This is a genomic window from Rouxiella badensis, assembly GCF_026967515.2.
Classification (GTDB): domain Bacteria; phylum Pseudomonadota; class Gammaproteobacteria; order Enterobacterales; family Enterobacteriaceae; genus Rouxiella; species Rouxiella badensis.
Map to the genome: position 1 here is coordinate 399915 of NZ_CP114062.1, position 230686 is coordinate 630600.

General features: G+C 51.9%; 199 protein-coding genes, 1 tRNA gene and 8 pseudogenes (2 of these 208 only partly in view). 100 read left to right on the forward strand and 108 right to left on the reverse strand.

Annotated features, from left to right (window positions below; translation table 11 throughout):
• The 12 genes from truA to hisP form a co-directional block, all read left to right on the forward strand.
• On the forward strand, positions 1-334 hold the 3' end of the coding sequence (truA, locus tag O1V65_RS02085) for a tRNA pseudouridine(38-40) synthase TruA (protein WP_017490283.1). The gene continues 497 nt to the left of window position 1, outside the view; only the last 334 of its 831 coding nucleotides appear in the window; the start codon falls outside the window, past its left edge; the stop codon is at positions 332-334.
• A gap of 20 nt (positions 335-354) precedes the next feature.
• On the forward strand, positions 355-1011 hold the full coding sequence (locus O1V65_RS02090; RefSeq protein ID WP_017490282.1) for a DedA family protein: 657 nt from the start codon (positions 355-357) through the stop codon (positions 1009-1011).
• A 294-nt stretch (positions 1012-1305) separates the two neighbouring features.
• Complete coding sequence (gene accD / locus O1V65_RS02095; RefSeq protein WP_017490281.1) at positions 1306-2226, forward strand: acetyl-CoA carboxylase, carboxyltransferase subunit beta; 921 nt, start codon at positions 1306-1308, stop codon at positions 2224-2226.
• A 214-nt stretch (positions 2227-2440) separates the two neighbouring features.
• Positions 2441-3721, forward strand: coding sequence for a bifunctional tetrahydrofolate synthase/dihydrofolate synthase (gene folC / locus O1V65_RS02100; protein ID WP_269130121.1), 1281 nt, complete (start codon positions 2441-2443; stop codon positions 3719-3721).
• A complete protein-coding gene (dedD, locus tag O1V65_RS02105) occupies positions 3711-4463 on the forward strand; it encodes a cell division protein DedD (protein ID WP_017490279.1) in 753 nt (250 codons plus the stop codon). The genes folC and dedD overlap by 11 nt, the downstream gene beginning before the upstream one ends.
• A 365-nt stretch (positions 4464-4828) precedes the next feature.
• A complete protein-coding gene (gene cvpA / locus O1V65_RS02110; RefSeq protein ID WP_026110311.1) occupies positions 4829-5320 on the forward strand; it encodes a colicin V production protein in 492 nt (163 codons plus the stop codon).
• A gap of 30 nt (positions 5321-5350) precedes the next feature.
• Positions 5351-6868 carry an amidophosphoribosyltransferase gene (gene purF / locus O1V65_RS02115; protein WP_017490277.1) on the forward strand — a complete coding sequence of 506 codons (1518 nt, stop codon included), beginning with the start codon at positions 5351-5353 and terminating at the stop codon, positions 6866-6868.
• Between the two features lie 172 nt (positions 6869-7040).
• Positions 7041-7613: a UbiX family flavin prenyltransferase gene (locus tag O1V65_RS02120; protein ID WP_017490276.1), complete on the forward strand. Its 573-nt coding sequence runs from the start codon at positions 7041-7043 to the stop codon at positions 7611-7613.
• Positions 7614-7960: 347 nt separating this feature from the next.
• Positions 7961-8743, forward strand: a complete 783-nt coding sequence (gene argT, locus O1V65_RS02125) for a lysine/arginine/ornithine ABC transporter substrate-binding protein ArgT (RefSeq protein WP_017490275.1) — start codon at positions 7961-7963, stop codon at positions 8741-8743.
• 136 nt (positions 8744-8879) lie between these two features.
• Positions 8880-9566 (forward strand): histidine ABC transporter permease HisQ, encoded by a 687-nt coding sequence (locus O1V65_RS02130; RefSeq protein ID WP_017490274.1) that lies wholly within the window; start codon positions 8880-8882, stop codon positions 9564-9566.
• Positions 9563-10279 (forward strand): ABC transporter permease, encoded by a 717-nt coding sequence (locus O1V65_RS02135; RefSeq protein WP_017490273.1) that lies wholly within the window; start codon positions 9563-9565, stop codon positions 10277-10279. Before O1V65_RS02130 ends, O1V65_RS02135 begins: the two co-directional genes overlap by 4 nt.
• 50 nt (positions 10280-10329) lie before the next feature.
• Positions 10330-11103: a histidine ABC transporter ATP-binding protein HisP gene (hisP, locus tag O1V65_RS02140; protein ID WP_017490272.1), complete on the forward strand. Its 774-nt coding sequence runs from the start codon at positions 10330-10332 to the stop codon at positions 11101-11103.
• A gap of 123 nt (positions 11104-11226) precedes the next feature.
• Here the strand turns inward: hisP and O1V65_RS02145 are convergent, their stop codons facing one another.
• Positions 11227-12771 (reverse strand): FGGY-family carbohydrate kinase, encoded by a 1545-nt coding sequence (locus O1V65_RS02145; protein ID WP_017490271.1) that lies wholly within the window; start codon positions 12769-12771, stop codon positions 11227-11229.
• Between the two features lie 13 nt (positions 12772-12784).
• Positions 12785-13870, reverse strand: coding sequence for an alcohol dehydrogenase catalytic domain-containing protein (locus O1V65_RS02150; protein WP_269130122.1), 1086 nt, complete (start codon positions 13868-13870; stop codon positions 12785-12787).
• 382 nt (positions 13871-14252) lie between these two features.
• On the opposite strand from O1V65_RS02150, the gene O1V65_RS02155 reads away from it, so the two are divergent.
• Positions 14253-15524 (forward strand): MFS transporter, encoded by a 1272-nt coding sequence (locus tag O1V65_RS02155; protein ID WP_017490269.1) that lies wholly within the window; start codon positions 14253-14255, stop codon positions 15522-15524.
• Positions 15525-15582: 58 nt separating this feature from the next.
• Here the strand turns inward: O1V65_RS02155 and pepT are convergent, their stop codons facing one another.
• Positions 15583-16815: a peptidase T gene (gene pepT, locus O1V65_RS02160; RefSeq protein ID WP_269130123.1), complete on the reverse strand. Its 1233-nt coding sequence runs from the start codon at positions 16813-16815 to the stop codon at positions 15583-15585.
• 183 nt (positions 16816-16998) lie between these two features.
• Between pepT and O1V65_RS02165 the strand changes: the two genes are divergently transcribed.
• Positions 16999-18546 (forward strand): ABC transporter substrate-binding protein, encoded by a 1548-nt coding sequence (locus O1V65_RS02165; protein WP_273637403.1) that lies wholly within the window; start codon positions 16999-17001, stop codon positions 18544-18546.
• A gap of 143 nt (positions 18547-18689) precedes the next feature.
• Here the strand turns inward: O1V65_RS02165 and O1V65_RS02170 are convergent, their stop codons facing one another.
• Both O1V65_RS02170 and yfcG read right to left on the reverse strand, forming a co-directional pair.
• Positions 18690-19589 carry a TIGR01777 family oxidoreductase gene (locus O1V65_RS02170; RefSeq protein ID WP_084912917.1) on the reverse strand — a complete coding sequence of 300 codons (900 nt, stop codon included), beginning with the start codon at positions 19587-19589 and terminating at the stop codon, positions 18690-18692.
• Between the two features lie 187 nt (positions 19590-19776).
• Positions 19777-20406: a GSH-dependent disulfide bond oxidoreductase gene (gene yfcG / locus O1V65_RS02175; RefSeq protein ID WP_017490265.1), complete on the reverse strand. Its 630-nt coding sequence runs from the start codon at positions 20404-20406 to the stop codon at positions 19777-19779.
• 309 nt (positions 20407-20715) lie between these two features.
• Here yfcG and yfcD point away from each other — a divergent pair, with 309 nt between their 5' ends.
• Positions 20716-21270, forward strand: coding sequence for an NUDIX hydrolase YfcD (yfcD, locus tag O1V65_RS02180; RefSeq protein WP_017490264.1), 555 nt, complete (start codon positions 20716-20718; stop codon positions 21268-21270).
• A 49-nt stretch (positions 21271-21319) separates the two neighbouring features.
• On the opposite strand, the gene O1V65_RS02185 is transcribed toward yfcD, so the two are convergent.
• A complete protein-coding gene (locus O1V65_RS02185) occupies positions 21320-22336 on the reverse strand; it encodes a LacI family DNA-binding transcriptional regulator (RefSeq protein WP_084912919.1) in 1017 nt (338 codons plus the stop codon).
• A gap of 408 nt (positions 22337-22744) precedes the next feature.
• Here O1V65_RS02185 and O1V65_RS02190 point away from each other — a divergent pair, with 408 nt between their 5' ends.
• Both O1V65_RS02190 and O1V65_RS02195 read left to right on the forward strand, forming a co-directional pair.
• Positions 22745-23044: a PTS sugar transporter subunit IIB gene (locus O1V65_RS02190; RefSeq protein WP_017490261.1), complete on the forward strand. Its 300-nt coding sequence runs from the start codon at positions 22745-22747 to the stop codon at positions 23042-23044.
• Between the two features lie 59 nt (positions 23045-23103).
• Entirely contained in the window at positions 23104-24369 is a 1266-nt protein-coding gene (locus O1V65_RS02195; protein WP_017490260.1) for a PTS sugar transporter subunit IIC, read from the forward strand.
• Positions 24370-24419: 50 nt separating this feature from the next.
• On the opposite strand, the gene pta is transcribed toward O1V65_RS02195, so the two are convergent.
• Both pta and ackA read right to left on the reverse strand, forming a co-directional pair.
• Positions 24420-26579, reverse strand: coding sequence for a phosphate acetyltransferase (gene pta / locus O1V65_RS02200; RefSeq protein ID WP_227953477.1), 2160 nt, complete (start codon positions 26577-26579; stop codon positions 24420-24422).
• Positions 26580-26685: 106 nt separating this feature from the next.
• Positions 26686-27888 (reverse strand): acetate kinase, encoded by a 1203-nt coding sequence (ackA, locus tag O1V65_RS02205; protein WP_017490258.1) that lies wholly within the window; start codon positions 27886-27888, stop codon positions 26686-26688.
• Positions 27889-28338: 450 nt separating this feature from the next.
• On the opposite strand from ackA, the gene yfbV reads away from it, so the two are divergent.
• Together yfbV and O1V65_RS02215 are read left to right on the forward strand one after the other, a co-directional pair.
• Positions 28339-28794: a terminus macrodomain insulation protein YfbV gene (gene yfbV, locus O1V65_RS02210; RefSeq protein WP_017490257.1), complete on the forward strand. Its 456-nt coding sequence runs from the start codon at positions 28339-28341 to the stop codon at positions 28792-28794.
• Between the two features lie 114 nt (positions 28795-28908).
• On the forward strand, positions 28909-29403 hold the full coding sequence (locus O1V65_RS02215; protein WP_017490256.1) for a YfbU family protein: 495 nt from the start codon (positions 28909-28911) through the stop codon (positions 29401-29403).
• Positions 29404-29453: 50 nt separating this feature from the next.
• Here O1V65_RS02215 and yfbR read toward each other — a convergent pair whose 3' ends face one another.
• Positions 29454-30053 carry a 5'-deoxynucleotidase gene (yfbR, locus tag O1V65_RS02220; protein ID WP_017490255.1) on the reverse strand — a complete coding sequence of 200 codons (600 nt, stop codon included), beginning with the start codon at positions 30051-30053 and terminating at the stop codon, positions 29454-29456.
• Positions 30054-30164: 111 nt separating this feature from the next.
• Positions 30165-31379 (reverse strand): pyridoxal phosphate-dependent aminotransferase, encoded by a 1215-nt coding sequence (locus O1V65_RS02225; RefSeq protein WP_017490254.1) that lies wholly within the window; start codon positions 31377-31379, stop codon positions 30165-30167.
• A gap of 1010 nt (positions 31380-32389) precedes the next feature.
• Between O1V65_RS02225 and lrhA the strand changes: the two genes are divergently transcribed.
• The 18 genes from lrhA to O1V65_RS02315 all read left to right on the forward strand — a co-directional run bounded on the left by lrhA (position 32390) and on the right by O1V65_RS02315 (position 53172).
• Positions 32390-33322, forward strand: coding sequence for a transcriptional regulator LrhA (lrhA, locus tag O1V65_RS02230; RefSeq protein WP_017490253.1), 933 nt, complete (start codon positions 32390-32392; stop codon positions 33320-33322).
• Between the two features lie 759 nt (positions 33323-34081).
• Complete coding sequence (locus O1V65_RS02235; RefSeq protein WP_026110310.1) at positions 34082-34546, forward strand: NADH-quinone oxidoreductase subunit A; 465 nt, start codon at positions 34082-34084, stop codon at positions 34544-34546.
• Positions 34547-34563: 17 nt separating this feature from the next.
• Entirely contained in the window at positions 34564-35238 is a 675-nt protein-coding gene (locus tag O1V65_RS02240) for a NuoB/complex I 20 kDa subunit family protein (RefSeq protein ID WP_017490251.1), read from the forward strand.
• Between the two features lie 115 nt (positions 35239-35353).
• Positions 35354-37153, forward strand: a complete 1800-nt coding sequence (gene nuoC / locus O1V65_RS02245; RefSeq protein WP_017490250.1) for an NADH-quinone oxidoreductase subunit C/D — start codon at positions 35354-35356, stop codon at positions 37151-37153.
• Between the two features lie 2 nt (positions 37154-37155).
• Entirely contained in the window at positions 37156-37710 is a 555-nt protein-coding gene (gene nuoE / locus O1V65_RS02250; protein ID WP_017490249.1) for an NADH-quinone oxidoreductase subunit NuoE, read from the forward strand.
• Positions 37707-39071 carry an NADH-quinone oxidoreductase subunit NuoF gene (gene nuoF / locus O1V65_RS02255; protein ID WP_017490248.1) on the forward strand — a complete coding sequence of 455 codons (1365 nt, stop codon included), beginning with the start codon at positions 37707-37709 and terminating at the stop codon, positions 39069-39071. The genes nuoE and nuoF overlap by 4 nt, the downstream gene beginning before the upstream one ends.
• 96 nt (positions 39072-39167) lie before the next feature.
• A complete protein-coding gene (gene nuoG, locus O1V65_RS02260) occupies positions 39168-41894 on the forward strand; it encodes an NADH-quinone oxidoreductase subunit NuoG (RefSeq protein WP_269130124.1) in 2727 nt (908 codons plus the stop codon).
• The gene (nuoH, locus tag O1V65_RS02265; RefSeq protein WP_017490246.1) at positions 41891-42868 is read left to right on the forward strand and encodes an NADH-quinone oxidoreductase subunit NuoH; all 978 of its coding nucleotides are present in this window, start codon (positions 41891-41893) and stop codon (positions 42866-42868) included. Before nuoG ends, nuoH begins: the two co-directional genes overlap by 4 nt.
• A 17-nt stretch (positions 42869-42885) precedes the next feature.
• Positions 42886-43428 (forward strand): NADH-quinone oxidoreductase subunit NuoI, encoded by a 543-nt coding sequence (gene nuoI / locus O1V65_RS02270; RefSeq protein WP_017490245.1) that lies wholly within the window; start codon positions 42886-42888, stop codon positions 43426-43428.
• 12 nt (positions 43429-43440) lie between these two features.
• Positions 43441-44004: an NADH-quinone oxidoreductase subunit J gene (nuoJ, locus tag O1V65_RS02275; RefSeq protein ID WP_017490244.1), complete on the forward strand. Its 564-nt coding sequence runs from the start codon at positions 43441-43443 to the stop codon at positions 44002-44004.
• Entirely contained in the window at positions 44001-44303 is a 303-nt protein-coding gene (gene nuoK / locus O1V65_RS02280) for an NADH-quinone oxidoreductase subunit NuoK (protein ID WP_004936014.1), read from the forward strand. Before nuoJ ends, nuoK begins: the two co-directional genes overlap by 4 nt.
• On the forward strand, positions 44300-46147 hold the full coding sequence (nuoL, locus tag O1V65_RS02285; protein ID WP_084912790.1) for an NADH-quinone oxidoreductase subunit L: 1848 nt from the start codon (positions 44300-44302) through the stop codon (positions 46145-46147). Before nuoK ends, nuoL begins: the two co-directional genes overlap by 4 nt.
• A 21-nt stretch (positions 46148-46168) precedes the next feature.
• Positions 46169-47698, forward strand: a complete 1530-nt coding sequence (gene nuoM / locus O1V65_RS02290) for an NADH-quinone oxidoreductase subunit M (protein ID WP_017491783.1) — start codon at positions 46169-46171, stop codon at positions 47696-47698.
• Between the two features lie 6 nt (positions 47699-47704).
• Complete coding sequence (nuoN, locus tag O1V65_RS02295; protein WP_017491784.1) at positions 47705-49162, forward strand: NADH-quinone oxidoreductase subunit NuoN; 1458 nt, start codon at positions 47705-47707, stop codon at positions 49160-49162.
• A 228-nt stretch (positions 49163-49390) separates the two neighbouring features.
• Complete coding sequence (gene elaB / locus O1V65_RS02300) at positions 49391-49699, forward strand: stress response protein ElaB (RefSeq protein ID WP_017491785.1); 309 nt, start codon at positions 49391-49393, stop codon at positions 49697-49699.
• Positions 49700-49923: 224 nt separating this feature from the next.
• On the forward strand, positions 49924-51243 hold the full coding sequence (tcuC, locus tag O1V65_RS02305; RefSeq protein ID WP_017491786.1) for an MFS transporter: 1320 nt from the start codon (positions 49924-49926) through the stop codon (positions 51241-51243).
• Positions 51244-51398: 155 nt separating this feature from the next.
• Positions 51399-51944 carry a YfaZ family outer membrane protein gene (locus O1V65_RS02310; RefSeq protein ID WP_227956149.1) on the forward strand — a complete coding sequence of 182 codons (546 nt, stop codon included), beginning with the start codon at positions 51399-51401 and terminating at the stop codon, positions 51942-51944.
• Between the two features lie 31 nt (positions 51945-51975).
• Entirely contained in the window at positions 51976-53172 is a 1197-nt protein-coding gene (locus tag O1V65_RS02315) for a nicotinamide mononucleotide deamidase-related protein YfaY (protein ID WP_192503966.1), read from the forward strand.
• Positions 53173-53721: 549 nt separating this feature from the next.
• On the opposite strand, the gene yfaE is transcribed toward O1V65_RS02315, so the two are convergent.
• The 4 genes from yfaE to ubiG all read right to left on the reverse strand — a co-directional run bounded on the left by yfaE (position 53722) and on the right by ubiG (position 58718).
• Positions 53722-53982, reverse strand: coding sequence for a class I ribonucleotide reductase maintenance protein YfaE (gene yfaE / locus O1V65_RS02320; protein WP_084912792.1), 261 nt, complete (start codon positions 53980-53982; stop codon positions 53722-53724).
• A 3-nt stretch (positions 53983-53985) separates the two neighbouring features.
• On the reverse strand, positions 53986-55116 hold the full coding sequence (nrdB, locus tag O1V65_RS02325; protein ID WP_017491791.1) for a class Ia ribonucleoside-diphosphate reductase subunit beta: 1131 nt from the start codon (positions 55114-55116) through the stop codon (positions 53986-53988).
• A gap of 54 nt (positions 55117-55170) precedes the next feature.
• Entirely contained in the window at positions 55171-57450 is a 2280-nt protein-coding gene (gene nrdA / locus O1V65_RS02330; protein WP_017491792.1) for a class 1a ribonucleoside-diphosphate reductase subunit alpha, read from the reverse strand.
• Between the two features lie 500 nt (positions 57451-57950).
• Positions 57951-58718, reverse strand: a complete 768-nt coding sequence (gene ubiG, locus O1V65_RS02335) for a bifunctional 2-polyprenyl-6-hydroxyphenol methylase/3-demethylubiquinol 3-O-methyltransferase UbiG (RefSeq protein ID WP_017491793.1) — start codon at positions 58716-58718, stop codon at positions 57951-57953.
• A 159-nt stretch (positions 58719-58877) separates the two neighbouring features.
• On the opposite strand from ubiG, the gene gyrA reads away from it, so the two are divergent.
• Together gyrA and rcsC are read left to right on the forward strand one after the other, a co-directional pair.
• Complete coding sequence (gene gyrA, locus O1V65_RS02340) at positions 58878-61526, forward strand: DNA topoisomerase (ATP-hydrolyzing) subunit A (RefSeq protein WP_017491794.1); 2649 nt, start codon at positions 58878-58880, stop codon at positions 61524-61526.
• 94 nt (positions 61527-61620) lie between these two features.
• Entirely contained in the window at positions 61621-64509 is a 2889-nt protein-coding gene (rcsC, locus tag O1V65_RS02345; protein WP_026110517.1) for a two-component system sensor histidine kinase RcsC, read from the forward strand.
• Positions 64510-64577: 68 nt separating this feature from the next.
• Here the strand turns inward: rcsC and rcsB are convergent, their stop codons facing one another.
• The 4 genes from rcsB to O1V65_RS02365 form a co-directional block, all read right to left on the reverse strand.
• Positions 64578-65228, reverse strand: coding sequence for a response regulator transcription factor RcsB (gene rcsB, locus O1V65_RS02350; protein WP_017491796.1), 651 nt, complete (start codon positions 65226-65228; stop codon positions 64578-64580).
• Between the two features lie 4 nt (positions 65229-65232).
• Complete coding sequence (gene rcsD, locus O1V65_RS02355; protein ID WP_269130125.1) at positions 65233-67980, reverse strand: phosphotransferase RcsD; 2748 nt, start codon at positions 67978-67980, stop codon at positions 65233-65235.
• A gap of 21 nt (positions 67981-68001) precedes the next feature.
• On the reverse strand, positions 68002-69168 hold the full coding sequence (locus O1V65_RS02360; protein WP_139802818.1) for an MFS transporter: 1167 nt from the start codon (positions 69166-69168) through the stop codon (positions 68002-68004).
• A 160-nt stretch (positions 69169-69328) separates the two neighbouring features.
• Positions 69329-71356 carry a DUF4034 domain-containing protein gene (locus O1V65_RS02365; RefSeq protein WP_017491799.1) on the reverse strand — a complete coding sequence of 676 codons (2028 nt, stop codon included), beginning with the start codon at positions 71354-71356 and terminating at the stop codon, positions 69329-69331.
• Between the two features lie 740 nt (positions 71357-72096).
• Between O1V65_RS02365 and ompC the strand changes: the two genes are divergently transcribed.
• Positions 72097-73197, forward strand: a complete 1101-nt coding sequence (gene ompC / locus O1V65_RS02370; protein WP_017491800.1) for a porin OmpC — start codon at positions 72097-72099, stop codon at positions 73195-73197.
• A gap of 79 nt (positions 73198-73276) precedes the next feature.
• Here ompC and O1V65_RS02375 read toward each other — a convergent pair whose 3' ends face one another.
• Positions 73277-73870, reverse strand: a complete 594-nt coding sequence (locus O1V65_RS02375; protein WP_165428933.1) for a TetR/AcrR family transcriptional regulator — start codon at positions 73868-73870, stop codon at positions 73277-73279.
• 137 nt (positions 73871-74007) lie between these two features.
• On the opposite strand from O1V65_RS02375, the gene O1V65_RS02380 reads away from it, so the two are divergent.
• Positions 74008-74493, forward strand: coding sequence for a nuclear transport factor 2 family protein (locus O1V65_RS02380; RefSeq protein WP_017491802.1), 486 nt, complete (start codon positions 74008-74010; stop codon positions 74491-74493).
• On the opposite strand, the gene O1V65_RS02385 is transcribed toward O1V65_RS02380, so the two are convergent.
• The 4 genes from O1V65_RS02385 to O1V65_RS02400 form a co-directional block, all read right to left on the reverse strand.
• Entirely contained in the window at positions 74494-74880 is a 387-nt protein-coding gene (locus O1V65_RS02385) for a helix-turn-helix domain-containing protein (protein WP_026110520.1), read from the reverse strand.
• 473 nt (positions 74881-75353) lie between these two features.
• Positions 75354-77126 carry a penicillin-binding transpeptidase domain-containing protein gene (locus O1V65_RS02390; RefSeq protein WP_227953481.1) on the reverse strand — a complete coding sequence of 591 codons (1773 nt, stop codon included), beginning with the start codon at positions 77124-77126 and terminating at the stop codon, positions 75354-75356.
• 111 nt (positions 77127-77237) lie between these two features.
• Positions 77238-77480, reverse strand: coding sequence for a DinI family protein (locus O1V65_RS02395; RefSeq protein WP_017491806.1), 243 nt, complete (start codon positions 77478-77480; stop codon positions 77238-77240).
• A gap of 191 nt (positions 77481-77671) precedes the next feature.
• A complete protein-coding gene (locus O1V65_RS02400; RefSeq protein ID WP_269130126.1) occupies positions 77672-78010 on the reverse strand; it encodes a hypothetical protein in 339 nt (112 codons plus the stop codon).
• A 160-nt stretch (positions 78011-78170) separates the two neighbouring features.
• Here O1V65_RS02400 and O1V65_RS02405 point away from each other — a divergent pair, with 160 nt between their 5' ends.
• Positions 78171-78332, forward strand: a complete 162-nt coding sequence (locus O1V65_RS02405) for a YqaE/Pmp3 family membrane protein (protein ID WP_017491808.1) — start codon at positions 78171-78173, stop codon at positions 78330-78332.
• A 106-nt stretch (positions 78333-78438) separates the two neighbouring features.
• On the forward strand, positions 78439-78975 hold the full coding sequence (cybB, locus tag O1V65_RS02410) for a cytochrome b561 (RefSeq protein ID WP_017491809.1): 537 nt from the start codon (positions 78439-78441) through the stop codon (positions 78973-78975).
• A gap of 47 nt (positions 78976-79022) precedes the next feature.
• On the opposite strand, the gene O1V65_RS02415 is transcribed toward cybB, so the two are convergent.
• A complete protein-coding gene (locus O1V65_RS02415) occupies positions 79023-79847 on the reverse strand; it encodes an alpha/beta fold hydrolase (RefSeq protein ID WP_017491810.1) in 825 nt (274 codons plus the stop codon).
• A 189-nt stretch (positions 79848-80036) separates the two neighbouring features.
• Entirely contained in the window at positions 80037-80816 is a 780-nt protein-coding gene (locus tag O1V65_RS02420; RefSeq protein ID WP_165428934.1) for a DUF3750 domain-containing protein, read from the reverse strand.
• A gap of 185 nt (positions 80817-81001) precedes the next feature.
• Here O1V65_RS02420 and O1V65_RS02425 point away from each other — a divergent pair, with 185 nt between their 5' ends.
• Together O1V65_RS02425 and O1V65_RS02430 are read left to right on the forward strand one after the other, a co-directional pair.
• Positions 81002-82273 (forward strand): acid phosphatase, encoded by a 1272-nt coding sequence (locus O1V65_RS02425; RefSeq protein WP_017491812.1) that lies wholly within the window; start codon positions 81002-81004, stop codon positions 82271-82273.
• 107 nt (positions 82274-82380) lie between these two features.
• Complete coding sequence (locus O1V65_RS02430) at positions 82381-82809, forward strand: GFA family protein (protein ID WP_269130127.1); 429 nt, start codon at positions 82381-82383, stop codon at positions 82807-82809.
• A gap of 1 nt (position 82810) precedes the next feature.
• On the opposite strand, the pseudogene O1V65_RS02435 reads toward O1V65_RS02430, so the two are convergent.
• Positions 82811-83146, reverse strand: a pseudogene (locus O1V65_RS02435) (NUDIX hydrolase); the annotation flags it as partial.
• On the opposite strand from O1V65_RS02435, the pseudogene O1V65_RS02440 reads away from it, so the two are divergent.
• Together O1V65_RS02440 and O1V65_RS02445 are read left to right on the forward strand one after the other, a co-directional pair.
• Positions 83139-83758, forward strand: a pseudogene (locus O1V65_RS02440) (DeoR/GlpR family DNA-binding transcription regulator); the annotation flags it as partial. The pseudogenes O1V65_RS02435 and O1V65_RS02440 sit on opposite strands and share 8 nt — an antisense overlap.
• A 272-nt stretch (positions 83759-84030) precedes the next feature.
• Positions 84031-85410, forward strand: a complete 1380-nt coding sequence (locus tag O1V65_RS02445) for an MFS transporter (RefSeq protein WP_026110522.1) — start codon at positions 84031-84033, stop codon at positions 85408-85410.
• On the opposite strand, the gene O1V65_RS02450 is transcribed toward O1V65_RS02445, so the two are convergent.
• The 4 genes from O1V65_RS02450 to O1V65_RS02465 form a co-directional block, all read right to left on the reverse strand.
• A complete protein-coding gene (locus O1V65_RS02450; protein WP_017491817.1) occupies positions 85407-85943 on the reverse strand; it encodes a GNAT family N-acetyltransferase in 537 nt (178 codons plus the stop codon). The two genes, O1V65_RS02445 and O1V65_RS02450, sit on opposite strands and share 4 nt — an antisense overlap.
• Before the next feature lie 42 nt (positions 85944-85985).
• The gene (locus tag O1V65_RS02455) at positions 85986-86483 is read right to left on the reverse strand and encodes a GNAT family N-acetyltransferase (RefSeq protein WP_026110523.1); all 498 of its coding nucleotides are present in this window, start codon (positions 86481-86483) and stop codon (positions 85986-85988) included.
• Between the two features lie 219 nt (positions 86484-86702).
• Positions 86703-87317 carry an ATP-dependent Clp protease proteolytic subunit gene (locus O1V65_RS02460; protein ID WP_017491819.1) on the reverse strand — a complete coding sequence of 205 codons (615 nt, stop codon included), beginning with the start codon at positions 87315-87317 and terminating at the stop codon, positions 86703-86705.
• Between the two features lie 99 nt (positions 87318-87416).
• The gene (locus O1V65_RS02465; protein ID WP_269130500.1) at positions 87417-88328 is read right to left on the reverse strand and encodes an AraC family transcriptional regulator; all 912 of its coding nucleotides are present in this window, start codon (positions 88326-88328) and stop codon (positions 87417-87419) included.
• A 147-nt stretch (positions 88329-88475) separates the two neighbouring features.
• Between O1V65_RS02465 and O1V65_RS02470 the strand changes: the two genes are divergently transcribed.
• The 3 genes from O1V65_RS02470 (at position 88476) to O1V65_RS02480 (ending at position 90753) form a co-directional block, all read left to right on the forward strand.
• Positions 88476-89309, forward strand: coding sequence for an oxidoreductase (locus O1V65_RS02470; protein ID WP_017491821.1), 834 nt, complete (start codon positions 88476-88478; stop codon positions 89307-89309).
• Between the two features lie 581 nt (positions 89310-89890).
• Entirely contained in the window at positions 89891-90136 is a 246-nt protein-coding gene (locus O1V65_RS02475) for a hypothetical protein (RefSeq protein ID WP_017491822.1), read from the forward strand.
• 287 nt (positions 90137-90423) lie between these two features.
• The gene (locus O1V65_RS02480) at positions 90424-90753 is read left to right on the forward strand and encodes a HigA family addiction module antitoxin (protein ID WP_017491823.1); all 330 of its coding nucleotides are present in this window, start codon (positions 90424-90426) and stop codon (positions 90751-90753) included.
• Between the two features lie 106 nt (positions 90754-90859).
• Here the strand turns inward: O1V65_RS02480 and O1V65_RS02485 are convergent, their stop codons facing one another.
• Together O1V65_RS02485 and O1V65_RS02490 are read right to left on the reverse strand one after the other, a co-directional pair.
• Positions 90860-91180 carry a cupin domain-containing protein gene (locus tag O1V65_RS02485; RefSeq protein WP_269130128.1) on the reverse strand — a complete coding sequence of 107 codons (321 nt, stop codon included), beginning with the start codon at positions 91178-91180 and terminating at the stop codon, positions 90860-90862.
• Positions 91181-91183: 3 nt separating this feature from the next.
• Positions 91184-92365, reverse strand: a complete 1182-nt coding sequence (locus tag O1V65_RS02490; protein WP_165428937.1) for an oligogalacturonate lyase family protein — start codon at positions 92363-92365, stop codon at positions 91184-91186.
• A 511-nt stretch (positions 92366-92876) separates the two neighbouring features.
• Between O1V65_RS02490 and O1V65_RS02495 the strand changes: the two genes are divergently transcribed.
• Complete coding sequence (locus tag O1V65_RS02495; RefSeq protein WP_227989817.1) at positions 92877-94454, forward strand: MFS transporter; 1578 nt, start codon at positions 92877-92879, stop codon at positions 94452-94454.
• Positions 94455-94476: 22 nt separating this feature from the next.
• On the opposite strand, the gene O1V65_RS02500 is transcribed toward O1V65_RS02495, so the two are convergent.
• The 11 genes from O1V65_RS02500 to O1V65_RS02550 all read right to left on the reverse strand — a co-directional run bounded on the left by O1V65_RS02500 (position 94477) and on the right by O1V65_RS02550 (position 111023).
• A complete protein-coding gene (locus O1V65_RS02500) occupies positions 94477-95655 on the reverse strand; it encodes an arabinose transporter (protein WP_227953486.1) in 1179 nt (392 codons plus the stop codon).
• Between the two features lie 143 nt (positions 95656-95798).
• A complete protein-coding gene (locus O1V65_RS02505; protein ID WP_227953487.1) occupies positions 95799-96563 on the reverse strand; it encodes a glucose 1-dehydrogenase in 765 nt (254 codons plus the stop codon).
• 216 nt (positions 96564-96779) lie between these two features.
• Positions 96780-97679 (reverse strand): LysR family transcriptional regulator, encoded by a 900-nt coding sequence (locus O1V65_RS02510; RefSeq protein WP_017492819.1) that lies wholly within the window; start codon positions 97677-97679, stop codon positions 96780-96782.
• Between the two features lie 50 nt (positions 97680-97729).
• Positions 97730-98425: a carboxymuconolactone decarboxylase family protein gene (locus tag O1V65_RS02515; RefSeq protein WP_017492818.1), complete on the reverse strand. Its 696-nt coding sequence runs from the start codon at positions 98423-98425 to the stop codon at positions 97730-97732.
• Positions 98426-99262: 837 nt separating this feature from the next.
• Positions 99263-101380, reverse strand: a complete 2118-nt coding sequence (locus O1V65_RS02520) for a TonB-dependent siderophore receptor (protein WP_026110660.1) — start codon at positions 101378-101380, stop codon at positions 99263-99265.
• 242 nt (positions 101381-101622) lie between these two features.
• Positions 101623-102858 carry an MFS transporter gene (locus O1V65_RS02525; protein WP_269130129.1) on the reverse strand — a complete coding sequence of 412 codons (1236 nt, stop codon included), beginning with the start codon at positions 102856-102858 and terminating at the stop codon, positions 101623-101625.
• Between the two features lie 91 nt (positions 102859-102949).
• Positions 102950-105304 (reverse strand): GNAT family N-acetyltransferase, encoded by a 2355-nt coding sequence (locus tag O1V65_RS02530; protein ID WP_017492815.1) that lies wholly within the window; start codon positions 105302-105304, stop codon positions 102950-102952.
• Positions 105305-105306: 2 nt separating this feature from the next.
• Positions 105307-106599, reverse strand: a complete 1293-nt coding sequence (locus O1V65_RS02535) for a lysine N(6)-hydroxylase/L-ornithine N(5)-oxygenase family protein (protein ID WP_165429960.1) — start codon at positions 106597-106599, stop codon at positions 105307-105309.
• A 10-nt stretch (positions 106600-106609) separates the two neighbouring features.
• A complete protein-coding gene (locus O1V65_RS02540) occupies positions 106610-108163 on the reverse strand; it encodes a pyridoxal phosphate-dependent decarboxylase family protein (protein WP_269130130.1) in 1554 nt (517 codons plus the stop codon).
• 409 nt (positions 108164-108572) lie between these two features.
• The gene (gene ppk2 / locus O1V65_RS02545) at positions 108573-109481 is read right to left on the reverse strand and encodes a polyphosphate kinase 2 (RefSeq protein ID WP_017492812.1); all 909 of its coding nucleotides are present in this window, start codon (positions 109479-109481) and stop codon (positions 108573-108575) included.
• Positions 109482-109508: 27 nt separating this feature from the next.
• Positions 109509-111023: an inorganic phosphate transporter gene (locus O1V65_RS02550; protein ID WP_269130131.1), complete on the reverse strand. Its 1515-nt coding sequence runs from the start codon at positions 111021-111023 to the stop codon at positions 109509-109511.
• A gap of 852 nt (positions 111024-111875) precedes the next feature.
• On the opposite strand from O1V65_RS02550, the gene O1V65_RS02555 reads away from it, so the two are divergent.
• Positions 111876-112865 (forward strand): acyltransferase family protein, encoded by a 990-nt coding sequence (locus tag O1V65_RS02555; protein ID WP_165428944.1) that lies wholly within the window; start codon positions 111876-111878, stop codon positions 112863-112865.
• A gap of 308 nt (positions 112866-113173) precedes the next feature.
• The gene (locus tag O1V65_RS02560; RefSeq protein WP_017492809.1) at positions 113174-113659 is read left to right on the forward strand and encodes a GNAT family N-acetyltransferase; all 486 of its coding nucleotides are present in this window, start codon (positions 113174-113176) and stop codon (positions 113657-113659) included.
• A 512-nt stretch (positions 113660-114171) separates the two neighbouring features.
• On the opposite strand, the gene O1V65_RS02565 is transcribed toward O1V65_RS02560, so the two are convergent.
• From O1V65_RS02565 to O1V65_RS02580, 4 genes are all read right to left on the reverse strand, one after another.
• The gene (locus O1V65_RS02565; protein WP_017492808.1) at positions 114172-115017 is read right to left on the reverse strand and encodes a DNA/RNA non-specific endonuclease; all 846 of its coding nucleotides are present in this window, start codon (positions 115015-115017) and stop codon (positions 114172-114174) included.
• Between the two features lie 856 nt (positions 115018-115873).
• Positions 115874-115950, reverse strand: a tRNA-Pro gene (locus tag O1V65_RS02570).
• A gap of 76 nt (positions 115951-116026) precedes the next feature.
• Positions 116027-117796, reverse strand: a complete 1770-nt coding sequence (yejM, locus tag O1V65_RS02575; protein WP_084912301.1) for an LPS biosynthesis-modulating metalloenzyme YejM — start codon at positions 117794-117796, stop codon at positions 116027-116029.
• 30 nt (positions 117797-117826) lie between these two features.
• Positions 117827-118054: a YejL family protein gene (locus O1V65_RS02580; protein WP_017492806.1), complete on the reverse strand. Its 228-nt coding sequence runs from the start codon at positions 118052-118054 to the stop codon at positions 117827-117829.
• Between the two features lie 210 nt (positions 118055-118264).
• On the opposite strand from O1V65_RS02580, the gene yejK reads away from it, so the two are divergent.
• A complete protein-coding gene (gene yejK / locus O1V65_RS02585; RefSeq protein ID WP_017492805.1) occupies positions 118265-119275 on the forward strand; it encodes a nucleoid-associated protein YejK in 1011 nt (336 codons plus the stop codon).
• A gap of 96 nt (positions 119276-119371) precedes the next feature.
• Here yejK and rplY read toward each other — a convergent pair whose 3' ends face one another.
• Positions 119372-119656: a 50S ribosomal protein L25 gene (rplY, locus tag O1V65_RS02590; RefSeq protein WP_017492272.1), complete on the reverse strand. Its 285-nt coding sequence runs from the start codon at positions 119654-119656 to the stop codon at positions 119372-119374.
• 147 nt (positions 119657-119803) lie between these two features.
• Positions 119804-121573, reverse strand: a complete 1770-nt coding sequence (radD, locus tag O1V65_RS02595) for a DNA repair helicase RadD (RefSeq protein ID WP_269130132.1) — start codon at positions 121571-121573, stop codon at positions 119804-119806.
• A gap of 338 nt (positions 121574-121911) precedes the next feature.
• Here radD and rsuA point away from each other — a divergent pair, with 338 nt between their 5' ends.
• Together rsuA and O1V65_RS02605 are read left to right on the forward strand one after the other, a co-directional pair.
• Positions 121912-122616: a 16S rRNA pseudouridine(516) synthase RsuA gene (rsuA, locus tag O1V65_RS02600; RefSeq protein WP_017492270.1), complete on the forward strand. Its 705-nt coding sequence runs from the start codon at positions 121912-121914 to the stop codon at positions 122614-122616.
• Between the two features lie 41 nt (positions 122617-122657).
• Positions 122658-123872 (forward strand): Bcr/CflA family multidrug efflux MFS transporter, encoded by a 1215-nt coding sequence (locus O1V65_RS02605; protein ID WP_026110581.1) that lies wholly within the window; start codon positions 122658-122660, stop codon positions 123870-123872.
• A gap of 350 nt (positions 123873-124222) precedes the next feature.
• Here O1V65_RS02605 and O1V65_RS02610 read toward each other — a convergent pair whose 3' ends face one another.
• Together O1V65_RS02610 and O1V65_RS02615 are read right to left on the reverse strand one after the other, a co-directional pair.
• Complete coding sequence (locus tag O1V65_RS02610) at positions 124223-125566, reverse strand: MFS transporter (protein WP_269130133.1); 1344 nt, start codon at positions 125564-125566, stop codon at positions 124223-124225.
• A gap of 247 nt (positions 125567-125813) precedes the next feature.
• On the reverse strand, positions 125814-126797 hold the full coding sequence (locus tag O1V65_RS02615) for a LacI family DNA-binding transcriptional regulator (RefSeq protein ID WP_017492267.1): 984 nt from the start codon (positions 126795-126797) through the stop codon (positions 125814-125816).
• 343 nt (positions 126798-127140) lie between these two features.
• Between O1V65_RS02615 and idnO the strand changes: the two genes are divergently transcribed.
• A complete protein-coding gene (idnO, locus tag O1V65_RS02620; RefSeq protein ID WP_227953492.1) occupies positions 127141-127905 on the forward strand; it encodes a gluconate 5-dehydrogenase in 765 nt (254 codons plus the stop codon).
• A 31-nt stretch (positions 127906-127936) separates the two neighbouring features.
• A complete protein-coding gene (locus tag O1V65_RS02625; RefSeq protein ID WP_017492265.1) occupies positions 127937-128692 on the forward strand; it encodes an SDR family oxidoreductase in 756 nt (251 codons plus the stop codon).
• Between the two features lie 75 nt (positions 128693-128767).
• Here the strand turns inward: O1V65_RS02625 and O1V65_RS02630 are convergent, their stop codons facing one another.
• The 3 genes from O1V65_RS02630 to O1V65_RS02640 are packed head-to-tail and all read right to left on the reverse strand — an operon-like array spanning position 128768 to position 132452.
• On the reverse strand, positions 128768-130183 hold the full coding sequence (locus O1V65_RS02630) for a cytochrome c (protein WP_227978064.1): 1416 nt from the start codon (positions 130181-130183) through the stop codon (positions 128768-128770).
• Positions 130180-131835, reverse strand: a complete 1656-nt coding sequence (locus O1V65_RS02635; RefSeq protein ID WP_026110580.1) for a GMC family oxidoreductase — start codon at positions 131833-131835, stop codon at positions 130180-130182. Before O1V65_RS02635 ends, O1V65_RS02630 begins: the two co-directional genes overlap by 4 nt.
• A complete protein-coding gene (locus O1V65_RS02640) occupies positions 131835-132452 on the reverse strand; it encodes a sorbitol dehydrogenase family protein (protein WP_017492262.1) in 618 nt (205 codons plus the stop codon). Before O1V65_RS02640 ends, O1V65_RS02635 begins: the two co-directional genes overlap by 1 nt.
• A gap of 659 nt (positions 132453-133111) precedes the next feature.
• Here O1V65_RS02640 and O1V65_RS02645 point away from each other — a divergent pair.
• Positions 133112-133462: a YejG family protein gene (locus O1V65_RS02645; RefSeq protein WP_017492261.1), complete on the forward strand. Its 351-nt coding sequence runs from the start codon at positions 133112-133114 to the stop codon at positions 133460-133462.
• A 10-nt stretch (positions 133463-133472) separates the two neighbouring features.
• On the opposite strand, the gene yejF is transcribed toward O1V65_RS02645, so the two are convergent.
• The 8 genes from yejF to O1V65_RS02685 form a co-directional block, all read right to left on the reverse strand.
• The gene (gene yejF / locus O1V65_RS02650; RefSeq protein WP_017492260.1) at positions 133473-135086 is read right to left on the reverse strand and encodes a microcin C ABC transporter ATP-binding protein YejF; all 1614 of its coding nucleotides are present in this window, start codon (positions 135084-135086) and stop codon (positions 133473-133475) included.
• 12 nt (positions 135087-135098) lie between these two features.
• Positions 135099-136124, reverse strand: coding sequence for an ABC transporter permease (locus O1V65_RS02655; RefSeq protein ID WP_269130134.1), 1026 nt, complete (start codon positions 136122-136124; stop codon positions 135099-135101).
• On the reverse strand, positions 136121-137215 hold the full coding sequence (locus O1V65_RS02660) for a microcin C ABC transporter permease YejB (RefSeq protein ID WP_084912296.1): 1095 nt from the start codon (positions 137213-137215) through the stop codon (positions 136121-136123). The genes O1V65_RS02655 and O1V65_RS02660 overlap by 4 nt, the downstream gene beginning before the upstream one ends.
• A gap of 10 nt (positions 137216-137225) precedes the next feature.
• Positions 137226-139034 (reverse strand): extracellular solute-binding protein, encoded by a 1809-nt coding sequence (locus O1V65_RS02665; RefSeq protein WP_017492257.1) that lies wholly within the window; start codon positions 139032-139034, stop codon positions 137226-137228.
• A 229-nt stretch (positions 139035-139263) separates the two neighbouring features.
• On the reverse strand, positions 139264-139884 hold the full coding sequence (gene mepS / locus O1V65_RS02670; RefSeq protein WP_051040078.1) for a bifunctional murein DD-endopeptidase/murein LD-carboxypeptidase: 621 nt from the start codon (positions 139882-139884) through the stop codon (positions 139264-139266).
• A 455-nt stretch (positions 139885-140339) separates the two neighbouring features.
• Positions 140340-141041, reverse strand: a complete 702-nt coding sequence (locus O1V65_RS02675) for a phosphatase PAP2 family protein (RefSeq protein WP_017492255.1) — start codon at positions 141039-141041, stop codon at positions 140340-140342.
• Between the two features lie 57 nt (positions 141042-141098).
• Complete coding sequence (locus O1V65_RS02680) at positions 141099-142073, reverse strand: CobW family GTP-binding protein (RefSeq protein ID WP_269130135.1); 975 nt, start codon at positions 142071-142073, stop codon at positions 141099-141101.
• A 140-nt stretch (positions 142074-142213) separates the two neighbouring features.
• On the reverse strand, positions 142214-142696 hold the full coding sequence (locus tag O1V65_RS02685) for a tautomerase family protein (RefSeq protein ID WP_017492253.1): 483 nt from the start codon (positions 142694-142696) through the stop codon (positions 142214-142216).
• Between the two features lie 35 nt (positions 142697-142731).
• Between O1V65_RS02685 and O1V65_RS02690 the strand changes: the two genes are divergently transcribed.
• On the forward strand, positions 142732-143634 hold the full coding sequence (locus O1V65_RS02690) for a LysR family transcriptional regulator (protein WP_051040077.1): 903 nt from the start codon (positions 142732-142734) through the stop codon (positions 143632-143634).
• Between the two features lie 64 nt (positions 143635-143698).
• Positions 143699-144430, forward strand: a complete 732-nt coding sequence (locus tag O1V65_RS02695) for a GntR family transcriptional regulator (RefSeq protein WP_017492251.1) — start codon at positions 143699-143701, stop codon at positions 144428-144430.
• A 14-nt stretch (positions 144431-144444) separates the two neighbouring features.
• Here O1V65_RS02695 and O1V65_RS02700 read toward each other — a convergent pair whose 3' ends face one another.
• Together O1V65_RS02700 and yeiP are read right to left on the reverse strand one after the other, a co-directional pair.
• A complete protein-coding gene (locus tag O1V65_RS02700) occupies positions 144445-145914 on the reverse strand; it encodes a mannitol dehydrogenase family protein (RefSeq protein ID WP_269130136.1) in 1470 nt (489 codons plus the stop codon).
• A gap of 279 nt (positions 145915-146193) precedes the next feature.
• A complete protein-coding gene (gene yeiP, locus O1V65_RS02705; protein WP_026110577.1) occupies positions 146194-146763 on the reverse strand; it encodes an elongation factor P-like protein YeiP in 570 nt (189 codons plus the stop codon).
• 218 nt (positions 146764-146981) lie between these two features.
• Here yeiP and O1V65_RS02710 point away from each other — a divergent pair, with 218 nt between their 5' ends.
• A complete protein-coding gene (locus O1V65_RS02710) occupies positions 146982-147236 on the forward strand; it encodes a YkgJ family cysteine cluster protein (RefSeq protein WP_017492249.1) in 255 nt (84 codons plus the stop codon).
• Here O1V65_RS02710 and O1V65_RS02715 read toward each other — a convergent pair.
• Entirely contained in the window at positions 147207-148427 is a 1221-nt protein-coding gene (locus O1V65_RS02715; protein ID WP_269130137.1) for a sugar efflux transporter, read from the reverse strand. The two genes, O1V65_RS02710 and O1V65_RS02715, sit on opposite strands and share 30 nt — an antisense overlap.
• Before the next feature lie 431 nt (positions 148428-148858).
• Between O1V65_RS02715 and fruB the strand changes: the two genes are divergently transcribed.
• From fruB to O1V65_RS02735, 4 genes are all read left to right on the forward strand, one after another.
• Positions 148859-149989, forward strand: coding sequence for a fused PTS fructose transporter subunit IIA/HPr protein (gene fruB, locus O1V65_RS02720; protein ID WP_017492247.1), 1131 nt, complete (start codon positions 148859-148861; stop codon positions 149987-149989).
• Positions 149986-150924, forward strand: a complete 939-nt coding sequence (fruK, locus tag O1V65_RS02725) for a 1-phosphofructokinase (RefSeq protein ID WP_017492246.1) — start codon at positions 149986-149988, stop codon at positions 150922-150924. Before fruB ends, fruK begins: the two co-directional genes overlap by 4 nt.
• 16 nt (positions 150925-150940) lie before the next feature.
• On the forward strand, positions 150941-152647 hold the full coding sequence (gene fruA, locus O1V65_RS02730) for a PTS fructose transporter subunit IIBC (protein ID WP_017492245.1): 1707 nt from the start codon (positions 150941-150943) through the stop codon (positions 152645-152647).
• A 301-nt stretch (positions 152648-152948) separates the two neighbouring features.
• Positions 152949-153704, forward strand: coding sequence for a YoaK family protein (locus O1V65_RS02735; protein ID WP_017492244.1), 756 nt, complete (start codon positions 152949-152951; stop codon positions 153702-153704).
• Positions 153705-153903: 199 nt separating this feature from the next.
• Here O1V65_RS02735 and nfo read toward each other — a convergent pair whose 3' ends face one another.
• Positions 153904-154770, reverse strand: coding sequence for a deoxyribonuclease IV (gene nfo, locus O1V65_RS02740; RefSeq protein WP_269130138.1), 867 nt, complete (start codon positions 154768-154770; stop codon positions 153904-153906).
• A gap of 110 nt (positions 154771-154880) precedes the next feature.
• Complete coding sequence (locus O1V65_RS02745; protein WP_269130501.1) at positions 154881-155936, reverse strand: YeiH family protein; 1056 nt, start codon at positions 155934-155936, stop codon at positions 154881-154883.
• A 335-nt stretch (positions 155937-156271) separates the two neighbouring features.
• Between O1V65_RS02745 and yieE the strand changes: the two genes are divergently transcribed.
• From yieE to O1V65_RS02765, 4 genes are all read left to right on the forward strand, one after another.
• The gene (yieE, locus tag O1V65_RS02750; RefSeq protein ID WP_017493349.1) at positions 156272-157144 is read left to right on the forward strand and encodes a DNA-binding transcriptional regulator YeiE; all 873 of its coding nucleotides are present in this window, start codon (positions 156272-156274) and stop codon (positions 157142-157144) included.
• Between the two features lie 131 nt (positions 157145-157275).
• Complete coding sequence (locus tag O1V65_RS02755; protein WP_017493350.1) at positions 157276-158751, forward strand: amino acid permease; 1476 nt, start codon at positions 157276-157278, stop codon at positions 158749-158751.
• A gap of 257 nt (positions 158752-159008) precedes the next feature.
• Positions 159009-160106 (forward strand): FecCD family ABC transporter permease, encoded by a 1098-nt coding sequence (locus tag O1V65_RS02760; protein WP_084912289.1) that lies wholly within the window; start codon positions 159009-159011, stop codon positions 160104-160106.
• Positions 160103-160951 carry an ABC transporter ATP-binding protein gene (locus O1V65_RS02765; protein WP_017493351.1) on the forward strand — a complete coding sequence of 283 codons (849 nt, stop codon included), beginning with the start codon at positions 160103-160105 and terminating at the stop codon, positions 160949-160951. Before O1V65_RS02760 ends, O1V65_RS02765 begins: the two co-directional genes overlap by 4 nt.
• A gap of 39 nt (positions 160952-160990) precedes the next feature.
• Here O1V65_RS02765 and O1V65_RS02770 read toward each other — a convergent pair whose 3' ends face one another.
• The 3 genes from O1V65_RS02770 to puuD form a co-directional block, all read right to left on the reverse strand.
• Complete coding sequence (locus O1V65_RS02770; RefSeq protein ID WP_017493352.1) at positions 160991-161986, reverse strand: ABC transporter permease; 996 nt, start codon at positions 161984-161986, stop codon at positions 160991-160993.
• Positions 161983-163464: a sugar ABC transporter ATP-binding protein gene (locus tag O1V65_RS02775; RefSeq protein WP_269130502.1), complete on the reverse strand. Its 1482-nt coding sequence runs from the start codon at positions 163462-163464 to the stop codon at positions 161983-161985. The genes O1V65_RS02770 and O1V65_RS02775 overlap by 4 nt, the downstream gene beginning before the upstream one ends.
• 317 nt (positions 163465-163781) lie before the next feature.
• Positions 163782-164591 (reverse strand): gamma-glutamyl-gamma-aminobutyrate hydrolase, encoded by an 810-nt coding sequence (puuD, locus tag O1V65_RS02780; protein WP_017493354.1) that lies wholly within the window; start codon positions 164589-164591, stop codon positions 163782-163784.
• Positions 164592-164980: 389 nt separating this feature from the next.
• On the opposite strand from puuD, the gene O1V65_RS02785 reads away from it, so the two are divergent.
• On the forward strand, positions 164981-166417 hold the full coding sequence (locus O1V65_RS02785; RefSeq protein ID WP_017493355.1) for a glutamine synthetase family protein: 1437 nt from the start codon (positions 164981-164983) through the stop codon (positions 166415-166417).
• 502 nt (positions 166418-166919) lie between these two features.
• Positions 166920-168296 carry an APC family permease gene (locus O1V65_RS02790; RefSeq protein WP_017493356.1) on the forward strand — a complete coding sequence of 459 codons (1377 nt, stop codon included), beginning with the start codon at positions 166920-166922 and terminating at the stop codon, positions 168294-168296.
• Between the two features lie 68 nt (positions 168297-168364).
• On the opposite strand, the gene sbcB is transcribed toward O1V65_RS02790, so the two are convergent.
• Positions 168365-169795: an exodeoxyribonuclease I gene (gene sbcB, locus O1V65_RS02795; RefSeq protein ID WP_269130139.1), complete on the reverse strand. Its 1431-nt coding sequence runs from the start codon at positions 169793-169795 to the stop codon at positions 168365-168367.
• 333 nt (positions 169796-170128) lie between these two features.
• On the opposite strand from sbcB, the pseudogene O1V65_RS23085 reads away from it, so the two are divergent.
• Together O1V65_RS23085 and O1V65_RS02800 are read left to right on the forward strand one after the other, a co-directional pair.
• Positions 170129-170218 (forward strand): annotated as a pseudogene (locus O1V65_RS23085) (hypothetical protein); the annotation flags it as partial.
• Positions 170216-170509, forward strand: coding sequence for a tyrosine-type recombinase/integrase (locus tag O1V65_RS02800; RefSeq protein WP_333783414.1), 294 nt, complete (start codon positions 170216-170218; stop codon positions 170507-170509). The pseudogene O1V65_RS23085 and the gene O1V65_RS02800, both read left to right, overlap by 3 nt.
• A gap of 21 nt (positions 170510-170530) precedes the next feature.
• Here the strand turns inward: O1V65_RS02800 and O1V65_RS02805 are convergent.
• The 4 genes and pseudogenes from O1V65_RS02805 to O1V65_RS02820 all read right to left on the reverse strand — a co-directional run.
• A pseudogene (locus O1V65_RS02805) lies at positions 170531-171111 on the reverse strand (transposase); the annotation flags it as partial.
• A 156-nt stretch (positions 171112-171267) separates the two neighbouring features.
• Entirely contained in the window at positions 171268-171771 is a 504-nt protein-coding gene (locus tag O1V65_RS02810) for a hypothetical protein (RefSeq protein ID WP_017493476.1), read from the reverse strand.
• A 133-nt stretch (positions 171772-171904) separates the two neighbouring features.
• A complete protein-coding gene (locus tag O1V65_RS02815) occupies positions 171905-172075 on the reverse strand; it encodes a hypothetical protein (protein ID WP_017493475.1) in 171 nt (56 codons plus the stop codon).
• Positions 172076-172901: 826 nt separating this feature from the next.
• Positions 172902-173642: an SDR family oxidoreductase gene (locus tag O1V65_RS02820; protein WP_227989838.1), complete on the reverse strand. Its 741-nt coding sequence runs from the start codon at positions 173640-173642 to the stop codon at positions 172902-172904.
• Between the two features lie 231 nt (positions 173643-173873).
• On the opposite strand from O1V65_RS02820, the gene O1V65_RS02825 reads away from it, so the two are divergent.
• Positions 173874-174263: a cell envelope integrity TolA C-terminal domain-containing protein gene (locus O1V65_RS02825; protein WP_269130140.1), complete on the forward strand. Its 390-nt coding sequence runs from the start codon at positions 173874-173876 to the stop codon at positions 174261-174263.
• Between the two features lie 56 nt (positions 174264-174319).
• Here the strand turns inward: O1V65_RS02825 and O1V65_RS02830 are convergent, their stop codons facing one another.
• Complete coding sequence (locus tag O1V65_RS02830) at positions 174320-175102, reverse strand: LysR family transcriptional regulator (RefSeq protein WP_269130141.1); 783 nt, start codon at positions 175100-175102, stop codon at positions 174320-174322.
• A gap of 193 nt (positions 175103-175295) precedes the next feature.
• Here O1V65_RS02830 and O1V65_RS02835 point away from each other — a divergent pair, with 193 nt between their 5' ends.
• Positions 175296-175694: a tautomerase family protein gene (locus O1V65_RS02835; RefSeq protein WP_017493470.1), complete on the forward strand. Its 399-nt coding sequence runs from the start codon at positions 175296-175298 to the stop codon at positions 175692-175694.
• A 198-nt stretch (positions 175695-175892) separates the two neighbouring features.
• On the opposite strand, the gene O1V65_RS02840 is transcribed toward O1V65_RS02835, so the two are convergent.
• Both O1V65_RS02840 and O1V65_RS02845 read right to left on the reverse strand, forming a co-directional pair.
• Positions 175893-176648 carry a DeoR/GlpR family DNA-binding transcription regulator gene (locus tag O1V65_RS02840; protein ID WP_269130142.1) on the reverse strand — a complete coding sequence of 252 codons (756 nt, stop codon included), beginning with the start codon at positions 176646-176648 and terminating at the stop codon, positions 175893-175895.
• 121 nt (positions 176649-176769) lie between these two features.
• Entirely contained in the window at positions 176770-178038 is a 1269-nt protein-coding gene (locus O1V65_RS02845; RefSeq protein WP_269130503.1) for a DUF1479 domain-containing protein, read from the reverse strand.
• A gap of 806 nt (positions 178039-178844) precedes the next feature.
• Between O1V65_RS02845 and O1V65_RS02850 the strand changes: the two are divergent.
• Positions 178845-179248, forward strand: a pseudogene (locus tag O1V65_RS02850) (integrase core domain-containing protein); the annotation flags it as partial.
• Positions 179249-179550: 302 nt separating this feature from the next.
• On the opposite strand, the gene O1V65_RS02855 reads toward O1V65_RS02850, so the two are convergent.
• From O1V65_RS02855 to O1V65_RS02865, 3 genes are read right to left on the reverse strand one after another with little or no spacing between them, the layout of a single operon-like run.
• Positions 179551-180270: a DUF554 domain-containing protein gene (locus O1V65_RS02855; RefSeq protein ID WP_269130143.1), complete on the reverse strand. Its 720-nt coding sequence runs from the start codon at positions 180268-180270 to the stop codon at positions 179551-179553.
• Positions 180271-180289: 19 nt separating this feature from the next.
• Complete coding sequence (locus O1V65_RS02860) at positions 180290-180883, reverse strand: UbiX family flavin prenyltransferase (protein ID WP_084911579.1); 594 nt, start codon at positions 180881-180883, stop codon at positions 180290-180292.
• A 13-nt stretch (positions 180884-180896) separates the two neighbouring features.
• Positions 180897-182393, reverse strand: a complete 1497-nt coding sequence (locus O1V65_RS02865; protein ID WP_269130504.1) for a UbiD family decarboxylase — start codon at positions 182391-182393, stop codon at positions 180897-180899.
• A 320-nt stretch (positions 182394-182713) separates the two neighbouring features.
• Between O1V65_RS02865 and O1V65_RS02870 the strand changes: the two genes are divergently transcribed.
• The 4 genes and pseudogenes from O1V65_RS02870 to O1V65_RS02885 all read left to right on the forward strand — a co-directional run bounded on the left by O1V65_RS02870 (position 182714) and on the right by O1V65_RS02885 (position 186353).
• Complete coding sequence (locus O1V65_RS02870; protein ID WP_192503946.1) at positions 182714-183616, forward strand: LysR family transcriptional regulator; 903 nt, start codon at positions 182714-182716, stop codon at positions 183614-183616.
• Positions 183617-183908: 292 nt separating this feature from the next.
• Positions 183909-184604 (forward strand): IS6 family transposase, encoded by a 696-nt coding sequence (locus O1V65_RS02875; RefSeq protein ID WP_269130144.1) that lies wholly within the window; start codon positions 183909-183911, stop codon positions 184602-184604.
• Positions 184605-184818: 214 nt separating this feature from the next.
• Positions 184819-185619: a 3-methyl-2-oxobutanoate hydroxymethyltransferase gene (gene panB, locus O1V65_RS02880; protein WP_269130145.1), complete on the forward strand. Its 801-nt coding sequence runs from the start codon at positions 184819-184821 to the stop codon at positions 185617-185619.
• 191 nt (positions 185620-185810) lie between these two features.
• Positions 185811-186353, forward strand: a pseudogene (locus tag O1V65_RS02885) (tyrosine-type recombinase/integrase).
• Positions 186354-186617: 264 nt separating this feature from the next.
• Here the strand turns inward: O1V65_RS02885 and O1V65_RS02890 are convergent.
• From O1V65_RS02890 to O1V65_RS02915, 6 genes are all read right to left on the reverse strand, one after another.
• Complete coding sequence (locus O1V65_RS02890; RefSeq protein WP_017494149.1) at positions 186618-186941, reverse strand: VOC family protein; 324 nt, start codon at positions 186939-186941, stop codon at positions 186618-186620.
• On the reverse strand, positions 186925-187077 hold the full coding sequence (locus tag O1V65_RS02895) for a VOC family protein (RefSeq protein WP_017494150.1): 153 nt from the start codon (positions 187075-187077) through the stop codon (positions 186925-186927). The genes O1V65_RS02890 and O1V65_RS02895 overlap by 17 nt, the downstream gene beginning before the upstream one ends.
• 53 nt (positions 187078-187130) lie before the next feature.
• On the reverse strand, positions 187131-188459 hold the full coding sequence (locus O1V65_RS02900; protein ID WP_084911566.1) for a cytochrome c: 1329 nt from the start codon (positions 188457-188459) through the stop codon (positions 187131-187133).
• Positions 188460-188462: 3 nt separating this feature from the next.
• A complete protein-coding gene (locus tag O1V65_RS02905) occupies positions 188463-190232 on the reverse strand; it encodes a GMC family oxidoreductase (protein ID WP_017494152.1) in 1770 nt (589 codons plus the stop codon).
• Positions 190233-190247: 15 nt separating this feature from the next.
• Entirely contained in the window at positions 190248-190976 is a 729-nt protein-coding gene (locus O1V65_RS02910; RefSeq protein ID WP_017494153.1) for a gluconate 2-dehydrogenase subunit 3 family protein, read from the reverse strand.
• Between the two features lie 288 nt (positions 190977-191264).
• Complete coding sequence (locus O1V65_RS02915; RefSeq protein WP_269130146.1) at positions 191265-192287, reverse strand: LacI family DNA-binding transcriptional regulator; 1023 nt, start codon at positions 192285-192287, stop codon at positions 191265-191267.
• Positions 192288-192787: 500 nt separating this feature from the next.
• On the opposite strand from O1V65_RS02915, the pseudogene O1V65_RS02925 reads away from it, so the two are divergent.
• Positions 192788-193354: pseudogene (locus O1V65_RS02925) on the forward strand (MFS transporter); the annotation flags it as partial.
• 46 nt (positions 193355-193400) lie between these two features.
• On the opposite strand, the gene O1V65_RS02930 reads toward O1V65_RS02925, so the two are convergent.
• Both O1V65_RS02930 and O1V65_RS02935 read right to left on the reverse strand, forming a co-directional pair.
• Entirely contained in the window at positions 193401-194096 is a 696-nt protein-coding gene (locus tag O1V65_RS02930) for an IS6 family transposase (RefSeq protein WP_269130147.1), read from the reverse strand.
• 138 nt (positions 194097-194234) lie between these two features.
• The gene (locus O1V65_RS02935) at positions 194235-194666 is read right to left on the reverse strand and encodes a bifunctional diaminohydroxyphosphoribosylaminopyrimidine deaminase/5-amino-6-(5-phosphoribosylamino)uracil reductase RibD (RefSeq protein ID WP_165429314.1); all 432 of its coding nucleotides are present in this window, start codon (positions 194664-194666) and stop codon (positions 194235-194237) included.
• 453 nt (positions 194667-195119) lie between these two features.
• On the opposite strand from O1V65_RS02935, the gene O1V65_RS02940 reads away from it, so the two are divergent.
• Positions 195120-195587, forward strand: coding sequence for a GNAT family N-acetyltransferase (locus tag O1V65_RS02940; protein ID WP_017493465.1), 468 nt, complete (start codon positions 195120-195122; stop codon positions 195585-195587).
• 372 nt (positions 195588-195959) lie between these two features.
• On the opposite strand, the gene O1V65_RS02945 is transcribed toward O1V65_RS02940, so the two are convergent.
• Positions 195960-196364 (reverse strand): carboxymuconolactone decarboxylase family protein, encoded by a 405-nt coding sequence (locus tag O1V65_RS02945; RefSeq protein ID WP_165429315.1) that lies wholly within the window; start codon positions 196362-196364, stop codon positions 195960-195962.
• Positions 196365-196465: 101 nt separating this feature from the next.
• Between O1V65_RS02945 and O1V65_RS02950 the strand changes: the two genes are divergently transcribed.
• Positions 196466-197374, forward strand: a complete 909-nt coding sequence (locus O1V65_RS02950; protein ID WP_165429316.1) for a LysR family transcriptional regulator — start codon at positions 196466-196468, stop codon at positions 197372-197374.
• A 933-nt stretch (positions 197375-198307) separates the two neighbouring features.
• Here O1V65_RS02950 and O1V65_RS02955 read toward each other — a convergent pair.
• From O1V65_RS02955 to yajD, 4 genes are all read right to left on the reverse strand, one after another.
• Positions 198308-198604 (reverse strand): chorismate mutase, encoded by a 297-nt coding sequence (locus O1V65_RS02955; protein ID WP_017492714.1) that lies wholly within the window; start codon positions 198602-198604, stop codon positions 198308-198310.
• A gap of 323 nt (positions 198605-198927) precedes the next feature.
• Complete coding sequence (locus tag O1V65_RS02960; protein WP_017492715.1) at positions 198928-199959, reverse strand: methionine synthase; 1032 nt, start codon at positions 199957-199959, stop codon at positions 198928-198930.
• Between the two features lie 27 nt (positions 199960-199986).
• A complete protein-coding gene (locus tag O1V65_RS02965) occupies positions 199987-200970 on the reverse strand; it encodes a DUF1852 domain-containing protein (RefSeq protein ID WP_165429317.1) in 984 nt (327 codons plus the stop codon).
• A 299-nt stretch (positions 200971-201269) separates the two neighbouring features.
• Positions 201270-201614 (reverse strand): HNH nuclease YajD, encoded by a 345-nt coding sequence (gene yajD / locus O1V65_RS02970; protein WP_227956247.1) that lies wholly within the window; start codon positions 201612-201614, stop codon positions 201270-201272.
• Positions 201615-201969: 355 nt separating this feature from the next.
• On the opposite strand from yajD, the gene O1V65_RS02975 reads away from it, so the two are divergent.
• Both O1V65_RS02975 and O1V65_RS02980 read left to right on the forward strand, forming a co-directional pair.
• The gene (locus O1V65_RS02975) at positions 201970-202950 is read left to right on the forward strand and encodes a VOC family protein (RefSeq protein WP_017492718.1); all 981 of its coding nucleotides are present in this window, start codon (positions 201970-201972) and stop codon (positions 202948-202950) included.
• A 276-nt stretch (positions 202951-203226) separates the two neighbouring features.
• Complete coding sequence (locus tag O1V65_RS02980) at positions 203227-205011, forward strand: PKD domain-containing protein (RefSeq protein WP_084912285.1); 1785 nt, start codon at positions 203227-203229, stop codon at positions 205009-205011.
• Between the two features lie 224 nt (positions 205012-205235).
• Here the strand turns inward: O1V65_RS02980 and O1V65_RS02985 are convergent, their stop codons facing one another.
• Positions 205236-205721: an arginine deiminase-related protein gene (locus tag O1V65_RS02985; RefSeq protein ID WP_269130148.1), complete on the reverse strand. Its 486-nt coding sequence runs from the start codon at positions 205719-205721 to the stop codon at positions 205236-205238.
• A gap of 40 nt (positions 205722-205761) precedes the next feature.
• On the opposite strand from O1V65_RS02985, the gene O1V65_RS02990 reads away from it, so the two are divergent.
• Positions 205762-206010: an Lrp/AsnC ligand binding domain-containing protein gene (locus O1V65_RS02990; RefSeq protein ID WP_225741520.1), complete on the forward strand. Its 249-nt coding sequence runs from the start codon at positions 205762-205764 to the stop codon at positions 206008-206010.
• Positions 206011-206030: 20 nt separating this feature from the next.
• Here O1V65_RS02990 and O1V65_RS02995 read toward each other — a convergent pair whose 3' ends face one another.
• The gene (locus O1V65_RS02995) at positions 206031-206888 is read right to left on the reverse strand and encodes an SDR family oxidoreductase (protein WP_017492720.1); all 858 of its coding nucleotides are present in this window, start codon (positions 206886-206888) and stop codon (positions 206031-206033) included.
• Positions 206889-207046: 158 nt separating this feature from the next.
• Between O1V65_RS02995 and O1V65_RS03000 the strand changes: the two genes are divergently transcribed.
• Entirely contained in the window at positions 207047-207424 is a 378-nt protein-coding gene (locus O1V65_RS03000; RefSeq protein ID WP_017492721.1) for a winged helix-turn-helix transcriptional regulator, read from the forward strand.
• Between the two features lie 99 nt (positions 207425-207523).
• On the opposite strand, the gene O1V65_RS03005 is transcribed toward O1V65_RS03000, so the two are convergent.
• From O1V65_RS03005 to O1V65_RS03020, 4 genes are all read right to left on the reverse strand, one after another.
• Positions 207524-208237, reverse strand: coding sequence for an HAD-IB family phosphatase (locus O1V65_RS03005; RefSeq protein ID WP_017492722.1), 714 nt, complete (start codon positions 208235-208237; stop codon positions 207524-207526).
• Complete coding sequence (locus O1V65_RS03010; RefSeq protein WP_084912282.1) at positions 208237-209088, reverse strand: lysophospholipid acyltransferase family protein; 852 nt, start codon at positions 209086-209088, stop codon at positions 208237-208239. The genes O1V65_RS03005 and O1V65_RS03010 overlap by 1 nt, the downstream gene beginning before the upstream one ends.
• Positions 209089-209101: 13 nt before the next feature.
• Positions 209102-209692 carry a GNAT family N-acetyltransferase gene (locus O1V65_RS03015; protein WP_017492724.1) on the reverse strand — a complete coding sequence of 197 codons (591 nt, stop codon included), beginning with the start codon at positions 209690-209692 and terminating at the stop codon, positions 209102-209104.
• A gap of 976 nt (positions 209693-210668) precedes the next feature.
• On the reverse strand, positions 210669-210908 hold the full coding sequence (locus O1V65_RS03020) for a DUF4060 family protein (RefSeq protein WP_165429319.1): 240 nt from the start codon (positions 210906-210908) through the stop codon (positions 210669-210671).
• Positions 210909-211741: 833 nt separating this feature from the next.
• Between O1V65_RS03020 and O1V65_RS03025 the strand changes: the two genes are divergently transcribed.
• Positions 211742-212110, forward strand: a complete 369-nt coding sequence (locus tag O1V65_RS03025) for a hypothetical protein (RefSeq protein ID WP_017492726.1) — start codon at positions 211742-211744, stop codon at positions 212108-212110.
• A gap of 57 nt (positions 212111-212167) precedes the next feature.
• Here O1V65_RS03025 and O1V65_RS03030 read toward each other — a convergent pair whose 3' ends face one another.
• On the reverse strand, positions 212168-212359 hold the full coding sequence (locus tag O1V65_RS03030; RefSeq protein ID WP_084912281.1) for a hypothetical protein: 192 nt from the start codon (positions 212357-212359) through the stop codon (positions 212168-212170).
• A gap of 378 nt (positions 212360-212737) precedes the next feature.
• Between O1V65_RS03030 and O1V65_RS03035 the strand changes: the two genes are divergently transcribed.
• A complete protein-coding gene (locus O1V65_RS03035) occupies positions 212738-213829 on the forward strand; it encodes an FUSC family protein (protein ID WP_017492728.1) in 1092 nt (363 codons plus the stop codon).
• A 64-nt stretch (positions 213830-213893) separates the two neighbouring features.
• The gene (gene tmaR / locus O1V65_RS03040; RefSeq protein WP_017492729.1) at positions 213894-214226 is read left to right on the forward strand and encodes a PTS system regulator TmaR; all 333 of its coding nucleotides are present in this window, start codon (positions 213894-213896) and stop codon (positions 214224-214226) included.
• Between the two features lie 108 nt (positions 214227-214334).
• Here tmaR and O1V65_RS03045 read toward each other — a convergent pair.
• The 3 genes and pseudogenes from O1V65_RS03045 to pxpB form a co-directional block, all read right to left on the reverse strand.
• Positions 214335-214448 (reverse strand): annotated as a pseudogene (locus O1V65_RS03045) (helix-turn-helix domain-containing protein); the annotation flags it as partial.
• 139 nt (positions 214449-214587) lie between these two features.
• Complete coding sequence (locus tag O1V65_RS03050) at positions 214588-215556, reverse strand: 5-oxoprolinase subunit C family protein (protein ID WP_017492731.1); 969 nt, start codon at positions 215554-215556, stop codon at positions 214588-214590.
• Positions 215553-216275, reverse strand: coding sequence for a 5-oxoprolinase subunit PxpB (pxpB, locus tag O1V65_RS03055; protein WP_269130149.1), 723 nt, complete (start codon positions 216273-216275; stop codon positions 215553-215555). The genes O1V65_RS03050 and pxpB overlap by 4 nt, the downstream gene beginning before the upstream one ends.
• A 202-nt stretch (positions 216276-216477) precedes the next feature.
• Between pxpB and O1V65_RS03060 the strand changes: the two genes are divergently transcribed.
• Positions 216478-217248 carry a LamB/YcsF family protein gene (locus O1V65_RS03060; RefSeq protein WP_269130150.1) on the forward strand — a complete coding sequence of 257 codons (771 nt, stop codon included), beginning with the start codon at positions 216478-216480 and terminating at the stop codon, positions 217246-217248.
• A 9-nt stretch (positions 217249-217257) separates the two neighbouring features.
• Here the strand turns inward: O1V65_RS03060 and O1V65_RS03065 are convergent, their stop codons facing one another.
• A complete protein-coding gene (locus tag O1V65_RS03065; protein ID WP_017492734.1) occupies positions 217258-218223 on the reverse strand; it encodes a hydroxyacid dehydrogenase in 966 nt (321 codons plus the stop codon).
• Between the two features lie 127 nt (positions 218224-218350).
• On the opposite strand from O1V65_RS03065, the gene O1V65_RS03070 reads away from it, so the two are divergent.
• From O1V65_RS03070 to O1V65_RS03095, 6 genes are all read left to right on the forward strand, one after another.
• Positions 218351-219004, forward strand: coding sequence for a DUF1989 domain-containing protein (locus O1V65_RS03070; RefSeq protein WP_017492735.1), 654 nt, complete (start codon positions 218351-218353; stop codon positions 219002-219004).
• Positions 219001-219804 carry an amino acid ABC transporter ATP-binding protein gene (locus O1V65_RS03075; RefSeq protein WP_017492736.1) on the forward strand — a complete coding sequence of 268 codons (804 nt, stop codon included), beginning with the start codon at positions 219001-219003 and terminating at the stop codon, positions 219802-219804. The genes O1V65_RS03070 and O1V65_RS03075 overlap by 4 nt, the downstream gene beginning before the upstream one ends.
• On the forward strand, positions 219801-220457 hold the full coding sequence (locus O1V65_RS03080) for an amino acid ABC transporter permease (protein ID WP_017492737.1): 657 nt from the start codon (positions 219801-219803) through the stop codon (positions 220455-220457). The genes O1V65_RS03075 and O1V65_RS03080 overlap by 4 nt, the downstream gene beginning before the upstream one ends.
• 17 nt (positions 220458-220474) lie before the next feature.
• A complete protein-coding gene (speB, locus tag O1V65_RS03085) occupies positions 220475-221425 on the forward strand; it encodes an agmatinase (protein WP_165429323.1) in 951 nt (316 codons plus the stop codon).
• A 74-nt stretch (positions 221426-221499) separates the two neighbouring features.
• On the forward strand, positions 221500-222303 hold the full coding sequence (locus O1V65_RS03090; RefSeq protein WP_017492739.1) for a transporter substrate-binding domain-containing protein: 804 nt from the start codon (positions 221500-221502) through the stop codon (positions 222301-222303).
• A gap of 78 nt (positions 222304-222381) precedes the next feature.
• Entirely contained in the window at positions 222382-223053 is a 672-nt protein-coding gene (locus O1V65_RS03095; RefSeq protein ID WP_269130151.1) for a GntR family transcriptional regulator, read from the forward strand.
• Between the two features lie 5 nt (positions 223054-223058).
• Here O1V65_RS03095 and O1V65_RS03100 read toward each other — a convergent pair whose 3' ends face one another.
• The 3 genes from O1V65_RS03100 to O1V65_RS03110 all read right to left on the reverse strand — a co-directional run bounded on the left by O1V65_RS03100 (position 223059) and on the right by O1V65_RS03110 (position 226636).
• Positions 223059-224336, reverse strand: coding sequence for a Zn-dependent hydrolase (locus O1V65_RS03100; RefSeq protein WP_227990204.1), 1278 nt, complete (start codon positions 224334-224336; stop codon positions 223059-223061).
• The gene (locus O1V65_RS03105) at positions 224336-225553 is read right to left on the reverse strand and encodes a pyridoxal phosphate-dependent aminotransferase (RefSeq protein ID WP_165429325.1); all 1218 of its coding nucleotides are present in this window, start codon (positions 225551-225553) and stop codon (positions 224336-224338) included. The genes O1V65_RS03100 and O1V65_RS03105 overlap by 1 nt, the downstream gene beginning before the upstream one ends.
• A 123-nt stretch (positions 225554-225676) precedes the next feature.
• On the reverse strand, positions 225677-226636 hold the full coding sequence (locus O1V65_RS03110; protein WP_017494303.1) for a D-2-hydroxyacid dehydrogenase family protein: 960 nt from the start codon (positions 226634-226636) through the stop codon (positions 225677-225679).
• Positions 226637-227108: 472 nt separating this feature from the next.
• On the opposite strand from O1V65_RS03110, the gene O1V65_RS03115 reads away from it, so the two are divergent.
• Positions 227109-229823 carry an inverse autotransporter beta domain-containing protein gene (locus O1V65_RS03115; RefSeq protein ID WP_269130152.1) on the forward strand — a complete coding sequence of 905 codons (2715 nt, stop codon included), beginning with the start codon at positions 227109-227111 and terminating at the stop codon, positions 229821-229823.
• 458 nt (positions 229824-230281) lie between these two features.
• Positions 230282-230686, forward strand: partial view of a glycosyltransferase gene (locus O1V65_RS03120; RefSeq protein WP_026110628.1) — the 5' portion only. 543 nt of this gene lie beyond the right edge of the window; the window shows 405 of its 948 coding nt (coding positions 1-405); it begins with the start codon at positions 230282-230284; the stop codon falls past the right edge of the window.

Below are 230686 nucleotides of genomic sequence, written 5' to 3' on the forward strand. Positions count from 1 at the left end.
CTTCACCTCATTTCGTGCGGTTCAATGCCAGTCAAGAACGCCTTGGCGCTTCATGATGCATCTCAACGTGAGCCGGTTTGGAAATTATGTTGTGGTTGATATAAAGGCCAACGCATTTGTTCATCATATGGTGCGCAATATCGTCGGCAGTCTGGTTGAAATAGGTGCGGGTAACCAGCCTGAAAGCTGGATGGCTGAATTGTTGGCTGCGAAAGACAGAAATCTTGCTGCAGCCACGGCCAAGGCTGAAGGTTTGTATCTTGTTGCCGTTGATTATCCTGAAAAGTTTGCTCTACCAGCCGTCACTATGGGCCCACTTTTTCTCGCCGATTAAAGGACATTAGAGGTAATACCATGGAATTCATCCACTATATCGTTGATTTTATCCTGCATATCGATGTGCATCTCACCGAGCTGGTTGCGCAGTATGGCGTCTGGGTTTATGCCATTCTGTTCGTGATTCTTTTTTGCGAAACCGGGCTGGTGGTTACGCCATTCCTGCCGGGCGATTCGCTGCTGTTTGTTGCGGGGGCACTTGCTGCGCTGCCAACCAACAGCCTCGACGTCCATCTGATGGCGTTTCTGATGGTGGTGGCTGCCGTCGTGGGTGATGCGGTGAACTACACCATTGGGCGTTTGTTCGGTGCGAAGCTATTTTCCAATCCGAATTCAAAAATTTTTCGTCAAAGTTATTTAGATCAAACTCACAAGTTTTACGAGAAACATGGCGGCAAAACGATTATTCTTGCGCGCTTTGTGCCAATTGTTCGCACTTTTGCACCTTTTGTTGCCGGCATGGGACGCATGTCTTATCGCCAATTTGCCGCCTATAACGTGATCGGTGCGCTATTCTGGGTACTGTTACTGACATACGCTGGCTACCTTTTTGGCAATGTGCCGTTTGTGCAGAACAATTTGAAATTTGTGATTGTCGCCATTATCGTTGTTTCTGTTTTGCCGGCGATTATCGAGGTAATTCGTCACCGCAAAACGGCTAAAAACGCGGGATAGCGGTCAGGCCGTAGGGCAGAGGAAACCCTGTCCCTGGCGTGAATTATTAAAATTAAAGGCATTAAACCAAAGGGTAAGACCAGTTTTTTATCTACAGTCTCTAACTGTTATGGTTTAATGAGCGACATTTGTGGTCTGTTCCTGCGAGCAACCCTCCCTGTAGGACGTTTTTTAGCGACTCGAGTTGCTTAAAAATTCTTGATAATTGGGGACGGTTATTTGTTTTAAGCAGGGGACTTGTTACAGCATGAACAGCGAACTGGCGTTTGCCAGGTTCAAACAGAAAGGTCATCGATGAGCTGGATTGAACGAATTCTTAATAAGAGCAACATCTCGCAAACCCGTAAAGCAAGCATTCCAGAAGGTGTCTGGACCAAATGCGATAGCTGTGGTCAGGTGTTATACCGCGCTGAACTCGAGCGCAATCTGATGGTTTGTCCTAAGTGCGACCACCATATGCGTATGTCTGCGCGTATGCGTCTGTTCACTTTCATGGACGAAGGGAGCGAGGTCGAATTGGGTAGCGAGCTTGAGCCTAAAGATTTGCTTAAGTTTAGAGACTCCAAAAAATATAAAGATCGTCTGCTGGCTGCTCAGAAAGAAACTGACGAGAAAGATGCAATGGTCGTGATGAAAGGCACCCTGTACGGCATGCCAATCGTTGTTGCTGCATTCGAATTTGCCTTCATGGGCGGTTCAATGGCATCCGTTGTCGGCGCGCGTTTCGTTCGTGCGGTCGAACAGGCTCTTGAAGACAACTGTCCACTGGTCTGTTTCTCTGCCAGCGGCGGAGCACGTATGCAAGAAGCGCTGATGTCTCTGATGCAGATGGCAAAAACCAGTGCTGCACTGGCTAAACTTCAAGAGCGTGGTCTGCCTTACATCTCCGTACTGACTGACCCAACCATGGGCGGGGTTTCAGCCAGTCTGGCAATGCTTGGCGATATCAACGTGGCTGAGCCTAAAGCGTTGATCGGCTTTGCGGGTCCTCGCGTTATCGAGCAGACCGTACGTGAGAAACTGCCGCCAGGCTTCCAGCGCAGTGAGTTCCTGATTGAAAAAGGCGCGATCGACATGATCGTTCGTCGTGCAGAACTGCGTAACAAACTGGGCAGCGTGTTGGCCAAGTTGACCGGCCATCCTGAACCTAAAGTCACCGAAGTCCCTGTTATCAAAGCAGACGACGCTTCAGCTGATCATCATCAGGATGCCTGACAGGCAGCAACAATAGCCTGTGAGTGAAAATTGGCGGCAAGCTTCTTGCCGCCTCTGCTATTATCCTCGCCAGTGGCGGGGATAAACAAAATGGGCTGTTATCCAGCGTCGTGCGCACAGTACTGACAAAGGGGCATTGCCTGTCGTAAAAGTCCGGTAATGCATGTCCTTCAGGCTCATTATGAATCTGAACAGATTACGTTAGGCGGGACTTATGCAAAACATCTCTATTCCTGAAGCCACGTCGCCTTTGGCCACGTGGCTTCATTATCTTGAAAATCTTCATTCTCAGGCGATTGAGCTCGGGCTCGACAGAGTAAATACCGTGGCAACGCGCATGAATCTTCTGACTCCCGCTCCCCAGGTCTTTACCGTCGCCGGAACCAATGGCAAAGGCACCACCTGCCGCACGCTCGAAGCCGTGCTCATGGCCGCAGGGTATCGCGTGGGCGTTTATAGCTCACCGCATCTGGTGCGCTACACTGAGCGCGTGCGTATTCAGGGGCAGGAGCTGAGCGAAGCCGAACACTGTCAGTCCTTTGCGCTGCTCGAGGCCGGTCGCGGTGATATTTCGCTGACCTATTTCGAATACGGCACCCTGTCGGCGTTACAGCTGTTTAAGCAGGCGGCGCTCGACGTGGTTATCCTTGAAGTGGGCCTTGGCGGTCGTCTTGATGCCACCAACATTGTCGATGCCAACGTTTCCGTCGTGACCAGCATTGCGCTCGACCACACCGACTGGCTCGGTTCCGATCGCGAGAGCATCGGCCGTGAGAAAGCAGGCGTATTCCGCAAGGACCGTCCTGCGGTCGTGGGGGAGATTGATATGCCGCAGTCGATTGCCGACGTCGCCAACGAAAAAGGCGCGCACCTGCACCGCGTGGGTCAGGACTGGCATTATCAGGTCGGCAGCAGCGACTGGAGCTGGCGTTGCGAAGGCGTAGAGACAGCGGCTTACAGCGCAATGCCGCTGCCTAACGTGCCGCTGGCGAATGCGGCGACGGCGTTGGCCGCATTGCACTATAGTGAAATCAACGTTTCGGAAGACGCGCTGCGTCAGGGGTTGCAGCAGGCATCCTTGCCGGGCCGCTTCCAACAGGTTAGCGAATCTCCACGTCTGATCCTCGACGTTGCTCATAATCCACACGCTGCCGGGTATTTAGCCGGTAAACTTTCTGATTTGCCACGTCAGGGCGGAAAAGTGCGTGCAGTTATCGGTATGTTGTTGGATAAAGACATTGCCGGAACGTTGGACTGTCTGAAACCGCAGGTTGATGTCTGGTACTGTGCTCCTCTCGAGGGTCCGCGCGGTGCTGGGGTCGCGGCGTTGACAGAACATCTTCCCGAGGCGTTTTCGTTCACAGATGTGGTGAGCGCATGGAAACAGGCGATGCAGGATGCTGAAAGTCAGGATATTGTTATAGTCTGTGGATCATTTCATACCGTAGCGCATGTGATGGCTGCGTTGGATACGGGGAATACCAGTGGCAAGTAAGTTTCAAAATCGTCTGGTTGGCACCGTAATTCTGGTGGCGTTGGGGGTCATTATTCTCCCGGGGTTGCTGGATGGAAAAAAGAAGCACTATGAGGACGAGTTCGCCTCGATTCCTCTGGTTCCAAAAGCCGGGGATTCTCAGGATCAGGAAAACGCCGGGCAGGTGACGCAGGCGTTACCGGCTCAGCCGCCAGAAGGGGCGAGTGCGGCAATCAACGCTGGCGCTGCCGAGGCGGCACACGCCGCCGCACAGGCTGACGGAGAAGCCGATGAAGGCGATACCGCCACCGCCGCGCCGAAAACTGAATCACCCAAAGCGACGCAGCCTAAAACTTTGACGCCGCCTGCGATGACAGAATCTCGTCAGGCACAGCAGCCAAGGCAGACCCAGACCAAACCGGTCGAACCGAAGCGCGTTGAGCCTAAAAAGGTGGAGCCTAAACCTGTAGAGACGGCTAAAACTGAACCTCGCCCGCAGACGCCTGAAAAGGCCCCGGCGGGTCAGTCTTACGTCGTACAGTTAGGGGCGTTGAAAAATGCTGATAAAGTGAACGAGGTGGTCGCTAAACTGCGTTTATCAGGCTATCGTGCTTATACCGTCCCGGCCACGCCGGTTCAGGGGCAAATCACCCGCGTCTTCGTTGGGCCTGAAGCCAATAAGCAAAACCTTGAAGCCTCTCTGTCTTCGCTGAAAAGCGTCAGCGGATTGAGCGGCGTAGTGCGTGCCTACTCCGCCCACTAAACTGTCTTTCACCCATTAACGTACAGGGTGGTTGATTCCCCTACAGCACCCCGGTTACCGAATTGTCAGGTATCCGGGGTGCTTGCAGTGGCGTCTGTTTGTAGGTTAAGGGGCGCGAAGACTAAGCGGAATGTGCCCTTTTTAGGTAACTTGAATTTATAACGTTTCGTTATCTTTTTGCGGTGATTGATGTTTTTTTAGCCGCAATGATTAATTTGGCTGACCGGCAGATTTCCCCTACGCAAACGTTTTCTTTTTCTGTTAGAATTCGCAGCGATTTGGATGCCGGGCAAGTTTTTCCCCGAATCATTCCCGCTTTGGCGAGAAAGATGAAGGGTCTTATCCTGGATGAGATTGATAAAGTGATGGTTTGGATTGATTACGTCATTATTGCGGTTATCGGGTTTTCTGCTTTAGTCAGCCTGATTCGAGGTTTTGTTCGCGAGGCCTTATCATTGGTAACCTGGGGGTGCGCCTTCTTCGTTGCCAGCCACTATTATCCTTACCTCGCCGTCTATTTCACGCGTTTCGAAGACGAAGTCGTTCGAAACGGGATCGCAATTGGTATCTTGTTCATCGCGACGTTGATCGTAGGTGCCATTGTAAACTATGTGATCAGCTCTTTGGTCGATCGTACCGGACTATCGGGAACCGACCGGGTTTTAGGCGTCTGTTTTGGCGCACTGCGTGGCGTATTGATCGTCGCAGCAGGGCTCTTCTTTCTGGACACTTTCACCAGCTTTTCACACGGTGATGACTGGAAGCAGTCTCAGTTGATCCCGTATTTTAGTTCTATCATCAGGTGGTTTTTTGACTACCTGCAGAGCACGTCGAGTTTCTTGCCAAAGCATATTTAACTTTGGCAGCGCTGATGAGGAAAAGACAACATGTGCGGTATTGTCGGTATCGCCGGTTTTATGCCGGTAAACCAGTCGATTTATGACGCGTTAACGGTGTTGCAGCACCGTGGGCAGGATGCCGCTGGCATCGTCACCATTGATGGCAACAATAACTTCCGTCTGCGGAAGGCAAATGGCCTGGTGAAGGATGTGTTTGAAGCACGGCATATGCAACGTTTACAGGGCAACATGGGCCTTGGTCACGTTCGTTACCCTACGGCTGGCAGTTCCAGCGCTTCTGAGGCTCAACCATTTTACGTCAACTCTCCGTTCGGCATTTCACTGGCCCATAACGGTAACCTGACGAATGCACACGAATTGAGAAGTACGCTGTTTGAAGGCGCGCGTCGCCACGTCAACACCACTTCCGATTCTGAAGTTTTGCTAAACATTCTGGCCAGCGAGTTGGACAAGTTCCAGCACTATCCGCTGGAGGCTGACAACATTTTCGCTGCCGTCACGGCAATGAATCTGAAGATCCGCGGTGCGTATGCTTGCGTCGCGATGATCATCGGCCACGGAATGCTGGCTTTCCGTGACCCGCACGGAATTCGCCCGCTGGTTATCGGCAGGCGTGAGCTTGAAGACGGCCGCTCCGAGTACATGGTAGCGTCCGAGAGCGTGGCGCTGGATACCCTGGGCTTCGAGTTCCTGCGTGACGTCGCGCCAGGCGAAGCGGTGTATATCACCGAAAAAGGCCAACTCTTCACTCGCATGTGTGCCGAGAATCCTCAGTACAATCCATGCCTGTTCGAGTACGTCTATTTCGCCCGCCCTGACTCGTTCATCGACAAGATTTCCGTTTACAGCGCGCGTCGCCGTATGGGCCAGAAGCTGGGTGCCAAAATTGCCCGCGAGTGGGAAGATCTTGAAATCGATGCGGTTATCCCGATCCCTGAGACGTCTAACGACATCGCTCTGGAAATCGCCCGTATCCTGAACAAGCCGTACCGTCAGGGGTTTGTTAAAAACCGCTACGTGGGCCGTACCTTTATCATGCCGGGTCAGCAGGAGCGCGTTAAGTCGGTGCGCCGCAAACTAAACGCCAACCGCGCCGAGTTCCGTGATAAAAACGTTCTCCTGATCGATGACTCCATCGTTCGCGGTACCACCTCTCAACAGATTGTCGAGATGGCCCGTGACGCGGGAGCTAAAAATGTTTACCTGGCTTCGGCTGCGCCGGAAGTGCGTTTCCCGAACGTCTACGGTATCGACATGCCAAGCGCCAACGAGCTGATTGCCCACGGTCGTGAAGTGAGCGAAATCAACCAGATGATCGGTGCGGATGCGCTTATATTCCAGGACTTGAGTGACCTCATCGACGCGGTGAAGGAAGAGAACCCGGATATCGAGCAGTTCGAATGCTCGGTGTTTGACGGTATCTACGTCACCAAAGACGTTGACCAAAGCTATCTCGAATACCTCGACGCCCTGCGTAACGACGATGCTCAGGCATTGCGTGGTCAGCAGGAAGCCGAAAATCTCGAAATGCATAATGAAGGTTAATTAAGCCTTTTTACCGTCTGTCTTACCCTGTTACGCAGGTCAAGGCAGACGGTTCTCTCCGGTATTATCCCCGCTTGACACCGTTACTTGCCAATCGCTTTTCATTCCGGCAAAGTCTTCTGATTAATCCTACGTTCTGAAGTTTAAGTTCGTCATTTCTGAGGCTGTATCCATGAAACGACTCATTGTCGGCATCTCCGGCGCCAGTGGCGCTATTTATGGCGTTCGTCTTTTACAGGTGTTGCGCGAAGTGCCTGAGGTCGAAACGCATCTGGTGATGAGCAATGCGGCGCGTCAAACGCTGGCGCTTGAAACCGATCTCAGCCTGCGCGACGTTCAGGCGCTTGCCGACGTTGTCCATGACTCTCGAGATATCGCGGCAACCATCTCTTCCGGCTCGTTCAAAACCGCGGGTATGGCAATACTGCCGTGCTCAATCAAAACGCTGTCCGGTATTGTCAATAGCTATACCGACGGATTGCTGACCCGTGCGGCAGACGTCGTGCTGAAAGAGAGCCGTCGTCTGGTGCTGTGCGTGCGCGAAACGCCACTGCATCTCGGCCATTTGCGTCTGATGACCTCCGCAGCCGAACTCGGCGCGATTATCATGCCGCCGGTACCTGCCTTTTATCATCGTCCCTCAAGCGTTGAAGACATCATCGATCAGACCGTAAACCGGGTTATCGACCAGTTTGATATCGAACTTCCGGAAGACCTGTTTGTTCGCTGGCAGGGCAGCCACTAGCTTTTTGCAAGCCCTTATGCCCTAAATTTGCACAGAATGATAACGATGCACCAAAATTGAACTCTTTATGTTTTATTTTGGTGCGTTTCTGTTTCAATCTGACGGTAGCGCTCGCTTAACCGGTGATTTTGCAGACTAATCTGAATGTAATTTTGCCTTCGTTGTTCACTAAAACGACAGTTCCGCAAAGTCGGCACGATTACTGCATAACTATTGCATAATTACTGCATAGTAGTGAAAGTGGTGAAAATGTTACCGACGCAGACCGGTGACAAAAAAATAAAACGGTTGTCCCGGCAACCAAACACAACAAACAACAACGCACGATTAATGGCTGAGGGTTATGTATGAAAAAGTTGTTCAAGGTTCTTCCTCTGGTATTCGTATTGGCCAGCGCAAGCAGCGCTTTTGCTGCCGTGCCAAAAGCAATTAAAATCGGTACGGATCCAACCTATGCACCATTTGAATCGAAAGATTCCAGCGGTAAGCTGGTCGGTTTTGATATCGACCTGGCTAATGAAATGTGTAAACGTGCGCAAATCAAATGTACCTACGTTGAAAGCGACTTTGACGCGCTGATCCCTTCCCTGAAGGCGAGAAAAATCGACGCCATCATCTCTTCTTTGTCTATCACTGAGAAACGCCAGCAGGAAATTGATTTCACCGAGAAGCTGTATGCCGCCAACGCGCGTCTGATAGCACCGACCGGCTCTAAAATCTTGCCCACGCTGGATTCCCTGAAAGGCAAAAACATCGGTGTTCTGCAGGGTTCTACTCAGGAAGCTTATGCCAACGCCAACTGGCAGCCTAAGGGCGTTAACGTAGTGGCCTACCAGAATCAGGACCTGATTTATTCAGACCTCGCGTCCGGCCGTCTTGACGCAGCGTTCCAGGATGAAGTCGCAGGCAGCGAAGGCTTCCTGAAACAGCCTGCGGGTAAAGGCTACGCGTTTGCAGGCGAGTCGGTTAAAGATGACAAATTCTTCGGTGTGGGCACCGGCATGGGCCTGCGTAAGAACGAAGACGATCTGAAAAATGCATTGAACAAAGCCTTCGATTCCATGCGCAAAGACGGCACCTACGACAAGCTGGCGAAAAAATACTTCAACTTCGATGTGTACGGCGGTTAAGGGGTAGCTGACGACATCAGGGACAGGAGTCGTTTCCGTAGTGGCGGCCTGCCTGCAAGGGGAGGCCGCTTTAAAAGAGAAGCCCAGTTAAACCTGCGAAACGCAGTCTGATTATCGTCAAAGACAGGATATGTTCATGCTATACGGGTATTCCCACGTAATAATCCAGGGCACACTGGTCACGCTGGAACTGGCACTCTCCTCGGTGGTGCTGGCCTTGATCATTGGTTTGATCGGAGCGGGCGGAAAGCTGTCAAAAAACCGGGTTATATCTGGATTGTTTGGCGCCTACACCACGTTGATTCGCGGCGTTCCCGATCTGGTATTAATGCTGTTAATTTTCTACGGCCTGCAAATTGCGTTAAACAGTCTGACCGAAGCCATCGGCATCGATCAGATTGATATCGATCCCCTCAGCGCAGGTATTATCACCCTTGGATTCATTTACGGTGCCTATTTCACCGAGACCTTTCGCGGCGCTTTTATGGCGGTTCCGCGCGGACAAATCGAGGCGGCGGTGGCTTACGGCTTCAGCGGCTCACAGATTTTCCGACGTATTCTCTTTCCAGCCATGATGCGTTTCGCTCTGCCTGGCATCGCCAACAACTGGCAGGTTATTCTCAAGGCCACGGCGCTGGTGTCTCTGCTCGGCCTCGAAGACGTCATCAAGGCAACGCAGTTGGCAGGTAAGGGGACTTATCAACCTTTCTACTTCTCTATCGTTGCCGGCATCATTTATCTGGTATTTACCACCTTATCCAATGGAGTATTGCTGTGGCTCAACCGCCGGTATTCGCTGGGTGTGAAGAGGGCTGAGCTATGATCGACATTTTGCATCAATACGGCATGTCGCTGCTCTACAGCGACGGCTACCGTTTTACCGGTCTCGCCGTAACGCTGTGGCTGTTAATAAGCTCGGTGGTGATGGGGGGACTTCTCGCTGTGCTGCTCTCCGTTGGGCGCGTTTCGCCAAACCGTTGGATAAGCATGCCAATCTGGCTGTTTACCTACGTTTTCCGCGGTACCCCGCTCTACGTGCAACTGCTGGTGTTTTACTCCGGGATGTACAGCCTCGAAATTGTCCGTGGCACTGACTTTCTGAACGCCTTCTTCCGCAGTGGCCTCAACTGCACCATTCTGGCCCTGACGCTGAACACCTGTGCCTACACCACCGAGATTTTCGCCGGTGCGATACGTGCAGTACCGCATGGTGAAATCGAGGCGGCCAATGCTTACGGTTTCTCGCGCTTTAAAATGTATACCTGCATCATCCTGCCTTCTGCGTTGCGTACCGCTTTACCGGCCTATAGCAACGAGGTGATTCTGATGCTGCACTCTACGGCGCTGGCGTTTACAGCCACCGTGCCAGACGTGCTTAAAATTGCCAGGGACATCAACTCTGCGACCTATCAGCCGTTCTATGCGTTCGGTATCGCGGCGGTGATTTACCTCTGTGTCTCGTTTGTTTTGATTAGTTTGTTCCGCAAGGCGGAAAAACGCTGGCTGGCGCACGTTAAGCCTCAGTCTTCACACTAAGAAAAAAATGTATTAACCGTGAAAACGTTTAAACCAGTGCGGGAAAAATCATGTCAGAAAATAAATTAGCCGTAATCGATCTGCATAAGCGCTATGGCGAGCACGAGGTACTCAAAGGCGTCTCAATGTCTGCCAATGCCGGTGACGTTATCAGCATCATTGGATCATCAGGTTCTGGGAAAAGTACCTTCCTGCGCTGCATTAACTTCCTCGAAAAGCCGAGCGAAGGGTCGATTAGCGTCAATAATCAAGATATCCGCATGGTGCGCGACACCGATGGTCAGCTCAAAGTGTTCGACAAGAAGCAGCTCCAGCTGTTGCGCACCAAGCTGACGATGGTGTTTCAGCACTTCAACCTGTGGAGTCACATGACGGTGCTTGAAAACGTCATGGAGGCACCGATTCAGGTGCTGGGCATCAGCAAGGCCGAAGCGAAAGACCGGGCTATCCGTTACCTCGAGAAAGTCGGGATTGACGAGCGTGCACGCGGCAAGTATCCGGTGAACCTGTCTGGCGGTCAGCAGCAGCGCGTATCAATTGCGCGTGCCCTGGCGATGGAGCCTGAGGTGCTACTGTTTGACGAACCGACGTCGGCACTGGATCCGGAGCTGGTGGGGGAGGTTTTACGCATCATGCAGAAACTGGCCGAAGAGGGGAAAACCATGGTGGTGGTTACGCATGAGATGGAGTTTGCCCGTAACGTCTCCAGCCACGTAATTTTCCTGCATCAGGGCGTTATCGAGGAGCAAGGGAACCCTGCAGACGTATTCGGTAGCCCGAAAAGTGCCCGTTTGCAGCAGTTTTTATCGGGTGCCTTAAAATAACCCGCTGTACTTGACGTTGCAGCAGCGTTGGCTCACCCCGGTTACTGAGTTTTTTAGGTTTCCGGGGAAAGGGCCAACTTGCTGCAGCGCCAAATACTTAGGGTTATGTTCGTCCTATCTTACTTACTCCATTTTGGTCAAATCATACAGCTGATGCATGTCTCCCTTGATGTTTTTGTATATTGAACGATAGGTGTTGAACAGTGCGTTGTATTTTTCGTGGGCTTTTGCGTCGGGTTCCGCACGAGCTTCCAGCGTAAACCACTGCTTTATCTGTTCTGCATTTTGAATGATCCCTACGGCCTTCGCGGCCAGGAAGCAATCCCCAAGCGGTGCCTCAACCTCCTCCTTGATAGTCAGAACCGGATAGCCGGTCACGTCAGCGATGATCTGCATCCACATGTCCGAGAAGGCCGCACCGCCGACGACGATAAGCTCGTTGTCTAACCGCTCGGCGCAGGCTTTGCCGGACTCGATATTATCTTTGAGCGCAAAGGTGATGCCTTCTAACACAGCGCGATACATGTGATGTCTCGTGTGGTAAAGGCTTAATCCAACCAGAGTCCCGGTTGCCTTGGCATCCCAAATTGGGCTGCGCTCTCCCATCAGATAAGGGAGAAACACCAGACCATCAGCCCCTGGTGATAGGCATTTGGCTTTTTCTTCCAACACATGGTGTACCGTGCAGCCTTGCTCTTTAGCCTGTTGCTTCTCGGCGCTGCAAAACTGCTCGATAAACCAGGTCACTGACGCGCCTGCGGTAATCGCACCGCCAAACGTGTAGATATCCTGCAAAGGATTATTGACGTGCGGCATGCTAATAAGGCCGTGCCGTGCGTCTACGGAGTGATTGATAAAGCCCCAGCACATCGAGGTGCCTATCATCGCCACGTGGTTACCCGGCGCGACAACGCCTGCGGCCAGGGTTGCGACGGCGGCATCGACGCCGCCGGCCACAATCGGCGTACCCGCGGCCAGTCCGAGTTTCTCTGCCATCTCGGGCAGCAGACCGCCCACAATTTCGTCGGAGGCGACCAGCCGAGAGGGCATCATCGATTTGGGGATCCCGAGCATGCGGCAGGCCTTGGTTGACCAGTCGCGTTTTTCAATGTTGTAGACACCGCCGATATTGCCCGCCGAACAGTGATCGACCGCGACCTCGCCGGTCAGCTTGTAATTGATGTAGCTGTTTGGCGGCAGGAAGAAACGGGTATTTTCCCAGACCTCAGGTTCGTGCTCTTTGATCCACAGGATCTTGGTGTAACCGTAGTAGCTGTCGAGCGAGTTGCCGGTAATACGGAACAGCTCCTTAGTGTCGACGTAATTCTTGACCCACTCGACGCGGTCAGACGCGCGTCGGTCCATCCAGATAAGACAGGGATAAAGCGGTATGAGGTTTTCATCGACCGCGATCCCCGATCCGCCGTACAGACTGCTAATGCAGACGGAGGCAATCTGGCTTTTGTCTACGCCGGACTGCCTGACAATGTCTGCCAGCACCGCCATTGTTGCCTCGAGCCAAACCTCAGGCCATTGCTGCGCCCACAGCGGCTTTGGCGTTTCGACGCTGTAGCCGCGGGATGCGCTGGTGAGAATACGTCCCTCGGCGTTCATCAGAATACCTTTGGTGCTCTGGGTACCGACATCGACTCCAATAACATATTTCATGGCCGTGCGTCCTTCAGGGAACTAACAAAACTTTAACCGATTCGGCGCTGTGAGCGTTTTCAAATGCCGCCTCCCATTCATCCAGAGAATAGGTGTGAGTAACAACGCCCTCGGCGCTGAACAGCTTACGTTCAAAAAAGTTGATAACGGTTTCGTAGCAGTGCGGGCCGAGGTGTGCGCCGCGAATGTCCAGCTCTTTGCGGTCGCCGATGATCGACCAGTCGACGGTGGTCTCTTTGCTGAACATGCTGAATTCAACGAAGCGGCCCATCTTGCGGATCATTTGCAGACCCTGTGGGACACTCGCCGGATTACCCGTGGCTTCTATGTACACGTCACAGCCATAGCCGTCGGTCAGGGCTTTCACTTTCGCCACCACGTCTTCCTCGAGCGGGTTCATCACCAGGTCGGCACCGAACCCTTTTGCCAGCCGCAGGCGCTCGGGGATAGTGTCGAGGACAATTAACAGCTTAGGTGTTTTGAGGCGAATTGCCTGTACCATGCCCAGCCCCAGCGGACCTGCACCCGACAGCACCACGACGTCGTTGAACTGGATGTCTCCGCGATTGACGGCGTGAATGGAACAGGCGAAAGGCTCGATCAGCGCGCATTCGTTGCGAGTGAGTGAGTCTGGGATTTTGTGAACGCGGCTGGTGGGTTTGAACAACATGTATTCGCACATGCCGCCGTTAGCGTCCTCGTTCTGAAAACCGTAGATATCGTGCTTCTCGCACATCCAGTATTGGCCGTTTTTACAGAAACGGCATTGTTCGCAGGGTACGATTTGTTCCGCGATAACCCGGTCACCCATCTTGACGCTGAAATGCTCCAGCGCACCTTCCCCATAGCCGACGACTTCACCAAAAAATTCATGCCCGGGGACGACCGGTGGTTTAACCCATGAAGGGGCGGTCGCGCTGCCCCAGAACATCGGTGCGCCGCCGTGGCAGTGAACGTCAGAGGCGCAGACGCCGCAGGCACTGATCTTGATTAATAGCTCACGGGCCTTGGGTGTCGGTAGAGGCGCATCTGAAACCAGGCGATAATCACGCGGACCGTAATTAACGAGTTGTTTAATTCGTTGAGGTAATATATTCATTTTTGACCTTATTGTATTTTTATTGGTGCTTATACCGTAGTTTTTAAAATTATTTTCTTCAACATTTTGGTTGTTATTTTAGATCGTCGTCACCTTTATTCTTTTCGTTAAGCTAATATTCATTTGGCGATCTTATTGGCTCTCTTTAATAAGGTGTTTTACTTGTCTAATGTATTTGTCGTTGAGTTGATGGCTTATTGTGTGACTGGCTTCTTGATAATGAGAATATTCTGTTGACCTTGATAGGCCTACTGTTGATTAGATGGAGGGTGCGAGACTTTTCCAGAAACGATTTATAAAATTTATTTGTGGAAACTTCTCCATGCCATTGACTTATTGTCGCCTGTTTACAACCATCAATTTATTACAACAAGGGCTTAGGATGAAAGCGAATACAGACCACTGGATGGGGCTGCCCAAAAACTTGCTTTGGGGCTATATCGCCATCTTTTTATTCATGACCGGCGACGGTTTTGAGCTGGCTTTCCTGTCAAAATATATCGTTGAAATTGGTTTTTCACCGGCGCAGGCGACCTTCGCCTTCACGGTTTATGGCCTTTGCGCGGCGCTTGCTGCCTGGGCTTCTGGCGTTATCGCCGAGGTGATTACGCCACAGAAGGCGATGAAAATAGGCTTTTTAATGTGGGTCGTTTTCCACGTGCTGTTCATGATTTTTGGTCTTACACAAAAGAACTACTATTTTATTTTACTGTTTTATGGAATACGTGGGCTTGCCTATCCATTATTTCTTTATTCATTCATAGTAGTTATTGTTCACAACGTGCGTGAGGAATTAGTTGGATCGGCATGTGGGTGGTTCTGGGCTGCATATTCATTAGGCATCGGTGTAATAGGCAGTTATTTGCCGAGTCTGATTATCGTTCATATTGGCGAGCTTAATGTTTTATGGTTCTCGCTGGTCTGGGTGTGCGCGGGAGGAATGCTTGCGATGGTGTCTCTTAAAAATATTAAAACCTCAACCCATTTGCTCGATTTATCTACCCGTGAAAAGTTTAGCGAAATGAGCCGCGCCGTTACGCTGCTGGTGAGTAATAAAAATATTGCACTGGCCAGCGTCGTCAGGATTATTAATACGCTTTCGCTTTACGGGTTTGCGATTATTATGCCGCTGCTGTTTGTGGGCGATCTGGGCTTCACGATGCCAGACTGGCTGCAAATATGGGCAATCTTCTTCTTCTCGACTATCGTGTTTAACGTTTTTTGGGGGATCATGTCGCAAAAATGGGGAATGCTGCGATTAATACGCTGGTATGGCTGTATTGGCTGCGCGGTATTTAGCCTGTCGTTTTACTATCTGCCTGTCTACTTTGGCGATAACTTCTGGATAGCGGCGCTGGGGGCCACTTTGCTAGGCGCATCGACGGCGGCTTTTGTGCCGATGACCGCACTGTTTCCTGCACTCGAACCCGAGCACAAGGGGGCGGCGATATCGGTATGTAATCTGTCGGCCGGGCTGAGCAACTTCTTTGCACCGGCAATCGCGACGTTATTGCTGCCGTTCGTCGGAGTGAAAGGCGTTGTCTTTGCCTATAGCGCGCTCTACATTTTGGCCTTCTTGCTGACGCTCTACATTCAATTTACGCAGAAAGAGTTCGGGCCGATGACCCGCAGTACCGCGAGGTCCGTGTCCTGATGGACTAAAATTATTTCGCCCCATAAACCGTCTGTGGGGCGAAATTTTTTATCACGAATTAGCTTTTTGCCGCCAACAGGCACAGCGCCTTGGTCAGCTCGTAGGACTTCACGAAGGAATTTACCGGCAGGAACTCAAATTTAGAATGGAAATTGTGTGCGCCAGTAAAGTAGTTCGGCGTTAGCAGGCCTTTAGCCGAGAGCGCCGCACCGTCGGTGCCTCCACGCATCGGGATAACTTTAGGCTCGACCTTAATTTCTTTCAATGCCTCAAAAATCAAGTCAATAGCGCGACGATCTTCCCTGATAGCGCTGCTGATATTGCTGTAGGTATCGCTTATCTCGACCGACACCTTCGCGGTTGGGTATTGCTCGGCAATAATCTTCACCACGTCTTGAATTTTCGCTTTACGCGCGGCAAAGCTGGCGCTGTCGAAATCGCGAATTGAGGCTTTCAACGTCGCCGCTTGCTGGTTGGCGCTGATGTCATTGAACCAAACATAGCCTTCACGATCCTTCGTTTTTTCTGGCGTTTCTTCGCGGTCGAAGTGGCTGATGAAATCGTGGGCCATCAACAGAGGGTTGACCAGCACGCCAATGGCCGACATCGGATGCGCCGTCACGCCGGTAAAGGTGATTTCCGCCGACGCGGCGTTGAAGTTTTCATACACCACTTCGCCGAGTTCGCAGCAGTCGATGGTGTAAGCGAAATCGACGTCAAAACGGCGCAGGTCCAGTGCCTTGGCGCCGCGCAGGCCAATCTCTTCATCCGGCACAAACGCCACGACGATATCTCCGTATTGCTCCTGTTCGGTCAGGTTTTCCAACAGCGTCATCACCACGGTGACTGCCGACTTGTTGTCTGCGCCGAGCACGCTGGTACCGTCGCTGAAGATGATCTCCTCACCTTTGTACGGAAGAATTTCAGGATGCTCATCGGTACGCAGCCAGATATTTTTTTCGGCATTCAGGCACACATCGTCGCCGTTAAATACCTGCGTCTGCGGGTGAATATCCGGGCTCAGTCCGACGTCAACGGTGTCAATGTGGGTGATAAAACCAATGCGCGGACCGCCTTTTTTGGTGCCCGGTTTCACGGCGGTGACGGTCGCGTGCTGGTCAATCTCGATATTCTCCAGCCCCAGTGTTTTTAGCTCTTCGGCGAGAAGGTTTGCTAACTCTTGCTGCCCCGGCGTGCTCGGCAGAGCGGTGGCTTTGGGGTCGCTTTGGCTAGTAACGGACAGGTAACGGAAGAAGCGTTCAGTGAGCTGCTTGGCAATTTGAGTCGACATCCTAACCTCTGGTTGTTTATCTATAAGATTTTCATATATAACAGAGTATTACTAAGTTTATTGTGAATGGTAGTCTGTTTTTGAATTGCGTACTAACGAATTAATTAGCCAAATATCTTTCTGACAGGGAAACGCATGAAACAAAAAATAGCACAACTGACCACCGGACTTTTAGCCCTGGCGATGGTCGCAGGGGCATCGGCACAGACGCTGGTTTATTGCTCCGAAGGCTCGCCGGACATTTTCAATCCTCAACTTTATACTTCTGGAACCAACGTTGACGCCAGCGCGGTGCCTATCTACAACCGTTTGGTGGATTTCAAGACCGGGACGACCGAACTGATCCCAAGCCTGGCAGAAAGCTGGGATATCAGCCCGGACGGTAAGACTTACACCTTCCATTTGCGTAAAGGGGTGAAGTTCCAGAGCAATAAACTGTTTACCCCAACGCGGGATTTCAACGCTGATGACGTGATTTTCTCGTTCATGCGCCAGAAAGATCCTAATAACCCTTATCACAACGTTTCTAACGGCACCTATCTGAACTTCGACAGTCTGGATATGGGCCATCTGATTTCAAGCATTGACCGCGTTGATGATTACACCGTGCGTTTCAATCTGTCGCGTCCCGAAGCGCCATTTATCGCAGATCTCGGCTGGTATTTTGCCTCGATTCTTTCCTCGGAATACGCGGACAACATGCTGAAGGCCGGCACGCCGCAAAAAGTCGATACCGACCCGGTCGGCACCGGTCCGTTTGAACTGGTGCAGTATCAGAAAGACACGCGCATTCTCTACAAGGCCTTCCCACAGTATTGGCAGGGTAAATCCAAGATTGATCGCCTGATTTTCAGCATCACGCCGGATGCTTCAGTGCGTATGGCCAAGCTTGAGAAGAACGAGTGCCAGGTAATGCCTTTCCCGAATCCGGCAGACCTCAAGCGTCTCGGTGACAATAAAGATATTACGTTGCTCAGCAAATCGGGTCTGAACACCGGATTCCTGGCATTTAACACGCAGAAAAAACCGCTGGATAACGTCAAGGTGCGTCAGGCGCTGACGATGGCGGTGGACAAGGCGGCGATTATCGATGCCGTATTCCAGGGGACCGGCACAGTCGCTAAGAGTCTGCTGCCGCCGGACGTATGGAGCAGTGAAGACAAGACGATGCAGGACTATCCGTACTCGCCGGAAAAAGCCAAGGCGCTGCTGGCGGAGGCCGGGTATCCGAATGGATTTGATATCGATCTGTGGGCGATGCCGGTACAGCGTCCTTACAACCCTAACGCGCGCCGCATGGCCGAGATGATTCAGTCAGACTGGGCGAAGATTGGCGTCAGGGCGCACATTGTCAGCTATGAATGGGCCGAGTATCAGACGCGCATCCGTAATGGCGAGCACCAGGCCGCGCTAATGGGCTGGACGACGGCGAACGGTGACCCGGATAACTTCTTCGCTCCATTGTTTACCTGTAAGGCGGCCAACGGCGGTTCTAACTCGGCGAAATGGTGCGATCCGGCGTTTGACAAAATTATCGAGCAAGCGCGTTTAACCACCGACCACGACAAGCGTGTGGCGCTTTACCAACAGGCGCAGCAGATCATGCACGACGAAGCGCCGGCAATTATGATTGCCCACTCGAAAATCTTTGAACCGGTGCGCAAAGAAGTGACCGGCTACGAAATTGATCCGTTTGGGAAGCACATCTTCTACCAAACATCAGTGAAATAGGGGCTTAGCAGCCCGCAGGCACTTTTTCAAGGCGGCTGCCATAAGAGCCGCTTTTAAACTTCGCTTACTGAGCGACGGCCCAGTAAGCGAAGCGCATGTCTTTGCCCGAAAAGACCGCTCCCTTCAAAAGAACCCGGAAAGTTTTATTTTTCTAACACATCCTCTAAGGCCGGTTTCAACTCGGTATAACGAAATTCAAATCCGGCATCCTCAAGCCGTTGGGGGATGGCCCGCTGGCCGCCCAACACCAGAATCGCAGATTCTCCCATCAGCAGTCGCACCACGCTCGCCGGAACGCGCATAAACGACGGGCGATGCAGAATTTCACCCAGCAGCGCGCTAAATTGATCGTTGCGCACCGGGTAAGGTGACACCAGATTGAATGCGCCGTTTAAGGTTTCATGATTAAGCAGGAAGAGGATGGCGTTAACCATGTCGTCGATATGTATCCACGGCATATACTGCTGGCCGTCGCCGAAGGGCCCCCCCAGACCGGCGCGGAAAGGCAACACCATCTTAGACAGCGCGCCGCCCTTTTGGGAGAGCACCACGCCGGTACGCAGCAGGCAGACGCGAGTTCTCTCGCTTTCCGCCGCCAGCGCTAGCGCCTCCCATCGGGCGCAAAGCTGCCAGGTGAACTGTTTGTTCGGCGGCTCGTCCTCAGCGACCACCGCCTGACCCTGATCGCCATAATAGCCAACTGCAGAACCCGAGATAAATACCGACGGTGGATTTGTGCTGGCATTAATCAGCGCAGCAAGCTTTTCGGTCAACTGCCAGCGGCTGTCGCAGAGTTTCTGTTTCTGATCTTTGGTCCAGCGCTTGTCGGCAATAGGTTCACCGGCCAAATTGATGACCGCGTCAAAACCGTCCAGCGATGTCTTGTCCGCCAGCGTATTCCAGAGCTGCACCTGAGGGCCGAGAAGTTTGGCCGCCCGCTCAGGTGCGCGCGTCAATGCAGTGACTTGATGAGACTGACTCAGGAGAGTCTCGGTCAAACGACGCCCAATCAGCCCGCTGGCACCGGTTATCAAAATCTTCATAGTCTGCCTCCAATTAACTTGCTGATATTACTATCTGTGCTCTGCTAGTCAGCATAGTTTATGTCAGCCAGGTAACACGCGATACAGAGCACATCCTGTAGTTAATTATCTACAGAACGCGTTATTTATCAGGAAAGGGGGCGGGATAGGCAGAACAAAACGCCCCCGGAACCGGGGGCACAAAGCCTTAGCTGGCGTCGGCCAGAGAGTAGGCTTTAACGGTAGCCGGGCGGTTTTTAATGCGTTCTACCCAGTTGCGAACTGCCGGATAGTCAGCCAGATCAATGCGTTGGCGCTCATGAATCAACGCCCAAGGATAGGTGGCAATATCGGCAATGCTGTAATGTTCGCCCGAGAGATACGCGTGTTTCTCCAGCTGGGTATTCAGCACGCCGTAGAGGCGCTTTGTCTCTTGCTGATAACGCTCGATGGCGTAAGGCACCGGCTGGGGAGCGAAATGCGTAAAATGGCTGTTTTGTCCCAGCATCGGGCCAAAGCCTGCGACCTGCCAGTACAACCATTGTAGAGTGTTGGTGCGCTCGCGCAGCTCCTTACTCAGCAGCTTGCCGGTCTTCTCGGCCAGATATTGCAAAATGGCACCCGACTCAAACAGGCTCAGAGGCACGCCGCCGTCTACCGGTTGGCTGTCTACAATAGCGGGGATTTTGTTGTTGGGGGATATTGCGAGAAAGGCAGGGAGAAACTGGTCACCGGATTTGATATCAACGCGATGAAGTCGATAGGGAAGTCCCGACTCCTCCAGAAATAGGGTTATTTTATGGCCGTTTGGTGTTGGTGCATAATAAAGGTCGATCATAATTGCCTCCTGCGTATTTTTTTAATGGTCCATCAGTGCTTTATGAGTCAATACCGATGGGGCTGGATGCGAACGCTTAACTCAATTGAGTGTGACAGTGTTGAAGAATACCCATAAGGTTAATATAACTGCTAATGATAGCAGCCTATGTCAGACTAGTCTGATGGATTACCGTGGCCTTTGACATAGGTTTTACATATTACTAACGCATCTGTTGCTATTGAAGCGATCCCCATGAGCCGGATAGAATCAGTGACTCATTGAAAAATCACAGCGCAACATTCCGCGCAATAGAGAAGGTTTCATAGGATGACGAACCAAGAGCAAAACACCGGCAGCAGCGACGAGTGGGTTGATATCGTTAATGAAGAAAACGAGGTGATTGCCCAGTCCAGCCGCCATCAGATGCGCGCTCAAAACTTACGTCATCGCGCCAGCTACATCGTGGTTCATGATGGCATGGGAAATATTTTGATTCAGCGTCGAACCGAAACAAAAGATTTCTATCCTGGTTGGCTTGATGCGACAGCGGGCGGCGTGGTGCAGAGCGGGGAAAATATCCTCGATTCCGCCCGTCGCGAAGCAGAAGAAGAGTTGGGCATTGCCGGTGTACCTTTTGCTGAACATGGTGCGTTTTATTTCGAACAAGACAACTGCCGGGTGTGGGGATCGTTGTTTAGCTGCGTTTCCCACGGCCCCTTTGCGCTACAGGAAGAAGAAGTCGATGAAGTGCGCTGGATGAAACCCGAAGAAATCACCGCACGCTGCGATGAGTTCACCCCTGATTCGCTGAAAGCACTCTCGCTGTGGATGAGCCGTAACAACGAAAAAGATCACGGCAAACCGCTGAGCGTCGAAGAGTAATTTCGCGCTTCCCTTGCAGACACGCTGACCACGATTTAGCGTGTCTGCATTAGCAACTTTCCCGCTTACACAGTGCGGAAACAATTGGCTTTTGCGCCGACGCCTCCTCTCCCTGAAGCCGCTCAAGCAGCGCTATCCCCGCCTGAACGCCAATCTCGCGATGCGGTACTGCGACCGTTGTCAGCGGTGGCTGGCATACTTTGCCAACGTCGCTATCGCCAAATCCCACAATGGCCAGATCTTTAGGCACCCGAATCTTGCGGCGCTGACACTCAAATATCGCGCCACAGGCCAGCTCGTCGCTGCTGCAGATTAGAGCGTCCATATCTGGCCAGTTCAGCACTAGCTCCGGCAGCAGGTTAGCACCCGTACTAAAGTTCGACGGTGCATGTGTGCTGATGACCCGCGTAGTTGATAGATTATTGTCTAGCATGGCGCGATGCCAGCCGCGCAAACGTTGTTGCGACACCCACTGCTTTTGCGCCGCGCACATCAGGCCAATTTTGCTGTACCCCAGAGAAATAAGATGTTCGGTTAGTCTGTAAACCGCCGAGGCGTTGTCGATACCGATGTTGATATCCAAAGGATTATCCACGGTGGCGCCCAATTCTGCGACCGGCAGTTGTGCGTGTGAAAGCAGCTCGTAGGTGCTGTCGGTGTGCCGCGCGTCAAACAAAATGACCGCCGCCAAATTATAGGACATGAAGGTTTCAAGCAGTTTCTGTTCGCGTTCTTCCTGATTCTGCGACTCGGCCAGCATCAGCTGATAGCCCGCCGGAATCAGCACTTCCTGCACGCCGGCAATCATCTCGGCATGCCCATATTCCGTCAGCGACGAGGTGACGACCGCCACAACGTTCGAAGACGCCGATGCGAGCGCACTGGCCGAATAATTAGGGATGTAACCCAGCTCGGCTACCGCAGAGAAAATCTTCTCCCTGAGCTTGTCGGAGACCCTATCCGGCTGTCGTAGCGCGCGTGAAACGGTCATTGTCCCGACGCTAGCCCGTTTCGCGACATCGGCCAGCGTGGCCCGTCCGGTACTGCGGCGTTTTCTCGGCTCCATTTTCACTCCTGACTTTTCTTCATGAACATCCGAACAATGGCCGACGAGACTGAATTAATCCTCTGCGCAGAATGATTAATTTACAATTCTATCATAGCCACTCTGGATGAAAATAAGCTAAGGCGGGCAGGCTTTTTTGATAGCGCTATCACAAAAAACGATCGACTAAAATGATAGCGCTATCTTTGTGGTTTGCATCACAGTTATTTGCGAATTTGAAAGCATACTGAATATTATTAAATTTAGGTAATGATGACTCTTTCACGCCCTGCGCCCCTCCGTCTCGGGCCTGTAAACGCTGTCTTAAAATAAGGCAGCGGGCAGAAAAAAAATAGCAGTAATAAATTTTTATGATGATTAGCAAACGACATCTAATCTTGGGTAAGGCATAAGATGCGAGGGTAAGCCATGAAATCTTTAACGATATTAGCAGTATGCGGTGCGGGCCTCGGCAGCAGTTTCGCCTGTGAGATGAGTATTGAGGCGGCGTTGAAGGATATGGGCATTAAGGCGGCGTTGTCTCACTGTGATATTTCAAGCGCAGCCTCTACGCGTGCCGATATTATTATGACCGGATCCAATTTTAAATCTCAATTCGAGAACTACACGCTTAGTTCAACCGTTATCTATTTAAAGCGCCTGATTGATAAGAAGGAAATAACCGAGAAGTTAACGCCGGTATTAAAAGAGATGGGATATTTAAATTAAGTCTCGCCGAAAATAAAAATGAGAGAGTTTATAATTGCCTTTAATCGCGAGGGAAGGGGATGTCTTTTTTATATTTTATTGTGAATGACGTTTTAGGCCAGGCCTCGATACTCATTGCCCTTATCGCTATGGTGGGGCTTATTGCGCTGAAAAAAAACGTCGGTCAGATTATCACCGGCACGTTAAAAACGCTGCTTGGCTTTCTGGTGCTGCTCGCCGGAGCCAACATTATCGTTGGAGCGCTGAACTTTCTGGGTGAAGTTTTCCAGAAAGGTTTCAACATGCGTGGCGTCGTGACCGACGTGGGGTCGATTGCCGGTATCGCTCAGCAGACTTTGGGTCGAGAAACCGCGCTTATCATGGTGCTGGCATTTATCATCAATATTCTTGTCGCCCGCTTCACCCGCGTTAAGTACATTTTTCTCACCGGCCAGGCGTCGCTGTGGATGGCGACGGTCTGCTCGGTTGTCGGCTACATGGGCGGACTGCGCGGCACCGAGCTTATTCTTGTCGGTGGCGGCATCGCTGGGTTGATGGCGGTAGGCATGCCTGCGCTGGCACAGCCTATCGTGCGAAAGATAACCGGCTCAGACGATATCGCGCTGGGCCATTTCTGCACGCTGGGGTATCTGGTGCAGGCCGGCGTGGCGAAGCTGACCGGCGACGTCAGTAAAAGTACCGAAGATATTGAGCTGCCGAGCGCCTTCTCCTTCCTGCAAGATACCTATTTATCGATGATGGTGGTGATGATCCCCATTTACCTCATCCCGACGATTGCTGCGGGTCCTGAGGTGGTGGCGCAGTATTCTAAGGGCGTCAGTTATCTGGTATTCGCGTTTTTGCAGTCGGTGCAGTTTGTCGTGGGGGTCTATGTGCTGCTCGCGGGCGTACGCCTGCTGCTGGCCGAAATCATCCCGGCCTTTCGCGGTATTGCACTGCGCATCGTGCCTAATGCCATTCCCGCACTGGACTGCCCGGTGCTGTTCCCGTATGCGCCCAATGCGGTGATTATCGGTTTTATCAGTACCACCGTCGGCTCGATTATCGGCATGTTTTTATTTCCGAACGTGGGGCTGGCGATGATCCTGCCAGGCATGTTGACCAACTTCTTTGCCGGTGGTACGGCGGGTATTTTTGCCAACGCGGTAGGCGGAAGGCGAGGGGCCGTCATCGGCGGCGTATTTCACGGCCTGCTGATAACCCTACTGCCTGCACTTTTACTGCCGTTGCTGGGCAGCTATGGTTTGCAGAACGTTACCTTTAGCGACGCCGACATCATCAGCGTTGGGCTGATTTATGGCCACGTACTTAACTTCTTTCATTAAGACATAAAAAAGGCCGGTCATTGACCGGCCTTAAGGTTGGCGTTTATTGCTTATTTTACCGCAACCGCTTCATCAGCCTGAGCGGACTGGATTGCGGTCAGAGCCACGGTATAGACGATGTCGTCAACCAACGCACCGCGAGACAGATCGTTAACCGGCTTGCGCATGCCTTGCAGCATCGGGCCGATAGAAACCAGGTCCGCAGAACGTTGTACCGCTTTGTAGGTTGTATTGCCGGTGTTGAGGTCTGGGAAGATGAACACGGTTGCCTGACCCGCCACCGGTGAGTTTGGTGCTTTGGATTTCGCCACGTCGGCCATGATAGCCGCGTCATACTGCAAGGGGCCGTCGATGATCAGGTCCGGACGTTTCTCCTGCGCCAGACGGGTCGCTTCGCGCACTTTCTCAACGTCGCTACCGGCACCGGAGTTACCGGTGGAGTAAGAGATCATCGCAACGCGGGGTTCGATTCCGAAGGCGGCAGCTGAATCGGCAGACTGAATGGCGATTTCGGAAAGCTGTTCGGCGGTCGGATCCGGGTTGATCGCACAGTCGCCATAAACCAGTACCTGGTCCGGCAGCAGCATGAAGAATACGGAAGACACCAACGAGCTGCCCGGTGCGGTTTTGATAAGCTGTAACGGCGGACGAATGGTGTTAGCGGTGGTGTGAACCGCGCCGGAAACCAGTCCGTCTACTTCGCCTTTTTCCAACATCAGCGTACCCAGCACCACGTTGTCTTCCAACTGTTCACGGGCCACGACTTCGGTCATGCCTTTGCTCTTGCGCAGCTCGACGAGGCGGGCAACGTACTCTTCGCGAACCTGAAGCGGATCTACGATTTGGATGCCGGCACCTAATTCTATGCCCTGCGCGGCGGCGACGCGTTTGATTTCGTCAGGATTGCCTAGCAGCACACATTCGGCGATACCACGCTCTGCACACAGCGAAGCCGCTTTGACGGTGCGCGGCTCGTCGCCTTCTGGCAGCACGATGCGCTTACCGGCCTTACGCGCCAGCTCGGTCAGCTGATAGCGGAATGCAGGCGGCGACAGGCGGTGTGAACGCTCTGAATGGGCGCTCAGTGAGTTGATCCAGTCTGCGTTAATATGTGAAGACACATAGGTTTGCAGCTTCTCAACGCGCTGGTGGTCATCGGCCGGGACTTCGAGGCTGAAGCTTTGCAGGTTCAGCGAGGTCTGCCAGGTGTTGCTGTCAACCATGAATACCGGCAGGCCGGTCTCGAAAGCACGGGCGCAGAGTTGCTGAATGCGTTCATCCACCGGATAACCGCCGGTAAGCAGAATCGCGCCGAGCTCAATGCCGTTCATGGCGGCCAGACAGGCGGCAACCAGCACGTCAGGACGGTCGGCGGAGGTCACCAGCAGTGAGCCTGGGCGGAACAGGGAAAGCATGTTCGGAATGCTGCGCGCGCAGAAGGTCACGGACTTGATGCGACGGGTGTGAATATCGCCTTCGTTGATAATGCGTGCGTCGAGGTGCTTCGCCATGTCGATAGCGCGCACGGCAATCATTTCAAAGCTCCAGGGAATGCTGCCCAGAACAGGCATCGGGCTCATCGCCACCAGTTGCTCGATATCTACATGCGCGAAGTTGGCTTTGTCGGAGTCATCAAAGATTTCTGACAGATCAGGGCGGGTGCGGCCCTGATCGTCGACCGGTGCATTGACCTTATTGATGATAACGCCAGTGATGTTTTTATTCTTGCTGCCGCCAAACACGCTGCGGGCCAGCTCGATGCGGTCCTTGAGCTGGGACGCGCTGTCATTGCCCTGACCGATAACGAAGACGATTTCAGCGTTCAGGGTCTTGGCTATTTCGTAGTTCAGCGCGCTGGCAAACTGATGGGTGCGGGTCGAGACCAGGCCTTCAACCAGTACCACTTCGGCATTCTTGGTATTGGCGTGGTAGTTGGCGACAATCTCCTCCATCAGCACGTCCTGCTGATTAGAGCTCAGCAGGCTTTGTACATGCTTCATCTTGAGCGGTTCGGCCGCTGTGATATTGGAATTGGCGCGGATAATGGTGGTGGTCTGATCGGGAGCATCGCCACCGGAACGCGGCTGAGAGACCGGCTTGAACACGCTCAGGCTTACGCCTTTCTGTTCGATGGCACGGATAACGCCCAGGCTAACGCTGGTCAGACCCACGCTATTGCCAATTGGAACCAACATAATTGTACGAGACACGGCAAACCTCTTCGACGATTTCAGGCAGCGGCTTGCGCAGTGAAAGGCAAGCCTGCCTGCTGTGAAAACAACACTGCCAGCAGAGGCTGGCAGTGGGGGAACATATTTATGCGGTCAGACGCGCAGCGTCTTGTGCGATGACCAACTCTTCGTTGGTTGGGATAACCAACGCTTTGCGGGTGCCTTCTTTATTGATTTCACCGGCTTTGCCGAAGCGCGCTGCAAGGTTGCGCTCGTGGTCGATTTCGAAGCCGAGCAGGCCGAGCTTGTTCAGCGTCAGCTCACGCACCAGCGCGGCGTTTTCGCCGATACCGCCGGTGAAGACGATAGCGTCAAGACGGCCTTCCATCAGCGAGGTGTAGCCGCCGATGTATTTCGCCAGACGGTGGCAGAAGACGTCCATCGCACGCTTGGCATCTTCTTTGGTTCCGTAGTTGTCTTCAACGTAGCGGCAGTCGCTGGTAACTTCGGTCAGGCCCAGCAGGCCGGATTCCTTGGTCAGCATTTTGTTTATCTGATCGACGCTCATGCCCAGCGCGTCGTGCAGGTGGAAGACAATCGCAGGATCGATATCACCGCTGCGCGTGCCCATGACCAGTCCTTCGAGCGGCGTCAGGCCCATTGAGGTATCAACGCATTTACCGTTACGAATGGCACTGACAGAACCGCCGTTACCCAGATGGCAGGTGATGAGGTTAACTTCATCAACCGGTTTGCCCAGCGTTTTTGCTGCTTCCTGAGTGACATAGTAATGGCTGGTGCCGTGCGCGCCGTAGCGACGAATGTGGTGGTCTTTATAGAGCTTGTACGGCAGGGCGTAGAGGTAAGACTCTTCCGGCATGGTCTGGTGGAAGGCGGTGTCGAATACCGCAACATTTTTATCAGCCAATTTAGGGAAGGATTTCAACGCCTCATCAATACCAATCAGGTGAGCCGGGTTATGCAGCGGTGCAAATGGGATAGAATCTTTGATACCCTGCAATACCACAGCATCAATCACGGCAGACTGCGTCAGTTTCTCGCCGCCGTGCACAATGCGGTGACCGATGGCCACCAGATTGGCAGACAACTCTGGCTTTTCTGCAAAAATAGTATTAACAATGTACTTCAAGGCTTCACTATGTGCGGCCCCGGCGCCTAAAGCAGCTTCATGCTTGCTGCCATCGAGTTTCCACTTGATGCGGGCTTCTGGAAGATGGAAGCATTCGGCCAGACCTGAAATGTGTTCTTCGCCGTTGACGGCATCGATTATGGCAAACTTAAGTGATGAGCTACCACAGTTAAGAACCAGAACTAACTTACTTGACATGGAAGTACCTATTTATTGGATTGGTGCTGTTAAGTATCAAAACGCAAGGTTAACTCAATAGCATATTTCCCTAAGCGTAGCGCACTATGCTGTCGGGATTTATGATTAACATCATGCTCAGACAGTTTAATGGCATGATTTGTTCCTTAGCGCTCAGTAAGCAGCCGTACGGGGTGTTTTAAACGAACTTGTTCGCTTGTTTGAGTAAGTTCTCGCCTATTCGTTCAATTGCCCGTGTCTGTTTCCCAAGCGAAGCGGCGCAGAGTAAAATGCGGTAAAGCTAGTTGTACAAGCTGTAATAATAGGGTTAATTCGCTATCCATAGTGAGCCCCAAAGGGCTGGGCTAGGATACCGATAGGTTTTGATAAAAACAAAATATATTTGTATGTGATAAAATATATTTTTAGTTTTGCAACTATTTTTTAAATTCCAAGATGTTGAGGTGCAGCATGTCTAGTAAGCCATCGGGTTCAGTCGGTTGGTTTCACATTTTCCAGCGCGGTCAGCACTACATGAAGACGTGGCCCTCAGACAAACGCCTTGCTCCTGTGTTTCCGGAAAACCGAATCTCTACGGCCACCCGTTTCGGTGTGCGTTTCATGCCGCCTCTGGCGGTGTTTACGCTGGCCTGGCAAATTGCGTTAGGCGGACAGCTTGGTCCTGCGGTCGCCACCTCTATCTTCGCCTGTAGCCTGCCTATGCAGGGACTCTGGTGGTTGGGACGTCGCTCTGTAACTCCTCTGCCGCCTACGCTGCTCGGCTGGTTCCACGAAGTTCGCCACAAGCTGATTGAAGCCGGCCAGGCATTAGCACCGATCGAGGGCGTACCCACCTATCAGTCCCTCGCCGAGGTGCTCAAGCGCGCGTTTAAACAGCTGGATAAAACCTTCCTGGACGACATTTAAAGAAAGAATTCGTTCTGAATCGTGGTTCAAATCAAAGAATGAGCTGGTTGATATTTCGCCAATGACGGCGCTGTGTCATGCTTTGCTCATTCTGGCTTTTTGAGGTATACGATGATGGAAATGACCCACGCTCAGCGGTTGATCTTGTCGAATCAGTATCAAATGATGACTATCATGGATCCCGCAAACGCGGACCGCTACCGCCGTTTGCAAACCATCGTTGAACGTGGCTTCGGGCTACAAATGCGCGAGCTCGACAAAGACTTTGGTGCGTTGACCGAGGACACTTGCCGCACCCTCATCGATATCATGGAAATGCACCACGCGATGCAGGTATCTTTTTCGAATCTTGAAGACGCACCGGGTGTCGATCCCCGTCGGCTGGAGTTTCTTGGCTTTGATGCCGCTACTGAATCCCGCTACCTCAGCTATGTGCGCTTTATGGTAAACAGTGAAGGGCGCTACACTGATTTCGATGCGGGAACGCATGGTTTCAATGCACAGACCAAAATGTGGGAGAAGTATCAGCGCATGTTGGCGGTCTGGCACGGTTGCCCACGTCAGTATCATCTCAGTGCGGTAGAGATTGCGCGCATTATTAATGCCTGAAACGATGTAAGTATCGCTCCCCAATTTCTCGGGGAGCAAAAGGGCGTTTCTTAAAGCGGGGAATCCTGGCTTATCTCGTCAAGCGACAGACTGAAGCTCGGGATGAAGACCGCCATAAAGTAGTCCATCTCGGGACTCTGCCTCTCCGACAACGTTTTCTCTAGCCTGGCTTTGGCCATCGAGAACTCGGTATTGCCCGCCGAGAGTTCCTCCAGGCATTTCAGATAGGCGCAAAGTGCGTCAGCCTGTTTGACCGTCTTCTTCTCTTCTTCACTAAAGTGATGTTCGTCGATAAGCGTTCGGTAGTCGTCTTGAAACTCTTCCGGCAGCATCTCGATGAGTTTCTGCTGGGCTATTTTTTCTATCTTTTTGTATTCGTGTGCTATTTGTGGATTGTAGTATTTGATGGGCGTCGGCATATCACCCGTCAGCACTTCACTTGCGTCGTGATACATGGCCAATAACGCCACTCGCTCTGCGTTGAGGTTACCGTCGAATTTACGATTTTTGATGAGCGCCAACGCGTGGGCCACAAAGGCAACCTGCAGGCTGTGTTCCGACACGTTTTCCGTGCGCACGTTGCGCATGAGAGGCCAGCGACCAATGAGTTTAAGGCGCGAAAGATGGGCAAAAAAGTGACTTTGACTCATAGGACTCTCTTACATCAGTAAACAGAGCCCCATTCTTACACATAATTCAGATGCCCAAAAGATTTCAAGGTACAGGGCGTCGTGCTTCTGCACCTTGAAAGGTGATGGGCATTATTGGCGATAGGTTTCCAGGAAACGTCCTAGCTTCCCGACGGCCATTTCCAGCTCGTCTACGCGCGGCAGTGTGACAATTCGCACGTGATCCGGGTAGGGCCAATTGAACGCTGAACCCTGCACCAGCAAAACTTTTTGTTGCAGTAACAGATCCAGCACCAGCTTCTGATCGTCGTGAATATTGAAGCGCTTGGCGTCAATTTTTGGGAACATGTAGAGCGCGCCTTTCGGCTTCACGCAGGACACACCAGGGATCTGGTTGATCATTTCCCAGGCGGCGTTGCGTTGCTCAACCAGGCGGCCGCCCGGCTGAATGAACTCGCTGATGCTCTGATAACCGCCAAGCGCAGTCTGAATCGCATGCTGCATTGGTACGTTGGCGCACAGACGCATTGAGGCCAGCATTTCAAGGCCTTCGATATAGCCTTTAGCGTGTTTTTTCGGGCCGTTAAGCACCATCCAACCCTGACGGAAACCGGCAACGCGGTAAGTCTTTGACAGGCCGTTAAAGGTCACAGTCAGCAAGTCAGGTGCCAGCGAGGCTATCGAGATATGCTGCGCTTCATCATAAAGAATCTTGTCGTAGATCTCGTCAGAGAAGATGATCAGGTTGTGCTCGCGCGCAATCTCGACAATCTCCATCAGCAGCTCTTTGCTGTAGACCGCGCCGGTCGGGTTGTTCGGGTTGATTATCACGATACCGCGCGTGCGCGGCGTGATTTTGGCGCGAATGTCCTCGAGGTCAGGGAACCAGTCCGCCCCTTCATCGCAAAGATAATGCACCGCGTTGCCGCCGGACAGGGAAACCGCAGCGGTCCACAGAGGATAATCTGGGGCTGGCACCAACATCTCGTCGCCGGTGTTCAACAGCGCCTGCATCGACTGGACGATAAGCTCCGACACGCCGTTACCGATGTAAACATCTTCAACGGTAATGTCGCGCATATCACGCGCCTGGTAGTGCTGCATGATGGCCTTACGCGCAGAGAAAAGACCCTTAGAGTCACAATATCCCTGAGCCGTCGGCAAATTACGAATGACGTCGACTAAAATTTCATCAGGCGCTTCGAAACCAAAGGGAGCGGGGTTACCGATATTCAGCTTGAGGACTTTATTGCCTTCTTCTTCCAGACGCTTTGCTTCTTTAAGCACTGGGCCGCGAATGTCGTAGCAAACGTTATCCAGTTTGCGGGATTTTTCAATGGGGGACATAGTCAGTGTGAACCTTTTGCGGTAAAGCCTGTTCTTCCCTGGATGAGGTGCCGTAGAACATAGCGAAGCCGTCAATTTACTCTTCCAGAGGCGGATTTTGAAGGGCTAATGCGGGCTTTGGCGTAAAACAACAGGCACTGCGCGGGTTATGACATCTATCACCTAAAATAACCTTATGTATGATATTAAGTTCTTCCCATTGCGCTTACTGTGGTGTGATTATCTGGAAAGGGCAGGTAATAGCAGGTTGACAGTGTATTCGACTGTGTACAGCTGATAATTCAATTTATTCAAAAAGATACTTCCACATAAATTCCATCTTCTTGAAAATTAGAACAATGCTAGCAATATTAGGCCGCTATGGGCTTTATCTTAAACTGCGAGCCATCGCGGTTTTTCTGTTTTTCATTAGTGTATAAATGAAACTTGAACAGTTATCAGAAAGGTAAACGCGTAGCCATGTTTACGATATAATAACGTAAGTAATTAGTTAAATAATTCTGATGATTAGTCTGCGTAGTATGAATTAAATAAATGAATATTCTGTCGAGAAGCTGATTAGCCCCACTAAACTCGATTAGGAATAGTCCTATTAGGCAGCGTCGATATAACACATCGGCAAAAGCAATTTGCCGCATGTAGACCAAATAAATAGATTTCAGTCGTTTACCTTTGAGAAATTATTTATATATCGAATTGCTAGCGCTGCGCCGTACCTGCCTCGGCAGCCGTTGAAATGAGCCTTAGTAGCCTTATTGTACAGCTAGGTTAATGATTCTAATTATCAAGCTTTCCAGATGGGAAATTATATTTCTTTGAATTTAATCACTATTTGAAAAAGCACGGTAATCCTGATCATTTTATTGTGAGTTGTCAGGCAGAAATATTTCTCATTTCTTCATTATCTAATGAGTGAGTGTCTTTCAGATCTGGTATTCTGCATTATGCGGGCTCTTTTACCGCACTATCCAGGGTAGCTTGTTATTAGATTTTAAAAGTGAAGAAAAACTATGACAAATGCAAATCGTCCAATTCTTAATCTAGATCTAGACCTGCTTAGGACCTTTGTTGCAGTCGCTGATTTAAATACTTTCGCCGCCGCCGCCGCCGCAGTTTGTCGTACCCAGTCGGCTGTCAGTCAGCAAATGCAACGTCTAGAGCAACTTGTCGGTAAAGAACTGTTCGCCAGGCATGGACGCAATAAGTTATTGACGGAACACGGTATTCAGTTACTTGGCTACGCAAGAAAAATATTACGTTTTAACGACGAAGCCTGCACTTCATTAATGTATAGCGACGTTCAGGGTGGAGTGACCATCGGAGCTTCAGACGATACCGCAGATACCATCCTGCCTTATCTGTTGAGCCGAGTGACCTCTATCTATCCGAAGCTGTCAATTGACGTGCGGGTTAAGCGTAGCCCGTTTATGTTACCGATGCTTGAAAGTGACGAAGTTGATCTGGCGATCACCACCATGACCACCACCGATCATCCACATATCGTGCTGAGAACGTCACCCACGCTGTGGTATTGCTCTGCCGACTTCTCGTATCCGTCGGGCGACAGCGTGCCGTTAGTGCTGCTTGATGAACCTAGCCCTTATCGCTCTATGGCGATTGAGCACCTCAACAAGGCCGGGATCCCGTGGCGCATTGCCTACGTGGCCTCTACGCTTTCAGCCATCCGTGCTGCGGTGCGAGCGGGTCTGGGCGTTACGGTGCGGCCTATTGAGATGATGAGCCCCGAGCTCAGAGTTCTGGGTGAGCAGGACGGCCTGCCGAGACTGCCGGACACGCAATACGTGTTGTACAAGAACCAGCATTGTGACAACGATCTTGCGCTGGCTATTTTCAACGCTGTTGAACAAGGCAACGATCCTTATTCGCTCAATAGTTACGCCCAGCGCGCCAACGTTGACGACGAATACGAAGAAGCGCCGTAGACTCGTTCTAAATGTTTTTTTCCTTTTCCCCGCCCTCCTGTTAACGCTTCAGGGCCGGGGACAGGAAAACTACAAAGACCAATAAATAACCAACTCATTAGTTTTTCTTTACCAACCTGCTATTTCCCCGACTTAACTCCGCTTAATCACTCCCTTAAATTGTCTCATTACGCAACTATCACCTCACACAAATCATGGACTTTTTGGGGCCCAAATCCTCCGTCGTGATACTAAGATTTTTTGATGAAATGCATTTTTATTTTAAATGATTAAACAAAATTCATTCAATAATTGTCTTATTTTTTAGCAATCTTGCCTAAAACGTGTCCTGGATCAATAAATAACCCTGTTTCCAGAGTGGAAGAATGGGGCATACCTGCGACAATAGTAGGGGTAGGCGCTAAAGCATTGACTCTCGTTAACCACCATCTTTTTTTTAACTTTTTGACTGACTCGATTTAGCTGTCGAAGTTCGCATGTTATGTTAATAAAATGCTAAAGATGTAAAATAACGTAGAGATACTTTTGTCAAAGTTGACAAAAGGTTATAGAAAAGGGTAAAAAGCCCACAGTAATTCACTGGATAATCGCTTTTAAACCCCTGAGTCTATGAGATTACCGCCAGTTTGGGGTGATATCGGTCAGCAGGGAACCCGTGAACGCTGGTGGTTCTTAATCCTTCCCTTGAATCGATGTGGCAGGCAAGTTGCCGGGCAAGAGCAAATGCATCACGCCACTTTTGATGAGTAAGCATAGAGTATGTCAACAGCCACAGATGTCACCGCTCATAACTGGGCGCTCGCAGTTTTTCTAATAATCGCAGTCGGCCTGTGTTGCCTGATGTTGTTAGGCGCAGCTTTCCTGGGAGGGAAGGTTCGCGGACGCAACACGGAAACGCCCTTCGAGTCGGGTATCGCCCCCGTGGGTACGACTCATATGCGTCTCTCGGCAAAATTCTATCTGGTCGCCATGTTCTTCGTTATTTTCGATGTGGAAGCCCTGTATCTCTATGCATGGTCTACGTCGATTCGCGAGAGTGGGTGGACCGGCTTTGTCGAAGCCGCGATTTTCATTTTTATCCTTTTAGCCGGCCTGTTTTATCTGGTTCGCATCGGCGCGCTTGACTGGACCCCGACTCGTTCGAAAGGTCCTGTGAAAGCTAGCCCGGTTATCCCGAGCCCAGTCATTAAGACCAGCAATCACCCGCAAGGCAATCGCCAATAAAAAAGTGAGGCATCAAGATGGACTATACGCTCACCCGCTTAGACCCAAACGGTGAGAACGACCGTTACCCCCTGCAAAAACAAGAGACGGTTGCCGACCCTCTTGAGCAGGAAGTGAACCGCAGCGTGTATATGGGGAAACTCGAACACGCTTTACATGACGTGGTGAACTGGGGTCGTAAAAACTCGCTTTGGCCATTCAACTTTGGTCTCTCATGCTGCTACGTAGAAATGACAACGTCATTTACCGCCGTGCATGACGTGGCGCGATTTGGCTCGGAAGTTATCCGTGCTTCACCGCGTCAGGCTGACTTTATGGTGGTTGCCGGTACCTGCTTTACCAAAATGGCGCCGGTTATTCAGCGCCTGTACGACCAGATGCTCGAACCTAAATGGGTTATCTCGATGGGTGCCTGCGCCAACTCCGGCGGCATGTATGACATCTACTCCGTGGTGCAGGGCGTTGACAAGTTCCTGCCTGTAGACGTTTACATTCCGGGCTGCCCGCCGCGCCCCGAGGCCTATATGCAGGCACTGCTGCTGCTGCAGGAGTCGATCGGCAAAGAGCGTCGCCCACTGTCATGGGTGGTCGGTGACCAGGGTGTTTATCGCGCCAATATGCAGTCTGAAAAAGAGCGTAAACGCGCCGAGCGTATTGCCGTGACGAATTTGCGCACCCCTGACGAGATTTAACACTGTTCGTCAACCCTGAGGGGCAAGGCCGTCAGGACAAGATTATTAGAGACGACGGTGCACTAAAACGCTTTTCCCCTTGGGCATAAATGACCATTTAGTGTGGTGAGAAAATATGACAGATTTGACGACGCAAGACCTCGCACAGCCAGCATGGCAAACCCGCGATCATCTCGATGATCCGGTTATCGGCGAGCTGCGTAACCGTTTTGGGCCTGAGGCCTTTTCTGTTCAGCCGACCCGTACCGGTATCCCGGTGGTGTGGGTAAAACGCGAGCAGATACTGGAAGTCATTACCTTTTTACGCAAACAGCCGAAGCCTTACGTCATGCTGTACGACTTGCATGGCGTGGATGAGCGTTTGCGTAACCACCGCGACGGTTTACCGGCCGCGGATTTCTCCGTTTTCTATCATCTGCTTTCAATCGAACGCAACAGCGACATCATGCTCAAGGTCGCGCTGGCTGAAAACGATTTGCACCTGCCTACGCTGACCAAAGTTTACCCAAATGCCAACTGGTATGAGCGTGAAACCTGGGAAATGTTCGGTATCACCTTCGACGGCCACCCACATCTGACGCGCATCATGATGCCGAAGACCTGGGAAGGGCATCCGCTGCGCAAAGACTATCCTGCGCGCGCGACCGAGTTTGACCCGTTCGAGCTGACCAAGCAGAAAGAAGACCTCGAGATGGAGTCGCTGACCTTCAAGCCTGAAGACTGGGGCATGAAGCGCGGCACCGAAAACGAAGACTTTATGTTCCTGAACCTCGGTCCTAACCACCCGTCTGCCCACGGTGCGTTCCGCATTGTGATGCAGCTCGACGGGGAAGAGATTGTCGACTGCGTTCCGGACATCGGTTATCACCACCGCGGTGCAGAGAAAATGGGTGAGCGCCAGTCCTGGCACAGCTACATCCCTTACACCGACCGTATCGAGTACCTCGGCGGCTGCGTTAACGAAATGCCTTACGTGCTGGCGGTTGAAAAACTGGCCGGAATCACCGTCGGCGATCGCGTTAACACTATTCGCGTGATGCTCTCCGAGCTGTTCCGCATTAACAGCCACCTGCTTTATATCTCTACGTTCATTCAGGACGTTGGCGCAATGACGCCGGTGTTCTTCGCCTTCACTGACCGTCAGAAAATCTATGACGTCGTCGAGGCGATTACCGGTTTCCGTATGCACCCGGCGTGGTTCCGCATCGGTGGCGTGGCGCACGACCTGCCGAAAGGTTGGGAACGCCTGATGCGTGAGTTCCTCGAGTGGATGCCAAAACGCCTCGATTCCTACATGAAGACGGCGCTGAAAAACAGCATCCTGATTGGTCGTTCCAAAGGTATTGCTGCCTACAACGCAGAAGATGCGTTGGCTTGGGGTACCACCGGTGCGGGCCTGCGAGCAACCGGCATCGAATTTGACGTGCGCAAATGGCGTCCGTACTCCGGCTATGAAAACTTTGACTTCGAAGTTCCGGTCGGTGACGGCATCAGCGACTCTTATTCCCGCGTTATGCTGAAAATGGAAGAGATGCGTCAGAGCCTGCGTATTCTGCAACAGTGCGTCGACAACATGCCGGCTGGCCCGTTCAAGGCCGATCACCCACTGACGACGCCACCGCCGAAAGAGCGCACGCTACAGCACATCGAAACCCTGATAACCCACTTCCTGCAGGTTTCGTGGGGGCCGGTTATGCCTGCCAACGAATCCTTCCAGATGATCGAGGCAACGAAAGGGATCAACAGCTACTACTTGACGAGCGATGGCAGCACCATGAGCTACCGCACCCGCGTGCGTACGCCGAGCTTCCCGCACTTGCAGCAGATCCCGTCGGTTATCCGTGGCAGCCTGGTTTCGGACCTGATCGTCTACCTGGGCAGTATTGATTTTGTAATGTCAGATGTGGACCGCTAACGATGACAGATCTTAAAAAAGACTCAGAGGTTCAGTACATCAACGTCTCTACGCCTGCGGCTTTTGCTGCTCAGGCGAACAAGCAGACGTTTGAGCTGAGCGCGACTGAACGTGACGCGATTGAACACGAGAAACATCACTACGAAGATGCGCGTGCTGTCTCGATTGAAGCGCTGAAAATCGTGCAGAAAGAGCGCGGTTGGGTGCCAGACGGTGCAATCTACGCCATCGCCGACGTGCTGGGGATCCCTGCCAGCGACGTAGAGGGTGTTGCGACGTTTTACAGCCAAATCTTCCGCCAGCCTGTGGGCCGCCACGTGATCCGCTATTGCGACAGCGTGGTGTGTCATATCACCGGCTATCAGGGTATTCAGGCTGCTATCGAAGAAAAGCTCAATATCAAACCGGGTGAAACCACGCCGGACGGACGTTTTACCCTGCTGCCAACCTGCTGTCTGGGCAACTGTGATAAGAGCCCAACGATGATGATCGATGAAGACACGCACAGCTACCTGAAACCAGAAGAAATTGGTCAGTTACTGGAGCGTTACTCATGAATATCTATGGTTACACGCCTAAAGAAATCATCCGTACCCCGGAGATGCATCCGCTGACCTGGCGCATGCGCGAAGACCAGCAGCCGGTGTGGATTGACGAATACCGCAGCAAAAACGGTTACGCCGGTGCAGAGAAAGCGCTCGGCGGCATGTCGCCTGACGAGATAGTCGCGCTGGTCAAAGACTCTGGTCTGAAGGGGCGTGGCGGCGCGGGCTTCTCTACCGGTCTGAAGTGGAGCCTGATGCCGAAAGACGAATCCATGAACATCCGTTACCTGCTGTGTAACGCTGATGAAATGGAGCCGGGTACCTATAAAGACCGCCTGTTGATGGAGCAAATGCCGCATCAGCTGGTTGAAGGTATGTTGATCAGCGCCTTTGCGCTGAAGGCCTACCGTGGCTACATCTTCCTGCGCGGTGAGTATATCGAGGCCGCCGTTAACCTGCGTCGCGCGATTGAAGAAGCGCGTGCTGCCGGATTTATTGGCAAAAACATTCTCGGCACCGGGTTCGATTTCGAGCTGATGGTGCACACTGGCGCGGGCCGCTATATCTGTGGCGAAGAAACCGCGCTGATTAACTCGCTGGAAGGCCGCCGCGCCAACCCGCGCTCCAAGCCGCCGTTCCCGGCGTCTGTCGGGGCATGGGGCAAGCCGACCTGCGTTAATAACGTTGAAACCCTGTCGAACGTTCCGGCTATCTTGGCCAACGGCGTCGACTGGTACAAAGGCATTTCGACCAGCGAAGACACCGGCACCAAGATGATGGGCTTCTCCGGCCGCGTGAAGAATCCGGGCGTGTGGGAACTGCCGTTTGGCACCACGGCACGCGAAATTCTCGAAGACTACGCGGGCGGTATGCGCGACGGGCTGAAATTTAAGGCCTGGCAGCCGGGCGGGGCAGGGACCGACTTCCTGACCGACCAGCATCTCGACCTGCCGATGGAATTTGCCAGCATCGGCAAGGCCGGTAGCCGTTTGGGCACCGCGTTGGCGATGGCCGTCGATCATGAAATCGGCATGGTTTCTCTGGTGCGCAACCTTGAAGAGTTCTTCTCGCGCGAGTCCTGCGGCTGGTGTACGCCTTGCCGTGACGGGCTGCCGTGGAGCGTCAAGATCCTGCGCGCACTGGAGCGCGGCGAAGGGCAGCCCGGGGACATCGAAACCCTCGAGCAACTTTGCCGTCAGCTTGGCCCGGGTAAAACATTCTGCGCACATGCGCCGGGTGCCGTGGAGCCATTGCAGAGTGCGATTAAATATTTCCGGGACGAGTTTGAAGCGGGCATCGCCAAGCAACACTACAACAATGCGCGGGCAATTGGCGGCATACAGCCAAATAACCTGCTCAAAGAGCGATGGTAACGACTTGAAAATTTATGCCTGAGAAATCGGGCAGTTCCGGCCAGAATTTTTGATTAACGCTCACTGAAAGGTGAGCCTTGTGGAAGCATGCTGACTATGGCTACGATTCATGTAGACGGCAAAGAATACGATGTAAATGGAGCGGACAACCTACTTCAGGCTTGCCTCTCTCTTGGCCTCGATATTCCTTATTTTTGCTGGCATCCGGCGCTGGGAAGCGTCGGCGCTTGCCGCCAATGTGCGGTTAAGCAATACCAAAACGCGGAAGATACGCGCGGCCGTTTGGTTATGTCATGTATGACGCCTGCGTCAGATGGAACCTTTATTTCCATCGATGACGGAGAAGCCAAACAGTTCCGTGAGAGCGTAGTGGAATGGTTGATGACCAACCACCCACACGACTGTCCGGTGTGCGAAGAGGGCGGTAACTGTCACCTGCAGGACATGACAGTCATGACCGGCCACGCCACGCGTCGCTATCGTTTCACCAAACGTACCCACCAGAATCAGGATCTCGGTCCGTTCATTTCTCACGAGATGAACCGCTGCATCGCCTGTTATCGCTGTGTCCGTTACTACAAGGACTACGCGGACGGTACCGATCTCGGGGTGTATGGCGCGCACGACAACGTCTACTTTGGTCGTCCGGAAGACGGTCCGCTGGAAAGCGAATTCTCCGGCAACCTGGTCGAGGTCTGCCCGACGGGCGTATTCACCGACAAAACGCACTCCGAGCGCTACAACCGTAAATGGGACATGCAGTTTGCCCCTAGCGTTTGCCAGCAGTGCAGCGTGGGCTGTAACACCAGCCCGGGTGAGCGCTACGGCGAACTTCGTCGTATCGAAAACCGCTACAACGGTACCGTGAACCGCTACTTCCTTTGCGACCGTGGCCGCTTTGGTTACGGCTACGTAAACGCTAAAGATCGTCCTAAGCATCCACTGCAGCAGCGCGGCAACGACTGGATCTCCCTGAACGCCGAGCAGGCAATGCAGGGCGCGGCGGATATTCTGCGTCAATCAAGCAAAACTATCGGTATTGGTTCACCGCGTGCCAGCCTCGAAAGCAACTTTGCGCTACGCGAGCTGGTGGGAGCAGAGAACTTCTACACCGGTATCAACGCCGCTGAGCAAAATCGTCTGGCACAGATACTGAACATCCTAAAAAACAGCGGCGTGTATACGCCTGCATTGCGTGAAATCGAAGATTATGACGCCGTGCTGATTCTGGGTGAAGATTTGACGCAGACCGGCGCGCGCATTGCGCTGTCCGTGCGTCAGGCGGTGAAGGGGAAAGCCCGTGCCATGGCCGCAGCGCAGCGCGTTGCTGACTGGCAGATTGCGGCAATCCAGACCATCGGCCAGCATGCCAAATACCCCTTGTTCATGACCAACGTCGATAACACCCGTCTTGATGACATCGCCGCGCTGAACTACCGTGCGCCGGTCGATGAACAGGCGCGTTTCGGTTTTGCGATAGCCCACGCTATTGACGAGGCCGCACCGGGTGTTTCTGACCTTGCTGAAGGCGTTGGCAAGAAAGTTGACATGATTGTGCAGGCGTTAACCGGCGCGAGAAAACCGCTGATTATCACCGGGACCAACGCGGGCAGCGATGCCATCATCGAAGCGGCCGCCAACGTGGCGAAAGCCCTGAAAGCGCGCGGCAGCGACGTCGGTATCACCTTTGTGGCGTCTTCTGCCAACAGCATCGGTCTGTCGATGATTGGCGGCGGCAACCTTGATGAGGCCCTGAGCCTGCTGACCAACGGCGACGCCGATAGCGTTATCGTGATGGAAAACGACCTCTATCGTCAGGCACCGGAAGCCAGCGTCGATGCTGCACTGTCCAAAGTGAAAAACCTGCTGGTCGTTGACCATCAGCGCACCCGCATCATGGACAAGGCTAGCCTTATCCTGCCTGCGGCGAGCTTTGCCGAGAGTGACGGTACGCTGGTCAATCAGGAATGCCGCGCCCAGCGCTACTTCCAGGTTTACGACCCGGCCTACTACGATACGACGGTGGCGATGTTTGAAAGCTGGCGCTGGCTGCATTCGCTGCACTCTACCATTAACAGCCGTCGCGTTGACTGGACTCAGCTCGATCACGTTATCGAAGCCTGCGTCGCCGTGCTGCCTCAGCTGAAAGGTATCGTCGAGGCCGCACCGGATGCGACTTTCCGTATCCGCGGTCAGAAGCTGGCGCGTTCTCCTATCCGTTCGAGCGGACGTACCGCCATGCGTGCCAACATCAGCGTGCATGAACCGCGTCAGCCGCAGGACAAAGACACCATGTTTGCCTTCTCGATGGAAGGGAACAACAGCCCGTATGCCAATCGTCAACAGGTGCCGTTTGCCTGGGCTCCGGGCTGGAACTCCCCGCAGGCGTGGAACAAATTCCAGGCCGAAGTCGGTGGCAAACTGCGTCACGGTGACCCAGGTGTGCGTCTTATCGAAGCGGGAGAGGGCAGCCTCGACTACTTCGGCAACATTCCTGCTGCGTTTACCGCCGAGGAAAACCACTGGCGCGTTGCCCCTTACTACCACCTGTTCGGTAGTGAAGAGATGTCTCAGCGTTCGAGCGTTATCCAGCAGCGTATGCCAGAGCCTTACGTGATGGTTAACCCGTCCGATGCCGCAGCACTCGGCGTTAATCAGGGCACGCAGGTCGAGTTTACCTGTGCTGGACAAACCCTGACGCTGCCGGTTCGTCTGAGTGAGACCCTCGATAAAGGACAAGTTGGTCTGCCGCTGGGCTTACCGGGAATTCCTCCGGTGCTGGTTGGCGCAACGGTTGAGAATCTGCGGGAGGCAACCCGATGAGTTGGTTTACACCTGAAGTTATCGACACGATTATCGCTGTGGTTAAAGCGGTGGTCATCCTGTTGGTTGTGGTTACCGTCGGGGCATTTATGAGCTTCGCAGAACGCCGTCTGCTGGGCCTGTTCCAAAATCGATACGGACCTAACCGTGTCGGCTGGGGCGGCTCGTTGCAGCTGGCTGCTGACATGATCAAGATGTTCTTTAAAGAAGACTGGGCGCCGAAATTCTCGGACCGCGCCATCTTTACGCTGGCACCGATGATTGCCTTCAGCTCCATGCTGATGGCCTTCGCGATTGTGCCGGTGGCACCGACCTGGTATGGCGCCAACCTGAATATCGGCATCCTGTTCTTCCTGATGATGGCGGGTCTGACGGTTTACGCCGTGCTGTTTGCGGGCTGGTCCAGTAACAACAAATACTCGCTGCTCGGTGCAATGCGCGCCTCGGCCCAAACGCTGAGCTATGAAGTGTTCCTCGGCCTGTCGCTGATGGGCGTCGTGGCGCAGGCGGGATCCTTTAACCTGCAGGACATCGTGCATTCCCAGGAACACCTGTGGAACATCATCCCGCAGTTCTTTGGGTTCCTGACCTTCGCGATAGCGGGCGTAGCCGTTTGTCACCGTCACCCGTTTGACCAGCCAGAAGCCGAACAGGAACTGGCCGACGGTTATCACATCGAATATTCCGGCATGAAGTTCGGTCTGTTCTTCGTGGGCGAGTACATCGGTATCGTCACTGTTTCTGCGCTGATTGTGACGCTGTTCTTCGGGGGCTGGCAGGGACCGTTCCTGCCGCCGTTTATCTGGTTTGCGTTGAAGACTGCGTTCTTCATGGTGATGTTCATCTTGCTCCGCGCCGCGTTGCCGCGTCCTCGTTACGATCAGGTGATGTCATTTGGCTGGCGTATATGCCTGCCGCTGACCTTGCTGAATCTGTTGGCAACCGCTGCGGTCATTTTGTACCACGCAAATTAATAAGGGGTGATTGAACCATGACATTGAAAGAGCTAGTGGTTGGTTTCGGCACCCAGGTTCGCAGTCTGTGGCTGATAGGTCTCCATGCCTTCGCCAAACGTGAAACCTTGATGTACCCGGAAGAACCTGTATATCTGCCGCCGCGCTACCGTGGTCGCATTGTGTTGACGCGTGACCCTGACGGTCAGGAGCGTTGCGTTGCCTGTAACCTTTGCGCGGTAGCCTGCCCTGTAGGCTGTATTTCGCTGCAAAAAGCAGAGATGAAAGACGGTCGTTGGTATCCGGAGTTCTTCCGCATCAACTTCTCGCGCTGCATCTTCTGCGGCCTGTGCGAAGAGGCATGTCCGACGACGGCGATTCAGCTGACGCCAGACTTCGAGTTGGGTGAATTCAAACGCCAGGACCTGGTGTATGAAAAAGAAGATCTGTTGATTTCAGGACCCGGTAAGTATCCGGAATATAACTTTTACCGGATGGCCGGTATGGCCGTTGACGGCAAAGCGAAAGGTGAAGCCGAAAACGAAGCCAAGCCGATCAACGTCAAAGGTCTGATGCCCTAAGGAGCCGCAAGCATGGAATTTGCATTTTATATTGCAGCCCTGGTGGCCGTGTTGGCGACGTTGCGCACTATCACGCACACCAACCCGGTACACGCACTGCTGTACCTGATCATCTCGCTGCTGGCAATTGCCGCCGTGTTCTTCTCGCTCGGCGCATACTTCGCTGCCGCGCTGGAAATCATCGTCTACGCCGGTGCCATTATGGTGCTGTTCGTGTTCGTGGTGATGATGTTGAACCTCGGCAACGTGCAGGAACAGGAGCGCGCCTGGCTGAAACCCTCGACCTGGATTGGGCCGTCGATTCTGGCCGTCGTGCTGCTGGCGGTGATGATTGCTTCCATCACCGGTCTGCATGACCAGGGGATCAAGGGCACGATGGTTGACGCGAAAGCGGTCGGTATCGCGCTGTTCGGTCCTTACGTACTGGCGGTCGAGCTGGCATCAATGCTGTTGCTCGCCGGTCTGGTAGTGGCCTTCCACATCGGACGTGAACACAAGCCGGGCGAAGTGCTCGGCAACGCATCCGCCGCGCCGGTCAAAGAGATGGCAAAAAGAAAAACGGAGGAGAGAGCATGATCCCTCTACAGCATGGCCTGATCCTGGCCGCTATCCTGTTCGTGTTGGGACTGACCGGATTATTGGTACGACGTAACCTGCTGTTTATGTTGATTAGCCTTGAAGTGATGATCAACGCGGCGGCGCTGGCCTTTATCGTAGCCGGCAGCTATTGGGGACAGGCAGACGGACAGGTGATGTATATCCTGGCCATCAGCCTCGCGGCAGCGGAAGCCAGTATTGGTTTGGCCTTACTGCTGCAACTCTATCGTCGTCGACATACCCTGAATATCGACACTGTCAGTGAGATGCGCGGATGAACCTATTATATTTAACAATTCTGTTCCCGCTGATTGGCTTCCTGTTGTTGGCCTTTTCTCGCGGGCGTTGGTCTGAAAATACGTCGGCTACCGTCGGTGTAGGCTCAATTGGTCTCGCCGCGCTGGTGACCCTTTATGTTGGCATTAACTTCCTGAGCCAGCGTGCTGCGGGTGTTCCGGTATTTAACCAGAACCTGTGGACCTGGATGCAGGTCGGCGATTTCAACATCTCCGCCACGCTGACCCTCGACGGGCTGTCGATGACCATGCTGTCCGTGGTAACCGGCGTCGGTTTCTTCATCCACATGTTTGCCTCTTGGTATATGCGCGGTGAAGAGGGTTACTCACGCTTCTTCGCTTATACCAACCTGTTTATCGCCAGCATGGTGATTCTGGTGTTGGCCGACAACTTGCTGCTGATGTACCTCGGCTGGGAAGGGGTAGGGCTGTGCAGTTACCTGCTGATTGGGTTCTACTACACCAATCCAGACAACGGCGCGGCGGCGATGAAAGCCTTTATCGTGACCCGCGTGGGTGACGTGTTCCTGGCTTTCGCGCTGTTCATCCTCTACCGCGAACTAGGTACGCTGAACATTCGTGAACTGATGATCCTGGCACCGCAGAAGCTGGCAGTGGGCGACACGACAATCACCTGGGCAACCCTGATGCTGCTGGGCGGCGCGGTCGGTAAATCGGCGCAGCTGCCGTTGCAGACCTGGCTTGCCGATGCGATGGCGGGTCCAACTCCGGTTTCGGCCCTGATCCACGCTGCAACGATGGTGACGGCGGGTGTCTATCTGATTGCCCGTACGCACGGCCTGTTCCTGATGGCACCTGACATCCTGCATCTGGTGGGGATTGTGGGGGCGGTAACGCTGGTGCTGGCTGGTTTTGCGGCCTTGGTGCAGACCGACATCAAACGCGTCCTCGCTTACTCGACCATGAGCCAGATTGGCTATATGTTCCTGGCGCTGGGTGTTCAGGCGTGGGATGCGGCTATCTTCCACCTGATGACGCACGCGTTCTTCAAAGCCTTGCTGTTCCTGTCCTCCGGCTCGGTTATCCTTGCCTGCCATCACGAGCAGAACATCTTTAAGATGGGCGGCCTGCGTAAGTCGATTCCACTGGTTTACGTCTGCTTCCTGGTGGGGGGCGCGGCGCTGTCAGCCTTGCCAATCATCACTGCCGGCTTCTTCAGTAAGGACGAAATTCTGGCGGGTGCGCTGGCTAATGGCCATATCGATCTGCTCCTCGCAGGGCTGGTCGGAGCGTTTATGACCTCGCTTTACACCTTCCGCATGATCTTTATCGTCTTCCACGGCGAAGAGAAAATTAAAGCGCATGCCGGTAAAGGGATTACTCACCACTTACCCCTGCTGGTTCTGCTGGTCCTGTCTACCTTCATTGGTGCGATGATTGTTCCGCCACTGCAGGGCGTGTTGCCGGGTACCACCGAACTGCCTCACGGCACAGTATTGAAGCTTGAAATCACCTCGGGCATAGTCGCCATCGTCGGCATTCTGCTGGCTGCGGCACTGTATCTCGGCAAGCGCTCGCTGGTTAACAGCATCGCAAAAAGCGCGCCGGGACGCTTCTTCACGACCTGGTGGTTCCATGCCTGGGGCTTTGACTGGCTGTACGACATGATTTTCGTGAAACCCTATCTGGGTGTCGCGAAACTCCTGCAACGCGATCCGTTGAACTCATTAATGAATATTCCTGCCGTGTTCTCCCGCTTGGGTAACCGTGGGCTGACATTGAGTGAAAACGGGCAGACGCGGTGGTATGTCGCGTCGATGGGATTGGGTGCAGTCGTCGTTTTAGCGCTGTTACTGGTGATTTAAAAACATAGGGACCTCTACGCCATGCTATTACCTTGGCTAATTTTTATCCCCTTTATTGGCGGACTGCTGTGTTGGCAGACGGAGCGCTTCGGAAGCAAAGTACCTCGCTGGATAGCACTCGTCGCGATGGGGCTGACCTTGGCACTTTCCCTTCAGCTGTGGCTGCAGGGTGGGTACTCGTTAACGGCGCCGAAGGGCATTCCACAGTGGCAATCCGAGTTTTCGGTGCCGTGGATCCCACGCTTTGGCATTAACTTCCACCTGGCGCTCGACGGTTTGTCGCTGCTGATGGTGGTGCTGACCGGCCTGCTCGGCGTACTGGCGATTCTCTGTTCGTGGCGCGAGATCCAGAAGTATCAGGGGTTCTTCCACCTGAACCTGCTGTGGATCCTCGGCGGCGTGATTGGGGTGTTCCTCTCCATCGACATGTTCCTGTTCTTCTTCTTCTGGGAAATGATGTTGGTGCCGATGTACTTCCTGATAGCGCTGTGGGGTCACAAGGCGTCAGACGGTAAAACGCGTATCAGCGCGGCGACCAAGTTCTTCATCTATACCCAGGCCAGCGGTCTGGTGATGCTGATTGCGATTCTGGGACTGGTCTTCGTGCACTACAACGCGACCGGGGTCTGGACCTTCAGCTATGAACAACTGCTGAAAACCCCGATGACGCACAACGTCGAATACCTGCTGATGCTGGGCTTCTTTATCGCCTTCGCGGTCAAGATGCCGGTGGTGCCGCTGCACGGCTGGTTGCCGGACGCGCACAGTCAGGCACCGACGGCGGGTTCCGTGGACCTGGCGGGGATCTTGCTGAAGACGGCGGCCTACGGGATGCTGCGCTTCATGCTGCCGCTGTTCCCGAATGCGTCGCACGAGTTTGCCCCTATCGCCATGTGGCTCGGCGTGTTGGGCATCTTCTACGGCGCATGGATGGCTTTCGCACAGACCGACATCAAACGCCTTATCGCTTACACCAGCGTGTCGCACATGGGCTTCGTGCTGATTGCCATCTTTACCGGCAGCCAGTTAGCGTACCAGGGTGCGGTTATCCAGATGATTGCGCACGGCCTCTCTGCGGCCGGTATGTTCATCATCTGCGGACAGCTGTACGAACGTCTGCACACCCGTGATATGCGTCTGATGGGCGGCCTATGGGGGCGAATTAAATACCTGCCTGCGCTGTCGCTGTTCTTCGCGGTGGCGACGCTGGGGATGCCGGGTACCGGTAACTTCGTCGGTGAATTCATGATCCTGTTCGGCAGCTTCCCGATTGTGCCGGTCATCACTGTGATTTCGACCTTCGGGCTGGTCTTCGCGTCGGTTTATTCGCTGGTTATGATGCAGCGTGCGTACTATGGCGCGCCTAAGTCGGACCAACCTTTGCAGGGCATGACGGCGCGTGAGCTGTTAATCATCCTGCTGCTGGTCGTGTTGCTGGTATTGCTCGGGGTCTTCCCGCAGCCAATCCTCGATACCTCAAGCGCAGCGATGAGCAATATTCAGCACTGGTTCGGGTCATCAGTTTCATCAATTTCAACGACAAGGCCGTAATTCGCCATGACATTTACTCCTCAAAATCTGATCGCACTGTTACCACTGTTGATCGTCGGATTGACGGTGGTCGTGGTGATGCTGTCCATTGCGTGGCGACGCGACCATTTTGTTAATGCCACTCTGACCGTGATTGGCCTTAACCTTGCGCTGCTTTCGCTGTACTTCGTGGCTAAAGTGGGTCCGCAGGACGTGACCCCACTGCTGCGTGTTGACGGCTATTCCATGTTCTACATTGGCCTGGTGCTGCTCGCCAGTCTGGCCACCAGCACTTTCGCCTATCCATGGCTTGAGGGCTACCCTGACAACCGCGAAGAGTTCTACCTGTTGGTTCTCATTGCGGCAATGGGCGGTATTCTGTTGGCTTATGCCAATCACCTGGCCTCAATGTTCCTCGGAATCGAACTGATTTCGCTGCCGTTGTTTGGTCTGGTGGGTTACGCCTATCGTCAGAAACGCTCGCTCGAGGCCAGCATCAAGTACATGCTGCTGTCCGCCGCGGCGTCGTCGTTCCTGCTGTTCGGTATGGCGCTGCTGTATGCGGAATCGGGCGATCTGTCGTTCGCGGCACTGGGCAAAAATCTCGGCGACGCGGTGATTCACCAGCCGCTGCTGCTGGCTGGTCTGGGCATGATGATCGTCGGGCTGGGCTTCAAGCTGTCGTTGGTGCCTTTCCACCTGTGGACGCCGGACGTGTATCAGGGTGCACCTGCACCGGTCTCAACCTTCCTGGCTACCGCCAGCAAGATTGCGATTTTCGCCGTCGTTATGCGCCTGTTCCTCTACGCGCCGGTTGCCAACAGTGAAGCCATCCGTGTCGTGCTGGGCGTCATCGCCTTCTGCTCGATCCTGTTTGGTAACCTGATGGCTATCAGCCAGAGCAACATCAAGCGCCTGCTGGGTTACTCCTCCATCGCACATCTGGGTTATCTGCTGGTGGCACTGATTGCCGTGCAGACGCACCAGCTGTCGATGGAAACTGTCGGTGTCTATCTGGCTGGTTATCTGTTCAGCAGCCTGGGTGCCTTCGGTGTGGTCAGCCTGATGTCTAGCCCGTACAGCGGTCCGGATGCAGAATCGCTGTTCTCCTACCGCGGCCTGTTCTGGCACAAGCCAATCCTGTCTGCGGTAATGACGGTGATGATGCTGTCACTGGCCGGTATCCCGATGACGCTGGGCTTTATTGGTAAGTTCTACGTCATTGCGACCGGTGTGACCGCGCATCTGTGGTGGTTGACCGGTGCAGTGGTCATCGGCAGTGCAATTGGCCTCTACTACTATCTGCGCGTGACCGTGAGTCTGTTCCTGAATGCGCCAGAAAGACTGGTTCGCGATACCCCAAATAACTGGGCGTTTACCGCAGGCGGCATAGTCGTGCTTATCTCCGCCATTCTGGTATTGGCTCTGGGTGTCTATCCGCAGCCGCTTATCTCGCTGGTACAGCTGGCTCAGCCGCTGTTCTAACGTTAAAACGGCAACCACAAAACCGCGCATCCTGGATGTGCGGTTTTTTTTCGTCCCGCTTTTTACGCTAAGGTGAAATCAGTGTCGGAAGGTTCTTAAAATACCCGGCATTGCCGCTAAAATTGTCATTCCGTCAGCAACGCGTCGAAAAGTAGGCTAGGGTTATTAGGCAAGGGTTGAGCGTGCCATGCGCACTAACTCGCTGAAATACATCATAAGGAGAAAAGAATGGCTAACCAATTCGAACCACAGCAAACCAGTCTTGACGATGACCTGAGAATGCTTAGTGAAACGCTGGAAGAGGTGCTTAAGTCTTCTGGTGATAAAGCGGATGAAAAATACATCGAAATAAAGTCACGAGCCGAACAGGCGTTGAGTGACGTGCAATCACGTCTGAGTTCGGCCACCGATTCTTACTGTGCCAAAGCGAAAACCGTAGTCCGTCAGGCTGATACCTATGTTCACGACAAACCGTGGCACGGTGTTGGCGTCGGTGCCGCCGTAGGTTTGGTTATCGGTCTGCTTGTGCGCCGATAACCTGCAATATCATTTCTTAGCGGAATGAACAAAATACATGCAACGAGACAGCTAAGGCTGTCTCTTTTTTTTGCCTGTGCTCTCTGATGGGGCAAAGAAAAGTGTGGGTTAATATCATGTTACCTAAAAACAAATGGCCTGCTAAAAAAGTGTGAATAGCATCACATTGAGTAATGATAAAGATAGGGTTAACTGGAGGTAAATAGAAAGCAGGAGTGAACACAATGTCATCCATTAATACCGCCTCTGGCGGTAGCAGGCAGGGTACGGCTGCAAATATCTTCCGCGTTGCCAGCGGCAACTTCCTCGAAATGTATGATTTTATGGTGTTTGGTTATTACGCCAACGCGATAGCCCATACTTTTTTCCCCGATTCCAATCCTTTCGCCTCGTTAATGCTAACGCTGATGACCTTCGGGGCTGGCTTCCTGATGCGTCCGCTGGGTGCCATGGTACTGGGGGCCTATATTGACCATCACGGGCGTCGTAAAGGGCTGCTTATTACTCTTGGGCTGATGGCGTTCGGTACCTTGACCATTGCCTGCGTGCCGGGTTACCACAGCATTGGCGTGGCAGCCCCGATCCTCATTCTGCTGGGGCGCCTGTTGCAGGGCTTCTCTGCGGGCGTTGAGCTGGGTGGCGTATCGGTTTATCTGTCCGAAATTGCGCCGAAGGGTAAGAAGGGCTTCTACGTCAGCTGGCAGTCCGCGAGTCAGCAGGTTGCGGTGGTCTTCGCCGCGCTGCTTGGCGTGCTGCTGAATCACCTGTTGGGTAATGGCGTGATGAACGAGTGGGGCTGGCGTATTCCTTTCGCGATCGGCTGCATGATTGTGCCGTTCCTGTTTTGGATCCGCCGTATGATGGAAGAGACCGACGCCTTCCAGCAGCGTAAACACCATCCTTCGATGGGAGAGATTGCCCGTTCCGTCGCGGCCAACTGGCAAATTGTGCTCGTAGGGATGCTGATGGTGGTCACGACAACCGTCTCTTTCTACATGATCACCGCCTTTACCCCGACCTTCGGCAAAAACGTGTTGCTGCTTAGCGAAGAGCAGAGCTTTATCGTGACGCTGTGTATCGGAGTCTCGAATCTGTTCTGGCTGCCTATCATGGGGGCATTCTCCGACAAAGTGGGGCGTCGTCCTCTGCTCCTGACCTTCAGCACGCTTATCCTGCTGACCTCCTATCCGGCGCTGAACTGGCTGGTCGGGGCGCCAAGCTTCGCTCGCCTGCTTGAGGTAGAACTCTGGCTGTCATTTATGTATGCCAGCTATAACTCGGCGATGGTGGTGGCGTTGACCGAGGTGATGCCTGCGGAGGTTCGCGCGACAGGCTTCTCAATGGCCTACAGTCTGGCGACCGCAATTTTTGGCGGTTTTACGCCGGCCATTTCCAGCTATCTCATTCACGTGACCGGCAACAAAGCGATGCCGGGCGTGTGGTTGTCCATCTCGGCGGTGTGTGGCCTGATGGCAATCGTCGTGCTGCCTTGGGTCACCCGTCAGCGGGCCTACCAGCAGAGTATGATAAAAACCGTTAGCTAATGTTTATCGATTAAGACGAAAGCCCTGACATGTCAGGGCTTTTTTTATGGAGGAAATAAATTTTAAGGATTTGGCCTGATTACTCTGCCAGAAAATTGCTTTAGACTCGCGATGAGTATCACACCTTATAGTTTTATGATTATTCAGGATAAATAATGAAAAAATATCTCGTTGCCTGTTCGGCGGCCGCACTGATGATGACCACCGTTTCCGCTCATGCGATTGGCGTTAATGCTCAAGTTGGCCAACACTATACCAGTCTGGGCTTTGGTCTGGGCAACACCACGCCGGGACTGGCGCTGACCGGCGACTGGACCCATAGCGATCGCGACGGCGACGTCACAGGTCTTGGGCTCGGCTACAATATTGGTTTGGGGCCAGTGATGGCGACTGTAGGGGCTAAAGCACTCTACACCAGCCCTAAAGACGGCAGTGACGGTTACGCCGTACCTATTGGTGGTGGACTGCAACTGCCGCTGGGTCATTACCTGAGCCTGTATGGTAATGCTTATTACGCGCCTGATTCACTCTCCAGCGGCATCAACAACTACAAAGAAGCCACCGGTGGTATTCGCTTCTCGCCAATCAGTCTGGTAAGTATTGACGTGGGTTATCGTTATCAGGCGCTGAACGGTAAAGACGGCCATCGCGATAACGTCATTGCCGACGGTGCTTACCTCGGCGGAGCGGTGAATTTCTAAAGCAATAATTATGTGATTTAAGGAGAGGGTAATGCTTAGGGTTGAGATGCTTAGTACGGGTGACGAGGTTCTGCACGGCCAAATCGTCGATTCAAATTCTGCGTGGCTGGCTAACTATCTGTTTGAACAGGGGTTGCCAATGACCAGCCGCGAGACCGTCGGCGACAGTCTTGAGGCGCTGGTTGCTGTCTTGACCGAGCGCAGCCACATTGCTGACGTGCTTATCGTCAATGGGGGACTCGGGCCGACCAGTGATGATCTGAGCTCACTGGCCGCGGCGACCGCCTGTGGCGTCGAGCTGATTGAAGACGCGGATTGGCTGGCCAAGATGTCGTCGTTCTTTGCTCAACGTGGCAGACCGATGGCAGAGTCGAACCGCAAGCAGGCGCAGATCCCGGCCAATGCCGAGGTGCTCGACAACCCGGTCGGCACGGCGTGCGGCTTTACGTTGAAGCTCAACCACTGCCAAATGTTCTTTACCCCTGGCGTACCCTCTGAATTTAAGGTCATGGTCGAGCAGCAGATAGTGCCACGGCTGCACAAGGCGTTTCCTGCGCTGGAGGCTCCGCTGTGCCTGCGTTTAACGACCTTTGGACGTTCCGAGAGCGACCTTGCCAGTGAGCTGGACGGGCAGGCGCTGCCGGAAGGCGTGGTGATGGGCTATCGTTCATCGTCGCCGATTATCGAGCTGAAGCTGACCGGACCGCGCAGTCAGGAAGCCAGCATGCGTAAAGCCTGGGAGCGTGTGCGCGAGGTGGCCGGTGAAAGCACCATTTTTGAAGGCGTGGGCGGACTGCCTGCACGACTTGCCGAACGTTTGCTGACGCAGAATTTGCGTCTGGCAATTAGCGAGAGCTATACCGGTGGGCTGCTCAACTGGCGGATGCAAAACGCCGGAGTGCCGCTGGCCGGTGGCGAACTGTTGCCGACGCACGGTGAAGATGAATCCTTGTCTGCACTGCTGGCGCGCGCACAGCTTCTGGCCGACAAAACCGGTGCACAGCTGGCGTTGGCGGTGGGTGGGGTATCGGAAGACCGCCTCAGCCTCGCACTGCATACGCCGGGCGGCACGCGCGGTATGACGATTCACTATACTGCCGGCCGCCATGGCCTCGAGCTGCGTCAGGAGACGATAGCAATGATGGCGATGGATATGCTGCGTCGTTATCTGAATGACTGGTCGGTAGTGGCCGATTATCCGTGGTTGAAAGTATTGGAAAAAGTATAGTCATCAGTATTTGGTAATTATTCTCTCGCCAGCGCAGACACTATGTTTGCCGTGTCTGTGACTGAGCGCAATTTCAAAATTATCCACCTGTGGCGAGAAAAAACGCATCTCGCTCAGGTGTCTATTCAGGCGATTTTCTGCCTGGTGTTGTTTGAATAATCTCTCACGATAATTGTCATGATTATCCATTTCCTGCTGCGCCTGCAGGGTCTCCAGTTGACTACCGTGGCCCACGCGATATCGTAGTCATGTCAACTTCAGTAGATAATCGAGCCGTTTACGCTCACCGCCCAGCAGCGGGTGCAGCCAACACATAATCAGGTTGAAACCCGTGCTCTTTAAGCTTTTTTTGAGACCAGAGACATTACTGACCCGTATTGTCGAAAATGTAGACGATCGAGCCGGTAATATCGGCTTAAGCTTATTAAAATATATATTGAATTAAACAGGGGGTGACTTTTGAAAATTACCAAGGAACGCAGAGGTTTTATTATGGGCAGTTTAGGGTAAAGGGTGTCGCGCAAAGTGGGCAATTATTGAGAGGAGAGGTTAAAGCGTCAGCTCAACATCCCCTACCGGCAGACAGCAGCACGGCAAAATATCTCCGTCCTGGATAAAGGCCAGCGGCTTTTGACTATAAGCCACTTCACCTTTAACCAGACGCATGCGGCAAGAGCCGCAATAACCTTCGCGGCACTGATACTCGACGATCAACTTATTCCGCTCGAAGACTTCCAGCAGGTTGTTGTGCTCGTCCTCGCAGACGAGCGTTTTGCCGAAATCGTGCAGTGTAACGGTAGGCTGACTCAATGCTTAGAACTCGAAGTCACTCAGGTCGTCAGCATTCATCTCAGAATCGATCTGACCCACCAGATAAGAGCTCACTTCAACTTCCTGCGGCGCAACCTGTACGTTGTCAGACACCAGCCACGCGTTGATCCATGGGATCGGGTTTGAGCGAGTCTTGAACGGTGCAGTCAGACCCACGGCCTGCATACGGATGTTGGTGATGTATTCGATGTACTGGCAAAGAATGTCTTTGTTCAGGCCGATCATCGAGCCGTCGCGGAAAAGATATTCTGCCCAGTCTTTCTCTTGCTCTGCGGCCAGCACGAACAGGTCATAACACTCTTTCTCGCACTCTTTGGCGATGATGGCCATTTCCGGGTCATCGGCACCGGAGCGCAGCAGGTTCAGCGCGTGCTGAGTCCCGGTCAGGTGGAGCGCTTCGTCGCGGGCGATAAGCTTGATGATTTTTGCATTACCTTCCATCAGCTCGCGTTCCGCGAAGGCAAATGAACAGGCGAAGCTGACGTAGAAACGCACGGCTTCCAGCGCATTGACGCTCATCAGGCACAGATAGAGTTTCTTCTTCAGCTCGTGCAGGTTCACCACAACCGTTTTGCCATTGACCTGATGCGTACCTTCACCCAGCAGGTGATAGTAGCTGGTCATCTCGATCAGCGAGTCGTAGTAACCAGAGATGTCCTTCGCACGCTTGAGGATCTCTTCGTTGGTGACGATATCGTCAAACACCAGTGACGGATCGTTGACGATATTACGAATAATATGCGTGTACGAGCGTGAGTGGATAGTCTCGGAGAACGCCCAGGTCTCAACCCAGGTCTCAAGCTCTGGAATGGAGATAAGCGGCAGTAGCGCCACGTTAGGGCTACGGCCCTGAATCGAGTCCAGCAGCGTCTGATACTTCAGGTTGCTCAGGAAAATGTGTTTTTCATGCTCCGGCAGACCCTGGAAGTCGATACGGTCACGGGCAACGTCAACTTCTTCCGGACGCCAGAAGAAGGACAGCTGCTTTTCGATCAGTTTTTCGAAGATTTCATATTTCTGCTGGTCGAAGCGCGCCACGTTAACCGACTGACCGAAGAACATCGGCTCGAGCAGCTGGTCGTTTTTGTTTTGTGAAAAGGTGGTATATGCCATAACTTCCTCTGAAAAAACCGCCTCTTTTCAGAGGCGTTTTTTGAATTTGAGCAATTAAATCTTGCAGGCGCCGCTTTCGCAGTCGTCAACTTCAGCCTTCATGTCTTCCTGAACATCGTCTGCGCCGTCGCGGGTGTTCTGGTAGTACAGCGTTTTCACGCCAAACTTGTAGGCGGTCAGCAGGTCTTTCAGCAGCTGCTTCATCGGCACCTTGCTGCTTGCAAAGCGGGATGGGTCGTAGTTGGTGTTAGACGAAATCGCCTGATCGACAAACTTCTGCATCAGACCGACCAGATGCAGGTAACCGTCGTTATTAGGCATATCCCACAGCAGCTCGTACTGGTCTTTCAAACGCTCATACTCAGGCACAACCTGACGCAGGATACCGTCTTTAGACGCCTTGATGCTCACGTGGCCGCGCGGTGGTTCAATACCGTTGGTGGCGTTTGAAATCTGCGAAGAGGTTTCAGACGGCATCAGCGCAGACAGCGTGGAGTTACGCAGGCCGTGCTCTTTAATGCTGGCGCGCAGCGCTTCCCAGTCATAGTGCAGCGGCTCATCGGTCAGCGTATCGAGTTCCTTTTTATAGGTGTCGATCGGCAGAATTCCCTGCGAGTAAGTGGTCTCTTTGAACCATGGGCAGGCACCTTGCTCACGCGCCAGTTCGTTAGAGGCTTTCAGCAGGTAGTACTGAATCGCTTCGAACGCGCGGTGAGTCAGGGCGTTGGCGCTGCCGTCGCTGTAACGCACGCCGTTCTTGGCCAGATAATAAGCATAGTTGATAACGCCAATACCCAGCGTACGGCGGCCCATTGCGCCGCGTTTAGCGGCCAGGATTGGGTAATCCTGATAATCGAGCAGGGCGTCAAGCGCACGCACTGCAAGGGTCGCCAGCTCTTCGAGATCATCCAGGCTTTCGATAGCGCCGAGGTTGAAGGCAGACAGCGTACAAAGCGCGATTTCCCCTTCTTCGTCGTTCACGTCATTTAACGGCTTGGTTGGCAGCGCGATTTCCAGGCACAGGTTGGACTGGCGAACCGGTGCAATAGCAGGGTCAAACGGGCTATGGGTGTTGCAGTGGTCAACGTGCTGAATATAGATACGGCCGGTTGACGCGCGTTCCTGCATCATCAGGGAGAACAGCTCAACGGCTTTCACCTTCTGCTTGCGAATGCTTTCGTCCTGCTCGTATTGAGTGTACAGACGCTCGAACTCGTCCTGATCGGCGAAGAACGCGTCGTACAGGCCAGGCACGTCAGACGGGCTGAACAGAGTGATGTCGCCGCCTTTAACCAGACGCTGATACATCAGTTTGTTGATCTGCACGCCGTAGTCCATGTGACGAACGCGGTTGCCTTCAACACCACGGTTGTTTTTCAGAACCAGCAGGCTTTCAACTTCCAGGTGCCACATCGGGTAGAACAGGGTCGCAGCACCGCCGCGCACGCCGCCCTGAGAGCAGGATTTAACCGCCGTCTGGAAGTGCTTATAGAACGGGATACAGCCGGTATGGAATGCTTCACCGCCGCGAATCGGGCTACCCAGCGCACGGATGCGGCCAGCGTTGATGCCGATACCTGCGCGCTGTGAAACGTATTTCACGATGGCGCTGGAGGTCGCGTTGATGGAGTCCAGGCTGTCGCCGCACTCGATCAGTACGCAAGAGCTGAACTGGCGAGTCGGGGTGCGCACGCCGGACATAATTGGCGTAGGCAGAGAAATCTTGAAGGTTGAAACCGCATCATAGAAACGCTTGATGTAGTCCAGACGCGTCTCACGCGGGTAGCCGGAGAACAGGCACGCGGCGACCAGAATGTACAAGAACTGGGCGCTTTCATAGATTTGGCCGCTGACGCGGTTCTGCACCAGATATTTGCCTTCCAGCTGCTTAACCGCGGCATAGGAGAAGTTCATGTCACGCCAGTGATCGATAAAACTGTCCATCTGCTCGAACTCTTCACGGGTGTAGTCTTCCAGCAGATGTTTATCGTATTTGCCCATTTCGACCATTTTGCTGACCTGGTCAAACAGTGCAGGCGGTTCGAACTGGCCGTAGGCTTTTTTACGCAGGTGGAAAATAGCCAGGCGCGCGGCCAGATACTGATAGTCAGGCGCGTCTTTAGAGATCAGGTCTGCGGCAGCTTTGATGATGGTTTCATGAATATCAGCCGTCTTAATCCCATCGTAAAACTGGATGTGGGAGCGCAGTTCTACTTGGGAAACTGATACGTTTTGGAGACCTTCCGCTGCCCAGTCGATGACTCGGTGGATTTTATCAAGATCGATGCGCTCTTTACGGCCGTCACGTTTAGTAACAAGTAGACTCTGATTCATTCGGGATTATACCTTAAAGGTTTATAAAGCAACTGACGACAAAAACACAAAAAGGCACCGTCGGACGAAATTTTGCCGACCAAGCCTAGTGTGCTGCTCAGGATATAAACACAATATATTGTGGGTGTATTATTTTCTGATGACAAGATAGTGATCGATCCACACTTTTGCAAGGCATGAAACTGCCGCGTTTTGTGGATAAGTTGGGGAGAAAATCGCTGGCCTTCTCCGGAGTGCCCATCGCAACTGGGCTTAAAGAAGTGTCAATATCTACGATACGATTTTCTTATATTTTTCTAAAAGCCGATCGACTGCCGATTTATTAAACGTTAGAAAAAAACGCTATATTGGCACCAAAAACTATTCTAAAAAATCATGTTGCAGGGGTTGGACAGGCCAATGCCCTAAAAACTAAGCTTTTATCCTGAAGTCTGGCCGCGCCTGCGTGAATACCTCAACGTGTGCAGCGGCCAGAGCGCGGTAAATGACTTGACTGGTGCTTAGCTTTCAGCAGTTTCCTGTGATTGCGTGTGTAGCATGTAATTCACGTCAACGTTCGGGCCCAGCTTGAAGTGATCCGACAGCGGGTTGTAGTGCAATCCGATGATGTTGCGCTCGTAGAGGTGAGTTCTGTCTACCCACGAGAGCAGCTCGGAAGGTTTAATAAACTTCTTGATGTCGTGCGTCCCCTTCGGAACCATCTTCAATACGTATTCGGCACCGAACACCGCCATCAGCCAGGCTTTGTTGTTGCGGTTGATGGTGGAGAAGAACACGTGACCGCCGGGTTTGACCAGGCGAGCACAGGCGGCCACGACCGAGGCCGGGTCAGGAACGTGCTCCAGCATTTCCATGCAGGTCACTACGTCATAACGCTGCGGATTGGCGTCGGCGTGCGCTTCAACCGTTTCCTGAACGTAGTTGACCTTTACGCCGCTTTCGAGTGCGTGCAGGCGGGCGACTTCGAGCGGCTCTGCGCCCATGTCCAGACCGGTCACGGTTGCGCCCGCGGAGGCCATGCTTTCGCTAAGGATGCCGCCGCCGCAGCCGACGTCGAGCACGTTCTTTTCGAAAAGCCCGTTCGAACGCTCCAGAATGTAGTTCAGGCGCAGCGGATTAATGCGGTGCAGGGGTTTGAATTCGCCCTCGAGATCCCACCAGCGTGAGGCGACGGCCTCAAATTTGGCGATTTCGGACTGATCTACGTTTTGGGTATCCACGTTTTGCGAAATGATAGTGTGTTGTTTGCTGTTCGGTGTGGTTGTCATTGGGCTGATAAACTCCTTATGCCTTGTGAAGCCGATTATACATATTCTAGGGACCGAGAGGCAGCTTCGTGCTATAGTTTGACACCTTTGCCTATACCTTGAGTAATTAAGGTATTTTTGGGCAGCGGCCATGAATAATCAGAGAGGGATAGCAGCTCCATGAGCGACCTTGCCAGAGAAATCACACCGATTAACATCGAAGAAGAGCTTAAAAACTCTTATTTGGATTACGCCATGTCCGTTATTGTCGGACGTGCGCTTCCAGATGTGCGCGATGGTTTGAAACCGGTGCACCGCCGCGTACTTTACGCAATGAATGTTCTGGGTAATGACTGGAACAAAGCCTATAAGAAATCGGCCCGTGTGGTCGGTGACGTTATCGGTAAATATCACCCGCACGGTGATACCGCGGTTTATGACACTATTGTTCGTATGGCCCAGCCATTTTCCCTTCGCTACATGCTGGTCGACGGGCAGGGTAACTTCGGTTCGGTAGACGGCGACTCCGCCGCTGCGATGCGTTATACCGAAATCCGTATGTCAAAAATTGCCCACGAACTGTTGGCAGACCTTGAAAAAGAAACCGTCGACTTTGTGCCGAACTATGACGGCACCGAGCAAATCCCGGCGGTTATGCCAACCCGTATCCCGAACCTGCTGGTTAACGGTTCTTCTGGTATCGCCGTGGGTATGGCCACCAACATTCCGCCCCATAACCTGACCGAGGTTATCAACGGCTGTCTGGCCTATATCGAAGACGAAAACATCAGCATTGAAGGGCTGATGGAACACATTCCGGGTCCTGACTTCCCGACTGCCGCTATCATTAACGGCCGTCGTGGCATCGAAGAGGCCTATCGCACCGGCCGCGGTAAAATCTACATTCGCGCCCGCGCTGAAGTAGAAGCTGACGCGAAGACCGGTCGTGAAACCATCATTGTTCACGAGATCCCGTATCAGGTGAACAAGGCTCGTTTGATCGAAAAGATTGCCGAGCTGGTGAAAGAAAAACGTCTTGAAGGCATCAGCGCACTGCGCGACGAGTCCGACAAAGACGGTATGCGTATCGTGATTGAGATCAAACGTGATGCGGTGGGCGAAGTGGTGTTGAATAACCTTTATTCACTCACTCAGCTGCAAACCTCGTTTGGTATCAACATGGTTGCCCTGCATCAGGGGCAGCCAAAGATTCTGGGTCTGAAAGAGATCCTGTCTGCGTTCGTGCGCCACCGCCGTGAAGTGGTGACTCGCCGTACCATCTTCGAACTGCGTAAAGCCCGTGACCGTGCGCACATCCTCGAAGCATTGGCGATTGCCCTGGCAAACATCGACCCCATCATCGAGCTTATCCGTGCTGCGCCAACCCCTGCCGAAGCGAAAGCGGGCCTGGTTGCGCGTTCATGGGATCTGGGCAACGTGTCCGCCATGCTGGCAAGCGCCGGTGATGACGCCGCGCGTCCAGAGTGGCTCGAAAAGCAGTACGGTATTCACGACGGTAAGTACTTCCTGACCGAGCAACAGGCTCAGGCTATTCTGGACCTGCGTCTGCAGAAACTGACCGGCCTCGAGCACGAAAAACTGCTCGACGAGTACAAAGAGCTGCTGACGCAGATTGCTGAACTGATCTACATCCTCGAAAACCCTGACCGTCTGATGGAAGTCATTCGTGAAGAGCTCGAAGCTATTCGTGACCAGTACAACGACCCGCGCCGTACCGAAATTACGGCCAATACCTCCGACATCAACATCGAAGACCTGATCAACCAGGAGGACGTTGTCGTTACGCTGTCGCATCAGGGCTACGTCAAGTACCAGCCTCTGACCGATTACGAAGCGCAGCGTCGCGGGGGTAAAGGCAAGTCCGCGGCACGTATTAAGGAAGAGGATTTCATCGATCGTCTTCTGGTGGCTAACACCCACGACACCATCCTGATGTTCTCCAGCCGTGGACGTCTGTACTGGATGAAGGTTTATCAGCTGCCGGAAGCAAGCCGTGGTGCCCGTGGGCGTCCGATTGTCAACCTGCTGCCGCTTGAACCGAACGAGCGTATTACCGCCATTCTGCCGGTGCGCGAGTATGAAGAAGGCCGTCACGTGTTTATGGCAACGGCCAGCGGCACGGTGAAGAAAACCGCATTGACCGACTTCAGTCGTCCACGCAGCGCTGGCATCATCGCTATCAACCTCAATGAGGGTGACGAGCTGATTGGTGTTGACCTGACAGACGGTAATGACGAAGTTATGCTGTTCTCTGCGGCCGGTAAAGTGGTGCGCTTCTCCGAACAGGCAGTGCGTTCGATGGGCCGTACGGCGACCGGTGTTCGTGGTATCCGTCTGGGCGAAAGCGACAGCGTGGTCTCGTTGATTATTCCTCGCGGTGAAGGTGCCATTCTGACCGTTACCGAGAACGGCTTCGGTAAGCGTACCGAATCCAGCGAATACCCAACTAAATCTCGTGCGACGCAGGGCGTTATCTCCATCAAGGTGAGTGAGCGTAATGGTCCGGTTGTGGGGGCTATCCAGGTAGATAACGCCGACCAGATCATGATGATTACCGACGCCGGCACGCTGGTTCGTACCCGAGTTTCCGAAGTCAGCAAGGTTGGCCGTAACACCCAGGGTGTGACGCTTATCCGTACCTCTGATGGCGAGCACGTGGTCGGCCTGCAGCGCGTTGCAGAACCTGTTGAAGATGAAGAACTGGACGGCGTAGCAACAGTGGAAGGTGAACTGGAAGCTGCGCAGGAAAGCGAAGCACCTGACGATATCGAAGCAGAAGACGACGAGCAACCTTCAGAAGACGAATAAAATCGATTTCTCAGGTTGAGCGACAAAGGGCATAATATGGGTTACATATTGTGCCCTTTTCCTTTTCATTTTACGTTTCAGCAATGGTAACCGCTTGAAGTATTTAACCTCGTTCAGAACGGCATTAAGAATTTCCCGTTACCTCTTCAGGGTACTGGCTATCATGCTTTGGTCGCTCGGCGCACTGCTGACGACATTTTATGTGCTGAATATTTTCCACAATAAAGAGTCGGAAATTCGCGAAGAGGACAACCTCAACTACAACCAGGCGCAAACCTACATTAAAAATACCGCCGAAGTGGTTCGTAGCGTGAGGTCGATGGCTGAAAAGCGCCTTGGTGATTCGATTAACGGCCTCGACTTAATCAATGGCGTGTTGAGCACCAAGAATGTTATTCCGAGCTATCACGCGCTGTTCCCTGAATCCAACTGTTCGCAACTGACCGACAGCAAACGCAACTCGCTGGCGTCGCTGGGTAATACGATTAACTACTGGAAGGACAACTTCTCCGATAATTACTCCCTCAAGCGGGTGTTCTACATTAACGGGGAGAATCTCTGTCTGGTTGATTTCGGTGTCATGGACAGCGCGACGCCGATTGAACGAGAAAACGGTCTCAAAACCCTGCACGATAAACTGATCAAATACCGCAACAGCAAGAGCCAGGACAAGCAGAAAAGCCAATACTGGGTTGAGGCGGGAAATAACAAAGAGCAGGGTAACCTGTACGTGCTGACGCCAATCTACGTCGGTAACAAGCTCGAGGCTCTGATGGGCGTGCAGCAGACGCTGCGTCTGGAAGATTTCACCGTCTCCAGCTCCTCGCATACTGGCGTAACGCTGCTCGACAGCGAAGGCGTGCCGCTGCTGAGTTTCCTTGAGGGAGACCGCTATACGTCGATCCTCGACAATTATCCGACCGGCCAAAGTTATTTCGGCTACATGAACGGCTATAACGATCTGATTTATAAGAAACCGTTGCCACCCTCCGGGCTGAGCGTGGTCTATTCTTTGCCGTTCAAAACGGTGATCGAACGCTTTAAGCTGCTGATTCTTAATGCTGTTGTGCTTAACGTTTTCTCGGCATTGCTGTTGTTCGTGCTGGCCTGGCTGTTTGAGCGAAAAATGTTCCTGCCCGCAGAAGAGAACGCTTTCCGCCTCGAGGAACACGAGCAGTTCAACCATAAAATCGTCGCTTCTGCGCCGGTGGGTATCTCAATTTTGCGCATCAGCGATGGGGTCAACATCCTCAGTAACGAACTGGCGCACAACTACATCAGCATGCTGACGCACGAAGACCGCCAGCGCATCACGCGCATCATCTGCGACCAACAGACGCGCTTCGTGGACATCATCACGCGTGACAACAACAACATACAGCTCAGCTTTGTGCATTCCCGTTATCGCAACGAGGACGTAGCAATCTGTGTACTGATTGACGTCAGCGCTCGCGTGAAGATGGAAGAGTCGCTGCACGAGATGGCCAATGCCGCAGAGCAGGCGAGCCAGTCGAAGTCGATGTTCCTGGCAACCGTTAGCCACGAGCTGCGCACCCCGCTGTACGGCATTATCGGTAACCTCGATCTGCTGCAAACGCAAGGGCTGCCGCAGGGCGTTGACCGACTGGTCACGGCGATGAATAACTCGTCGGCGCTGCTGCTGAAGATCATCAGCGATATTCTCGATTTCTCGAAAATAGAATCCGAGCAGCTAAAAATCGAGCCGCAGGAATTCTCCTGCCGCGAAGTTATCACTCACATTGCAGGCAACTATCTGCCGCTGGTGGTGAAGAAGCACCTCGGGCTGTACTGCTTCATCGAGCACAACGTGCCTGAGATTTTTGTCGGTGATCCGGTACGTTTGCAGCAGGTGTTGTCGAATATCCTCAACAATGCTATCAAGTTTACCGATACCGGCTGCATCGTGCTGCACGCGCGCACCTGCGGCAACTATCTGGAGTTTATGATTCGCGATACCGGCGTGGGGATCCCAACCAAAGAGATCACCCGCCTGTTCGATCCCTTCTTCCAGGTCGGAAGTGGGGTACAGCGTCATTTCCAGGGCACCGGACTGGGGCTGGCTATCTGTGAAAAGCTGATTAACCTGATGGATGGCGATATCTCCGTTGATTCTGAACCGGGGCTCGGCAGCGCCTTTACCGTGCGACTGCCAATCTACGGCGAAGTCCATCCTGCGCCACCGCCGCTAGCGTTCTGGGCCGGTAAACGTCTGTGGGTGAATATCCGCAACGGCTATCTCGAAAGCTATTTGATGCAGCTGCTGCATCACCACGGTGCCAACGTTCAGCGCTGGAATGCGGAAGACGAAACCCTCGCCGAAGACATATTGATAGTCGATACGCCGCTCATTCACCGTGGCGCGCTCTGTGCACAAATCGAGTTTTCCATCGACCACATCGGGCCACCGCAGGAAAGCAGCCCGGGTTACTGGATCCACAGTACCTCTACGCCGCTGGAGATCACGCTGTTGTTGAACCGCATTTATCAGCTGAATGAGGTTAACGAGAATAATATCGCGTTGCTGCCAGAGGTCGTCGAGTCACAGGATAACGGTGATATCACGCTGCTGGTGGTCGATGACCATCCAATTAACCGCCGCCTGCTGGCCGACCAGCTCGGGTCCATGGGATACATCGTCGTGACCGCCAACGACGGCCTGGACGCGCTCGAGGCGATGAAGGTTCACCCGGTCGATATCGTGCTTAGTGACGTGAACATGCCAAAACTCGACGGCTATGGTTTAACCAAGCGCCTGCGTGAGTTGGAGTTTATGCTGCCGGTTATCGGGGTTACCGCCAATGCGCTGGCGGAGCAGAAGCAGCTCTGTCTCGAAGCGGGCATGGACAACTGTCTGTCCAAGCCGGTGACGCTCGACCAACTGCGCAAAACGCTGAGCTATTACAGCCAGCAGGTGCGCAGGAAACGCGTCAGCGGGCAGGGCGCCAGGCCGTTATCATCCTGAATTCAGAGCATAAAAAAAGGCACAATCTAGATTGTGCCTTTTTCTTTTCTGGCCCACGGCGCTGAACGTTAGTCTTTATCAACCGGCGTAGAGCTGACTGAAGACAGATAGTTGAGCAGGGCGATGTCGTTCTCGACGCCCAATTTCATCATCGCTGACTTTTTCTGGCTGCTGATGGTTTTGATGCTGCGGTTCAGCTTGCGGGCAATCTCGGTCACCAGGAAACCTTCGGCGAACAGGCGCAGAACTTCACTCTCTTTTGGAGAGAGGCGCTTGTCACCGTAACCGTTGGCGCTTATCTTCTCCAGCAGTTTGGAAACGCTGTCCGGCGTGAACTTCTTGCCTTTTTGCAGCGCGGCCAGTGCCTTAGGCAGGTCGGTAGGTGCACCCTGTTTCAACACAATCCCTTCGATATCCAGGTCGAGCACGGAGCTCAGGATAGCCGGGTTGTTGTTCATGGTCAGCACGATAATAGACAGCTGTGGGTAGTGGCGCTTGATGTATTTGATTAGCGTAATGCCGTCACCGTATTTGTCACCTGGCATAGACAGGTCGGTTATCAGCACGTGTGCATCAAGTTTGCTCAGGCTATTGATAAGCGTGGTAGAGTCCTCGAACTCGCCTACTACGTTTACCCACTCAATTTGTTCAAGGGACTTACGGATCCCAAATAAGACGATAGGATGGTCGTCGGCAATAATTACGTTCATATTGTTCATGTGATTAGCTACCTTGCTGCAGCAGTCTGGAGACAAAAGAATCAATTTGATTAATATTGTCTGAGATCATCAACACTTCGCCTTCGGCGAGATGCTGTTCTAATTTTTCACACAGTTGCTTCCCCGGTGTAAGGTTCAGCATGGCGAACACTCCCTTAAGCCGATGAGCTGTCTGGGAAAGCGATGTAAAATCACGACGTTGATTTTCATTATACAGTTTCTCTATATCTTCCGGTACTGTATCAACGAAAAGGCCGTAATAGTCGCTGGTATGCAGCTGTTTAACATAGGCTTCGATTTCGTCGTCGCCGGTACCGGAATCTGAATCACCGTTAGTTGAATTGGCACTGCTATTCTGCTGTGAAAGCGCGATTTCATTTTCCGCCTCTTCCAGCAGCTGCTGTTCAATTAACAGTAAGGTTGCGTCTATCAGCGCACTGCCGATGTTGAAGTTGACGCGTATATAGCGTTTTTCGAGAGCCTGGAAGCCAATCTCGTCACTGGTTAGCAACAGCGTATAGTGGTCACAGTGTTGGGCGTTATCGGTTAATAATACATCGTAATCCCGCGTTGGCTGGCGCTCGTCGGCGACGATACAAATCGCACCGTAGGCGCTCATGATGCGGGTAACGATGCCGCGAACCTCATCCGCCGTGATGTCGAGCAGCACAGTTACGTCGTCCAGCAGCCTTTCGTCCGCCGCCTCAACCTCAGTATCCACCGCTTCAAGCGTTTGTTTGATTCGCACCGTATAACGGGTGCCGATATCGATTTTGCTGCGTATCTCGAGCTGACCGCCGAGCTTCTTGCACAGCTGATTACACAGGTAAAAATTAAGCCCCGAACCGTGATTAAACCGGTCTACCAGCGTTTGGCTGAGGAACGGATAATTGAGGTTGCTCAACTCCTCTTTCGACAGGCCGCTGCCGGTGTCGGTAATGTGGAAAATCAGCTGGTCCGGCTGCTGCGGATCCCGTTCGCTGGTCAGCGTAATTTTGCCAAGCGAGGTAGCCACGATGGCATAATCGAGCAATAGCGCGAGGATCTTCTTCACCGCATTCGGATCGCCGACGTAGCTGTCGAGCGGATCCATCTCGAAATGGTTCAGCAGCATCAGGCCTTTCTGGTTAATTTTAGGCAGTGCGTCGAGCAGCAGCTCGTCCATCAGCGCGGCCAGCGAATAGCGTTGTTGAACCGGCTGCCAGTCCTGCGTTTCGAGACGGGTGAGCAGGGTAATATTATCAACCAGCGTGAGGACGTCCTTGGACTCGCCGAGCAGCGTTTTCTCCAGCTTGCTTCGGTCTTCGACCGGTGGGTTGCTGTTCAACTGTTCAGCCAGCGCGTGCAGTTCGAGCAGCGGCTGATTGAGTTCGATGCCCAGGTTGTGCAGCATCAGCTTGCGTGCCTGCAGATTCTTTTCATGCTCGCGGCGCGCCTGTTGCAGCGTCTTGTTGACCATCGCCTCTTTGTCTTGGTCATGCATCATGAACAGGTAAGTGTCTGGCGCTATTTGGCTGCGCACCATGCGAATTTCATACACTTCATTGTTGACCGTCGCCTGAATCACGCCGTGATGTTCTTCGGCCATATTGGCGATTTTGTCGAGGCTAAGATGCGGCAACAGCTGTTCAGCAATCTTGTTGCTGACCACCACGCTGTGGCTGCTGAAATTATAGATAAGCAGACCGACGGAGAGGTTAGAGATTATCTCATGGTTCAGCGCCTGCTGGGTGTGCAACTGGTGGGCCATGTTCTCGCTCGGGCGGATATATTTATGGCGAATCAGATAGATACCGGCCATCGCCATGCCGAGCAGGATCAGGTTGATGAGAATCAGCCAGAAGTTGTTGCGGGTGAGATCAATCGCCAGTGAAAGCACCGGAATGCTGTAAGTCAGGTTCAGCGGCGAGTTGCTCAACGGCGTGCTGAGGTTAATTGATCCGCCTTGCAGCGTAATCGTGCTGCCCGCGTTTGGATCCTGAGGTGCGTCGCCTTCGTTGACCGTGTCGTTGTTATTGGTCAGTTGAAAATTGTCTCGGGCCATGCTCTGCGGCACGAGATCGCTCATCGGCAGATCGAATGCAATCACCGTCGCAAGATTGCCGGGGTTGTTAAAGGTGGTGCGCAGCGAGAAGAAATAGTCGCTGGAGTTACGCGATTTGCGCAGGCTGGAATAGCTCTCGCGCTCGTCGAGCGTATTGGCCTGTTGCAGCATCTCTGCGCGGCGCGCCTGCATCCCGGCGTAGAAATAGTTCTCTTTGAGACGCGAGTCCTGCTGTTGCAGCGGCTGCGTGGTAATGAACATCAGGCTGTTGTCCTGACCGTTCAGATAATACATCGAGTAGGGCTGATTTTTCGCCCCCCACTGATCGTCAAGAAAGCCGGAGATTTTTAGCGTCAGGTCGAGCGTGGCGGCGTCATGAGTGCCGTAAATCAGCGCATCGGTTTTTTTGTGCGGCTTGTTAATGAAGAACATATCCTGACGCAGCTTCACTTCCTGCACGTTGGCCGGGATCTGCGCCAGTGGCTGACCGGTGTAGTTATCGTAAATGCGATAGGTCAGATAGCGATAGTGGTCGATACGCTTTTGCAGGCGATCGCCGGTGTATTGCAGCGTTCTCAGCTTATCGTTGAGATACGCATTGGTGTAGTTATAGCCATAGAGGCCAAGCCCCATTGCCAGCAGCAGAATGAAGATCCAAAAAAATCGCGTAATATTGGTCGAAGTCAGCGATAAATATTTACTTGGCATGGTGGTGACGCTTTTCCTTGTTTAGCGAGTCACGGCGCGTGCGCTGGCGGAAACCAGCAGCATCAGGACCGCGACACAGCTCAATGCAATCGACAGATTACTCAATTGTGCAATAAACCCGACCAGTGCCGGGCCGGCCAGTATCCCGGCGTATCCCAATGTCGTCACCGACGCAATGGCGAGGTTGGCAGGCATGCTGGTTTGATTACCGGCGGCACTAAACATAATCGGCACCAAATTCGAGGCACCCAGGCCGACCATGATAAAACCGGCTGCTACAGCATACAGGCTATCTACGCCTACAGACAGAAGCAGTCCTGCGCAGGCTATCAGGCTGCCGAAAAGCAGGACTTTAAAACGACCAAAATAGTTGATGACCTTGTCACCGGTGAGACGCCCGAGGGTCATCGCGATGGCAAAGACGGTATATCCCAGACCGGCGTTGTGTGGATCCACGCTCCGCTCGGTGATGAGAAACAGTGCGCTCCAGTCGAGCATCGCGCCTTCGGTCAGGAACATCACGAAACACAGTAACCCGAGGAAGATCACCCAGCCTCGTGGCATCACTAGCATCGGATCGCCTTGCTTACTTTTGGTGTCGTGCCACAGGTGTTTGCTGATGCCAAGCAAAGACAGTAACACCACGGCAATGACCGCGATGCTGGCAAGAAACGGCGTCAGCGCCAGGGAGAGCAGGCCGCTGACCGCCAGCGCGCCGAGAATACACCCTATGCTGAAGAAGCCGTGAAAACCTGACATCATCGCGCGCCCGCTGGCTTTCTCGACCACCACTGCGTGAACGTTCATCGCTACGTCGACCATGCCAATCGACATGCCGAAGATGATCAGTACCAGCGCCATGCCGAGAGTCGTGTCCATCAACGTCAGTAAAGGCAAGTCGAGGCACAGTACGATAGTGGCGAGCAAAATCACCGTCTTACAGCCCAGTTTTCCGGTCAGGAAGCCGGTTAGCGGCATGGAAAAGGTGGAACCGGCACCGATACACAGCAGCAGCAGGCCCAGCGTGCCGTCGCTGATGTCGAGGCGAATTTTTACGAAGGGGACCAGCGGCGCCCAGGCGGACATCGCAAATCCTGAAAGCAGGAAGATAATTCGTGTCGCTATCTGCTGGGCTCTTCCAGGCTGAGCCTGAGCCCGTGAAAGGTCTATCATCGATTCTGCTGGCATGTAGTCGTCAATCCTTTCTTATAATTCTGTGAAATCCGTTTACAGGATATAACGAATACTTATCGATAAACCGCTATCTTTCAATAAAAAAAGCCAGTATGGGCTAAAACTGGCTGAGTATTGTAGCAGAAAGGCCGTGGGGCCGTTATTTCCTGTCGTCCTAATCTACATGCTGCGGCTCGTGTGAGGCGTCGGGCAGTTGAGGCGCGCTACTCTGGCGATAAGGTGCGGTGAAATCGACGCCTTCAACCTTACGTTTGTCCTGCCAGAGGCTCATGCGCGCGCGCAGCGACCCTTCGAGCTGGATAATGGCCTGACGCGCTACCTCGGATTCAGGATTCAACTCCAGTACGAAGTTCATCAACTGCCAGGCGATGTATTTGTTCTTTTTGGTGCCGACGCCCTGCATCCAGGCCATACCCAAGGTGTAGGCGGCTTCGAAACGTTCAGGGTGATTCTGCTGCGCGAGGATAGCTGGCAGTGAAACCTCAACCGCTTCACGCTTTTCAGCGTCAGAACCTAAATCGAGCGCACAGCTTGCGCGCCAGTAGTCGGCGGAAGGGTGGCCGGCTTCGCTGGCACGCTGATACCAATGCATCGCCTGCTGATAATCCACTTCGCCGCCGAGGCCTTCACGCAGGGCGTTGGCAGCGCTGAACATCGCCGGAACCAGGCCTGACCGCGCGGCGCTCAGCACACAGTCCAGCGCATTGCTGTCGTTGTGCAGGGATTCCGGGACGTCCTGATGCCAGGCGTTGCGATAAAAGAAGAACAGTTCATAGGTATGAAGCGCGCTGCCGCGACGCGCCATTTCTGTCATCAGGAAATGGGTCGCGTCGATATCATCATTAATCGCCATGTCGTGTGCCAGCACCAGCAGGTCTTTGCCGACCGACTCGGTGGTTTTTTGCTGCTGCATCAGTGACCAGGCGCAGTCCATTAGGCCGCTGCTTAATGACGTGTCGCACGGCAGGCCATAAAGACCGAACTGCACAGCGGCGGCGGCAAAGGCGGTCAATAGAGCATCATCGGCGCGGTTGATAGCGCGCACCAGCAGTGAAGTGAGTACTGGCATGCCGTCCTGTTCCTCGCTTGCCAGCACGGCGCGAGAAATAAACAGTGCAGCGAATTTGCCGGGCATCGCCTGAGGTGAAACGGCGAACAGGTCTGCATACACCTGCAGTCCGGCACGATCGTCGTCCTGCCAGTAGGCGATGCAGGTACCGGCCAGATTGAGCAGCGCGATGCGGGTTGCAGGCTCTAGCGGCTGGTTGAGAAGCGCGGTCAGCCGCTGCTGGAGTTGTTCGGCGCGCGGCGAGTCGCGGTCGGCTATCTCGCCGCCGAGGGCATCCAGCAGCGCATTGGCGCGGAACTGGTTTCGCTCATCTTCGCTGAACTCGGCACACAGCGGGCCATCGATGATTTCGTTTTGTTGTTCGTCACTGCCGCCCCAGAAGGTTGAGTGGAACAGCAGATACGACTCCATGCTGCCCACGTCACTGTGACGCACTGACATGGCCATTCGCAGCCAGTAGTCTAACGCGTCTTCATCATTACGACGCGTCTGCTGCAATGCTGCGGGGAGCTGCTGCGGCCAATGGGTGGCCGGCGCAACGCCCATCGCATAAAGGTAGGCAGCGCCTTGCTCCCATACTGGGCTGTTTTGAATATTGAACTGTTCATGCAGGGGTTTCGGTTGTTGACCCGCAAACAGCGCGCGCAGCCAGTAAGGTTCACCAAATCCGCCGCTGAGGTTCATCATGTGACGAAATGCGTGCGTGGGGCGAGGGTGGCAGGCAATCGCTGAGAGGAATGACAGCACCGCATAGTCGCAGCACAGCTGCGCGCCGAGCCACTGCGCGTCTTCAACCTCGTGTTCCGGCCCATTTCCACGACGGATAACCCACGCCTGCTCGTGCCAGAACATGCCCATCAAACAGTGAGCGTGATAGCTACCGGGACACTGTTGCGCCCAGTCACGCAAGATCTCGAGACGCTGCGTCGCACTTTCATCCTTCGAAAACAGGGTATCGGGATGCATGACGAGACCATACGTGTTGTTGGCCTCGTTCTGATTTTGCCAACCGCGCATTTGTGACAACAGCCACTCGTCGAGTTTGAGGAAACGGCGGGTTGCCAGCAGCATCTGTGCCTTGGCGATGTTGTCGTGGTTGTCGGGTTGTTGCATGCGATTCCTTTGTGAGCTGGTCGAAAGTCGAAATGTGCCAGTGTAACGACCCTTGAAGTTCGCTACAGCGGGATTGCTCTTATAGTAACGGAATATGCAACCGCCTTCTTGCTTAACTTCTACTCCGTGAGAGGAAAATGATTCATTCGGACTGGCTCAATACAGGGGGGTATACCCTGGCATAGCAAAAGAAATAATCTGCAAGAAAAGGATTTAATTTCCGCCATGAAATAAAAGGTTATTGAAGAAATTATGTGCGGGGACGCAAAGATGTGTAAATAGGGGGATAGTGACGGGTTTGAATTACCGCACAAACGGCAAAAAAAAACCGGCCAAAAGGCCGGCTGTTGTTTCCAAATACAGGGGATAATGAAAGTAATAAATAACAAATAATGATGATAGCGAGAGACATTATATAGGATGGGTTTATTTTGGTTTATCACTTAGTGCGCTTTTTGTTTTGTATATTTATTTGATTTTTAATGATTTTTTAATTAATTAACACTACGTGCTGTATTTTTTGCCTTTACATGATTGACAAAAGTTCCTGAAAATACATTTTATGTTACATTTATTTATTATTATGAAACACTATCACTAATTCGGTATCATTTTCTTTCTGGATTAATATATTCCTTATCATGAGAATAGGTCTGCCTATCGAGCCTAACAATTTTTAAACATACGTAAACCTAAGAAACAGTGGCGGCGGCTCGATACCCTTTAATGAGGATAGACAAATGAAACTTCGCGTTCTTTCACTCCTGGTCCCAGCATTATTAATTGCAGGAACCGCGAGTGCGGCAGAAATCTACAATAAAGACGGAAATATTCTAGACCTGAACGGTAAAATCGATGCAGAACATTACTTCTCCAGTAATGATGGCGTTGATGGCGACCAGTCTTATCTGCGTTTCGGCTTCGACGGCCAAACCAAGATTAGCGATCAGCTTACCGGTTACGGTCAGTGGGAGTACCAGGCAGCGCTAAACACGGCGGAAGAACAAGGTACTGCCAACAGCTACACCCGTGTAGGTTTCGCCGGTCTTAAATTCGGCAATTGGGGTTCACTGGATTACGGCCGTAACTACGGCGTAATGTATGACATCGGTTCATGGACCGACGTACTGCCAGAGTTCGGTGGTGATACCTATACCGCTGACAACTTCATGGAGCAGCGCGCAAACGGTTTACTGACCTACCGTGACAATGATTTCTTCGGTCTGATTAAAGGCCTGAACATCGCGTTGCAGTATCAGGGGAAAAATGACAACCCGGGCGGCGAGTCTTCCGGTCGTTCAGCGCAGGCTGCTAACGGCGACGGCTACGGCATTTCCGCGACTTACGATCTGGGCATGGGCATCAGTGCAGCAGCGGCGTACAGCAGTTCTGATCGCACCAGCGATCAGAACGAGCTGGCTTACGGTCGCGGCGACAAGGCAACGGCGGCGAGCGGCGGTCTGAAATATGACGCAAACAACGTCTACCTGGCGGCGATGTACACCCACACTGAAAACCTGACTCGTATCGGTTCCGAAGATAACGACATCGACGGTTTCGCCAACAAGGCTGACAACTTCGAAGCCGTGGCCCAGTACCAGTTCGACAGCGGTTTGCGTCCATCACTGGCATATCTGCAGTCACGCGGTAAAGACATGGGTAACTTCGGTACTCAAGACATCGAAAAATATATCGATATCGGTACTTACTACTACTTCAACAAAAACATGTCTACCTTCGTGGATTATAAAGTTAACCTGCTGCACGATAACGACTTCACCGAAGCTGCCGGTATCAATACCGACAACATCGTGGCTGTAGGCCTGGTTTACCAGTTCTAACCACTTCCTGATACAGACACAGATAAGAAAAAACGCGGCCTCGGCTGCGTTTTTTTGTGGGCGCAGGGTGAGTTAAGGGTCAGTCGTTTGTCATCCGCGCGCTGAGGAGCAGGGTCAACATTTTCTGCACAAGCTGCGTTGCCTGCGTTGCCTCATTTTCCATTTGCGCTTTTATGATTGCACCATCAATCAAGAGTGCCACGCTCTCCGCTGTCTGATTTTTATCTGAGAACGCCTTAAAATAATCGGCAATCACCTCTGCCATCTCTTTCTTGTGCGCGACAGAAAGCTTGAGCACTTCCGGCAGCGCATCGCCATATTCCAGACTGCTGTTGATGAATGCACAACCGCGAAAATCCTCTCGCTCGAACCAGGCTTGCAGGGTAGCGGCCAATGCAGCAGGAAGGGGCATGCCTGTGTCTGAATGTTCGCGTAATGCCTGACTAAACCAGCTTATCCAGCGCTGGTGGCGGTACTGCAAAAACGCCAGTATCAGTGCATCCTTACTCGGATAATGACGGTAGAACGTCACTTTGGTGACTCCAGCTTCCCTGATGATTGAATCAATGCCGGTTGCACGAATGCCGTCACGATAGAAAAGATCGTGGGCGGTGTGAAGAATGCGTTCGCGTGCGGCGGGCTGTGCAACGGTAGGCGAAGACCGGGTATTCATGAAATATCCTGTGGTGAGCTGATAATGGATATTTTACACATGTAGACAACTCTGTCTACATGCGCTAGTGTGATTGGTGTAGACAGACTTGTCTACATGCATCTCAATCTTTTACCTTGATTAACCGTGAGGCAATGATGGCTGAAAATACCCCCCTGACTCTGAAAAAACCGCTGCCACCTTTCACTCGAGAAAGCGCCGCTGAGAAAGTTCGACTTGCTGAGGATGCCTGGAACAGCCGTGACCCGCAGCGGGTCAGCCAGGTTTATTCGGCCGATACCCAGTGGCGCAACCGCAGCGAATTCGTCACCGGCCAGCAGAACGTGGTGGCATTTTTAGAGCGCAAGTGGGCGAAAGAGCTAAATTATAGGTTAATCAAGGAGTTATGGGCTTTTGACGGAGAGCGTATCGCAGTGCGTTTCGCCTATGAGTGGCATGACGATTCCGGTAACTGGTTCCGGAGTTTCGGCAACGAAAATTGGGCGTTCAACCCGCAGGGATTAATGTATGCACGCTATGCCTGCATCAATGATTTGCCGATTAAGGCCTCTGAGCGAAAATTCCATTGGCCGCTCGGGCGTCGACCCGACGATCATCCGGGTCTTAGCGAGTTAGGTTTTTAATCAGGCCGATTTCTGATGAATGATGTGCAGCGGGGGAGCGACATCGAGTTTGACGTCGGGGTTTTGCCGGAACTCGTAGGGCGTGATGTTAAAGCGCTTGCGGAACATGTAGGTAAAGTGTGACTGCGAGCCAAAACCAAAATCCATCGCGATATCGAAAATCGATGAATCACTGCTGCTCAGCTGATAAACCGCACTGGCCAGACGACGCTCACGAATATATTTGCCGAGGGAGATACCGGTCGACTCTTTGAACAGTTTCTGCATGTGCCAAAGCGAGTAGCCGGAATATTCTGCCAGCTCCTCAAGATGGATAACTCGCCCCAAATGGCCTTCGATCCATTTGCTGAGTGCGCAGACGATAGAGAGGTGGATATCTTGTGCCATAGCTCGTCAATGATTAGTTACGTTAAGATGATTATACACAAATTCGCCGCGCAGGCGGAGCGGGCAGAGTAGTCATAACGTGTGGTATTAGGCAATTCGACGGCTGGATGAGGAAAAATCACTCGTTTGTCATTACCTTAGCAGGATCCAATGGATGATGCGGGCGATGGCATCGTCCAATACCACAATGCCGACAAGGATTGCGATCACCATTAAAATAAAACGTTTACCGGTGGGCAAAATGCGTTCTCCTAATCCTTGCTGGCTTGGCAGTTAGCCCCACGGGCCATTGCCGTGCATGTTTAATGCAATGACAGCCAGGCAAACCGAGAGAAAAATAACGACAACAATTAAGAGCCTTTTCATACGGGTAGACACTTTTAAGCAGTGGAAAATAACACGGAAAGGTACAAAATTTGCCTGCACAAATCCAGTCACTCGGCGTTAAAAACTGACTTTTTTACCGCTTTTCTTTACTGCGGCGCGATCGCGCTTTTTTCTTTTAACTTCACTGCCTTACTGGACGAAGCAACGGTTGTCGGCGGTGTTTCAGGGACTAAGGCATCTGGCGCAATGTTCATGTGGTTCAGAACCTGCCCCATTATCTCGCCGAAGATAGGACCCGCAACCGAACCACCGAAGTGTTTCCCGGCCTGTGGGTTATTGACCATCACCACCAGCGCTACGCGTGGGTTACTTGCTGGCGCAACGCCTGCCGTATAGTTGATGTAACCGCCGTCATATTTGCCCGATGGACCCATCTTTTCGGCCGTACCAGTTTTAATCGCTAAACGATAACCCGGAACGGCGGCACTCAGCCCAGAACCCCCCGGCAGGGCGTCACTTTCCATCATATGTACTACGGTTTCTACCACGTTTTTATCCATGACGCGGGTACCAAGCACCGGCGGCGTAACTTTGGTTATCGACAGTGGACGATAAATACCGAATGAACCGATAGTGGCATATTCGCGGGCAATTTGCAGCGGCGTTACGCGCAGACCGTAGCCAAAGGCGAAAGTGGCGCGTTCGATGTCAGCCCAGCGTTCGCGGTGCAGCGGGAAGTAACCGGCACTTTCACCACCCACACCGAGATCGGTGGGTTTGCCCAGTCCAAAGGCGTGATATTGATCGACCAGAATCTGTGCAGGCATCGCCAACGCAATGTGCGATACGCCGATATCACTGGATTTTTGCAGTACGCCGGTGATAGTAAGCGCCGACTCGTGGCCTACGTCGCGAATAAGGTGGCCGTTAACCGTATAAGGACGGGTATCGAGCACTGTATCGGGTCTAATGATGTTGTGCGCGAGACCCGCCATCACCACTAAAGGTTTTACCGTCGAACCTGGCTCGAAGCTGTCGCTAATTGCCACGTTACGCATGTCTTTGACGTCGGTGCCAGCATAGTTGTTCGGGTTAAACGAAGGGTAAGAGGCCATTCCCAGAATTTCGCCGGTGTTGACGTCGACCATCACCGCTGCCCCCGAGTCCGCCTGGTTCAGCATCACGCCTTTTCTCAGCGCGGCATACACCACGTACTGAATATAGCTGTCGATACTCAGGTTAACCGTCGGTGGTTGCTGCGGCGGCACGTCCTTAAGAATACCGATGACGTTACCCTGACCGTCCTGACGGAACTCACGCATACCAGGCTTGCCTTGCAGCAGACTGTTGAAACCACGTTCCAGTCCGGTCAGACCCTCGTTATCGGTACCGACTACGCCGACCAGGTTCGAGGCCGCCTCACTCATGGGATAATAGCGGCTGTCGTCGTGTTGCAGGATAACGCCGCCGAGGTGCAGTTCGCCGATGTCCTTCGCGATGCCCTGTTCAATTTTTCTACCCAGGAAGACGAAGCGACGCTTAGGGTCACTGGTGATCATTTGCTGAAGCTGCGACAGCGGCATATCGAGCGCCGAGGCCAGATATTGCCACTTTGGACTGTTCAGATCGCTGTGCAGCTGTTCGATACGGTACGGGTCAGCGATGATGTCTTTAGACGCCACGCTGAGCGCAAGAGGGTGCCCGTTGCGATCGGCGATGGTGCCGCGATCGGCGGGAATAATTTGCGTGCGCAGTGAGCGTTGGTCGGCCTGACGCTCCAGCATCGGCCGATTAAGCAGCTGGAGATAACCTACGCGGGCCAGCAATAGCCCCATACAGCAGACGATTCCTAAGCAAATCAACGCGAAACGTTTAGAATAAAAATGGGGTTGAGCGCTGTTTTTCTTAGGATTTGGCATCGATTACTTCGCAAATTCGTTAAAATATTTTATCTTCTTTGGCTATCTTATAATAAGCCATCGCAGTGATATGTTTATTTCAATTGCGCTTTGTAAGTAAATAATAACGGCTTATTCATAAGAAAGCCATTCATCCGCTTCCTCAAACATCTCTTCAAGCATCTGATTCAACTGTGACTTTTCTTGTTTACTGACGCCGTGCGTGCTGAGACCATTGGCCTGCATCGCTTTGACCTTAATTTCCGCGTCGGGAAACATTCTGTGAACCCGCTTGGTGAGCTCCCGGGTAATTTTTTCACCGGCATCTGGTATTGCCGCTACATTCCTTTTGTCATAACTCAGTTCAACCCGCATGGCTCACTCTCTATCAATTTTTTGTCATTCGATTTATCGCCGTTCTATTTATTAAAGGGGGGTCTTAAAATAAATAGCGGGAGGCGATCGGCATAAATGCCAGGGTAATTTGGCTGTATAAATATACAGCGAAAAGTACGGTGAGCCAAGCTGTTCTTCCGAAACAAATTGTTATCAAGCGAAACCCGATGTCAGGAGGCATCACGTTTGCCGAAAAAACCGATCAGCCGCCAAATGCCGTGCACCAGAAACCCCAGCAGGGCGGCGGCGATACCGGTGCGGGTTAGCGTGGCGGCGAACATCAGTTCGGGAGGAATTTCACCCGCTGGGCGATTTGCCGAGAATCCAGGATGTTCGGGAAAAGCGAGAAAATAGATGAAAGACAAACTGCCGATGCCAATCAGGAAGCTGCAAAGAAGCCAATAGGCCTTTTTCAACCCTTTGGCACGTACCGTGATACTCATCGTCGTGCCAAACATTATCACGATAAAAATTATCGCGAGGATCAGCATTATCATGTCCTGCTTCATTACCTGTCTCCCCAGAGTTGGCCACTGCCAGCCTCATCATTGCATAATCAAATACTAATCTCCCTGGTTTCGCGACGCAATCGGTAACCAAGAGAACTCTTATTGTGTACATGTTTCTATTTCGATAGGGTTAGGTATCAAAAACGAAAAGGAGAGCACCATGGGATTTTGGAGAATTCTGTTTACCATCATTTTACCTCCGCTGGGTGTTTTAATCGGCAAAGGATTTGGATGGGCGTTTATTATTAATATCATTCTGACTATTTGCGGATATTTCCCGGGACTTATTCACGGCTTCTGGGTTCAGACCAAAAAATCTTAATCACCCTCCGCAATCTGGCTCACGGATTGCGGTTTCTTTCTTGCCTTAATGTGCGCTTAATCTCTTGAAGATACGCTGACTTCAGCATCTTTCTTGAGACACTTACATGCGCGTTAAATACAGTCCTATACAGATTGCCATTCACTGGCTTGTTTTCCTGCTTGTTGTTGCTACCTATGCCACCATTGAGCTCAAAGGCTTTATTCCAAAAAGTTTACCTCAGCATGCGCTATTAACCGTCCTGCATTACAGCTTTGGTGCCAGCGTATTATTAATGATGAGCACGCGTGTGTTCGTAAGGCTCATGTATGTTACGCCGGGAATTACCCCTAAACCGCCACACTGGCAGGACATTGCCGCGCATATCATGCACGGCATCATTTATATCTTCTTTATTGTGGTGCCGATCATGGGAATACTTTCGATGTATTTTAAAGGCACCGAGTGGGCTCTTTTTGGCGTGAAGATGCCGGTAACTTACGACCCGAATTTACTGTTATCCAAAAAGATAAAGTCTATTCACGAGCTTATTGCCAACACAGGCTATTATCTGATTGGATTGCACGCCGCGGCTGCGTTATTCCATCACTATTATCTTAAAGACAATACCTTGCTGCGGATGATGCCGGGTAAAAGGCTGTAAGAGAGCGCGCCCCTTTACAGGTCATAAAGGGGCGGGTAAATGCCGTATTAATAAACCGTTTTGAGGAAGGCCAGCAGGTCTTCGTTCAGTTTGTCCTGATGCGTGAGGGCGAAGCCGTGCGGTGCGCCTTCGTAGGTTTTCAGCTGCGAGTGACTGATAATCTCTGCCGAGAGCTTGCCGGTTAACTCGAAGGGAACGATTTGGTCTTTGGTGCCGTGAATAATGAGTGTCGGTACATCAACCTTGGCCAGATCGCCCCGGAAATCCGTCACCTGAAATGCAGTCACACAGTCGATGGTGCTTTTCAGCGAGGCTAAAAGCGCGATGTTCAAGGTCTGGGTCAACGCACCTTCCGATACGCTCATTCCCTCATTGATGCCATAGAATGGCGTTGAAAAATCGCTGATAAACTGCGCGCGATCCTTACGTACTCCGTCTCTGATACCCTCAAATACTGATTTTTCAACGCCGCCAGGATAGTCATCCGTCTTGCCGAATATCGGCGTGACGGCACCGAGTAACACCAGCGCGCTGATGCGGTCAGTACCGTAATTGCCGATATAGCGCGACACGTCACCGCCCCCCATCGAGAACCCGACCAGCGTGACGTCTTCGAGGTCAAGATGCTCAATTAACCCGCGAATATCCGAGGCGAAAGTATCATAATCATTGCCGTTCCAGGGCTGGTCAGAGCGTCCGAAGCCGCGGCGGTCGAACGCGATGGTGCGATAGCCGTGCTCGGCCAGAAAATTGAGCTGACTGTCCCACATGTCTGCGTCCAGCGGCCAACCGTGGCTGAATAAAATAGGTTTTCCTGCGCCCCAGTCTTTGTAATAGATATTGGTACCGTCTTGCGCCTTGAATGAACTCATGAGGACCCCTTATTCATCAGATTGTTGAGGATGGTAAATACAATGATGTGGTGCTGTCGGACAGGGGCAGTCGTGCGCCCGAGTAAAGGGCCATGAATTGGCCCGAAGTAGAATTATAGACCTCAAAATCGAGATTGCGATTCTGAATCTTGGCGGTGACTTTTAAGCAACATCGGTTCTGAGAATCTCTCAGCCCTTATTGGGCACCGTCGTTGTATTCCCGTCACCTACGCTGCCGATAAAGGGTAAACGTAGCGCGGGAGGCGCGATATTGACGCCCAGGTTCAGCCCCAGAACGTTAATTTCGATCCCTTCCTGCGCACCTATGTTGAGTCCCAAAAGTCCCAACAGTGAAATCTGAACGCCTTTCCCCGAAGGCGGCAATCCCACCGGATGCGTCAGCGGACGATAGTCCTTACCGATGGCGTTCGAGGGCATATCCAGCTGTAAAGCCGGAACGTCACGGCCAACATGGGCAATAAAGGTGTTGCTGTTTGGACCCGGCCAAGCGTGATAGGTCTGTGGATACGGATAACTTTTGATAGCCGCCTCAATCTGCGGGATCATTGCCTCGGCCTGCGGTCCACGATGATCGACCAGAATATGGGGTTTGGCACCAAACCAGTAGCCGTCTGGAATGGCGTAGTTGCGGCGTACAACGTCGTCGCTACGCCAGCCAATCACGTCATAGCGGGTGAACTGGGTCTCTCCGGCTCTTTTGAATATTATCCAGGTATGCACTGCGAACAGCCCGCGCCAGCCGTAGGTTTTAGCGGCATAAACCTCAACAATCGCCGTATCGGCAAACTTGAGCGGATCGGGCGCAAGATTGGACGAATCGCGGCGCGCCGTTGACCAGCTTTGCGTCACGGGAGCTTCCGAGGTCTGCGACGCTCTGGCATAGCTATATCCAAATGATAAAAGCAGGACAACGATATAACCGAGACTAAACCATTTAAGGTAATTCATAGTTTCTCACTTCTGTCGCGCTTGATGATTAACCAACCTAATCGATATAAATACCCGGGGCAAGGGGGCAGAGGCGGGATGACACGGCCATAGTGGCTAAAAATTTTTTCTGCAATAAAACTGTCATCCTGCGGTGCTAGCGTTGTGCATTAACAGGGTAATAGTTTGATTATAAGGGAAAGTTAATGAAAATTCGGTTAACGCTTATCGCGGCCACGCTGCTGTTGGCGCAGCAGGCGCAGGCAGTCTCACTTCCGCAGGCCGCCGCACTGGCAAACGGGACTTCTCCGGCTTCCGCCAGTCAGGCTTTTGACGCACTGGAGGCGCAGTCCTTACAGGCAGAAATCAATGCGCTGAAGGGGGGTGCAGCGACGCTGACCCGGGGTCAGTTGGATAAAGCCTCGCAGAATGACACCCAGTCTGACAAGGCGTGGCTGAAGGCCAGCGGCTATGATTTCCAGACTAAGGCCAATCAGCAGGCGGGGATTGAGCTGTTATCCGGATTCAGTAAGCTGCCAGACTCCACCCTACAGGCTAGCCTACAGACCGTCACCGCGATTAACCGCGATGCAACTCAGGGCGTCCGTCACCAGGCGCTGGCTGACGCCGAAGGCATTAGCTACCTCTATTTCCTCGCCGATGCAATGGGGCCACGTCTCGGCAAGGCTTTCCTGACCGCCTACGATAAGGGTGAAATTGGCAAGGCCGCAGCGTTGATTAAGGCGAGCGAAGTCAGCACCAGTGCGGCTAAAAAGCACTTTAACTATTCGCGCCCGTTTCTGATTAAAGGCAACACTATACATCTGGTGCCGGATGATACGGTGGTGAAAGACAACCAACCTTACACCGCCGACGGGGGGTCATTCCCGAGTGGACACACCAATACCGGCTACACCGATGCGTTGCTAATGGCGCAGATGATCCCTGAGCGTTACGACTCGCTGGTGGAGCGGGGCGCGCGCTACGGCTATTCGCGCATCGTTTTGGGCGTGCATTATCCGCTTGATATCATGGGTTCGCGTATGGTGACGCAGCGTAATGTCGCGCACTATCTTAACGATCCGCGCTACGTGACGCTGTTTAATGAAGCGAAGGATCAACTGCGTGCTGCGCTTGAGAAAGAGTGTGGTACTACGCTGGCCGAATGTGCGAAAACCGTCGGGCATGATGACCCGTACCGCTCGCCAGACATGAAGCAGTTTTATCGCTTTACCATGAGCTATGGTCTGGCGAAGCAGCAGGGTGCGTCACAGCCCCTGAGCGTGCCGGCCGGTGCCGAAGTCCTGCTACAGTCTGCCTTACCCCACCTTTCTGCTGAGAAACGCCGTCAGTTGATGGTCAAAACGGCCTTGCCGGCAGGCTATCCGCTTTCTGGAAACACGCCAGAGCAGGCTTTCTGGCAACGTCTCGATCTCCCGGCGGCCTACGCGCTCGGCAAGTCTGAACGAACTCACTAAACTCATTTTTGTCGCAAAAAGGCTGCCGGGTGCGGCCTTTTTTATTTTCCAAACAGCCTGAAAAATATGACATATTCTTCTTATTAAACCAATCGAGGATAAGAAGTATGCTTTCAGGAAGCTGTTTGTGCGGTGAGGTAACGTTCTCCCTCGCGGTAAGCCCAAAATTCTTTTACCGCTGCCACTGCTCGCTGTGCCGTAAACAGAGTGGTGTAGGACATAACATGGCAACCCTTGTCAGAGCCGTTGATTTCAGTTGGCAGTCGGGGGAGGAGGCAATAGCAAGCTGGATTAAACCGACAGGATACAGAAACGATTTCTGCAAACAGTGCGGTTCCAGCGTGCCTAATCTTCTGCGAAACCTTCCCTATATCTGGCTGCCGCTGGGTTTACTGGACGACGCCATTAGCCCGCTCTGTATTGGCGATTACTGCTCTGACGATGCTATGCCGTGGGACGACATTCCGGAAGAGACGCGTCACGCGCAGGCAACAGAAAGCGTGAGGGCGCTGCTGGACAAGCTGGAAGTGCCATAAATCAGTCAATAATGGCATTCAACGCCAGATGCTGAAGCAGCATAATTGTTTTGGCATCAATAATTTCATTTGTCTTAATGGCGTGCATCGCCTTCTCGAACGGCCACTCCAGCACTTCAATATCCTCGCCTTCATCGATCAGGCCTCCGCCGTCGCCGCGAAGTTCGTGGTCAGAGTACTCAGCGATAAAGAAGAACAATTTTTCGGTCACCGACCCGGGGCTCATATAGGCTTCGAATACCTTTTCGACCTGGGTTATCTGAAAGCCAGTTTCTTCTTCGGCTTCTGCGATAACGCGAGCCTCAGGCGAGCTGTCGTCCAAAAGTCCGGCCGCTGAAGGATTATTGCAAAGGGTACATGGTGGCGCGTTACCCGTTTCAGAAGCAATCGCGCCTTTTGAAGAAAGAAAAAGCGTACGCTTCAGCTCAAAACGGCTCATCGCGCAGAAAGCGGCGAGCCTGATTCAGCGGGGGCAGGTGGTTATCATTGACGGGGGCACGACAACCGGCGAGATGCTGACCTTTTGCCCAGGGATCTGCCCTTCACCGTCGTGACCCATAGCCCCAGTATTGCGGTAGGTCTGATAGATTATCCGCTGATTGACGTCATCCTCATCGGAGGCCGGCTCTTTAAACACTCCATGGTGACAGTCGGTGCCTCGATGATGGATGCCATTAGCCGTATTAATGCGGATATTTTCTTTATGGGGGTTACCGGCGTGCATAAAAGCGCGGGATTCACCACCGGCGACTATGAGGAAGCCTGCGTTAAAAAGGCCCTGTCGGACAGAGCTGCCGAAACGGTGGTGATGGTGTCGGCCGAGAAACTGAATTCAGCCTCGGCGTTCAAGATTGGCGATTTATCTCTGGCCAGCACGCTCATCGTTGACGGAGAGTTGGACACTGAAATTAGCGAGGCTTTGCGCAGTCGGCAAATCGCGGTGATATAATACGGCACGGCCCTCGGTAATAACGTAAAGTTTCGCGAGGGTGCTAAATTAAATAAATGGCAAAGCTATTTCAGTAATTAGCTAACCCTTTTGTTTGACAGCTTTAATTAATAAAGCCCGCACGCTAAATGATAATTATCATTCGGTGCACACGTTAAATCATTGTTAATTTGTATTGTGGTTGTTATAACTATTGCTCGATTTTAATTCCTCACTTATTGGTTTATAGCTGATATTTGAAATTGTATAAGCAATAATTTGATATAACCCTCATGACAAAAATGATTAATGATGGACTGCCGTTGCCGCAGCGCTATGGTGCCATTTTGACTCTGGCGCTCGGCATCACCGTACCAGTATTGGACAGCACGTTGGCAAACGTCGCACTCCCGACCATTGCCCGTGACTTTCACGCCAGTGCGGCGGCCTCTATCTGGATAGTCAATGCATATCAGTTAGCGATAACCATCTCGCTGCTTTCTCTGGCTTCGCTGGGGGAAATATTTGGCTATAAGCGTATTTATCAGCTCGGGCTATTTGTCTTTAGTTTTACCTCGCTCGCCTGCGCCCTGTCAGATTCTCTTATCACGCTGACGCTTGCCCGCATATTACAGGGGTTTGGCGCGGCGGCTATTCTCAGTGTGAATATGGCAATGATTCGCATTGTTTATCCTAAGCGTCTCTTAGGGCGAGGCATTGCCACGGGTGCGGTGATTGTCGCGGTTTCGGCCTCAGCGGGCCCGACCGTAGCGGGACTTATTCTCTCTGTCGCCTCATGGCCGTGGCTTTACGCGATTAACCTGCCGATTGGCCTGATTGCACTGTTTATGGGGTTTAAATTCTTGCCAGAAAATCCGCTCAAGCATTCTGGCAGACGGTTTGATTTTATTAGTAGCCTGATGAACGCGTTGACCTTTGGGCTCTTTATTAGCGCTATCAGCGGATATGCCCAAGGGATGAACCATCGGATTATTATTGTTGAAGTCGTCGCGTTAATTATCATTGGCTGGTTCTTTATTCGCCGTGAACGGCTGCGTCCTCTGCCGCTGTTGCCAGTAGATCTGCTGCGTATTCCCATCTTTACCTTATCGCTTTGTACTTCCATGTGCTCTTTTGCGGCCTATACCCTCGCATTTGTTTCCTTGCCATTCTTTTTCCAGAATTCACTTGGCCTTGACACCCGTTCCACCGGGTTTTTACTGACCTTCTGGCCATTGTCAACGATGCTGATAGCGCCCTTATCAGGGCGTCTGGTCGGGCGTTATCATGCCGGGGTGCTGGGAGGCGTGGGGCTGATCGTTTTTTCATTAGGGTTATTTTCGCTGGCGCTGTTACCCAATGCGCCTTCGCATCTGAACATTATCTGGCGGATGATTTTGTGTGGCGCAGGGTTTGGGCTGTTCCAGTCTCCCAATAACCATACCATTGTAGCTTCTGCACCCAGCAACCGCAGCGGTGGCGCAAGCGGACTTTTGGGCACCGCGCGCGTGCTGGGGCAAACTACCGGGGCGGCGCTGGTGGCCCTGATGTTTAATCTGTTTCAGAATCACGGCACCGATGCTTCGCTGATGCTGGCAGGCACGCTTGCCGTGGGTGCGGCACTCATCAGCCTGACGCGAGTAATGCAAAAAACGACGCCGATAAATGCCTAGACCGGACGCTCAAACCATTGGTCTGAGGTTATCGTAAATACCAGGCTCGCCGGAGCGTCTTTTACGTCGGTGACTTTGCCTGAACGGCGTAAACCGGATTTCTCCAACACGTTCAGTGAGTCGAGATGATTTTCTCTGACGGCGGCCGAGATTTTCTTTAGTTTTAACTCTTCGAAACCAAAGCGCGTCAGGCGCAGACTTGCTTCGGTTGCAAATCCTTGCCCCCACGCTTCTGTTGCAAAACGATATCCCAGATTATTGACGGTCTCACCGTCAAACTCGCGTACGCTGAGGCCGGCGAAGCCAATAATCCTGTGCGGATTCAGGCGTGTTGCAATCGCCATTTGGCCAAAGCCATCGCGTGCCCATTGTGCAATCCATCTTTCCAGTACTGCCTGGGTGTAGGTGAGGCTGGGATAGGGACCGGCAGGATTAAAGGTATTCGTGGCGGGATCGCCGTAAATTCTGTAAAGATCCTCGACGTCAGAATGACGCACCGGTCGAAACGTCAGGCGTGCAGATTCTAAATGCAAAGCGTACTCCATCCTCAGGGGGGTTAATGATTAATATTATATCTATGATGATTTTTCGAGGATTTTTTTCATGAAGACAATGTTGTGCCCGGTGCCGATATCGACCTCATGAATGGATTCAAACCCGCGTCTTTCATACATTTGCTTTAACCAGGGATGGGTAACGGCAGTTCCGAGTGAGACGGCGGGGGCTTTGAGTTTATCGATTAAAATATTCTGCTCGACCCATTCCTGAATTTCTCGGCCCCAACGGCGATCCTTGTAATTCGGGTGCGCGCCAAACCAACCGAAATGCGGCACGCCAAATGGGCCTGGGATAGGGCCCCAGGGGTAACGGATAGTAACCGAAGCCCTCATCACGCCTTCTGAGAACACCGCATAAACCCCATGTTCGGCAATATGCTGTGTGACTTTTTCCAGCGTAGCGGTAGCCGCATCGAAGGGAATGCCTAACGCATAAATAGGCTTATAGGCTGCCAGCATCAAGGTGAGATATTCTTCTCGGTCGCCAGCATGCAACTGTCTAAAAACAATCGTCATCGTTTATCAAATATCAGTACCAGGCAACATTACCCAATATTGGTATATCCCCACCGGGACTCTTTACAAAATATTAATAATGACTTTTCTTAGCCACTGAATGGATAAACCCGTAACAAATTTCTGAGTTGCCTTAAAACCGTCAGTTAAAAAGGAGCAAAGGGTTTAACCACAAAGCGAATTGAGCCGCCGCTTTGTGGTTATTGCGCCGCGAACCCGTTATTTCAGGTTTAAATCTTTATAGCTGGTGACGACTCTGCCAACGATGCCGTAGTCGATAGCCTCCTGCGGGCTCATCCAGTAGTTACGGTCGGTATCCCTTTTAACTTTCTCTACCGGTTGCCCGGTGGCATCGGCAATCAGGTTATTGACGCGATCCAGCATCTTGAGGATCTCTTTAGCTTCGATTTCAATGTCGGTTGCCTGTCCACGCACGCCGCCCAGCGGCTGGTGGATCATAAAACGTGTATTAGGCAACGCATAGCGATGACTTTTGCTGGCGGCCAGAAAAATGGTTATCCCGGCGCTCGCGACCCAGCCGGTGCCAATAATATGCACCTCAGGCTTAATGAATTTTATGATGTCATGAATGGTATCGGCCGCTTCGACGTGGCCGCCTTGGCTATTGAGGTATATTTTTATCGGCGCATCACTGATTCCCTCAAGTAACAGCAGCTGCGACACCACTTTTTCGGTAAGCGTCTGATTAATTTCACCTGAAATAATGATTGAGCGTGAGTCCAGCAATTTTTGCTGAATGAGAGAAGCTGAACCCAGTGATTCTGGCTCCTGATTCTCTTTATCTTCTTTTTGATTATGCGTGGATAAATACATGCTTAACGGCTCCTGTCCTCTGACATAAAATTAAAGACTAGTTGAGATATCAGAAGGGTGCCGTTAAAAGATAGGCATCAATAGCGCTTCTCTCGGTGACTAATGAGACGAGACAAACTCAGAGGCGGAATGTGCAGGAGGAACGGCAAAATTTTCACGCATGCGTTTTGTCTCTTCCGCTGGCGGTAACCCAAATAAGCGTTTGAACTCTCTGTTGAACTGCGAGGCGCTTTCATAGCCTACCGACTGGCTGGCGACGGCCGCGGTGACGCCTTGCCTGACCATCATTAATCGGGCCTGATGCAGGCGAGTACATTTAACGTATTGCATCGGTGAGGTGCGGGTTATCGCTTTGAAATGGCTGTGAAAGGTCGGCACGCTCATCCCAGCTTCCAGAGCAAGCTGATTGAGGTCAAGATGCGACGCATAGGTAGCATGAATATGTCTTAACGCCTTGCCAATCTTTCCAAACTGCCCCTGCATTGCCAGCGCAGAACGCATGGCCTTTCCCTGAGCGCCGCACAGAATGCGGTAATAAAGTTCTCTCACCAGATTCGGGCCGAGAATGGCCGCATCGATGGGAGTGCTCATTGCTTCGAGGAAATGAAGTACTGATTTTCTTAGGGCCGCATCAATTGGGCTGGACATCATACTTTCGGGAGCCGTCGTTGGCTGTGGCGCGCCAAAGGTTTCTATCTGAATTAACAGTTCTGCGGCGAGCTGAAAGTCGAGATGCAAATATATCGCCAGCAGGGGGCATTCTGGTGATGCATCGGTTTCCATCACAAAAGGGACTGGCACCGAGACGGCGAGATAATGCTGCGCGTCGTAAAGGTAGGTTTTGTCACCGAAATAGCCCCTTTTCGACCCCTGACACACAATAACGATGCCCGGATCGTAAAGGACCGGCGTTTGTGCCAGCGGCCGGTTCGAGCGCAGGAAACGCACGCCGGGAAGGGCGCAAAGGTTGTAGCCTTCGTTGGGCGCCAGGGCCAGAAGCCGGCAGACCATCTTCTGTTGTTCTGCACCCTTGGGGGTATTAATGTTATCCATTGCGCCTGCCTCATAGTTTTAGGCAATAAATAGAGAGTATCTGGTCTAAAAATATCCCATTCAAGAGAATATTATGCAGTCATCTCATCATGAACGGGAGTATTTATGTCTTCATCCAAAATTATTTTTATTACCGGCGTGAGCAGCGGCTTCGGACGGGCGTTAGCACAGGAGGCAATCAATCACGGTCACCGGGTTGTGGGAACCGTACGCAGCGCAGAGGCAAAAGCATCTTTTGAAGCGCTTGCTCCTGCAAGTGCCTTTGCCCGGCTGCTGGATGTCACTGACTTTACGGCAATTGATGGCGTGATTGCCGAGGTTGAAGCCGCAGTCGGTCCGATAGACGTATTGGTTAACAATGCGGGCTATGGGCATGAGGGAGTGATGGAGGAGTCGTCGCTCGACGAGATGAAACGTCAGTTTGACGTTAATGTCTTCGGCGCAGTGGCGATGATAAAAGCGCTGCTTCCCCTTATGCGCCAGCGGCGTGGTGGGCATATTCTCAATATCACCTCGATGGGCGGATTCATTACCCTCCCCGGTATTGCCTATTATTGTGGCAGCAAGTTTGCGCTCGAAGGGATTTCAGAGACCCTGAGTCAAGAGTTGCAACCTTTTGGCATTGCGGTAACGGCCGTCGCGCCGGGATCGTTTCGCACCGATTGGGCGGGGCGCTCAATGGTGAGAAGTCCGAGAGCCATCGCCGACTATGACCCCTTATTTAATCCTCTTCGCCAGGCGCGGGAAGCGAAAAATGGCAAGCAGCTCGGGGATCCTGTTAAAGCCGCGCAGGCCATGCTGGCGGTCATTGAGAGTGATTCGCCGCCGACTCATTTATTGTTGGGCAGCGACGCGCTGGGCCTGGTACGTAATAAGCTGGCAGTATTGAGCGCGGAAATCGATGCCTGGGAGCACCTGACGCGTTCCACTGACGGTTAATGATAAAAAGGATTTTCTATAACTATCAGGCTAATTATATTTGTGCTTATATTTATCCTTATATCTATACAGCGGTGTTGCCGCTGTATAACTTTATGAACAAACAATCATCGAAACAGTCATTCAATAAGTTAAAGACAGTATGGCTTTGTGCAACTAATACCCTCGAATTCTATGTTTTCCCACCAAGATAAAGAAATTCTCTTCGATAAAGAATTAGATTTTTGATGATTTACTCAGGTCTGATAATTAGGTTGGATGCGATTTTTAGCGTCCTGTATCGACTTTGTTTAAGTTCTGTTTGCCTTTTCATTCAATCATTTGAGCGAGTTTTTATGTGTCTGTATTGTTGATATCCATATTATATATATAGCCGTAACCCTCCGATGAGTGCTCTGAGTTTGGAGAATGTCGTTTGACTGGCTAAGAAAAAAGTTTATATTGAAAATAATCTGCTCCTATTTTTATGTGTGACGTCCAACGTAACTTTGGATGCGTGAAATAATATTTTTCCGGCAGACTTTTATTACATTTAGGATTTTTCTTATGCAAATTTTCACAGGATCATTTCGGAGGATGTCATGAGTGAGATTGACGATGACCCCGCGTACCGGGGGGCTTGCCAGATGATTGGAGAAATGGCACTGGCTTTAGCCGTTGAAGGGGTTGTACAGAATAAACTGGAAATGCTGAGTAGATTTCGAGCGAAATTGCGTCACAGCCACCGATGGCCACATTCTTATCGGGCCTCCCTTAAATTGGCGATTAAATTGCTTGAATATCCGGATTATGAAATGGAGGGCATCTGCGGGAATGTTCTAAAATAATAAGAGGTTGGAAGGAGTCGATTTTTTTAATTATGGTTGAGTATAACGTTAAGAAGCCATTAAATAACGGGCTTTCATAATTAAAGATAAGTTAAATTGTAGGTTTTTTGTGTGTTATTTGTATTTATTATGCAATGAACTAATGCGGGATTTATATTTTGCCACTTTTATTTAAAAAGAAAAACGATCTGTAGAAAAGTATTAATCAACGGAAAGCAGAAAGTGGCGGTGTTTCGTAAATAGTTCGTCAATTGCACCAGAGAAATAAGAATTAATGGAGGATACGTATGTACCCCTTTGAACCCCCACATCCAGGCGAAATAATTGCTGCAGCCATGGCCGAACTCAATATCGGCGTTCGTCAGCTTGCGACAGCAATGGAAGTTTCGCCTTCCGCTGTCTCACGTTTGCTCTCTAGAAAAAGAGACGTTTCGCCAGAACTTGCCCTCAGACTTTCCCGAGTATTAGGAAGCTCTGCCGAGACCTGGTTAAAAATGCAGATCTATTTCAATCTGCATGAAGCGGCTAAAAATGTTGATGTCTCTCGCCTCGAGCCGGTGAAAGCCAGATCGTACGACGAGATTAAAAGGCCCTTTGGACCGCGAGCGCTACAGTAAAGAATAAAGGATAGACTCTGTATTCTCTATCGACAGACACTCTATCAATGGACATGAGTCGCGTCATGTCTCGGTCCAGCGTTTCGCCGCGGGGCAGGGGAATGAACTAAAGAAAATCCTGCCTTTGCGGTGTGAATGTGTCCAGCAGAACGCCTTTTTCCAGGCAGACACAGCCATGCGTGATATACGGCTTCTTATACAGTGTATCACCCGCTTTCACGTCGTGTGTTTCATCACCGATAGTGAACCTGAAACGTCCCGACAGCACGTAGGTCAGCTGTTCATGAACGTGATTATGCATCGGGCCGACTGCGCCTTGTTCAAAAGACACTTCAACCGCCATCATCGAACCGCCGTGCGCCAGCACACGGCGACTAACGCCTTCGCCTAAATCCTGCAGGGGAACATCTTGTTTGAAAATAAACACGGGTTAGTCCTTACGTAATGAGCTGAGCAGGTTTGCGGGTATTTCCGCCAGATAGAGCGCCGGAAGGCCTTCCACATCGCTGGTGTACAGCACGTGGCTGTCATCAGGAGAGAACGAAGGGTGCGGATGTGTTACCTGGCGGTCTCCGTCCAGCACGCGCCATGAGCTGTTATGCGCCGCCAAAGGCGCGTATTTGCGGGTCTGCGCATCGAAAATGTACAACCAGGGATCGTTTTCGATGGTATGGCTGGCGGTGTCTTTTACGTCTACCGGCGTGCCAGAACCGTCTCCCACCAACAGCGTGCCGTGGTGATTGCTCATTAAGTGGGAACAGGCAGGCATGGTCATCAGGTTACTGTCTTCACCCGTTTGCGGATCAAAACGACGGACATGGCGATCGTGTTGACCTTTCAGGTAGGACACATAGATGAGCGCAGAACCGTCCGGTACCCAAAATTCATGAGTGCAGCTTTCGCCTGCGGCATGCTCCTTCACCTTACGAACATGGCTGCCGTCTTCATTGACCAGCCACATGCGTGCATCAACCAGGTCATGCGGCCCTTCGTGACAAAATGCGACGGTATTATCGTCGAAGGGGCGATAGATAGGATGACCGAGCCACTGATTTTTTTCGTGAATAACACGGGATTCGCCACTGAGTAAATCAATGCAAAGCAGGCGGCAGCGTGGAGCGCTGTGATAAAACGACTGAAATATTTTCCAGTCAGAGAGCGGAGTCCAGTCCTCGCGACGAATCTCGATACCGACCAAACGGGTACATTCGCTGTTGGCAACCCAGGTGCCGTAACCGACCCAATTCTCAGGCACCTGATAAATGAATTTTTCAGTGAGAGAGTCTAGCGATACGCGCTGAAGGGTGCGTTCGTTTTTAACGTAATAAAGGTATTTATCATCGGGAGAAAGGAATCCACCAAAGGTGTTGTCGCCTTTGCCCTCGGTCAACTGTATCGCCTGCTGTGTTTCCAAATCGAGCAGGTAATAGTTTCTGTTCCCCTCGAACTCTCCGGCGAAAAGCAGCTTTCTGCCGTCACGGGTGAAACATTTTTGGTAAAAATAATTACGGTGACACAGCACATCGGGTGGCGTTAAACGTGTTACATGCGCCCCAGTCACTTCATCCTGATAGGTTTGGAAATTGAACTGAATCTGCGTACCTTTTGCCATGACTTCCTCCCGGACAACAGGCTATCTAGCCGTACATCGGCTTCAATCCATTAATTGAAACACCATTTCATTAAAATAAAAACAAATTCCCATCGTTATAGGCGAAACCGCAGCGGATTCTGTTAAAAATGTCGATCCGCTCACAAAACCCGACCTTAAGAGCTTTCTACAGGACGAAGGGTTAACGGCTACTGACCTTCTGAGTCACTCTGGCGAGCTTATCGAGGGGCAATTTTTTACTCGGAATTTTGATTAATTTACTGTTTTAAAAGGGGATGACCTCAAAAATTCATAAAGTGACTCTGTTCAGGCATAGAGGATTTATTCAGGCACGCAGATTTAATGGTTAAGAATGCTACACATATCTCAAAACGGTGTGAACGCTGGCCACCCGTCGCGTTAAGTTTGAGCTAACTCACATTTATTCCTCTGCTCTGAAGATATAAAACTCAGCATTCAAAAAAATGAAACGTCGGTTCATTTTTACAGTCTCTCTCGTGGCGGATATCTCATGAATGCAGAAAAACCGATTTTATTCAGGCATCAGTTAGCGTACGGCGGTGGGAACCTCTTGGGCAGCGGGGCATTGGCAATTGCGGGTGTCTGGCTACTTTATTTCTATACCACCTTCTGCGGCCTGACCTTGTTAGAGGCTTCGGCCATCTTTTCAATTGCCAGCATTATTGATGCGCTCAGCAATCCTTTAATGGGCTATCTTTCGGATAATTTTGGGAAAACGCGCCTTGGTAAGCGCTTCGGTCGCCGCCGTTTCTTCATCCTGCTCGGCGTTCCCCTCATGATGTTTTATCCGCTACTGTGGGTTGAGGGCTTCGGTTTCTGGTACTACTTGTCTACCTATGTGATGTTCGAGCTGATTTATACCTCTGTGATGGTGCCGTATGAGACACTCGCGACCGAAATGACCACCGACTTTTCTGCGCGGTCCAGGCTGACCGGCTATAAGGCCATTTTTGGTAAAATCGCCAACTTCCTGGCGGCGCTGATCCCCGGCCAATTCATTTTGATCTACGGTAAAGAATCCGCTGCACCGTTCTTTTTCACCGCACTGACCTACGGCGTCATCCTGTGTATTGCTATCGGTGCGCTTTACCTCTCCTCCTGGGAGCGTCCGGCGGAAGAAACAACCCCCACCGAGGTGAAGAAAATGACCTTGGGAAAAACCCTGATCGCGCTGGTCAGGGATATGAAATCTATTTTTCATCTGCGCGTTTTTCGCAAGCATCTGGGCATGTACCTGTGCGGTTTCGGCGCAGAATGGCTGTTTGCTTCGTTGTTTACCTACTTTATCATTTTCGTATTGCGCTATGACCCAACGATGGTCGCTGGACTGAGTAGCCTAAACTCTCTGTTACAGCTGTTTTCAACGGCCATTTTTATCAGTATCTGCGTTAAGAAGGGATTCAGTAAGCCGTACATTTTGGCGCTGGGGATCGTGGTGTTCTCCGTGGTTTGTTACAGTCTGCTGCATTTCCTGCCTCTGCCCCAGCAGTATGCGACGGCGGCAATGTTAAGCATCACCGTGGTATTCGGTATTGGCACCGGCGGTGTGTACTATATTCCCTGGACGGTCTATACCTTCCTGGCCGATATCGATGAAGCCTTTACCGGGCGACGCCGTGAGGGAGTCTACGCGGGGGCGATGACTTTCGCCGGCAAGCTGATGCGTTCGATGATTGTGTTCGCGATGGGCGCGATTCTGAGCTTCTACGGATTTCAGTCCAAGGCACATACCCAGCCGGAAAGCGCCGTGACAGCAATCGCCGTGGTGTTCTGCGTCGGTGTAATAGCATTGGCGCTGATGGCGATGGTCTTTAGCATGCAAATGAAGTTAAACCGAAAAACGCATCTGATCGTGCTAGGTGAAGTGGCGCGCATCAAGGCGGGAGGCAAGATAGGGCATATCCCCTCTGACGTGCGCGCGGTTATGGAAGAGCTGATCGGCTATCCGTATGAGCAGTGCTGGGGCAACAGCCACGTGTGCCGTAAAATATTCGATACCCCCGCCATTGAGGTTGAGGATATCGTGGCAGAGGCAAAACCGATAACCCGCACTCCTCAGCATCCTTGAGTTTTTAGGTTAACCCCCTTGGCTAACGACGCCGGGAGACCGCCGCAACGGGTATCGCGAAGAGGGCGACGGTCATACTCCACAGATAAACGCTGCCAATTGCGCCAGCGGGCGCCGCCAGCCCTAACAATGGGCTGGCCAGGCCAATCGCAAAGTCGGGAAATGCAGAGTAGGTAGCCATTGCCATGCCCTTATTGCTCATGCCGACACGGCGCACCGCCTCTGCTCCAAAGGCCGGATAAACCATCGCCCAACCAGCGCCGGTGAGGGCGGCACCCCATGCTGCAAGCCACGGTGAGGGGGCCATCCACATCAGACCCTGGCCAACGGCCGTAATCGCTGAAAACCCCACCCCAACGCGAAAACTGCCCAGCCTGTCGATAAGGGTGCCGCCGGTCAGGCGAGCGACGATGAGTGCAACGGCAAACGCACTGACCGGCAGCCATCCCATTCCCCAGCCTTTCTGCGCATACAGCAGCACCGAGAATGACAGCAGCGCGGCGTAGCCGACGCCGTTGAGCGCCGCGCCGAGACCGGGCAACCATACCGACTTCAGCGTCTCGCCGATGCGCCCTTGACTTGCGAACGGGTCGACGTGGTCTTTCAGCACGCTGACCGTGGCTATCGCCGCGAAGGGCAGAGTTATCGTTGCTACCGCAATCGATAAAAAGCCCGCGCGTGAGTAAACAAAGGTGCCTAGCGGTGCGCCAAGCGCAAAGGCGGCAAACATTGCCGTGCCTACCCAGGCAATCACGCGGCCAGCCTGTTTTTCCCCCGCTAACGCCAACCCGAGCGTCATGCCGCCGGTGATGATAAAACTTTCAGCGCCGCCGATAATGGCTCGCCCAGTCAGGATGAGTGTTATCGACATCAGCGGCAGATGCTGAAACCACAGTGAAAGCAGATAAAATCCGCCTCCCACCACGGCCATGAACAGGCCACGCAGGATAGCTTTTTTCCCGCCTTGTGCATCGGCATAGCGCCCTGCGACAAAGCGTGAGGCCAGCGATGCCGCAAACTGGAAGCCGGTGACCAGACCCACGGTGAAGTTGCCGAACCCGAGCGTGCTGTGCACATAACGGGGAAGCACGGGCAGCGCAATGCCGATAATCAGGAAACCGGCAAACACGACGGTCATCAGCGTCAGCAAAATTCGCAGGGATCCTTGATGTTCATGGTGTTGTACCGACTCAAACTGCATCGTTTTCTCTCTTTTAACGCTTTAGCGTCGGGTAGCGCGAAGGCAATGACGTAATCGCCGTCAGCGTTCCACAAGGCGGGAGTTGGCAGGGAATGCCAATCGGCGCGCAGACCTATTCCTCTGTGCCGAAAATATGGCGATAATTAACGAACGGTATATCCGCCATCGACCGGCAGCGCGTGGCCAATAATAAAGCTCGATGCAGGGCTGCAAAGCCACAGTACGGCATCGGCAATTTCTTCGGCACGGCCAAGGCGGCGCATTGGTACCTCTTTCATCAGCTCTGCCATGGCTTCAGGCTGGGTTTCGAGCATGCCTGACACCATCGGCGTCTCAATAATGCCCGGGCAAACCGCATTAATTCGGATGCCTTTATGCGCATATTCGAGACCGGCACTTTTGGTCAGGCCGACAACGCCGTGTTTAGAGGCGTGGTAAATACCGCGCTCAGCAATCCCTACCAGGCCGCCCAGTGAGGAGTTGTTGACGATTGCGCCGCTGCCCTGTTTACGCATCTGAATAAGCTCATACTTCATGCAGTTCCAGATACCCCGCAGGTTGACGTCCATGACGAAGTCGTAATCTTTGGGACTGGCATCTGCGGTCTCGGCCACCGGGCTCTGCACCCCGGCATTGTTAAAAGCAAAATCGAGGCGGCCAAAGGTTGCCACCGTGTGCTCGACCATGGCTTTCACTTCTTCGAGGTCAGCCACGTTGCACTGAATGCCGATGGCATTATATCCGTCGGCATTGAGTTTTTCGGCAGCGTCGACGGCGGCCTGACCGTTAATATCGGCGAGGGCAACACGGGCTCCCGCTGCGGCAAATGCCGTTGCCGCAGCCAAACCCATTCCTGATGCTGCGCCTGTCACCAGGGCAACCTGATTATTAAAATCTAATTTCATCATTTATTCCTTACCATCGTGTCAGCAACCGCAAAGGATTAATGATCCACGGATTGCTTATTGAGTTTGATAATTAAAGGTGAATATAGCCGTTGATCCTAATAAATATTAGGGGGTATTAATGAATGGAATTATTCATTCTGCTCATGAATGCGAGAGGAATTCACCGAGGAAATACCGGCATAATAAATTCCTCATCAGAATTCTTTTATTTAATTTCTAGTCGCGTTGATAGCGCAGAGCATCAATCACGATTCTCATCGCCTTTGAAGCCTGGCGTCGGCTCGAATAAAATATATGTAATCCCTCACAGTAAGGCGTCCAGTCTTCCATGATAAGCGCCAGCTTTCCCTGTTTAATCGAGTCTTCGACCAAATCCTCAGGAACCTGTGCGATGCCGTAACCGTCAACGGCGGCTTCCACCACCTGCATGACGGTATTGAAGATGACTTGCCCATCGACGCGGGCTCTCACCTCTTTACCGTCCCGCTTGAATTCCCACACGTAGAATCCACCGTGGCTCGGTAGCCGGAGATTAATACAGCGGTGTTTTGCCAGCTGATAGGGTGTTTCGGGAATGCCGTTATCGCGCAGATAGTCGGGTGACGCGACGGCCACAAAACGGATATCGGGGCCGATGCGCACCGAGATCATTCCGTTGGTCACCTGCTCACCGAGCCGTACCCCCGCGTCGTAACGGTTAGCCACGATATCAGTCAGACCATAATCATTGATCATCTCAACGTTGATTTCAGGGTAGTCCTTCAGCACTCTGGACAACTTCGGCCATAGCACGGTCTGGATAGAGTAGTCGGTGGCCGAAATCCTGATGGTTCCGGCAGGCTTGTCCAACGCATCGCCGATAGAGGCAATTTCACTGCTGATTTCTTCAAAGCGTGGGGCCAGATTATCCAGCAACCGCTGACCGACCTCGGTCGGCGATACGCTGCGGGTTGTTCTGGTCAGCAACCTGACACCCAAGCTGGTTTCGAGACCACGGATAGTATGACTCAGAGCCGATTGAGAAACGCCGAGCTGTGCGGCGGCGCGCGTGAAGCTCTTTTCCCGAGCGACCGTGACAAAAGCAACATAGTCGTTCAGGTTATCGCGTGATTTCATGTATTTCCTCAATGGGTGCCATACTGTGGTCTTCTAGCTTAATTATAGGCTTAGACGTTTCGCGACTCAAAAACCTGCTTAAACACCGGTAATGCAGAGAATACGTTCGGCCAACCGGCGTAGAAGGCGAGTTGCGTCAGCGCTTCGCCTGCCTGTGACTGGGTGAGCCCGTTGTCCATCGCCTTGTTAAGGTGGAAAGTGATTTGCGCGACCTGGCCGTTGGCGACCAGTGCACTGACGGTAACCAGACTGCGATCGCGCGGCGCTAGGTCAGGACGTAGCCAGAGATCGTTGAACACGGCATCGGTAGTAAACTGCACCACGCCCGGTGAAACGGCGGCGAAGTTGCTGCTTACGTGCTGTGCGCGCTGGTCTTCAGCTTGCTGATTAAGCGGCAGAGGGGTTATGTCGCGGCCCGGTAAACTGCTGATATCAATGCCTCTTTGCCTAAAGACTTGCTCTGCGGCCAGGTCAGCGGCGGTCGCATTACCCCATCCGGAATAGAAAGCCAGATGCGTGATGATTTCCGCAATCTCTGCCGGTTTGACACCGTTGTCCAAAGCCAGACTGATTTGGTGCGCGTGTTCCGCACCATGATGACGGGACACCACCACGGCCAGGGTGACAATACTTCTGTCGCGCGGTGAAAGCTCGCTTCGAGTCCAAAGATTTTTCGCCAAGGTATTTTCGCTATACATCGCCAGCGCGGGTAGGGTTGGCGCGGTAGTCGCCGTTGTGTTTTCCATGATACGTCCCTTCGTAATAAACCTGAGCCCTAATATTACCTGTCGAATTTAATAATATTAATGCATCAGTATTGAATAGACTTATGTGTAAATTTCATTAATAGCGATGTAAAGGTTAGCGCTTTCTATCAATCAGGGCGAATTGCGCATCGGGATAGCATTCACCGGTTATTTTATTGCGTCAATTCCTCAGGGGTGAATGTTACGGCAGCAGCGCCAAGATTTTCTTTCAGCCTGCTTGTACGGCGGTGAGCGGAGTCACTGAGCGAGCCCGTCTGATGGTCTCACCGGCCGCCTTGGACAGCCCCCAGTCCTACCGCTGAGACCTCAAGACCCTGCTGGCCAAGCTTTCTTTTTTGCACCACAGTAACTCCTTGGTTTTCATTTAGCGTCATTCCACCGGATTTATGAACTCATAAATGGCGAAATAAATTAAATGAGAAATCATTCTTTGGTTTGAATTATAAATTTTAATCATGAATGTATAATTTAAGCATAACGGCCACCGAAACTTCGTTAAGATTCTTTGTTTAGTGCATGAGTTTGCGATTAATAAAGATTTATTGTTTTTATTTATGATGGTTATTAATGTTTACGCAGAGTGGGGAGGTATTCTGGATTATTGAATTTCAGTCGGGATACTGCATAAATTGACGCTATAAAGCGTCATCCTGGTTTTGCAAACGTCCTGACATTGCCGTTTCGGCGGATATGCGCGGGCACGCCATTATTCCCCGAGCGCCGATGGCGAGTTTCCCCACCCGAATTTTTGCCGCCGTTTATTAAGCAAAAAAGGGGCATTACGCCCCTTTATTATCGGCTTGCTATCACTTGCTATCAGAAGTCGTAACCGACCGTTGCTACGACGCTGCGCTCAGCACCCCAGTAGCAGTAGCCGGTGCCGTAGCAGCCAGCAACGTATTTACGGTTGGTCAGGTTATTGACGTTAACCTGTAGCGAGAGGCCTTTCAGGCTGTTGTTCCAGGCACCGAGATCGGCACGCAGAGAGGCGTCCAGCAGGGTCACCGGAGCTACACGCAGGGTGTTCTCGTTGTCCGCCCACTGTTTGCCTATGTAACGCACCCCCGCCCCCCCGCTCATGCCGTAGTCAAACTGATATTTCGCCCAGGCTGAGGCCATAGAGTTTGGCGTGACGTAAGGCGTGTGGCCGTCGTTGCCGTCTACGGAATCCTTGTAGCGAACGTGGTTCAGCGTATAGCTGGCAATGGTGCTCAGGCGTGAGGTCAGCTGATTGTGCGCTTCGAGCTCAATGCCCTGAGAATGCACTTTGCCAGCTGGAACATAGTACGAGCCGACGATGACGCGGTTGCCGACATCATTTTGCGTCAGGTCATACAGCGCCACGGAGTAGAGGTCAGAAGTGCCAACCGGCTGGTATTTAATCCCGGTCTCATACTGCTCGGAGGTGGTTGGCTTCAGCAGGTTGCCGTCTTCACCGGAAAGAGACTGCGGCGTGATGGCTTGACTGTAGCTGATATAGGGCGAAATACCGCTATCGAACGCGTAGAGCAGTGACGCACGGGTGCTCACGTGATCGTCCTGACGACGATATTTGGTGCCGTAATCGTAGTTGTCGGTCTGGGAGACGATGCGATCGTAGCGACCTGACAGGTCGAGGTGCCATTTTTTCCACAGCATCTCATCCTGTAGATAAACGCCGGTCTGGCTGTAGCTGCGTCGTGAATTATAGAAGGTGTAAGACGGATTAGTCCCCACGGCTTGGCCGGTCACGACATTCAGCTGGCTGGCGGAGCCGCTGGCATCGCTCAGGCTGTTTCTGTACTGGTGATATTCAGCGCCGAGTATGACGGTGTGGCTGACTTCACCTGTGGCAAAGTCTGCTTCCAGCTGGTTGTCGATGGCATAGGCGTTCAGTGAAGAACGTGAGCCGGAATAATAGCGGTTCAACAGGTCTGGGTTCGAGGTATCCCAACCAATCTGATAAACCTGGTCGAGGTCGACGTCAGAGTGTGAATAGTTAGCGTTGGAGCGGAATGCCCAGGTGTCGTTGAAGCGGTGAGAGAACTCAACGCTGTACATCTGTTCTCTGCGCTTGAACTGATCCAGCGCGCTGTCACCGTCATAAAAACCACTGCTCAATGTACGACCGTTGTGTTCGGTTACGCTGCCTTCGCCCGGCACGGAGCTGTGGTAGCCGCCGGACGGGTCTTTCTGCAGATAGGCACGGAACAACAGGGAAGTGTCTTCATCAGGCTGCCACAGCAGGGAAGGGGAGATAGCGTATCGCTCTTCGCGAGTGTGGTCGTACTGAGTCTTGCTGTCGTGGGTCATACCGGTCAGGCGGAACGCCCACTGATCGTTAATCGCATTGGTGTAATCAAATGCGGCGCCGCTGGTGCTGTTATTACCGGAAGAGAGGCGGAAATGGCCTTCCTGGGTAAACTGCGGACGCTTGGAGGTTTCCATCACCAATCCGCCCGGCACGGACTGGCCGTAAGGTGCGGAGGATGGACCTTTGATGACGTCGATACGCTCAAGGAACCACGGATCGACCTGGAGTGCGTTGTAGCTGCCCGCATCGGTCATCAGACGCAGGCCGTCGAGGAAGATATTGTCTACGTCGCCGCCGTGGAAGCCGCGCAGGGCGACGGTATCGTAACGCGTTGCCGCACCCGCGAAGTTGGTGAAGGCTCCGGCGGTGTAGTTCAACGCCTGGTTAACGTCCATCGCACCCTGGTCTTCAATTTGCTGACGCGTCACGACGGAAATTGACTGTGCGGTGGTCACGAGAGGACGGTCGGTTTTAGTGGCCCCTTTTGAGGTTGTTGCCGTATAGCCGATAGTTGGCGAGGTCGCCGTATCGACGGGCTGAGCGGTAACAACCATTGTATCCGCGGCGTACGTCATACCTGGTAAAGAAAGTGCGACAGAACAAAGCAGAACAGAACGCTTTAAGCTAAAAGGCATTCTCATTATCAATTCCCTTAGAAAATTAGATTAATTGTTGCCGCTCGCCTATATAGGGCACAAAGGAATGCGATGCGGTGATATAAAGATAAGAGTAATCTTAATGAGAATTATTAGCTTTTCTATTAAGCATTTCAACTGTTGATTTTACTTATCTTTTTAATTAATGGTTTTTAACTATTAAACGGCTGATGACCAGGAAGCGCCCGATAGCCTGTATCAGGCGCTTTGGAGAGTTTTATGAAAGATTACTCTTGAACGGCAAGCGTGCTACGGCGTTTATTTTCGCTTAAAAAGGCGCGGACCAGACAGAACCACAGCACCCCGCAGAGAAGATTAATCAGGCTGAAGCGCAGGCTGCCACCGCTAAAGTACGCGGCTTTGGCGGCCTCTATTCCCAACGCAAATACCACGATAGTGACCATCCCCAGCATCGCTGCCACGCGGCCTTTTCCCACACGGCTGGAAAAGAGCGTCAGGCGGTAAAGTCCGGCGTTGATCAGCCCGGTACCAAAGCCGTAAACGCTCAGTCCGGCGGTGAGCCACAGGTAGCTGTGGGCGTTGATGGCGCTGCTGATTGCCGCAATAAACAGGCCGATGAGGATAGGCCAGGCACCGAGCCGCAGCGGTTGCTCGATAGGCAGACGGGTCGCAAGACGGCCCAGCGTCAGGTTACCGGCTATCATGGCGATGAATACCGGCAACTGTAAAAGCGCATAATCCATCCTGCTAAGCCCTTCGTCGTGAATGAGAATAACCGGTGACAGGGCCACCCAGGCGAGACAGGGAACGGTCGCCAAACCAATAGCCAGCGAGCCGCTCATCACCTGACGGTCTTTTAAAAGGGCGTAGTAACCTTTGGCGAGCGAGGGGATAGACAGCGAAGTCGAACGGTCACCCGAGGTTTCGGGCATCGACCGCCACAGACCAACCAGCGCCACGGCCGTGATGCCGCCAAAGACCCAGAACATGGTGCGCCAGTCGCTGAAAGAGAGAAAGGCGGCACCGGCCAATGGCCCTGCAAGCGGAGCCAGCAGCGCCACATTGGCCATCAGTGACATAATCTTCACGCTGAGCGATTCGTCAAAGGCTTCCTGAATCGCGGCATAACCCACCGCGCCGATAAAGCACAGGCTTATCCCCTGTAGAAAGCGCAGCGCAACGAACTGCTCAATGCTTTGCACCCAGTGTGTCGCCATGCAGGTCAGCATGAAAAATGCGACGCCCGAGAGCATGACCGGACGGCGTCCTAGCTTGTCAGAAAGCGGACCGAGCAGCCATTGCAGCATGATACCGCCAATCAGATAGGCCGTCAGTGACGCTGAAACCCATTCTGGTCCAACGTGAAACTCGTGGGTAACCAGCAGCATGCCGGGCTGAATCATGTCGTGCGCGATATAGGTGGCAAACTCGAACAGCACCAGCGACAGCGGGAAAATCAGGTGTCTGCGAGTCAGGCGCGACGCGGGTACAAAAAGGGCCATCAGAGATCCTTCCTCTTATTAAATGATAAAAACGCGGTCGCCGAAGCGACCGCGCCAAGGTGCCCATTTTTATGCCGGACAGCGGGGCCGGTTATCGCCAGCGGGCAATCGGGTTAACCAGCGTTCCGGCAAACTTCAGGTTTTCCGCCGGATCGGACAGGTTAATCATCTGCTGGTTATTCGCCAACTGCAGACGGTTCAGGCAGGAGCGGGTGAACTCCGGCGCGAACAGATCGTAACGGGCAAACTTGCTGGCGAACTGCGGATGCGCGTGCTGATATTCCTTCACGCAGTTCGCTACCGCCTGCCAGAACTTCTCTTCAGGCAGCGTGTCAGACTGGTGCAAAATGGCGCTAATAAAGCGGAAAATACAGTCGAAGACATCGGTAAAGATTGACAGAATCTTCAGATTTTCCGGTACGTCCACCGCCAGACGCTGCACTTTCTCCGGCAGCACCGCCTCCGGGTTCATCACCGCAATCTCTTCACCAATGTCTTTCATATAGGCGCTGACCGGCACGTTATTCTCCAGCAGCAGGATCAGGTTTTCGCCGTGAGGCATAAAGACCAGATCGTGCTGATAGAAGCAGTGCAGCAGTGGGCTGAGGTAGCAGGTCAGGTAGCGTTCAATCCACTGTTCCGCCGGCAGCCCCGAGTCGGCAATCAGCGCAGGCAGCAGGGCTTTCTGATGAGGGTCGATGTGCAGGAAGGACGCCATGGTCATCAGGCGCTGGTTAGGCTTCAAATCGACGACCGGGTTATCGCGCCACAGCGCAGCAAACATTTTCTTGTAGGCAGAATCGCCCTTGATGGCCCTTTCGTAGTAGCGGTTGTGATAACCCACTGCCGCCACCTCGCGCAGAATACGGAAGTCGCAACGCTGTAGCCACGCATCCTTTTTCACCAGACCGTCGAGCCATTCGTTAATTGCCGGGGTGGTCGCCATGTAATAAGGCGACAGGCCGCGCATAAAGCCCATGTTCAGTACGGACAGTGCTGTTTTCACGTAGCGTTTTTTAGGCTGGCTGCGGTTAAAGAAGGTGCGGATAGACTGCTGCGCCTGATACTGATCGTCGCCGGTTCCCAGATAGACGATGTCATTGTTGGCAATATCCGCCGCAAACACCGTCAGCAGTTTGTTTTGCCACTGCCATGGGTGAACCGGCATAAAGAGGTAGTCGTCGGTTGACAGGCCTTTCTCCACCAGCTGAGCGTTGAAATGTTCAACGGTTGGCTGACCCAGTTCGTCTTGCATCAGCCGATCGTATTCCAGATTGCTCAGGCTGGAGAAGTGCGCGTTGCGCAGGTGAACCGCGACCCAGACCAGATTGATTGGCGTTGCGGCCTCTGGCGCAAAGGCCAGATAGTCACGGGCGTCAAAGCCGATACGGCCATTGTTGGCCACGAAGCAGGGGTGGCCTTCGGTCATTGAGGCCTCAACGGTCTGGAAGTCCGCTGTGACCAACGCCTGACTGTCTGGATTATTCTTTTGCAGCTTGTAGACGCTGCTGCACAGCGTGCTGCTGATCTCTTCCATGTAGGTTGCCAACAGCGCCTGGGGGATGCCGATTTGCGCATTAAATTCGACAATAAATTGCAGCGCATCCAGGGCCAAAGAGTGACCATTTTCCTGTTTGATCAACGAGTCGGCGTCGATCTCCCAGTGATCCAATGCCAGAAGGCTGGCGTTAAAGCGGTATTCGGCCTCGGCACCCGGCACGGCAAGCGAATAGCGCCCGTTGCCCACCGAACTCGGGGTAATGATTTTCTCGTGGGCGAATTCGGCAATCGCTTTGCGGATCAGCATACGGTTGGCCTGTGCCCAGTTATCAGCTGACAAGTGAGTTCCGGTAAGCAGCGGTGTAGTGTTGTTCATAGTTAGCGATTCCTGCAGTAAGGCTCGTTGATAATCTTCACGCTGGCAGAAGGCCAGCCACGCGGTTTTGTGACCCATATCGATGGTGTGCTGGTAGCGGAAACCCGCGCGCTTGTTCAGCGGGTGAATTTTGTTGTTACGCACGTCCGGTTCAACCACCACGCGATTGACCTCTGGCTGGCTGAACATGTAGTCCATCACTACGGTGAATACCTGCCAGCTAAACTGCTTCACCGGTTTATTGGCGGGCGCGATCAGGATGTGCATGCCGTAATCATCCGCCTTTGCGGCGTAATGCTTACCGACCTCATCTTCGCTGGCGCGGTAAAACTCCATCAGGAATACCGGCTGGTCATCGCAGCAGCCGATCAATGCAGCCCGGGGGTTATTCGCCGTCAGGCGCTGATAAAAAGCGGCAACTTTCTCGAGGCTGTCGTTTTGCATCCCCCAGAAGCGCGCATAATCGCGCGTGACCCAGCTGTGAATCAGTGCGGCATCCTCGGTGCGCATTGGCCGAAGCGTAAAGTTGCCCGCCGGACGGGAAGTTTTGAACAGTAGGGACTGAGACATATTTAACGTTCCGATTTTGACGGGAAGGTTTGGAAAGCAATCTGGCGCTCGACGGGATACACCTCACGGCCGGTCAGTTCGCGCAGCAAGACCGAATTGCGGTAGCAGGCCATGCCGAGATCCGGTGTCACAAAACCGTGCGTATGCAGCTCGGCATTTTGCACAAACACCTGATTGTTATGGTCAATGCTGTAATTACGCTGCACGTCGTAACGGCCTTTTTCATCCCAACGCAGGCGTTGCGCAATGCCTTCAATAAACATCGGCGGACGATATTGATAGCCGGTCGCCATGACCAGACCTTCGGTGCGGCGAGTGTAGGCGCTGTCCTGCTCCTGCTGGTGCAGCGACAGCTCGAATTCGCCTTCCGGCAGCCAGCGCATATCGGTCAGTTCAGAATGCGTAAACAGATTGACGTCTAAATTTCCATCCAACTGCTTTACGTACATCAGGTCATAGATGTCATTGATTAGGCTGCTGTTGATCCCCTTGTAGAGATTCTTGTGCGTTGCGTTTATTTCGTCGCGCTTTGCTGCTGGCAGAGCGTGGAAGTAATCGACCCATTCAGGCGAGGTCATTTCCAGCGTCAGCTTGGTGTATTCCAGCGGATAGAAGCGCGGCGCGCGGGTGACCCAGTTCAGCTGATAGCCGAAGCGGTCGATATCGCTCAGGAGATCGTAATAGATCTCCGCCGCACTCTGACCACTGCCCAACACGGTGATAGACCGTTTCTTTTGCAGCTGTTCCTTGTTGACCAGATATTCGCTGGAATGGGTGAAACGTTCGCGATGTGGGCGGCTACAGGCGGGTGTCCAGGCGCTTGGGCCGGTGCCGAGTACCAGACGGCGTCCTAGCCACTCTTGCATTCTGCCGCTTACCGTATCCACGGTGCGCACGCGATAGCATTGCAGACTGTCATCGTAGCTGACGTAGTCAACGCGGGTATTCCAGCGCAGATTGCTGAGTTTTGACGCGGCCCACTGGCAGTACTGGTTGTACTCTTTGCGCATCAGGAAGAAATCTTCACGGATGTAAAAGGAGTAAATTTTTCCCTTCTGCTTCATATAGTTCAGCAGGCTATAAGGGCTGGTCGGATCGGCAAGCGTCACTAAATCGGCCATGAAAGGCGTTTGCAGGTGCGCGCTTTCCAGCATCATGCCGGTATGCCAGTCGAAGCCTGGATTCTGGTCGAGAAATACGCCGCTTAGGCCTTCAACCGGTTCGCTCAGGCAGGCCAGACTGAGATTGAAGGGACCTAGACCAATGCCGATAAAATCAAGGATGTTGTTGTTCATCATCAAGTCCTTATGAGTTAACCGCATTCAGCGCAGATTCACGCACCTGTTCGCGACCGTAATGCACAATCAGAGCAATCACGTCTTCGATGTCAGCTGCCGTAGTGGTGGGATTCAGCAGGGTGAATTTCAGGTACTGATGGCCATCGACCTTGGTTCCGGCAATGACTGCATTGCCTGAGCGGAATAGCGCCTTACGAATGTTGGCGTTAACGTCGTCGAGTTGTGCAGGGTTCATGCTTGGGCGGGGAACGTAACGGAAAATCTGAGTAGTCAGTTCCGGGGCGTGGAGTACTTCAATGGTCGGGTTTGCGCGCAGCAGTCGGTGGGCAGTTTGCGTCAGTGCAATGATGCTATCAAAGGCTTCGCCCAGCGCTACGGGGCCCATAATACGCAGGGTCATCCACATCTTCAGTGCGTCGAAGCGGCGGGTGGTCTGAATACTTTTGTTAACCAGATTAGGCGTGCCTTCCTGCTGCGCGCTCAGCGGGTTGAGGTAGTCGGCATGATGTGTCACGTGACTTAGGTGGTGTTTATCACGCACAAAGAACGCGCCGCAGCTGACGGTTTGGAAGAAGGATTTATGGTAATCGACGGTGACCGAGTCCGCTTTTTCGATTCCGGCCAGACGCTGGCGATGATTTTCAGACACCAGCAGACCGCAGCCGTAAGCCGCATCAACGTGCATCCACAGACCGTAGCGCTGACACAGCGTCGAGATATCCAGAAGCGGATCGATGCTGCCGAAATCGGTGGTGCCGCTGGTGGCAACAATGGCAATCGGGATCAGCCCTTCTTCATGACAACGCAAGATTTCCTGCTCAAGCTGCGCGACGTCCATGCGGTAAAGCTCATCGTAGTCGACCGGGATCACTGCGTCATAGCCCAGTCCCAGAATCGCCATCGATTTTTGAATGCTGAAGTGGCTGAGTCTGGAGGTAAAGACGCGCCATTTGCTGGCATCCTGTGGCAGTCCACGATGCTTAATCAGATGACCGGGATGATGCGCCGCGCACCAGTTGTCGCGTGCTAGCAGCATGGCCATCAGGTTGGACTGCGTTCCCCCACTGGTAAAAATACCGTCCGAGGAGGGTGGCAGACCAATACGTGAGAGCGTCCAGTCGATCACCTTTTGTTCGATAAGCGTGCCGCCTGCACTTTGGTCCCAGGTGTCCACCGAACTGTTCACCGCGGCCATAATCTGCTCCGCCAGCAGAGAAGGTAGCACGACCGGGCAGTTGAGGTGAGCAACGTATTTAGGGTGGTGGAACCATACTGCATCGCGCAGGTAAAGGTCTTTAAGTTCTTCTAGCGCTGCTTCGTTGCTGCCCAAAGGCTGGTCGAGATCAACGTTGATAAATTGGGGGGCAAGCTCGTGAGGCAGGATGCCACTGAACGGTTTTTCAACGTTATTCACCGTGCTGGTCATGAGTGCCAACACGTCTTGCGTCTGCTGTGCCCATGCCGACAGCTGCTTTTCATTGAAAATAGCGTCCTGAGGATCGGTAGCGCGGGGGGACAGTTGCGGTTGAGTCACTGCCTGAGTTTGCGAACGTAAGACCATATCCTGTTCCTTTCTTTGAGACGTAAGAGGCCCTGCCGCCATAAAAAAATGGCAGCGTTATCCGCCTGACGACGGATCGTAAGTTAAGAGTTATTGATGTGCTGAGGGGAATGTAAGAGCCCCAAAAAGCCCTGATAGGGCGAGATTTAGTTGTCTAAAACTAAATTAACCACATTTTGCATGGGTTTATGGCGCATGGAGGCCACTTGTTATTGAGAATGTTATTATAAATAGCAATCATTATCATTCAATAGAATAATTGTTACCGTATTTTGATTAGATAATTTAATGTTGATAAATGTGATCTGCATCACATGAAAAGCGTGGGGAGAGTTATTTACAAGACGGGAAAGAGGTACAAAAGTCTCCCCCTGCTCAGCTAAACAGGGAGAAACGGGAGAGGGAAGGGTTAATAGCGGTCTGGCACAATCATACTTTCGGGCACCGAGTGACGGGTGTACTCCTCTTTATGAACGCGGGTCGGCAGCGTAATGTTGCTGCTCTCTCCTTCTTCATAAGGTACCTGCTGCAACAGGTGCGAGATGCAGTTTAGACGCGCCTTCTTCTTGTCGACGCCCTGCACCACCCACCACGGCGCTTCCTCAATGTTAGTGCGCTGCAGCATCACTTCTTTCGCCTCGGTGTAGTCTTCCCAGCGACGGCGACTCTCGAGATCCATAGGACTGAGTTTCCACTGTTTAAGCGGGTCATGGATACGGCTCAGGAAGCGTAGCTCCTGTTCTTCATCGGTAATGGAGAACCAGTATTTGATGATTTGAATCCCACTGCGCGTCAGCATGCGTTCGAATTCCGGTACGCTTCGGTAGAACTCTTCATACTCTTCGTCGCTGCAAAAGCCCATCACCTTTTCCACGCCCGCACGGTTGTACCAGCTGCGGTCGAACAACACGATTTCGCCGGCCGCGGGCAGATGCGAAACATAGCGCTGGAAATACCACTGCGTGCGTTCGCGCTCGTTGGGCGCAGGCAGTGCGGCGACCCGGCAACCACGAGGATTAAGGCGTTGCGTAATGCGCTTGATAACGCCGCCTTTTCCGGCCGCGTCTCGGCCTTCAAAAATGATCACAATACGTTTGCCGGTGCGCATTACCCAGCTCTGGAGTTTGACCAGTTCGCCCTGCAAGTGCAGCAGTTCGCGGAAATAGCGTATGCGCCAGGCTTTTTCCTGTTGATCGAGGGGCTCCTCAAGACCGGCTTCTTCCAGCTCCAGCTCAAGTGACTCTTCATAACTGTCATAAAATTCCTGCAAAAGGCGCGCATCGAACATATCGTTATAGTTGATTGTGTGAGTAGACATCGCTTGTTATTCCTGCCACATCAAGAGTTACAGAGTGATAAAAATCCAGTAAAGGCCGGCTGAAATCAGCGCGGCGGCGGGGAGAGTTAACACCCATGCCAGAATCATGTTACGCAGCGTGCCAGATTGCAGACCGGAGCGGTTGGCTGCCATCGCGCCAGCAATGCCAGACGACAGCACGTGCGTGGTCGAGACAGGCAGGCCAAAAGCATCTGCTGCGCCAATCGTGCCCATGGTGACCAGTTCTGCGCTTACGCCCTGAGCATAATTCAGGTGGCTTTTACCAATTTTCTCCCCAAGCGTAGTCACGATGCGTCGCCAGCCCACCAAAGTGCCAAGCCCCAAAGCAAGCGCGACGGCAATCTTGACCCATGAAGGAATGAACTGTGTGGCGGCATCGATATGCTGTTGCAATTGATGCAGGCTTTGCTGCGTGGCGGCCGACAGCATCAGCGTTTTATCCGCCTCTAGCCGCTTGATAGTCTCCGCCGCCAGGTAGAGGTCATTGTGCACCCTCGGAATTTTCGCTGCGGGGATGTCGCTCAGCGAACCGTATTGATGAAGCGTAGCGGCCATCATTCCTTCAATCTGTGCCAGTGCGGGGATAACCTTCGAAGTACGTTGCCCGTCACGCAAATAAGTCGCTAACACCTCACGCGGAGGCTGAACATTTTCCTCAGGGAACTGCTGTAACAACTGTGCTTTGCTGGTCTCGGCCAGCGTGACCAGCTGCGAGGTTGCCGAGGCAGGCAGTGAGCGATTCAGCGAGTAGGTGACAGGCAGAGTCGCTACCAGAATCAGCATAATCAGCCCCATGCCTTTCTGGCCATCATTCGAGCCGTGGGCAAAGGAAACGCCGGTACAGGTCAACACCATCAGGCCGCGGATCCACAGCGGTGGCGCGCCTTTGCGCTCTGGAGCACGGTAAAGCTGCGGCTTTTTCACCAGACGCTTCAACAGCATCAGCAGCAGAGCGGCACAGACGAAGCCGACAATCGGTGACAGTATCAGCGAATAGCCAATGTTCAGGGCCTGCGCCCAATTGACGCCGCTCGCTGCGCTGCGACCGTGCAGCAAGGCATTCGCGACGCCTACGCCGATGATCGAACCTATCAGGGTATGGGAGGAGGAGGCGGGCAGCCCAAGCCACCAGGTGCCGAGGTTCCAGATAATTGCCGAGAATAACAGGGCATAAATCATGGCAAAGCTGTTGCTGCTGCCTGCCTGTAGCGTTAGTTCAACCGGCAGCAAAGAGATAATGCCAAAGGCGACGGCGCCGCTGGAGGCGAGTACGCCGAGGAAGTTGAAGGCGCTCGACCAGACAACGGCCACTGTGGGGGGCAGAGAGCCGGTGTAGATAACCGTAGCTACCGCGTTGGCGGTGTCGTGAAAACCATTAATAAATTCAAAGCCAAGGGCGACGAACAGGGCAATGGCAGGCAACAGCAGCAGCAGATTATGGGACTCGGTCAGACCGGTATGTTGAACATCGGCGAATAAACGGCTGCCGGTGAAAACACAGCCAAGCACGAGGAGACCCATAAACAGGAGGATCGCTTTTTTATTTTTTTGTTTTCCGTTGTTTACCAAAACCGGCAACGAAGGGGTACTGAGTGGTAGGGGGCGAGTGGGGAGGTAATCGCTCATCAGTGAATATCCTATAGACCTTCAAGCAGCATAAAGCTCAATAATTTGTGTGAACAATCTATAAAATATTTGTGTCAGTTTTATGTCAGCCATATGACATTACGAAAAACTGTTTGAGAGTAAAAAATCATTTTCCTCTTAATGTTCAGCTGGATAGAAGATTTTCGCTCTGTAATTAACAATTTTCACAGTCATTATTAACTTAGCTAACTAACTTTTTCCTCACCAAATCCCAAAAATAAAATAGCCAATCTTGAGTGATGGGCTTCAAAGGGAGGGGGATCAAGTCTTTCAGTCATCGTCAGTCCTAAAGGTCAGGCATACAAGCCCGCAACCTCTTTCTCCCCTTTTTCACAGCGTGCTGATAACACGTTCGTTTAGTAGCCGTGCGGGATTTCACATCATTGGTAATGATGTGACCCACCAATTTAAGGATGCGCAGTGATGTGATAAGTACTTTTTAAGTTATAATCTGGTTTTAGCGAGGGTAGCGGGGCATTTTTAGTGATATAGTTCTCGTTTAGACTACCAACAGGGTTCAGATACTTGCAGGTTTCTTAATTTGTGGGTATAAAATATCTTGTCAAAAACTTAACCTAATAAAAAACTTTTCCCCAAACTAAGGGGATGACCTATCCCATAGTTATAAAACAAAACTAACTAATAATTTATTCTTTTATAGTTTCTTGTTTTTAATTTTTTCGCCGAGAAAAGAGATAATTATAAAAAAAATAGGCGAGCCATCTAATGAAAAATAAAACCATCGATAGTGCAAAACTAATATTCGCCGTTACGGTTGTTCTTATGCACGGTTTTTTATTAAATACTAAATATAACGATTATTTATCAGGTTTTTTTAAAAATGGTTTGTTTAGAGTTGCCGTTCCATTTTTCTTTATAGTCAGTGGCTATCTTTTCTTAAGAACAATTAATAACGGAAATGCCAAGAGATGGTTTAGCCACATAATAAAAATGTACATAATATGGTCTGTAATTTATTTCTACACGCTAACTCCAATTTTAAAATTGCAAAATGAATCAGCTCTTAGGAAAATATATTTAATCATAAGGGGAGAGATAACCGGGGTTGCCCATCTATGGTATATACCTGCATTACTATTATCTGCACTGGTTTGCCTCATAGTAAAAGAAAAAATAGTCAGGCATATTAAATTAACGGTATTTATTATAATAATGCTTTGGTTAACTGGCGTTGTTCTTAACTGGCTGTTTATTTTGAGAGATAACCCCAATATTTTTTTCTACAGGAACGGCATTTTCTTTGGGATCCCTAACTTTTTTCTTGGCTTTATTTTGGCAAAAAGTGAAGATTTAGTCCATAAAGTAAAAATAAATTTAAAGATTTTAGTGATAGTTCCCTTAATTTTAACTGCGCTCGAGTCATTGTTTTGGACGCATGTCATAAAGAGTTGCGGTAACCAGTTCATTACATCTTCTGATATGCTGGTATCCTCACCATTGTTAGCTTTGGCAATTTTCATTGTTTGCCTTAAGAGAAATGATGTTGAAATATTTTCAGGAAAAGAAAGAAACTTTTCAATGTTTATATACTACTCTCATACCCTGTTTATAAGCGTTTCGTTTTACATTTTTTATAACTTGTCAGTATGGTCAGGGGTGGCAATGCCAATAGAAGAACTCGCCACTATCATCGTCATTGTTCTGGAATACGTTATTTTCTCTAAATTTAAAGACGCAATAAAAAATATAGTTTAGATAGTTTTACGCTATCTGGCGACAAACCCTTTGGCCGAAGCCCATCCTGAGGGAGGGACATCTTCAGGCTTCAACTGGCGATCCAATACACCCGTTTATTTATTGCGATACCTGTCCCTTTAAAGGAATGAACAGCTCCCCATATTTTTAACTCACCGTTGCGTTAGTAACGTCCGCTACTGGCACCTCGCTGCCCCTCGCCCCTGCAGCTTTGAGCGAACAGCGGACATAACATCCCTGCGATAGTGTGTGAACGCTGTTATTCCGTCAATTGTTTCAGGCTGATGCTTTACTTGGTAGGATACTTTATGCTGGTCACATTCATTTTGCAGGATATGAACATGATAACCGTAGAGAAGTCAGATCCATTTTCTTCAGAATCCCATCGCTTAATCGAAATGCTGTCAGCAGAACTTGCCGCTATTACGGGTGATAACGGTAAAAGCAATTTCGCCGTTGAAGCAATGTATGATGACAAAGCCTTATGGGCATTGGCAAAGAATGCTCATGGCGATGTAATAGGATGCGGAGCGATTCGGCCGTTAACGCAAAACATAGCCGAGCTTAAAAGAATGTTCTCAGACCGAAGTGTGCCGGGGGTTGGGAGAGCTTTACTTGCTTTTCTGGAAACATCTGCGAAAGAGATGGGATATAGCGAACTCAGACTGGAAACTCGACACATCAACAAGCGGGCTGTAAATTTCTACGAGAAATATGGATATATACGCATCGAGAATTACGGCCCCTACATAGGTAGGACAGAAGCGGTCTGTTTCTCAAAAGAATTGCGCTAATTGTATTAATCCGACCTACAATCCGCTCTTGGCACGAAGCTCCCCGTCAACACTTACTTGTCTAAAAGGCTTAACGTGGGATGTCGTCCGTTTTCCGAGCACCCTGACAGGACAATGGCAAAGATTGACCGAGCTGGCTCAGATAAGGTGAAGTAGCATAATGGACGTTTTGGCCCTTCAGATGATAATAAAATGATGATCGACCGTCTGGAGAAAATTCAGAAAGGAGAACTACAACCAACTGATTGACAAAATATTTTATAATATTAGATCAGATGGTTGGAGCATTATATTGCACTAGTTGTGCCTAGCGGGGTGGCTCCTTACGATGATGGCGCTACATGGAATAATACGCATACAGCGGCCCTCAGCGCGTTTTCACGCCCAACGTTTTTTCCGGCTATTCGCATCGTTAAAATGTCACTAGCAGACCAAAAATTAATTAGGTTATCAGTCAAGGTTGATTTAGCTTGATACTTACAGCACCTTTAATGCCTGCCAGAATGTATTTATTACTGACACCCCATAGAGTCTTTAGCCAGTGTTCCTTTCATTGCCTTGACCTCAATGGCAATATCTGAGGGCAGGGAAGACCAAATATTCAGATGGGGATTGGTTTTCGCCTCAATCTGTTCGACAGTGACCTGATAATCACAAAAGTTGGCTGTCCTGGAAACGCTTTGATTCATCAGAAACGCGGCGTATTTTCCCTTGTCCGGCCCAGAGCCAATGAAGATTACTTTCCAGTAACCGCTTGGGATCTGCACTGCAGATGCCGCAGGTAAAACAGCTATAGCTGTCTCAAACAACGGGCCGGTAACGGAGTGAACGTCAGTGCCCTCGTCCTGATTGACCAAAGCGCGCTCTTTATCTTCTAGCCTCGCCCATGGGCCTCGATTGAGTGCTGATTTTTGGGGCGTGATATTCGACAAATAGTTCAATGACTGCCAATCAGCCGTACCGCCCAGGCTGGCCAATGGTGCCTGATGGCCCAGGTCTACGGCGAGTGCACCGTTGGCGCCTGTATATGCGGTGGGAGAAAGAGTATCGGATTCGGGCAGAGCAGGATCGCGTTTCCAGTTACGGGGTCGACGGCTTGCCTGGCTAGTTTTGGTTATCGTATAGGCGACCCAGTTGGCAAACTTCGTGTCGGGATTGTTGTTCAATGTATAAGCTTCGCGGGTAATAGTCTGAATACTGCCTCCTGCCGGGCAGCCTGCGGGACAATTGACACTCATTGGCGCAGGTAGGGCCTGAAGAGAAGCTTCATTCTGCGCATTCTTGATTTGCGTCGTACAGGCAGAGAGGAATAATAAAGGGAGATATAACAACGTTCGAAAGTGCCTTAATATATGCATTTTAATTCCTTTTAATATCTAAAAAACTTTTAATAGATAGGTAGTTAACCCTAAACAGTTGAGCATTGATACGTTTATGAGCTTTAATGAATAGATCGAAATTTGGGTCGGAATTAGGATCGCTTCCATAGATAAATATTATCAAACCTGAATGATAAACTACCGGAATAACTCTAGAAAAGGACGCAGTAATTGTGATTGAAAAAGGGGGGCATAAGTAAGCTCTAGATTCTTGAAACCGAGAGACTATGTCGGCAGATATCTAAAAGGAAATGGAGCATTTTGAGGGGATACTTACAAGAGCCTCGGTTTCTACGCTTAATATTTCTCCGGGTATTATCCATTACTCGCCATAACTGAACGTTCAACATACTTAATTTTTTCATATATTTTTTATTAAGATTACGATTAATAGAGTTTTTCATGCGCTTGCGCATCGGGGTGCTAACTTATCCTTAATATGGCTCTGTCGGTTACTGGCGCCGTGGCGTAGCCGCCCCGTTCTGAAAAGATTTATCAATATCTCCCTCGCCCTGCGAGACAATTGTTTGTTAAAACAAAACAGTACCTTGTTTGCGCCGTCTTAGTAGAGGGGCCGCTTGGAAAACGGAATCTATCTTACGTAAGACTGATTTTAAGCAGGCATGACAGGCAGCTTTGAGTTGTGAGTTCAACGGGTCGATGAGAAGCGCGACGACCGTATGGAGAGTCGTGATGTACATCATCAATGACGCCAACATGATTGAACAAGATGATTGCTCGGTATTTTGAAAGTGGGTTTTACACCAGTTTTACACCACACAAATTTCAGGCATAAAAAAACCAACCCCAGGAGGTTGGTTTTTAAGGGAATGTTTGGTCGGCATGAGAGGATTTGAACCTCCGACCCCCGACACCCCATGACGGTGCGCTACCAGGCTGCGCTACATGCCGACGCTGTACAAACAGTCTACTCATCCCGACTTTGAAATCAATATGCTACGCTCACGACTGCTTCAATTTTAAGCAGTTAGTTCGCCACGAAGCGTTTTTGATCGGTCAATACCTGAAGCAGAAGGCCCAGTTCCGGCTTCTGATCTTTAAGCTCGTTGCCTTGGCTGTCGTAGGCACGGTAATTACCGTTGTTATCGAGACGGATAGTCTGCGTCGGTGTGGTAATCACCAGTGCACCATCGCTGGTGCTTGATACCCAGTTGTTATTGCGTCGTGCAGCAAACAGGTCTTCGCCCTGTGAATAATCTGACGGCGAGGTGCTCACGTGCAGCAGGCGCTGCATCAACGTAGTCATCACGTCTTCGTGGGCGGTAAGCTTGCTGACTGTTTGAGCCGGAGTATTTGGCCAGTGGATCACCAGCGGAACCTGAATCTGCTCGGCGTCCATCTGATTTTGCTGACTGGTCAGATCCACGCCGCGTGAACCGGTAATAACAACCACGGTTTTATCCAGCACGCCTTTGTCCTGAAGACTCTTAAGGACCTCCGCTATCTGTCCGTCAACTTCTGCCGCACCCTGCTGATAACGACGATTGATAGTCGCGACGGTAGGTTGCTTGCCTTCTTTATTCGGCAGGTTTGCATCAGAGGTGCCATTAAAGCTCACATAGGAGAACCACGGACGTGCCCCGCGCGTCGCCAGCCACTGTTGCCACTGTTGGGTGGTCTGTGGATCGGTTTGACGCACCGCGGCTGGCAGCGAGAAGTCGGAGAGCAGTGCCTGACGGTATAACGGACTGTTGAAGTTATCAGAGGCAAACAGGCCAAACTCATAGTTCTGCTGGGTGAGGGCATTCATCAGCGCCGACGGTTTACGCGAGGTGATAATCCCTTCGAGATAGGTCGGCGAGATCCCATAAAACAGGCCAAACAGGCCGGTATCATCTTGACTGCCTGAGCTGAAATGATGCGTAAAGTTCACGTTCTGACTCGCAAATCGGTTCAGCTCTGGCATGTATTTGGCCGTTGTGTTGGCGTTTAAGCCGTTTACCACGATCATCAGCAGGTTATAGTTGCTGCCTTTATCGCGGAAACTGATGTTATTAAGCGGATATTCGACCGAGATAGCCTCGGGGTCACCCTGTTCGATAAGGCGCTGCTGGTACGCCTGAGCGTCAAGCAAACCGTGCTTTTCGAGGAACTTGCGCGCGGTCATTGGGTAGGACAGCGGCAGGTTTGAGCGCTGCATGGTAATCGGGCGATAGAAGTTGGCATCAGCCCAGATATACATTAGATGCGACGCAAAGAAGCAGCAGATAAACAGCACGACCAAAGGCTTGGCAAAGCTTCGTCGGTTAAGGCTGCGCAGCTTCTGCCAGGCCCAGGTACCAAATAACATCTCGACCAGGAAAATGACCGGTACGCAGATGAACATCAGCTGCCAGTCACGCGCCAGTTCAGCCTGGCCGGGGTTCACCACCAGTTCCCACACTACCGGATTGATATGCAGATGGAAACGGGTAAACACCTCGGTATCCACCAGCAGCAGGGTCAGCCCGGTCGTGGCGAGAATGGCGGAGAGGAAGCGCAGTAAACGCTGCGACATTACCACGAAGGTCAGTGGGAAAATAATCAGCAGGTAAACGGAGAAACCGACAAAGCTAAAATGACCTAGCCAACTGACCAGCGCATAAATCCTGCCTTCAAGTGAGGAGGGCCAGTCAGAAACAAATAGGTAGCGGCTACCGAGTCCGAGACTAAGCAGAATATTGAAGAGGGCGAACCAGTGTCCCCAGCTAACCATCTGGGATACTTTTTCGCGATAGCGCGGGCTATTTGTCACCATAAGAGGATTGGCTAACTTTTAAATGATGAATTAATGGGCTTTATCTTCTCTTATTGATGCCTGTAAGGCATCGGCAAACGAGCGTCCCAGAACTTTGCGCTGAGCGGGAGCGACGCTGGTATTGATAAGATTGGTCACCATGTTGCCCAGAACCATCAGAGACAGATCGGTTGGGGCGCGGTGTTTTTCCAGAACGGTGGCCAGCTCGGAAAGGAGCTGTTCAACTTGTTCGTCACTGTAGCGAGATGATTGTGGCATAGATAATTGTGCTCAAAGCTTTACAAAGTCCAATATCTTAACTTATCGCGCCACGAGTTTCCGCATTTTTATAATGCTAATAACGCTGGGTTATTGTTTGAGCATGTTAGCAGAGATTTCAGGGACGCGGGTTAACGCTTGCAGATAGCGGTCTTCGGTGTTGGAATACGCGGCGCAGGGGAACCCCCTAAACGAACAGGAGAAAGTCACATGAGTCTGGATATCGAGCAGATTGCTCTGCACCAGTTGAACAAACGCGACGAGCAAACGCTGGATGTTGTGCTGCGCGATACCCTTTTAACCCCGAATGCGGCGGTAGAGGAGATGATGGCCGAGCTGCATCGCGTTTACAGCGCCAAGAGCAAGGCTTATGGTCTGTTTAACGAAGAGAGCGAGCTGGCTGCCGCACTGCGCACATGCCGCAAGGGTGACGAAGACTTTCTGGGGTTCAGTCGTGCGGCAACCGGTCGTCTGCGCGACGAGCTGGCGAAGTATCCCTTTGCCGAAGGCGGCGTGGTGCTGTTTTGCCACTACCGTTTTCTGGCGGTCGAGTATCTGCTGGTCGCCGTATTGACCAGCCGCAGCAGCATGCGCGTGAATGAGCAGCTTGACGTCAGCAGCATTCATTATCTGGATATCAATCACGCCGACATTGTGGCGCGTATCGATTTGACCGAGTGGGAAACTAACCCGGAATCCACCCGTTATCTGACCTTCCTCAAAGGCAGAGTTGGACGCAAAGTCTCGGATTTCTTCATGGATTTCCTGGGCGCATCGGAAGGGCTGGACACTAAGGCACAGAACCGTGGGCTGTTGCAGGCGGTTGATGATTATTGTGCAGAAGCTCAGCTCGATAAAAACGAGCGTCAAAACTATCGTCAGCAGGTGTATACCTACTGCAACGACCAGCTGCAGGCGGGCGAAGAGATTGCCTTGCAGGAGCTGGCGCAGGAATTACCGCCTTTAGGCGATAAGGACTTCAAGCAGTTTTCGACCGAACAGGGTTACGAGCTGGAAGAGAGTTTTCCGGCGGACCGCAGCACGCTGCGTCAGTTAACGAAGTTTGCCGGCAGCGGTGGCGGGTTGAGCATCAACTTCGACGCGCTGCTGATGGGAGAACGTATTTTCTGGGATCCGGCAACCGATACGCTGACTATCAAAGGGACACCGCCAAATCTGCGCGACCAGCTGCAGCGCCGCTCAGGCAGCGGTAACAGCTAAACCCCCCAGATTTCAGCCAATAAAAAACGCCGCATAATGCGGCGTTTTTTATTGTTCTCGCTTAGGCGTCCCTATGCGCATCTACTCAGTTAGCGATTAAACGCGAACGAAGTCGATGTGAGCCAGTTTTGGCTTGAACGGGTGACGCTGTACAGCTTGAACTTTAACTTTGGTTTCTTTACCGTCGATAACCAGAGTAATTACTTCGCTGTAAAATTCCGCTTTCAGTTCCTGGTTCTTTACAGAGTCATGTTCCAACTCGATAGAGATAGGTTCAGCAGAGCCACCGTAAACGATAGCTGGGAATTTGTTTGCTGCGCGCAGGCGGCGGCTCGCACCCTTACCCTGCGCAGTACGTACTTGTGCATTAATAGTAGTCATGATTTTTCTCTTAAAAGAAAATTACTGTTACAGGCGACCCAGCAACAGGTGATAGATCTTCGCTTCGCGCATGGCGAAAGCGGGCGGTATGTTACCGAAGTATTGCCCGTACAGCAAATGATTAATCCCTGATCATGCCTTAAACCGCTAGCCCCGCAGCTCGTAGGCGCGGCGGAAACGGCCCTGATAATCGAAGATTTTCTCGCGAATTTGCCAGAACCGGCCTTTCATCCTTGCGACAACAAAATCGGGATGTCGGAGCAGCGACTGCTGGGCGATGATATCGGCCGCGGTGTGCCACACCAGCTCAATGCCCGGTGCGCGCTGATGCGGGCGCATAAAGTTGTGTAAAAAAGCCGTGCGCTGCGCCGGGGTTTGCAGGCGATAACGTTCGCTGGCGCTCGCGCCGTCCTCGTCGTAGTAGGTGATTTTCAGCCACTCGCCTTTATCGTCTTTACCGCTCTCCAGATTCATGCCGCCGCAGCGCAGCACCAGCGCATCTTTTAGCTTCTGCGCGGCCTTGAGCATGTCATCGGGATCGACCAGCACTTCCTGGCACTGATGACAGCGGCGGGCAGCAATATCGTTTTCTGCCCCGCAGTGCGGGCAGCTCTTAAAGCGAAAGCGGAAGTCGCACTGTTCGCGGTTGTCGTTATCGTCTTCGAGGATGCCCTGACAGCGGCGGCCAAAGTGCTCGATAATCGTGCCATCGGCGGTAGTTTTGCCCCAGAAGATATTGGCAAAGCCGCAGGCCGGGCAAAATACCTGCACCGGTTTGTTGTCACTGGCCGGTTTATGGCTGCCGACTTCGGGCGTGAACAGGTCGTGCGGATTACCGGCATAGTCGAGAATCAGGCAGTCGGTCTTGTCCGGCGCGAGTCGCAGGCCGCGTCCTACGATTTGCTGATACAGGCTCACGGACTCGGTCGGGCGCAAAATGGCAATCAAATCAACGTGCGGTGCGTCAAAACCGGTGGTCAGCACCGAAACGTTTACCAGGTAGCGCAACCGTTGCTGTTTGAAGTCATCGATCAACCGGTCTCGGTCCTGTGCCGTGGTTTGTGCGCTGACCAATGCCGCTTCACCGGCAGGGAGCAGTTTGAACACCTCGCCTGCGTGCTCTACCGTCGAGCAGAAAACCATTACGCCTCTTCTATCTTTGGCGAAGTCGATGATTTGATTGACGATGTGCGGCGTGATTCGCGCCTGTCGACGCAGCTCGTCATTGAGGTCTGCCTCGGCGAACAGCCCGCTACTGTTAGGCTGAAGACGGCTGAAGTCGTACTGTACCACCGGCATGTCGAGGCGCTCTGGCGGCACCAGGAACTGATTCTTTATCATGTAGCGCAGCGGCAGCTCATAGATACAGTCGCGGAACAGGCTTTTCTCATCGCCGCGCACCATGCCCTGATAGTGATACTGATAAATCCAGCCCTTACCCAGCCGATACGGGGTCGCGGTCAGGCCAAGAAGGCGCAGGCGCGGATTTTGGGTGCGCAGGTGGGCAATGATTTGCTGATACTGGCTGTTGTCATCGTCGCTGATACGGTGGCATTCGTCGATAATCAGCAGCGAAAACGCGTTGTCGAACTTGTCGAGGTTAGGTGCCACCGACTGAACGCTACCGAAGACCACCTTGCCCTGACTCTGCTTGATGTTAAGCCCTGCGGCGTAAATGTCGGCTTCAAGCCCGTATGAGAGGTATTTAGCGTGGTTCTGCGCGACCAGTTCCTTGACGTGCGCCAGTACTAGCACGCGGCCCCGCGCGACCCTGGCCAGTTCGGCAATCACCAGACTTTTTCCTGCGCCGGTTGGCAGGACGATCACCGCAGGCTCGTCGCGTTGGCGAAAATGCTGCAGCGTAGCGTCTACGGCTTCTTGCTGATAGGGGCGAAGGGTAAATGGGAGAGCTTGCATGACATTTCCGAAACGTTCTGTGGGGGAGAGGGACCTGATTTCAGTATGCCAACAATCGTCGCGGAAGGCGAACCGAGGGTCAATCACGTTGCGTTAAAATTTAGTCTGCTAACTTTTACAGATTGACGCGACAAGGCGGGAGAAGCCCCGCTATAATATCGGCTCTTAAAGGCGGCTCGGCTGCCGGTTTTACCTCCGCAAAGTAATAATAACCTTTAGAAATTATTACATATCACCATTTCATCACCCTGCTGTCGCAGAATTATGCGGTGGCGGGGTGTTGTGTTTTATCAAAGTGCGAGCAGAAAACGTTCGCCAGGAAAGGCTGAGTAGATTCAATGCGATTGGACAAGTTTTTATCACAACAGTTAGGTGTGAGCCGTGCGTTAGTGGCGCGCGAACTGCGTGCAAAGCGCGTTACCGTAGACGGTGAAGTGGTCAAGACCGGGGCATTTAAACTGACCCCGGAGATGTCCGTTGAGTTTGACGGCAACGTGCTGGAGCAGATCACCGGTCATCGTTACTTTATGCTCAACAAGCCACAGGGTTACGTCTGTTCGACCGACGACCCTGATCATCCAACCGTGCTTTACTTCCTCGAAGAACCGGTCGCCTACAAGCTGCACGCTGCGGGCCGTCTCGACATTGACACCACCGGTCTGGTGCTGATGACCGACGACGGACAGTGGTCGCACCGCATCACCTCGCCGAAGCATCACTGTGAGAAGACCTATCTGGTCACGCTGGAGCATCCGCTGGCCGACGATACCGCCGAGCAGTTTACCGCCGGTGTTCAACTGCATAACGAAGACTCACTGACCAAACCTGCGGTACTGGAACAGGTGAGCGATCGCGTGGTGCGTCTGACAATCAGTGAAGGCCGTTACCATCAGGTGAAGCGTATGTTCGCTGCGGTGGGCAACCGTGTGGTTGAGCTGCATCGTGAACGTATTGGCGAGATTGTGATGGACGAAGATTTAGAGCCTGGCGAATACCGTCCGCTCACCGAAGAAGAAATCGCTTCAGTTGTTGTGCCACGTTAAACCAAAAATTTTACTCGTCGTTTAATCAGGAGTTACAAAGAGTGCAAGAGACCCGGACATCCCATTTAGGTTTAATCTTGATATTGGGATTGTTGTCGATGTTGATGCCGTTGGCTATCGACATGTATCTACCCAGCATGCCGATGATCGCTCAAGAGTTTGGCGTTTCAGCGGGCAGCGTGCAGATGACGCTGAGTGCTTATGTATTAGGTTTTGCTATCGGTCAGCTGTTCTATGGACCGATGGCCGACAGTCTGGGTCGCAAGCCGGTTATCTTCTGGGGCGTGCTGGTATTTGCTATTGCCGCTGCCGCCTGCGCGTTATCTGATTCCGTTCATCAACTGGTGAACATGCGTTTCCTTCATGGCCTGTCGGCTGCGGCGGCGAGCGTAGTGATAAACGCATTGATGCGCGATATGTTCACGAAGGACGAATTCTCGCGAATGATGTCCTTCGTGGTGCTGGTGATGACGGTCGCGCCTTTGCTCGCACCAATGCTGGGTGGCGCGCTGATGCTGTGGTTCAGCTGGCATGCCATCTTCTGGGCGATGGCCATTGCTGCGCTGATCGCGGCGGTCCTGGTCGGGGTGTTTATTAAAGAGACGCTCCCCAAAGAGCGCAGGCAGCGTTTTCATATGCGCACCAGCCTGGGTAACTTTGCGTCGCTGTTCCGCCATAAGCGTGTGTTGAGCTACATGTTGGCGAGCGGATTTTCCTTCGCCGGGATGTTCTCGTTCCTCAGCGCCGGTCCGTTTGTTTATATCGAACTTAACGGCGTTTCGCCTCAGCATTTCGGCTTCTATTTTGCGCTGAACGTGGTGTTCCTGGTGATTCTGACCTTTTTCAACAGCCGCAACGTACGTCGTCTCGGGGCTATCAAAATGTTCCGTTTGGGCCTGATGATTCAGTTGGTGATGGGGCTATGGTTGCTGGTTGTGAGCGCCTTCGGCCTGGGTTTCTGGGCACTGGTGCTCGGTGTGGCGGGTTACGTCGGCTGCATTGCGATGGTGACCTCGAACGCGATGGCAGTGATTATGGATGACTTCCCGCACATGGCCGGTACCGCAGCCTCGCTGGCGGGCACTATTCGTTTCGGTACCGGTGCGCTGGTCGGTTCGCTGTTGTCGATGTTCCCGGCGCACAGCGCCTGGCCGATGGTTGGGTCGATGGCGTTTTGTATTATTGCCTCGGTGTTGCTTTATCTTTATGCCAGCAGGCCGGCGAAGGTTGTTGCTGAATCGGCAGTAAACTCATAGAGAGTTATAGTGGGCGGGTGCCCTGAACCCGCCAATGGACTCTTAAGTAAAACCTTGTTCAGCCTTTGGGGTTGCCTGCCCGGAATAAGGGCGGTTTCTGACGGCGGCCATTTGAGATGCCGCATGTTTTCCTTTGATGTGAATCCGCCGTAGAGAAGACATCATCCCTGAGCAGTTGCCGAGGCAATAAAGAAAAACACAAGATTCCGCCGTTAGACCGTGCATGGATTGGACCCCAAGGTTGCCGATTTTTGTTTAGAAGCTGGTTGGTGGATTCGGGCCAGCGGCCAGCGTGCAAGGCACGTGCTTTTGACCCAGAAGCAGCCGCGCGCAGCGCAATAAAACAAAGCTTAAGCCGCTACCCCATTAGTTTTGTACTTAGCCCGCGTCCTCGCATAATGCTCCGCCAGCGCGATAGCCTTCGCCCCCGGCACCAGTGCAATATCACACTCTTTCGGCAGCAGGGCAGTGATCAGCGCGGCAATCAGCAACGAGGCAACCAGGGCATAAATCGCCGTGCTCTGGCCATACAGGCTTACCAGTACACCCACCAGATACGGGCCACAGAAGCCACCCAGATTACCCAATCCATTGATAACACCCCTTGCGCGGCCCGCAACTTCAGGGGTGGTGACTTTGCCTGGAATGGTCCAGAAGGCGCTGGTTGCGGCCTGCAGGAAGAAACCGGCACAAATCAGGAAGCAGTAAGAAGCGAAAACGTTGCCCTTAAACGCGACCGATAACGCCAGACTTGCGGCGAATCCCAGCAGCGGCAGGATGATGAACATTCTACGTTTACCGGTTTTATCTGACAGCAGCGACATCGCCAAAATACCCAGCATAGTGCCAACGTAAGGAATAATCGCCAGCATACCTACCGAGCTCATATTGCCGCCGGTCAGGGTTTTCAGAATCGTTGGCAGCCACAGCGTATAGCCGTAAATACCGGTCTGATAGAAGAAGTTAATCACAATCAGTTTAAGAATAGATTTATTACGGAATACCTCTTTCAGCGGCGCATTCTCAACCGGTGCCAGCTCTTTCAACGCCTCACGTTCGCGGGTTAGCTCGGTAATCAGATAATGACGTTCACGCTCAGACAGCCATTTGGCTTCTTCTGGACGATCGCTGATGGTGAACCACCAGAACAGCATCACGGCAACCGACAGCAGACCTTCAAGGATAAACAACCAGCGCCAGTCGAGGGTATTGAGGATAAAACCTGACAACGGTGCGGTAATCATTCCACCGATCGGGGCAAACATCAGCACATAGGCGTTGGCACGACCACGCTCTGCGTCAGGAAACCAGTTGCTGACCATGGTTAACACCACCGGCAGCATGCCCCCTTCGGCGACACCCAGGGCGAAGCGCAGGAACAGGAGCTGGTATTGATTGGTGACCAGTCCGGTCAGCACGGAAATAACGGCCCAGGCAACGAGCGAGCAGGCAATAAATTTTCTGCCGCTGCCGTGTACGGCGATGCTGCCGCCAGGAACCTGTAAGAACAGGTAACCTATAAAGAAAATACCCGCAGCCAGTCCGGCCATTGAGGACGAAATACCCAAGGCACTGTCCATTCCGCCTGGCATCGCAAAGCTGATATTGACTCGGTCCATGAAGGAAATAATGCAGGCGATTAATATTGGCGTAATAACGCGTAACCAACGGGCTTTAGGTATTTTTTTATCCATGGTGCACCTCGTTTATACACAGAAGCATTCCTGCGGAGGAATGAATTAATGCACGAATTCGGTTGGTTTATTAAATAAGTCATTGGAGAAAATGCTCTTATTAACCTGATCCGGCGATGCCTTAATAAAAGCATTTCCACCATTATATTTTGTGACTCATGTCACGTTAGATCATGTTAAAAAAGGATGTTACTGGTAACGTGATCCTGCCCCGTGCTGGCGGGACAAGAGTCTTGAGGAGAAAGGATTAAATAGTGCCGCCGAGAGAAATACGATAATGCAGGTCAACTCTTTCAATTGTAGGGGTTTTATTGATTTTCTTTAACATTATTTCCGCGGCCACTTTGCCTATTTCAAAGCGCGGGGTAATAACGCTGGCTAAGGCTGGCGTGGTTGCCAGGCCAATATCCAGTCCGTGGAAGCCGGAAATAGCCATCTGTTGGGGAACCTGAATACCCAGTCTAATACATTCTTGTAAAACGCCCACCGCAATATCGTCATTGGTGCAGAGCACGGCATTGACCTGCGGATTAAGCTGTCGTGCCATGGTCAGCATACCGGCACCGATAGAGACCGATGAGACCTTATTCGGGGTAATGTGTTGCGGCGTAAGCTGATTATTTTCCATGGCTTTACGATATCCCTCGTAGCGTTTCATATCGCGAGGGTCGGACATCGAACCAAAATAAACCACGTGCTGTTTGCCGCTGGCAATTAACGCCGACGCCATGTCAAATCCGGCCTGAAAATTATCAAAACCGACGGCGATGCGTCCGTGTGCGTCGTCGAGATCCATCACCTGCGCGACCGGGATATCGGCGGCATTGAGATATTTGTCGGCCTTGAGGGTATGCACGGAGTCGGTGAGGATCAGACCTGCGAGACGGTAGGTCAGCAGGTTAATGATGTGCTCTTCTTCCCGCTCCTTGCTGTAGTCGTAGTTGACGACCAGCGTCTGGTAGCCCTGTGCCGAGGTCACGGACTCAATTCCTGCCAGGAGATCGGAGAAAATCTGGTTGTTAAAAGAGGGGACTAAAATTCCTATCTTTTTGCTTTTGCTCTTTTTTTCAGCCTCCTCCAACGGGAAGCCGACTTCCTGCATGACCTTGGTGATGCGCTCGCGGGTCTCAGGGGACACTTTTTCTGGCGTACGCAGAAAACGGCTGACGGTCATTTTCGTGACGTCGGCGAGTAACGCGATGTCCTGCAGTGTGACGCGCTGGTTTCTCATGCGGTGCCTGTGAGTCCAAAATGGGCGGGTAACATGGTGTTTATGTTACCAAATTGGCTAACTCTTAACAACGTGAGCAGCAGAAGCAAAAAACTTTCATTTTCATGATGATGTAACATCTTGTTGCCTTTCCCCAGGCCAATACCTAAGCAGAATTTCGCTTAAGAAGAACGGGGCGGATGACCCGGATCACGCTTGCGGTAACAGAGTTTCTTAACACCCTGTAGCGTGATCTGTATCACAGTTTACGGGCGGGTAAACCGCTTTGATTGAATGACATAAATTTTTCGCCTGGGTCGTGGGTCTCACGAACACTTTTATCGGTAACGTCAGGAAAATCGTAATGACAAACTTATTCTCGCTGGATAACAAAAAAATTCTGGTCACCGGGTCATCACGCGGACTGGGATACCTGTTGGCAAAAGGGCTGGCCGAACACGGCGCCGAAATCATTATCAACAGCACGACGCAGGAGTCGGCCAGCAAGGCCGCTGAGAGCCTGCGCGCAGCGGGATTCATTGCCCATCCTGTGGCGTTCGACGTGACAGATAGCAAAGCGGTGAACGACGCTATCGACAAGATTGAGCATGAGATTGGTGCTATCGACGTGTTGGTCAACAACGCCGGTATTCAGCGTCGTCATAAATTCACAGAATTCCCGGAAAAAGACTGGGACGACATTGTCGCCGTCAACCAAAAGTCGGTATTCCTGGTTTCGCAGGCCGTCGCACGCTATATGGTTAAACGTGAACGCGGCAAAATCATCAACATCGGTTCCATTCAGAGCGAACTGGGGCGCGATACCATCACGCCTTACGCGGCCTCTAAAGGGGCGGTGAAAATGCTGACCCGCGGCATGTGCGTTGAACTGGCTCGCTATAATATTCAGGTGAACGGTATCGCACCGGGCTATTTCAAGACCGACATGACGCAGGCGTTGGTGGACAACAAAGAGTTCTCCGACTGGCTGTGCAAGCGAACCCCCGCAGCGCGCTGGGGCAACCCTGAAGAGCTTATCGGCGCCGCAGTTTACCTGTCTTCACGCGCCTCTGATTTTGTGAATGGTCACCTGCTGTTTGTTGACGGTGGCATGATGGCCGCGGTGTAACGCGTAGCCCAGACTGATTTTTGGAAAACCTATGAGCCATAACGGAAAGAAGATTGCCCTGATTACCGGAGCAGGCAGCGGGATCGGTCTGAGCGCCGCCAAGGCACTGGCCGCCAGCGGATTTGTGGTCATCCTGACCGGGCGTAACCAGGAAAAGCTCAGCCAGGCCGTCGCGCAGTTTGCGCCCGGCCAGGCGCACGCGTTGACCGTGGACGTTACGAGTCCTGATTCGGTGTCGGCGCTGTTTTCAACGGTTCAGGAAAACTTTGGCCGCCTCGACGTGCTGTTTAATAACGCCGGTACCAACGTCAAGGAACAGCCGATTGAGGATCAACCTTACGAGGACTGGTTGACGGTCATCAACACCAATCTGAACGGTGCCTACCTGTGTACGCAGGCGGCGTTCAAGCTGATGAAGCAGCAAACCCCGATGGGCGGCAGAATTATCAACAACGGTTCTATCTCGGCCCATACGCCGCGTCCTTTTTCGGCGGCGTATACCGCCAGCAAACACGCAATAACCGGCCTGACCAAGAGCACCTCGCTTGATGGTCGTCGCTATAATATTGCCTGTGGGCAAATCGACGTCGGCAACGCCGCGACTGATATGGGCAACAAGGCATTAAGCGGCAGGCTTCAGGCAGATTTCGAATTGGCGCAGGAACCTGTCATGCCGGCCGACAAGGTCGGCGAAGCGGTGGCGTTTATGGCGAACCAGCCTGACGGCACCAATATTCTGACCTTGACCGTGATGGCCACCGCGATGCCATTTGTCGGACGCGGCTAGTTCTCCGGCATATACGGCACAAATAAAAAGGAGAGCGCCACTGGCGCTCTCCTTTTTTTACGTCTCAACCGGCCATCAGCGACGGCGGTTTTTACGCCTGCTGAACAGCCAGAAAATCAGCGCCAGCACGATAATCACACCCACTCCCATCGCCGGTGCCATAAACGGCTGTAGCTTAGCGAGCAGCGTAACTGGACCCCCGGCGCGCAGCACGGCCACGTCGTGTGAGGTCACCTGAATATCCGCATTGCCGAAGTTGGTCAGTACATAGTTGGAGATGTCGGCAATTTGTGCGTCGGTCAGTTGCCCAACGTACGAACCTTCGCCGAATTTCGGCATTAGCACGTGTTGATCTCCAACCTGTCGGTCAACGCCGTACAAGATCGCCGAGATCAAGTTGGACGCGTTGTTCAGGCCGGTCGCGGTATTGTTATACAAAGACGGATAAGCCTGATTTTTACTGCCGCCGCCGTCCGGCTGGTGACAGCTCGCGCAGTAGCCGCTGAACAGGGCCGCACCGCCGATAATGGTGTTATTAGCGTTGGATGGATGCGCACCGCGCAGACCCTCTTCTACGTTAACCTGTTTCGAAGCAAAGCTGTCGGCCGCCTTTTGATCGGCCGGGTCACGCACCGGCGTGCTGTTTTTCAGATAGAAAGCGATCGCGTTGAGATCGGATTCCGGCAGGTATTGCAGGCTGTTTTGCACCGCCTCGGCCATCGGGCCAGCCGCCTGGTTTTTGCCCAAGGTGCGACCGGTTTTCATGTATTCAACCAGCTGTGCCTGCGTCCAGTTACCGATACCGCTTATCGGATCTGAACTGATGTTGGGTGCATACCATGGACCGACCATGCCACCAGCCAGCGGTTTGCTGGTCACTTCGCCCATCATCAGATTACGCGGTGTGTGGCAGGTGTCGCAGTGGCCTGCGCCGTTAACCAGATACGCGCCTCGGTTCCATTGCTCGCTCTTGGTTGGGTCAGGCTTGAACGCCGAGCTGTCCAGATACATCAGATTCCAGCCCGCCATCGCGATGCGCATATTGAACGGGAACGGCAATGCGGTTGGCTTGGTTGGCTGTTCAACCGGTTTTACCCCGAGCTGGAAATAGGCATACATTGCCTGAATATCTTCGTCGCTCATGTGGCTGTAAGAGGTATAGGGCATCGCCGGATAAAGATTTTCACCGTCCGGACGCACTCCTTCACGCACCGCGCGGCTAAACTGTTGTAGCGTATAGTTGCCGATACCAAACTGCTTCGACGGCGTAATGTTGGTGGTATAAATCGTGCCCATCGGCGAGTGAATCGCGTAATCGCCGCTAAAAGGCTTACCGCCTTCCGGATTGGTATGACAAGCCTGACAGTCGGCCGCCGTCGCGACCAGTTTCCCTTTGGCAATCAGGTCAAGCTGGCTGTCCTGTGCCGATGCCATGCCCGTAAAGCCGCTAAGCGCCGCGCCCAGCAGGCCTAAACTCAGTAATTTTTTCATGCCGTACCTGCCAGAGATTTCGCCATATCATCGGCCGCTTTCAACGCCAGTGCCGCCATTGTCAGGGTGCTGTTCACCACGCTCGAAGAAGGGATAGCCCCGCCGCCCGGTAGCCACAGGTTTTCGTGGTCGTGGGTACGACAGTCGCCGTTGACCACCGAATCTTTCGGGTCATTGCCCATGATGGTGCCACCCATGATGTGGTTATTGGCGTTCAGGCTGGTGGTGATGTTGAAATCTTCGGCCATGAACAGCTTGCCGATTTCTTCCAGCTGCTTGTGAGCCGCAACTGCACCTTCACGCACATAATCGCCCACGTCATAGTGGATATCCGGACAAGGCAGGCCGTGCGGATCCTTACGTGTCTTGCTGAGCGTCAGGCGGTTATTGGGATCCGGCAACGGTTCCAGGCTGATGGAGAGATCCACGCCATAAATCGAGCGACGGCGGATCTCGGCGTCCAGCTCTTCGCCCACCAGTCCCATCTCCAGCGCTTTGTTGGTGGCAGGGATCACCTGGCTGATGTTATTGACGATCATTTTGTTGGCAGAGTATTTGCTGCGGAATTCCCCGTCACGTGGGCCAACCAGGCAGCTGCTTTGGGCAGGACCACGGCCAATCCACAGCGGTTCTGAGGCGATAAAGGTACAGTGGAAGCCCGAGTGGTCCATCATGTTGCGACCAACGTGGTCGGAAGAGTTGGCGATACCGTTCGGGTTTTTCTCGTTGGCGGCGATCAGCAGCAGGCGCGGTGTTTCGATGCCGTTACAGGCCAGTGCGAAGACCTTACCGGTCGCTTTGTGTGACTGCTTTTTGTTGTCCAGCCAGTGTACGGCGGTAACGCGGTTGTGTTCGTCGGTATCAATCTTGTAAACCACGGACTCGGCCAGGACGACAGCGCCTTTATTCTCCGCACGCTCGACGTGGCTAATGCCGTTGTACATAGCGCCAATAGGGCAGATTGGCTGACAGTTGTTGTTGCCGCAGCAGGTTGGGCGACCGTTCCACGGGCGCGTACTGCGGCCCTGTGGGATAGGGACAGATTTGAAGCCGTGCGGATTGACCACTTCCGCGAAGCGGGTATCGCCATAGGCGTAAGGAACCTGCTCCATCGGATAAGGTTTACTGCGCTGGGAAGGGGACTGCAACGCTGGGTCACTTGGGCCCGCAACGCCAATCTCTTCTTCCGCGCGGCAGTAATAAGGTTCCAGCTCTTCATAGGAAATTGGCCAGTCACGGCCAACGCCGTACAGGGTTTTCATCTTGAAGTCGTTTGGCAGGTGACGCCAGCACGAGGCCGCCCAGTGCCAGGTTGTGCCGCCGACGGTACGCAGGTAGCCCTGCTGGAAGCTGCTGGCGCTTGGGCCGGTCAGATTCACATAGTTATTTTTCGGGAAATAGAGCGGAGCAGGCGCCAGCTCGGACTGCGGATACAGTCCCTGAAAGTCTGAGCCTGCACGGTTGGCAAACGGCATATTACGCCAGTTTTCAACGGCCTGTGCGCGCTCGATGCGCAGACCGGCTTCCAGCACCAGCACGGAATGCCCCAGGCTGACCATTTGGTCGGCAATCATGCCGCCAACAATCCCTGAACCAACAATAATAACGTCAGCAGACGCATCGCCGTCTGCGGTAAAAGTAGGTTTATTCATCATGCTTTGCTCGTATTAACAGTATCAGGCGTCGCTTTTAAGCGTTCTTCTTTCATATATTCCGGCATCGGGGCGGCCGGAGGTGGGGCGGTGAACCACAGCGGGCCATTGCCACAGTAGGTCGGCACAATCAGTCCATCGCTTACCGGGCGATACATCAGGGCATCTTTATAGGAAATAAGAATGGTATCGGTACCATTCTTAATCGTGCCTGTGTACCAGCCGGTGATGATGCTGGTCAGCACATCGCCAAGGCCATTTTGTTTCGCGACTTCCTGAAACTGTTTTGCACGCTGGTTAGGCTGCAGCAGACCATAAAGTTTGGTCACCTGCGTCGCAAACTGCGGATTGCCATGATAGAAGGCGTTGAAGATACGCGCAGACATGCCTGGACTGAGGTCCTGATGCTCGGTAATCGCCTGAGAAACAATAAAGAATTGGGTGAAGATAACCGGTGATCCGGTTGCGGTGTCTGTTTCTGCCTGGGTTAAAAACGGAAAGCCCAAAAGGGTAGCAGCAACCATCGCCGAACCCACGCCTTTTAGCATGTCGCGGCGACTGAAACCGGTACCATTTTCCTGGGTGTTTTCGTCAAAAAGTGAACGTTTTTTGTCCATCACATTTCTCTAAAGGAAGGGGGGGGATAAGCCTGCGGCTTGCCAAAAGTTATTATTTTTTATCAGGTTACGCAGAAGCTGGGGGCCTCTTTAAGAGGTTCTTTGCCTCATTGATAGAGTAATCCAGTAAAAACGGTGTGGATGATAATCCCTGATTTGCCAAAAAGCGCTAACAAATCGTGCTAAAAAATAACATTCTGTTTTCATTTGGGTTTTGATTAACAATTTAGTAACACTTGGTAGGCTAAAAAGGGCGAAATGTCCAAATTGTAATGAACCTTTTGGTTCGTTTTTTATTAACCAAATGTAACACGTACAAGATATTGATAAGTATAATTTTAAATTTATTTACCGCCTCGGTTTGTTTGTTTTTTGTGACATTATGGCGTCTAAAAGGTAACGGCGATGAATGAAATTGGTTGAGAAATGATTCGGAAAGGGTTACAAATGACTCGAAGTGAGATCGAGATCTCAAAAACACAAGCTGGTGGTCAAAAAAACGCCATAATGTACCGATTATGTACTTAAATGGTTAATGTCATGTAAATAGTGGCTTCTTTTTTAACTATTTATCAGGCAAAACCACGGATTGTGCGTTATACCTTGGTTCATGAGTTGCAATTTTGTAAATTTATTGTTGAATATTTCTTGGGAGTATTGTGAATACCAATCATTTTTCCGTCGTCCACCGTTTGCCACAGAGTTACCGCTGGCTTTCTGGTTTTGCGGGCATCAAAGTGGAAGCTATTTCACTGCCGGCAGACGAAGAGGATAGCAACTTGGTCGGCCTGAAGCTGCTCAGCCCTGAAGGGGACAGCGCCCGCCAGGTGCTACAGAGCCTGAACCTCTCCTTACGCGAAATTCAGGTCGAGAGTAACATCGTCGAGTGCGAAGGCGAGCTGTGCCTGTTTGTTAAACGCGACGACGAGAGCGCCACCATGTGCCGCCTGAAAAACATCGGCACCGCCATCGCCGAATCGGTTTCCGTCTCCGCAATTTATCCCTTCTAATGGCCGTTGGCTAACGCTGCTGACCGTCATTTGCTTCTGCTAACGCCAATAATTCACGCGTATAGGCCTGTTCAGGCCGCGTAAACAGCTTTTCACAGTCCCCCTGTTCGACCACTTTCCCCTTTTGCAAGACAATCACCTGATGGCACAGGCTCCTCACCACGTGCAAATCATGGCTGATAAACAGATACGACAGGCCGTAGCGTTGTTGCAGGTTGTGTAACAGCTCGAGAATCTGCGCCTGCACGGATTTGTCCAGTGATGACGTGGGTTCGTCCAGGATAACCAGCTCCGGTTGCAGGATAAGCGCGCGAGCGATGGCAATGCGCTGCCGCTGACCGCCGGAAAACTCGGTGGGATAACGGTGACGCGTCTGAGGATCCAGCCCCACCTCGCGCATCGCGGCAATCACCTGCTCCTCACGCTGTTGTTCTGTCAGACGCTTATGCACCATAAGCCCTTCGGCGATAATCTGCATCACGTTCAAGCGGGGATTCAGCGCGGAATAGGGGTCCTGAAATACCACCTGGATTCGACTGCGAAACGGCAGCATGGCGCGGCGATTAAACCTATGTAACGGCTGACCGTCGAATTCGATTTTTCCTTCGCAATGGAGCAGACGCAACAGGGCAAGTCCGGTTGTGCTTTTACCCGAGCCTGATTCGCCAACCAGCCCGAGACTTTCCCCACGCCGCAGAGAGAAGCTGAGTTTGTCCAGCGCCAGCTTGACACTGACGGTGCGGCGGAGCAGGCCTCGACGTACCGGGAACCCAACGCTCAGGTTCTCCACGCGCAGCAGCAGTGGACTGTCAGGCTTGACCGGTAACGGGCTGCCCTTTGGCTCCGCCTGTAACAGTTGACGCGTGTAGGCGTGCTGAGGCGCGGCAAACAGCGCCGTCTTGCTGCTGTACTCGACGCATTCTCCGGCGCGCATCACTGCCACGTTATCGGCGATGGAGCGCACAATACGCAGGTTGTGGGTAATAAATAGCATCGCCATGCCCAGTTCCTGCTTAAGTTCGTGCAGTAGCTTGAGGATTTGCGCCTGCACCGAGACGTCCAGCGCGGTGGTCGGTTCATCGGCAATCAACAGCTTAGGCTGCGTGAGGATAGCCATGGCAATCATCACGCGCTGCCGCTCACCGCCCGAAAGCTGATGCGGGAAATCACCGAGCCGCGAGGCTGCCTGCGCGATGCCTACGCGGTCCAGACACTGCACTATCTCCGCGCGTGCAGCCTCGCGACGCAGGCCTCGGTGCAGTGTAATCACCTCGGCGAGCTGTTTTTCAATGGTATGCAGCGGATTCAGCGAAACCATCGGCTCCTGAAAAATCATCGCGATACGATTGCCACGAGTCTCACGCAGGTGCGCCTCGGTGGCATGCAGCAGGCTCTGGCCCTCGAAAAGGATATCGCCCTGCGGATAAACCACCGACTGGGTATGCAGCAGGCGCAGTATCGACAGCGCGGTGACGCTCTTTCCCGAACCCGACTCGCCGACTAATGCCAGTGTTTCCCCGGCGTTCATGCTCAAAGACAGATTACTGACGACCTGAGAAAGCCTGCCGTCCTGCCTGAAGGCGATATCCAGATTATCAATGCTTAGCAGCGGCGAATGTGGCATCTGTTGGCCTTCCTAACGGGTCTGGCTGGGGTCAAAGGCGTCGCGTACCGCTTCACCAATAAAAATCAGCAGCGACAGCAGGACGGCAAGCACCAAGAATGCGCTGATGCCGAGCCACGGTGCCTGAATATTGTTTTTGCCTTCTAACAGCAGTGATCCTAGCGACGGCGAGCCAATGGGCAGGCCAAAGCCAAGAAAGTCTAGCGAAGCCAGGGTAGTAATCGACCCGCAGAGAATAAACGGCATGTAGGTCAGCGTGGCGACCATCGCGTTGGGCAGCATGTGGCGCAGCATAATGGTCCGGTCTGCGACGCCCATTGCCTGTGCCGCGCGGATATAGTCAAAATTGCGTGTGCGCAGGAACTCAGCGCGCACGACGCCAACCAGCACCATCCATCCAGACAACACCGTTATCAGCAGCAGCCACCAGAAATTAGGCTGCACCACGCTTGAGAGCATGATGATAAGAAACAGCGTCGGCATGCCGGACCAGACCTCAATAAAGCGCTGCCCCCACAGGTCGATTTTGCCGCCGTAATAGCCCTGCGTCGCCCCCATGACGATGCCGATAACCGACGATAGCAGAGTGAGCATGGCACCAAACAGCAGCGAGATACGCAGCCCGTAGAGGATCTCGGCCAGCACGTCGTGCCCGTTGCTGTCGGTACCGAGCAGATTTTGCGTGGACGGTGGCGACGGGAACGGCTGTTGGGTCGAAAAGTTTATCGAGTTGTAGCTCTGGCGCAGCGGTGCCCAGATAACCCAGCCGTGGCTATCAAGCTGCTTCACCACGAAAGGGTCCTGATAATCAGTGGCGGTTTGCAGTTCGCCGCCAAAGGTCGATTCGCTGTAGTTCACCATAAAAGGGACATAGAAATGCCCCTGATAACGCACCAGCAGCGGCTTCTCGTTGGCCAGCATGTTTGACAGCATCGCCAGCAGCAGAATAAGCAGGAATATCCACAGCGACCAAAAACCGCGAGGGTTCTGGCGAAAACGAGCCCAACGCGCGCGGTTAATCGGGTTAAGCTTCATCACTGACGGCCCTCGAAGTCGATGCGCGGGTCAACCAGCGTGTAGGTGATGTCGCTGACGATGTTCAGCAGCAGGCCAATCAGGGTGAAGATATACAGCGTGCCAAACATGACCGGGAAGTCGCGTTGTAGCGTGGCATCGTATCCCAGCAGGCCAAGACCGTGCAGCGAGAACATCACTTCAATCAGCAGTGAACCGGTAAAGAACATGCTGATAAAGGTTGCCGGAAAACCGGCGATCACCAACAGCATCGCATTGCGAAACACGTGGCGGTAAAGGATTTTGCGCTCATCCAACCCCTTAGCGCGTGCGGTGACCACATACTGCTTCTGTACCTCATCGAGGAACGAGTTTTTGGTCAGCATGGTCAACGTCGCGAAGCCGCCAATCACCGTTGCCAGCACAGGCAGCGTGATGTGCCACAGATAGTCGGAGATTTTGCCATACCATGGCAGCGAGTCAAAGTTGGCCGAGGTCAGGCCGCGCAGCGGGAACCAGTCCAGATAGTTGCCGCCGGTAAAGAACACGATCAGCATAATGGCGAACAGGAACGACGGCACCGCGTAGCCGATGATGATGACCGTACTGCTCCAGATATCGAAGGCGCTGCCGTTTTTGACCGCTTTGCGGATGCCGAGCGGGATGGACACCAGGTAGATAATCAGCGTGCTCCACAGGCCCAGACTGACCGAGACCGGCAGGCTGGATTTTACCAACTGCATCACCGATGCCCCTTGAAAAAGGCTATCGCCAAAGTCGAAGCGCGCGTAGCGCCACAGCATGTCGAAATAGCGTTCATGCAGCGGTTTGTCGAAACCGTAGCGGCGGGTAATTTCGGCGATCACCTCCGGGTCAAGGCCACGAGAGCCGCGGTACTGGCTGTCGCCGACCTGACCGACGCCTGCGTTGGCATGGCCGGTTCCACTGCCGCCGTTGCTGCCCGGCAGACCGCTGTTCTGGCCCATCTCGATGGCCGCGATAGCCTGATCGACCGGGCCGCCCGGCGCTATCTGCACGATGAAAAAGTTGATTGTAATAATCGCCCATAGCGTCGGAATAACCAGAAGCAGGCGGCGAAGCAGATAAGCAGTCAAGTGAGTCTCCTTACTGTCTGGCCGATTGCAGGCGCGAGGCTTTGTTCACGTCATACCACCAGGTGTCCAGCTCTAGCGAGTAGGGCGGGCGAATTTCCGGCATCGAGAACTTGTCCCAATAAGCGTAACGGTCGCGATTGGTGTACCACATCGGAATCATGTACATGTGCCAGGTCAGCACCCGGTCAAGCGCGCGGCCAAGCGAGAGCAGGGCATCTGGCTGACCCTGATGTGCCACAATCTCGTTGGTCAACTGGTCAATCGCAGGGTCGGACACCCCCGGCGTGTTATAGGTGGAATTGAGATATTTCGAGTTCCACATGATCTGCAGGTCGGTGCCCGGATAAGGCTGTGCGCGATAAACGGTCGGTATCATGTCGTAATCCCGGTTGCGCAGGCGGCTGATAAACTGCGAGTTATCGACCTGACGAATGTTCATTGTAATGCCGAGCCGCTGTAAATTGTGCTGGAAAGGCAGCACGTACTGCGTATTGCCGCTGCTCGGGAGCAACAGTTCAAAAGTGAACGGCGTGCCGGTTTGATTGTTCACCAACTGCTGGTTTTTGACCGTCCAGCCCGCTTCTTTGAGCAGAGCCGTTGCCTTAAGCAGATTTGCGCGGTCATTGCCGCTGCCGTCCGTGGACGGCGGGTGATACAGCTCGCTGAAGACCTCATCGGGCACCTTGCCCTTCAGCGGCGCGAGCCAGGCCAGTTCGGCGGCGTCAGGGTAGTTCTTTGCCGCATAGTCGGTGTTCTGGAAATAGCTGTCGGTTCGCTGATAGGCACCGTAGAACAGCGCCTTATTGATCCAGTTGAAATCAAACGCCAGCGTCAACGCCTCTCTGACCTTGCGGTCCTTGAAAATGGGGCGCTGAATATTGAATGCGAGCCAGCGCGTGTCCTGCGCCGCCTTATTCTCATCATCCTGCCGAATGATTAAATTCCGTGAGAAGTTGCTGCCCTGATATTGTGTTGCCCAGTTTTTGGGCGAGGGTTCGCTGCGAAAATCAAAGGCACCCGACTTAAAGGCCTGAAGCGCCACGTTATCGTCGAGGTAATAGTCGTAGCGGATGGTGTTGAAGTTATAGCGTCCACGGTTTACCGGCAGGTTAGCCGCCCAGTAGTTCGGGACTCGCGAATAGATGATGTATTGGCCTAGCTTATAGTCGGTGATGCGATAGGGGCCGCTGCCGAGCGGTGGCGTCGCCAGTGGCTCATTGAATTTTCTATGCTCCCAGAACGTCTTCGGAATAACCGGCAGGCCTAAAAGGCCCAGCATCTGCTCTTTATTCGGCTGCGGGAACTCGAAGCGCACCGTCAGCGGCGCAATGGCTTTCACCACCACGCCCTTATAGACCACCCTAAATTGCGGTACGCCCTCGGTCATAAACTTATGGAAGGTGAACTCGACGTCACCGGCGGTAATCGGGCTGCCGTCCTGAAACACCGCGTGGGGGTTTATCTCGACCTCAACCCAGCGGAAGTCGCTGTCATAGCGTGCAGAATCGGCGATAAGCGGATAGTAACTGCCTATTTCATCGCTTGAGGGAGTAAACAGGCTGTCATAGAGCGTGTCGCTGCGGATGGCGGCATTTCCGCGAGAGGCGAAGCGGTTGAAATTGTCGAAGGTGCCGATGGCCGACAGGGTAATGCTACCGCCTTTCGGCGCGGCGGGGTTTACGTAGTCAAAATGACTGAAGTTATAAATGTATTTTGGCGAACCAAGAATGGCAAAGGCGTAGCCATCATCGATAGATTCGGCGTGCGCAGTAAATCCTGTGAGCGACAGAAACAGAGCTATGAGTGCGCGAGGAAACATCCTGAAAATTAACTCCTGAATTGGCGCCGCTGACGCTGTGATGACTCAATAATAGATTGAAAATCTGTAAACGACCATTTTGGTTGTTTTATCACAAGTTTAGGCAAGGACCTAAGAGAAAGCGTCTGGGCGGGGTAGGCGTTCAGGCGGTGTGGAACAGCCATAAAAAAAGACCCTCGCGGAGGGCCCTTTTTTATTTGCTTGGCTTGAACAACAAGAGGAGATTCTTTTACTGCAACATCGCCGTCGTGAGTGTACCTGTATTGCTGCTCGGTCTAGCACCGGTCAATACACGTCTTGCTTCACGATAACGCTTGGTCCAGTAGGCTTCGCTCAGGCTTGAAATCATCACGCCGTTGCTGGTAGAAGCATGGACGAACTGATCGTTGCCAAGGTAAATGCCCACGTGGCGGCCGGTAGAGCCTGCACGGAACAGCACTAAGTCGCCTGGACGCAGCTTGTTACGCTGTATCTTCTTGCCCATGTCTTCCTGTTCGTAGGTTGAACGAGGTAGGTCCATGCCAAATTGTTCGCGGAATGTTAACTGTACGAAGGCTGAGCAATCAATACCACGCTTGCTGTCACCGCCTAACCGATAACGAACGCCTTTCCAGTCTGCATATTGATCCATGATTTTGGATTTAATATCGACGTTACGAACCATTGCTTCGAATTCATCCTGAGAGGCTTGAAGTAAAAGACCATCTTTGTCTTTAACTGCATGCATCTCAGTTTGTGCGTTTTCTGTGTTCGAAGAATGTATACCACTACACGCGGAGAGAAGAATTGCCGCGCCAATCGCGGGGATAGCCCGCATTACATATCTCAGAAACGGTTGAGACTTGACCATTATTGTTGTTTTCCCTTGCTGTCCTTAACGAAACAAAACGTTCGTTATCAATTTGCCAAAACCAAGCGAGATTACCCGTCGCTACAGTCTCGGGCAAAGGCTTAGCCAGCAAATTGTGCGGAACAGCACACTATTAATTGGAATCAAGCCAGTCATGCCACATTTCTGTGCAACGTGGTCGAGATTACCGTAATGATCGGGGGAATGCGAGAGGTTTTAACGCTTTTTTAATAAGAAATAATGATGTAAAGCAATGTAACTATTAATTTAAAAATCGCTGATTGAGTTTTGTGCTCATTTGGCCTAAAACCGCAGCAGGACGGGGTCTGCGAGCATTTTTCGCTTTCCGCCTATTTACATTGGCAACAAATTAAATGGCCCGAAAACATGTCAATGTTGTTCGAGCCATAATAAAAAACGATGTCTTTCAGAATGAGTTTTTTCTTAAAGAGTGATTATTTTAGCGCTTTTTTGGGAAGCTTTTTATCAAGCCAGTTGACCAAAAAATCACTCGCAGGGGTCATTAACCACCAGCTTGCACCCACCAGCACTACCGACAATGAACCTACCATGATATCGGTGAACCAGTGTGCGCCAATCATCAGACGTGGCATCGAGAACAGCACGGTTATCAGAACGGCTATCGCGAAGGCGCGTTTACCGAGGTAGCGAAGCATGAAGACGGTGAACACCATCAGCATCATTCCATGGTCGCCAGGGAAGCTGTCACCGGACGAGTCTTTGGTCGGAATACCGGTCAGTTCGCTAACACGGTTAACGTGCGGAAAACTCAGTGAAGGACTCTTGTGCGCGACCGGCAGTTGATGGCCCAACTGGTTAAGTACCACCGCCGTCAACAGCATCACAACGCCGATGATAATCATGCGTCGACGCCCCGTGCGGTCTTCTTTAATGAAATAAGAGAAATAGAGCAGCCCCATCGCCAGCAGGGAGCAGACGTCGAACGCACGGTTATTGGTGACGGCCACAAAGTGCAGAAACGTCTCGTTGGTGGCCAGATGACGATTAAAATAAAAGAACACCGACGTATCGATAGGCGCCCAAAAACCGTGGTTTGCTGGCAGATAATAAGAGAGGAAAAGCGCGATACCCAATACGTTTAGTAGCAGGATCACGGGAAGATTGCGGCGAAACATAAATCAAAACCTGTTTTAAGTAATAAAAATATCATAACTAGCGATACGGTAAGCCTGCTAACTTAAACGAATCCTCAACAAGATGGATTGAAGAGCGTTCCAGTCGGTCTTGCCGTGGGATATTAATTCAATTCTGTTGTCTAAGGGCGCCGCCGAAAGCGTGTCGATGTGAAGGTCATTACCCTGACGGTTCACCCGCAATGTGCCTTCCTTTATACGTATCACCGCTTTCAGGCGATCGACCGGTGCCTGCCGTGCCCAATCGAGGAACCCGGCGGTGTCGAACAGCGTCTCGCCATCAAAAATCCATCCGCAGCTGGAATAGTCCCCGGCCTCGTTCAATGCACGTCGCCAACGCTGATGGCCCGGCAGGCTAAGCGCCGCCAGTCCCTGCTTTGACTGATGGGCGTGGTGATGCTTGCCCTCTGGCAGTTCGCGCTCGTTTCTGCGCGGCTGGTTCAGCAATTCAGCGCTAATTTTCCCCTGCGAGACGCGCTCTAACTGCAAAGAGGCATCCTGCGTGCTCAACCACTGTGCCAACATCCGGTCATCGTGTTCTGTATAGGTATCCGTTTTGTTGGCGATGATGATGTCGGCCGCGGCCAGCTGGTCGCGAAAGTTTTCGTTGGCAACAACCCGTGGGTCGCTTAGTTGACGTGCATCCAGCAGGCAAAGCGAGGCGTTTAACGTCAGCCAGCCGCTGTAAACGTCTGAAGTCAGAAGGGAAAGGATTTGTTTTGGGTGACCCAGACCGGTGGGTTCAATAAGCAGGCGGTCTGGTTTTGCCTGTTTCAGCAGCATGTTGAGGCCAATCTGCATTGGCAGGCCGTTGACACAACACATACATCCACCAGGGATCTCCTTGAGCACCGCGCCGCTGTCTGCCAGCAGTGCACCGTCGATGCCGATTTCACCAAACTCGTTGACCAGCACCGCCCATTTTTCGTTTTCCGGCTTTTGTGCCAGCAGGTGGCGGATGGTGGTGGTTTTGCCGCTACCGAGGAATCCGGTTATCAGGTTTGTTTGCGTCATGTTTAATCCTTATAGCGCCCGAAGGCTCCTTATTCCCTGGGGTTTTCCTTCGGGCCATTCATCAAATATGCGCAATAAGATGCCCCTCCAGCAAGATAAAATCCAGCCTGTTAAAGCTCTATGACCACCGGAAAGCTCTTTTAACTACAAAACGACTCATTATGCTGATAACGAAACTCCTGCGTCACTCCGCCATAGCCGTAAGCGCCCGCACGGCAATCGATGATATGAATATTCGAATGCTCATGCAGTTCGCCCAACGTTTCTGCCAGCAGGGCATAGACCTCTTGGTGATACTGCGCCTTTTGTGCACGGGTATTGGTCTCGTCGGTGACGGTTACCTCCAGCCTAAAGGAGTGACGCGCTAGCGCCTGCAATGACTGACCGTTAATAAACCAAAGTTCGGCAGGCACAAAGCGCACAATAACCATCGTCTGCTCCGGGCGTTTATCGAGTATCCGGCAGGTTAATTTTGTTAGCGCGTTGGCCAGACGGTGGGCGAGTTGAGGGTCTTCATGACCCGAAAGTTGCAGCGTGATCCCAGGCATAGCGTTCTCCGATAGGTTGATGGGGTGATGCAGAAGAGGATATTCGTTGCTGATTGCCCGGAAAAGCAGGAACATCTGGTGATATCCATCAATAAAGCCGAGGGATGCCCATGCGACCTTTCAATCTCGATCATCTACGGTCTTTCGTTACCGTCGTTGAGGCTGGCAGCATCTCTGCCGCCGCACCGCGTCTGAATCTCTCTTCCTCTGCGGTCAGCGAACAGTTGAGCAAGCTGGAAGATTTCACCGGCCAAAGCTTGCTGCTGCGTGGCAAAAAGGGCGTGACGCCGACTCCCAGCGGCGAACGTCTAGGGGTCTTTGCCCGTGAGATGCTGGTACTGAGCGCGCGCGCATTAGATGAGGTACGAGGCGTGTCCTTTTCCGGCGAACTGCGTTTGGCGATTACCGATTACTTTCGTCCCAACGAGATACCGCCCATGCTGGTGAAACTGCGCGAGCGTTATCCAGACCTGCGGCTGAACGTCAGAGTGCAAAAAAGTGTTGATATCCGCGCCCAGCGTGACGAAGACCCTTTTGATATTGGTCTTTCAATGCAGATTCTTTCTCCGGCACATGCGCATGAAGGCACGCAGGTCTGTCGCGAACCCTTACACTGGGTCGCAGCTGAAGGGTTCAACTGGGATCCCGCCAGGCCACTGTCGCTGCTCGCCCTCCCCGCAGGCTGCGCCATGCAGGGGTTTACCCGTCAGTTGCTTGAGGAGAACGGCGTCAGTTTCGCGATTACGCATTCGGCGTCAGGCGTGGCGGGTCTTCAGTCTGCGCTGCTGGCGGGACTCGGGGTTGCCTGCCTCAATGCCTCATCGATACCCTCGGGGCTTAAGCCGTGGCGAGATGCGACGCGGCTACCCGCGCTTCCTGACGTCAGCTTTGTACTTTTACCGCCACGCGACGGTGAAAAGCCTCTGGTGAGCGACGTTCGCCAGCGGCTGCTACAGCATTGGACGATGCAGCAAGCCGATGATTTCGCGATAGGTTCACAGATTTTCACATAACTGCAACGCCTTCAGGCCGCGTGATATACTGTTGAGCAATATTTTCAGAAAAGTGGGGGGTAACATGCGGCTTTATCAGGAAGTGGGGCATCAGCTGCGTGACGCAATCGCATCCGGCCAGCATCTGCCCGGCGACCGGCTTCCCCCCGAACGTGACATTGCCGAACGGTTTTCCGTCAGCCGCAGCGTCGTGCGTGAGGCACTGATTATGCTCGAGCTGGAGAAAGTGGTTGAGGTGCGCAAAGGGTCCGGCGTTTACGTGCTCGAACAGGCAGAAGGTGTCCAGCCGCCTCGTGCTGACAGCGGTTACGGTCCGTTCGAGCTGTTACAGGCGCGCCAACTGCTCGAGAGTGAGGTCGCGGCATTTGCAGCGGTGCAGGCCACCAAGGCGGATATCCTGAAGATGCGTGACGCCATCGAGCTTGAGAAAAGCTTTGTGGCACAGGGTATCATCGACGAGAGCGCCGACGAGCTGTTTCATACGCTGCTGGCCCAGGCCTCACAGAATAGCGTGCTGGCGAATATGGTCTATGAGCTGTGGCAGGTGCGTAAGCACAGCCCGATGTGGCAGGGGCTGCATCAGCATATTGGGGAGAGTAACTACAGTGAACTGTGGCTTAACGATCATCAGCAGATCCTGCAAGCAGTGCTGCGCCGCGAGCCAAAGGCGGCGAAGCAGGCGATGTGGCAGCATCTTGAGAATGTGAAAAGCAAACTGCTGGAGATTTCCGACGCCGAAGATCCGACGTTCGACGGCTATCTTTTCCGGTCAGTCCCCGCCAGCCTTAACGACTAGCGGGGCAAAGCGCGTTACTTCACCAGATTCGCGACGGTGGCTTTAGCCCCCAAACGTTGCAGACTGAGATAGGCCGCCGTTATCGCCTCAATTGCCGACGTATCGCGCGCAAGCGGCTCTCCAAAAACACTCTTCAGCGCCAGCAGAGCACGGACTCTTTCTTCACCGTCCTGACTGCCTGCCACAATCTCGCGCAGCTTTTCCGCCATCGGATCCTTGATATCAATCGGTTGCCCGGCGTCGTCAACACCGCTGACGTAGCGCATCCAGCCGGCGACACCCAGTGCCAGACAGGCGTATTCGCCGCCGTGTTGCAGATTCCAGCGCAGCGAGTCCAGCATGCGCTGCGGCAGTTTTTGCGTGCCGTCCATCGCGATTTGCCAGGTGCGGTGTTTGAGTGACGGGTTACTGTAGCGTTCGATCAGGCTATCGGCATAGGCCGTGAGGTCGATTCCACTCACGCTGAGCGTAGGTGCCTGCTCTTTCAGCATCAGTCGATAAGCCGCGCGGCGGTAGTTTTCATCCTCCATGCAGCTGTTAATATATTGATATCCCGCCAGATAACCAAGATAAGCGAGGAACGAGTGACTGCCGTTAAGCATGCGCAGCTTCATCTGCTCAAACGGCAGTACGTCGTCAACCAGCTGTGCACCGACTTTTTCCCACGCCGGACGGCCCGCCACAAAGTTGTCTTCGATGACCCATTGAATGAAGGGTTCACTGGCGATACCGCATGGATCGCCGATGCCGCCCAGCGACTGGCTGATTTCGGCTTCAAACTCTTCGGTAAGCGCGGGCACGATGCGGTCTACCATGGTGCTTGGGAAGGTGACAGACTCGTGGATCCAGCTTGCCAGCGCCGGATCCTTCTCCTGCGCCAGGCCAAGAATCGCGTTTTTCACCACATGGCCGTTTTCAGGAATGTTATCGCAGGAGAGAATGCTGAACCCCGGCAGCCCGCGCAGGTGACGCAGGCGCAGCGCCTCAACCAGCAGGCCAGGCGCGGTGGCGGGGGAGTGTCCGCCCTGTAAATCTTTGACGATCTCCGGATGCTGAAGGTCGAGCTTGCCGCTGACCGGTTCGATACAATAGCCTTTTTCGGTAATGGTCAATGACACGATAGCCACCTGCGGCTCTGCCAGTTTCTCGACGATCGCGTCGATCCCTTCAATCCTGCCGTGCATCGACTCGTGAACCGCGCCAACGACGATCGGCTGATTTCCCTGTGCCCCCTTCTCCAGCACGGTGAACAGGTGGTCTTGTTCACGCAGTGCCTTGATCAGGTTATCGCGGCCAAACAGCGATATCTCACAGATGCCCCAGTCACCGCCTTGCTGGTTCAGCACGCGGTCGGTCATCAGCGCCTGATGCGCGCGGTGAAAAGCACCGAAGCCGATGTGCACAATACGGGTCTTGAGCGCCCGACGGTCATACTGCGGCTGTTGAACATTGGCAGGCAACGGGCTAGTGGAAATCTTGTTCATTTTGACTCCATCACATTCGGGCATAGGTTAAATTGGTCAGGCCAAAAGCGCGCGGGGGAAGATTTAATAGGCAATCAAGGTCTGATTTGGGCGTTAATGAGTACTGGCAGTGTAAAGTGATATGACAGGAATGAAAATTGGTAAGTCCAAATATTAAGCCGCATTTGTGAGATCGATCATAACTTTGCGCGTGGGACATCGTTCCATTGTCGTCGCATACCGGCATAAAAAAAGAGCGCCGCAGCGCTCTCTTTTATAAGACGGGGAGAAACCCAATCCTTATGCACGACCCATATAGCGATGTTCGGCGATGTGAATCTGAATACGGTCGCCGGTGCTCAGATATTCTGGTACCTGAATAACCAGACCGGTGCTCATGGTCGCTGGTTTGTTGCGGGCGCTGGCTGAAGCGCCTTTGATGCCAGGCGCGGTTTCGATGATTTCCAGCTCAACGGTCTGCGGCATTTCGAGCGCCAGCAGCTGGCTGTCCAACGTTAGAACCTGCATACCTGCCAGTCCACCTTCAGGAATGAACAGCAGCTCTTCTTCAATCTGTGATTTGTTGAAGGTGTAAGGCGTGTAGTCTTCGTCATCCATAAAGATGTATTCGTCGCCGTCGACGTAGGAGAAGTTCACTTTACGACGGGTGAGGGTAACGGTATCAAGGATGTCATCACCCTTGAAACGTTCTTCAACCTTCATGCCGGTACGCACGTCGGAGAAACGCATTTTATACAGCGTGCTTGCGCCACGCGCGCTAGGACTTTGTACATCAATATCTTTAACCAGCAGCAGTTTGCCGTCGTAATTTACAACGAAGCCGCGTTTAATTTCGTTAGCACGTGCCATAAAAATAACCTGTTTGCAAAAAGTTTGGATAATGGGCGACACGTTACTCGTGCGCGTGATTTCAGGCAAGTAGGTAGCTCAAAAAGAGTGATGAAATGGCCGCCTGAAGGGGTTTTTGACGATTTATGTGGTGGGAATTTCACCGTGCTGTTATTGTCTGCCGATATTAGGTTTCAACCTACATCGCATTCAATCTGCAGCCCAGAGGAGAGCTACCGATGGACTGTCGTTCAGACTGCGGCGCTTGCTGTATCGCGCCGTCAATTTCCAGCCCGATCCCAGGCATGCCTAACGGTAAACCCGCCAATACGCGCTGCGTTCAGCTCGATGAAACGATGCGCTGCAAGATTTTTACTTCACCGCTGCGGCCCAAGGTTTGTGGGGCATTACAGGCACGTCGCGACATGTGTTTTACCCATCGCGACGACGCCTTCACGTATCTGCTACAGCTCGAGCTCGACACCGCGCCTTAATGGCCGCCAGGCTTCCCTGACGCGCCAGATGCAGAAGACCGACACCACCACCATTGCCAGCGCCGCGTAAAACACCGCGTAATAGCTGGCGAACTGCGCCACTAATCCCGCCAGCGACCCGGCCAGGATCCAGCCCGCACGCGTCGAGTTGGTGAACAGCGTGGTAGCTGCACCCGCCTGTCCCGGCATCAAATCCTGGAAGTAAAGCATGCCGATACCGGCCAAAATCCCGATAAACAGCGCATTGAGCAGCTGGATGGCAATCAGCGTGGCGGGACCGGTGAAGAACATCAGGCTGCCGTAAAACAGTACGCCGCAGATTACCGCAAAGCGCATCAACAAACGCTTACCCAGCTGTCTGGCGAGATAACCGGCAACCAACATGGTTGGGATCTCGAGGCATGCGGCGATGCCCATCAGCATACCGGCGAGTTTTGAAGACAGATGCAGCTCTTTCACCACGTACAGCGGCATATTGATCAGATAAATACTGTTGGCCGCCCACATCAGCGAGCAGGCGATAAACAGCATCAGCGTATCGCGACGGTTGTTGCGCGGTGCCTCAAGTGGACCGGCGGTAGTCAGCATCGCTTTCGGCATTGAGGGCAGGAACGCTCGGACCATGATCCCGCACAGAATAAAGGCCACCGCGGCGGCGCAATACATAAAGGTGAACCCGAAGCCCAGCGCCAGCGCAAACGCCAGCGGAGGCCCCACGACCCAGGCGAGGGAAACCTGCGCACGGAGAATCGAGCTGAACATCACCGCTTCACGCCCGGTTTTGTCGGCGTGCTCGCGGGCAAGCGCAAACATCTGCGGGTTGGCGGTGGAACCAAAACTGGTCAGCAGTACGCCCACCAGCAGCAGAATGAAGTAGCTGCGGTTGAAGGCAAACAGTACGCAGCCCAGTGCGCCAAGCAGGCAGCAGAACAGAATTAGCGTTTTGCGATCGCCTTTTTTATCCGACCAGCCGCCGAGAAACTGACTGACGAAAATCCCCATCACCGCACTACCGGTAAAAAATAGCCCAACCATAAACGGCGAAACCTTGACCTCGGTGGTCAGAAACAGGCTCAGCGTCGGGGTTTGCAGTGCACCGGCGATACCGGTCAGAAAGGCAATAATCAGGAACGCGCTGGAGGTCATGTCCGGCAGGCGGAGACGACGCGCGGTAGTGGTTGAAACTGTCATTTTTTAGGTTTGCACCAAAACAATAATAAGGAAGGGGATAAGGCGAATCGCGCGGATTTTACGCCTGTTTTTTACAATAGACACGGCTTTTAATCAGCAAATAAGAGGCCGCGTCGGCTAACCAGCACAGGATGCTAAAAAGCCGCCACGTTGTCTTTAATGCCAGCAAGCTTCAGCACCCTGAGGCATAGAGGTCAGCTATACTTCAGCTTTTCGATGCGTCGCTAAAGAATTTAAAACTTAAAAAAGGAAAATTGTGCGTAGCATCATAAAAATGCAATGCCAAAACGCGTAATGCTTGCAAAATAATCGCCGCAGAATGAGACTGCACGAAACGTTTCAGCGTTGTCCGGTTAGTCAAAATAACCTGCCAGCGCTCCTTTTTTCTCAATAAAGCTGAAACGATTCAATTTCGGCAGGAGAGGAGAATTATGTTCCAGTTGTCACAGCAAGACATCCACCTGGGCGCTGCCGCAGGCACAAAAGAAGACGCTATCCGTCAGGTTGCCGCTGCGCTCACCGCCGCGGGTCGCGTTAGCGAAGGTTACGTTGACGGAATGTTGGCCCGAGAGCTGCAAACTTCAACCTATTTGGGTAACGGTATCGCCATTCCTCATGGAACGACCGACACGCGCGACCTGGTCCAGAACACCGGCGTACAGGTGTTCCAGTTCCCTCAGGGGATTGAGTGGGGCGAAGGACAGAAGGCGTTTGTGGTCATCGGTATCGCCGCCCGTTCTGACGAACACCTTGCCTTGCTGCGTCAGCTGACCCACGTGCTCAGCGATGACAGTGTCGCCGAGCAAATGGCAAAAACCGACTCCGCCGAAGAGCTGCGTAGCCTGCTGATGGGCGAAAAAACCGCGGCCGAATTCCGTTTCGATACTCAACTTATTGCCGTAGACGTTGCCGCCGACAGCCTTATCACGCTGCAGGCGCTGAACGCAGGACGTCTTCAGCAAATTGGCGCGGTTGACACCTCTTTCGTCAGCGACGTTATCAGCCGTAAGCCGCTGAATCTTGGACAGGGCATCTGGCTGAGTGACAGCGTTGTCGGCAACCTCGGCAGTGCTGCGGCGGTGAGCCGTCCTGCTACAGCATTTGAAAGCGACGGCGAAAAGGTGGCCCTGCTGCTGACGCTGGCCGTCGCCGACGACAAGCCTTTAGATTTGCTGAACTACCTGGGCGATCTGCTTCGAGCCGGTAAGGCCGAGCGCCTGTTAGAGGCCGATGCCGTGGGCGTGCTGGCGCTGCTGACCAGCGAAGTGGAAGAGCAGAGCCAGGTGTTGACTGCCGAATACGTTATCCGCAACGAACACGGACTGCACGCGCGTCCGGGGACGGCGCTGGTCAACTGCATCAAGAAATTTAACAGCGAGATTACCGTCACCAACCTCGACGGTAGCGGCAAACCTGCCAATGGTCGCAGCCTGATGAAGGTCGTTGCTCTGGGCGTTAAAAAAGGGCACCACCTGCGCTTTACCGCCAGCGGTGAAGACGCCGAAGTGGCATTGAAATCCATCGGTGAAGCGATTTCCGAAGGTCTTGGGGAGGGCGCATGAGCCGTCGCGTAGCAACTATTACCTTAAATCCGGCCTACGATCTGGTGGGTTACACCCCTGAAATAGAACGCGGTGAAGTCAATCTGGTGCAGACCGCCGGCCTGCACGCTGCGGGTAAGGGCATCAACGTTGCCAAAGTTTTGAAAGACTTAGGGATCGACGTCACCGTAGGCGGGTTCCTGGGTAAAGAGAATCAGGACGGTTTTCAGCATCTGTTTAGCAGCCTGGGCATCGCCAACCGTTTTCAGGTGGTCGAAGGCCGCACGCGTATTAACGTCAAACTGACCGAAAAAGACTCCGAAGTGACCGACTTTAACTTCTCGGGCTTCGAGGTTACGCCACAGGACTGGGAGCGTTTTGTTAACGACTCACTGAGCTGGCTGGGACAGTTCGACATGGTCGCCGTGTGCGGCAGCCTGCCCGCGGGTGTCGACCCGCAGGCGTTCACCGACTGGATGGCTCGTCTGCGCACCCAGTGCCCGTGCATTATTTTCGACAGCAGCCGTGAAGCGCTAGTCGCCGGACTGAAGGCGGCCCCTTGGCTGGTTAAGCCTAACCGCCGCGAGCTAGAAATCTGGGCTGGCCGCAAGCTCAACGACTTAAGCGACGTGGTCGAAGCCGCTCACGCGCTGCGCGATCAGGGTATCGCTCACGTTGTTATCTCCCTTGGCGCAGAGGGCGCGCTGTGGGTCAACGCCTCGGGTGCATGGATTGCCAAACCGCCTTCCTGCGAAGTCGTTAGTACCGTAGGGGCCGGTGACTCAATGGTCGGTGGACTGATTTACGGCCTACTGATGCGTGAGTCCAGCGAACATACCCTGCGTCTGGCTACTGCCGTCGCGGCGTTGGCCGTTAGCCAAAGCAATGTTGGTGTCAGCTCCCGTCCACAGTTGGCGGCGATGATGGCACGTGTTGATCTGAAACCTTTTAATTGACAGCAGGAGAGAAAGAATGAAAACGCTGCTGATAGTAGACAAAGAGATTGGACAGGCAAGTGCGCAGATTGCAAAAAATATGCTTGCTGCCGCCGTGCAAAAGTCAGGGCATCAGCTTGTCACTCGCGCCGCTGAAGCCGAATGGGTTCTCGCCGTGGGCGATGCCGTGCCAGCAGAAGCCGGACTGAACGGTAAGAATCTGTATCTGGGATCGCTGGCCGATGCGGTGCGTGAGCCGGATGCCTTCGTGCAGCGCGCTTCCACCGAAGCTAAAGCCTATCATGCGCCGGTGCAAACCGCGGCCTCTGCGGCACCTGCTGCTGCCGGTCCTAAACGTATCGTCGCGGTGACCGCTTGCCCGACCGGCGTGGCGCACACCTTTATGGCGGCCGAAGCCATTGAAAGTGAAGCGAAAAAACGTGGCTGGTGGGTGAAGGTTGAAACGCGCGGCTCCGTCGGTGCCGGTAATGCCATCACCCCTGAAGAAGTTGCCGCCGCAGACTTGGTTATCGTTGCCGCCGACATCGAGGTTGACCTCGAGAAGTTCGCCGGTAAGCAGATGTACCGTACCTCGACCGGCCTGGCGCTGAAAAAGACCAAGCAGGAATTAGACAAGGCACTGGTCGAAGCCGAGCTGTTTGAGCCTAAGAAGCAGGGGCAGGCGTCTTCCGGCAAGAAAAAAGAGACTGGCAGCGGTCCGTATCGTCACTTGTTGACCGGTGTGTCCTACATGCTGCCGATGGTGGTGGCGGGAGGGCTGTGTATCGCTCTGTCATTCATCTTTGGTATCAAGGCCTTTGAAGTTAAAGGCACGCTGGCCGCTGCGCTCATGCAGATTGGTGGTGCATCGGCCTTCGCGCTGATGGTGCCGGTTCTGGCAGGTTTTATCGCTTTCTCGATTGCTGACCGTCCGGGTCTGACTCCGGGTCTTATCGGCGGTATGTTGGCGGTGAGCACGGGTGCAGGGTTCATCGGCGGTATCATTGCCGGTTTCCTCGCGGGTTATGTGGCGAAATTTATCAGCAACAAGCTGCGTCTGCCGCAGAGTATGGAAGCGCTTAAGCCGATACTGATCATTCCGCTGGTGGCGAGCCTGATAACCGGTCTAATCATGATCTACGTGGTGGGTACGCCGGTCGCGAAAATCATGGCGGGTCTGACTGCATGGTTGCAGTCTCTGGGCACCGCCAATGCGGTCCTGTTGGGCGCAATCCTCGGCGCGATGATGTGTACCGACATGGGTGGGCCAGTTAACAAAGCGGCCTATGCGTTTGGTGTCGCTCTGCTGAGTTCCTCGGTCTATGCCCCAATGGCGGCCATTATGGCGGCAGGTATGGTGCCACCGCTGGCGATGGGTCTGGCGACCTTGCTGGCGCGTCATAAGTTCGAACAGGGTGAGCGCGAGGGCGGTAAGGCGGCGCTGGTGCTGGGCCTGTGCTTCATCTCTGAAGGGGCGATTCCTTTCGCTGCTCGTGACCCGATGCGCGTTCTGCCTTGCTGTATCGCTGGGGGAGCGCTGACGGGGGCACTGTCGATGGCCTTCGGTGCAAAATTGATGGCACCGCACGGTGGTCTGTTCGTGCTGCTCATCCCTGGCGCTATCACACCGGTTCTGCTGTACCTGGTGGCCATTCTGGCCGGTACCGTGCTGGCGGGTGTGGCCTACGCCATCCTTAAACGTTCTGATGCTGCGATTGCCGCGAAAGTCGTTGCAAACAGCTAAGCTTTCAAACGTTTATAATGATAAGCGCTGCTCTCGGGCAGCGCTTTTTTTTGCCGCTATTTTTATGAGTAGCAGGATGATGTCATCTATTTATGGGTAAATATCCTCCTAGTTATTGAAATTTTATAACTTAATATTTTTCCCCTTAACGATAATAATCGTCCTATTGCTGTTTTTGTCATGAGGTGAATTTTGCTTCGCCGTAATAAAGACAAATATTTACAATACTTTTAATAAATAGGCTATTTGAGGTATTTGGTTATATATACTGATTAAATAACAGTTAAACGAGGTTGCCATCATGTTGAATATGTTGATAAAACGAAAGGGTGGCAGGACGCACACCGAAGACCGTCATCTGGCTCTTTTGCTGGCAACGACGGCCGGTATTCTCAATGCCATGGCATTGGGCGCATTCGGTTTTTTTCCCTCGCATATGTCTGGAAATACCTCTCAACTTTCTTCAGAAGTATCGAATACTGATTTAAGCGACGTACTGTTTCTGTCGGCTATTATTGGCGCCTTCGTGATTGGCGCAATGCTTTCTCGGCTGATTGCGATCGGCGGAATAAAGAACAATATCCGCACAATATTCAGCATAATTCTTCTAATCGAGGGCGTTATGTTAATTTTGACCTCGTTGTTTGAAATATTATTTTTCTCGTCTAAGAACAATCACGAAATTATCGTTTTTCTGAGCTTCCTGATGGGGATCCATAATTCCACCTCAACCCAGCTCTCCAACGGGCGCGTGCGTTCGACGCATATTACCGGAACCCTGACCGATGCCGGCATCGCCCTGGGCGCGGTAATAGCTACGCTGATGCGCCGCGACCCTTCGAAACAAATCAAGGCACAGCGCAGCCAGTTTATTACCCATGCGGTGACTATAATGTCTTTTCTTATTGGCGGTATATCGGGGTTGTTGCTCTACAAACAGTTTGGTTTCAACTCGATGGCCGCGGTAGGTGGTTTTATTGTGCTGATTGCCGTGGGGGGGATATTGGCAACCCTTCTTCGAGCCAATCGTCGTATCCTGAGACAGGGCGTGTCGTGACGCTGATTATATCGAAAGGACGACATTAAACCTGAAGACTTTTTTTCTGCACTCGGCGGCAAAAGAGAAGGGCGTATACGGCTACTTGCCCAACTGGGCCCCGTTGGGCCCGACAGGGTGCGCTACTTTGCCGAGCACTGCCTGCGGCCGAGTTGACGCGCAGGCTGGCCGAAAAACTTGCCGAAGATCGGCAGAAGAATTAGGCGGCGGCTTCGTCGTCTTCGGCTGTCTGTTCTGCTTTGAGCCAGGCAATTTCGGTGGCCCAAATTTCCGGGTCGACGGTTTCGAGGATCATTGGAATGTTGTCGAAACGCGAGTCACGCATGATATAGCTGAAGGCGGTCTTGCCGATATTGCCTTCGCCGAGGCTGTGGTGGCGGTCAACCCGGCTGTTGAACTCGCTTTTGGCGTCGTTCAGGTGCATGCCGCGCAGGTATTTGAACCCGACCACGTCGGCGAAGTTTTTAAAGGTATGCTCGCAGGCCTCGCGGGTGCGCAGGTCATAACCGGCAGCAAAAGCGTGGCAGGTGTCGATGCATACCCCAACGCGGCTTTTGTCTTCAACGCCGGCAATAATTTTCGCCAGATGCTCGAAACGGAAGCCGAGGTTGCTGCCCTGACCGGCGGTGTTTTCGATAACTGCCGTCACGCCCTCGGTTTTGTCCAAAGCAATATTGATAGACTCGGCGATGGTGGCAAGGCACTTGTCTTCATCAATCTGCATCAGATGGCTGCCAGGATGGAAGTTCAGCAATGACAGTCCCAGCTGTTCGCAACGCTGGAGTTCATCGATGAAGGCTTCGCGGGATTTCTCGAGCGCTTCCGTCACCGGATGGCCCAGGTTAATCAGATAGCTGTCGTGCGGGAGAATTTGGTTGCTGCTGTAATTGTACTTTTGGCAGGCTGCCCTAAAGCGTTCAATAACATCTTCAGCCAGGGGAGCCGCGCGCCATTGCCGTTGATTTTTGGTAAACAGCGCAAATGCAGTCGCTTCCAGCTCATGTGCCCGCAAGACTGCCTGATCGACTCCGCCTGCTGCACTAACGTGTGCCCCTACAAATTTCATGTTACCCCCTGTTTAGTTATGTCCTGTTGTTCTGAATGATAACCGCTTTATGCACAGGGGGGCAGGCAATAAATGTTAAAAGTCTTGCGAAAATGCCCGCTTTTTATTCATTAGAGCAGGTGTTGTACCAACAGGTTGATGCCTGCCCCGCCAACGATTAGCCAAATAAACAGCACAGCCGCCATCATTAGGGGTTTGACTCCGGCCTGACGCAGCGCGCTGAAATGAGTCGTTAACCCCAGCGCTGCCATCGCCATTGCCAGCAGAATCGTGTCCAGCGTCAGCAGAAAATGCACCCAGCTCTGCGGCAGCAGGCCGAAAGTGTTGAAGGCTGCCACGCCAATAAACCACAGCGCAAACCACGGTAGTGTGATGGCGGACCACAGACTTTTCCCCTCGGTAGCCGCGGCCGTTTGCGGCTGGCGACGACTCTTCCACAGGCTGACGAGCAGCAGGAAAGGCGCGAGCATCATGACACGGAGCATTTTGGCGATTACTGCCGCGTTTTCTGCGTCGGGGGAAACCCCGTGACCTGCTGCGACTACTTGCGCAACTTCATGGATAGTTGAGCCGGTATAGATGCCGAAGCGGCTTGCGGTTATCTCCAGCCAGTGATAGTGCAGGTTGAGCTGCCAAAGCCACGGGTAGAGGAAAATTGCCGCGGTGCCAAAAATCACCACCGTCGCTACCGCCACTGTCACTTTGTCCGCATCGGCCTTCAGCACTGGCTCCGTTGCCATCACCGCCGCTGCGCCGCAGATGCTGCTGCCCGCGCCAATCAGCATCGCGGTGTCGTTGTCCAGGCCAAAAAACCGTTTTCCCAGCCAGCAGGCGAGTAAAAAGGTGCTGGAGAGGGTCAGCAAATCAATAATGACACCGGACGCGCCGACGTCGGCAATTTGGGTAAAGGTGAGTTTAAATCCATAGAGGATTATCCCGAGCCGCAGGAGCTTTTGCTTCGCCAGATTGACGCCTTCGGCGCAGCGTGGGCGGGCGAGTGGATAAACGGTATTGCCTATCAACATGCCAATAACGATGGCCAACGTCAGGGCACTGAGGCCGAGCGAGTTGAGCAAATCAAAATGGCTTAACCACAATGCGAGGGCGGTAATCGCTGCGGTTAGAACTAAACCCGGTAAAACGCGTCCAAAAGGATAAGGCAGCATGAATTTGTGCTGTGGATTGCCGTGCGCCTGGTGTTGGCGATGATGTTCGGGTAAGACGTGGCTCATAATTTTATCCTGCATAGATGACCTGGGCATAAGCTTATCCAGTGCAGGCATAAATATGAAATTGATTATAATCCTATAACCAACCTGAAAAACTGGTATAGAATGATAACAATGGCCTGTCGCACACGGCGGTGCGGATGGAGCTATACTCTTTATTGGGAGGAGCGGATTCGGCCAAGGGGTGCAGATGCGACGCTGAGCACTTTTTACTTTTGAATCAATCAAATTATCGGGCAGCGGGCAGGCCGGATAATAGATAACGAGACTCTATGCATATTACACTGCGTCAACTGGAAGTTTTCTCCGAGGTGCTTAAGAGTGGCTCAACCACCCAGGCCTCTGTTGTTCTGTCTTTATCACAATCGGCGGTCAGTGCGGCGCTGGCGGACATAGAAGGGCAGTTGGGAGTGAAGCTTTTTGACCGCGTGGGTAAGCGTTTGGTTATCAACGAGCACGGACGTTTGCTGTATCCGAAAGCGTTGGCGCTGCTTGAGCAGGCCAGTGAAATCGAACGTTTATTCAGTCACGACAGCGGTTCCCTCAAAATTGGTGCCAGCAGCACCATCGGCAACTATATGTTGCCTGCCATGATTGCCGGTTATCGACTGGACTTCCCTGAAACTCCCCTTGAATTAAACGTCGGTAATACCGACGACGTCATCAATGCGGTAGCCGATTTTCGCGTTGATCTCGGGCTTATTGAAGGTCCGTGCCGCATGCCGGAACTGATTACTCAGTCCTGGCTCGACGACGAGCTGGTGGTCTTCGGCGCGCCGGATAATCCACTGGCCGGTAAAAACGTGACGCTGGAGATGCTTGCTGCCGCGCCGTGGATCCTGCGTGAACGTGGGTCAGGCACGCGTGAAGTATTGGATCACCTGCTGTTGTCGCAGCTGCCGGATTTCAATCTGGTCATGGAGCTGGGTAATTCCGAAGCCATCAAGCACGCCGTACGTCACGGGATAGGCATTAGTTGTCTGTCGCGCCGCGTCATTTCTGAACAGCTGAGCAGCGGCTCGCTGGTCGAAATCAGGCTGCCTCTCCCGCCGTTGGTGCGTAAGCTTTATCTTATTCACCATCGACAAAAACACATCTCTAACGCCTTGTCGCGTTTCCTCACCTATTGCAAAGAATTGGTATAACACGGTCTTGCTAATAATCGGCGGCCGATTATGAAGCCTTCTTATGATGGGGTGTTCCTGCTATCTCGCTCGAGAGTTTTTGCTACAATCCGCGCCTAAAATTACTCATGACGAGCAGAAATAGGGCAAAGATGGCTCAACAGCATACAAAAAATCAGCAGGTGGCTCCCACTCTGCGTAGAGAGCTAAAAGCCCGTCACCTCACCATGATAGCCATTGGTGGCTCCATCGGTACGGGGCTATTCGTGGCTTCGGGTGCAACGGTTTCTCAGGCAGGTCCCGGCGGGGCGCTGCTCTCCTACATGTTAATTGGTCTGATGGTGTACTTCATCATGACCAGCCTCGGTGAACTGGCGGCCTTTATGCCGGTGGCAGGCTCATTCTCTACTTACGGCGCAAAATACGTCGAAGAAGGCTTTGGTTTCGCACTCGGCTGGAACTACTGGTACAACTGGGCGGTGACCATTGCCGTTGAACTGGTCGCGTCACAGCTGGTGATGAACTATTGGTTCCCTCATACCCCAGGTTGGATCTGGAGTGCGCTGTTCCTCGGCGTGATCTTCCTGCTCAACTATATTTCGGTGCGCGGTTTTGGTGAGGCCGAATACTGGTTCTCCCTGATTAAAGTGCTGACCGTTATCGTCTTTATCGCCGTTGGCGTGATGATGATCTTCGGTATTATGAAAGGTGGCGAGCACGCGGGCTGGCATAACTGGACTATCGGCGATGCGCCGTTTGCTGGTGGCTTTGCCTCGATGATTGGCGTGGCGATGATAGCGGGCTTCTCTTTCCAGGGAACCGAACTCATCGGCGTGGCAGCAGGTGAGTCTGAAGATCCGGGCAAGAACATCCCACGTGCGGTGCGTCAGGTATTCTGGCGTATCCTGCTGTTCTATGTGCTGGCAATTCTGGTTATCAGCCTGATCATTCCTTACACCGATCCGAGCCTGCTGCGTAACGACGTGAAGGATATCGGCGTGAGTCCGTTTACGCTGGTGTTCCGCAATGCCGGTCTGCTGTCTGCGGCGGCGGTGATGAACGCGGTTATCCTGACGGCGGTGCTGTCCGCAGGTAACTCGGGCATGTACGCGTCAACCCGTATGCTCTACAACCTGGCGACCGAAGGCAAGGCACCGCGCATGTTCGCCAAGCTGTCGAAGGGCGGCGTGCCGCGCAACGCACTGTATGCCACCACCGTGGTGGCGGCGCTGTGCTTCCTGAGTTCGATGTACGGCAATCAGTCGGTCTATATGTGGCTGCTGAACACCTCGGGCATGACCGGTTTTATCGCCTGGCTAGGTATCGCCATCAGCCATTATCGTTTCCGTCGCGGCTATGTGGCACAGGGGCGTGACCTCAATGCGCTGCCTTACCGGTCAGGCCTGTTCCCGCTGGGACCGATTTTTGCCTTCGTGCTGTGTCTTATCATCACGCTAGGTCAGAACTATCAGGCGTTCTTGCAGGCTAAAATTGACTGGTACGGCGTTGCGGCGACCTATATCGGAATCCCGCTGTTCCTGGTGATTTGGTTTGGTTACAAGCTGACCAGGGGCACTAAGTTCATCAAGTATCAGGACATGGAATTCCCTGAGACCGAGATTAAATAGTCGTTTTAACAGAGGCTGATTTGTCCACCGGCCTCTGTCTCTCTCCTCTTTCGCCAAACGCGCGGGAGAGGGGAGTCATTTCGGGTTACGCTTTGTTACCCCTAAGCCGCTAATTTTACCGTTTTTTGTTAAGCTACAGCGCATCGGCCGCTTTATACTGGATTGATAATAGTTATCGTTTATATTACTGTTACCTATTGTACCCGCGTTATCTAGCCCTTTTAGCCACGCAGTGCCAAGCGAGAATGAGTGTAAACATGAGTGCTTCAACCGATCCTCTCCTCAATGTAGCCAGCCACCGTGACGAGCCAACGTTAGACGGCAGCGTGATGGGACGCTACAAAACCATTCTGCGTCGTCGTCTTTCCCTGATGTTGGTTCTGGTGATCGCTATCTTCGCCTCACTGGTGCTCGACTTTGTGATGGGGCCAGCAGGGCTGTCGCTCGATACGCTGTGGCAAACTATTTTCCATGCTCAGGCGGCAGACGCGGGGACTCGCGTTATCGTCTGGGATATTCGCATGCCTTACGCCTTGATGGCGGTGGTGGTCGGCATGTCTTTGGGCCTGGCGGGCGCAGAGATGCAGACTATCCTCAATAACCCGCTGGCAAGCCCCTTCACTCTAGGCGTCTCTTCCGCCGCGGCCTTCGGGGCTGCGCTGGCTATCGTCCTGAATATCGGTATTCCTGGTATTCCCGACCAGTGGTTTATCTCGGCCAACGCCTTTATCTTTGCGCTGCTCGCCGCGCTGATGCTTGACGGTATCACCCGCTGGACGCAGGTTGCCAGCTCAGGCGTGGTGCTGTTTGGTATCGCGCTGGTGTTTACCTTTAACGCACTGGTCTCGCTGATGCAGTTTATCGCCTCCGAAGATACCTTGCAGGGATTGGTGTTCTGGACCATGGGCAGTCTGGCGCGCGCGACTTGGATAAAACTGGCGGTCATGGCGGGGGCTTTCGTGATTCTGCTGCCGCTGTCGATGAAAAGTTCCTGGAAACTGACCGCGCTGCGTCTGGGTGAAGACCGCGCCGTAAGCTTCGGTATTGACGTGCGTCGTCTGCGTCTCGGCACGCTACTGCGCATCAGCATTCTCTCTGCGCTGGCGGTGGCGTTCGTCGGGCCTATCGGCTTTATCGGCCTGGTCGCGCCACACATTGCGCGCATGATGTTCGGCGAAGACCATCGTTTTTATCTGCCTGCCAGCGCACTGATTGGCGCACTGGTACTGTCTCTGGCCTCTGTCGCCTCTAAAAATCTGGTGCCGGGCGTGATTATTCCGGTGGGGATTGTGACCTCGCTGGTCGGTGTACCTTTCTTCCTGAGCATTATTCTGCGCCATAGAGGGACGGTATGAGCCTTGCTATAGATGACAATGTGATTTCTCTGCAACCTCGCAAAGGTCAAGATGCCGCGCAGGGCCTGCAAATCCGTAACTTTACCGCCGGTTACCCTAAACGCGCGGTGATAAGCAGTCTCAACGTGCCCAAGCTTCCGCGTGGACAAATCACCGTGCTGCTTGGCCCCAACGGCAGCGGTAAATCCACGCTGCTGCGCTCGCTCGCCGGTCTGAACCGTGCGCAGGGTGAGATGATTCTCGACGGTCACGACCTGATGAAAATGCCGTTTGCCAAGCGCGCCGAGCAGGTGGTGTATCTGCCTCAGTCGCTGCCGGCGGGTGTGCATCTGCACGTTTTAGAGTCGATCATTGTGGCTCAACGCGCATCGGGTGGCTTTGCACATCAGGCGCAGACCACCTCGCAGGTGATGGAGTTGCTGAAACTGCTGGGTATTGAACATCTGGCGCTGAGATATCTGGATCAGCTTTCCGGCGGTCAAAAGCAGCTGGTGGGGCTGGCGCAGTCGCTGATTCGTCAACCTTCGCTGCTGTTGCTCGATGAACCCCTGAGCGCGTTGGATTTGAATTACCAGTTCCACGTGATGGACCTGGTGCGCCGCGAGACGCGTAAAAGAAACATTATTACCGTGGTTGTGGTGCATGATATCAACATCGCGCTGCGTCACGGCGACAACGTACTGATGCTCAAAGACGGTCAACTGATTGCCGACGGCAAGCCCGAAGAGGTGATTACCGCCGAGAGTCTGGCGAAGGTCTATGGCGTGAGAGGGCGTATCGAACGCTGCTCGCAGGGTACGCCGCAAATTCTGATCGACGGTCTGGTGGCTACGCCAACTATCTGATTGCAAAAGGCTCCTCGCCGTGAGGAGCCTTTTTATTGACTATCTTTTCTGAATATAGGTCAGCGCGAGCGCAATCGCCAGCACCAGTCCCTTAATGATATCCATCGCGTAGTAAGGCACCGAGAGCATCACCAGTCCGTTTTGCAGCACGCCGAGGATAACCGCGCCGAGCAGGGTACCCAGAGCATTTGGCTTGCCTGAACCGGCCAACGAGAAGCCGATATAGGCTGCCGCGACTGCGTCCATCAGATAGCCGCCACCGGCGTTAACCTGTGATGAGCCGATGCGCGAAGCGAGCAAAATCCCCCCGGCCCCGGCCAGCACGGACGACATTAGATAGGCAATCACGCGATAGCGAGCGGTGCGGATCCCGGCCAGACGTGCGGCCAGCGGGTTGCCGCCGATGGCGTACATACGTCGGCCGTGCTTGGTCAGCGACATAAACAGCTGAACGGCGACGGTCACCACCAGCATCACGATGACAATAACCGGCACCTGACCGAGCAGGCTGAAGACCGCCGGCACCGTGCCTTCGGCCATGTCGCCGCTCGGCATCAGCATATTTTCGGTGATTGACCCGCCGAAGCTGTAGGTCATCGCCGCACCCTGAATCACGAACAGACTGGCGAGCGTGGCCAGCATGTCAGGGATTTTGAGGATAACAATCAGGAAGGCGTTGAACAGCCCTACCAGCAGGCACAGCGACAGCGTAATGGCGATCGCCTCAACGGTGCCGAAGCCGTGCCAGACGAACATCGAGATCACCAGCGCGTTGGCCAGCGACGCGGTCGATCCGACCGAAAGGTCGAAGCCGCCCACTGACAGCGACAGCGATACGCCGATGGCGATCACCGTCACTATTGCGATGGATCGCATGATGTTGATGATGTTCGACATCTCGAGGAAGTTGCTGGAAGAAAGACCAAACAGTGCGATCAGCGCCACCACGGTGAGCAACATTCCCCACTTATAAAGAAATTCGAAAATATGATGACGCCAGGGTTGCGGCGCGTTCAAGGGGTGTTCGTTGCTCACGCGGGGGTTCCTCCGGTTGAATAATCTAAAAGGGTCTGTTCGTCGACGTCGGCGGCGTTAAGCTCGGCGACGATGCGACCATCCCAAAGTACTAAAATTCGGTCACACAGTCCGACCAGTTCGGCGAACTCGCCCGAAGCATAAATGATGCCTTTTCCCTGTTGTGCCAGTCCATCAATCAGCCTGAAGACGTCCTGCTTGGCGCGAATGTCGACGCCTTTGGTCGGTTCATCGAAGATAAGGATCTGGCTCTCGCTGCGCAGCCATTTACCGATTGCGACCTTCTGCTGATTCCCCCCCGAGAGGCGAGCCAGCTTCTGCAACGGTCCTGAGGCGCGGATCCCCAGACGGGTGATTATCTCTTTGGCCCAGCTCAGTGAGGCCGCGCGGTTGAATATGCCCAGCGTCGAGAAGCTGTTGTCGGCGGCAACGCTGAGGTTCATGGGGATATCTTCATCGATAAAGACGCCTTCTTTACGGCGCTCCTCCGGCACCAGCGCGATGCCTTGCTCCACCGACAGATACGGTTCGCTCGGTTTCCACGCCTTGCCGTAGAGCTCGCCGTGGTCAACCCGGCTTGGTGACGCTCCGAACAGCGCCTTACAGAGTTCGGTTTTACCGGCCCCCGCCAGACCGGCTATACCGAGGATTTCGCCGCGATGCAGCGTGAGGCTGATGTCGCGCAGCTTGTGTTTATCGTGCAGTCCTTTGATTTTAAGCAGCGTTTCACCGCCGTGCGCGGGGCGGCGAGCGGGGTAGATATCGTTAATCTGGTGACCAATCATCTTTTCGATGATGTGCTCATTGGTGAGGCCCCGCATGCTGTCATCGCTCACCAGACGCCCGTCGCGCAGCACGGTCATGCGGTCGCAGATATCCCGCAGTTCATGAATGCGATGGGAGATAAACACCACCGCCATTCCTTCGTCACGCAGGCGACGCACCAGTGCAAACAGGCGCTCGCTCTCGGCGTGGTCGAGCGGGGCGGTCGGTTCATCGAGGATCAGAAAACGGCATTGATGCGACAGCGCGCGCGCCAGTAAAATCAGCTGTTTCTCGGCCAGCGTGCAGTTTTCGATGCGCTCACGAAGGTTAATCTTGAGACCCAGCTGCTGAGTAATCTCTTGCGCACTTTGGTAAATTTTCGACCAGTGATGCAGATGCCCGGCTTCTGAAAGCTCGTCGAGCATGATGTTTTCCGCCACGTTGAGCGTGGGGATCAGCGCAATGTCGACCTCCTGCTGCACCAGATGAATCCCTTGTTCACGCGCGTGATGCGGCTGGGAAATCGTGACCGGTTTTCCGTCAATGATTATCTGGCCGCTGTAGTGACTGTAAGCCCCTGAAAGTACGGCCATCAGGGTAGATTTGCCAGCACCGTTGGCGCCCACCAGCGCATGCACCGCGCCCCCTTCGAGCGTGAAGTCCACCTGATGCAGCGCAGAAAAGCCGCCAAATGAAATTGAGATATTACGCATCTCCAGGCGTGAAGAAAGCGGTGGCGAACTCACGGTGAGAAACCCTTATTAGAATTGATAGCGGTGAAAATAGTTAGCCGGTGAAACCGTCACTAAAAAAAATTAAGCAGAAATTTGTATCACAGACAGGGATTTAAGCAACGAACTTAAGGATATAAGGTGGGAGGAATTATTATAAGGTAGGGCTTTTAAGAGGCTTTTAATTGCAAATAAGTTCTTTGGGATCAATAGCAGACGCTTCGCTTATAAAGCGGCTGCCCTTGACCTAAAAAAACTTAAGTCAGGTCAAGGGCAGCCGCCCTGTAATTATGAAAATTCTAAATTTTCAAAAGCTCATGCCTCTCCCGACATGCCGCAATAAAGGCTTCAAAAAGCTTTTTGGATACCGGATCCGTCAGGCTATGCCACTCCGGGTGCCACTGCACACCGAGCGCAAAGGGGTGGTGGCGCACGCTGACCGCCTCAACCAGATTGTCCGGCGCCACGGCCTCAATGGTAAGGCTTGCGCCCAAGCGTTTTGCCCCCTGACCGTGCAGCGAGTTAACCTCGAAACGTTGATAATCAGGCAAAAGCTCCGAAAGCAGGCCACCGGGTTTGATTTCAACCGGGTGCACCAGATCATACTGGTTGTCGTGAGGAAGATGAGTGTCTTCGCGGTGATCCATATAGCCCGGCTGTTCGTGAACTTTACGGTACAACGTGCCACCTGTGGCAACCACCAGCTCCTGCATGCCGCGACAGGCGGCGAAAAGAGGGATTTTTTTCTCCAGCGTGGCTTTTATCAGCGCAATGCTCAGCTTGTCGCGTCCGGGGTCAGCCAGCGCCTCGACGCCTTCTTCCCCATAAAGATGAGGTTCAATATTGCTCGGGCTGCCGGTAAGAAAAATACCGTCAACGCGCGAAAGAATACTTTCGAGGGCGCCTTCACGCGAGGCCAGTTCGTGGGGAAGAGCGATAGGGAATCCGTCGGCATTAAAGATTGCGTCGAGATATTTCTCATGGACCGTCAGCGCCGGGTTTTCATCGATAGTGTTTTCACACATTACGACGCCGATAACCGGACGATAGGCCGCCTCAGACGTGCTCAGCGCTTCTTTGCTTTCTAAAGTGAAAGAAATATTGTCCATTTTACCGCCCCTGTGAGTTGATTAAAATGCTGATAGCCTTCCTATTGTTCCGCTTTCGCCCAACAAAAGTGACTTTTTTTTATCCGTTTATTTTAAAACTTAGCAGCCTGAAGAAGCATGATCAAACGGAAGTGTTAATAGGATGTTGCAGTTGCAAGGGCTGTATGCAGAGGTTAAGGTTTTTAAGTCGGCAATCTTAAGGTCGCCTACATAGTCTATATTTATAGTGCATTTACATTATTAAGATCGGTTTAAACGGATTTTTTATCTTCTCTTTGGCACCTTTAATCGCGGGAATACAGCAATTGAACAGAGCGAATTAACGTTGGCGTACATTACCATGAGGGTAATGTGTTAGACGCCAGTCACATGCAAACGGCGGAAATCCTATGCAAGCAATTGACCTGATTACTCAAAACATCGAAGTTGAAGACTTCGCGATTCAAGGCGAAGAGAAGCGAAGCAGCGCGTTCCAGGATGAAGTGTCTCAGTACCTGGAGCGTCACCCACTAACTCAGCACGTTGATGTTCTCCTCACTGATTTAAATGGTACTTTTCGCGGTAAACGCATCCCTCTCTCTGCGCTTCGAAAAATCGAAAAAGGCTGTTATTTCCCGGCTTCCGTCTTCGCGATGGACATTTTAGGAAACGTAGTGGAAGAAGCGGGTCTCGGCCAAGAGCTGGGTGAACCCGACCGCATCTGCCTGCCTATCCCCGGCACGCTGACACCTTCCGCCTCCGACCCCGAACATATCGGGCAGTTGCTGTTGACCATGCTTGACGAAGATGGCACTCCCTTTGACGTTGAACCCCGCAATGTGTTGAACCATATCTGGCAAACATTGCGCCAACGGGGCCTGTTCCCGGTGGTAGCGGTAGAGTTGGAGTTCTATCTGCTCGACAGGCAGCGCGATGCAGAGGGCGCATTGCAGCCACCCTGCACCCCCGGAACACAGGACCGCAACATACAGAATCAGGTTTATTCTTTGGATAATCTTGACCATTTCGCTGCAGTCTTGAGCGACATTGACCGGCTGGCGCACATTCAGGGGCTCCCGGCCGATGGCGCCGTGGCAGAGTCCTCCCCGGGTCAATTTGAGGTCAATCTGCATCATACAGAAAATATTCTTAGCGCCTGCGATCACGCGCTGGCGCTGAAAAGACTGGTGCGCCTGGTGGCCGAAAATCACGAGATGGACGCCACCTTTATGGCCAAACCTTATGACGAGTACGCCGGTAGCGGCATGCATATTCACCTCAGTATTCTGGACGACAACGGCAAAAACCTGTTCTCCAACGAAGAAGAGGGTAAGGACTCGGCGCTGATGAAACGAGCGCTGGCAGGAATGATTGCCATGATGCCCGCTTCAATGGCGGTATTGGCTCCCAATATCAACGCCTTCCGCCGCTTCCAGCCCGGTATGTATGTACCTACCCAAGCCTCGTGGGGCCACAATAATCGTACCGTTGCGCTACGAGTGCCGTGCAGCGATGCCAAAAATCACCGCGTGGAGTATCGCGTAGCAGGCGCTGACGCCAACCCGTATCTGGTGGTCGCCACGGTGCTGGCCGGTGTTCTGTACGGATTAGACAACATTTTGCCGCTGCCTGAGCCGGTGACCGGCAACGGTCTGGAGCAGGAAGGGTTCCCGTTGCCTATCCGCCAAAGTGACGCGCTGCAAGAATTTGACCAACAAACCGAACTCAAACGTTATTTGGGTGAGCGATTCAGCCATGTTTATCACCGCTGCAAATCTGATGAATTACTTCAGTTTGAACGCCGTGTAACAGAAACAGAAATTGATTGGATGCTAAAAAACGCCTGATTTATTAGATGATTGCCTCAGCTTTTCGTCGACATGATGTTCATTTTTACCTTACTGTCCGTTGGGTCAGTCGGGAAATTAAGAAAATAAATTGTCGAGTTAAGCCCGCAATATCTTGAAATAAGGCCGAGTCTTGGTGCAAAATAGCGGCCATGCAAAATAACCGACGCCTAAACGCGCCGGTTATTTTTTTTGCATGGTTTTTTACACTAATCCAACAGAGGCCGGACCCAGATCCGGATAGATAACCAGATTTCGTGCGCGACCCCCAATTAATAAACGGTCGGCACTATGAGGAAATGTAAGATGGGGCAATTTTTCAAACCTGTACCGGTTCCTTCCGGTGTTGCTTTCCACCGTGCACAACAGCACGCCGCCTTCTCGCCATGCGTCAGCAACGTGAGGATGAATCCCCCATTTTTATCATCGAGCAGTATCCCCAGTACCTTGCTGAATCAGGCCGTAGCACGCCAGAATGTTGCAGGTAAGGGGAGGCTGAACCATGTCGCATAATCACACCGCTACTGTTGCTGCTGCACCTCGCGTGAAGCTTCGTCGTACCCTGACCTTAATGCAGGTCGTGATGATGGGCCTGGCCTATCTGCAGCCGATGACCATTTTCGACACCTTCGGCATTGTTACCAGCATGACCGACGGTCACGTCGCGACCGCGTACCTGTTCGCGCTCGTTGCCGTGCTTTTTACCGCCGTGAGCTACGGCAAGCTGGTTCAGCGTTTCCCGTCAGCGGGCTCTGCCTACACCTATGCGCAGAAGGCGATTAGCCCGCACGTGGGCTTCATGGTGGGCTGGTCGTCGCTGCTGGATTACCTGTTCATGCCGATGATCAACATCCTGTTGGCCAAAATCTATCTTGAGGCGATTTTCCCGGGCTTCCCTTCGTGGATCTGGGTTGTGGCGCTGGTAGGCCTGATGACGGCCTTTAACCTGCGCGGCATTAAGCTGGTTGCCAATATGAACAGCATCGTGGTGGTGGTTCAGGTGGCTATCATGGCGCTTATCGTTGGCTTGCTGATTTATGGCGTGTTCCATGGTCAAGGCACTGGCACGCTGGTGAGCAGCAAACCGTTCTGGTCCGAGAATGCGCATACCGTGCCGATGATTACCGGGGCGACGATTCTGTGCTTCTCGTTCCTGGGCTTCGACGGCATCAGTTCACTGTCTGAAGAAACGCCAAACGCGGCTAAAGTTATCCCACGCGCGATCTTTTTGACCGCGCTTATCGGCGGCATTATCTTCGTGGTGGTGTCTTACTTCCTGCAGCTGTATTTCCCGGATATCTCTCGCTTCCACGATCCGGACGCGTCTCAGCCGGAGATCATGCTGTTTGTTGGCGGTAAGGTATTCCAGTTCGTTATCCTGTGCTTCTCCTGCGTGACCGTACTGGCATCAGGCATGGCGGCGCATGCCGGTGTTTCGCGTCTGCTGTACGTGATGGGCCGTGACGGCGTATTCCCAGAGAAAATCTTCGGTTTCGTTCACCCTACGTGGCGTACCCCGGCGTTTAACGTGGTGTTGGTTGGCCTGGTGGCGATGTCGGCGATTAGCTTTGATCTGGTGACCGCCACCGCGCTGATTAACTTTGGTGCGCTGGTGGCCTTTACCTTCGTTAACCTGTCGGTAATTTCCCAGTTCTACATTCGTGAAAAACGTAACCGCACGCTGCGTGACCACATTCACTATCTGATTCTGCCGGTGATTGGTGCGCTGACCGTGGGTGCGCTGTGGTTGAACCTGGAAGCCAGCTCAATGACGCTGGGTCTGGTATGGGGCGCGATTGGCCTGTCTTATTTGGCCTTTATCACTCGCCGCTTCCGTCAGCCACCGCCGCAGATGAGCGAAGAAGTTGAAGTAATCTAATCTGTTTAGCGGTTTATGCGTAAAGAAAAAGGGACTCGATTGAGTCCCTTTTTGCGTTGGTAAGCGCGTTAGCCGACCAGTTTTTTACCGTAGTCGAACAGCTGTTTGAGCAGGGCGGTTTTCTCCGCATCTTCTTCATGCAGGTTATACAGTGACTCGAGCTGGAGGATATAATCCTGAACGCGCTCGGCGCTCAGCGCCTCCTGACGATGGGTAAGCCAACGACGCTGCTCGTCGTCATTCAGCGTGTGTGGATAGTTGCGCGCCCGGAAACGGAACAACAGCTCTTCGAGACGGGAGTCCTGGAACTTAAGGTCAAGCGCAGGCAGGTTTTCCGCTGCGGTCTGCTGGATTATGCGCATCGTTGCGCGATCGGCATCACCAAAGAAGCCGTCATAGAGCCGTGCATCGACATCCTGTGAAGGAGTAAATGGCTCAGCTTCGGCGTACAGCGCCACCACTTTTTCACGTACTTGACTGTTCTGGCGCAGCAGCTGCAAGTTTTGCAGACAGCGGTCCCGGTCAATATCCAAACGCTCGGCGTTTTCGGGCAACAAGGTCTTGGCAGGGGCCAGAATCGGGCATTTATTGGTGTGCAGCAGCTTAATAGGCAGCGGAGACTGACCCGGCAGCAGGTCACCGCGACGGCTATACAGACGTTCGCGCATCTGGTCAGAGTCCAGTTCGAGCAGAGGCGTCATATCCCCCGCCAAATCACAGACAATCACCGCATTTTTATTTTCCGGATGCCACGCCAGCGGCGCAACCCAGCTGGTATTACCGCGTGCAGCACCAAACATACCGGAGACGTGGACCAGTGGCGTCATGGTCGGAATATCGATTAACGCGTTGATTTTGTGTTTATTGCGATGTTCAAGCAGGTAGTCGAACAGTCGCGGCTGAGCCTGTTTCACCAGACGCGCCATGGCAATGGTGGCGTAGACGTCAGACATCGCGTCGTGGGCGTTCTCGTGCTCAACGCCGTTGGCGCGGGTGAGATGCTCAAGGCGGAAGCTTGGGAACCCTTCCTCGTTCTCCGGCCAGTTAATGCCGTCGGGACGCAGCGCATAGCAGGCGCGCATTACGTCGAGAAGATCCCAGCGAGAATTTCCATTTTGCCAGCTATAGGCGTAAGGATCGTAGAAGTTACGGTAAAAAATATTACGGCTGACTTCATCATCAAAGCGAATATTGTTATAACCCACGATGCAGGTGCCGGGCACGCTGAAGGCCTGATGGATCTGCGCGGTAAAATCGGCCTCGTTCAGCCCTTTGGCCTGCGCGAGCTGCGGGGTAATGCCGGTGATCATCACCGCTTCAGGCTGCGGCAGATAGTCGTCAGAAGGGCGACAGTAGATAACCAGAGGTTCTTCGATAATATTGAAATCAGCGTCAGTACGTATGCCAGCGAACTGCGCAGGGCGGTCCAGCGCCGGGTGGGTGCCGAAAGTCTCATAGTCGTGAAAGTAGAAAGTAGGTTGAATTGGTTTGTCTGACATTGCTTTATTGTGCCTATAGTTGTATGTATTCACTCATTCAACCAAATGATTTAATTGCATTAAATGTCTTATTTTGTCCTATTTAAACTAAAAAAATCAAAATAAAACTAAGCTAGTCCAGCAGATCAATGGTACATATTGGGTACAAAATAAAAATTTTCATGCGTACAGAATATTATCATGGCTCTTAGCGATACAAAACTTCGTTCACTTCACCGCAAACCGTACACAGGCAGTCCCGAGCTTTCTGATGGCGACGGACTCGGTGTAAGGATATCACCTCTGGGTGCAATGACCTTCCAGTTTCGCTTCTGATGGGAAGGGAAGGCGCAACGCATATCTCTTGGTAAATACCCGGCTATGGGTCTTAAAGATGCCAGGGCCCTTGTAGGCGAACTCCGCCTTCTTTATGACAAGGGAATAAATCCACGCACGTATTTTGAATCACAAAACGTATTTTCTGAGCTTACCGTTAAGGAGTGTCTCGATGCCTGGATGAAGGATTATGTACGCACTCAGCTGCGTACAAATACCATCAATCTGTACGAGGCAGTTGTAGTCAAACATATGGCAGATGCATTTAAAGGTCGGCCAGTCAGCTCTATATCTGTGAGAGATTGGATCGGTTTCTTCACGGCAAAGGAAAAGGAAGGGCAAAAACGTGCCCGTATGATGTTCATCCAAGCTAAATCTGAATCGCCACGGATAATCTAGACACTTCAGAGCCGTTGGTAATCTTGGGCTACGGTATCCAACCTGAGCCCTTATCCCGGCACGTTTCATCAGTCGCCAGACACGGTTAACTCCGCACTGTTGTCCGGTATCCCGCAGGTCGAGGTGGATCTTGCGATAATCATAAACACAACCCGACTCCAGCCAGAACTGCTTTATCTGCCCCGTCAGTTTCAGATCAGCATGATGCCGCCGTGAATCCGGTTGCTGAAGCCAGGCGTAAAATCCACTCGGATGCACATCCAGCACCCGACAGAGCAGGCGAACAGGCCAGAAATGGTTGTTGTCGCGGATAAAGGCGTACCTCAGTCGGACAGCTTTGCGAAGTACGCCGCGGCTTTTTTTAATATGTCCCGTTCGTCGGTAACCCGCTTCAGCTCTTTCTGGAGACGGCGGATCTCGGCCTGAGCATCTGACTGTTCTTTATGAGTGGAAGAATCGGGACCGTACTTCTTTATCCAGGCTTAAAGGCTGTGGGTGGTGATGTCGAGACGTGTTGCCACGCTGGAAACAGAATGACCACGATCAACAACCTGTTTCACTGCTTCAATTTTAAACTCTTCGGGATAACGCTTAGCGCTCATAGGTACCTCTCTTTAAGCCATCTTAAATGACTCTGTGGTGTCTGTTAAACCTGTGGCGATTCAATATAAAGGTTTTCAGGAGAGATAACGCCCAGCCTGCACCCATTTCAGAATGGAATGCGTAAGGCAGGGCGAACAGAGATTTATTATATGAAATTATTTTAAATCTGAATAAATAAGGTCGATGGACAGAATTCCTGAATCTTTAACCACGTAAGGATATTTCAGACCGTCTTTTTTACTCACTGCTGATTTTAAGACACTATAGACTGACTGGCAGGCAGCGCTGTTATTTTCAGCCTGATTATCAAGCATCACTACCTCTGGTGGCTCAGGATCACTCGGAGCTGTCTTGCCGATACTGATTGAAATTTTGCATACTACATCGGAATTCTGTGTATCGGTTTTTTTCTTGTCTTCTTTTAAAAGCACTGTCCGAACCTTATCACTGAATTTATTTAGGTCAGCAATCATGCCCGGTGAATAATTGCTCAGAAGTGAGCTTTTTTCTGATGCATTTTTGCTGAGATAATCTTTGATCTGCTCTGTTGTGTCTGTATTGAACTGCCAACCCTGCGGAGCTACTGTCAGATTTATAGCTGCATAAGAAAAGGTTGGAACAACGCATAGGAAAACCAGAGGTATAAGAGATTTTATCACGATGCTAATCCTTTATGGGGAACAGAAAATCGTAATATGAAGAGTTAATATTTGAAAATCAAAATTTTTCATGCGTTAGTCTGGCATTCTCTCCAAAAAATAAGAATGCCAATTATAGGCCAACGGTTATTTTTTAATGGTCAGATCTCAACTGCGCAGCTGTATCTTTATTCCTTTGATCACCACGTTGGTTCAGCTCACGATGACTTTCTATAGCTGCTGTCTCCCAGTCCTTGTCGTTTACGGCTTTATTAAAGTTAGGGAATTTTTTACCCAGCGCAGGGATACCCAGGTTGAATCCCATGTCTACTATTTCCTGCCTGGTCTTTGTACATTGTATTTTTAAAACCTTCGTGGTTTTTAAGATTGTTTACACACATGCTCATAAACACACCACTATAGGTTTTAGTTGTAGCAATATTAATTTTTGTTTTATCGGTAACACCAGTGTGGCCTGAATTACCACCAGAAGTTCCACCGTAAGAGGATGAGCTATTACCGTCATAGCTGTGAATTGTTCCGTACGGAGTATCATGGTCATTCCAACCTGCGCCCTGATTTTAATCTTCGATGCCACTCATTTGTAATCTCCATTATTATTAAGTAAGCTTTTCTGTGTGTATGCAGGCTTATGCTATGTATGTTGAATAATGATTTCAATACCCTTTGGTTTAAAAGGATAAAAGTTGATCCAGTTGCATGTGATTTTTTAATATAATACCAGCATGATGGTTCAATCTTAATTCTTATAGATAATTGGGGGGCATCGAAATATAGTGATTTAAATATTATATTTTTCTCATGGTTATAATTATGACAGTGATCTAAAAGGAGGCTCCTATGGGCGTCGCACGTTCACACCCCGTAATTTTGTGGATAAACTTGCCGAGGTGGACGGGCATCTGTCCTTGCATGAGGTCAATGCGTGGGTCGAGTTCTATGCTGGGACGTATACGGATATCTCCACTGAAGAGGGGGAAAACAAGGCCTACTTCCTATACAACGGCAACGGAAGGCGCTGATGTGTGCTTTCTAACATCAGCGCCGTTGTCTTTTGCGGATGTCTGCTGTGAGCGACAAGCGGGCGTTGCATAATACACTTAAGTTGTTGCTTTGGCCCAAGTGAACAATCAGTAATGTACCAGCCCGCCATCTACAGCATACTGGCTGCCGGTAACATAAGATGCGTCATCAGACAGCAGGAAAAGTGCAACGGCAGCGGCCTCTTCTGCTGTTCCAGCACGCCTCAGAGGGACCTGGTTTACTACAAACTCTTCAAACTGCTTACGTGACTCTTCAGGCATAAAATGCCTGAAATTCGTTTCTATCGGCCCCGGAACTAGAGTGTTAGCGCGAATACCACGGACAGCCAGTGCAGAAGCCCAGCTTTTAACCATAGCGACAACCGCACCTTTCGTCGCTGCGTAGAGGCTTGTCATTGCCGCACCTTCGTATACAGAAGAAGAGGAAGTTACCAGAACAGATGCGCCGGAATTAAGTGATCCTGAGAGAGCGGCTAACTGAAGCATCGGACCTCGCACATTAGCATTCATCATGCGATTAAAGGCTTCTGCTGTTATAGACTCCGGAGAACTCACGTCAGCAAAACCGGCATTGAGCCATAATCCATCCAGCGAACCCCAACTGCTGATGGCTGTTTGCAGTGCATTAATGTCTGCTTCGTTTGCCGCATCACTCCTTAGAATAAGCGATGTTTCAGGCAGCAGGTTGCGCGCACGCGCCAGCCTTTCCTCATTGAGTCCTGTAATAGCGACATGGCCACCTTCTTTGACAATGCGTTGAGCCCCAGCCAGCCCCATACCGCTGGTACCGCCAGTGATTAATATACGTTTACCCTGAAATCTGCCCATGGTTAATTCCTCCTTGCTTCACAGTCAGTAATTAGCTTACGTAAAGTTAAGACCAGCCGTCACCTCTTTCAGCATGCAACTATAATCTCACGGCTTTAACGTCCGTTCCTGGCGCAGAATATTCAATTAAAGATGGAATATGATCCCTCGCCCCCTATTCTTGAATTACTATTCGTACGTGTAACTTAATGCAAATCACCATAAACGGATTTAGGTACGACTAAAATTTTGATGTTGTTGATAATAACGGCAGCGGTCACAGGATGCGCGCCCCTTGCTCCTAAAGGTTATCAGAAATATAGCGCGCTTGACTCTTGCAACTCCCACCGCTCTGGGACGGTGCGAGATAAAGACATTTACGGTGAGCAGCCCTCGGGTATTAAAAAAGCCCTTGATGCTGCCCTTACGAAACCCCATGCCTGGCAAGGTAAAAGATGCAATGTGCATCTCGATTTTGAAATGGGTGGTACCTTGCAGAATTTCATCGTAAAGGGCGGTGATAAAGATTATTGCCATGCTTTAGTTGAAGCTTCAAAACGCGCCGTATTTCCGCCATTTAAAGACCCGAAGGTCTTCAATGACATGGGGTCATCGCGTTGGAATATGCAAGGGCAACCTTGAGCTGGCTTTAATGATCTGCCAGTAACGCAATGCGTTCACTCTTTCGGGCAAAGCCACTAGTTTTGATTCAGCATTTGCACCAGGATTTGGCCGAATGAATCGCAGGTGCGTACCTTGGTTGCATCATTGAAATCCCGACTGTAAAGCACAAATTCTGCATCTGGCAGCTCCGGCAAGGCTAAATCCGTAGGAAAAGACATCTCTGAAGGGTTAACCGCGGAAAGGTTAAGGCAGCCAATCCCGAGCCCCGCGGTAACGGCCTCTTGTAAACCGCGCACACCGGACGCGATATGTCGAATGACATAAGGTCGGTGATGGCTTTTTAATGTCTGACAGGCCAGCTTATGCAGCGTGCAGCCTTCGGGTAACAAAGCCAGTGAAACAGGGGCGGATATATTTTGTTGAGCGCCCCTCACGGCTTCTACCCATCGCAGAGGTTCGCGAAATAGCACTTTCTCTCTTTCGACCTCTTGGTGATTATCACTGCCAGCAATCCTCATTACTATCGCCAAATCTAACTCGCCTCGTTGCCAGGCAGCAGAAATATCCGCACTTGTTCCACCCCGGGTACGCAGGCGCAAATGTGGATAGAGACGGCTTAAACGTGCCATTACGTCGATAATGATGCCGGGTCGGCAATAATCAGTCATGCCGATGCTCACCTCCCCCGACAGGTTAATGCCCTGCAGATCTTGCCAGGCGCTCTCTGCCATCTCCAGCAGAGAGCGGGCATGGGTCAACAACCTCTCACCCGCCAGGGTAGGAACGACGCCACTTTTGGCGCGAGTCAATAATGTCTGCCCCGTGCGCTGTTCAAGCTTGCGAAGCTGCTCGCTCAAGGCTGATTGAGAGAGGCAGCGCAGCGGTGATACTCCCCGCCTCAACGGCAGCCACAAAACTTTGCAGATGTTCCAAATCAAAGGTATTCATTTTTAGTATCGTTTTTTCCGTTGGATATCATCTTATCTTCCCGCTTTTCGGTGATGTGAGCAAGGGTCATAATCAGCCTACATTCACTAAAGGAGAGATTTTATGCCACATATCGTTCTGAAGTTATCCGGAAAAAAAGATGCCGACTTAATGCATAAAGCCGTTGAAGTCATTCAGGATTTAACTGCTGAGATCCTGAAAAAAGATCGGCGCGTAATGGCGACAGCTGTCACCTTTATCGATGACGATCAGTGGTTTATTGGCGGGAAGCCGCTTTCCCAAAGTGGGGGCAGCGCATTCCATTTAGATATCAGCATTACTGACGAAACCAATACTAAATCTGAAAAATCCCGCTTTGTGCGCGAACTCTATCAGGCAATGGCTAGCCTTCGAGAAAACTTGCATGAAGAGAGCTATATCCATTTAATTGATGCACGGGCCGCTGCGTATGGCTATGGGGGACGCACACAGGAGTGGCGTCATCAACAAGCTGAAATATAATGTATCCGCTGTTGAGTCATGCGACTGCTTTGAGCGATAAGCGGACATTCCGATGCACTTTTTAAAGGAGATTTTTCTGCATGGTTCATAAAATTAAAATGTTAACAAGGACAATTTTCAGTCGAAATAATAAAATGGGTATACTAATCGAATAGGGTTCAAACCCAGTTATTGGGTCTGCCCACAATATTAGAAACGTTACGACTCATGCTCACTGACAATATCCAGAGTAATACGCTGCTCATTAATTATCCTATGATAATCCACAGCTAGCCCGTCATCGGTGATGATGTGTGAGAAAGCTACTTTCGGAGAAAGAGGATAAGGATGAACAAGCCCAAACTTTGAAGAGTCTGTAAGCGCTATTTTCTCAATATCTTTTTCCATTACGGCATTGACGACATCACAGCGCAGCATATTTCTGCCGGTAAACCCTGTTTTCTCATGCCAGCCATCAATACCAATAAATGCCTTATGAAAGTGGATATGTTGCAGTGAAAAACGTGTTAAAGGCCCGACGACCGATTCACTGTCTTTCTGATATAACCTACCCAGTACAATAACCTCGCACAGACTGTCCTTTAACAGGTGCGCAATATAGTGACTGACCGTGATGATCGTCAGGCCGGTGCGTTCCGACAATGCGCGCGCCAGCAAGGCGCAGGTGCTTCCTCCTTCGATAAATACTGATTCACCGTCATTGACCAACGATGCGGCGTAGACAGCAAGCACCTGTTTTATCTGATAGCGCGTCTTCATACGTGCGCCTACATCGTCACTGTCAAGCGCGACGGCAGAGCCATGGACACGGCGTAGGTACTTGTCCCTTTCAAGCACGTTCAAATCCTGCCTGATTGTGACCTCCGAGACGCCAGTCAATTGGGAAAGATCACTTACGCTGACATTTCCACGTTTATTAACTACCTGAATAATTTGCTGATGGCGGGGATTCATAGGATTCTGCATCGTCGTTAAGGCATGCCAGTTTACCAAAAAAAACCAGCATGCCTATTTTCCGTAGCCTATTTCATAATTATTGCAGGCCGCTGACAGGTCGTAATGATGTTTTCAAGTTTCAGTCAGACTCGATACCCAGACTACGACGACCATTTTTGTTGAGTTCTTTCTCGGTAAATCGATTATCCCAATGCGCTTCATAATCTTCTCGCGGAAAATCCGCAGGAGAGCGACCTTCGCGGAAAGCCTGTGCGACCTTGTGTGCATAAGCGAGGTTTTTATCACAAAGAGGCGCCGCCGGAATGTACATAACGTTACCCCATCCTTGTTGATTCTCGACCGGTGCAACGGAGTGAATCACATCACAGTGCCACCAAACAGAATCTCCTGCTTCAAGAGCCGGGATGCTGCTTAGTCCTTGAATAAGATGCGGATGCCATTTCTCGGAAATCGGCAGTACTCTGCCCGGAGCCACACCACAAAGTTCGTCTTCAGGGACGTCTTTCAATAACGGGCGGAGCAGAATATAGGCTATTGCTTCGGGTACCGGTACGACGTGCAGGAGGCCCTGGCCGACAATCATGTCCGACAAGGCTGTCCACCCTTGGAAGGTGCGAAAAGCCGAACATTTCGTGGTGTTATCGACATCATATTCGTTTACATCAGGCCGCCATGCCGCGTCCCACGGGTCATAGCTGTCGAATTGATTGGTAAAAATTTTGCGGAATACTTTTTGATAAGCGGGCAACAGCCAGCGTTCAAGGGCGCCGGAGTCTGTATGTGCACCCAGCCCTTTTGAGGTCGTTCCTGGAAGACGCCTGCGGATGCGATCGGGATAGTTGATGCTGGTATCAGGATCAAACCATTTCACTCCACCTGACTCAAATTTCCATAAACGGTTCAAATATGATTGAACAGTTGCCATGCGATCGCTTTGACGCGCTTCCATTTGTGCATGTGACCAGTAGATAGGATAAATCTCTGGACGAGAAGCTTCCAGACTACCAAAAAAGTTGTCTCCTGGTCCTTTATAGGCCGTATCAAAGTCGTTTTTATCGAGATATTCGAGCATGGACTGGTCCCACTCAAGAGCTTTATCTCTTGGGAAAGTTTTTCTCACTACAACGCAACCGCGGCGTTTGATTTTGCTCAGAGTTGAATGCGCAATTTTACCTTCTTTGATATCAGTCCATTCAACGACAGGCCATGCTGTCCCATCACGCGCTTCATCGGCTTTGGCAGCAGCGATTTCCTGTTCAATTTTTTGACAGACCTGTTTAAAAAGACCCTCTACGTCACCAATTTGCTCACGCAATGCGCGCTTCATTTTGCCAATGTTGTCTTTGTAGTCTTCAGGAAGGCTAGTCGTCGTAAAGTTATTTTCCATCATGGGCTCTGAATAGAAGTTGCTGAATCCTTCGATTGAAAGTAAATTATGTTTCATTCGAAATGTCAGGTGAGATTAACAACTTTGAAACAAGGCAAGTTTGATCTGTCTCACAAAACGCGCTTCTGGCATATGTCTCAGACTTATCATCACTTTCTTTTTATGCCTTCTTCGCGACGCTAGCCGCTACTGGAACTGGAAAATTTATGAGGTATACGATGACCCCAAAATGTCTAAGGGATTTTTACAAGAACTTTTTTCAAAATAGTGATGCTGATACATGCCAATTGTTTAAATTCATCACGCCAGAAAAGCGATGCTCGATGTTGTACGAACTTATGCAATGGGGTAACGGCAACCACGAAAATGTTAAGCGACAAAAAACTGGGGAAAAGAAGTAGATTGGCGACAGCTTGATGCTCAAAAATTAAGCATTATTGTGTTTGCACATTTAACGTCAATCGAGTAAGGACGGTGTTCTTTTGATGTTCTTTAGGTTGAATTTTTATTTTTCAATAGCTGATTAAACAGGGAGAAACATTGAAATCCAAACTAATCAAATAGGTAGACGTTAGGGACGCAAACCTGATATTTCAGCTACATACCTGCGGCTAGCGTAATGCCTACGACAACATACTTGACCCTGAATTTTATAGAAAATTTTGCAGAAGAAGAACGACGCAATTACTGGCAATCAGAGCTTGCTGGAGCAAGAAATGACCTGCTCCCCGATGTTAGTAATGTCTTCATAAGCAACATGAGGACATCCCCATGAAGAAGCGTTTTTCCGACGAGCATATTATCAGTATTCCCGCGCGGCTCTGGCCATCGAAATTGACTTAAATATCCTTGCGCAGCGCGTTGTGCGGGTTCTGGAAAAATAGTGGCAAACCGTAGTTATCCGCTAAAAATGCGGATGGATAACGGGCAGGAACTGATATCACTGGCTCTGGCACAATGGTCTGAGGGCCATGGCGTAATGCTGGAATTTATCAAGCCAGTTAAGCCGACGCAAAATGCATTAATTGCGAACGTACCGGACAGAAATACTGGATTTTTATCTGTTCAGAACACTTAATGAAGCACGAATATAACGGAGCGCTGGCTGAATGAATACAACAGTAAGCGGCCCCATGAATCTCTAAATAACCTGACTCCGGAAGAATACCGGCTGATGGCTGAGAAGACGGAAAATTCAGAAAGTGTGTAGAACTAAAACGAGTGTGCTTACAATCAGGGCTGCGCTGAATGGCGTTGAGAAAGAAGCTTCTGGCTTTCGAAAGAAATGAATGAACTACAGAGCGGCGCGACCTAGGCCACGCGCGAATGTCACTGAAAAGATCTACAAACTTAAGTGGAGACACTTTTAAATTTGGACAACAGGCGAAGAAATGCAAGAGGTGGCGCCTTCCACTTATTGCCCGGTTCCGACGCTGTGGGATAAATGACCATTGAAGTTTCGAAACCGGAAAAATTCCTCGGAGCTTATCGACCAATTACCTCTCGGGCTGATTAAAAATGAATATAGCTGGTCCACAGATAGGAAATCGGCATCACCAATACTAGCGCAGGTAACATATTTGCTACCGGGAACAGCTTGATACCGCTAATACGATAACCCGCGGCCAGCATCACCAGTCCGCCTGCCGCCGTAAAATCCCCCATCATAGCGGGAGAAATCAGCGGCATGATAATACCGGCGGCGGCCACCAGGCAGAGCTGAATAATAAACTGTGGCACAGCTATCGTAGCGACGGCATAACCCAGCGAGGTGGCGAAAATGGCGGCGGTAAAGAAATCCATGATGGTTTTGACCAGCAAAATCGATGGGCTGCCGGTCATGCCTTCCGTCATCGCGCCAATAATGCCGGTGCCGCTGGCGCAAAACAGCACCAGTATGGCGACAAACTTCTCCTCAAATAACTCTGCGCTCATACCTTGCTTGGCAGGGGCAATTCGCTCAACCAGTTTTTTCGAAAATGCACCGAATTCACCAATCTTGCGTTCGAAGTAAATCAATTCGCCTATCGCCGCACCAAGAATCAGCGCCAAAATTACCGCGGGCAGCGATTTGATTTTAACGATTAAAATAATGCCGAGACCAATCGAAGAAAGTCCAAAGGTTAAAGGCAGTGCGCTACGTAATCTTTCAGGTAAACGCGATCCCATGAAGGCGCCCGCCAGGCCGCCCACTACCACGGCGGCGCCATTAGCTATAGGCCCAATTAACATATATGCTCCTGATGAATGTTTAGTCTAAATTTTCTCTGGTCGTGTTATTTCTGTCGCCCCATCGCGGGAGGTCAGGCACGTCCAAATCAAACAAATCCAATGCGCGGCCTACGCTGTGAGTCACGATATCGTCGAGCGTTTCAGGACGTTGATAGAAGGCCGGAACCGGCGGGAAAATGATCCCGCCCATTTCAGTAATGCAACGCATATTGTTGATGTGAGAGAGATTTAGAGGCGTCTCTCGCACCATTAATACCAGCCGCTTGCGTTCTTTCAACACCACGTCTGCGGCGCGGGTCAGCAGATTATCGGTCAGGCTGTGCGCAATGGAACCTAAGGTATTCATTGAACACGGCGCGATCAGCATGCCGATCGTTTTAAACGATCCACTCGAAATCGTGGCGCCCAGATTGGTTATCGAGTGAATCTTGTCTGCCAGCGCGTTGACTTCCTGCCGCTGATAGTCGGTTTCCAGCGCGCGTGTAACTTCAGCTCCTCTGGACATCACCAGATGCACCTCAATGTCCATAGGTTTCAGCAATTGCAGGGCCTTAACACCATATTGAAAACCTGAGGCGCCGCTGATACCGATGATGATTCGCCGTGTTGTCATGACTCTTTACCTATTATTTGAAGTCTGGAAGGAAGCGTTTAACGTCAACCTTTTTGAATTTTGAACGCTCAAAGTGATGTTTGAGATGGAACGGCACCGTGCAGTCAAAAATCACTTTGCACGAGGTGCCGACCTGCAACAGATGCGGGCTAAATTCCGGCGTTTGCGACGGGTCGAGCGGGTGACAGCGCACGCCCGGGATGTTAATGGTGTCGATGTCACCCTGAAAACGAGTCTGCATCGCCCACAGCACGTCGTCGGTATCAAACAAATCAACATCTTCATCCACCAGAATGACGTGCTTCAATTCCGGGAACGCCGAGAAAGCAAGCAGCGCAGCTTGACGTTGGCGACCTTCATCATTAATCGAAGATTTTTTAAATTGCAGCACGGCCAAAAGCTTGCCGCCGCCCGAGTTATGGGCATAGACGTTGAGTAAACGTCCCGGCATTGCGCGCTCGACCATGTCAAGAATGCTGGCTTCGGTCGGGATTCCGGCCAGATTGACGTGCTCGCCGCTTGGCCCTAGTGTGGTTTGCAGGATTGGGTTTTTGCGGTGAGTGATAGCCTTAATCTTGATGACCGGCAGCTCGTCTTTTGACTCGCCGGTATAGCCCGGAAACTCAGGCATCGCCTTACCGGTGTTGGTGTTTTGATCCTCGCGGATACGCACGTTTGGCAATAACTCGCCTTCGATTACTATCTCTGCATGGGCGATAGCTTTTTCGTTGATGGTAATGCCGTTAACCAGCTCTACCGGATAGCCACGCAACGCGCCCGCAACGTTCAATTCGTCATAACCTAGTGGCGTAGTCGGTGGTTCGAAGCAGGCGGCGATACTGATAGCAGGGTCTACGCCGATACTAATCGAAATCGGTAGCGGTTTACCGGCGGCCTCGGCCTTTTGGCGGAAAGCGTCAATGTGACGGCCCGGCGTCAACCACATGGTCAACTCATCGCGGCTTTGTACACACAGGCGGTGAATGGTGATATTGGACTCGCCCGTTTCCGGGTCAGAGGCGTAGCACATGCCCATGGTGAAATAGGGACCTGCATCTTCTTCGGTATTAGTAGGCGCGGGCAACAGCGTGCGCAGGTCAAAATCGGGGTCGCTGGCAAGATGAATAACTTCTTGGCACACGGCTTGGCCGCGTTCAATGGTGACTGGAGGGATCGGGTTTTGTACGGAATCCTTTAATAGAAAGCCCAGTTTTTCAGGTTCGCAGTTCAGCAGATGTCCAGTACGTTCGCGGGTCGATAGAATGCCGGTCACCACGCGCACCCCCGGATAACCTTTGACATTGTTAAACATCATCGCCGGTCCTTTACGGGTTGGACGCTCACAGGTACCGCCTGCGCCAACATAGCGATAAACGCCGGAGAGTTCTGCTTCTGGGTCAACTTCTACATTAGTTTCTACGAATTCGCCTGGTAAGGTTTGCAGGAAATCAATAGCTGAACGAAGATCGTGAACGGGTGACTCTTTTTTAGAATGGGTTGTATTTTTCATCATATTTCTCAGGTAAGTTTAAATAACCGTGGTGCGGAATTTAAATTACGCCGATAGAAATAAATTAAAAAATACCGTTTTAGTCTACGTCTAGATCATAAAAGTTGGAATAAACTATTCTTTGGGCAGATAAGTAACACAGTATTAACGATAGCAGAGTTTAATCAAGAAACGTAATGAAAGGTATAGCGCGCTCTAAAAAATTTACTTTAAAAGGTAAAGGCTTTAATTATAATTACTGTAATCAGGGAAGAGGATGCCATTCCAGCGTCATTATTTAATGACAGTATAGAATAAAAAGTCTTAGATCGGAGTCATCCATGGATCTCAAAAGAATGCGCTACTTCTGTACCATCGTCGAGCAAGGCTCTATCAGCCATGCGGCGCGGGTATTGAACATGGCGCAGCCGCCGCTTAGCAAGCGCATGCAGGAGCTGGAAGCCGAGATAGGCGCACCGCTTTTTGATCGCACTAACCGAGCGTTAATACCTACAGAGGCGGGAGTTTATCTTTATCAAAATGCTAAAGAGATCCTTAACAATATTGATAATATCAGGCTGCAAACCTTATTAATCGCCAGTCGCAATAAAAAGATTATCAGAATTGGTATTTCCTATCTTTTCCTCTCCTACTTCAGCAGTTTTATTCATAAGCTCAGCCAGCGCTATCCTGAAATAGAAATAAATATCTCGGTTGCCGACTCAAGTCATCTCGAGTTCTTACTGGTGCAGCGAATTATTGATATTGCGTTAATTCAAAAGCCGAAAATGACAAAAGCCTTTGATGTCATTGAAATGGGGCCAATGAAGCTTGTGGCGGTTATTGCCAAAAGTTTACTGCCCGAAAAGCCCAGGAAAAGTATTACCCTAGAAGCGCTGACGCGTTTTCCACTGGTGTTATTGCACCGCGCGGGCGGTAATGGCACTTTTGAAGTATTGATCGATAGCCTGCACAAATATGCCCATGAAATAAACGTGATCATGCAGGTTTCAGAGCCTCGCCTGATTATTGAACTGTTCAATCTTGGCGTCGAAGCTGCAACTTTATTGCCTGCTTCCGAGGTTAATGCAAAAAATCTAGATAACTATCATGTGGTTGATGTTGCCTCCCCGCCGTCGCTGTTTGTGCCGATGGTGGTGAGGCTGACGCACGTTAGCGGTAATCCAACTATTAATGAAATATGGGAGTGGGGTTTAGATTTGCAATCTAAAGGCAGCTTTTGAACTTCAAGTTCTAATGCAAAATCATGCGTTTCGCTTACTGCGCGGCGGCGCAGTAAGCCCAAAGAGGCGCAGTCTTTACTGAACCCCAGATCCTGGACAATTCCAGAATGTGGGGTGCAGTGACCCTGACCCTGACCCTGACCCCGTACATGATCCAGCCATAATCAGGAATAACCAGCTTCATTCTGGCTACCTGCCAATTTTTCAGTAAATTCGAAAAGGCATTTTTAGGGTTCTGTCGCATTAAGACGTCGTGAGGTAACATGCTGTTTTTTTACGATGTTGCCTGACCATGTCCCTGATCCGAAAATCTTTCCAACGCCTGCATTATCCCCCCGATGTTATCGCCCAGTGTGTTCGCTGGTATCTGGCGTATTCCCTGAGCCTCAGTAATCTGGAAGAGATGATGGCCGAGCGCGGCATTGTTGTTGATCATTCGACGCTTCACCGTTGGGTCATCCGCCTGGTGCCCCTGTTGGATAAGGTGTTCCGACGGTATAAACGCCCGGTGGGTCGACGCTGGCGAATGGACGAAACCTACATCAGAGTCAGAGGGCAGTGGAAATACCTGTACCGGGCCGTCGATACCGCAGGGCAGACCATCGATTTCCTGCTGACCGCCAGGCGGGATGCCGGCGCAGCACTGCGTTTCTTTCGTAAGGCTATTCGCCACCACGGTGGGCCAGGAAGGGTAACCATTGATAAAAGTGGCGCCAATACGGCAGCGTTGGCCACACTCAATGCCGACAAACCCGATGAAGAAAGCATCACGATCAGGCAGAACAAATATCTGAACAACCTTGTGGAGCAGGATCACCGGAACATCAAACGACGAACGCGATCCATGCTGGGATTCAAATCATTCCGGCGGGCACAGACCATACTTGCGGGTATTGAGCTGGTAAACATTATCCGTAAAGGACAGCTTCATCATCAAGCTGGCGAAGGATTGTCGTCTGCAGAACAATTTTATCTGCTGGCAGCCTGAAAAAACAGGTAGCGCAGATTTCATCATCTTCACTCCGTTAACGCGACAGAACCTAATTAACAACATATCATGCAATAGGTACCCTACCTGCGCTGCTGCACGCCGGGGCTCGAAGGCATTTGGCAAATCGAGAAATACAATTAAGCGTTACGAAAGTCAGTATTATCGCACCCGCAACCACCTTTATTAATGCAACGAGTTAGCAGAGAACACCATGCCATCAATCACTCTGACATACCTGAAAAACCTCAAGCAGCGCGGTGAAAAGATCACCATGCTTACCTGCTACGACGCCACGTTTGCCCACGAGCTGAGCACGGCGGGTGTTGAGATGCTCCTCATCGGCGATACGTTAGGAATGATTTTGCAGGGCCATGACAGCACCCTGCCGGTCAGACTGGAAGATATGGTTTATCACACGACCTGTGTAAAGCGCGGAAACAACGGTGGCTTCATCATCGCCGACCTTTCTTTCATGACCTGTTCCTCACCAGAGCAAGCCCTGCACAACTCGGCGCAACTGATGCAGGCGGGTGCTCAGATGGTCAAGATTGAGGGCGGGGAGTGGTTGTGTGACACGGTGCATCAACTGACGCGCAACGGCATACCTGTGTGTGCTCACATTGGACTCACTCCGCAGTCGGTTAACGTCTTTGGTGGATTTAAGGTTCAGGGTCGTGACAGCAAGCAAGCAGAAGCGTTGATCGAAACCGCGAAAAAGTTTGAGCAGGCGGGTGCGGTGATGGTTCTGGTCGAGGCAGTACCGGTTTCGCTCGGAAAAGCGCTAAGCGAGGCGGTTTCAATACCGGTCATCGGCATCGGCATCGGCCCCGGCACCGACGGGCAGGTACTGGTTCTTCACGATATGCTTGGCCTGAGCATCACCGGCAAGGCACCAAAATTCGTGAAAAATTTCATGAGGGGAGAGGAAAACATCCAGGGCGCGGTTAAAAGCTACATTGCCGCTGTCAAAGGCGGTAGCTTCCCGGCACTGGAACAGTGCTACTCTGAATGATTTATATTAAAAAGCCGCTTATTGTTAGTGGTTTTTTTAACGCTGCTAAACCAACTCATCCAAAAAGTAATGTCCGCAGATAGCTCATGAGGGACAATCATACTTAAATCTCCTACATTGCAGGAGGTTTGAGCATGAAAACGGCACCGTGAAACAAAGCCCGTATCATCGGACAAAAAAGACCGCTTTAGATATCTCCTATCTGGGGGATTAGAATCAGACTTGAACTAGAAGGCAAACGCGCGATCTAGCGCTGTTCAACATGGCTTTAGACAGTAAACTTCGGGGCTGCGATCTGGTAAAACTTAAAGTATCAGATGTTGCATATGGCAGTTCTGTTTCGAGCAGAGCAACGGTGTTACAGCAGAAAACCGGTAGTTCCGTCCAATTTGAGATAACCAAAGGGACAAGAGAAGCAGTTCCAGCGCTAATAATGCGAGGCAATCTGCACAGTAAAGACTACTTGTTCCAATCTCGGGTCGATTCTTGCCAACACATTTCAACCCAGCAATACATTGTATTTTTCATGGGTGGATAGCAAAGCTTGGTCTCGAAGATTCACTGTACAGCACACGTTTTATGAGAAGAACAAAACCTTTCCTGATATACAAGAAGACCAAGCATCTCCGGGTGATCTAACTTCTATTAGGCCATAAGAAACTGGAAAGACAGTGCGTTATCTCGGCATTGAAGTCGATGATACGTTAGAGATCTCTGTGTCGATTGAAGTCTAAGTTGTCAGGGCTGCAACAGCAGCCCTGTACCAGAAGCGGATATGGCCAACACCACGGTTTGTTAATCAATTGGGAGTAGGTAAGCCTGATATGATCCAGGAAAACAGACCCGGCAGCGACTTGGGGATTAATCGAAAATGTTAGGTTGGCATCAGGATGAGGTGGCGAATTATTCGCCGGTATTAACCGCGGGGAGTCAGCCAACGTCTCTCTTTTCACGAGGCTCGAGCAACCAGCGTTTCTCAGTGGCGACTTCGTCATAATTCAGCGCCGAGAGATCAGTTCAATCAGCAGGCCAAACGGCGTACGGCAGAACCAGGTCTGATTACCTATACCTTCTTCCTGCGCAAAACAGTCGGTTGGCCCTGCAAACATCAAGGCACCGTGTTGCTGTAAACTTTCGCCTGCCTGACGGATATCGTCCATATACACCGAGAAATGGCTGATACCGTACTGACTGATATTGGTCTCGCCGTTTTCCGTGACGGGACGGGTTTCGAATAACTCAAGATTACAGCCGTTTCCCAGTCGCAGCATAGCTAGGTCGGTCAGATTCAGCTCTTCGGAGAAATCATTCAGCGCGTGCATCTATTTTTCCGCTCTGCTTTGCCGGGGGCACGATGCGGTACAACACGGTGGCATCCAGCGTATCAATGAAAAATTGTTCTGCTTCCGTCAGGCTTGAGACTGTCACACCAGTATGTCCAATTCCTCTGATAATCATGATGTTCTCCTGATTAATCAGGAGCGAGCATCATGCCGCCCCTGATATGTTCATTACTTCGACGTTGTACTGAGTTTATCCGCCGCGCCGGTCAGTTTTCGCATATGGCTGACCTGATCTGCCGTCACCTCACTTCCCTGATTTCCCCAGCTATTACGCACATAAGTGAGGATTTCCGCTATCTGCCGATCATTCATTTTCCACGCAAATGACGGCATTCCGGCCGCAGTCTGGCGTTCTTCGGTATGCGGCGCGCGGGCACCATTCAGCATGGCATTGATCATGTTGGTCGGATCGTTTTGCATGGCGTTATTCCCCGCAAAAGCAGGCACCATGCCGGTGATGCCTTCGCCTTTCACGCCGTGACAGGCCGAGCAGTTCACTTCATACGTCAGCGCGCCATGTTCTTTGCTAGCGGCGTCCATGGCAAATGCCTGCGGTGCCGGTTTTCTGGAGGACGGCAGCATTTTGAGATACGCCGCGACGGCCTGTGCATCTCTGTCGCTGAAATACTGCGTGGAATGCTCGACCGCTTCAGCCATCGGACCTGCCGCAACACTTTTTCCGTCGGAGCCGGTTTTCAGGTATTGCGCAATGTCGTCGCTGCTCCAGTCACCTATGCCGGTATGTGGATCCTGCGAGATATCCGGCGCATACCACGCACCGAGGCTACCGCCCTGTAAATAACCGCCGCTGACTTCACCACCCAGCACGTTACGTGCGGTATGGCAGACGCTGCAGTGCGCCGGGCCATCGACGATGTATTTGCCTCGGTTAATCATGTCCATATTGGCGTTTGCGGCGGTTTTGGCCGTGTCTGGTGTGAAACCGCTGTTATCGAAGAACAGAAAATTCCAGCCGAGCATGGCAAAACGGATGTTATAAGGGAACGACATGCCGCCGTTTTCATCCACCTTATGTTTCACCGGTTTCATCGTGGACATGTACGCCCAGAGATCGTGCATATCGGCATCGCTCATCTTCGCATAGGCAGTGTAAGGCATTGCCGGATAGAGGAAGCCGTGGTCGCCGCGCCCCTGACGAACAGCGTTGAAGAAGTCGCGCTCAGTCATGTTGCCGATACCGGTTTCGCGATCTGGCGTAATGTTCGACGTCTGCAACTCGCCGAAAGGCGTACTGATTTTGTACCCGCCCGCAAAGCTCGATTCGTGGCAGGCCGCGCAGTCACCGAGACGCATGGCGTATTCGCCGCGTTTAATCGCAGCGCTGTCGGTGCTGTGGAAATCCGCCAGCCGGGTCGTGTCATCCGCGACCTGAGATCGTGAGCTGTCCATGACTTCCCACAGATGACCAAAGGCGACGATCCCAGCGACAACGGCCAGCGCCGCCACGCTGTAAGCAATTTTCTTTTTTGTACTCATGATTTATGCCTTCACCAGAGGAGCCGGATTTTTGATGTAAGTCTGGTGGATCGCCTGAGCGGCACGAATTGCCAATGCGCCAACAGTGATCGTCGGGTTGTAACCGCCATTGTTAGGGAAGGCGGAAGCGCCGACCACAAAGACGTTATGCACATCCCAGCTTTGCAGATAGGTATTCAACGCTGACGTGGTCGGATCCGCGCCCATCACTGCGCCACCGATAGTGTGCGAGCTGTCCTGCTGATACGGGTTCCAGCTTTTATCGGTCTGGTTTTCGGACGTGACGTATTTACCCCCGGTTTCCAGCATGATTTTTTTTGCATGATCAATGATATATCTCGACATGTTGACGTCGTTTTTATTCCAGTCGAAGGTGAGGCGTAACAACGGTTGTCCGTGACGGTCTTTATAAACCGGATCCAGATCGAGATAGGCTTCACGTACCGGCATAGAGGTGCCCTGACAGAAAATGGTGGCTGCGGTCTGGTAATCGCGCGCGTATCCGGCTTTCCACTCACTGCCCCAGCGTTTCGTGCCCGGACGCAGCGCATCCATATGCTGGATAGGACGGCCATCGGTGGAGAATCCCATGATCCCGGCACCGCCGATGAAATCGAGATTGCTGTGATCAAAGTTATCGCCGTTGAAGTCGTCAATCTGCACCGCCAGCGCGCCGCCGCCGATAAACGGGTTCATCCGTTCGCCGTCAAAGAAGCCAGTGACGGTCGCGCAGGTCTGATAGCTATAGTTGCGTCCGACCGTGCCGTGGCCTGTTTTCGGGTCGTATGGTTCACCGATTTTCGAGAGCAGCATCATGCGCACGTTATCCATCTGGTAAGCGGTGATGCACACCACGTCCGCAGGCTGGAAACCTTCAACGCCTTCTTTGGTGATGAAACGTACGCCTTTAGCGGTCTTGCCATCGTCGTGTTTGACCACCTGTAAAACTTCGGTATCGGTCAGCACGGAAAAGTTCGGGCGCCGCATCAGTGCGGGCAAAATACAGGCCTGCGGTGAAGATTTGGAGAAGTTGCCACAACCGTGGAAATCACAGAAACCACAATAGGTGCAAGGCCCCATGGTAACGCCAAGCGGATTGACGTACGCCTGCGAGATATTACCGGCAGGGATAGTGAACGGGTGATAGCCCATTTTTTTCGTGGTCTCGCGGTATTTACGCATCCAGTGCGTGTCTTTTAACGGCGGCGTCGGGTAATCGCGCGAACGCGGTCCTTCGAAAATATTGCCGCCTTTCTGCGGCTGACCGTTTAGGTTTCCGGCGATACCCGAAGTACCCGCGATGCGCTCAAAACGATCGTAATACGGCTGCATTTCGTCGTAAGTAATGCCCCAGTCTTGCACCTGTAAGCCTTTGAGCTTCTCTGCGCCGTAGCGTTCACGCGTCTGGCTCGCCGCCTGGAAATCCCATGGCAGGAAGCGCCATGACATTCCGGCCCAGTGCGTACCGGCCCCGCCGACATTCCAGCCATACTGAAAGGCAGACCAGTTACGCACCGGTGCGGCGTCCTGACTACTGTTGTTACGGAAAGTGGTGGTTTCCACACTCATCGGCTGCAGGATCTGACGACGGGTGTGCCAGCGCAATTCATCCGGATCGACTGCCACCGGGAAATCCGTGGACGTATCGCGCCATGCACCGCGTTCAATGGCAACAACGTTCAGTCCGGCGCGGGTCAGTTCTTCTGCCATGACGGAACCCGCCCAGCCTAATCCGACGATCACTACGTCGGTTTTATTTCTTATTTCTGGCATCTTGTTGCTCCGCAATTAATCGTTCGGGATCAGGCTGACGGGAATTAATTTTAAATCTTCACCGCGACGGTCAATATATTGACGGTAGTCATAACGGGCGCCAGGGAAGCCAATCATTTTCCATCCGGCCATGGTTTTATTTCCGCCATAGAGCGGGTCGGATAAATAACCTTCACGAACGTTTTGCAGCATTAATTCAAAAAATGCCTGACTATTGACATCCGCACCGAGATTAATTTTCCCGGCTTCCATATCAGTCAGAAATGCATCGATCTGATCAGCATTGAGGCTAAAAAAGGAGGCGTGGTGGTGAGTCTGCGACCAGGCTTCGAGGGCTTTCAGTCCGGTCATATAGCGCTCACGCGGAGAGGAAAGAAATTGCGGACTGCCCATCAGTTTCTCTTCATTCTCCGGACGCAGCGGGCCGACCAGATACAGCGCGGATCCTGCACCGTAGTCGCTTGCGAGCTGGCTGTCGATGAATTCTATGCAGCCTTCTTCACTGGCAGAAGGACCGTGATCGTCGGCGGGGATCAGCCGGTCAAAAATAGCCGCCAGATTTTTGCGGTCAGTCTCGTTGGTTAATACTTGATAGCCGCCTTGCAGGGCAGGGACGGGCAACACATCTTTTGTCAGCTGTGTTTCCAGCGGGACATTGTGCATTTCTTTCGCACTCAGTTTGGGTACCACGGTTAGGGTGGCGACCAGTGAACTCAGTGAAAAGAGCGCTTCTCTTCGGTTCATGAATATATCCTTCAATAGCACGACATTTTATTAACTGTTTTATAACCGCTTATTTCAGGCAAGCAGATCCCTGCGGAGCGGCAACAGAAAACCGATCCTGTTAAAAAACATGATTAAGCTGATGATTTATCACCAGAGGATAAATATTAAGGAAGGAAACCCTGAGAAGTGTTTCCCCGGTATTTTATTTTAAGAATGAATAAATAGTTCAAATGCACAATTATGTTTTATTGCTATCACTGTTCCGGTCAGATTTTAGTATCCTGATCCGAAACAACGTTCGTTCTGTTACCTCTTCAGGTGTGACTGCCTGATAATCAGTTCCCCATGATGCCAGTCGCCATCAGGATCCGGATTATCATCAATCAGCCGGTTCAGCGCTTCGGCGATCAGTTTTTCCCTTGGCTGACGGTACGATGTCAGCTGCCAGACCGGTGAACTGGCCTCGTCAATATCGTCAAAGCCGATGACGCCCATACTGTGCCGTTGATCCCGCGCAATCAGCGCTTCGAGCACGCCAATGGCCAGAATATCGTTCTCACAAAACATCGCTTCAATACGCTCTCCGCGGGGCGTTGCCTGCCAGTACCCGGTGATCTGTTGATACGCTGCGTTGCGATCATAATGCCCGGCGACCATCATGACATTCAGCGTCGCGCCTTTTGCCTCCAGCCCGTCACGAAACCCTTCCATACGCAGCAGGTGGTTAGAGCCGACATCCGGTCCTTTCATGTAGCCAAACCGCTGATAACCCTGCGCGAGAAACAGCTCTGCGATCTCGCGACCGGCTTGATAACCATCAATATTCACAATATCGACACCGCGGTGCTCCTCACTGTTACGACAAACCTGCACCAACGGGATGTGATGCATGGCGTGAGCGACATCGTAAAGCTGGGTGGTCAGCACGTTACCTAAAAACAAAATGCCATCAACCTGAAGCTGATCGGCCATCGTAATCACGGCCTGATAATTTTCGCCCTCGGTGATGTTGAGCAGCAACGTCATATAACCGCGAGTTTGTAATGCTTTTGTTACCGTATCGAGAACCATCATCGAATGCGGGTTTTTCAGCTCATCAATGGCAACGCCAATGATGTGTGTGCTTTTCTTGGTCAGACTGCGTGCCAACAGGTTAGGGCGATAACCGAGTATTTCCGCGGCCGCCAGCACTTTTTTTTGTGCTTTGTCGGAGACTGATGCGCCGGGAGTAAACGCCCGCGACACCGTCCATTTCGACACGCCCGCCAGTTCGGCGACATCGCTGGCCGTGGCTTTCGAAGGTTTTGGCGCTTTGGTTTCTTTCGTCATTAGCCTGATTTTAGTGTCAGAGATACAGATCTGATATTGAACGTTAAAAGTCGACGAAAAGAAACTCCTCTCATTGCACATTCCCGCAGTTAAGTACGATAAAAAAAGTCCATACAAAAGCAATGTTGGGATTATGTTAATTTTTGCACCCGAGTGCAAACGATTTTTGCACTCGGGTGCAAAAATTATAATAACGACTAAGAAACAGAGCAGTTGATGAGAAGCCGGTCAGAAGCGGAAATTAAGGAAATTGCAATTCGTTGAGTGCGGCCTCCTACAGCGACTCCCGCAAATGATAAAGATAACATTCACTCATTGACTGTATTAACGCCTATCGCGGGTCGCTGACGCATAGCGCCTAGCGGATATCCAATGATGCACTTAAAAGCTCTGCTAAACGCTGCCTGTGAGGCATAGCCGAGGCGAAGAACAACGGTATCAATTGAGATTTTATCTTGGATAATTCAGTGACTTGCGATGCTCATTCGCACCTCCCTTGCATAGCGCTGGGAGGATTCTGGAGTATGGTTGCTGCCGTCGCTATGCGGCTGGTCCCTGCTAAAAGTGTCCCGCGTGCTCTTTCCATTATTTTTAGCGGTATTGCTGTCAGTACCGTATTTTCGATCCCTTTGGGGAGCTATTTAGGTGGGCTTTATGGCTGGTGTAGTGCGTTTCTCGCTGCAAGTTTAGTCGGTATGCTGAAACTGCTCTTCCAGCTATTTACCCTTCCTGGTATGGCTCTGCGTAAAATGATGATAACGGCATCTGTCATGGATTTACTCCGCTGCCCCGGTATTGCGATGGGAATGACGGGATGTGTGATTGCCCATACTGGCCAGTATGCACTGTTTACCTATATTCGTCCGGCTCTTGAAAATATTGCCCAACTTGATGTGGATTGTTTGTCTTTAATACTACTCGGATTTGGCATCGCTAATTTTATTGGTAAGCTGATTGCTGGATGGCTGATGGAGAGAAGCCTACGTCTTATCCTGATACTAATGCCAGCGCTTGTCGGTTTAGCGGCATTGAGCATGATTTTGCTGCCACTAGAGGAAAAGGTTCTGTCGCGTTAACGTAGTGAAGATGATGAAATCTGCGCTACCTGTTTTTTCAGGCTGCCAGCAGATAAAATTGTTCTGCAGACGACAATCCTTCGCCAGCTTGATGATGAAGCTGTCCTTTACGGATCATGTTTACCAGCTCAATACCCGCAAGTATGGTCTGTGCCCGCCGGAATGATTTGAATCCCAGCATGGGTCGCGTTCGTCTTTTGATGTTCCGGTGATCCTGCTCCACAAGGTTGTTCAAATATTTGTTCTGCCTGATCGTGATGCTTTCTTCATCGGGTTTGTCGGCATTGAGTGTGGCCAACGCTGCCGTATTGGCGCTACTTTTATCAATGGTTACCCTTTCTGGCCCACCGTGGTGGCGAATAGCCTTACGAAAGAAGCGCAGTGCTGCGCCGGCATCCCGCCTGGCGGTCAGCAGGAAATCGATGGTCTGCCCTGCGGTATCGACGGCCCGGTACAGGTATTTCCACTGCCCTCTGACTCTGATGTAGGTTTCGTCCATTCGCCAGCGTCGACCCACCGGGCGTTTATACCGTCGGAACACCTTATCCAACAGGGGCACCAGGCGGATGACCCAACGGTGAAGCGTCGAATGATCAACAACAATGCCGCGCTCGGCCATCATCTCTTCCAGATTACTGAGGCTCAGGGAATACGCCAGATACCAGCGAACACACTGGGCGATAACATCGGGGGGATAATGCAGGCGTTGGAAAGATTTTCGGATCAGGGACATGGTCAGGCAACATCGTAAAAAAACAGCATGTTACCTCACGACGTCTTAATGCGACAGAACCTTTATTAGGTCCAATATGAGCGTGAGCGAACCCAAATTTTCCTGACTTGATCAGTTTGGGATTGTTTAGGCGATTTACTATGACCTTATTAAATAAGATAAGAGAAAATCCTCTACCTCTTTTTTACCGATGCCGAGCGTATAGCCAACACCTGCATTTTTTAAAATCCTGAGTCCTTCCCCTCGATTCCTAGGATGCGGATCTTCTATAGCAATATAGATATGTTGTGGCTTAAGCTCTGCGAGCGTCAAAGCACAGGAGGGGGTTCTGCCTTGAAAGGAGCAGGGTTCAAGGGTGACAAATATCTCACATTCACCAATTGGCAAGGTTAGTTTCGACATAGCGTCTATCTCAGCGTGATGGTGGCCCGGAGATTGAGTGAAACCCTTGGAAACCACTTTACCTTTATGGACAATCACGCATCCAACAGGTGGATTTGGTCTGCATAATGGTAACGCCCGACGAGAGGATTCAAGTGCCAACAACATGAATTCCAGCTTTTCGCTCATATATTTTTTCTGCCTAAGAATGTAAGCCATAGATTTACGATTTTTAAGGTTTCAGACATGAATGTCCATAATTCAGATTAACTAAATAATGGCTATTGCCGCACCACGTCGATTAACAAGGATTGATGTCATGAATGTCCGCTTCTGGCACACAGCAGACAAACACGTGACGCTGAAGGTCTGCTGAGAGCGATGTAGAGACTTTCATACCTGTTGAATTTGATGATAACGGGGAGATCCCAACTATCGAGTCAATCCTAAAAGCTAGGCCGCTAGCACGCCTTCTTACCTCATTTCTCCTCCAACTGTACACTTTGGTTATTTTATCCAGTGTCAGTAATCTGGCAGTTGCAACGTCAAACTGGTGGTGCCAATCTGGTGTTAATTCGTCGAAAAACTGCAAAGCCTGCTATGTTGCACATGTTAGTGGTAGCCGAGCTTCAAGGAGTTTATATGAGCAAATCGCTTGACGTCGCCCTTTCGGTCCGCCGAGCGGAAGAAAATGAAGCGGAATTGTTGCGTGAGATAGTGCGCGCGGCCTATTCCAAATGGATTCCGGTCATTGGTCGTGAACCGACTCCGATGACGGCCGATTTTAATAAGGCCATCCGTGAGCATGACATTGACCTCGCCATTGTCGCAGGGGAAGTGGTCGGCCTGATCGAAATATGGCTCCAGGCCGAACATCTTTGGATCGAAAATGTTGCGGTACATCCCCACCGGCAAGGAATCGGAATCGGCCGTACATTGCTGGCACATGTTGAAAGTAAGGCAGCTCAAGCGGAGCTTGGGGAAATTCGCCTGCAGACGAACGAGGCGTTCGAGGCGAACATCGCATTATATACGGCGCTCGGATATGAAATCGATAGACGTGAACCGTTCAAAGGTGGAACGACCGTCTTTATGAGCAAAAAACTGTAGTGGTTACTAAAACTGACCCCGGAACAAAGATTCCTTGATCATTTTAATGTGCGCTGATGACCCTGACCTGTCCGCTGAAGGATCAAGGGCAGCTATGAGCGAAGATCGGACATCTACAAGACTGACTTAATCAGCACTGAGTCAGGAAATGATGCATATCTTCGCCACTGGTCAGCCTGATCTGGCCTTGGGGACGGACTTTTGAAAAAACGGTAAGATGGCCCTCATAGCTGCACGACCCGGTTCGTTTTTCATATAATGAGCCCCACTCCCGCAAAGCGGTGAAGTCTGCAACAGATCCATTATTACTGATGCCCCGAGCTTTAAGACATCGGCTTCATTTTTAGCAAGTTATGTAATGCTAAAATCCTGTCAGGAGATCTTCTCTTGGCTTTTTAAAGGCGCATTTAAAATATCGCGTATATTAACCAGCGCATTGCGCACCGCCGCGCCTCCGGCATAAAACAGTAGCTGCAAGACAGCCTCGATAATTTCTTCGCGGCTTGCGCCTGCATTTAGTGCTGCCTGTGTATGCGCCCGCAATTGCGGGACCGTATGGCCCAGTGTGACACAAGAAGCAATCACAACCAGCTCTCGCGTTCTGGCGTCCAGCCCAGGGCGTGCAAGTATGCCTCCCATAGCCCATTCGATTGATATATCAGTAAAATCGGGGCACAGATCTGCCATGTCCTTTCGCAGTTCTTCTCCCGCACCATTACCGTACAATTCGTTAAACAATCTCATTCCCCGCTCGCGCAGTTCCGGATTTGTAATCATTTTTAGCGTTCCCCTGTTAAGTGAAGGTCCATTAAAACTCGCTGACAAAGTTTGATAAACAGCGGTATATTTTCATCTTTAACAAGTCTGGCTTGATAATCGTGAATAAACTGGAAAGTATGGCGGTGTTTGTCCGCGTGGTGGAACGGGGAAGTTTTAGCGCGGTTGCCGAAGAGCTGCGGCTCAGTGGGACGATGGTCGGGCTGCATATAAAAGCGTTGGAGGAACATCTCGGCGTTCGCCTACTTAATCGTACAACGCGTCGCCAAAGCCTTACCGATTTTGGTCTCGAGTATTACCAAAGTTGCCAACGGATTTTAGCTGATATCAAAGATAGCGAGTCACTGGCATTGGCTTTACACAAGAATCCACGTGGAAAACTGAGAGTAGGTTGCCCTGTCTCTTTTGGCGTCCATGCGCTTTCGCCGGTTACAGCTCAATTTCTTACGACATGGCCTGATGTAACAATGGATTTGGTGCTCAGCGATAAATCGATGGACATGGCAGAAGAAGGTCTCGATGTCATGATTAAGGTCGGCGAACTCGAGCATGTAAATACGCTGGTTGCCCGCCCGCTGGCGGCATATCGTTCTATCGTGTGCGCGTCTCCTGCATACATAGAAAGGGCAGGAAAACCCATGACGCCGGAAGAATTGAGTCAACATCGATGTCTTGGATTTGCCCATCCCGTTGCAGGGAGTGAATGGACACTTCAGCGAGAGGGCAAGCCCATCAAGTTGCCGGTAAATATTGCTATGGCTATCAACAATGGAGAAGCATTGAGAAGTGCGGCATTAAACGGGCTTGGAATTATCATGCAACCGGAGGTCCTGCTGGCAGACGATTTGCAACAAGGAAAGCTGATAGTCCTGATGTCAGAGTTTCAACCATTGGCTAAGCCGGTGCATATATTGACCTTCGCAGACCGCCAACAGCTACCAAAAATCCGCTTCTACGTTGATTTCCTGTTGCAGCACTTCAGGAGATCACTTTGTTTGTCGAACCCCTGATGAAAACTTGGTCAAGGGTAATAGGCAACCCTGATTGATATTGTGCTTTTTATCTTAAGGAAAATAACGTATGTAACAGCCGATGATTGTAAGTTTACTGTACACCCCAAATAACAGTTAGACTTAAGGATATCGGTGCGACTCTGCTGACTGCCTTAAGCGGCTTCGTTTACGGGCAAATTGTGGTTTTCATTGCTCGCAAATTGACCTGCTCCCCGTTGATTAGTACACCCCGATGTTAGTAATGTCTTCATATGACCTAACGCTTGTAATGTCCTAGATGTCCGCTTCTGGCACGGAGCGGACATCTATGATCGTCAAAGTCCGCTGTAAGCGAATAGCGGAATTAATGAATCACCACAGCTATTAACAGCATTACTGTGTGTTAATCAGCGAGGAGCAGGTCAACTTATAGATGAGAAGACCGAGGGGATAGAAACGATCGCCTGGGGTGGGGAAACACATATCATCAATGATGTGTGCACTGAGGAGTTTGATGATTGCCCATTGATGTGAGAATCATGGAATTAAACGTCATGAAAAAGTAGGTGAGTACATAATTGAGTACAGATTAAGATTTTAGTAAAATAATTTTCATAAATTTCAGCATTCTAACTTTAGATATCAATAGTCGTGAGTAGAAAGTGGGCTGAACGCTTTTGTCTCGCATTGCGGGTTAAGGCCTTAATCTGAATTTAATTGTCTTGTAAAACATGCCGTTAAAAAAACACCTGGTTGGCGTATTTCTCAGCCATTGTGATCAATAATCAGAGAAAACAGGCTGGGCTGAGAGTGACGGTCTGGAGGTAAGGATACCACCTCTGGGCGGGTTGGCCTTCTAATTTCGTTTTCGCTGCGATGTCCATAGCACTGCTATTTTTAGCCGATATCAAGGTTCCTGACACCGGCTCGATAGAATATCGACGAACGATGTCAGGCTTTTTTCTGTTGCAATGTGTCATGTTGCTCGAGTTCATAATCGATAAACGCGCCTACCATGGTGCGATAGACCTTCTCGATAATGACTTCGGGAAGCCCTGCTTCGGTGGCCTGTTTACGCACTTTATCGATAACCTGCTGGACCCGGTCAGGAGCACGAACGGACGCGTGGTCGGTTTTAAAAGCGGCAGCGGCTTTGACGCACTCGCTGCGTTGGGCGATCAATTTAACCAATTCACTATCAATTTGATCGATGCGATTTCTAACGTCTTCTATTGACGAAAAATTCATTTTTAATCCATCTAACTAGTACATGAGTTCTTTAGATTACCTAAAATTTCGATTAAATCCAGTGTTGAACCAAAAAGGGAGCAGGGGAGAGTTCGGGGATACCGGCTATATTAAGCCGGTCATTTAACAGGTTTTCAGCTTCAGCGAGACGGTTGAGGCGTTTAAACCGCTTTCACGTGGTGCATTAGGTAAAATCGTTATCAAGATTGACAGCGAGTGAAGCGTAAACGCTCAGTCCGGTGAAGGATTTTGGATACGGTGCGATTAATCACATCGCGCCAACCGGACTGAGCTTTTTTAAAATGAGCTACTTTTTGGCAAGCTTATTTGTTCGAAAGTTCTTTTCGAACAATATGTGCGCCTAAACTTAACGCATTCAGCTTGCCTCTTGCGACTCGACGCGGTAACGGGGTCATGCCACAGTTGGTGCTAGGGTAGAGCTTGTCTGCATCAACAAACTGTAGCGCTTTGCGCAGAGTATCGGCGACTTCTTCTGGTGTCTCAATGTTATGGGTTGCCACATCGATAGCCCCAACCATAACTTTTTTGCCTCGAATCAGCTCAATCAGATCCATTGGCACGCGAGAGTTTTGACACTCTAGTGAAATGATATCGATGCTAGATTTTTGCAGTTTAGGGAAGATTTCTTCGTACTGTCTCCATTCTGTCCCCAATGTCTTTTTCCAATCGGTATTGGCCTTAATGCCGTAGCCATAGCAAATATGCACAGCGGTTTCGCATTTAAGACCTTCAACTGCTCGTTCTAACGCGGCAATGCCCCAATCATTCACCTCGTCAAAGAACACATTAAACGCTGGCTCATCAAATTGGATGATATCAACACCGGCAGCCTCGAGTTCTTTGGCTTCTTGATTAAGGATCTTGGCGAATTCCCAGGCCAGTTTTTCGCGACTTTTGTAGTGGCTATCATACAGGGTGTCGATCATGGTCATTGGACCTGGCAGAGCCCATTTAATCGGTTGCTTGGTTTGCTGACGTAAAAACTTGGCATCTTCCACAAAAACGGGCTTTTGGCGGCTCACTGCACCCACGACCGTCGGGACACTCGCATCGTAGCGATTACGAATTCTTACCGTCTCACGTTTCTCAAAATCAACGCCGCTGAGGTGCTCAATAAACGTAGTCACAAAATGTTGACGCGTTTGCTCGCCATCGCTGACGATATCAATACCTGCCTGGAGCTGATCCTGTAGGCACAAACGCAGCGCATCCTGTTTGCCATCAATTAGTTCTTCATCTTGCAATTTCCAAGGTGACCAAAGTGTCTCAGGCTGTGCAAGCCATGAAGGTTTAGGCAAACTGCCCGCAGTCGAAGTAGGTAACAAAATTTTCATAATAAATGACCTTGTGTTTTTAGTTAATCAAAGAGCGTAATGAGCAGACCATTGTTCAAGAATAGTTTGGTACGGTTTGATGAAGTATTCTTCAGTAAACTTTCCCTGCTCAATGGCTAAGCGGCTACGTTCTTCTCGATCATAAACAATTTCAGTTAATGTATGATCCTGGTTATTCAAATTTGGCTGGTATTCTTTTCCTGCCGGGGAATTGGCATTATAGATCTCAGGTCGGTAAATCCTTTGGAAAGTTTCCATCGTACTGATAGTACCGAGAAGTTCAAGATCGGTGTAATCATTAATGAGATCACCAGAAAAATAAAACGCTAAAGGTGCTACGCTATTGGAAGGCATAAAATAGCGCGCCTGCAACCCCATTTTATTGAAATATTGGTCAGTCAAGGACAGTTCATTTTGCTGATATTCAACGCCCAATACAGGGTGCTGATAGTCAGTCTGATGATAGGTGTTTTTACTTGAAACACTCAGGCATATAACCGGTTGCTTACTAAAGTGCTTTTTGTAAGCCTCTGAATTAACAAAACATTTAAATATATTTCCGTGCAGGTCGCCAAAATTTTCTGGAATGTTAAACGTCGACTGATTCTTGTTATGCTCAGAGAGTAATACACTAAAATCATAATCTCGCACATAAGAGGAGAAATTATTGCCTACAATCCCTTCGGTACGTTGATGCGTTTTTTTATCAACAATATTCGTTTTCAATATTTCAATAGCTGGGAAAGTCTTCCTTTTGCCTTCAATATCAATATTCAGCTCAACGGAAATAATTTCAAGTTCGACAGAATAACGATCGCCATTGGGGTTATTTTCATGCGCCAGGGAATTAAAACGATTATCAATCATCGTTAAGGCGTTACGCAGATTCTCTTGACGCTTCTCCCCTCTGGCTAAATTAGCAAAGTTGGTCGTGAGGCGCGTATTTTCAGATGGGTTATAATTCTCATCGAAAGAAATGCTCTTAATCGTAAATGTAAAATCGTTATTCATCGTGATCTGGTATCCTAATTTCTGATATGAAACCTGAATTTACGTCTTGCTTTTTCAGGATTTCCAATTTTTTGTTTTATGGCTTTCTTATTCAGTGGACTAGCTATTGTCTACAGCCAATAATAATGTGTATTTTATGCCAGAGTCGTTGATTGAGGAAAAGTGATTTAATTTCATTGAAACATGAGGCATGTTCATGATCTGCTGTAAAGACAGGACTGACGTTGTTACAGGAGGGTCTCTCCCACGGGATCCATGTGGAACCCATGGGGTCAAGAGCGGCTAACTGGCTGGATGTACTACTTTTTATTCAACATCGATTTTAAATCGGCAAAGGGATTATAGGTTGCCGCGGCAACATCTTTTTGCGCGTCCTCTCCCGCAACGACGTTTGTACCATACTGGTCAGCTTCGGTGTACTTCGAGTGTTCGTGATCGTGACAATACAGACACAATAATTCCCAGTTGCTGCCATCCTCTGGGTTATTGGTATGATCGTGATCGATGTGGTGAACCGTTAATTCACGCAGGTTTGAATACACAAACTCTCGCGAGCAGCGTCCACACACCCACGGAAAGAGTTTTAATGCTTTCTCACGGTAGCCGCTTTCCATCCGTGCGTAATTTCTTGGGATCAATGCCATTGCCGATATCACCTGTCATAGAGAGATTTCTTACCTTTGATATAAGCAGGCTAGCCTGCTTAACAGGGGACTTCAAGTGGCAGAATAAGTCCCCTGGCACCGAAGTCGACCATAAGCTGGAGGTTTTCCTACTCATTGAACGCCTTCAGCCGCTACGGGGGCGGAACAGTAAATAATTTTATTGCTTATAGGGACGGGGCTTGAGATGCGCTATACCTCGATGAATCAGGTTGTTATCGCAGTCACAGTATAAATGGAAGTCATACCTCTATAAACTTAAGCCAACAGACCCGCCTTACAATCGCCGGTTAACCTAGTGTGACACTCTGTATGCCTACACAATAGGAAGATTATTATGGCGCAGCAACTTCCAGAACCCTGCTATGACATTGCACATCTGGCCCACGTTGAAATGTACACGGACAAATTTGAAGAGAGCCTCGATTTCTTCGTCAATGTATATGGCCTTACCGTTTCGGCTCAGGATGAGAATCATGCATGGTTGCGAGCCTGGGATGACTACGAATTCCATTCCTTGAAACTCACGCGCCACCACACCACCGGCGTTGGACATATCGCATATCGTGCCTCCTCGGAAGCGGCGTTGATGCGCCGTGTTGCAGCTGTCGAAGCCAGCAAATATGAAGTGATTGGATGGGTGGACGACGACCAGGGGCACGGTCGGGCCTTCCGCTTTGCGGACCCTTTCGGCCACGTATTCGAGATTTACTATGACACCGTGCGCTATGTGGCCGAGGGGAGTGAACGCCCGGCGCTTAAAAACCTGGCGCAGCGCTATCATGGACGTGGAGCCTCTCCTCGCCGTTTAGATCACCTTAATCTGCTGGCGGCAGACGTAAGCGAATTCAAAAACTTTATGGAGCTTTGCCTCGGCTCGCGAGTAACCGAGATGATTCAGCTGGACAACGGCCGCATCGGCGGCTGCTGGTTTACCATCAATAATAAAACCTACGATTTGGCCTGTACCGAAGAGCATGGTGGCGGCAATGCTCGTCTTCATCACGTCACCTACGCGACAGACACCCGTGAAGACATTCTTCGTGCTGCCGATATCTTTTTAGAAAATGGCGTACACATTGAGACCGGCCCACATAAGCATGCAATTCAGGGCACGTTCTTCCTTTATGTCTGGGAGCCCGCGGGCAACCGCGTGGAGCTGGCAAACTCAGGCGCTCGCCTGATTCTGGCACCCGATTGGCAAACCGTGGTATGGACAGAAGCCGAGCGTAAGAAAGGGCAGGCATGGGGGCTCAAGACCATCGAAACCTTCCATACCCACGGTACGCCGCCAGTGCCAAAGCACTTAAAAGAGTAATCGACGCTTGTTGAATTCTGCCCTGCACAGCAGGGCAGAGCCTCTTCCCCCATTACGCAGCGTTAACCCGCCAGGACCCTGGTGCATTTTCATCGCGACTCCAATTTCTTTCCCCTGCCGTAGGCAATCGCCGGTCAAACGAACTACCGCCAAGAGATTATTAATCTTATTTAAATATCCCCCCTATAAGCGAAAGTTCTTAGTTAGAACGCCAAAGTTCTCTAGGATTTGTTTGCTATTGTTCGCCGGTCAATAATTTTAGGAAAATAACCGACGATGAAAAAATTAACACTATCCCTTATTATCAGTGCTTCATTATTTGCCGCTTCTTCGCATGCTGCCGATAACCAGCGTACTATAAGCTACCTGACTTCATGGGGCGCCGCTAATATGACGCCGGAGCTGATTAAAAAGAGTGAAGTAGATACCCTTCTGCTCGCTTTTGGTTCCTGGGATGCCCAAGGTAATATCTCAGGTTCTGACAACATGTTTAATTCCGGAAGCGATACCTATTGGAAACCGATGGAATATCTCAACTGGACCCAGGCTAAATTTGATAATCCAAATTTAAAACTCATGCTGGCCTTTGGGGGTGAAAAAGGCGAAGGTCTGTGGGCAGATCTTCACAATGAGAACAGCCGCGAAAAGATCGCGCAAGGTCTGGTGAAACTCCTGAAAAAGGATTTTCCAGTTTACAAAAAAAATGGTCAATATCAGCAGGTTGGAACAATCCGCCTGGATGGTGTAGATTTTGATTATGAAAAACAGGCTCGTCTGACAGAAGAAGAAAATCATAATCTGTTGAAACTGGCAACACGCGTACGTGCGTTGTTAGGGGCAAACAGCGGTAAGTTGCTAAGTCTGACGACTTATCACGTGGGTGCCGATCCGGTCAGTTGTCTTGATAATCTCACTGCAGAATGTTCCTATAACGGCAAAACCGATCACTCGGGTGAAGTATTAACTCTCCTTAAAGAAGGTAAAAGTCTTTTCGATTTCTTTAACGTAATGACCTATGATGCAGGCCCTGATTTTAAATATAAAGTCGCCATGGAAAATTATAGTAAAGTGCTGGGTGATAAATCGAAAATTATTCTCGGTAATACTATTAACGATCAGTGGGGTCCTAATGGACGCTTTGTTGAACCTCGTGCAAATAATATTTATCGTGCTGGCTGGCAGGCGGAAAATAATTTTGGCGGATTCTTCGTATGGGCGCTCGGTGCTTCACCAACGTTGAATATGCAAGCCGATAAGCAGGTTGATTATGTATTAGAGATGAAAGACGCCGCTGAAAATGCGTCACCTGGCGACGTTAATCAGGCTCCTGTGGCAAAGGTAAGCTTCCCGCAAGTGATTGTTGGCGCAGCTAGTCACGTAGAGCTAGACGGTTCAGCTTCATCAGATCCAGAACAACAGCCATTAACTTTCCACTGGAAGCAAATTAGCGGTTCAAAAGTCAAACTAACCTCCCAGCATGACAAGGCCTTTTTCTCTCTTCCTGCTCCAGGTAAGACAGAAACGCTGCATTTCCAACTGACGGTTAACGATGGAGAACGCAATTCAACGCCGTTTGATATCATCATCAAACATCAGGCAGAGCAGGCTGGCAACAATGCACCGGTAGCGGATGCAGGCTCGGCGCAAACAGTAGAGAGCAACCAGAAGGTTACGCTCAATGGCTCCGCTTCACACGATCCTGATAACGATACTCTGACCTATAGCTGGGCGCAGAAATCAGGCAAAAAAGTCACCTTAAGCCATCCTAACAGCGTGAAGACAACCTTTACGACGCCTGATGTGCAAAAAGATGAAACCTTAGTCTTTACCCTGAAGGTAAGTGATGGACAGTTGCAGAGCCATGCTGATGTCTCTGTCGTAGTAAAAGCTAAATCAGTACCCGACGTTGGTGGTGACAGCTGGGTGTCAAATAAGCAGTACAAACCGGGGGATATGGTGACTGATAACGGTGCCGTTTATCGTTGTTTGCAAGGTCACCTGTCAGCAAGCCATTGGGCACCGCATATGCCAGGCCTGGCTTCCCTGTGGCAGAAACAATAACCTTAACAGACTGCTGCCAATATCGCTGTCCGGTTAAACGGCAGAGAGGCTATCCAGCTTAATAAATTAGGGTGTTCGACGGCGTAACACCCCAGACGGGGGCATTTAATATGCCCCCGTTTTCTGCATGGACATTGGGTTACTAACGTCACATCCCAGGGTAAAAGATGCTCGAATGAACTATCCGCAAACAACTTGGGTTAACCAGCAAACATCGGCGTCGGCTAATCAGCCATAGCCACACACCTTTTCAGAAACACTTCGCACAGCATGCAACGCGCGCCGCCGCTGGCGCTCAACCAGTGAAGGCAGGGCATCGAGACAGACAATCGCAAGACGACTGCCGACCCTGTGCCCTCAAGGGAGTGCCCCTTAAGCTCGTGAGCAGAGAGGTAAACGCGGTTGTTCACCACAAAATCAGTGACTAGCCGGTTGATAATCTCCTGTCGACGCTCACGGCGGCGATTGGAAGCCTCCATTGGAAAGGGATAAAGCGTTCCATCTTCCAACGTGGCAATCCAGTTATTTGGAAAGAGCGAGTCCGGTGTGCCGTGCTCGGCGACGTCATCAACGATATGCACATCGATATCGACGCTTCTCAATGCCCTGACATAGCTGTCGAAGGCAATCTGCGCCTGAATCTGCACGTCTCTGATACCGGTCAGCCGTTTCTGAAAGGCGTTGCTTGGCTGTGTCTCCTGATTACTCATAAACGCAGCATGCCTTACCATCAATACCGTATTCGTCTGCATGAACGTGGCGGTTGAGGGAGCGAAAGCGTCGGTGATTATTCAGCAGTTGAGGGGAGAACCGGCGGTGCATACTCTGCATACCACCAATGGAAAATGGGACTTGCTGGTGGAATTAGGGGCAGATAATTTGGAAATTTTCGATCAAATTCTCGGGCGTATTCGGCGAATTGAAGGGATTTTTATAATACGGAAACCAGCATTCTTCTCTCGACACGCAAGGCGTGAAATAGGAATGGTGGTTCCCTAGCTCTTCGCGACCTACGCGCCTTAAAGCGCGTTGAGTGATTTGGCAATCACGTCCTGGTAAGCGCCCGTCGCATGGCCCAGTAAACGGCTCAGAGTCTGGCTGTCATTATACAGTGCACCTTGACTTGCCCCAATGTCTGAGTCCGCGAGAACATCAGCCAGACCCTCTGGTAAACCTGCTCCTTTCAGTGCAGCGGCAAAGTCCGCCTGCGGCAGATTGACGTAATTCACTTCTTTGCCAGACTGGCGAGCGATTTCAGCGGCAAATTCCGCCAGCGTATAACTTTGATCGCCGGCCAGTTCGTAGATTTTTCCTTCCTGCGCCTCAGAAAGTAGTACTTTTGCCGCCGCACGCGCGTAATCGGCACGTGGAGCGGAAGAAATACGTCCGTCGCTGGCAGAGCCGATAAAGGCATTATGGGCCAGTGAGGGTGCAATGCTTGCGGCATAGTTTTCTGTATACCAGCCGTTACGCAGCAGCACGTAAGGTACGCCAGACGACTTCAATGCGGCTTCGGTATCGCGATGTTCTTTGGCAAGCAATAACGGAGACGAGTCAAGATTGAGCAGGCTGGTATAAGCGATGAGTTTAACGCCGGCCTGTTTGGCGGCATCGATGACGGCCTGATGCTGTGCGGTACGTTGGCCCACCTCGCTTGACGAAATCAGCAGCAGTTTATCGACGCCGCTAAAAGCGGTTTTTAATGTTTCAGGCTTGCTGTAGTCAGCCTGGCGAACATCCACGCCCAACGCGTTGAGATCTTGGGCTTTCGCGGGGTTGCGCACTGCCGCAACGATTTCATTCGCAGGCGTATTTTTCAGTAATTCTTCGACTACCAGACGACCTAACTGACCTGTTGCACCCGTAACTGCAATCATAATGTTCTCCATTTTCCGAAGATAGCCTGCCGAACAGCAGGCGTATATAAAAGTATAGCCATCGAAACTCTGTACGGAGAGCACTATAGAATATACACTATATAAAGGTAAGTACTTACCATTTGGTTAGTATTGATTTTATTGAGAGGAAAATGGCGATGAGCGAAAAGGGTGTTTTGAATCATCCATTTAGGAAAGGTGAGCTACTTGATTTAAATTGTCCTTCTCGCGAAATACTCCAGCATATTGCCAGCCGATGGGGGATCCTGGTGCTTATTGCTCTTGATAGAGAGACGCTGCGCTTTAGTGAACTTAGAAAGAAAATCAGCGGTATTAGCGAAAAAATGCTTTCGCAAACGTTACAGACTTTTGAAAAGGACGGCTTCATTCATCGCACCATGCTGCCCGTGATGCCCCCGCACACCGAGTACCGGTTAACCCCGCTTGGGCTGGAAGTCTACGAGCAGGTCATTCACCTGAGTGATTGGATTGAACTCAACCTGCCGCGCGTATTGAATGCGGGAAAGGAAGCTTAACGGCAAGCTTGGGGCCTGATTCAGAACTGACGCCAGAAGTTACCTCGCTGGCGTCAGTCGAAGGGCGCTGCGGCCCTGTGAAAAAGAACAGAGAAAAACTCAGTTTAGTTCGGCAACAGGCTCCGAGCGGATTTTACTGGTGTGAACAATTTCCAGAACGCTTTGGCACATTTCTTCCGGTGTGGCTGCCCTAAAACAGTTATCGCCATCTTTCAGGCTAGCATTGTTATAGTATTCAGCCAGAACGCACCAGCGTACTCCGCCTCGGCTCCAGACATCTCTGTCGGCAGTCCCGTCCCCAATAATCATTGCCGGGCTAGTGATTATTTTCTTTTTACGTAACTCTTCAACGATGAAGGACTTACTTTTCTTTGAAGACCAGAGCGGAGAAGGGCGCAGGCCAATGACGCTATTACGCCACCAGAGGAATCGATTACCGACAACATTCTCGGGCGCAATGCCCCATTCAGTTGCCAGCGGTTTAATCCATTCCTCATAACCCCCTGAAATAATATGGATAGTGGCATTCGCTTGTTTGAGCTTGCTAAACAATTCGTGAAAAACAGCCGGCAAACGATCTCGGCTGTTCTCAACATACTGTTTGATGTGGCTTCTTTTGATTCTCCTTGCCATTTGTAGCATGAAGAGGTTTTCCGCCAAACTCGCTTTGCCTGCCAGGGCCCTAGGTGCGATGTCAGCAAGTCTCTGCATCAGGGCTGCACGCTGTGCATCGGCTGCAAGGGCAAGCTTCAACACTTCGACGGTACTTTCCTCAGGCATGAGCGTGAAGTCAAAATCGAAGATGACATCCATTATTTTTTTCTCCCTGCGCGATATTGATGTTTTTCTTCACGAGTAACATGGGTGGCGGGGATACCTAAATGCTGGGCGATGCTTTGTTGAATCCGGTCGGCGTATTCCTGGGGGGTGCCCGATTCGGCTTCTGAAACATAAGCCGGTATCGTGTCAAGATAGTCCAAATTGAAATGAAGCGTCGGACTGGTCAATAAACGAAGAAATTTTGCTATGCCCGAGGAGTCTATCGGGTTTGGCGACAGTCCAAAAGGCAGTCGAAGAGTCATCGCCATTGGAACAACCGGGCGACCTCTTACCAGGAAATCATGACGAAAACGAAAAAGCCCCCGCCTATTGTTAATGGTGGCTTCGGGGGTTACATACAGCGCAACGCCATCGGGCGACTTTTTCCATTCTCGGAATTTCTTTACCATTTGTTTGAGATCGGTAACTTGCCAGTATGCTGAACCCGAGCCTTTAAACAGCAAGAATCCCATTACCTTGCCAGCAATGCTGTCAACATGATGGACCATCAGCGTGCTCAAAGGCATAGCCAGCGCGGGGAAGTGGTCGAAAACACTGATGTGATTCGCCGCGACCACGCAACCGTTTGTGTGTTTTTTAACTGTGTCATAGTCCAGGTTCGAGGTAACTTTGATACCTATTAAACGAAGTAGTCTGATATAACTTTTTTTCTTTGTTTCAACGGAACAGGCTTGAATCAGTACTGTGTAAATCACTAGCAGGGTTACCCTGCATAACGCAACCAAAATGCCCAAGGGGAACCAAAGAGCCCATAAAATCGGGTTCTTTTTTTCCCCCTGGAACACGGCGTGGTCGCAAAGAAGGATCACATCATCATTTTTCATTACAAGAAAGCCTTCAATTTATTCTGTTTTCGCTATAACGCTTGGATCCCACTAATTTGATGATTTTTCCTTCGTTCATTTCACGCACTGACTGGAAGAGTTTCTGTGTGAGGATAATGCGTTGATGAGGACCAAATTCAGTCTCAAAAATTCCGTCATCGAGTGTTTTAAGGCCAAGGTATTTCATATTCATATTGATGGCTTTGACGTTCTTGATATTGGTCAGGGTATAAACTTCTTCAAGACCCAATTTATCAAAGGCATAGCTTAAAGCCAGATGACCAGCAATAAACGGCCAAGGCGTTCCCCACCACTGTGAGTCGTAACGCATACCAAAATTAATGCCGTACTCTTTTTTCTCGAAGCCTGCAAAGCCCATAAAGCGATGTTCTTCGCCTAAGGTCGCTGCCCAACGTGAAAAACCATACTGTTCCTGAGAAGCACGGAATCGCGCAATCTCTTGCTCGATAGTCTCTTTGGTACGGGGTTTTCCTGATGAGATAAACTTCATGACTTCTTGGTTTGATGCCATTTCTGAATAGCCTTTAACGTCTTCAGGCTCCCATGTTCTCAAGGTAACATTATAGTCTTGGCTAATGTTCATCTTTAACTCCTTATTTGGGTAACAACTAGTGACAGTAACTTCAGGTAACAATAACTTCTTTAATTAAGTACACATCCGATTAACTACAGACTCAGAAGGATATTGTTGGATCCGGATAGTGAACAATCCTTATCAACTGATTCCAGGATTCAAGAAAAGACTTTGACGACGTTTCCTGTCACCTAAGGGACAGCTATTTCCCTGTTTCCCTTTATCTCCATTTTGCTGAATGGAATAAGGCATTTCTAAAATAAGCAGTTAGCGCTGACTTCAAAATTTTTTAAATTTTTTTTCGTCAAGCAATGTTTTGTCGAAAGATAGTTATTTTCCTGCAAAACAAATTAATTACTGGTGAAAGAACTTTGCAGGCGTTCTGCTGTATAAAATACATCCTTCCCGATGAGCGTAAATGCACAAGCTTTACGCCACAGCACAGCGTCTGTTTAACCCTATCTCATGATCCTAATTGTCTAACATTCAAACAACATGCCGAAAGTTGCCTCCAGGCGCGTCAGTGGCGAAATTTTGATAGTTAACTTTCGTTACACTGTTACGGCGGTTGGATCGGCGGTTGCTTAAGGTTTGTTAAACGAATTCTAGTTGATATGTTGTTTTTTTTTCACACATTCATCTTTGTTAGTAAAGGGGGGTACTTGTAATTTAATGTAAAATTATGACTAAAAATTGATTTAAATCATTGACTTGTATCGTATATAAATTTTTTTTATTTTTTATGATAAAGTTAGTTTCGCCATCCCTGCAGGCCCATCACATCTCATATGTTTATGATTCTCTAGTATAAAACCCTATATCCTTCAGGCTTACTTCACTTTTGTTAATGTTCTGTGATTTATACGCTTGACTTCTTAATGTTTTAAGAGGCTATTTTTGACTGAAATCCTGACGTTTTTTTGAGCATAAGAGAAACTTATGGATATAGTCATTTACCTGCGAAAATTCAGCAGGAAACCGCGCTTTAATCTCTTTCTCCGTAATGAACTTTGGTGAGCTCACGGTGGCCTGTAATGACGTGGGCCAGGTGATATTTATTGCTATTGGTGACCTCAACCTGAAATAGCCTTTTGCGGTAGCGGATGCAGTAGGTAAAAGGAGGGTATTTATTCCCAGTCCCGTATTTCTTTTTATGCTCATCAATTGCTTTGCTGGCGGCAACAAGGTGGGCGTGTTCGGTATCACCCTCAATCATTATTTTCATGCGCTTCTCTTCTTATCTATTTTATGAACCTTGCTGCCGCAGACATAAAAAAAGGTCGCCATTGGCGACCTCTTGTTTTCATGTTTTTAACGAGGTGGCGTAATTAAGAGGACACGGTGAGTGAAGTGAATACTTCACTTCGGTCTGGATAACGCCATATCTTGTTCCGCCTGTAAGGCGAATGATAGTGTAATCCTCGCCGGATGGTTGTAAGAGTCTTACTATGCGTTCTGTGTTAATAATGACCACACAGGGTGTTCACGTTTGCATTAATCCGTGGCCGTTAATATTTTCAACGGTTACGGTGAACTTTATAAACATGGATTATTCCTTGGTTCTATTATTTGTTATTAACAGTGTCGATTATATTCAATTTATTTAAAGTTTTTATCATGGATCTCCTTTTTATCTCAAGGTTTTACCGATCCAGATAAATGATTCAATAATTCTATTACGCGTAGGTTTATCTTTCAGAGAGTGAATAACAGGTCGATAAGTAATTTATACATTCATTTGCAGTACGCCTGCAGCGTGTATTTACCTTGCGGTTAATGTTCTGGAGGGATAAATGCCAATTGGACGAAAGTAAAATTCCTGTGAGTCAGAAGGTGAGTCACTGCGAACAGATAAAGGAAGCGTTGCCTTATCAACGCGTTCATTGCAGCCGGCTAATTTAGCGCCGATGTATCGTGTAAACTTATTTTCTGCCGCGCATTTAGCTCGGTATCTGGCCGTAAGGCGTTCTTTGCTGTTCATCTAATGTTCTCCCTGGGGCTTTTCCGTTATGCATCGCGGATGCTATTCTCTGAGCATATGAATCGTAAGGGGGTGGTATGCTAAAAAAATCCATATTATCAATTGTTCTCATACTTTCGGCACCGTTCACCGCTTCGGCTGCTCAGGTTCTGCTTTGCACTGAAACTCACAGCACAGAAGCCGCAGGCGGAGATGTACAGTCCGAGCATATTGCCAACAACGCTCAGGTTATTGATAACGGCAATAGTTTCACCTTTAGCCCCAATGGCGCGTCGGTGACCAGCCCGATGCTGAAAGGAATTAAGACGCCCGATGGCGGGCAGATTTTCTCTGCAAGAACGCTTGATGGGATGGTATTTGCCAAATTTAGCGACAGCTACGTGATGCGAAATACCAAAGAAGGCTACGTATATTCTGATTGCAAGCCTGCTTCGGCCGCGCAGTAAGTTTTAAAACGATAAAACCCGCCTTAGCGGGTTTAATTTAGCCTCGAATCTTGGTCGTCAGGATGTAAATTTCAACGTTTTCTTGGCGCTTCTGGCAGCTTCAATCGGGTGTTCGGCCTTTAGCCATTCGTCGAATTTCAAATAGGCCTCAAGAAATCGAACAAAATAGTTAATTTCCCCCATTTTCTCGACGTGATGTTCCATAAACTTGGTTGCCAGGTTGAAAGCATCTTCGTTGTCAAACTTCATAGTACACCTCGACACGATCCGAATAGCCAAAATGCGAACCTTCCAGGAGGAGTCAGATACCTGAACAGGATCAGTGGTTACAGATGACAGCTTAATAATAACCAAAACAGATAAAGTTACTGCAAACAGCATCACAGAAAACTAACACTTCTGCGAAAAATCTACTTATTCAACCGGTTGTAGGAATTTGCTTAGAGGGTTCACTCATGGCGTCCTCGCAACGGGGTACGAAACTCGATCGCGAACAATTTATCTAAAAACCCGGCGTTTCCCTGAGAAAAGCAGAGGATTCCTTGATAAAAGCCGGGTGATCGCCGGAGGTAACTCAGATAAAATGACGCAATATTATTATCCGGCTTGAACCAGGCGGTACCGGTCGTGCGTCTAGACAAGAAAATCTCTTCACTTGATAACCTCATTTACACCAACTATCGCGTCACGCACGGTCTGCGGATGGGGTTGGCGTTTGTTCTCACCTTTATGTTTGTTCGACTCACCCATCTTCCTGAGGCGACGTGGCCGTTAATTACGCTGGTGGTGGTCATGGGGCCAATTTCGTTTTGGGGAAACGTCGTTCAGCGCGTTTCGGAAAGGATTATCGGCACTATCGGCGGTTCTATTGCCGGGATGATTGCGCTGTGGCTCGAACTCTATTCTCTGCCCGTCATGCTGGCATGGTGTGGACTGGTGGTCTTCGCCAGCGGTTATCTGGCTCTGGGTAAACGCGCTTATGCCGGTCTTTTGCTTGGCGTGACGCTCGCCGTGATTATCGGTGCAGGGCCGGGCGATATGGAAACCGCGCTGTGGCGAAGCGGTGACGTACTGATCGGTTCATTGTTGGCACTGCTGTTCTCGAGCATTTATCCGCAGCGGGCCTTTATCCATTGGCGGATGCAGATGTCGGACTATCTGATGTCGCTGAACAAGCTGCACAGCGCCTGGCTGTCGCCCAATATGCTCGAGCGTCCGCGTTTGCAGAAAAAGCTCAAGCAGGCGATGACGCAGATGATCAAGATGCGTGCCTTGCACGCCGCCTCGAGCAAAGAGTCGCACATCCCGCGTGAAGTCTTTGATGCTACCCAGACGCTGTGCCGCAATCTGCTCTGCACCCTCGAGCTATTGGCCGACGCCTACTGGAGCTCGCGAGAAAGCCATTTTATTATGCTGAATGCGCGCACGCTGCGTCATACCCAGCGCTCGATTCTGGATGCGTTGGAAAAACTGAGCTATCTGTTGCGCAATGGTTCGATTGGCGATGAGCTTAAAATCAGCATTCAGCTGAACGAATCGGCGGTGGAATTACAGGAGCTGATGCAGTCGATGAACCGCGGTAAGAACCAAGAGGCGCAGATTTATGGCTACGTTTGGCTCAGCATGCAGGTTACCGATCAGCTTAAATCTCTGGGGGATTTGATGGCGATGGCGATGGATAAGAATGAGCCGGTTGTGGCTGCGCAGCCCGAATCCTGATAGGCTGTTCGCGATTGCGGGCAGTCAGTAAATGAATCTGTGTAACTTAATCGAAGGTGTGAAAATGGATAATACTACTAAGCCGAGTTTCCAGGACGTACTGGAGTTTGTGCGTATTTTTCGTCGTAAAAACAAACTACAGCGTGAAATTGTCGATAACGAAAAGAAAATCCGCGATAACCAGAAACGTGTTCTGCTGCTCGACAACCTGAGTGACTACATCAAGCAAGGAATGAGCATTGATGACGTGCAGGCCATCATCGCCAACATGCGCAGCGACTATGAAGATCGTGTCGATGAATACATCATTAAAAACGCTGACCTGTCTAAAGAACGTCGTGAAATGTCGAAAACGCTGAAGGCGATGGGCGAAGTCAAAGCCACCGACGCCAAGTAATACGACTCTCCTTCCTCCGCCCGCAGGAGGAAGGCCAGAACAGGGGAGCTGCGTTTTATTTCTATAGGCTCCCCAACATCCTTGCTGTAAAACCCTGTGACTCTCTCTTTAATTCCTCAAGTATCTCTGTGGCGTTTCGCCCAACGACTTCTTAAACATTGAAATAAATGCGCTTGGACTCTGGTAGCCCAGCTGTTCAGCAATCGTGTTCACGCTCGACCCTCGAGCTTCGCGTTATTCTGCACAGAAATCAGCATCATCTCGCAAATATTACACAGTCGGCGGTCCGCTGGCGCAGCGGGTTAATGGCTACCCTGCTGGGCGGCCCATGGCTGGCGATATTACTGTATAAAAAGCAGCATTAGGCGGGCTGAGCGGCGCGCCTGACCTTATTCAGCCATGCGTCTAACAATGCCTGGCGACCGGCCCACAGTAACTCAGCCTTATCGACGCTGACGGTCTCAAAGCGGAGCCGATCACCGGGTTTAGCCTGACCCAGGCGTGCCAGATCGGCGCGCACCACGGTGGCAATCTTCGGATAGCCGCCGGTGGTTTGCCTGTCGTTCATGGCGACGATCGGCTGGCCGTTACCAGGTATTTGAATGCTGCCGCGTGAGATAGCGTCGGAAACAATATTGAAGCCTTTGCTGTGTGCAATCGGCGGACCGCTAAGCCGATAACCCATACGATCGCTCTGCTCGCTGACACGATACTCATTGCTCAAAAATTCACGCAGCGCCTGTGCGTCAAAATGATCGTCCTGAGGCCCGGCGATGACGCGAATAGGACGGCGTTCGCGCTGCGGCATGAGCCGCTGTTCCGGTTCTCCCGTATCGAGAATAGTGCGGTGTGGGGCAGGGGCGAGCGGTAGCCAATCGCCTTTTTGCAGCTGTCGGCCGTTGAAGCCGCCCAACCCTGCGCGCATCAGGGTCGAGACGCTGCCCATAACCGGCTTGACGTCGAAGCCACCGGCCACCGCGAGATACCCGCGTGCGCCGCTGAGTGTGCGGGTAATGCGCAGCTGGTTGCCGGGCAAGAGCGTCAGGCGACGATAGGGCGCGACCGCCACGCCGTCGAGGGTCATCGCCACATCGCCGGTGACCGCAAAAGAACACGGCTGACTGCCCGTCAGTCGCAGCGTTGCACCGGTCAGCGTAAACTCCAGCGCGCCGGTAGCCGGGTCATTGCCGACCAGCGCGTTGGCGATGGCAAAGCTCATCTCGTCCATCGCGCCCGAAGGCGGCACGCCACAGTCCTCAAAACCAAAACGCCCCAGGTCTTGCAGGGTGGTGTACAAACCGGGAGATAACACCTCGAAGCCGTTGATCATTGCCACCTCCACTCGGGTAAAAAGTCAGCCTGTGCCAGGAGATGCACGTATTCCTCAACGCAGATGGGAGCGAAGCGAATGCGGTCACCGGCTCGAAACAGGAAAGGCTCGGCGCGTTCAGGATCGAAGCTGCGTACCGGCGTTCGGCCGATCAGATGCCAACCGCTGGGTGCCTCAACCGAGCCTACCGCCGTCTGCATGCCGCCGATGCTGATACTGCCCGCCGGAACTTTTAAACGCGGAGACTCGCGGCGCGAGGTATGCAGGAGAGGATCCAGGCCGCCGAGGTAGGCGAATCCTGGCATAAACCCCATCATGTATACGCGATACGACACCGCGACGTGGCGTTCAATCACCTCTTCCTGGCTCAGCCCATGCGACTGCGCCAGCCACGCCAGGTCGATACCCTGTTCACCGCCATAGTTGACCGGAATGGTCCACAGCCTTACCGGCTCTGCTTCGTCGTCCGGCTGAGACAGTAGCTCGGTCAACGTCGCTATCAGTCGGGTCTGCTGCGTTTTGGTCGAATCGTAGCCGACCGTCAGCGCGCGATAGGTCGGTACCAGCGAGGTCACGCCCAGGATATTGCCGTGTCGAACGCGAGACGCCAGGGCGGTCACGCGCGCATTAATGCTCTCATCAATGACGTCGCCAAAATCGACGTACACCGCCTGGTCGGCGATCGGTAGGATCCGCCACGGGATCTGCGTTTCATTCACTTGTTTTTCCCCGATCAAAAATCTTCTTAAATTATTTTTATTGTGGAATACTTTTGGCATACCAAAAAAGTACTGTCAAGACACCGGCTCAAAACTGGCCGTACTCTTGCATAGATTTTCTAACTCATCGCCTTGCTGACTAAACGTAGGAACGGTGACGCAAGAACGGTGCCAATGATGCATTCATCAGGAGACGTGAAAAATGTTGATCGACCTTAACAGCGATATGGGCGAGAGTTTCGGTGCCTGGAAGATGGGCGAAGACGACGAGATGCTCGAGATAGTGACCTCCGCCAATATTGCCTGTGGATTTCACGCCGGAGACCCTGACGTGATGTTCAAGACGCTGAGCGCTGCTAAAGCCAACGGCGTTGGCGCGGGCGCGCATCCAAGCTTTATGGATATTCAGGGCTTTGGTCGCCGTCAGATCCTCGGTGAGTCTCCGGCACAGATTGAGCGACAGATTGTCTATCAGATTGGTGCCCTGAAAGCGTTGGCAGAGAGTATGGGGTATCCGCTCCAGCACGTGAAAACCCACGGCGCGATGGGCAACATGGCGGCGGAAGATCCCCAGCTGGCTATGGCGGTAGCGAAGGCGATTCACAGCGTCGATCCCTCGCTTATCATGGTGGTGATGCCAGGCATGGAAACCGAGAAGGCCGCCGAGAAAATCGGTCTGCGTTTGGTGCGCGAGATCTACGCCGATCGCGCCTATACCGAGACGGGGGCGCTGGTGTCACGCAAACTGCCGGGGGCGGTGATTCATGACCCACAGCAGGCCGCTACCCGCGTGATGCAAATGCTCGAGAGCCGGGCGATTATCACGCTCAATGGCAAAAAATTGCCGACGCGTATCGACAGTATCTGCGTACATGGCGACACGCCCGGTGCGGTCGAGATGGCACGCCAGCTGCGAACGCTGCTCGAAGGCAATGGTCTGACGCTGGCGTCGATGGCAAAAGTGATTGCCTGACGCAAGCTCTTAGCGGCGGCGCGTCTCCCAGATTTGCGGGTTAATTAATGAGGCTGGCGCGCGATCGTCGAGAATATCGAGCACGCCGCTGACCGCCGCGCTCGCCATACGCATCAACGCCTGTTCGGCCGACGCGGCGGCGTGCGGGGTTAAAATCACGTTCGATAGCTGCGTCAGCGGGCTGGAGGCGGGCAGGGGTTCAACCGCGAAGACATCGAGACCGGCCCCGGCGATTTGTCCCGTTTGCAACGCGGTAATGAGCGCGGCTTCATCGACCAACGCCCCGCGGCTGGTGTTAATCAGAAAGGCCGACGGCTTCATTGTCTTTAACTGTTCGGCGCCAATCATATGCTGGGTTTCAGGTAACGACGGAGCGTGCAGAGACACCACATCGCTTGTGGCAAGCAGACTCTCGAGGCTGTGCGCCTTCTGCAGGCCCAGCGCTGCCAACTCTTCCTCGCTGCGGCGGGATAATATCTGTACCTGCATGCCCATGCCAAGCGCCAGTTTGGCCGTCAACTGACCAATCGCGCCGAAGCCAATGACGCCCAGCCTGGCACCCAACAACTCACGCAGTCCGCCCTCAAATCTAAATGAAAAATTGCCTTCACGGACGGCACGATCCGACTCTGGGATCCGCTTGGTCAAGGCAAACATTAGCGCAATCGCGTGCTCGGCGACCGAACGGTTGTTAGCCCCTGGCGTATTAAATACCGCAATGCCTAATTCATTGGCCCCTGGCAAATCGATACCGTCGATGCCGACGCCGTGGACCGCGATTGCCCGTAAATTAGGCAATTGCACCATCCTGGTGCGTGAAAATTGACCGCTGCGGTAGATGGCCGCCACCACGTCTTCGATCGGTGCGCTCTCGCAGGCCGCTTCGCCTACCAAAGGTTCGATCCCGTTTTCCCTGAGTTGCCTGACGCCGCTTTCATGGATCGGCTGGGGGATGAGGCAAAATCGTCTGCTCATTATTTCACTCTTTTTTGATGAATAAGTCGGCTTGGCATTTTAATTGCATTTCTTGTGTATACCAAAAGAATTCCAATTTGGAATACCAAAAATAGCAGCAGTCATTTTTTATAGCGAGAGGAATTGTATGACCGCCAAAAACGACTCATCTCTGTCCAGTTTTGTATTGGATGCCACGCGAGGGACCGCTGTAGCCTTACAGAAAGGTCAGCGGCTGAGCATTACCAATCTCCAGGGAAATCAAGTTGTTGATACTTGGGCTGTGATGCAGTCTGACCCCTTTGAATATTCATCTATGGAACATACACGTTCGGTTAACAGCAACCTGTTTTACGCGCTGAACATGCCGGTGGTGAGCATCTATCGTCGTCCTATGTTTACCCTGACCGCTGATACCACCCCGGGGCGTCACGACACACTGCTCTGCCCCTGTAATGCCGCAATTTATCGCGAGTTGGGTTGTGAGACGTATCACCGCAGCTGCACCGATAATTTCCATGAGGCGCTGAGCGAGAAGGGCATCACGCTGCCTTTTACTCCAGCCTCGCTCAACCTGTTTATGAACGTGCCGATTACCGAAGCGGGCGAACTAGACCGCGTGCCGCCGCGCTCCGTCGCCGGTGACGTGCTGCAACTGCGCGCCGAGGCCGATATCTACGTGGTGCTCTCCGCGTGCCCACAGGACATTACGCCAATTAACGGCGCATCGCGCCAGCCGGCCGATATTGGGCTCGACGTCTCTGACGACAATGCGAAAAGCGTGCCGGAGGAGGCCAAATGAGTGAAGCATCTGCCCCTTTATTGACGATTAAAGAGTTAAACAAGAGCTACGGTGACCTGCACGTGCTCAAAAACGTGGCGCTGGACGTTCACAAGGGCGAAGTGGTGTCGATTATCGGTGCCAGTGGTTCGGGTAAAAGTACCTTCTTGCGTTGCCTCAACGTGATGGAAATGCCGCAGAGCGGCTTCATGAACTTTGACGAATTCGCCTTCGATTTTCGAGACGGTGCTCGCGCACAGCCGACCGAAGAGCAGCTGCGCCTGCTGCGCGCACGCATCGGGATGGTGTTTCAGAGCTACAACCTGTGGCCACACATGACGGTGCTCGAAAATGTCATTGAAGCCCCGCTGCGGGTAAAAAAAATGCCGCGTAAACAGGCTATCGAGCTGGCCGAAAGTCTGCTCAGCCGCGTCGGGTTGTATGAGAAGCGTCATCAGTATCCGGCGAAGCTCTCCGGCGGCCAGCAGCAGCGTGTGGCCATCGCCCGCGCGCTGGCAATGAAGCCGCAGCTGATGCTGTTTGATGAAGTCACCTCGGCGCTCGACCCCGAGCTGGTGGGCGAGGTGCTGTCTCTGATGGCATCATTGGCCGAAGAAGGGATGACCATGCTGCTGGTGACCCACGAAATCGCCTTTGCCCGCGACGTCTCCTCCCGCGTGGTGTTTTTCGATCAAGGGGTAATGGCGGAAGACGGCGCACCGAGCAAGGTTTTACACCATCCTGAGAGCCCGCGTTTGCGCCAGTTCCTCAGCCGTATTTTGCATGATGATTTTAAAAGCAAGCAGGAGAATCACCCATGAACCAACTTTGGGATGACATCAACACCTACGGCATGGGATTTCTCGAAGCATCGTGGACCGTTCTGCTGATCACCATTTCGACCATCATTCTGAGCTGGGTGTTTGGCTTTATGGCCGTGAGCGCCAAGACCTCCAAAGTGAGGCTGTTTCGCGGTATGGGGCGTTTCTATATCTGGTTTATTCGCGGTACGCCTGCGCTTATTCAGGTGTTTGTGGTCTATTTCGGTTTCCCGCAAATTGGCATCCATCTGTCGCCGTTTGTCGCCGGAGTGCTGGCATTGGCATTGAACAGCGGGGCCTACGTGGCCGAAATCATCCGCTCTGGCCTAAAGGCGATTCCGCGCAGCCAGATGGAGTCCGCCTCGGCGCTCGGCATGAGCAAGGGTGAAATCATGCGCCGCATTGTCCTGCCGCAGGTGTTTCGCGTCGTGCTGCCTCCGCTGACCAACGAGGCGATTTCGACGCTGAAGAACACCTCGCTGCTGTCAACCATCACGGTGGTGGATATCACGCTGTACGCACAGACCATTATTTCCGCCACCTTTCGACCGTTCCAGTTCTATATCGCAGCAGCGCTGATTTACCTGCTGCTAACCACGCTGCTTACCGAGCTTTCCGACTGGCTTGAACGTCGCCAGGCCCGTTTTAGCTAATTCATACGGAGTGATTTATGAGTGTTTTACCCACCGACTCGCTGGAAACTCCGCGCTTTTGCGGCGTGCCGACCTTTATGCGCCTGCCGATGGCGACCGATTTGAGCCAGCTTGATGCGGCGATTATTGGTCTGCCGTCAGACTCGGGCGCACCGTTTCGCACCGGGGCGCGTTTCGGGCCCAATGCGGTCAGGGCGATGTCTACCATGCTGCGGCCGATCAACCCTTATCGTAATGATATCAACGTGTTCGATACCCTTCGCTGCGCCGATGCGGGCGATGCGCCGGTGGTGCCGGGCTACGAGGAGGAGTGCCTGGCGCGCATTGAGCAAGCGGTGTATGCCCTGTCGAGCGCGGGGGTCGTGCCGTGCGGTATCGGCGGTGACCACTCGATTACCCTGGCCGAGCTGCGCGCCGTCGCCAAAGTCCATGGGCCGCTGGCCCTGGTGCAGTTCGATTCGCACAGCGATACCTGGGACAAATATTTCGCCGATAAACGCTACAGCGCAGGCACGCCGTTTCGCCGTGCGGTGGAAGAGGACATCGTCGATCCTGCATATTCCATTCAGGTAGGGCTTCGTGGATCGCTGTTCCGCACCTCCGACATTACCCAGTCGCTCGACCTGGGTTACGAGGTGTTTACCACCGACCAGATGTTCGAATTAGGGATTAAACAGATGGCGCAGCGCATCGCCGAGCGCACAGCCGGTCGCCCGACCTTTATCACCTTTGATATGGACTTTGTCGATCCTGCTTTCGCACCGGGTGTGCAGACGCCGGAGGCCGGGGGGCCGAGCGCTCGCGAGGCACTGCTGTTACTGCGTGCCCTGAAGGGCATCAACATGGTGGGCTGTGACGTGACCGAAATCAGCCCAATGTATGACGGGCCAGGCCAAATTACCTCGTTGCTCGGGGCAACGGTAATGGCCGAGCTTTTAGCCTTGCTGGCCAGTGAACGCGCGGCATAAGTGCGCGCGTTACAGCATGACGATTTTTGCAACACACAGGGTATTTCCTTCATCTATTACCAGAGAGTGACATCATGAAAATTAAGCATTTTCTAAGTATTGCCACCGTTCTTGCTGCCATGGCGACGCCTTTCTTAGCTACGGCAGCCGATGCTGACGGGAAACTTGAGCTGCTCACTCCGGGCAAACTGAGCGTGGCAACCGAAGGCACGGATCCGCCGTTCAGCATGCGTAGCGCTAACGGCCAGCTCGACGGTCTGGAGATCCGCGTGATGAAAGAGGTTGCGCGCCGTTTACATCTCGAATACGTGCCGGTTATCACCAAATGGGACTCTATTCTGGTCGGCCTGCAGGCCAATCAGTTTGATATGAGCAGTGCGGCGATGGACATTACACCCGCACGTCAGAAGGCTATCGTCTTCTCCGACGGCTGGATAGAGTCCGGTGGCCGCATCATTATTCCACCAAAATCAGACATCAAGTCGGCCAAAGACCTGAAAGGCAAACGCATCGGTGCGCAGGTTTCTTCAACTTATGCCCAGTTGGCTATCGACCACGGCGCGACGCTCAAGAACTATATCGACGTGACGGCGGCGGTGCAGGATCTGGCGAACGGCAATATCGATGGCGTGATCAACGACTCGATCGGCAACGCTTATCTGATCAAGGATATGCATCTGCCGTTAACGCAAACGCCTGACTATGTGAGCGTTATTCAGAAAGGTTTCGCCTTCAAAAAAGGAAAACCAAACCTGGTCGCTGCGGTAAACAAGGCGCTGGCGGATATGAAGGCCGATGGCACCTATGCTAAACTCGTGACCCCGATTGTGGGCTTCGATCCGGCGCCGAAAGACCCGGTACGCACGCTGCCTCAGTAACGCCCGAAGCGTGAGTTAAAGCATGGCAGGCCTCCGTGCCTGCCTTTTTTATCAGTCTTGTTAATGTGAAATGACACCATGGATTCCATCAAAAGACCTGCTGATTTGATTGGTGAACGCGAGCAGAATCTCAGCACCAAGGCCTATGAAGTGCTGCTGAATATGCTGATAAACCGGGAGCTGCCGGTAAATACGGTGCTGCAGGAAAGGCGATTGGCGGAACTGCTGAATATTTCACGCACGCCGGTGCGCGATGCGCTTAACCGACTGGAAAACGAAGGTTTTATTATTCGCGCCGGGGGACGAACGCCGGTGGTAAAAGAGTTTTCAATTCGTGAGCTAATAGAGACGCTGCACGTCAGGCGCACGCTGGAGTCAGAGGCGGCCAGTCTCGCGGCAGGGCGCGTACCGGTGTCCGAGCTCGAGGCCATTGAAGCGGGGATCAACAAGCTGTTGGCCGACGAAACGCCTAGCCCCCAGGAGGACTGGGAGATTGACAGTCGTCTGCATAACGCGCTGGCGCACTACAGCGGCAACCAGCTGCTGACGCAGTACATTGAGAGCCTGCGCCTGAAAACCCGCATGTTTAACCTGCGTCAGGTGCCCGAGCGCTTTGTCAGCGGCCATCATGAGCATCTCGAGATTATCGCCGCCCTGCGCAGCGGTGATGCCGACGGCGCAAGGGCCGCGGCGGCCAGACACATCGACAACGTGCGTGAGAGCATTGTGCGTCGATTGAGCCAGCTGTAAACACTTCACCTTTCGACGGCGGTGAGGCTGCGGTTGCGTAACGCTTCGTCCAGCACGCGTACGGCGGCGGCAAAGTCGTCGAGCGCCATGCTTTCGTCGGGATTGTGGCTCCCGTTGGCGTTGCGAACAAACACCATCGCGCTCGGCACGCCCTGGGTCGAAAACAGTGCGGCGTCGTGCCCGGCTCCGCTTTGCAGTGTCATGGCCGGGATTGACAGCGCGCGAGCCGCGTTATGCAGCAGCCGTTGCAGCTTGATGTCCATCTTGGCCGGTGCGCTGCGCGTTTGCTCACCCAATTCGAAGCTCACGCCGTGACGTGCCGTTATCTGCGCTATCCTTTGGTGAAGATGCTGGTCGATGAGTGCCAGCGTTTCCACACTGCTTGAGCGAAAATCAACGCAAAACTTCACATCGCCGCTTATCTTGCTGAAATCTGCCTGCTGTGCGTCCGTTGATAACTGGCCGCTGGTGACTGTAAGCTGGTGGCCTTGCTCCTCGAGCATGGCCCAGTCCTGATACAACCCGGTTATCAGCTCGGCCACTGCGACGACGGCATCGTGACGATGTAGGCGCGGCGTGGCTCCTGAGTGTGCATACTGACCATAAACGCGGGCCTGACGATAGCGCAGGCTACCGCAAATGCCGGTCACAATTCCCAGCGGCTGACCGGCATCCTCAAGAATCGGACCCTGTTCGATGTGTAGTTCGATAAAGCTGTTCACGTTGGCGGCGCTGAGCCTCGGTTCACTGACCAGCAAGCGTTGGCCGTCGCCGCCCAAGTCCTGAAGGTGTTCTGCCAGGGTTCGGGCGTTGTCGGCGCGTCGGGTCTCGAGATTGCCGGCGTTTATCAGTCCAAATGCCGCTTTACTGCCGAGATAGGAGAGGGGAAACCAGGCGCTCTCTTCGGCGCGGATGGCCATCACCGTCACGCTCACGTCGGGCTGAAAACCGGCTCGCACCCAACCTGCAAGCACCGCAATACCGGCCAGGACACCGGCTGCACCGTCGAAATTTCCGCCGCGCGGGACCGAGTCGAGGTGCGATCCGGTGATAACCGGCGGTGCGTGAGGATTGCGCCCCGGCAGGGTCATATATAGGTTCAGCGCCGCGTCGCGCGAGAGGCTGAGACCCAATGTTTCGGCGGTGTGAGCCAGCAGGTCGTGCGCCCGTTGCTCGCCCTTGCCGTATGAGTCACGGGTTATGCCCACGCCGTCAAAGCTTGAGCGACGCAGTTTTTCAAACAGCTCTGCCGCCAGGGCGAAATCCGGTTCAATGCTGTTCATCAAAGCAGGGCCTCACAGGCGTTGACCATCAACTGACAGGCGCGATTAACGTCTTCATCGGCGATGCTGTAGGCCAGACGAAAATACGGCGCCATGCCGAATGCCGTGCCGGGAACGACGGCAACGCCCCCGTGTTCGAGAAAATATTCCGCTACGTCGAGGTCACTGTTCAGTGTCTTGCCCGTCGGCGTCGTCTTGCCGAGCAGCTTTTCACAGCCGACAAACAGGTAGAAGGCTGAAGGGGGCGTCTCGACCGACAGGTCAGGCGACTGGCGCAAAATGTTCAGCGCGCTGTCGCGACGGCGGCGTAAACGGTGGCACCATTCGGCGAGCAAATGCTGTGGGCCATCAAGTGCGGCAATGGCCGCAGCCTGAGCAATCGCATTAGGGCAGGAGGTGCTTTGAGACTGCAACATCGCCAGTGCGGCGATAAGCCACTCGGGGCCGCCTGCGAAACCGAGACGCCAGCCGGTCATGGCGTAAGTTTTGGATACGCCGTTGACGGTCAGGGTTCGATCGGCCATCTCGGGGACGGCAGTGGCGAAGGAGACAAACTCCCCTTCATAGACAATGTGTTCATAAATGTCGTCGGACATCACCAGCACACGCGGATAATCTTTCAGCACCTCGGCCAGCGCACGCAGCTCATCGGTGGAATAAAGTGCCCCGCTCGGGTTACCCGGCGAGTTGAGCAGCAGCCAGCGCGTATGAGGCGTTAATGCTGCGGCAAGGCTCGCAGGCGTCAGCTTGAAACCTTCATGCGGTGCGGGGACTACAGCGACCGGCTCGGCACCGGTCAGACGTATCATGTCAGGATAAGACACCCAGTAGGGCGCATTTAGGATGACCTCGTCGCCTGCGTCGAGCGTTGCTAAAAAGGCGTTGAAGATTATCTGTTTTGCACCGGTGCTGGCGATGATTTGTTTGGCGGAGTAAGCGAGGTGATTGTCTCGCGCAAACTTTTCGATAATCGAGGCCTTGAGCTCTGCGGTGCCCCCGACGTCGGTATAGCGCGTCTGACCAGCCTGCATCGCCGTGAAAGCGCTGTCCTGAATATGCTGCGGAGTATCAAAATCCAGCTCACCTGAACTCATATTGATGATGTCACGCCCTTGCGAAGCCAGGCGACGCGCCAGCTGCGAAATCACCAGCGTGACGGATGGGGTGACTGATGACAGGCGTGCCGCCAGTTTTTGTTCAGGATGAGCAGGGTTCATCGGCGTCTCATGGGTGAGTGATGGAGTTCACAGAACTCAATCTTCACCCATCAAAACGTTGATGAAAAGCGAATAATATTTGTGTCGAGCTCAAATATTTTTGATGAGTTGAGGCAGTTTTACTTAACCCAAAACTCTGACCGGTTGCCCGGCAATAAACGCCTGAATGTCCTCAACGGCCTCGTTAAAGTAAATTTTATAGTTGTCGTCGGAGACATAACCCAGATGCGGTGTCGCCAGCACGTTAGGCAGGTGACGATAAGGATGATTGTCCGGTAGCGGCTCCTGGCTAAACACGTCGAGCCCAGCCCCGGCTATCCGCTGGGTGTTTAGCGCGTCGAGCAACGCATCCTGATCCACCAATCCAGCACGCGAGGTATTAACAAGGAAAGCACTGCGCTTCATCGCCGCGAAATCTTCAGCGCCAAGGATCCCTCTGCTGCGATCGCTGAGCACCAGATGCAGAGAAACGAAATCGCTATTTTCCAGCAGTACCCGTTTCGATTCGGCTAATTCAACGTTGAACTCTGCTGCACGTTCGGCGGTAAGATTTTGGCTCCAGGCGATAACCTTCATGCCAAAAGCCTGTGCAATAACCGCCATTTTCTGCCCAATCTTGCCGAGGCCGATCAATCCCAATGTTTTGCCGTGCAGTCCGACGCCCAGCGTGCTTTGCCAGGGGCCGCTATTGCGTATTGAGCGGTTTTCGACGCTGACATGGCGCGCCAATCCAAGGATCAATGCCCAGGTGAGCTCCATGGGAGCCGTCGACCCGCTGCCGGTACCGCAAACCGTGACGCCTTGCGCCGTGGCGGCGGCCAAATCGATGGCAGCATTGCGCATGCCGGAGGTGACCAGCAGCTTTAAGTTTGGCAGCTTAGCCAACAGTTCTGCTGTAAAGGGCGTACGTTCACGCATGATCACGACAATATCTGCATCAAACAGCGCCTCGACCTGCTTTTCAATTCCGTGAAGGGGATTATGCAACGCCAGCGTTTCAACCTTGGGGCTGAGCGCTGACCAGTCGGCCTGAGATAACGCAACATTTTGGTAATCGTCAAGAATAACGCAGCGCAGGGTCATGATATTTTCTCTGAGATAGGGGGAGTGGATTTCCTAAAAGTTATAGCAGTACGGTGATAAGCTGGAAAGGCACAAGCCTGGCGAAAACTGTCAGATTGTATGACAATAAATGTTCGTCGTATTTACCCCCCCCCGATTTTACCGAAAAGTTAATATCAATCTATTTTCGCTGATTGCTGAAAATAATAAAGGGATATTGATTATTTTTTCGGCTTAATTATAAATTATTAATTTTTACTATCACTTTTTACGTTATTTATTTGTTAATTTTTAATGTTAATGAAATAACTTTCCTTGGCGTGAACTATTAAGCATTATGCTGCCGTGTGCATTTTTTTCTGACGCGCACTCTATTTTTTTGATTTAGGTAAAGTAAATAACATGGACTCGTTAATCTTTGGCTTATTAATGATTTACGGATTTTCGAGCCTCAGATTAAATTAATAATAAAAATTAAAAGGACTTTTAATTTATGAAAGTAATCTTTCCAAAACGTCGAGCGTTTTTAGTTTGGTCGCAAATCTCTTTGCAGGTTATGTTGCCCTTGGCATTAAGCCAACAGGCGAATGCTTCAACCGATCGCGCCCAGGCCAGGGCCGGCGTAATAGACTCGGGCAGCAAACTGGTACATGGCTATAGGTTGCAGTCGGGGGAAACCACGGCTTCACTGCTTAAAAATAATAAACTGCAAATTGATCAGGTATGGGATATTAATTCCTTTGCCTTTAATTCCCGTAATGCATTGCTTGCTGCTCCCGTCGGTACCCTGATTTATTTGCCGGGTCCGGCCACTGGCGCGGTGCCTGCATCCTCTGATAATACCGCTAACCTTGCCGCAAAACATCTTACGGCGGCAGGTAGTCAGTTTGACGGACGTAATCCAATCTCGGCAGACAAAGTGGCGACCGGTTATGCTTCGAGCCTGGCAAGTCAGGCTGCCGGGCAGCAGGCAGAAAGCTGGCTAAATAAGCTGGGCGGTTCTTCACGTATAACGCTTGGAACGGGGTTAGGTTCATCGACATCTGAAATAGCGGGCGATGTTCTTGTCCCGCTGTATGACAATAAAGCGGAGAATCTATTTTTTACCCAGTTGGGCCTGCGTCGCATTGACTCGCGCCAGACGCTCAACCTCGGGCTCGGTACGCGCTATTTTGCCGACGCCTGGATGTTGGGTTCCAACGTGTTTCTTGATAACGACATGACCGGCAAAAACCGCCGCTGGGGTATCGGTGCCGAGTGGTGGACCGACAACCTGCGTCTTTCTGCCAATGGCTATCTGCGACTCACCGAATGGCATCAGTCTCGCGACGGCACTGACCTCGAGGAGCGCCCTGCTAACGGCTGGGACATTGAGGCTCAGAGCTGGATCCCTGCCTATCCACAGATTGGCGGTAAGCTGAAATACGAACAATATTACGGTCAAAATGTGGCGTTAATTAATCACAGCGAGGTGCAGAGCGACCCCTCGGCGGTGAGTGCGTCAGTTAACTGGACCCCGATTCCGTTGGTCACCCTTGAAGGTGAACATCGCTCGATAACGAGTGGTAAGGCAGACAATATTGTCAGGCTGATGCTCAACTATGATTTCAGTCGTTCTCTGGCCGCAATGCTCGATCCGTCACAGGTAGCGGCTATGCGAAGCCTGCAGGGAGGCCGTTATGACCTCGTTTCACGTAATAATCGTATCGTGCTCGATTACCGTAAACAGACGCTGATTAAGCTGTCGATGGCGCGTTCCCTCGAAGGTAAAGCCGGTCAAGTCATACCTCTTGAGATAGAGGTTTCCTCAACGCACGGCTTTGAGAAGATGCGCATCGTTGCGGACGAACTGGTTAAGGCAGGAGGCACAATCATTAATCCGCTAGCGAAGGACGCCGCGGTTCAACTGCCTGCTTATAATAGTGCGACCAATAATACCTACCTGCTTACCGCAACCGCAATTGACACCCGTGGCGGCGAGTCCAACCCGATGCAGGCCAAGATAGTGGTTCATGAAGAGGCTGATATTGGCAATTCGTCAGCGGTTATGGCGGAATCGATATTGCCGGCAAACGGGACTTCTGCCACTAAAATCACGCTAATGCTGGCCGACAAAGACAAGAACCCGGTTAAAGGGGTGGCTGATAAACTTCAGCTGAAAATCAAATCCACTACCCGTGCGGGTGAGCTTGTGACTTTCACGAAGTTTACCGAGTCGTCAACAGCGGGAACTTATACGGCCGACGTTACGGCAGGTTCGACGGCTGGCGAGGTGGTGCTCGTTTCCTCACTGGGCGGCGCGACGTTATTTGAAACCCCGCTAACACTGCAGGCAGTCGTAGTCGAAGCTAACAACGTAGTGCAGCTTGATGCGAACGCAATAGGCACGCTAGTAGGCATGAACATTCAGCTGACCGCGACGGTTCACGATAAAAACGGCAAAGCAGTGGAAAATGCCACGGTCAGCTTCGGTGGTACGGGGCTTGATGGCGCTGGTGAAAAAACAACCGATGCCAATGGGCAGGCTGTTGCACAGATGACCAGTCAAACCGCAGGTAAGTTTACGGCAACCGCACAAGTTGGCTCTGGCACCGTATTGAGTAAGGAACTTCGTTTCACCGAGGCTGGAGCTGCGGTTGCAGTGGTCGATTTAACAACGGATTTAACCCTCGTGGAGGTAGAGCAACCCATTGTCGCTTCGGTAACGGTTAGGGATGCCAACGGCTCGCCTCTGAAAGATGAAGTTGTTGACTTTACAGGCAATGAGCTTGATATAACTGATGTCACGCGCACCGATATCGACGGTATAGCGACCGCCACTATCACCAGCCAGAAGGTGGGAGATTTTATATTGCGCGCAAAATCGGGAAACAAATCTTCTAAGAATAAAACGCTTACCTTCACTGCCGCTACTGTGGCAGAGGCTGCTTCAATCGAATTTACGTCTGACAAGGAAAATTACAAGGTAGGCGATAACATAACACTGACCGCTATAGTGAAAGACAAGACCGGTAAGGTGATTAAAAATAAGGAGGTAACTGTTAGGTATTCAATTCCTGTTATATCCCTCGATAAAAAAACGGTATTGACCAACTCTCAGGGCAGGGCGATATTTACAGGTCAGGTGATAATGTCAAGTTCCGCAGCTGTTCTTACCGCTACTGCTGGCAGAGTTGAAACATTATTGGGTATTAGTACTAGTGACTAGACCGTAATCATGAAAAAGCTGACCATCACTCACCGTGATTGATGGTGAAAGAGAGCGTTGATCAACAGCTAAATGATTATTCATACCCTCCGGAAGGAGGGTATTTTTTTTATTATATAATATTTCAATCTTTTAAACTAAATCCTTCCTCTGGCAACCTTTACCGGTCATCCTCAGGGGAATACCCTCTGCCTCTTCACGGTCGTTATTCCCTTCAAAAAATAACTCATTAATAACTTGCTGAAAGTAAATTATTAGTCTAGTGCATTGATTCCAATGTCATGTTTTATGGGGGTAAATACAAAGTTTTTCACATAATTTGGCTTTGTCAGTTAAAATCTTTACAACTATCATGCAAAGTTTTAGAGTGAATCGCCCTCGCGTTGAAAAACAAGAAAAAAAAGACGCCATGCATTCTTCCCACTATCAATCAAACAGGCAACAAATCCGGTGAAAATATGAAATATAGAGATAAAAGCATTGCTCTAGTCATACCATGTCATAATGAAGCTCAAACCATCGAGCAAGTCGTCACTGATTTTAAAAATGCCATGCCCGAGATTGCTATTTATGTCTTTGATAACTTATCGACAGATAAAACCAAAGAGGTGGCTCTTCAAGCGGGGGCAACGGTTATTTCTGTTAATGAAAAGGGTAAAGGAAACGTTGTAAGACGCATATTTGCCGACGTGAATGCCGATATTTACGTCATGGTTGACGGTGATGCCACCTATGAAGCGGCGGCAGTGCATAAGCTGGTTGATAAACTGATTGACGATCGTCTGGATATGGTTGTTGGCTGCCGCAAGGTCACTGCCGATATTGCCGATAAAGCTTATCGCCCTGGGCACCAGCTAGGTAAT

Bases quoted from the DNA above. Each gene is read 5' to 3' on its own strand.
- speB (WP_165429323.1), top strand. From the start codon at position 220,475: ATGAGTGTTTTACCCACCGACTCGCTGGAAACTCCGCGCTTTTGCGGC.
- O1V65_RS02565 (WP_017492808.1), bottom strand. From the start codon at position 115,017: ATGCATATATTAAGGCACTTTCGAACGTTGTTATATCTCCCTTTATTA.
- O1V65_RS02635 (WP_026110580.1), bottom strand. From the start codon at position 131,835: ATGAATAAACCTACTTTTACCGCAGACGGCGATGCGTCTGCTGACGTT.
- fruK (WP_017492246.1), top strand. From the start codon at position 149,986: ATGAGCCGTCGCGTAGCAACTATTACCTTAAATCCGGCCTACGATCTG.
- yejF (WP_017492260.1), bottom strand. From the start codon at position 135,086: ATGCCACATTCGCCGCTGCTAAGCATTGATAATCTGGATATCGCCTTC.
- O1V65_RS02560 (WP_017492809.1), top strand. From the start codon at position 113,174: ATGCTGGTCACATTCATTTTGCAGGATATGAACATGATAACCGTAGAG.
- O1V65_RS02945 (WP_165429315.1), bottom strand. From the start codon at position 196,364: ATGATTACAAATCCGGAACTGCGCGAGCGGGGAATGAGATTGTTTAAC.
- O1V65_RS02855 (WP_269130143.1), bottom strand. From the start codon at position 180,270: ATGTTAATTGGGCCTATAGCTAATGGCGCCGCCGTGGTAGTGGGCGGC.
- O1V65_RS03110 (WP_017494303.1), bottom strand. From the start codon at position 226,636: ATGACCCTGCGCTGCGTTATTCTTGACGATTACCAAAATGTTGCGTTA.
- O1V65_RS02955 (WP_017492714.1), bottom strand. From the start codon at position 198,604: ATGAATTTTTCGTCAATAGAAGACGTTAGAAATCGCATCGATCAAATT.
- O1V65_RS02195 (WP_017490260.1), top strand. From the start codon at position 23,104: ATGTCTTTTTTATATTTTATTGTGAATGACGTTTTAGGCCAGGCCTCG.
- O1V65_RS02310 (WP_227956149.1), top strand. From the start codon at position 51,399: ATGAAAAAATATCTCGTTGCCTGTTCGGCGGCCGCACTGATGATGACC.
- O1V65_RS02895 (WP_017494150.1), bottom strand. From the start codon at position 187,077: ATGATTATCAGAGGAATTGGACATACTGGTGTGACAGTCTCAAGCCTG.
- elaB (WP_017491785.1), top strand. From the start codon at position 49,391: ATGGCTAACCAATTCGAACCACAGCAAACCAGTCTTGACGATGACCTG.
- O1V65_RS02215 (WP_017490256.1), top strand. From the start codon at position 28,909: ATGGAAATGACCCACGCTCAGCGGTTGATCTTGTCGAATCAGTATCAA.
- O1V65_RS02915 (WP_269130146.1), bottom strand. From the start codon at position 192,287: ATGACGAAAGAAACCAAAGCGCCAAAACCTTCGAAAGCCACGGCCAGC.
- O1V65_RS03030 (WP_084912281.1), bottom strand. From the start codon at position 212,359: ATGAAGTTTGACAACGAAGATGCTTTCAACCTGGCAACCAAGTTTATG.
- gyrA (WP_017491794.1), top strand. From the start codon at position 58,878: ATGAGCGACCTTGCCAGAGAAATCACACCGATTAACATCGAAGAAGAG.
- O1V65_RS03005 (WP_017492722.1), bottom strand. From the start codon at position 208,237: ATGGATGTCATCTTCGATTTTGACTTCACGCTCATGCCTGAGGAAAGT.
- O1V65_RS02525 (WP_269130129.1), bottom strand. From the start codon at position 102,858: ATGGCCCTTTTTGTACCCGCGTCGCGCCTGACTCGCAGACACCTGATT.
- O1V65_RS02690 (WP_051040077.1), top strand. From the start codon at position 142,732: ATGCGACCTTTCAATCTCGATCATCTACGGTCTTTCGTTACCGTCGTT.
- O1V65_RS02675 (WP_017492255.1), bottom strand. From the start codon at position 141,041: ATGTTTCGCCGCAATCTTCCCGTGATCCTGCTACTAAACGTATTGGGT.
- O1V65_RS02455 (WP_026110523.1), bottom strand. From the start codon at position 86,483: ATGACGATTGTTTTTAGACAGTTGCATGCTGGCGACCGAGAAGAATAT.
- O1V65_RS02145 (WP_017490271.1), bottom strand. From the start codon at position 12,771: ATGAAATATGTTATTGGAGTCGATGTCGGTACCCAGAGCACCAAAGGT.
- O1V65_RS02965 (WP_165429317.1), bottom strand. From the start codon at position 200,970: ATGAATAACGATTTTACATTTACGATTAAGAGCATTTCTTTCGATGAG.
- fruB (WP_017492247.1), top strand. From the start codon at position 148,859: ATGTTCCAGTTGTCACAGCAAGACATCCACCTGGGCGCTGCCGCAGGC.
- O1V65_RS02615 (WP_017492267.1), bottom strand. From the start codon at position 126,797: ATGAGAAACCAGCGCGTCACACTGCAGGACATCGCGTTACTCGCCGAC.
- O1V65_RS02825 (WP_269130140.1), top strand. From the start codon at position 173,874: ATGTTGTTGATAATAACGGCAGCGGTCACAGGATGCGCGCCCCTTGCT.
- O1V65_RS02985 (WP_269130148.1), bottom strand. From the start codon at position 205,721: ATGAGTAATCAGGAGACACAGCCAAGCAACGCCTTTCAGAAACGGCTG.
- nrdA (WP_017491792.1), bottom strand. From the start codon at position 57,450: ATGAATCAGAGTCTACTTGTTACTAAACGTGACGGCCGTAAAGAGCGC.
- O1V65_RS02820 (WP_227989838.1), bottom strand. From the start codon at position 173,642: ATGGGCAGATTTCAGGGTAAACGTATATTAATCACTGGCGGTACCAGC.
- ompC (WP_017491800.1), top strand. From the start codon at position 72,097: ATGAAACTTCGCGTTCTTTCACTCCTGGTCCCAGCATTATTAATTGCA.
- O1V65_RS02480 (WP_017491823.1), top strand. From the start codon at position 90,424: ATGTACCCCTTTGAACCCCCACATCCAGGCGAAATAATTGCTGCAGCC.
- O1V65_RS02135 (WP_017490273.1), top strand. From the start codon at position 9,563: ATGATCGACATTTTGCATCAATACGGCATGTCGCTGCTCTACAGCGAC.
- O1V65_RS02910 (WP_017494153.1), bottom strand. From the start codon at position 190,976: ATGAACCGAAGAGAAGCGCTCTTTTCACTGAGTTCACTGGTCGCCACC.
- O1V65_RS03065 (WP_017492734.1), bottom strand. From the start codon at position 218,223: ATGAGCAGACGATTTTGCCTCATCCCCCAGCCGATCCATGAAAGCGGC.
- O1V65_RS02710 (WP_017492249.1), top strand. From the start codon at position 146,982: ATGGACTGTCGTTCAGACTGCGGCGCTTGCTGTATCGCGCCGTCAATT.
- lrhA (WP_017490253.1), top strand. From the start codon at position 32,390: ATGACAAATGCAAATCGTCCAATTCTTAATCTAGATCTAGACCTGCTT.
- argT (WP_017490275.1), top strand. From the start codon at position 7,961: ATGAAAAAGTTGTTCAAGGTTCTTCCTCTGGTATTCGTATTGGCCAGC.
- nuoJ (WP_017490244.1), top strand. From the start codon at position 43,441: ATGGAATTTGCATTTTATATTGCAGCCCTGGTGGCCGTGTTGGCGACG.
- yfcG (WP_017490265.1), bottom strand. From the start codon at position 20,406: ATGATCGACCTTTATTATGCACCAACACCAAACGGCCATAAAATAACC.
- O1V65_RS02785 (WP_017493355.1), top strand. From the start codon at position 164,981: ATGCAAGCAATTGACCTGATTACTCAAAACATCGAAGTTGAAGACTTC.
- O1V65_RS03115 (WP_269130152.1), top strand. From the start codon at position 227,109: ATGAAAGTAATCTTTCCAAAACGTCGAGCGTTTTTAGTTTGGTCGCAA.
- rcsB (WP_017491796.1), bottom strand. From the start codon at position 65,228: ATGAACAATATGAACGTAATTATTGCCGACGACCATCCTATCGTCTTA.
- O1V65_RS02535 (WP_165429960.1), bottom strand. From the start codon at position 106,599: ATGAACAACAACATCCTTGATTTTATCGGCATTGGTCTAGGTCCCTTC.
- O1V65_RS02520 (WP_026110660.1), bottom strand. From the start codon at position 101,380: ATGAGAATGCCTTTTAGCTTAAAGCGTTCTGTTCTGCTTTGTTCTGTC.
- O1V65_RS02870 (WP_192503946.1), top strand. From the start codon at position 182,714: ATGGATCTCAAAAGAATGCGCTACTTCTGTACCATCGTCGAGCAAGGC.
- O1V65_RS03020 (WP_165429319.1), bottom strand. From the start codon at position 210,908: ATGAAAATAATGATTGAGGGTGATACCGAACACGCCCACCTTGTTGCC.
- O1V65_RS02390 (WP_227953481.1), bottom strand. From the start codon at position 77,126: ATGCCAAATCCTAAGAAAAACAGCGCTCAACCCCATTTTTATTCTAAA.
- O1V65_RS02715 (WP_269130137.1), bottom strand. From the start codon at position 148,427: ATGACAGTTTCAACCACTACCGCGCGTCGTCTCCGCCTGCCGGACATG.
- radD (WP_269130132.1), bottom strand. From the start codon at position 121,573: ATGCAAGCTCTCCCATTTACCCTTCGCCCCTATCAGCAAGAAGCCGTA.
- O1V65_RS02445 (WP_026110522.1), top strand. From the start codon at position 84,031: ATGACAAAAATGATTAATGATGGACTGCCGTTGCCGCAGCGCTATGGT.
- O1V65_RS02380 (WP_017491802.1), top strand. From the start codon at position 74,008: ATGGCTGAAAATACCCCCCTGACTCTGAAAAAACCGCTGCCACCTTTC.
- O1V65_RS03080 (WP_017492737.1), top strand. From the start codon at position 219,801: ATGAACCAACTTTGGGATGACATCAACACCTACGGCATGGGATTTCTC.
- O1V65_RS02510 (WP_017492819.1), bottom strand. From the start codon at position 97,679: ATGAAATCACGCGATAACCTGAACGACTATGTTGCTTTTGTCACGGTC.
- O1V65_RS02395 (WP_017491806.1), bottom strand. From the start codon at position 77,480: ATGCGGGTTGAACTGAGTTATGACAAAAGGAATGTAGCGGCAATACCA.
- O1V65_RS03075 (WP_017492736.1), top strand. From the start codon at position 219,001: ATGAGTGAAGCATCTGCCCCTTTATTGACGATTAAAGAGTTAAACAAG.
- O1V65_RS02460 (WP_017491819.1), bottom strand. From the start codon at position 87,317: ATGTATTTATCCACGCATAATCAAAAAGAAGATAAAGAGAATCAGGAG.
- O1V65_RS02550 (WP_269130131.1), bottom strand. From the start codon at position 111,023: ATGGGTCTCCTCGTGCTTGGCTGTGTTTTCACCGGCAGCCGTTTATTC.
- nuoH (WP_017490246.1), top strand. From the start codon at position 41,891: ATGAGTTGGTTTACACCTGAAGTTATCGACACGATTATCGCTGTGGTT.
- cybB (WP_017491809.1), top strand. From the start codon at position 78,439: ATGCGCGTTAAATACAGTCCTATACAGATTGCCATTCACTGGCTTGTT.
- O1V65_RS02470 (WP_017491821.1), top strand. From the start codon at position 88,476: ATGTCTTCATCCAAAATTATTTTTATTACCGGCGTGAGCAGCGGCTTC.
- O1V65_RS02760 (WP_084912289.1), top strand. From the start codon at position 159,009: ATGAGTGCTTCAACCGATCCTCTCCTCAATGTAGCCAGCCACCGTGAC.
- O1V65_RS02960 (WP_017492715.1), bottom strand. From the start codon at position 199,959: ATGAAAATTTTGTTACCTACTTCGACTGCGGGCAGTTTGCCTAAACCT.
- nfo (WP_269130138.1), bottom strand. From the start codon at position 154,770: ATGAAATTTGTAGGGGCACACGTTAGTGCAGCAGGCGGAGTCGATCAG.
- O1V65_RS02515 (WP_017492818.1), bottom strand. From the start codon at position 98,425: ATGGAAAACACAACGGCGACTACCGCGCCAACCCTACCCGCGCTGGCG.
- O1V65_RS02235 (WP_026110310.1), top strand. From the start codon at position 34,082: ATGTCAACAGCCACAGATGTCACCGCTCATAACTGGGCGCTCGCAGTT.
- O1V65_RS02420 (WP_165428934.1), bottom strand. From the start codon at position 80,816: ATGAATTACCTTAAATGGTTTAGTCTCGGTTATATCGTTGTCCTGCTT.
- O1V65_RS02745 (WP_269130501.1), bottom strand. From the start codon at position 155,936: ATGCTGCCTTATCCTTTTGGACGCGTTTTACCGGGTTTAGTTCTAACC.
- O1V65_RS02430 (WP_269130127.1), top strand. From the start codon at position 82,381: ATGCTTTCAGGAAGCTGTTTGTGCGGTGAGGTAACGTTCTCCCTCGCG.
- O1V65_RS03090 (WP_017492739.1), top strand. From the start codon at position 221,500: ATGAAAATTAAGCATTTTCTAAGTATTGCCACCGTTCTTGCTGCCATG.
- O1V65_RS02465 (WP_269130500.1), bottom strand. From the start codon at position 88,328: ATGGTCTGCCGGCTTCTGGCCCTGGCGCCCAACGAAGGCTACAACCTT.
- O1V65_RS02685 (WP_017492253.1), bottom strand. From the start codon at position 142,696: ATGTTCCTGCTTTTCCGGGCAATCAGCAACGAATATCCTCTTCTGCAT.
- O1V65_RS02775 (WP_269130502.1), bottom strand. From the start codon at position 163,464: ATGCGTAATATCTCAATTTCATTTGGCGGCTTTTCTGCGCTGCATCAG.
- O1V65_RS02130 (WP_017490274.1), top strand. From the start codon at position 8,880: ATGCTATACGGGTATTCCCACGTAATAATCCAGGGCACACTGGTCACG.
- O1V65_RS02980 (WP_084912285.1), top strand. From the start codon at position 203,227: ATGAAAAAATTAACACTATCCCTTATTATCAGTGCTTCATTATTTGCC.
- O1V65_RS02405 (WP_017491808.1), top strand. From the start codon at position 78,171: ATGGGATTTTGGAGAATTCTGTTTACCATCATTTTACCTCCGCTGGGT.
- O1V65_RS02860 (WP_084911579.1), bottom strand. From the start codon at position 180,883: ATGACAACACGGCGAATCATCATCGGTATCAGCGGCGCCTCAGGTTTT.
- O1V65_RS03010 (WP_084912282.1), bottom strand. From the start codon at position 209,088: ATGAAAAATGATGATGTGATCCTTCTTTGCGACCACGCCGTGTTCCAG.
- O1V65_RS02755 (WP_017493350.1), top strand. From the start codon at position 157,276: ATGGCTCAACAGCATACAAAAAATCAGCAGGTGGCTCCCACTCTGCGT.
- O1V65_RS02120 (WP_017490276.1), top strand. From the start codon at position 7,041: ATGAAACGACTCATTGTCGGCATCTCCGGCGCCAGTGGCGCTATTTAT.
- O1V65_RS02695 (WP_017492251.1), top strand. From the start codon at position 143,699: ATGCGGCTTTATCAGGAAGTGGGGCATCAGCTGCGTGACGCAATCGCA.
- O1V65_RS02630 (WP_227978064.1), bottom strand. From the start codon at position 130,183: ATGAAAAAATTACTGAGTTTAGGCCTGCTGGGCGCGGCGCTTAGCGGC.
- O1V65_RS02490 (WP_165428937.1), bottom strand. From the start codon at position 92,365: ATGGCAAAAGGTACGCAGATTCAGTTCAATTTCCAAACCTATCAGGAT.
- puuD (WP_017493354.1), bottom strand. From the start codon at position 164,591: ATGGACAATATTTCTTTCACTTTAGAAAGCAAAGAAGCGCTGAGCACG.
- yfcD (WP_017490264.1), top strand. From the start codon at position 20,716: ATGACGAACCAAGAGCAAAACACCGGCAGCAGCGACGAGTGGGTTGAT.
- O1V65_RS02190 (WP_017490261.1), top strand. From the start codon at position 22,745: ATGAAATCTTTAACGATATTAGCAGTATGCGGTGCGGGCCTCGGCAGC.
- nuoL (WP_084912790.1), top strand. From the start codon at position 44,300: ATGAACCTATTATATTTAACAATTCTGTTCCCGCTGATTGGCTTCCTG.
- O1V65_RS02625 (WP_017492265.1), top strand. From the start codon at position 127,937: ATGAGCCATAACGGAAAGAAGATTGCCCTGATTACCGGAGCAGGCAGC.
- nuoE (WP_017490249.1), top strand. From the start codon at position 37,156: ATGACAGATCTTAAAAAAGACTCAGAGGTTCAGTACATCAACGTCTCT.
- O1V65_RS03100 (WP_227990204.1), bottom strand. From the start codon at position 224,336: ATGAACAGCATTGAACCGGATTTCGCCCTGGCGGCAGAGCTGTTTGAA.
- O1V65_RS02815 (WP_017493475.1), bottom strand. From the start codon at position 172,075: ATGGGATTCAACCTGGGTATCCCTGCGCTGGGTAAAAAATTCCCTAAC.
- O1V65_RS02505 (WP_227953487.1), bottom strand. From the start codon at position 96,563: ATGATGAAATTAGATTTTAATAATCAGGTTGCCCTGGTGACAGGCGCA.
- O1V65_RS02150 (WP_269130122.1), bottom strand. From the start codon at position 13,870: ATGAATATATTACCTCAACGAATTAAACAACTCGTTAATTACGGTCCG.
- O1V65_RS02990 (WP_225741520.1), top strand. From the start codon at position 205,762: ATGAACGTGGCGGTTGAGGGAGCGAAAGCGTCGGTGATTATTCAGCAG.
- nuoK (WP_004936014.1), top strand. From the start codon at position 44,001: ATGATCCCTCTACAGCATGGCCTGATCCTGGCCGCTATCCTGTTCGTG.
- purF (WP_017490277.1), top strand. From the start codon at position 5,351: ATGTGCGGTATTGTCGGTATCGCCGGTTTTATGCCGGTAAACCAGTCG.
- sbcB (WP_269130139.1), bottom strand. From the start codon at position 169,795: ATGTCAGACAAACCAATTCAACCTACTTTCTACTTTCACGACTATGAG.
- yejM (WP_084912301.1), bottom strand. From the start codon at position 117,796: ATGGTGACAAATAGCCCGCGCTATCGCGAAAAAGTATCCCAGATGGTT.
- O1V65_RS03025 (WP_017492726.1), top strand. From the start codon at position 211,742: ATGCTAAAAAAATCCATATTATCAATTGTTCTCATACTTTCGGCACCG.
- O1V65_RS02865 (WP_269130504.1), bottom strand. From the start codon at position 182,393: ATGAAAAATACAACCCATTCTAAAAAAGAGTCACCCGTTCACGATCTT.
- pepT (WP_269130123.1), bottom strand. From the start codon at position 16,815: ATGTCGACTCAAATTGCCAAGCAGCTCACTGAACGCTTCTTCCGTTAC.
- mepS (WP_051040078.1), bottom strand. From the start codon at position 139,884: ATGGTCAAGTCTCAACCGTTTCTGAGATATGTAATGCGGGCTATCCCC.
- O1V65_RS02400 (WP_269130126.1), bottom strand. From the start codon at position 78,010: ATGAAGCAGGACATGATAATGCTGATCCTCGCGATAATTTTTATCGTG.
- yajD (WP_227956247.1), bottom strand. From the start codon at position 201,614: ATGGCATTGATCCCAAGAAATTACGCACGGATGGAAAGCGGCTACCGT.
- nuoN (WP_017491784.1), top strand. From the start codon at position 47,705: ATGACATTTACTCCTCAAAATCTGATCGCACTGTTACCACTGTTGATC.
- O1V65_RS02905 (WP_017494152.1), bottom strand. From the start codon at position 190,232: ATGCCAGAAATAAGAAATAAAACCGACGTAGTGATCGTCGGATTAGGC.
- yieE (WP_017493349.1), top strand. From the start codon at position 156,272: ATGCATATTACACTGCGTCAACTGGAAGTTTTCTCCGAGGTGCTTAAG.
- O1V65_RS02835 (WP_017493470.1), top strand. From the start codon at position 175,296: ATGCCACATATCGTTCTGAAGTTATCCGGAAAAAAAGATGCCGACTTA.
- O1V65_RS03000 (WP_017492721.1), top strand. From the start codon at position 207,047: ATGAGCGAAAAGGGTGTTTTGAATCATCCATTTAGGAAAGGTGAGCTA.
- O1V65_RS02790 (WP_017493356.1), top strand. From the start codon at position 166,920: ATGTCGCATAATCACACCGCTACTGTTGCTGCTGCACCTCGCGTGAAG.
- ackA (WP_017490258.1), bottom strand. From the start codon at position 27,888: ATGTCAAGTAAGTTAGTTCTGGTTCTTAACTGTGGTAGCTCATCACTT.
- nuoG (WP_269130124.1), top strand. From the start codon at position 39,168: ATGGCTACGATTCATGTAGACGGCAAAGAATACGATGTAAATGGAGCG.
- O1V65_RS03095 (WP_269130151.1), top strand. From the start codon at position 222,382: ATGGATTCCATCAAAAGACCTGCTGATTTGATTGGTGAACGCGAGCAG.
- yejK (WP_017492805.1), top strand. From the start codon at position 118,265: ATGAGTCTGGATATCGAGCAGATTGCTCTGCACCAGTTGAACAAACGC.
- O1V65_RS02530 (WP_017492815.1), bottom strand. From the start codon at position 105,304: ATGTCTCAGTCCCTACTGTTCAAAACTTCCCGTCCGGCGGGCAACTTT.
- O1V65_RS02665 (WP_017492257.1), bottom strand. From the start codon at position 139,034: ATGTTTCCTCGCGCACTCATAGCTCTGTTTCTGTCGCTCACAGGATTT.
- O1V65_RS03015 (WP_017492724.1), bottom strand. From the start codon at position 209,692: ATGAACATTAGCCAAGACTATAATGTTACCTTGAGAACATGGGAGCCT.
- O1V65_RS02165 (WP_273637403.1), top strand. From the start codon at position 16,999: ATGGTCGCAGGGGCATCGGCACAGACGCTGGTTTATTGCTCCGAAGGC.
- O1V65_RS02975 (WP_017492718.1), top strand. From the start codon at position 201,970: ATGGCGCAGCAACTTCCAGAACCCTGCTATGACATTGCACATCTGGCC.
- nuoC (WP_017490250.1), top strand. From the start codon at position 35,354: ATGACAGATTTGACGACGCAAGACCTCGCACAGCCAGCATGGCAAACC.
- O1V65_RS02500 (WP_227953486.1), bottom strand. From the start codon at position 95,655: ATGCAGTTTGAGTCGGTACAACACCATGAACATCAAGGATCCCTGCGA.
- tmaR (WP_017492729.1), top strand. From the start codon at position 213,894: ATGGATAATACTACTAAGCCGAGTTTCCAGGACGTACTGGAGTTTGTG.
- O1V65_RS02845 (WP_269130503.1), bottom strand. From the start codon at position 178,038: ATGGAAAATAACTTTACGACGACTAGCCTTCCTGAAGACTACAAAGAC.
- nuoI (WP_017490245.1), top strand. From the start codon at position 42,886: ATGACATTGAAAGAGCTAGTGGTTGGTTTCGGCACCCAGGTTCGCAGT.
- O1V65_RS02765 (WP_017493351.1), top strand. From the start codon at position 160,103: ATGAGCCTTGCTATAGATGACAATGTGATTTCTCTGCAACCTCGCAAA.
- O1V65_RS02930 (WP_269130147.1), bottom strand. From the start codon at position 194,096: ATGTCCCTGATCCGAAAATCTTTCCAACGCCTGCATTATCCCCCCGAT.
- cvpA (WP_026110311.1), top strand. From the start codon at position 4,829: ATGGTTTGGATTGATTACGTCATTATTGCGGTTATCGGGTTTTCTGCT.
- O1V65_RS03105 (WP_165429325.1), bottom strand. From the start codon at position 225,553: ATGAACCCTGCTCATCCTGAACAAAAACTGGCGGCACGCCTGTCATCA.
- O1V65_RS02240 (WP_017490251.1), top strand. From the start codon at position 34,564: ATGGACTATACGCTCACCCGCTTAGACCCAAACGGTGAGAACGACCGT.
- O1V65_RS02940 (WP_017493465.1), top strand. From the start codon at position 195,120: ATGAGCAAATCGCTTGACGTCGCCCTTTCGGTCCGCCGAGCGGAAGAA.
- fruA (WP_017492245.1), top strand. From the start codon at position 150,941: ATGAAAACGCTGCTGATAGTAGACAAAGAGATTGGACAGGCAAGTGCG.
- O1V65_RS02700 (WP_269130136.1), bottom strand. From the start codon at position 145,914: ATGAACAAGATTTCCACTAGCCCGTTGCCTGCCAATGTTCAACAGCCG.
- O1V65_RS02840 (WP_269130142.1), bottom strand. From the start codon at position 176,648: ATGAATCCCCGCCATCAGCAAATTATTCAGGTAGTTAATAAACGTGGA.
- O1V65_RS02375 (WP_165428933.1), bottom strand. From the start codon at position 73,870: ATGAATACCCGGTCTTCGCCTACCGTTGCACAGCCCGCCGCACGCGAA.
- O1V65_RS02185 (WP_084912919.1), bottom strand. From the start codon at position 22,336: ATGGAGCCGAGAAAACGCCGCAGTACCGGACGGGCCACGCTGGCCGAT.
- panB (WP_269130145.1), top strand. From the start codon at position 184,819: ATGCCATCAATCACTCTGACATACCTGAAAAACCTCAAGCAGCGCGGT.
- O1V65_RS02315 (WP_192503966.1), top strand. From the start codon at position 51,976: ATGCTTAGGGTTGAGATGCTTAGTACGGGTGACGAGGTTCTGCACGGC.
- O1V65_RS03070 (WP_017492735.1), top strand. From the start codon at position 218,351: ATGACCGCCAAAAACGACTCATCTCTGTCCAGTTTTGTATTGGATGCC.
- O1V65_RS02580 (WP_017492806.1), bottom strand. From the start codon at position 118,054: ATGCCACAATCATCTCGCTACAGTGACGAACAAGTTGAACAGCTCCTT.
- accD (WP_017490281.1), top strand. From the start codon at position 1,306: ATGAGCTGGATTGAACGAATTCTTAATAAGAGCAACATCTCGCAAACC.
- O1V65_RS02995 (WP_017492720.1), bottom strand. From the start codon at position 206,888: ATGATTGCAGTTACGGGTGCAACAGGTCAGTTAGGTCGTCTGGTAGTC.
- hisP (WP_017490272.1), top strand. From the start codon at position 10,330: ATGTCAGAAAATAAATTAGCCGTAATCGATCTGCATAAGCGCTATGGC.
- O1V65_RS02540 (WP_269130130.1), bottom strand. From the start codon at position 108,163: ATGGTCTTACGTTCGCAAACTCAGGCAGTGACTCAACCGCAACTGTCC.
- O1V65_RS02415 (WP_017491810.1), bottom strand. From the start codon at position 79,847: ATGAGTTCATTCAAGGCGCAAGACGGTACCAATATCTATTACAAAGAC.
- O1V65_RS03060 (WP_269130150.1), top strand. From the start codon at position 216,478: ATGTTGATCGACCTTAACAGCGATATGGGCGAGAGTTTCGGTGCCTGG.
- O1V65_RS02155 (WP_017490269.1), top strand. From the start codon at position 14,253: ATGAAAGCGAATACAGACCACTGGATGGGGCTGCCCAAAAACTTGCTT.
- O1V65_RS02495 (WP_227989817.1), top strand. From the start codon at position 92,877: ATGAATGCAGAAAAACCGATTTTATTCAGGCATCAGTTAGCGTACGGC.
- O1V65_RS02170 (WP_084912917.1), bottom strand. From the start codon at position 19,589: ATGAAGATTTTGATAACCGGTGCCAGCGGGCTGATTGGGCGTCGTTTG.
- O1V65_RS02680 (WP_269130135.1), bottom strand. From the start codon at position 142,073: ATGACGCAAACAAACCTGATAACCGGATTCCTCGGTAGCGGCAAAACC.
- O1V65_RS02900 (WP_084911566.1), bottom strand. From the start codon at position 188,459: ATGAGTACAAAAAAGAAAATTGCTTACAGCGTGGCGGCGCTGGCCGTT.
- idnO (WP_227953492.1), top strand. From the start codon at position 127,141: ATGACAAACTTATTCTCGCTGGATAACAAAAAAATTCTGGTCACCGGG.
- O1V65_RS02090 (WP_017490282.1), top strand. From the start codon at position 355: ATGGAATTCATCCACTATATCGTTGATTTTATCCTGCATATCGATGTG.
- O1V65_RS02640 (WP_017492262.1), bottom strand. From the start codon at position 132,452: ATGGACAAAAAACGTTCACTTTTTGACGAAAACACCCAGGAAAATGGT.
- O1V65_RS02935 (WP_165429314.1), bottom strand. From the start codon at position 194,666: ATGAGCGAAAAGCTGGAATTCATGTTGTTGGCACTTGAATCCTCTCGT.
- nrdB (WP_017491791.1), bottom strand. From the start codon at position 55,116: ATGGCATATACCACCTTTTCACAAAACAAAAACGACCAGCTGCTCGAG.
- yfbV (WP_017490257.1), top strand. From the start codon at position 28,339: ATGTCTAGTAAGCCATCGGGTTCAGTCGGTTGGTTTCACATTTTCCAG.
- O1V65_RS02875 (WP_269130144.1), top strand. From the start codon at position 183,909: ATGTCCCTGATCCGAAAATCTTTCCAACGCCTGCATTATCCCCCCGAT.
- rsuA (WP_017492270.1), top strand. From the start codon at position 121,912: ATGCGATTGGACAAGTTTTTATCACAACAGTTAGGTGTGAGCCGTGCG.
- O1V65_RS02365 (WP_017491799.1), bottom strand. From the start codon at position 71,356: ATGCAACAACCCGACAACCACGACAACATCGCCAAGGCACAGATGCTG.
- O1V65_RS02385 (WP_026110520.1), bottom strand. From the start codon at position 74,880: ATGGCACAAGATATCCACCTCTCTATCGTCTGCGCACTCAGCAAATGG.
- yfbR (WP_017490255.1), bottom strand. From the start codon at position 30,053: ATGAGTCAAAGTCACTTTTTTGCCCATCTTTCGCGCCTTAAACTCATT.
- O1V65_RS02555 (WP_165428944.1), top strand. From the start codon at position 111,876: ATGAAAAATAAAACCATCGATAGTGCAAAACTAATATTCGCCGTTACG.
- ubiG (WP_017491793.1), bottom strand. From the start codon at position 58,718: ATGACAACCACACCGAACAGCAAACAACACACTATCATTTCGCAAAAC.
- O1V65_RS02425 (WP_017491812.1), top strand. From the start codon at position 81,002: ATGAAAATTCGGTTAACGCTTATCGCGGCCACGCTGCTGTTGGCGCAG.
- O1V65_RS02360 (WP_139802818.1), bottom strand. From the start codon at position 69,168: ATGCCAGCAGAATCGATGATAGACCTTTCACGGGCTCAGGCTCAGCCT.
- yeiP (WP_026110577.1), bottom strand. From the start codon at position 146,763: ATGGCACGTGCTAACGAAATTAAACGCGGCTTCGTTGTAAATTACGAC.
- O1V65_RS02475 (WP_017491822.1), top strand. From the start codon at position 89,891: ATGAGTGAGATTGACGATGACCCCGCGTACCGGGGGGCTTGCCAGATG.
- tcuC (WP_017491786.1), top strand. From the start codon at position 49,924: ATGTCATCCATTAATACCGCCTCTGGCGGTAGCAGGCAGGGTACGGCT.
- O1V65_RS02890 (WP_017494149.1), bottom strand. From the start codon at position 186,941: ATGCACGCGCTGAATGATTTCTCCGAAGAGCTGAATCTGACCGACCTA.
- O1V65_RS02735 (WP_017492244.1), top strand. From the start codon at position 152,949: ATGTTGAATATGTTGATAAAACGAAAGGGTGGCAGGACGCACACCGAA.
- folC (WP_269130121.1), top strand. From the start codon at position 2,441: ATGCAAAACATCTCTATTCCTGAAGCCACGTCGCCTTTGGCCACGTGG.
- rcsD (WP_269130125.1), bottom strand. From the start codon at position 67,980: ATGCCAAGTAAATATTTATCGCTGACTTCGACCAATATTACGCGATTT.
- O1V65_RS03050 (WP_017492731.1), bottom strand. From the start codon at position 215,556: ATGATCAACGGCTTCGAGGTGTTATCTCCCGGTTTGTACACCACCCTG.
- nuoF (WP_017490248.1), top strand. From the start codon at position 37,707: ATGAATATCTATGGTTACACGCCTAAAGAAATCATCCGTACCCCGGAG.
- ppk2 (WP_017492812.1), bottom strand. From the start codon at position 109,481: ATGTCTACTCACACAATCAACTATAACGATATGTTCGATGCGCGCCTT.
- nuoM (WP_017491783.1), top strand. From the start codon at position 46,169: ATGCTATTACCTTGGCTAATTTTTATCCCCTTTATTGGCGGACTGCTG.
- O1V65_RS02225 (WP_017490254.1), bottom strand. From the start codon at position 31,379: ATGTCCCCCATTGAAAAATCCCGCAAACTGGATAACGTTTGCTACGAC.
- rplY (WP_017492272.1), bottom strand. From the start codon at position 119,656: ATGACTACTATTAATGCACAAGTACGTACTGCGCAGGGTAAGGGTGCG.
- O1V65_RS02610 (WP_269130133.1), bottom strand. From the start codon at position 125,566: ATGGATAAAAAAATACCTAAAGCCCGTTGGTTACGCGTTATTACGCCA.